Source organism: Variovorax paradoxus, assembly GCF_030811855.1.
Lineage (GTDB): Bacteria > Pseudomonadota > Gammaproteobacteria > Burkholderiales > Burkholderiaceae_C > Variovorax > Variovorax paradoxus_L.
Window position 1 is genome coordinate 1 of record NZ_JAUSRN010000011.1, and the last position, 221,729, is coordinate 221,729.

At 66.3% G+C, this 221,729-nt stretch carries 213 protein-coding genes, 1 tRNA gene, 1 pseudogene and 1 riboswitch (1 of these 216 running past the window's edge); of the genes and pseudogenes, 89 read left to right on the forward strand and 126 right to left on the reverse strand.

Going from position 1 to position 221,729, the window contains the following annotated elements; genetic code table 11:
* The 5 genes from J2X92_RS19730 to J2X92_RS19750 all read right to left on the reverse strand — a co-directional run.
* Positions 1-363, reverse strand: a 363-nt coding sequence (locus tag J2X92_RS19730) for a dihydrodipicolinate synthase family protein (protein WP_307577933.1), incomplete at its 3' end; no start/stop codon positions are given.
* A gap of 465 nt (positions 364-828) precedes the next feature.
* Positions 829-1,806, reverse strand: coding sequence for a tripartite tricarboxylate transporter substrate-binding protein (locus tag J2X92_RS19735; RefSeq protein WP_373424863.1), 978 nt, complete (start codon positions 1,804-1,806; stop codon positions 829-831).
* Between the two features lie 39 nt (positions 1,807-1,845).
* Entirely contained in the window at positions 1,846-3,051 is a 1,206-nt protein-coding gene (locus J2X92_RS19740) for a M20 aminoacylase family protein (protein WP_307577937.1), read from the reverse strand.
* Positions 3,052-3,157: 106 nt separating this feature from the next.
* A complete protein-coding gene (locus J2X92_RS19745; RefSeq protein WP_307577939.1) occupies positions 3,158-4,024 on the reverse strand; it encodes a pirin family protein in 867 nt (288 codons plus the stop codon).
* A 45-nt stretch (positions 4,025-4,069) separates the two neighbouring features.
* Positions 4,070-4,456 (reverse strand): DoxX family protein, encoded by a 387-nt coding sequence (locus tag J2X92_RS19750; protein ID WP_307577940.1) that lies wholly within the window; start codon positions 4,454-4,456, stop codon positions 4,070-4,072.
* Between the two features lie 85 nt (positions 4,457-4,541).
* Here J2X92_RS19750 and J2X92_RS19755 point away from each other — a divergent pair, with 85 nt between their 5' ends.
* The 3 genes from J2X92_RS19755 to J2X92_RS19765 are packed head-to-tail and all read left to right on the forward strand — an operon-like array spanning position 4,542 to position 6,837.
* Positions 4,542-5,471 (forward strand): LysR family transcriptional regulator, encoded by a 930-nt coding sequence (locus J2X92_RS19755; protein WP_307577943.1) that lies wholly within the window; start codon positions 4,542-4,544, stop codon positions 5,469-5,471.
* Between the two features lie 38 nt (positions 5,472-5,509).
* Positions 5,510-5,986, forward strand: a complete 477-nt coding sequence (locus tag J2X92_RS19760) for an FKBP-type peptidyl-prolyl cis-trans isomerase (RefSeq protein WP_307577945.1) — start codon at positions 5,510-5,512, stop codon at positions 5,984-5,986.
* Between the two features lie 14 nt (positions 5,987-6,000).
* On the forward strand, positions 6,001-6,837 hold the full coding sequence (locus tag J2X92_RS19765) for a DUF6216 family protein (protein WP_307577946.1): 837 nt from the start codon (positions 6,001-6,003) through the stop codon (positions 6,835-6,837).
* On the opposite strand, the gene J2X92_RS19770 is transcribed toward J2X92_RS19765, so the two are convergent.
* A complete protein-coding gene (locus J2X92_RS19770; protein WP_307577948.1) occupies positions 6,834-8,447 on the reverse strand; it encodes a CYTH and CHAD domain-containing protein in 1,614 nt (537 codons plus the stop codon). The two genes, J2X92_RS19765 and J2X92_RS19770, sit on opposite strands and share 4 nt — an antisense overlap.
* Here J2X92_RS19770 and J2X92_RS19775 point away from each other — a divergent pair.
* The 3 genes from J2X92_RS19775 (at position 8,422) to J2X92_RS19785 (ending at position 11,603) form a co-directional block, all read left to right on the forward strand.
* On the forward strand, positions 8,422-9,843 hold the full coding sequence (locus tag J2X92_RS19775; protein ID WP_307577950.1) for an amidase family protein: 1,422 nt from the start codon (positions 8,422-8,424) through the stop codon (positions 9,841-9,843). The genes J2X92_RS19770 and J2X92_RS19775 overlap by 26 nt on opposite strands.
* Before the next feature lie 100 nt (positions 9,844-9,943).
* Positions 9,944-10,366, forward strand: a complete 423-nt coding sequence (locus J2X92_RS19780; protein ID WP_307577952.1) for a VOC family protein — start codon at positions 9,944-9,946, stop codon at positions 10,364-10,366.
* A gap of 28 nt (positions 10,367-10,394) precedes the next feature.
* The gene (locus J2X92_RS19785) at positions 10,395-11,603 is read left to right on the forward strand and encodes a pirin family protein (protein ID WP_307577954.1); all 1,209 of its coding nucleotides are present in this window, start codon (positions 10,395-10,397) and stop codon (positions 11,601-11,603) included.
* Between the two features lie 21 nt (positions 11,604-11,624).
* Here the strand turns inward: J2X92_RS19785 and J2X92_RS19790 are convergent, their stop codons facing one another.
* A complete protein-coding gene (locus J2X92_RS19790) occupies positions 11,625-11,915 on the reverse strand; it encodes a YciI family protein (protein ID WP_307577956.1) in 291 nt (96 codons plus the stop codon).
* 143 nt (positions 11,916-12,058) lie between these two features.
* Between J2X92_RS19790 and J2X92_RS19795 the strand changes: the two genes are divergently transcribed.
* On the forward strand, positions 12,059-13,129 hold the full coding sequence (locus tag J2X92_RS19795; protein ID WP_307577958.1) for a M4 family metallopeptidase: 1,071 nt from the start codon (positions 12,059-12,061) through the stop codon (positions 13,127-13,129).
* On the forward strand, positions 13,126-13,464 hold the full coding sequence (locus tag J2X92_RS19800) for a protealysin inhibitor emfourin (RefSeq protein ID WP_307577960.1): 339 nt from the start codon (positions 13,126-13,128) through the stop codon (positions 13,462-13,464). Before J2X92_RS19795 ends, J2X92_RS19800 begins: the two co-directional genes overlap by 4 nt.
* Positions 13,465-13,489: 25 nt before the next feature.
* On the opposite strand, the gene J2X92_RS19805 is transcribed toward J2X92_RS19800, so the two are convergent.
* Positions 13,490-14,818 (reverse strand): Nramp family divalent metal transporter, encoded by a 1,329-nt coding sequence (locus J2X92_RS19805; protein ID WP_307577962.1) that lies wholly within the window; start codon positions 14,816-14,818, stop codon positions 13,490-13,492.
* 96 nt (positions 14,819-14,914) lie between these two features.
* Between J2X92_RS19805 and J2X92_RS19810 the strand changes: the two genes are divergently transcribed.
* Positions 14,915-15,223 carry a putative quinol monooxygenase gene (locus J2X92_RS19810; RefSeq protein WP_307577964.1) on the forward strand — a complete coding sequence of 103 codons (309 nt, stop codon included), beginning with the start codon at positions 14,915-14,917 and terminating at the stop codon, positions 15,221-15,223.
* 76 nt (positions 15,224-15,299) lie between these two features.
* Here the strand turns inward: J2X92_RS19810 and gap are convergent, their stop codons facing one another.
* Together gap and J2X92_RS19820 are read right to left on the reverse strand one after the other, a co-directional pair.
* Complete coding sequence (gap, locus tag J2X92_RS19815) at positions 15,300-16,301, reverse strand: type I glyceraldehyde-3-phosphate dehydrogenase (RefSeq protein WP_307577966.1); 1,002 nt, start codon at positions 16,299-16,301, stop codon at positions 15,300-15,302.
* Positions 16,302-16,363: 62 nt separating this feature from the next.
* Complete coding sequence (locus tag J2X92_RS19820; protein WP_307577967.1) at positions 16,364-18,475, reverse strand: transketolase family protein; 2,112 nt, start codon at positions 18,473-18,475, stop codon at positions 16,364-16,366.
* 135 nt (positions 18,476-18,610) lie between these two features.
* Here J2X92_RS19820 and speD point away from each other — a divergent pair, with 135 nt between their 5' ends.
* From speD to J2X92_RS19835, 3 genes are read left to right on the forward strand one after another with little or no spacing between them, the layout of a single operon-like run.
* Complete coding sequence (gene speD, locus J2X92_RS19825; RefSeq protein WP_307577969.1) at positions 18,611-18,991, forward strand: adenosylmethionine decarboxylase; 381 nt, start codon at positions 18,611-18,613, stop codon at positions 18,989-18,991.
* 23 nt (positions 18,992-19,014) lie between these two features.
* On the forward strand, positions 19,015-19,725 hold the full coding sequence (locus J2X92_RS19830; RefSeq protein WP_307577971.1) for a nucleotidyltransferase family protein: 711 nt from the start codon (positions 19,015-19,017) through the stop codon (positions 19,723-19,725).
* A complete protein-coding gene (locus J2X92_RS19835; protein ID WP_307577973.1) occupies positions 19,722-21,116 on the forward strand; it encodes an aminopeptidase P N-terminal domain-containing protein in 1,395 nt (464 codons plus the stop codon). Before J2X92_RS19830 ends, J2X92_RS19835 begins: the two co-directional genes overlap by 4 nt.
* Positions 21,117-21,156: 40 nt before the next feature.
* Here the strand turns inward: J2X92_RS19835 and J2X92_RS19840 are convergent, their stop codons facing one another.
* From J2X92_RS19840 to J2X92_RS19895, 12 genes are all read right to left on the reverse strand, one after another.
* A complete protein-coding gene (locus J2X92_RS19840) occupies positions 21,157-22,509 on the reverse strand; it encodes an esterase-like activity of phytase family protein (RefSeq protein ID WP_307577975.1) in 1,353 nt (450 codons plus the stop codon).
* 76 nt (positions 22,510-22,585) lie between these two features.
* The gene (pbpC, locus tag J2X92_RS19845; RefSeq protein WP_373424864.1) at positions 22,586-24,961 is read right to left on the reverse strand and encodes a penicillin-binding protein 1C; all 2,376 of its coding nucleotides are present in this window, start codon (positions 24,959-24,961) and stop codon (positions 22,586-22,588) included.
* An 82-nt stretch (positions 24,962-25,043) separates the two neighbouring features.
* Positions 25,044-31,058 carry an alpha-2-macroglobulin family protein gene (locus J2X92_RS19850; protein WP_307577977.1) on the reverse strand — a complete coding sequence of 2,005 codons (6,015 nt, stop codon included), beginning with the start codon at positions 31,056-31,058 and terminating at the stop codon, positions 25,044-25,046.
* Between the two features lie 328 nt (positions 31,059-31,386).
* Entirely contained in the window at positions 31,387-31,863 is a 477-nt protein-coding gene (locus tag J2X92_RS19855) for a DUF2269 family protein (protein ID WP_307577979.1), read from the reverse strand.
* On the reverse strand, positions 31,860-32,237 hold the full coding sequence (locus J2X92_RS19860) for a DoxX-like family protein (RefSeq protein ID WP_307577981.1): 378 nt from the start codon (positions 32,235-32,237) through the stop codon (positions 31,860-31,862). Before J2X92_RS19860 ends, J2X92_RS19855 begins: the two co-directional genes overlap by 4 nt.
* Positions 32,234-32,740 (reverse strand): SRPBCC family protein, encoded by a 507-nt coding sequence (locus tag J2X92_RS19865; RefSeq protein ID WP_307577982.1) that lies wholly within the window; start codon positions 32,738-32,740, stop codon positions 32,234-32,236. The genes J2X92_RS19860 and J2X92_RS19865 overlap by 4 nt, the downstream gene beginning before the upstream one ends.
* Positions 32,721-33,854 carry a saccharopine dehydrogenase family protein gene (locus J2X92_RS19870; RefSeq protein ID WP_307577984.1) on the reverse strand — a complete coding sequence of 378 codons (1,134 nt, stop codon included), beginning with the start codon at positions 33,852-33,854 and terminating at the stop codon, positions 32,721-32,723. Before J2X92_RS19870 ends, J2X92_RS19865 begins: the two co-directional genes overlap by 20 nt.
* Positions 33,851-35,461, reverse strand: coding sequence for an FAD-dependent oxidoreductase (locus J2X92_RS19875; RefSeq protein WP_307577986.1), 1,611 nt, complete (start codon positions 35,459-35,461; stop codon positions 33,851-33,853). Before J2X92_RS19875 ends, J2X92_RS19870 begins: the two co-directional genes overlap by 4 nt.
* A gap of 7 nt (positions 35,462-35,468) precedes the next feature.
* Positions 35,469-37,010 (reverse strand): polyamine aminopropyltransferase, encoded by a 1,542-nt coding sequence (locus tag J2X92_RS19880; protein ID WP_307577988.1) that lies wholly within the window; start codon positions 37,008-37,010, stop codon positions 35,469-35,471.
* Between the two features lie 14 nt (positions 37,011-37,024).
* Positions 37,025-37,243 (reverse strand): DUF350 domain-containing protein, encoded by a 219-nt coding sequence (locus tag J2X92_RS19885; RefSeq protein WP_015868006.1) that lies wholly within the window; start codon positions 37,241-37,243, stop codon positions 37,025-37,027.
* A 58-nt stretch (positions 37,244-37,301) separates the two neighbouring features.
* A complete protein-coding gene (locus J2X92_RS19890; RefSeq protein WP_307577990.1) occupies positions 37,302-38,780 on the reverse strand; it encodes a DUF4178 domain-containing protein in 1,479 nt (492 codons plus the stop codon).
* A 9-nt stretch (positions 38,781-38,789) separates the two neighbouring features.
* Positions 38,790-39,839: an SPFH domain-containing protein gene (locus tag J2X92_RS19895; RefSeq protein ID WP_307577992.1), complete on the reverse strand. Its 1,050-nt coding sequence runs from the start codon at positions 39,837-39,839 to the stop codon at positions 38,790-38,792.
* A 165-nt stretch (positions 39,840-40,004) separates the two neighbouring features.
* Between J2X92_RS19895 and J2X92_RS19900 the strand changes: the two genes are divergently transcribed.
* The 3 genes from J2X92_RS19900 to J2X92_RS19910 all read left to right on the forward strand — a co-directional run bounded on the left by J2X92_RS19900 (position 40,005) and on the right by J2X92_RS19910 (position 43,417).
* Complete coding sequence (locus J2X92_RS19900; RefSeq protein ID WP_307577994.1) at positions 40,005-42,347, forward strand: NADP-dependent malic enzyme; 2,343 nt, start codon at positions 40,005-40,007, stop codon at positions 42,345-42,347.
* A 180-nt stretch (positions 42,348-42,527) separates the two neighbouring features.
* Positions 42,528-42,941, forward strand: coding sequence for a ribonuclease domain-containing protein (locus J2X92_RS19905; RefSeq protein WP_307577997.1), 414 nt, complete (start codon positions 42,528-42,530; stop codon positions 42,939-42,941).
* A 50-nt stretch (positions 42,942-42,991) separates the two neighbouring features.
* Positions 42,992-43,417, forward strand: a complete 426-nt coding sequence (locus tag J2X92_RS19910) for a barstar family protein (protein ID WP_086012221.1) — start codon at positions 42,992-42,994, stop codon at positions 43,415-43,417.
* Between the two features lie 353 nt (positions 43,418-43,770).
* On the opposite strand, the gene rsmA is transcribed toward J2X92_RS19910, so the two are convergent.
* The 3 genes from rsmA to J2X92_RS19925 are packed head-to-tail and all read right to left on the reverse strand — an operon-like array spanning position 43,771 to position 48,544.
* Positions 43,771-44,538, reverse strand: a complete 768-nt coding sequence (gene rsmA / locus J2X92_RS19915; protein ID WP_307577999.1) for a 16S rRNA (adenine(1518)-N(6)/adenine(1519)-N(6))-dimethyltransferase RsmA — start codon at positions 44,536-44,538, stop codon at positions 43,771-43,773.
* Positions 44,538-45,947 (reverse strand): peptidylprolyl isomerase, encoded by a 1,410-nt coding sequence (locus tag J2X92_RS19920; RefSeq protein WP_307578001.1) that lies wholly within the window; start codon positions 45,945-45,947, stop codon positions 44,538-44,540. The genes rsmA and J2X92_RS19920 overlap by 1 nt, the downstream gene beginning before the upstream one ends.
* A 17-nt stretch (positions 45,948-45,964) precedes the next feature.
* Positions 45,965-48,544, reverse strand: a complete 2,580-nt coding sequence (locus J2X92_RS19925; protein ID WP_307578003.1) for an LPS-assembly protein LptD — start codon at positions 48,542-48,544, stop codon at positions 45,965-45,967.
* Between the two features lie 234 nt (positions 48,545-48,778).
* Here J2X92_RS19925 and J2X92_RS19930 point away from each other — a divergent pair, with 234 nt between their 5' ends.
* The 5 genes from J2X92_RS19930 (at position 48,779) to J2X92_RS19950 (ending at position 53,912) form a co-directional block, all read left to right on the forward strand.
* Complete coding sequence (locus J2X92_RS19930) at positions 48,779-49,876, forward strand: aminoglycoside phosphotransferase family protein (protein WP_307578005.1); 1,098 nt, start codon at positions 48,779-48,781, stop codon at positions 49,874-49,876.
* The gene (locus tag J2X92_RS19935; protein WP_307578007.1) at positions 49,877-50,611 is read left to right on the forward strand and encodes a 16S rRNA (uracil(1498)-N(3))-methyltransferase; all 735 of its coding nucleotides are present in this window, start codon (positions 49,877-49,879) and stop codon (positions 50,609-50,611) included.
* Between the two features lie 66 nt (positions 50,612-50,677).
* Positions 50,678-52,042: a M20/M25/M40 family metallo-hydrolase gene (locus J2X92_RS19940; protein ID WP_307578009.1), complete on the forward strand. Its 1,365-nt coding sequence runs from the start codon at positions 50,678-50,680 to the stop codon at positions 52,040-52,042.
* Between the two features lie 102 nt (positions 52,043-52,144).
* Positions 52,145-52,600: a YidB family protein gene (locus J2X92_RS19945; RefSeq protein ID WP_307578011.1), complete on the forward strand. Its 456-nt coding sequence runs from the start codon at positions 52,145-52,147 to the stop codon at positions 52,598-52,600.
* A gap of 130 nt (positions 52,601-52,730) precedes the next feature.
* Positions 52,731-53,912, forward strand: a complete 1,182-nt coding sequence (locus tag J2X92_RS19950; protein ID WP_307578013.1) for an MFS transporter — start codon at positions 52,731-52,733, stop codon at positions 53,910-53,912.
* Between the two features lie 9 nt (positions 53,913-53,921).
* Here J2X92_RS19950 and J2X92_RS19955 read toward each other — a convergent pair whose 3' ends face one another.
* Both J2X92_RS19955 and J2X92_RS19960 read right to left on the reverse strand, forming a co-directional pair.
* Positions 53,922-54,713: an alpha/beta hydrolase gene (locus J2X92_RS19955; RefSeq protein ID WP_307578015.1), complete on the reverse strand. Its 792-nt coding sequence runs from the start codon at positions 54,711-54,713 to the stop codon at positions 53,922-53,924.
* A gap of 74 nt (positions 54,714-54,787) precedes the next feature.
* Positions 54,788-56,299, reverse strand: coding sequence for a M20 family metallopeptidase (locus J2X92_RS19960; protein WP_307578017.1), 1,512 nt, complete (start codon positions 56,297-56,299; stop codon positions 54,788-54,790).
* Between the two features lie 91 nt (positions 56,300-56,390).
* Here J2X92_RS19960 and J2X92_RS19965 point away from each other — a divergent pair, with 91 nt between their 5' ends.
* Positions 56,391-57,188 carry a DUF72 domain-containing protein gene (locus J2X92_RS19965; protein WP_307578018.1) on the forward strand — a complete coding sequence of 266 codons (798 nt, stop codon included), beginning with the start codon at positions 56,391-56,393 and terminating at the stop codon, positions 57,186-57,188.
* Here the strand turns inward: J2X92_RS19965 and J2X92_RS19970 are convergent, their stop codons facing one another.
* On the reverse strand, positions 57,189-57,707 hold the full coding sequence (locus tag J2X92_RS19970; protein ID WP_307578020.1) for a bactofilin family protein: 519 nt from the start codon (positions 57,705-57,707) through the stop codon (positions 57,189-57,191).
* 138 nt (positions 57,708-57,845) lie between these two features.
* Between J2X92_RS19970 and J2X92_RS19975 the strand changes: the two genes are divergently transcribed.
* Positions 57,846-58,775 carry an ion transporter gene (locus tag J2X92_RS19975; RefSeq protein WP_307578022.1) on the forward strand — a complete coding sequence of 310 codons (930 nt, stop codon included), beginning with the start codon at positions 57,846-57,848 and terminating at the stop codon, positions 58,773-58,775.
* On the opposite strand, the gene J2X92_RS19980 is transcribed toward J2X92_RS19975, so the two are convergent.
* The 4 genes from J2X92_RS19980 to J2X92_RS19995 all read right to left on the reverse strand — a co-directional run bounded on the left by J2X92_RS19980 (position 58,720) and on the right by J2X92_RS19995 (position 61,785).
* Positions 58,720-59,310 (reverse strand): IMPACT family protein, encoded by a 591-nt coding sequence (locus tag J2X92_RS19980; protein WP_307578023.1) that lies wholly within the window; start codon positions 59,308-59,310, stop codon positions 58,720-58,722. The two genes, J2X92_RS19975 and J2X92_RS19980, sit on opposite strands and share 56 nt — an antisense overlap.
* Before the next feature lie 23 nt (positions 59,311-59,333).
* Positions 59,334-59,921 (reverse strand): methionine biosynthesis protein MetW, encoded by a 588-nt coding sequence (gene metW, locus J2X92_RS19985; RefSeq protein WP_307578025.1) that lies wholly within the window; start codon positions 59,919-59,921, stop codon positions 59,334-59,336.
* Positions 59,918-61,093: a homoserine O-succinyltransferase MetX gene (metX, locus tag J2X92_RS19990; RefSeq protein WP_307578027.1), complete on the reverse strand. Its 1,176-nt coding sequence runs from the start codon at positions 61,091-61,093 to the stop codon at positions 59,918-59,920. Before metX ends, metW begins: the two co-directional genes overlap by 4 nt.
* A 128-nt stretch (positions 61,094-61,221) precedes the next feature.
* Positions 61,222-61,785, reverse strand: a complete 564-nt coding sequence (locus tag J2X92_RS19995; RefSeq protein WP_307578029.1) for a TMEM165/GDT1 family protein — start codon at positions 61,783-61,785, stop codon at positions 61,222-61,224.
* Positions 61,786-61,800: 15 nt separating this feature from the next.
* A riboswitch (yybP-ykoY riboswitch) is annotated at positions 61,801-61,977 on the reverse strand.
* A 261-nt stretch (positions 61,978-62,238) separates the two neighbouring features.
* Here J2X92_RS19995 and J2X92_RS20000 point away from each other — a divergent pair.
* A complete protein-coding gene (locus tag J2X92_RS20000) occupies positions 62,239-62,802 on the forward strand; it encodes an RNA recognition motif domain-containing protein (RefSeq protein WP_307578031.1) in 564 nt (187 codons plus the stop codon).
* 84 nt (positions 62,803-62,886) lie between these two features.
* On the opposite strand, the gene J2X92_RS20005 is transcribed toward J2X92_RS20000, so the two are convergent.
* From J2X92_RS20005 to J2X92_RS20020, 4 genes are read right to left on the reverse strand one after another with little or no spacing between them, the layout of a single operon-like run.
* Positions 62,887-63,669, reverse strand: a complete 783-nt coding sequence (locus J2X92_RS20005) for an SDR family oxidoreductase (RefSeq protein ID WP_307578034.1) — start codon at positions 63,667-63,669, stop codon at positions 62,887-62,889.
* Between the two features lie 35 nt (positions 63,670-63,704).
* Positions 63,705-64,343: an LPS export ABC transporter periplasmic protein LptC gene (gene lptC, locus J2X92_RS20010; protein WP_307578036.1), complete on the reverse strand. Its 639-nt coding sequence runs from the start codon at positions 64,341-64,343 to the stop codon at positions 63,705-63,707.
* On the reverse strand, positions 64,340-64,888 hold the full coding sequence (locus J2X92_RS20015; RefSeq protein WP_307578038.1) for a KdsC family phosphatase: 549 nt from the start codon (positions 64,886-64,888) through the stop codon (positions 64,340-64,342). Before J2X92_RS20015 ends, lptC begins: the two co-directional genes overlap by 4 nt.
* Complete coding sequence (locus J2X92_RS20020; RefSeq protein WP_307578039.1) at positions 64,888-65,886, reverse strand: KpsF/GutQ family sugar-phosphate isomerase; 999 nt, start codon at positions 65,884-65,886, stop codon at positions 64,888-64,890. Before J2X92_RS20020 ends, J2X92_RS20015 begins: the two co-directional genes overlap by 1 nt.
* Positions 65,887-65,973: 87 nt before the next feature.
* On the opposite strand from J2X92_RS20020, the gene J2X92_RS20025 reads away from it, so the two are divergent.
* A complete protein-coding gene (locus tag J2X92_RS20025) occupies positions 65,974-67,959 on the forward strand; it encodes a monovalent cation:proton antiporter family protein (RefSeq protein WP_307578041.1) in 1,986 nt (661 codons plus the stop codon).
* A 52-nt stretch (positions 67,960-68,011) separates the two neighbouring features.
* Here the strand turns inward: J2X92_RS20025 and J2X92_RS20030 are convergent, their stop codons facing one another.
* Positions 68,012-68,524: a hypothetical protein gene (locus tag J2X92_RS20030; protein ID WP_307578043.1), complete on the reverse strand. Its 513-nt coding sequence runs from the start codon at positions 68,522-68,524 to the stop codon at positions 68,012-68,014.
* Here J2X92_RS20030 and J2X92_RS20035 point away from each other — a divergent pair.
* A complete protein-coding gene (locus J2X92_RS20035) occupies positions 68,523-68,975 on the forward strand; it encodes a hypothetical protein (protein WP_307578044.1) in 453 nt (150 codons plus the stop codon). The genes J2X92_RS20030 and J2X92_RS20035 overlap by 2 nt on opposite strands.
* A gap of 68 nt (positions 68,976-69,043) precedes the next feature.
* On the opposite strand, the gene J2X92_RS20040 is transcribed toward J2X92_RS20035, so the two are convergent.
* From J2X92_RS20040 to rpmH, 6 genes are all read right to left on the reverse strand, one after another.
* The gene (locus tag J2X92_RS20040; RefSeq protein WP_307578046.1) at positions 69,044-69,505 is read right to left on the reverse strand and encodes a Crp/Fnr family transcriptional regulator; all 462 of its coding nucleotides are present in this window, start codon (positions 69,503-69,505) and stop codon (positions 69,044-69,046) included.
* Between the two features lie 90 nt (positions 69,506-69,595).
* The gene (gene mnmE, locus J2X92_RS20045) at positions 69,596-71,005 is read right to left on the reverse strand and encodes a tRNA uridine-5-carboxymethylaminomethyl(34) synthesis GTPase MnmE (RefSeq protein WP_307578047.1); all 1,410 of its coding nucleotides are present in this window, start codon (positions 71,003-71,005) and stop codon (positions 69,596-69,598) included.
* Positions 71,006-71,082: 77 nt separating this feature from the next.
* Entirely contained in the window at positions 71,083-72,771 is a 1,689-nt protein-coding gene (yidC, locus tag J2X92_RS20050) for a membrane protein insertase YidC (protein ID WP_307578049.1), read from the reverse strand.
* Complete coding sequence (yidD, locus tag J2X92_RS20055; RefSeq protein WP_307578051.1) at positions 72,768-73,055, reverse strand: membrane protein insertion efficiency factor YidD; 288 nt, start codon at positions 73,053-73,055, stop codon at positions 72,768-72,770. Before yidD ends, yidC begins: the two co-directional genes overlap by 4 nt.
* Entirely contained in the window at positions 73,052-73,447 is a 396-nt protein-coding gene (locus J2X92_RS20060) for a ribonuclease P protein component (protein ID WP_307578053.1), read from the reverse strand. The genes yidD and J2X92_RS20060 overlap by 4 nt, the downstream gene beginning before the upstream one ends.
* A 98-nt stretch (positions 73,448-73,545) precedes the next feature.
* Positions 73,546-73,680, reverse strand: coding sequence for a 50S ribosomal protein L34 (gene rpmH, locus J2X92_RS20065; protein WP_007834827.1), 135 nt, complete (start codon positions 73,678-73,680; stop codon positions 73,546-73,548).
* Between the two features lie 321 nt (positions 73,681-74,001).
* Between rpmH and dnaA the strand changes: the two genes are divergently transcribed.
* The 4 genes from dnaA to J2X92_RS20085 all read left to right on the forward strand — a co-directional run bounded on the left by dnaA (position 74,002) and on the right by J2X92_RS20085 (position 80,700).
* The gene (gene dnaA, locus J2X92_RS20070; RefSeq protein ID WP_055807292.1) at positions 74,002-75,381 is read left to right on the forward strand and encodes a chromosomal replication initiator protein DnaA; all 1,380 of its coding nucleotides are present in this window, start codon (positions 74,002-74,004) and stop codon (positions 75,379-75,381) included.
* Between the two features lie 89 nt (positions 75,382-75,470).
* On the forward strand, positions 75,471-76,577 hold the full coding sequence (gene dnaN, locus J2X92_RS20075; RefSeq protein WP_055807290.1) for a DNA polymerase III subunit beta: 1,107 nt from the start codon (positions 75,471-75,473) through the stop codon (positions 76,575-76,577).
* Positions 76,578-76,711: 134 nt separating this feature from the next.
* Entirely contained in the window at positions 76,712-79,336 is a 2,625-nt protein-coding gene (gene gyrB / locus J2X92_RS20080) for a DNA topoisomerase (ATP-hydrolyzing) subunit B (RefSeq protein WP_307578056.1), read from the forward strand.
* 380 nt (positions 79,337-79,716) lie between these two features.
* Entirely contained in the window at positions 79,717-80,700 is a 984-nt protein-coding gene (locus J2X92_RS20085) for a JmjC domain-containing protein (RefSeq protein WP_307578058.1), read from the forward strand.
* A gap of 46 nt (positions 80,701-80,746) precedes the next feature.
* On the opposite strand, the gene J2X92_RS20090 is transcribed toward J2X92_RS20085, so the two are convergent.
* Positions 80,747-81,013, reverse strand: a complete 267-nt coding sequence (locus J2X92_RS20090) for a hypothetical protein (RefSeq protein ID WP_307578060.1) — start codon at positions 81,011-81,013, stop codon at positions 80,747-80,749.
* A gap of 299 nt (positions 81,014-81,312) precedes the next feature.
* Between J2X92_RS20090 and J2X92_RS20095 the strand changes: the two genes are divergently transcribed.
* From J2X92_RS20095 to J2X92_RS20105, 3 genes are all read left to right on the forward strand, one after another.
* Entirely contained in the window at positions 81,313-81,834 is a 522-nt protein-coding gene (locus J2X92_RS20095; protein WP_307578062.1) for a hypothetical protein, read from the forward strand.
* A 123-nt stretch (positions 81,835-81,957) separates the two neighbouring features.
* Positions 81,958-82,455: a hypothetical protein gene (locus J2X92_RS20100; RefSeq protein ID WP_307578064.1), complete on the forward strand. Its 498-nt coding sequence runs from the start codon at positions 81,958-81,960 to the stop codon at positions 82,453-82,455.
* Between the two features lie 190 nt (positions 82,456-82,645).
* Positions 82,646-83,833 carry a metallophosphoesterase gene (locus J2X92_RS20105; RefSeq protein WP_307578066.1) on the forward strand — a complete coding sequence of 396 codons (1,188 nt, stop codon included), beginning with the start codon at positions 82,646-82,648 and terminating at the stop codon, positions 83,831-83,833.
* 21 nt (positions 83,834-83,854) lie between these two features.
* On the opposite strand, the gene J2X92_RS20110 is transcribed toward J2X92_RS20105, so the two are convergent.
* Entirely contained in the window at positions 83,855-84,352 is a 498-nt protein-coding gene (locus J2X92_RS20110) for a polyhydroxyalkanoate granule-associated phasin (protein WP_307578068.1), read from the reverse strand.
* A 190-nt stretch (positions 84,353-84,542) separates the two neighbouring features.
* Here J2X92_RS20110 and J2X92_RS20115 point away from each other — a divergent pair, with 190 nt between their 5' ends.
* On the forward strand, positions 84,543-85,118 hold the full coding sequence (locus J2X92_RS20115) for an acyloxyacyl hydrolase (RefSeq protein ID WP_307578070.1): 576 nt from the start codon (positions 84,543-84,545) through the stop codon (positions 85,116-85,118).
* On the opposite strand, the gene J2X92_RS20120 is transcribed toward J2X92_RS20115, so the two are convergent.
* The 3 genes from J2X92_RS20120 to J2X92_RS20130 form a co-directional block, all read right to left on the reverse strand.
* A complete protein-coding gene (locus tag J2X92_RS20120; protein WP_307578072.1) occupies positions 85,115-86,092 on the reverse strand; it encodes a lysylphosphatidylglycerol synthase domain-containing protein in 978 nt (325 codons plus the stop codon). The genes J2X92_RS20115 and J2X92_RS20120 overlap by 4 nt on opposite strands.
* Positions 86,089-87,366 carry a cardiolipin synthase ClsB gene (gene clsB, locus J2X92_RS20125; RefSeq protein ID WP_307578074.1) on the reverse strand — a complete coding sequence of 426 codons (1,278 nt, stop codon included), beginning with the start codon at positions 87,364-87,366 and terminating at the stop codon, positions 86,089-86,091. The genes J2X92_RS20120 and clsB overlap by 4 nt, the downstream gene beginning before the upstream one ends.
* Positions 87,367-87,453: 87 nt before the next feature.
* Positions 87,454-88,236 carry an endonuclease/exonuclease/phosphatase family protein gene (locus J2X92_RS20130; RefSeq protein ID WP_307578076.1) on the reverse strand — a complete coding sequence of 261 codons (783 nt, stop codon included), beginning with the start codon at positions 88,234-88,236 and terminating at the stop codon, positions 87,454-87,456.
* Between the two features lie 215 nt (positions 88,237-88,451).
* Here J2X92_RS20130 and J2X92_RS20135 point away from each other — a divergent pair, with 215 nt between their 5' ends.
* Positions 88,452-88,880, forward strand: coding sequence for a serine/threonine protein kinase (locus tag J2X92_RS20135; protein ID WP_307578077.1), 429 nt, complete (start codon positions 88,452-88,454; stop codon positions 88,878-88,880).
* A gap of 82 nt (positions 88,881-88,962) precedes the next feature.
* Here the strand turns inward: J2X92_RS20135 and J2X92_RS20140 are convergent, their stop codons facing one another.
* From J2X92_RS20140 to J2X92_RS20175, 8 genes are all read right to left on the reverse strand, one after another.
* A complete protein-coding gene (locus J2X92_RS20140; RefSeq protein ID WP_307578080.1) occupies positions 88,963-89,544 on the reverse strand; it encodes a Spy/CpxP family protein refolding chaperone in 582 nt (193 codons plus the stop codon).
* A gap of 150 nt (positions 89,545-89,694) precedes the next feature.
* Complete coding sequence (locus J2X92_RS20145) at positions 89,695-90,786, reverse strand: flavodoxin family protein (protein ID WP_307578081.1); 1,092 nt, start codon at positions 90,784-90,786, stop codon at positions 89,695-89,697.
* 95 nt (positions 90,787-90,881) lie between these two features.
* Positions 90,882-91,781 (reverse strand): pirin family protein, encoded by a 900-nt coding sequence (locus J2X92_RS20150; RefSeq protein WP_307578083.1) that lies wholly within the window; start codon positions 91,779-91,781, stop codon positions 90,882-90,884.
* A 70-nt stretch (positions 91,782-91,851) separates the two neighbouring features.
* The gene (locus J2X92_RS20155; RefSeq protein ID WP_307578085.1) at positions 91,852-92,604 is read right to left on the reverse strand and encodes a GNAT family N-acetyltransferase; all 753 of its coding nucleotides are present in this window, start codon (positions 92,602-92,604) and stop codon (positions 91,852-91,854) included.
* Complete coding sequence (locus J2X92_RS20160) at positions 92,601-93,848, reverse strand: biosynthetic peptidoglycan transglycosylase (RefSeq protein WP_307578087.1); 1,248 nt, start codon at positions 93,846-93,848, stop codon at positions 92,601-92,603. Before J2X92_RS20160 ends, J2X92_RS20155 begins: the two co-directional genes overlap by 4 nt.
* Positions 93,849-93,876: 28 nt before the next feature.
* On the reverse strand, positions 93,877-94,446 hold the full coding sequence (locus J2X92_RS20165; protein ID WP_307578089.1) for a hypothetical protein: 570 nt from the start codon (positions 94,444-94,446) through the stop codon (positions 93,877-93,879).
* Positions 94,427-95,356: an exosortase Q gene (gene xrtQ, locus J2X92_RS20170; protein WP_307578091.1), complete on the reverse strand. Its 930-nt coding sequence runs from the start codon at positions 95,354-95,356 to the stop codon at positions 94,427-94,429. The genes J2X92_RS20165 and xrtQ overlap by 20 nt, the downstream gene beginning before the upstream one ends.
* A 24-nt stretch (positions 95,357-95,380) precedes the next feature.
* Entirely contained in the window at positions 95,381-97,462 is a 2,082-nt protein-coding gene (locus J2X92_RS20175; RefSeq protein WP_307578093.1) for a VIT and vWA domain-containing protein, read from the reverse strand.
* A 208-nt stretch (positions 97,463-97,670) separates the two neighbouring features.
* Here J2X92_RS20175 and creD point away from each other — a divergent pair, with 208 nt between their 5' ends.
* The 3 genes from creD (at position 97,671) to J2X92_RS20190 (ending at position 102,265) form a co-directional block, all read left to right on the forward strand.
* Entirely contained in the window at positions 97,671-99,146 is a 1,476-nt protein-coding gene (gene creD, locus J2X92_RS20180; protein ID WP_307578095.1) for a cell envelope integrity protein CreD, read from the forward strand.
* 37 nt (positions 99,147-99,183) lie between these two features.
* The gene (locus J2X92_RS20185) at positions 99,184-101,574 is read left to right on the forward strand and encodes a penicillin-binding protein 1A (RefSeq protein WP_307578097.1); all 2,391 of its coding nucleotides are present in this window, start codon (positions 99,184-99,186) and stop codon (positions 101,572-101,574) included.
* An 85-nt stretch (positions 101,575-101,659) separates the two neighbouring features.
* Positions 101,660-102,265 (forward strand): hypothetical protein, encoded by a 606-nt coding sequence (locus J2X92_RS20190; protein ID WP_307578099.1) that lies wholly within the window; start codon positions 101,660-101,662, stop codon positions 102,263-102,265.
* A 9-nt stretch (positions 102,266-102,274) separates the two neighbouring features.
* On the opposite strand, the gene creC is transcribed toward J2X92_RS20190, so the two are convergent.
* Together creC and creB are read right to left on the reverse strand one after the other, a co-directional pair.
* On the reverse strand, positions 102,275-103,720 hold the full coding sequence (gene creC, locus J2X92_RS20195) for a two-component system sensor histidine kinase CreC (protein WP_307578101.1): 1,446 nt from the start codon (positions 103,718-103,720) through the stop codon (positions 102,275-102,277).
* Positions 103,717-104,502, reverse strand: coding sequence for a two-component system response regulator CreB (creB, locus tag J2X92_RS20200; RefSeq protein ID WP_307578103.1), 786 nt, complete (start codon positions 104,500-104,502; stop codon positions 103,717-103,719). Before creB ends, creC begins: the two co-directional genes overlap by 4 nt.
* A gap of 566 nt (positions 104,503-105,068) precedes the next feature.
* Between creB and J2X92_RS20205 the strand changes: the two genes are divergently transcribed.
* Positions 105,069-106,016 (forward strand): YcjF family protein, encoded by a 948-nt coding sequence (locus J2X92_RS20205; protein ID WP_307578105.1) that lies wholly within the window; start codon positions 105,069-105,071, stop codon positions 106,014-106,016.
* Positions 106,017-106,030: 14 nt separating this feature from the next.
* On the opposite strand, the gene cueR is transcribed toward J2X92_RS20205, so the two are convergent.
* Both cueR and J2X92_RS20215 read right to left on the reverse strand, forming a co-directional pair.
* Complete coding sequence (gene cueR / locus J2X92_RS20210) at positions 106,031-106,438, reverse strand: Cu(I)-responsive transcriptional regulator (protein ID WP_307578107.1); 408 nt, start codon at positions 106,436-106,438, stop codon at positions 106,031-106,033.
* Positions 106,435-106,629 (reverse strand): heavy-metal-associated domain-containing protein, encoded by a 195-nt coding sequence (locus J2X92_RS20215; protein WP_124960334.1) that lies wholly within the window; start codon positions 106,627-106,629, stop codon positions 106,435-106,437. The genes cueR and J2X92_RS20215 overlap by 4 nt, the downstream gene beginning before the upstream one ends.
* 134 nt (positions 106,630-106,763) lie before the next feature.
* On the opposite strand from J2X92_RS20215, the gene J2X92_RS20220 reads away from it, so the two are divergent.
* Positions 106,764-109,001 (forward strand): heavy metal translocating P-type ATPase, encoded by a 2,238-nt coding sequence (locus J2X92_RS20220; RefSeq protein WP_307578110.1) that lies wholly within the window; start codon positions 106,764-106,766, stop codon positions 108,999-109,001.
* A 59-nt stretch (positions 109,002-109,060) separates the two neighbouring features.
* Here the strand turns inward: J2X92_RS20220 and J2X92_RS20225 are convergent, their stop codons facing one another.
* From J2X92_RS20225 to J2X92_RS20235, 3 genes are read right to left on the reverse strand one after another with little or no spacing between them, the layout of a single operon-like run.
* On the reverse strand, positions 109,061-110,353 hold the full coding sequence (locus tag J2X92_RS20225) for a beta-ketoacyl-[acyl-carrier-protein] synthase family protein (protein WP_307578314.1): 1,293 nt from the start codon (positions 110,351-110,353) through the stop codon (positions 109,061-109,063).
* A complete protein-coding gene (locus J2X92_RS20230) occupies positions 110,350-110,643 on the reverse strand; it encodes an acyl carrier protein (protein WP_307578112.1) in 294 nt (97 codons plus the stop codon). Before J2X92_RS20230 ends, J2X92_RS20225 begins: the two co-directional genes overlap by 4 nt.
* 13 nt (positions 110,644-110,656) lie before the next feature.
* Positions 110,657-111,541 carry an alpha/beta hydrolase gene (locus tag J2X92_RS20235; protein ID WP_307578113.1) on the reverse strand — a complete coding sequence of 295 codons (885 nt, stop codon included), beginning with the start codon at positions 111,539-111,541 and terminating at the stop codon, positions 110,657-110,659.
* A gap of 139 nt (positions 111,542-111,680) precedes the next feature.
* Between J2X92_RS20235 and J2X92_RS20240 the strand changes: the two genes are divergently transcribed.
* Positions 111,681-112,370, forward strand: coding sequence for a response regulator transcription factor (locus J2X92_RS20240; RefSeq protein WP_307578115.1), 690 nt, complete (start codon positions 111,681-111,683; stop codon positions 112,368-112,370).
* 8 nt (positions 112,371-112,378) lie between these two features.
* Positions 112,379-113,761 (forward strand): sensor histidine kinase, encoded by a 1,383-nt coding sequence (locus J2X92_RS20245; protein WP_307578117.1) that lies wholly within the window; start codon positions 112,379-112,381, stop codon positions 113,759-113,761.
* On the opposite strand, the gene gloA2 is transcribed toward J2X92_RS20245, so the two are convergent.
* The 5 genes from gloA2 to gstA all read right to left on the reverse strand — a co-directional run bounded on the left by gloA2 (position 113,758) and on the right by gstA (position 119,238).
* A complete protein-coding gene (gene gloA2, locus J2X92_RS20250) occupies positions 113,758-114,525 on the reverse strand; it encodes an SMU1112c/YaeR family gloxylase I-like metalloprotein (protein WP_307578119.1) in 768 nt (255 codons plus the stop codon). The genes J2X92_RS20245 and gloA2 overlap by 4 nt on opposite strands.
* A 117-nt stretch (positions 114,526-114,642) precedes the next feature.
* On the reverse strand, positions 114,643-115,746 hold the full coding sequence (locus tag J2X92_RS20255) for an alkene reductase (protein WP_307578121.1): 1,104 nt from the start codon (positions 115,744-115,746) through the stop codon (positions 114,643-114,645).
* A gap of 85 nt (positions 115,747-115,831) precedes the next feature.
* Complete coding sequence (locus J2X92_RS20260; RefSeq protein ID WP_307578123.1) at positions 115,832-117,694, reverse strand: acyclic terpene utilization AtuA family protein; 1,863 nt, start codon at positions 117,692-117,694, stop codon at positions 115,832-115,834.
* A complete protein-coding gene (locus J2X92_RS20265; RefSeq protein WP_307578125.1) occupies positions 117,691-118,473 on the reverse strand; it encodes an enoyl-CoA hydratase/isomerase family protein in 783 nt (260 codons plus the stop codon). Before J2X92_RS20265 ends, J2X92_RS20260 begins: the two co-directional genes overlap by 4 nt.
* Before the next feature lie 156 nt (positions 118,474-118,629).
* Entirely contained in the window at positions 118,630-119,238 is a 609-nt protein-coding gene (gene gstA / locus J2X92_RS20270) for a glutathione transferase GstA (protein ID WP_307578126.1), read from the reverse strand.
* A gap of 187 nt (positions 119,239-119,425) precedes the next feature.
* Between gstA and J2X92_RS20275 the strand changes: the two genes are divergently transcribed.
* The 9 genes from J2X92_RS20275 to J2X92_RS20315 all read left to right on the forward strand — a co-directional run bounded on the left by J2X92_RS20275 (position 119,426) and on the right by J2X92_RS20315 (position 127,623).
* Positions 119,426-119,611: a DUF1328 family protein gene (locus J2X92_RS20275; protein ID WP_307578128.1), complete on the forward strand. Its 186-nt coding sequence runs from the start codon at positions 119,426-119,428 to the stop codon at positions 119,609-119,611.
* Between the two features lie 155 nt (positions 119,612-119,766).
* A complete protein-coding gene (locus tag J2X92_RS20280; RefSeq protein WP_307578130.1) occupies positions 119,767-120,654 on the forward strand; it encodes a transglutaminase-like domain-containing protein in 888 nt (295 codons plus the stop codon).
* Positions 120,655-120,836: 182 nt separating this feature from the next.
* Positions 120,837-122,795, forward strand: a complete 1,959-nt coding sequence (gene mnmG / locus J2X92_RS20285) for a tRNA uridine-5-carboxymethylaminomethyl(34) synthesis enzyme MnmG (protein ID WP_307578132.1) — start codon at positions 120,837-120,839, stop codon at positions 122,793-122,795.
* Positions 122,792-123,433, forward strand: a complete 642-nt coding sequence (rsmG, locus tag J2X92_RS20290) for a 16S rRNA (guanine(527)-N(7))-methyltransferase RsmG (RefSeq protein ID WP_307578134.1) — start codon at positions 122,792-122,794, stop codon at positions 123,431-123,433. The genes mnmG and rsmG overlap by 4 nt, the downstream gene beginning before the upstream one ends.
* Positions 123,434-123,547: 114 nt before the next feature.
* A complete protein-coding gene (locus J2X92_RS20295; RefSeq protein WP_055807166.1) occupies positions 123,548-124,162 on the forward strand; it encodes a LysE family transporter in 615 nt (204 codons plus the stop codon).
* A 7-nt stretch (positions 124,163-124,169) separates the two neighbouring features.
* Complete coding sequence (locus J2X92_RS20300; RefSeq protein ID WP_307578137.1) at positions 124,170-125,084, forward strand: ParA family protein; 915 nt, start codon at positions 124,170-124,172, stop codon at positions 125,082-125,084.
* A 40-nt stretch (positions 125,085-125,124) separates the two neighbouring features.
* Positions 125,125-125,676, forward strand: a complete 552-nt coding sequence (locus J2X92_RS20305; protein ID WP_307578139.1) for an RBBP9/YdeN family alpha/beta hydrolase — start codon at positions 125,125-125,127, stop codon at positions 125,674-125,676.
* Entirely contained in the window at positions 125,676-126,623 is a 948-nt protein-coding gene (locus J2X92_RS20310) for a ParB/RepB/Spo0J family partition protein (protein WP_307578140.1), read from the forward strand. Before J2X92_RS20305 ends, J2X92_RS20310 begins: the two co-directional genes overlap by 1 nt.
* 103 nt (positions 126,624-126,726) lie before the next feature.
* A complete protein-coding gene (locus J2X92_RS20315) occupies positions 126,727-127,623 on the forward strand; it encodes a CsgG/HfaB family protein (protein WP_307578142.1) in 897 nt (298 codons plus the stop codon).
* Between the two features lie 83 nt (positions 127,624-127,706).
* Here the strand turns inward: J2X92_RS20315 and J2X92_RS20320 are convergent, their stop codons facing one another.
* Positions 127,707-129,131, reverse strand: coding sequence for an FAD-binding oxidoreductase (locus J2X92_RS20320; protein WP_307578144.1), 1,425 nt, complete (start codon positions 129,129-129,131; stop codon positions 127,707-127,709).
* Between the two features lie 83 nt (positions 129,132-129,214).
* Here J2X92_RS20320 and J2X92_RS20325 point away from each other — a divergent pair, with 83 nt between their 5' ends.
* From J2X92_RS20325 to J2X92_RS20340, 4 genes are all read left to right on the forward strand, one after another.
* Positions 129,215-129,715: a DinB family protein gene (locus tag J2X92_RS20325; protein WP_307578145.1), complete on the forward strand. Its 501-nt coding sequence runs from the start codon at positions 129,215-129,217 to the stop codon at positions 129,713-129,715.
* 22 nt (positions 129,716-129,737) lie between these two features.
* The gene (locus tag J2X92_RS20330; RefSeq protein WP_307578147.1) at positions 129,738-130,349 is read left to right on the forward strand and encodes a cob(I)yrinic acid a,c-diamide adenosyltransferase; all 612 of its coding nucleotides are present in this window, start codon (positions 129,738-129,740) and stop codon (positions 130,347-130,349) included.
* Entirely contained in the window at positions 130,346-130,711 is a 366-nt protein-coding gene (locus tag J2X92_RS20335) for a hypothetical protein (protein ID WP_307578148.1), read from the forward strand. The genes J2X92_RS20330 and J2X92_RS20335 overlap by 4 nt, the downstream gene beginning before the upstream one ends.
* A gap of 126 nt (positions 130,712-130,837) precedes the next feature.
* Entirely contained in the window at positions 130,838-131,365 is a 528-nt protein-coding gene (locus J2X92_RS20340; RefSeq protein WP_307578150.1) for a class IV adenylate cyclase, read from the forward strand.
* A gap of 82 nt (positions 131,366-131,447) precedes the next feature.
* Here the strand turns inward: J2X92_RS20340 and J2X92_RS20345 are convergent, their stop codons facing one another.
* Entirely contained in the window at positions 131,448-131,876 is a 429-nt protein-coding gene (locus J2X92_RS20345) for a winged helix-turn-helix transcriptional regulator (protein WP_307578152.1), read from the reverse strand.
* Positions 131,877-131,990: 114 nt separating this feature from the next.
* On the opposite strand from J2X92_RS20345, the gene J2X92_RS20350 reads away from it, so the two are divergent.
* Together J2X92_RS20350 and J2X92_RS20355 are read left to right on the forward strand one after the other, a co-directional pair.
* A complete protein-coding gene (locus J2X92_RS20350; protein WP_307578154.1) occupies positions 131,991-132,629 on the forward strand; it encodes a dihydrofolate reductase family protein in 639 nt (212 codons plus the stop codon).
* Positions 132,630-132,704: 75 nt separating this feature from the next.
* The gene (locus tag J2X92_RS20355) at positions 132,705-133,187 is read left to right on the forward strand and encodes an RcnB family protein (RefSeq protein ID WP_307578155.1); all 483 of its coding nucleotides are present in this window, start codon (positions 132,705-132,707) and stop codon (positions 133,185-133,187) included.
* 87 nt (positions 133,188-133,274) lie between these two features.
* Here the strand turns inward: J2X92_RS20355 and J2X92_RS20360 are convergent, their stop codons facing one another.
* Positions 133,275-133,538 (reverse strand): hypothetical protein, encoded by a 264-nt coding sequence (locus J2X92_RS20360; RefSeq protein WP_307578157.1) that lies wholly within the window; start codon positions 133,536-133,538, stop codon positions 133,275-133,277.
* Positions 133,539-133,652: 114 nt separating this feature from the next.
* A complete protein-coding gene (locus J2X92_RS20365) occupies positions 133,653-134,597 on the reverse strand; it encodes a CysB family HTH-type transcriptional regulator (RefSeq protein WP_307578159.1) in 945 nt (314 codons plus the stop codon).
* A 180-nt stretch (positions 134,598-134,777) separates the two neighbouring features.
* Here J2X92_RS20365 and J2X92_RS20370 point away from each other — a divergent pair, with 180 nt between their 5' ends.
* Together J2X92_RS20370 and J2X92_RS20375 are read left to right on the forward strand one after the other, a co-directional pair.
* Positions 134,778-135,380 carry a TetR/AcrR family transcriptional regulator gene (locus J2X92_RS20370; RefSeq protein WP_307578161.1) on the forward strand — a complete coding sequence of 201 codons (603 nt, stop codon included), beginning with the start codon at positions 134,778-134,780 and terminating at the stop codon, positions 135,378-135,380.
* 207 nt (positions 135,381-135,587) lie between these two features.
* Positions 135,588-136,510, forward strand: a pseudogene (locus tag J2X92_RS20375) (alpha/beta hydrolase).
* A 51-nt stretch (positions 136,511-136,561) separates the two neighbouring features.
* On the opposite strand, the gene minE reads toward J2X92_RS20375, so the two are convergent.
* From minE to J2X92_RS20400, 5 genes are all read right to left on the reverse strand, one after another.
* Complete coding sequence (gene minE, locus J2X92_RS20380; protein WP_055807120.1) at positions 136,562-136,840, reverse strand: cell division topological specificity factor MinE; 279 nt, start codon at positions 136,838-136,840, stop codon at positions 136,562-136,564.
* A 3-nt stretch (positions 136,841-136,843) separates the two neighbouring features.
* Positions 136,844-137,659: a septum site-determining protein MinD gene (minD, locus tag J2X92_RS20385; protein WP_055807861.1), complete on the reverse strand. Its 816-nt coding sequence runs from the start codon at positions 137,657-137,659 to the stop codon at positions 136,844-136,846.
* Between the two features lie 56 nt (positions 137,660-137,715).
* Positions 137,716-138,489, reverse strand: coding sequence for a septum site-determining protein MinC (gene minC, locus J2X92_RS20390; RefSeq protein ID WP_307578164.1), 774 nt, complete (start codon positions 138,487-138,489; stop codon positions 137,716-137,718).
* A gap of 106 nt (positions 138,490-138,595) precedes the next feature.
* Positions 138,596-139,897 carry a solute carrier family 23 protein gene (locus tag J2X92_RS20395; RefSeq protein WP_307578166.1) on the reverse strand — a complete coding sequence of 434 codons (1,302 nt, stop codon included), beginning with the start codon at positions 139,895-139,897 and terminating at the stop codon, positions 138,596-138,598.
* Positions 139,898-139,989: 92 nt separating this feature from the next.
* Complete coding sequence (locus tag J2X92_RS20400) at positions 139,990-140,412, reverse strand: hotdog fold thioesterase (protein ID WP_307578168.1); 423 nt, start codon at positions 140,410-140,412, stop codon at positions 139,990-139,992.
* 83 nt (positions 140,413-140,495) lie between these two features.
* On the opposite strand from J2X92_RS20400, the gene J2X92_RS20405 reads away from it, so the two are divergent.
* Positions 140,496-141,836, forward strand: coding sequence for an AsmA-like C-terminal region-containing protein (locus J2X92_RS20405; protein ID WP_307578170.1), 1,341 nt, complete (start codon positions 140,496-140,498; stop codon positions 141,834-141,836).
* A 21-nt stretch (positions 141,837-141,857) separates the two neighbouring features.
* On the opposite strand, the gene J2X92_RS20410 is transcribed toward J2X92_RS20405, so the two are convergent.
* Genes J2X92_RS20410 through J2X92_RS20425 form a run of 4 tightly spaced genes read right to left on the reverse strand, consistent with a single transcriptional unit; the run spans position 141,858 to position 146,633 of the window.
* A complete protein-coding gene (locus J2X92_RS20410) occupies positions 141,858-143,708 on the reverse strand; it encodes a feruloyl-CoA synthase (protein WP_307578172.1) in 1,851 nt (616 codons plus the stop codon).
* Between the two features lies 1 nt (position 143,709).
* Positions 143,710-144,651 (reverse strand): 3-hydroxyacyl-CoA dehydrogenase NAD-binding domain-containing protein, encoded by a 942-nt coding sequence (locus tag J2X92_RS20415; RefSeq protein WP_307578316.1) that lies wholly within the window; start codon positions 144,649-144,651, stop codon positions 143,710-143,712.
* Positions 144,652-144,661: 10 nt separating this feature from the next.
* Positions 144,662-145,654 carry a Bug family tripartite tricarboxylate transporter substrate binding protein gene (locus tag J2X92_RS20420; RefSeq protein WP_093022209.1) on the reverse strand — a complete coding sequence of 331 codons (993 nt, stop codon included), beginning with the start codon at positions 145,652-145,654 and terminating at the stop codon, positions 144,662-144,664.
* 55 nt (positions 145,655-145,709) lie between these two features.
* Positions 145,710-146,633, reverse strand: coding sequence for a 3-keto-5-aminohexanoate cleavage protein (locus J2X92_RS20425; RefSeq protein WP_093022212.1), 924 nt, complete (start codon positions 146,631-146,633; stop codon positions 145,710-145,712).
* 144 nt (positions 146,634-146,777) lie between these two features.
* On the opposite strand from J2X92_RS20425, the gene J2X92_RS20430 reads away from it, so the two are divergent.
* On the forward strand, positions 146,778-147,485 hold the full coding sequence (locus J2X92_RS20430) for a Crp/Fnr family transcriptional regulator (RefSeq protein ID WP_307578175.1): 708 nt from the start codon (positions 146,778-146,780) through the stop codon (positions 147,483-147,485).
* Between the two features lie 19 nt (positions 147,486-147,504).
* Here J2X92_RS20430 and J2X92_RS20435 read toward each other — a convergent pair whose 3' ends face one another.
* Entirely contained in the window at positions 147,505-147,729 is a 225-nt protein-coding gene (locus J2X92_RS20435; RefSeq protein ID WP_373424867.1) for a tautomerase family protein, read from the reverse strand.
* Positions 147,730-147,769: 40 nt separating this feature from the next.
* Positions 147,770-148,516 carry an SDR family NAD(P)-dependent oxidoreductase gene (locus tag J2X92_RS20440; RefSeq protein ID WP_307578177.1) on the reverse strand — a complete coding sequence of 249 codons (747 nt, stop codon included), beginning with the start codon at positions 148,514-148,516 and terminating at the stop codon, positions 147,770-147,772.
* A gap of 105 nt (positions 148,517-148,621) precedes the next feature.
* On the opposite strand from J2X92_RS20440, the gene J2X92_RS20445 reads away from it, so the two are divergent.
* Positions 148,622-149,533 carry a LysR family transcriptional regulator gene (locus J2X92_RS20445; protein ID WP_307578181.1) on the forward strand — a complete coding sequence of 304 codons (912 nt, stop codon included), beginning with the start codon at positions 148,622-148,624 and terminating at the stop codon, positions 149,531-149,533.
* A gap of 7 nt (positions 149,534-149,540) precedes the next feature.
* Here the strand turns inward: J2X92_RS20445 and J2X92_RS20450 are convergent, their stop codons facing one another.
* The 9 genes from J2X92_RS20450 to J2X92_RS20490 form a co-directional block, all read right to left on the reverse strand.
* Complete coding sequence (locus tag J2X92_RS20450; RefSeq protein ID WP_055807081.1) at positions 149,541-150,242, reverse strand: ABC transporter ATP-binding protein; 702 nt, start codon at positions 150,240-150,242, stop codon at positions 149,541-149,543.
* 1 nt (position 150,243) lies between these two features.
* Positions 150,244-150,990 (reverse strand): ABC transporter ATP-binding protein, encoded by a 747-nt coding sequence (locus J2X92_RS20455; protein WP_307578184.1) that lies wholly within the window; start codon positions 150,988-150,990, stop codon positions 150,244-150,246.
* A 124-nt stretch (positions 150,991-151,114) separates the two neighbouring features.
* Complete coding sequence (locus J2X92_RS20460) at positions 151,115-152,101, reverse strand: branched-chain amino acid ABC transporter permease (RefSeq protein ID WP_307578186.1); 987 nt, start codon at positions 152,099-152,101, stop codon at positions 151,115-151,117.
* The gene (locus tag J2X92_RS20465) at positions 152,098-152,970 is read right to left on the reverse strand and encodes a branched-chain amino acid ABC transporter permease (protein ID WP_307578188.1); all 873 of its coding nucleotides are present in this window, start codon (positions 152,968-152,970) and stop codon (positions 152,098-152,100) included. The genes J2X92_RS20460 and J2X92_RS20465 overlap by 4 nt, the downstream gene beginning before the upstream one ends.
* A gap of 156 nt (positions 152,971-153,126) precedes the next feature.
* A complete protein-coding gene (locus J2X92_RS20470; RefSeq protein WP_307578190.1) occupies positions 153,127-154,299 on the reverse strand; it encodes an ABC transporter substrate-binding protein in 1,173 nt (390 codons plus the stop codon).
* Positions 154,300-154,304: 5 nt separating this feature from the next.
* A complete protein-coding gene (locus J2X92_RS20475) occupies positions 154,305-155,105 on the reverse strand; it encodes an alpha/beta fold hydrolase (protein ID WP_307578192.1) in 801 nt (266 codons plus the stop codon).
* A gap of 148 nt (positions 155,106-155,253) precedes the next feature.
* Complete coding sequence (locus J2X92_RS20480) at positions 155,254-156,804, reverse strand: benzoate-CoA ligase family protein (protein WP_307578194.1); 1,551 nt, start codon at positions 156,802-156,804, stop codon at positions 155,254-155,256.
* A gap of 28 nt (positions 156,805-156,832) precedes the next feature.
* Positions 156,833-158,383: a 3,4-dehydroadipyl-CoA semialdehyde dehydrogenase gene (locus J2X92_RS20485; RefSeq protein WP_307578196.1), complete on the reverse strand. Its 1,551-nt coding sequence runs from the start codon at positions 158,381-158,383 to the stop codon at positions 156,833-156,835.
* Entirely contained in the window at positions 158,380-158,853 is a 474-nt protein-coding gene (locus J2X92_RS20490; protein ID WP_307578198.1) for a 4-hydroxylaminobenzoate lyase, read from the reverse strand. Before J2X92_RS20490 ends, J2X92_RS20485 begins: the two co-directional genes overlap by 4 nt.
* Before the next feature lie 199 nt (positions 158,854-159,052).
* Here J2X92_RS20490 and J2X92_RS20495 point away from each other — a divergent pair, with 199 nt between their 5' ends.
* The 5 genes from J2X92_RS20495 (at position 159,053) to J2X92_RS20515 (ending at position 165,135) form a co-directional block, all read left to right on the forward strand.
* A complete protein-coding gene (locus J2X92_RS20495; RefSeq protein WP_307578200.1) occupies positions 159,053-159,997 on the forward strand; it encodes a helix-turn-helix transcriptional regulator in 945 nt (314 codons plus the stop codon).
* A 127-nt stretch (positions 159,998-160,124) separates the two neighbouring features.
* Complete coding sequence (gene boxC, locus J2X92_RS20500) at positions 160,125-161,801, forward strand: 2,3-epoxybenzoyl-CoA dihydrolase (RefSeq protein ID WP_307578202.1); 1,677 nt, start codon at positions 160,125-160,127, stop codon at positions 161,799-161,801.
* 35 nt (positions 161,802-161,836) lie between these two features.
* Positions 161,837-163,264, forward strand: a complete 1,428-nt coding sequence (boxB, locus tag J2X92_RS20505; protein WP_055807050.1) for a benzoyl-CoA 2,3-epoxidase subunit BoxB — start codon at positions 161,837-161,839, stop codon at positions 163,262-163,264.
* 124 nt (positions 163,265-163,388) lie between these two features.
* Positions 163,389-164,681, forward strand: a complete 1,293-nt coding sequence (gene boxA, locus J2X92_RS20510) for a benzoyl-CoA 2,3-epoxidase subunit BoxA (RefSeq protein ID WP_307578204.1) — start codon at positions 163,389-163,391, stop codon at positions 164,679-164,681.
* A 10-nt stretch (positions 164,682-164,691) separates the two neighbouring features.
* A complete protein-coding gene (locus tag J2X92_RS20515; protein WP_307578206.1) occupies positions 164,692-165,135 on the forward strand; it encodes a MaoC family dehydratase in 444 nt (147 codons plus the stop codon).
* 71 nt (positions 165,136-165,206) lie between these two features.
* On the opposite strand, the gene J2X92_RS20520 is transcribed toward J2X92_RS20515, so the two are convergent.
* The gene (locus tag J2X92_RS20520) at positions 165,207-165,731 is read right to left on the reverse strand and encodes an adhesin (RefSeq protein ID WP_307578208.1); all 525 of its coding nucleotides are present in this window, start codon (positions 165,729-165,731) and stop codon (positions 165,207-165,209) included.
* A 247-nt stretch (positions 165,732-165,978) separates the two neighbouring features.
* Here J2X92_RS20520 and J2X92_RS20525 point away from each other — a divergent pair.
* A tRNA-Gly gene (locus tag J2X92_RS20525) sits at positions 165,979-166,054 on the forward strand.
* A 56-nt stretch (positions 166,055-166,110) separates the two neighbouring features.
* Here J2X92_RS20525 and fahA read toward each other — a convergent pair.
* The 7 genes from fahA to J2X92_RS20560 form a co-directional block, all read right to left on the reverse strand.
* The gene (gene fahA / locus J2X92_RS20530) at positions 166,111-167,433 is read right to left on the reverse strand and encodes a fumarylacetoacetase (RefSeq protein WP_307578210.1); all 1,323 of its coding nucleotides are present in this window, start codon (positions 167,431-167,433) and stop codon (positions 166,111-166,113) included.
* 19 nt (positions 167,434-167,452) lie between these two features.
* Positions 167,453-168,259 carry a cyclase family protein gene (locus J2X92_RS20535; RefSeq protein ID WP_307578212.1) on the reverse strand — a complete coding sequence of 269 codons (807 nt, stop codon included), beginning with the start codon at positions 168,257-168,259 and terminating at the stop codon, positions 167,453-167,455.
* 44 nt (positions 168,260-168,303) lie between these two features.
* The gene (locus J2X92_RS20540; RefSeq protein WP_307578214.1) at positions 168,304-169,092 is read right to left on the reverse strand and encodes an ABC transporter permease; all 789 of its coding nucleotides are present in this window, start codon (positions 169,090-169,092) and stop codon (positions 168,304-168,306) included.
* Complete coding sequence (locus tag J2X92_RS20545) at positions 169,089-169,835, reverse strand: ABC transporter permease (protein WP_307578216.1); 747 nt, start codon at positions 169,833-169,835, stop codon at positions 169,089-169,091. Before J2X92_RS20545 ends, J2X92_RS20540 begins: the two co-directional genes overlap by 4 nt.
* Before the next feature lie 100 nt (positions 169,836-169,935).
* Positions 169,936-170,718: an ABC transporter ATP-binding protein gene (locus J2X92_RS20550; protein ID WP_307578217.1), complete on the reverse strand. Its 783-nt coding sequence runs from the start codon at positions 170,716-170,718 to the stop codon at positions 169,936-169,938.
* Positions 170,715-171,659 (reverse strand): ABC transporter substrate-binding protein, encoded by a 945-nt coding sequence (locus J2X92_RS20555; protein WP_307578219.1) that lies wholly within the window; start codon positions 171,657-171,659, stop codon positions 170,715-170,717. The genes J2X92_RS20550 and J2X92_RS20555 overlap by 4 nt, the downstream gene beginning before the upstream one ends.
* Positions 171,656-172,384: a TetR/AcrR family transcriptional regulator gene (locus J2X92_RS20560; RefSeq protein WP_307578221.1), complete on the reverse strand. Its 729-nt coding sequence runs from the start codon at positions 172,382-172,384 to the stop codon at positions 171,656-171,658. The genes J2X92_RS20555 and J2X92_RS20560 overlap by 4 nt, the downstream gene beginning before the upstream one ends.
* 100 nt (positions 172,385-172,484) lie before the next feature.
* Between J2X92_RS20560 and J2X92_RS20565 the strand changes: the two genes are divergently transcribed.
* Positions 172,485-174,479 (forward strand): acetoacetate--CoA ligase, encoded by a 1,995-nt coding sequence (locus J2X92_RS20565; RefSeq protein WP_307578223.1) that lies wholly within the window; start codon positions 172,485-172,487, stop codon positions 174,477-174,479.
* Between the two features lie 4 nt (positions 174,480-174,483).
* On the opposite strand, the gene J2X92_RS20570 is transcribed toward J2X92_RS20565, so the two are convergent.
* From J2X92_RS20570 to J2X92_RS20580, 3 genes are all read right to left on the reverse strand, one after another.
* Positions 174,484-175,200 (reverse strand): 2OG-Fe(II) oxygenase, encoded by a 717-nt coding sequence (locus tag J2X92_RS20570; protein WP_307578225.1) that lies wholly within the window; start codon positions 175,198-175,200, stop codon positions 174,484-174,486.
* A gap of 84 nt (positions 175,201-175,284) precedes the next feature.
* Positions 175,285-175,689, reverse strand: coding sequence for a phage holin family protein (locus J2X92_RS20575; protein WP_055807015.1), 405 nt, complete (start codon positions 175,687-175,689; stop codon positions 175,285-175,287).
* A 62-nt stretch (positions 175,690-175,751) separates the two neighbouring features.
* On the reverse strand, positions 175,752-176,672 hold the full coding sequence (locus tag J2X92_RS20580) for a LysR substrate-binding domain-containing protein (RefSeq protein ID WP_055807012.1): 921 nt from the start codon (positions 176,670-176,672) through the stop codon (positions 175,752-175,754).
* A 186-nt stretch (positions 176,673-176,858) separates the two neighbouring features.
* On the opposite strand from J2X92_RS20580, the gene J2X92_RS20585 reads away from it, so the two are divergent.
* The 3 genes from J2X92_RS20585 to J2X92_RS20595 are packed head-to-tail and all read left to right on the forward strand — an operon-like array spanning position 176,859 to position 179,765.
* Complete coding sequence (locus J2X92_RS20585; RefSeq protein ID WP_055807009.1) at positions 176,859-178,058, forward strand: acyl-CoA dehydrogenase; 1,200 nt, start codon at positions 176,859-176,861, stop codon at positions 178,056-178,058.
* A gap of 11 nt (positions 178,059-178,069) precedes the next feature.
* Positions 178,070-179,308, forward strand: coding sequence for a CaiB/BaiF CoA transferase family protein (locus J2X92_RS20590; protein ID WP_307578229.1), 1,239 nt, complete (start codon positions 178,070-178,072; stop codon positions 179,306-179,308).
* A gap of 16 nt (positions 179,309-179,324) precedes the next feature.
* On the forward strand, positions 179,325-179,765 hold the full coding sequence (locus J2X92_RS20595; RefSeq protein WP_307578231.1) for a VOC family protein: 441 nt from the start codon (positions 179,325-179,327) through the stop codon (positions 179,763-179,765).
* Positions 179,766-179,770: 5 nt separating this feature from the next.
* On the opposite strand, the gene J2X92_RS20600 is transcribed toward J2X92_RS20595, so the two are convergent.
* Entirely contained in the window at positions 179,771-180,229 is a 459-nt protein-coding gene (locus tag J2X92_RS20600; protein ID WP_307578233.1) for a CopD family protein, read from the reverse strand.
* 95 nt (positions 180,230-180,324) lie between these two features.
* On the opposite strand from J2X92_RS20600, the gene J2X92_RS20605 reads away from it, so the two are divergent.
* Both J2X92_RS20605 and J2X92_RS20610 read left to right on the forward strand, forming a co-directional pair.
* Positions 180,325-181,173: an isocitrate lyase/PEP mutase family protein gene (locus tag J2X92_RS20605; protein WP_307578235.1), complete on the forward strand. Its 849-nt coding sequence runs from the start codon at positions 180,325-180,327 to the stop codon at positions 181,171-181,173.
* Positions 181,174-181,189: 16 nt separating this feature from the next.
* Positions 181,190-181,819, forward strand: a complete 630-nt coding sequence (locus tag J2X92_RS20610) for a uracil-DNA glycosylase family protein (protein ID WP_307578237.1) — start codon at positions 181,190-181,192, stop codon at positions 181,817-181,819.
* Here the strand turns inward: J2X92_RS20610 and J2X92_RS20615 are convergent.
* The 7 genes from J2X92_RS20615 to J2X92_RS20645 form a co-directional block, all read right to left on the reverse strand.
* Entirely contained in the window at positions 181,765-183,438 is a 1,674-nt protein-coding gene (locus J2X92_RS20615) for an amidohydrolase (protein ID WP_307578239.1), read from the reverse strand. The genes J2X92_RS20610 and J2X92_RS20615 overlap by 55 nt on opposite strands.
* A gap of 2 nt (positions 183,439-183,440) precedes the next feature.
* Entirely contained in the window at positions 183,441-184,430 is a 990-nt protein-coding gene (locus J2X92_RS20620) for a Bug family tripartite tricarboxylate transporter substrate binding protein (RefSeq protein WP_307578241.1), read from the reverse strand.
* A 60-nt stretch (positions 184,431-184,490) separates the two neighbouring features.
* Complete coding sequence (locus tag J2X92_RS20625; RefSeq protein WP_307578243.1) at positions 184,491-184,850, reverse strand: cupin domain-containing protein; 360 nt, start codon at positions 184,848-184,850, stop codon at positions 184,491-184,493.
* 21 nt (positions 184,851-184,871) lie between these two features.
* Positions 184,872-185,864: a quinone oxidoreductase family protein gene (locus tag J2X92_RS20630; protein ID WP_307578245.1), complete on the reverse strand. Its 993-nt coding sequence runs from the start codon at positions 185,862-185,864 to the stop codon at positions 184,872-184,874.
* Between the two features lie 361 nt (positions 185,865-186,225).
* Positions 186,226-187,116 carry a 3-keto-5-aminohexanoate cleavage protein gene (locus J2X92_RS20635; protein WP_307578247.1) on the reverse strand — a complete coding sequence of 297 codons (891 nt, stop codon included), beginning with the start codon at positions 187,114-187,116 and terminating at the stop codon, positions 186,226-186,228.
* Positions 187,113-187,877 carry an SDR family NAD(P)-dependent oxidoreductase gene (locus tag J2X92_RS20640; RefSeq protein WP_307578249.1) on the reverse strand — a complete coding sequence of 255 codons (765 nt, stop codon included), beginning with the start codon at positions 187,875-187,877 and terminating at the stop codon, positions 187,113-187,115. Before J2X92_RS20640 ends, J2X92_RS20635 begins: the two co-directional genes overlap by 4 nt.
* Positions 187,878-187,899: 22 nt before the next feature.
* Complete coding sequence (locus J2X92_RS20645) at positions 187,900-188,766, reverse strand: dioxygenase family protein (protein ID WP_307578252.1); 867 nt, start codon at positions 188,764-188,766, stop codon at positions 187,900-187,902.
* A 137-nt stretch (positions 188,767-188,903) separates the two neighbouring features.
* On the opposite strand from J2X92_RS20645, the gene J2X92_RS20650 reads away from it, so the two are divergent.
* Positions 188,904-189,935 (forward strand): LacI family DNA-binding transcriptional regulator, encoded by a 1,032-nt coding sequence (locus J2X92_RS20650; protein ID WP_307578254.1) that lies wholly within the window; start codon positions 188,904-188,906, stop codon positions 189,933-189,935.
* On the opposite strand, the gene J2X92_RS20655 is transcribed toward J2X92_RS20650, so the two are convergent.
* Positions 189,936-191,618: a hypothetical protein gene (locus J2X92_RS20655; RefSeq protein ID WP_307578256.1), complete on the reverse strand. Its 1,683-nt coding sequence runs from the start codon at positions 191,616-191,618 to the stop codon at positions 189,936-189,938.
* 50 nt (positions 191,619-191,668) lie between these two features.
* Positions 191,669-191,863, reverse strand: coding sequence for a DUF1127 domain-containing protein (locus tag J2X92_RS20660; RefSeq protein ID WP_307578258.1), 195 nt, complete (start codon positions 191,861-191,863; stop codon positions 191,669-191,671).
* Positions 191,864-191,953: 90 nt separating this feature from the next.
* On the opposite strand from J2X92_RS20660, the gene J2X92_RS20665 reads away from it, so the two are divergent.
* A complete protein-coding gene (locus J2X92_RS20665; RefSeq protein ID WP_307578259.1) occupies positions 191,954-192,844 on the forward strand; it encodes a LysR family transcriptional regulator in 891 nt (296 codons plus the stop codon).
* Positions 192,845-192,936: 92 nt separating this feature from the next.
* On the opposite strand, the gene J2X92_RS20670 is transcribed toward J2X92_RS20665, so the two are convergent.
* The 6 genes from J2X92_RS20670 to J2X92_RS20695 all read right to left on the reverse strand — a co-directional run bounded on the left by J2X92_RS20670 (position 192,937) and on the right by J2X92_RS20695 (position 197,723).
* Positions 192,937-193,437, reverse strand: coding sequence for a hypothetical protein (locus J2X92_RS20670; protein ID WP_307578261.1), 501 nt, complete (start codon positions 193,435-193,437; stop codon positions 192,937-192,939).
* Between the two features lie 57 nt (positions 193,438-193,494).
* The gene (locus J2X92_RS20675) at positions 193,495-194,433 is read right to left on the reverse strand and encodes a glutaminase (protein WP_307578263.1); all 939 of its coding nucleotides are present in this window, start codon (positions 194,431-194,433) and stop codon (positions 193,495-193,497) included.
* 2 nt (positions 194,434-194,435) lie between these two features.
* Positions 194,436-195,329 carry a DMT family transporter gene (locus tag J2X92_RS20680; protein ID WP_307578265.1) on the reverse strand — a complete coding sequence of 298 codons (894 nt, stop codon included), beginning with the start codon at positions 195,327-195,329 and terminating at the stop codon, positions 194,436-194,438.
* Positions 195,330-195,382: 53 nt separating this feature from the next.
* The gene (locus J2X92_RS20685) at positions 195,383-195,883 is read right to left on the reverse strand and encodes a BON domain-containing protein (protein ID WP_307578268.1); all 501 of its coding nucleotides are present in this window, start codon (positions 195,881-195,883) and stop codon (positions 195,383-195,385) included.
* The gene (locus tag J2X92_RS20690) at positions 195,880-196,389 is read right to left on the reverse strand and encodes a flavin reductase family protein (RefSeq protein ID WP_307578270.1); all 510 of its coding nucleotides are present in this window, start codon (positions 196,387-196,389) and stop codon (positions 195,880-195,882) included. The genes J2X92_RS20685 and J2X92_RS20690 overlap by 4 nt, the downstream gene beginning before the upstream one ends.
* 104 nt (positions 196,390-196,493) lie before the next feature.
* Entirely contained in the window at positions 196,494-197,723 is a 1,230-nt protein-coding gene (locus tag J2X92_RS20695) for a nucleoside recognition domain-containing protein (protein ID WP_307578272.1), read from the reverse strand.
* A 74-nt stretch (positions 197,724-197,797) separates the two neighbouring features.
* Between J2X92_RS20695 and J2X92_RS20700 the strand changes: the two genes are divergently transcribed.
* Complete coding sequence (locus J2X92_RS20700; protein WP_307578274.1) at positions 197,798-199,381, forward strand: phospholipase D family protein; 1,584 nt, start codon at positions 197,798-197,800, stop codon at positions 199,379-199,381.
* Positions 199,382-199,389: 8 nt separating this feature from the next.
* Here the strand turns inward: J2X92_RS20700 and J2X92_RS20705 are convergent, their stop codons facing one another.
* Positions 199,390-200,196, reverse strand: a complete 807-nt coding sequence (locus J2X92_RS20705; protein WP_307578276.1) for a metallophosphoesterase — start codon at positions 200,194-200,196, stop codon at positions 199,390-199,392.
* A gap of 124 nt (positions 200,197-200,320) precedes the next feature.
* Between J2X92_RS20705 and J2X92_RS20710 the strand changes: the two genes are divergently transcribed.
* Positions 200,321-200,497, forward strand: a complete 177-nt coding sequence (locus tag J2X92_RS20710) for a hypothetical protein (RefSeq protein WP_307578277.1) — start codon at positions 200,321-200,323, stop codon at positions 200,495-200,497.
* Between the two features lie 9 nt (positions 200,498-200,506).
* Here J2X92_RS20710 and J2X92_RS20715 read toward each other — a convergent pair whose 3' ends face one another.
* A complete protein-coding gene (locus J2X92_RS20715; RefSeq protein WP_307578279.1) occupies positions 200,507-201,487 on the reverse strand; it encodes a LysR family transcriptional regulator in 981 nt (326 codons plus the stop codon).
* A 107-nt stretch (positions 201,488-201,594) separates the two neighbouring features.
* On the opposite strand from J2X92_RS20715, the gene J2X92_RS20720 reads away from it, so the two are divergent.
* Complete coding sequence (locus J2X92_RS20720; RefSeq protein WP_307578281.1) at positions 201,595-202,143, forward strand: hypothetical protein; 549 nt, start codon at positions 201,595-201,597, stop codon at positions 202,141-202,143.
* Between the two features lie 96 nt (positions 202,144-202,239).
* Here the strand turns inward: J2X92_RS20720 and J2X92_RS20725 are convergent, their stop codons facing one another.
* From J2X92_RS20725 to J2X92_RS20735, 3 genes are all read right to left on the reverse strand, one after another.
* Positions 202,240-204,108 (reverse strand): phosphoenolpyruvate carboxykinase (GTP), encoded by a 1,869-nt coding sequence (locus J2X92_RS20725; RefSeq protein WP_307578283.1) that lies wholly within the window; start codon positions 204,106-204,108, stop codon positions 202,240-202,242.
* Positions 204,109-204,254: 146 nt separating this feature from the next.
* The gene (locus J2X92_RS20730; RefSeq protein WP_165442056.1) at positions 204,255-204,407 is read right to left on the reverse strand and encodes a hypothetical protein; all 153 of its coding nucleotides are present in this window, start codon (positions 204,405-204,407) and stop codon (positions 204,255-204,257) included.
* Positions 204,408-204,495: 88 nt separating this feature from the next.
* Positions 204,496-205,719 carry a threonine ammonia-lyase gene (locus J2X92_RS20735; protein WP_307578285.1) on the reverse strand — a complete coding sequence of 408 codons (1,224 nt, stop codon included), beginning with the start codon at positions 205,717-205,719 and terminating at the stop codon, positions 204,496-204,498.
* A gap of 116 nt (positions 205,720-205,835) precedes the next feature.
* On the opposite strand from J2X92_RS20735, the gene J2X92_RS20740 reads away from it, so the two are divergent.
* The 5 genes from J2X92_RS20740 (at position 205,836) to J2X92_RS20760 (ending at position 213,145) form a co-directional block, all read left to right on the forward strand.
* A complete protein-coding gene (locus J2X92_RS20740; protein WP_307578287.1) occupies positions 205,836-208,163 on the forward strand; it encodes an ATP-binding protein in 2,328 nt (775 codons plus the stop codon).
* Between the two features lie 90 nt (positions 208,164-208,253).
* Entirely contained in the window at positions 208,254-209,852 is a 1,599-nt protein-coding gene (locus J2X92_RS20745; RefSeq protein ID WP_307578289.1) for a S41 family peptidase, read from the forward strand.
* Between the two features lie 147 nt (positions 209,853-209,999).
* The gene (locus J2X92_RS20750) at positions 210,000-211,196 is read left to right on the forward strand and encodes a nucleoside hydrolase (RefSeq protein ID WP_307578291.1); all 1,197 of its coding nucleotides are present in this window, start codon (positions 210,000-210,002) and stop codon (positions 211,194-211,196) included.
* 121 nt (positions 211,197-211,317) lie between these two features.
* Positions 211,318-212,163, forward strand: coding sequence for an amidohydrolase family protein (locus J2X92_RS20755; protein WP_307578293.1), 846 nt, complete (start codon positions 211,318-211,320; stop codon positions 212,161-212,163).
* On the forward strand, positions 212,150-213,145 hold the full coding sequence (locus tag J2X92_RS20760; RefSeq protein WP_307578295.1) for a tripartite tricarboxylate transporter substrate binding protein: 996 nt from the start codon (positions 212,150-212,152) through the stop codon (positions 213,143-213,145). The genes J2X92_RS20755 and J2X92_RS20760 overlap by 14 nt, the downstream gene beginning before the upstream one ends.
* Before the next feature lie 83 nt (positions 213,146-213,228).
* On the opposite strand, the gene J2X92_RS20765 is transcribed toward J2X92_RS20760, so the two are convergent.
* Both J2X92_RS20765 and recQ read right to left on the reverse strand, forming a co-directional pair.
* Positions 213,229-214,125, reverse strand: coding sequence for a LysR family transcriptional regulator (locus tag J2X92_RS20765; RefSeq protein WP_307578297.1), 897 nt, complete (start codon positions 214,123-214,125; stop codon positions 213,229-213,231).
* Between the two features lie 13 nt (positions 214,126-214,138).
* Entirely contained in the window at positions 214,139-216,034 is a 1,896-nt protein-coding gene (gene recQ / locus J2X92_RS20770; protein ID WP_307578299.1) for a DNA helicase RecQ, read from the reverse strand.
* Between the two features lie 291 nt (positions 216,035-216,325).
* Between recQ and J2X92_RS20775 the strand changes: the two genes are divergently transcribed.
* The 6 genes in view from J2X92_RS20775 to hutU are tightly spaced (at most 59 nt apart) and all read left to right on the forward strand, a layout consistent with a single transcriptional unit that may run on beyond the window.
* Entirely contained in the window at positions 216,326-217,294 is a 969-nt protein-coding gene (locus J2X92_RS20775) for an ABC transporter substrate-binding protein (RefSeq protein ID WP_307578301.1), read from the forward strand.
* Positions 217,275-218,153 (forward strand): ABC transporter permease, encoded by an 879-nt coding sequence (locus J2X92_RS20780; protein ID WP_307578303.1) that lies wholly within the window; start codon positions 217,275-217,277, stop codon positions 218,151-218,153. Before J2X92_RS20775 ends, J2X92_RS20780 begins: the two co-directional genes overlap by 20 nt.
* Positions 218,138-218,938: an ABC transporter ATP-binding protein gene (locus tag J2X92_RS20785; protein WP_307578305.1), complete on the forward strand. Its 801-nt coding sequence runs from the start codon at positions 218,138-218,140 to the stop codon at positions 218,936-218,938. The genes J2X92_RS20780 and J2X92_RS20785 overlap by 16 nt, the downstream gene beginning before the upstream one ends.
* A 1-nt stretch (position 218,939) precedes the next feature.
* On the forward strand, positions 218,940-219,677 hold the full coding sequence (gene hutC, locus J2X92_RS20790; protein ID WP_055806896.1) for a histidine utilization repressor: 738 nt from the start codon (positions 218,940-218,942) through the stop codon (positions 219,675-219,677).
* 59 nt (positions 219,678-219,736) lie between these two features.
* Positions 219,737-221,290 (forward strand): histidine ammonia-lyase, encoded by a 1,554-nt coding sequence (hutH, locus tag J2X92_RS20795; protein ID WP_307578308.1) that lies wholly within the window; start codon positions 219,737-219,739, stop codon positions 221,288-221,290.
* Positions 221,291-221,326: 36 nt separating this feature from the next.
* Positions 221,327-221,729: the beginning of a urocanate hydratase gene (gene hutU / locus J2X92_RS20800; protein ID WP_307578311.1), read on the forward strand. It continues 1,325 nt past the right edge of the window; 403 of the gene's 1,728 nt are visible here — the first part of the coding sequence; its start codon is at positions 221,327-221,329; its stop codon lies off the right edge, out of view.

Sequence of the window (221,729 nt, forward strand, 5' to 3'; positions counted from 1 at the left end):
CAGCATCGCCTCGCGCGCATCGGCCACGTAGATCACCGAGGGCATCACCATGAACCCGGCCACTCCCAGCTTGTTGGCGCCATCCACATAGCGCAGCGCCTCGCGGGTGCTGGTTTCCGACACATTGGCCAGCACCGGGATGCGGCCGTCGGCCGCTTCCAGCGCGATCCGGGCCACTTGGAGCTTCTCTTCGAGCGAAAGCGTGCTGGCCTCGCCCAGCGAGCCGCAGGTCACCAGGCCGTGGATGCCGTTGCGGATCTGGAAGTCGATGTGGCGCGCGGTGCCTTCGGCATCGATGCTTTCATCGGCGTGGAACTTGGTGGTGATGGCGGGGAAGATGCCTTGCCAGCGGGGGTTGGTCACGTGATGGGCTCCTGGGTTGCGCGACGGAAAGCGGCCGCGGTTTAAATATATTAATAATATATCTTCAGGATATGCGTGGGGCAAGCGCTCTTTCGAGTCGGGTTCTTCTGTGATATCTGGGAAAGGGCGGGAATCCGCTCGGTGCGGCGCTGCTACTTGTGCGCGCCCGCTGGGCGCTCTGCTTTGTTCACGCTCATGCGTTCAGGGTGCGCTCCCGCCGACGGGGTACCTTTCTCCGCGAATGTCCTCCGGCCTGCGGCCTCCCCCTTTATTTCGCTGCGCAAGGCACCCCATCGACGGGATCGTTGTTCAGAGCACTGGTTGATCGGCCAGCACGACAGCCGCGCCCGGTGTGCACAGGGCGCCGGGTGCTCCCCGCAGCGAAATAAAGGAGGAGCCGAAGGCGGGGGACATTCGCGGAGGGGAGTACCCGGTGGCCTTTGCACGCGCCCTGAACAGCAGCGATCAGTCGATCTTCGCCCCAGAAGCCTTCACCACCGCCCCCATCGCATCCCAGTCCGTGCGCAGCAGCTTCTGGAACTCTTCGGCGCTCTGCGTGCGTGGCTCCACACCCAGGCGCTTGAACCGTTCCTGGATCGCCGGATCGGCCAGCACCTTGTTGGTGGCCGCGTTGAGTCGCTCGACCTCGGCCTTGGGCGTGCCGGCGGGTGCGAGCAGGCCAATCCATGAATCGAAGGCGTAGCCCGGCAGGCCGCTTTCGGCCACGGTCGGCAAAGTCGGCAGGAAGGGGCTGCGCGCCTGGCCGGTGGACGCGAGCAGCTTCAAGCGCGGATCAGCCTGGAAACCCATCACGCCGATGCTCGAGGAAATGACCGCCTGCACTCGGCCCGCGAGCACTTCATTGACCGCCTCGCCGGTCGACTTGGTCGGGATGTGCGTCATCTGCAGCCCGGCTTTCGCGAGGAACGACGCCATCGCCAGGTGCGTGGCGCTGCCGTTCCCGGCCGAGGCGTAGTTGTACTTGCCCGGGTTGGCCTTCACCTCCTTGATGAAGTCGGCCGTATTCGACACGTTGAGCCCGCTCGACACAGCCAGCACATAGCCCGCGTTGCCGATGTTGGCCACGCCCACGAAATCCTTCAGTGGGTCGTACGACAGCTTGCTGTACAGAAAGCCCGCGATGTGGTGGCTCGCGGCCGCGAGCACCAGCGTGTTGCCGTCCGGCGGCGCCTTGGCGACCACGGCCGCGCCCACCGTGCCGCCCGCGCCCGCGCGGTTCTCGACGATGGCGCTGGCGTTCAAGGCCGCGCCCAGTTCGGCGTTGAAGGCGCGCGCCACCGTGTCTTGCACCGCACCCGTGCCAAAGGGCACGACGATGTGGATCACACGCTGCTGCTGCGCGTGCACGGGCGCGATGGCACCAAGTGCCGTGGCGGCGGCAAGGACGGCCAGCGAACGTCGGGTGAACAGGGTGGGAGTCATCGGGGTGGCCACTTTCATCGTCATCAACAGAAAAAAAACTCAGCCGCCCGAAGGCAGCCAGCGCTGCACCAGCTTCACGAAGTAGCTGGCACCGATCGGAATGATCTCGTCGTTGAAGTCGAACGAGGTGTTGTGGATGATGCAAGGGCCGGGCCCGTGGCCACCCAGCCGATGGTCGCCGTCGCCATTGCCGAGGAAGGCATAGCAGCCGGGCCGCGCCAGCAGCATGTGGGCGAAGTCTTCGGCGCCCATCACGGCAGGGAAGTTGTCGGTGACCATGTCGTCGCCCACCACCTCGCGCATCACGCCCGCGGCAAAGCGCGCCTCGGCCACGTGGTTGACCACCGGCGGCGAGGAGCGATTGAAGAACACGTCGGCCGTGCAGCCGTGCGCCGCGGCCACGCCGGCGGCCACTTCGCGCAGCCGGGCCTCGATCTTGTCGATGGCTTCGATGGAGAAGGTGCGGATGGTTCCGCCGACCGTGGCCACGTCGGGAATCACGTTGGGCGCATCGGAGCCCTGCAGCTGCGTGACCGCGAGCAGCGCGCGCTCCGTGCTCGGGATGGTGCGCGGCACGATAGTCTGCAACTGCTGCGCGAGCGTGACCACGGCAGCCACCGGGTCGATGCCGGTGTGCGGCATCGAGGCATGTGTGCCGCGTCCGTGCACGGTGATCTTGTAGGTGTTGCTCGACGCCATCAAAGCGCCTTCGTTGAGCGCGAAGCGGCCCACGTCGCCGACCGGGAAGTTGTGCAGCGCAAAGACCGCGTCGCAAGGAAAGCGATCGAACAGCCCGTCCTGGATCATCTTCTTTGCGCCGGCCTTGCCCATCTCCTCGGCGGGTTGGAAGATGAAATGCACGGTGCCGTCGAAATCATCCGGCCCCTGCTGAGACAGATGCCATGCGGCGGCCAGCAGCATGGTGGTGTGGCCGTCGTGGCCGCAGGCATGCATGCGGCCCGCGTGCGTGGACTTGTGGGCAAACTCGTTGGCCTCGTGCAGCGGCAGCGCGTCCATGTCGGCGCGCAGTCCGATGGTGCGCGTGCCGGTGCCCTTGCGCAGCACGCCGACGAGGCCGGTGCCGGCAATGCCGCGGTGCACCTCGATGCCCCATTCGGCGAGCAGGCCCGCCACCTTTTCGGAAGTGCGGTGCTCTTCGAAACCGAGTTCCGGATGGGCGTGGATGTCGCGCCGGATATCGACGAAGCGGGAGGCGTTGTTGGCGAAAGAGTCGACGATGTTCATGAGAGTGGGAACTGCAGCGGAGTCGTTCGAAGCGAACGATTCTGGCGCAGCCGCCCACCGCGTGCACGCTGGTTTGCGCCGGGTGGGCGCAAAAGCGAAACCAGCCTCAGCCGAGCCGCCCCTCCTCACGCAGCCGCGCCCCGATGCGCCGGATCTCGGCCTCGCCCTGTTCGAGCGCCGCCTGGCTGGTGTGCACCGAGTAGCGGCCCATCACCAGCTCGTGCGGGTGCTTCACGGCGGAGCCCAGCACGAAGGCCGTGTCGCCGCGCGCCACGAAGTCGATGGCCGTGCCCGATTCTTCGAACACCGCCAGTTCGCCGGCGGCGATCGGCTCGCCGCCGCTGTCGCCCGCATCGAGCCGGCCGGCGTTGACGGCGACCCATCCCACCGTGTGGCCGGCGGGCGGCGTGTAGCGCCAGTGCTCGCCGTCCCTCAGTTGCACGGCCAGGTAGTTCATGGGCGCGGGCGCCGGAATGGGGCTTTGCGCCGCGCCGTAGCGGCCGAGCAGCACGCGCGCCGGGCCTTCGCTCGGCACCTGCGAGGGGGCCAGGTAGATGCTTTGGGCCGGCGCGTTTTCTTCCGCGGCCGGCAGGGCCACCCAGAGCTGGAAGCCCTGCACGCGCTTCGTGTCCGGCGCGGGCGCACCGTCGTGCCACACGCCGTTGCCGGCGCGCATCCACTCGACGCCGCCGGCCGGCAGCACGCCTTGTTCGCCGGTCGTGTCTTCATACACCGTGTCGCCTTCGATCAGCCATGTCAGCGTGGCGATGCCCGAGTGCGGGTGAATGCCGAACCCATTGCGGCTGCCGGTGGTGTCGAAGCCGAACAGGTCGAGGAACACGAAGGGCTTCAGAAATTCGCCCAGGTCGCCCGGGCTCATGAGCCGGATGATCGGCCCGTGCTGCGAGCCGCGCGTGCGGTAGACGATGGGGCGGGCTTCGGTGATGGGGGTCGTGGCAACGGCGGTGGTCATGGGATGCTCCTGAATCGATGGAAGAAGAACAAGAGGAAGAAGAGATCAGGCCGCTCTGGCCGCCAGCCGCGTCACGGGTCGCAGGCGCCAGGTCACGAAGGCCGAAAGCAGCGCGAGCACGATGGCCGGAGCGGGGCTGCCGCCGATCAGCACCACGTGCGTGGCCACGGCAAAGCCCATGGTCACGGTCAGCAACAGGCCGCCGAGGAAACCGGTCGTCGGCACCAACAGCAGCACCGCACCGCCGACCTCGACCACGCCCGTCACATAGCGGAACCACTGGCCAAAGCCGATGGCCTCGAACACCTGGACCATCTGCGGCACGCCGGACAGCTTGGCGATGCCCGCCGCACCGAAAGCCAGCGCCAGAAGAATCCGAAGGCCCCAGACGATGCGGCGCTGGGTGGGAGATGAAAAAGTTGAAGAAGTCATGGGTCCAAGGTTAGGACCGCACCCATTGATCGACTAGACGGCAGAATCGGATTGCACTCGTCCATAGAAAGAAGGAATTGCCGCCATGCTGGACCTCAACGACATCGCCGTGTTTGTGCAGGTGGTGCGCCACGGCAGCTTTGCCGAGGCGGCGCGGCGGCTCGGCCTGCCGCCCAACACCGTGAGCCGGCGCGTCCAACAGTTGGAAGCGCAACTGGGCACGCGGCTGATGCAGCGCTCCACCCGCAAGCTCACGCTCACCAGCGCGGGCGAGGCTTTTCATGAGCGCTGCGCGGGCGCGGTCGACGGGCTGATCGAGGCCGGGCAGGAACTGATCACCGGCAGCCGCGAACCCAGCGGCCTGGTGCGCGTCGCAGCCACCGCCGACTTCTTCGATTTCTTCCCGATGGAATGGGTCGCCGACTTCCTGGCCGCGCATCCGCTGGTGCGTGTGGATTTCGTGCTCAGCGACGCCAAGGCCGACCTGATCGCCGAGCAAATCGACATCGCCTTCCGCGGCGGCGCACTGCCCGACTCAGGCTATGTCGGCCGCAAGCTCATGAGCGCGCGGACCGACGGCATGGTGGCGAGCCCCGCGTACATTGCCGCGCGCGGTACGCCCGCCACCTTGCAAGACCTGGCGAACCACGACTGCATCACCTCGCCCCATCCCAGCGGCCGCACCGTCTGGCGCCTCGCCGGGCCCGGCGGCGAGGAAGAAGAAGTACAGGTGACGGGCCGCTTCACCGGCAACACTGCGCAGGCGCTGCGCAAGGCCGCACTCGCCGGCCTGGGCGTCGCGCTGCTGCCGCCCACCATGGCCCGGCTCGACCTCGAAGCCGGCCGGCTCGTGCGCGTGCTGCCACAGTACCAACGCACGGGGCAGGGGCTGAGCGTGCTGTACCCGAGCCGCAAGCACCTGCCGCTGGCGGTGTCGGCGTTCATCGGGATGGTGATGGAGAAGCTGAGTGGGGTGGAGGGGCTGCCGGAGATGTTGCGGGTGACGAAGGCCTAGCCCCGCCGGCCGGGCGATTTGCACAGAAAATGCCCCTCATGAAAATCGAAAAAGACACTGTCGTCACCCTCAAGTACAAGGTCGCCGACGCCCAGGGCAAGCTGATCGAAGCCAGCCCAGAGCCGATGGCCTATCTGCATGGCGGGTACGAGAACACGCTGCCCAAGATCGAGGAAGCGCTCGATGGCAAGGAAACGGGTTACCAGACCACGCTGCATCTGGCACCTGAAGACGCCTTCGGCCTGCGCGACGAGTCGCTGGTGCGCAGCATTCCCAAGGCCGACTTTCCGCCGGGCGTGAAGGTCGGCGGGCAGTTGGAAGGGCGGCTCGACGATGGGCGCGAGCATCTCTTTACCGTGATGAAGATCAAGGGCCCTGTCGTTTTGCTCGACGGCAATCATCCCTGGGCCGGCAAGGCGTTGCGCTTCAGCCTCCAGGTAACGGACGTGCGCGCGGCGCTTCCGGTGGAGATCGAGCATCGGCATGTGCATGGGGCGCACGGTCACCATCACTGATCCGTAGTCGGATCATGGATTTCCCGAACGCCTCCAACATCTCCAGTGTTTTCGGCGTCGTGGCGCCGTTGTTGATCGGGGCGGCTTTTCTCTGGGTTGTGTGGCGGACTGAGTCGCGCCATGTGCTCTTTAGCCGCTTGTGGCGGTTGGTCCATGGGAACCAGGAAATTGCCGACCCGCAGGTGCGCGCATTCGTTGATGAGCAGACCAGTCTGATTTCATTTCGCATGTTTGCTGGCGTGCCCGTCGCCAGTTTGAAAGAGGCGCATCAACTCATTGAATGGACGAAGCTGAACGGAGTGCAAATGCGCACGTTAAGCATATGCGGAGAGCTCTTTGATGCGGAACTTCGTCAAGTCCGGGTTCACAAGCTGCCGTCGCGTTTTTCTCAAGCTCTGAGACTGGCCCGGCTTTTTTCCGTTGCGGCGATCGGCTGCGTCTGCGTGATGAGCCTCTTCTCGTCTCAATCACTTCTCACGCTGAAGAGCACGCAGCGGTCTTTCTGGGCGAGTCCGACTCAAATGAAAGCTGTTTGGCCGCTCAACGTCGCGGCCTTGAAAGTCGACGACTGTTCGCAAGCTGCGAGTACGAATGCAATGCGCACATCGTTCAGTGAACAGGAAGTCGGAATCCTTTGCGACATCCTGAAGTCGGACGGCACGGCCGCATTCATGAAGAAGACGTTGAGCGAGCAGCGATGGTCTCTGATCATGCTCATTGCGCTCGCCCTGTGGCTCTCGTGGATGGGCCTGTTTTCATGGGCAGCTGGAGCCGCTGCTCACAAATTGGCAAAGCGCGGCATTGATCCATCGCTTCCAGGTTCTCAGTTGAGCCTGGATCTGCGTAGCTAGCTGCGCTTCTTCCAGAACCGCGGCGCCTTCTCGATCTTGCAGAGCGCCTTGCGACACGCCCTCGCGCCCGCCGCGTGGCGCGCGCTGAACCAGCCGACGGCAAACCAGGCGCGGGCGTCGCGCGCGCTGGCCTTGCGGTAGAGCGCCTGTGCGACAGCTTCGTCGTTGAATCGGCCCAGCGCGTCTTGCGCCGGGCGAAGCCGCTTCAGGTAACGCCCGGCGGCTGAGGTTTTTGTGTCCTCCGCATCCGCGAACAACGGCATCACGAATTCGGCGAGGTAGCGCAGGCGCTTGAGCCTTTTGCGCGTGCGATGCTGGTCTTCGGAGCTCAGCGATTCGAAGCGCTGGCCATCGCGCACGATCTGTTCATGCAGATGCTGCAAGCGCTTGCGCAGATAACGGCGCGCATCGCTGGCATCCAACGGCTCCGATGGCGAGGGGGCTTGTTTGGGTGCTTCGGCATCGCTTTTCGGTGCGGCTTCCACTGCAGCCGTTGCAGCCGCGGTGAACCCGATGAGCGAAACCAGCACCGATTGAAAAGCCGGCGCGCGCACGACGTCGCCAGGCGAAGGCGCGTGGGCCGCCTGCACATCGTCGCCGGCCAGCGGATCGAACGCCGGCGCCCCCGCATCTTGCAGTTGCGGCTGCGCCAGCTTGACCACTTGGTCGCGATCGCGCAGCACGCCAAGCGCGCGAAAGGCCTCGACCAGCGGCGGCTCCCATTCGGCACTATTGAAAAGCTCCGTACGCTCGTCGAGCCCCGCCAGTTCGCGCAGCGCCGTGCGCAGGCGCCGGATGCCGATGCGCAGTTGGTGGATCTGTTCCTCATCAATGCTGCCGGCCGCGATTTCGCTGGCGTTGGGCAGCATTTGCGCCAGGCAGGACGCGACCACGGCTTGCTGGATGGCACGACCGTCGGGCTCCTTGGCAAGACGCGGCGTCTCGGCTTTGACGGCCGGCACCACGTCGAGCTTGGCCAAGAGGCGCGCTCCGCGCTCGGCCTTCGATACGGTGCTGAACCACAGGCCGTGCTGCTGCGACCAGCGGTGTGCGAGCGCGACCAGTCCCCGCACGTCGCCGCGTTTGAGTTCGAGCTCCAGCTCGCACACGGGCGATTCGCGCTCGTCGGGGGTGCCCGCGTAGGCGATGACCTTGCCGACGTCGAGCGCCAGTTCGACCACGGCGCCGCCCGCCCCGGTGGTGCGCACGTCGCGGGTGAGCCGCACGATGTCGGTGGACTGGCGCTCGACCAGCGCCGCGCCGCTCGCGGCCAGCACCTTGGCGAGCCGGTCGCCCACGGGCGTGCCCTGGTGGCGTTGGGGGTCGATCACCGGCGCTGCGCTGGCGGCCGCCGCGGCGCCCAGATCGACGTTGTGCTCGAGCCGGTGCAGCGCGTTGTCTCCGGTGGCCTTGACGGTCTGAACCCAACGCCGCCCTTCCTTGCGTAGCCGCAGCACGATGCCTTGGGCGGCCAGTGCCTGATCGGCAGTGTCGAAGTAGCGCGCCTGCAGGCGGGTGCGTACGACCGTGCCGCGCCGCATGGCGGCCTCCACCGCTTGCAGGCGCTCGGCGGGAATATGAAACTTGAACTCGATTTCCATGGCGGCCATGATGCCCGTCTTCACCATGCGCACTACACACGACCCCACTGCATTACTCGCCGCAGGCGCCGTACTGTCGGCCAGGGCACTGGCCGCCGGGCAAGTGAGCGCCGCTGACCTCTGCGAAGCGTCCATCGCCCGCATCGAAGCGCTCGATGGCGCGCTCAACGCCGTGGTGGTGCGCGATTTCGCCCGCGCGCGGCGCCAGGCTGCCGAAGCCGACGCGGCGCTCGCTCGCGGCGAGCGCCGGCCGCTGCTCGGCGTGCCGATGACGGTGAAGGAAGCCTTCAACGTCGCGGGACTGCCGACCTGCTGGGGCCTGCCGCCGTTCCGCGATTTCGTTCCGCCACACGACGCCGTCGCGGTGCAGCGTCTCAAGGCAGCGGGAGCGGTGATTCTGGGCAAGACGAACGTGCCGCCCGGCTTGGCCGACTGGCAATGCGACAACCCGGTGTATGGCCGCACGGTGCACCCGCTCGACCCCCAGCGCACGCCGGGCGGCTCGTCGGGCGGCGGCGCCGTGGCGGTGGCCACGGGCATGGTGGCGCTGGAGCTGGGCAGCGATCTGACGGGTTCGCTGCGTGTTCCCGCAAGCTTTTGCGGCGTGTACACGCACAAGCCGAGCGAGGGCCTGCTGCCAACGCGCGGCTTTGCGTTTCCGGGCACCGAGGAGGCGCCCTCCGGGCTGCCTTCGGTGATCGGGCCGATCGGCCATTGCGCCGACGACCTGTTGCTGGCGCTCCAAGTGCTGTCTGGGCCCGACGCAGCCCATGTGGCAAAAGCTTGCTTCGCACTTCCCGCGCCGCGCCGCGCGGCCGCTAAGGATTGGCGCGTGCTCGTGGTCACGAAGCATCCGCAGGCCGCCGTGGCGGCGGAGGTGCGCGCCGCCGTCGAAGGCGCGGGCCAGCGACTGGCGAAGGCGGGCGCCGTGGTGGCCGAGGCGTCCGATCTATTGCCCGATCTGGCCGAGATCGGCGACACCTACGACCAGATCGTGCAGACCATGCTCGCGCACGTCGAACCGGGCGGCCGGTCGCCCATGTCGCTGCACGCCTGGTTCGACCTGCTCGCGACGCGCACGCGCATCCGGGCGCAACTGCGGGCGCTGTTCACGCAATTCGACGCGGTGCTGTGTCCGGCCGTCGGCTGCGGCGCCTTCGAACACGTGAGCGAACCGGACTTCAGCAAGCGAACACTCACTGTCGATGGAACCAAGACCCCATATTACGCACTGGGCGCCTGGGCAGCTTTGGCAAGCCTTGGCGGACTGCCGGCCACGGTCGCTCCCGCGGGCTTCACGAAGGGCGGATTGCCACTGGGCGTGCAGATCGTCGGTCCGTACTTCGAGGACCGCAGCACCATCGCCCTGGCCCGATTGCTGACAAGAACCGTGCTTGAAAAATAATGTGGACGCCGTCCATTTTCTTTGGTATCTTTTGTGGACGGCGTACACAACACGTCGGCAAACATCCGATCCACTCTTCATCGAAACAGGAAGACAACCCATGGCCAACAAGCAGATCTTCGTGAACCTCGCCGTCAAGAACCTGGAGAAGTCCAAGGCTTTCTTTGCTGCGCTGGGCTATACCTTCAACGAGAAATTCACCGACGCGAATGCCGCCTGCATGGTGATCCAGGAGGGCAGCATTCACGCCATGCTGCTGGTCGAAGACTTCTTCAAAACCTTTACCGACAAGAGCCTCACCGACACCAGCAAGAGCACCGAGGTGCTGCTGTGCCTCTCGTGCGAAAACCGGGCCGAAGTCGACGAGATGGTGGCCAAGGCCGTGGCCACGGGCGGCACGGTGCCACGCAAGCCGCAGGACTACGGCTTCATGTACAGCCACGGCTTCCAGGACCTCGACGGCCACCTGTGGGAGCTGGTGTACATGGACCCGAACGCCGAAGTGCCCCACCAGAACCCCTGATGCCCCGGCGCTGAAACGCACGAGCGTGATGCCCATCGTTCCATATGCGCTTCTCACTGTTGCGCGAAAGGGCCCTTCCTTAAAGCGCGCGAGCCCCGATATTCCGAAGATCAGCGCGGCCGTACGTTCGGCGGCGCAACCAACAGAAAGGAATATCGAGGTGTCCGCCCACAACATTGATGAAGAAGCCCGCAGCCCCGTCCTGCAGGTAAGCCCGCTCGGCTTCCCGTGGCAGACGATCGACCCGTTCCTGTTCTGCGTCTATCACGACGATGCCTATCCCAAGGCCAACGCCCGGATGGGTCCCGATGCCCCGCTGGCGGGCCGCCAGATCGGCCAGGACTTCAGCCGCAAGGACGGCTGGAGCATGTATCACGGCGAGACGGTGCCGGGCTTTCCCTCGCACCCGCACCGGGGTTTCGAGACGGTGACCATCGTTCGCAAGGGGCTGGTCGACCATTCCGATTCGCTGGGCGCCACCGCGCGCTTCGGCGGCGGCGACGTGCAGTGGCTCACGGCCGGCAAGGGCATCGTGCATTCGGAGATGTTCCCGCTGCTCGATGCGAACGCGCCCAACCCGCTGGAGCTGTTCCAGATTTGGCTCAACCTCCCGGCCGGAAGCAAGATGGCCGAGCCGCACTTCACGATGTTCTGGTCGGAGGCGATTCCGCGCTTTGCATCGGACGACGCGAAGGGCGGCCGCACCGAGGTCGCGGTCATCGCGGGCCAGTTCAGTGGCGCGTCGGACAACGGACAAGGACCCATTGCGCCTCTTGCGCCGCCGCCTGATTCATGGGCCGCAAAGGCCGATGCCGGCGTGGCGATCTGGACGCTCAAGATGACGCCGGGCGCCCAGTGGACGCTGCCGGCCGCCGCGGGCGAAGGCACGCGGCGCGTGCTGTATTTCTTCAAGGGCGCCGTGGCGCACATCGCAGGCCGACGCGTCGAAGGCCCGGCCGCCATCGAGCTGCGTGCCGATGCGGCTGTAGAACTGCGCAATGGCGACGGCGAAGCCAGCGAGTTTCTGCTGCTGCAGGGCCGCCCGATCGCCGAGCCGGTGGTGCAGTACGGCCCGTTCGTGATGAACACGCAGGCCGAGATCGGCCAGACCCTGGACGACTACCGCCGCACGCAGTTCGGCGGCTGGCCCTGGGACGATCCGGCGCCGGTGCATGACCGCGGCGCTGCGCGCTTTGCGCGGCACCCTGGCGGACGCGAGGAATCGCCGGAGGCCTAAGCACGCAACTTCGGGGCCGCGTCAAACGGTCTTGAGGATCTCAGTAGCGGGTGCGGTCATGCTCGGCACGAACTCGATCACTTCGGTGGTCGCCACGCCGTTCTGCACGAAGGGGTCGCGTGCCAGCACCGCCTCGAGCGCGGCCCGTTCGCCCGAGCGCGCGAAGATCACGCCGCCCTTGCGCGGCACCTGCCGGCCCGAGGCCAGGAAGAGTCCGCTCTCGTAGTGTTTTCGAAGCCAGGTCATGTGCGCGTCCATCAATACATCGAGCTCTTCCAGGGGACGAATGTAGGTCAGGGTGACGATGAACATGGCAAAGGCAACAAGTGGGTCGAGCTCCGATCGTATGGCCTTGCCTTTCCATTTCGTGACACCAGAAGTAACGGAGTGATCCAGTTTTTACGGGTTTCTGCTACCGTCTTTTCTACCGTTCCACCGCTCGAGGAGAGTTGCCCATGCCGCTCCGGCCGCCGCCCCTTTTGCCACCCAGCTTCGTACCGCCGTACCTGCTGGACCGGCTGGCGGAACGCGCCAGCGCGCATGCCAGCGCACGGGCGGCCCAGACGCTGATGATCGACCGCGAACACCGCGGGCTTCGAGAAGCGGTGGCTTCGAAAGGCGTGTCGTCGGGCCCGGCGCCGCGCTACCTTCGACGCGACTCGCCGGCGCGCGCCATTCATGACGCGGAGCACACCATGAGCCTGCCCGGCCGGCTGGTGCGTGCCGAAGGCCAAGCCGCCATCGGCGACATCGCAGCCGACGAGGCCTACGACTACCTTGGCGCTACCTACCGCCTCTACCACGACGTCTTCGAGCGCGATTCCATCGACGGCGCCGGCATGCCGCTGACCGGCAGCGTGCACTACGGCAACGACTACGACAACGCCTTCTGGAACGGCAAGCAGATGGTGTTCGGCGACGGCGACGGCGAGGTCATGAACCGGTTCACCATCGCAGTGGACATCATCGGCCACGAGCTCACGCACGGCGTCATCGACCATGAGTCGGGCCTCGTCTACCAGGGGCAGCCAGGCGCGCTCAACGAGTCGATCTGCGACGTGTTCGGCGCTCTGGTCAAGCAGCACCTCCTGAAGCAGACGGCGCAGCAGGCCGACTGGCTCGTGGGCGCGGGGCTTTTCACCGCCAAGGTGAAGGCGCGCGCGCTGCGTTCGATGGCCGAGCCCGGCACGGCCTACGACGACCCGGTGCTGGGCAAAGACCCTCAGCCCGCCCATATGAAAGACTTTGTCGTCACGCGGCAGGACAATGGCGGCGTGCACATCAATTCCGGCATTCCGAACCGCGCTTTCTGCCTCGCTGCCACGGCCCTCCCCGGCGTGGCGTGGGAGACCGCGGGCCGTGTCTGGTACGACACGGTGTGCGATCGGCGGCTGCGCCAGGACGCCGATTTCGAGGCCTTCGCGCAACTGAGCGTGGAGAACGCGGCCAAGCGCTTCGGCGCAGACAGCGCGGTGCACAAGGCCGTCGGCGCCGCTTGGAACACCGTGGGAGTCTCACCCTCATGATTCAGCTTCCACCCCTGGACCAGGCTTCCATCGTGCGCGTGACGCGCGAGGGCGGCGTTGCTTATTTGCCGGGGCTTTCGCGCCCGCGCAGCTACCAGCTGGGCAATTGCAGCGAAGAATTGCGCCAGCAGATCGGCGAGGCATTGCAAAGCGCCGCCCCGCATGCGGAGCAGGGCGGCGGGCCCGGCTCGCAGGGCGGCGACCAGCGCTTCTACCGCGTCGAAGTGGTGGTGGAAAGCGCTACCGCGCATTCAGGTTCGATCAGCTTCGAAGTGCCCGAGTCCGAGGCGCCCGAAGCGCTGGTGCACCTCTGGAAAGACGCCGCCGACCGCTGAGCCCGCGGCGGGCGCGGCTTTCAAATCAAAGCCCGCCCAGAACCGTCGAAGCCACCAGCCACACGTTGGCCGAGCTGATCACGCCGAACAGCCCCCAGGCCAGCAGCTTGACCAGCGTGCCATTGGCAAAGCCGCCCATCAGCGAGCGGCTGCTGGTGAAGCGGATCAGCGGCCACATGGCAAACGGGAGCTGGAAGCTCAGCACCACCTGGCTCAGCACCAGCATCTTGCCCACGCCGCCATCACCGAACCACCAGACGCCGAGAAAGGCCGGGCCCAGCGCCAGCGCGCGCGTGATCAGGCGGCGCTGCCAGCACGGGATCTTCAGGTCGAGAAAACCTTCCATGATGATCTGGCCCGCGATGGTGCCGGTGAAGGTTGAGCTCTGGCCCGAGGCCAGGAGCGCAATGCCGAACAGCGTGGCCGCGAACGCGCTGCCCACGATGGGCTCGATGAGCCGGTAGGCATGGTCGATCTCGGTCACTTCCACGTGGCCGGTGCTGTGGAAGGCGCTGGCCGCCAGCACCATGATGGCCGCGTTGACCAAGAGCGCGAGCGACAGCGAAAACACCGCGTCGAAGGTGCAGAAGCGCACCGCCTCGCGGCGCGCCGCATCCGTGGCGGCCACCAGCCGGGTCTGCACGATGGACGAATGCAGGTACAGGTTGTGCGGCATCACCGTGGCGCCGACCACGCCGATCGCGAGGTACAGCGCGCCCGGCTGCTGCAGCCGCTCGAAGCTGGGCGCGAAGCCGATCGCCACGCCGAACCAGTTGGGCTGCGACATCGCAAGCTCCACCACGAAGCAACCCGCGATGGTGCCCACCAGCCCGAGCACGATGGCTTCGACGCGCCGAAAGCCCGCGCCCTGAAGCCCCAACACGAGGAGCGTGTCGAATGCCGTGATCGCAATGCCGACCGGAATCGAAACGCCGAACAGCAAATGCAATGCGAGCGCGCTGCCCAGCACCTCGGCCAGGTCGCAAGCCACGATGGCGAGCTCGGCACCCAGCCACAGAAAGCGGCTGGCGCGCGGTGAATAGCGCTCGCGGCAGGCGCGCGCCAGGTCCTTCTGCGCCACGATGCCGAGCCGCACGCACAGCGTTTGCAGCAGCATGGCCGCGAGGCTCGCGAGCAGCACCACGAAGAGGAGGCCGTAGCCGAAGCGCGAGCCCGCCTCGATGTCGGTGGCCCAGTTGCCGGGGTCCATGTAACCCACCGACACCAGCAAGCCGGGGCCGGCATAGCGCAGCAGCTTCTTGCCGAAGGGCAGATCCTGCGGAACCGCCACGCTGCCCTTGACTTCGGAAGGGCAGAACGGCGCCGTGGCCGTGCGGGGCAGGGGAAAGAACATGCGCGCGATGATAGGGTCGCGCGCGGGACCCGCGCTCGGGCGGCGGATCTTTTAGATTCGACGACTCCCATCCACAACCACACTGGAGCCCTTTTCATGATTCACGTCGTCGCCGTCGTCAATGCCAAGCCAGGCCAGCGCGCCAAACTGCTCGAAGCCTTTGCGGCCAACCGCGCGGCCGTGCTGGCCGAAGAGGGCTGCATCGAATACGCGGCCACCATCGACGCACAAGGCGTCCCGACATCGAAGGCCAGCTTCGGCCCGGACACCTTCGTTGTCATCGAGAAGTGGGAAACGCTGGCCCACCTGCAGGCCCATGCGGTGGCACCGCACATGGCGGCTCACGGCGCGCGGACGAAGGAGCTGGTCGAGAGCAAGCTGATCCACGTGCTCGAGCCGGTGTGACGATTCGGTTTTTTTCTTCCGTGAGCCCATGAAAAAACGCGCCCGAGGGCGCGTTTTTCGTTGGAGCTTCGAAGCCTTACTTCGAAACGACCTTCACCATTTCGAGGCACTTGTTCGAGTAGCCCCATTCGTTGTCGTACCAGCTCACGAGCTTCACGAAGGTACCGTCCAGGGCAATGCCGGCTTCAGCGTCGAAAATCGAGGTGCGCGGGTCGCCGCGGAAGTCGGTGGCCACCACCTTGTCTTCGGTGTAGCCGAGCACGCCCTTGAGTGCGCCTTCGCTCTGCGACTTCATTTCAGCGCAGATTTCCTTGTAGGTGGCTTCCTTCTCCAGCTCGACCGTCAGGTCGACCACCGACACGTCGGAGGTCGGCACGCGGAAGCTCATGCCGGTGAGCTTCTTGTTGAGCTCGGGGATCACCACGCCCACGGCCTTGGCCGCGCCGGTGCTCGAGGGAATGATGTTTTCCAGGATGCCGCGGCCGCCGCGCCAGTCCTTGTTGCTCGGGCCGTCGACGGTCTTCTGCGTGGCGGTGGCGGCGTGCACGGTGGTCATCAGGCCGCGCTTGATGCCCCACTTGTCGTTCAGCACCTTGGCGAGCGGCGCCAGGCAGTTGGTGGTGCAGCTGGCGTTGCTGACAATGGCTTCGCCGGCGTACTTCTTGTCGTTCACGCCGTAGACGAACATGGGCGTGTCGTCCTTCGACGGGGCCGACATGATCACCTTCTTGGCGCCTGCTTCCAGGTGCTTCTGGCAGGTTTCCTTGGTGAGGAAGAGGCCGGTCGACTCGAGCACGATGTCGGCGCCGACTTCGTTCCACTTCAGTTGCGACGGGTCGCGCTCTTGCGTGAGGCGGATCTTCTTGCCGTTGACGATCAGCGTGTTGCCTTCAACCGTGACTTCGCCCTTGAAGCGGCCGTGCACCGAGTCGTACTGGAGCATGTAGGCCAGGTAGTCGGGCTCGAGCAAGTCGTTGATGGCAACGATTTCGATGTCGTTCTTGAAGTTCTGCACCGCTGCGCGCAGCACGTTGCGACCGATACGACCGAAGCCATTGATACCGAGTTTGATAGCCATCTGATTTGCTCCTAAGGTTGAAAAACTTTTTGATCGAACAGAAAGAAAACGCCTGGCCGGGCTCAGTCGCGCAGGGCGGCTTCGACCGTGGCGGCAACGTTTTCCGCCGTGAACCCGAAATGCTTGAACAGCGCCGATGCCGGTGCTGACTCGCCGTAGCTGTCGATGCCCACCACGGCTGCGCAGCCGTACTTCCACCAACCGGCGGTGCAGCCCATTTCGACGGCGATGCGCGGCAGCTTCTTGGGCAGCACGCTCTTCTTGTAGGCCACGTCCTGGCGGTCGAAGGTGGTGGTCGAGGGCATCGACACCACGCGCACCGCAATTTTCTTCTCGGCCAGCAATTTCTGCGCGGCCAGGGCCAATTGCACCTCGGAACCGGTGGCAATGAGGACCGCGGCGGTCTTCTTGCTCTTGAGGCCGACGACCTCGGGTTCCGACAGCACATAGGCGCCGCGGCTGATGTCGCCGAGGTCGCCCTTCGGCGCATAGGCGATGTTCTGGCGGCTCAGCAGCAGTGCGGTGGGCCGCGCCTGGTTCTGCAGCGCCACGGCCCAGGCCACGGCGGTTTCGGCCGTGTCGCCCGGACGCCAGACGTCGAGGTTCGGAATCAGGCGCAGCGACGCGGCGTGCTCGATCGACTGGTGCGTGGGGCCGTCTTCGCCAAGGCCGATGGAGTCGTGCGTGAACACGTGCACCACGCGGCGCTTCATGAGCGCGGCCATGCGGATGGCGTTGCGGCTGTAGTCGCTGAAGGTCAGGAAGGTGCCGCCATAGGGAATGAAGCCGCCATGCAGCGAGACACCGTTCATGATGCCGGCCATGCCGAACTCGCGCACGCCGTAGTTGATGTGGCGGCCGATCACGCCGTGGGGCGGCTCGGCGTTGTCGGCGGTGCTCTCGGGTGCGGCTTCGTCTTCGGCGCCCTGGTTGGGCTGCTGGACCGGCACGTCCATGACCACGGCGCCGGTCTTCACATCGAAGCGCATGGCCGCGGTGCTCTTGGTGTTGGTGAGGTTGGAGCCCGTGAGGTCGGCGCTGCCGCCGAGCATCTCGGGCAGCGCGGCGGTGAAGGCCTCCAGAGCAAGCTGACTGGCCTTGCGGCTGGCCACGGCTTCGCCCTTGGTGTGGGCGGCCACCACGGTGTCGAAAGCCACCTGGTGGAAGTTCTTCGGCAGCTCGCCCTTCATGCGGCGGGTGAACTCGGCGGCAAGTTCAGGGAAGGACTTGGCGTAGGCGTCGAACTTGTCGTTCCAGGCCGATTCGGCCACGGCGCCTTCGGCCTTGTGGTCCCAGTCGGCGTAGGCTTCCTGCGGCACTTCGAAGGCCGGGTGCGTCCAGTTCAGCGCGGCGCGGGTGAGGGTGATTTCCTCGGCGCCCAGCGGTTCACCGTGGGCCTTGGCGGTATTGGCGCGGTTCGGGCTGCCCTTGCCGATCTGCGTCTTGCAGATGATGAGGGTCGGCTTGCTGTCCTGCTTCTTCGCCTTGGCGATGGCCTTGGACACGTCCTTGGCGTCGTTGCCGTCGATCGGGCCGATGACGTTCCAGCCGTAGGCCTTGAAGCGTTCTTCGGTGTTGTCGATGAACCAGGGCTTCACCTGGCCGTCGATGCTGATGCCGTTGTCGTCGTACAGCGCAATCAGCTTGTTCAAGTGCCAGGCGCCGGCCAGTGCGCAGGCTTCGTGGCTGACGCCTTCCATCATGCAACCGTCGCCCAGGAAGGCGTAGGTGTGATGGTCGACGATCGCGTGGTCCTTGCGGTTGAACTCGGCCGCGAGCAGCTTCTCGGCCAGCGCAAAGCCCACGGCATTGGTGATGCCCTGGCCCAGCGGGCCGGTGGTGGTTTCTACGCCGGGGGTCACGTCGACTTCGGGATGGCCCGCTGTCTTGCTGTGCAGCTGGCGGAAGTTCTTGAGCTCGGCAATGGGCAGGTCGTAGCCGGTGAGGTGCAGCACCGCGTACAGCAGCATCGAGGCGTGGCCGTTCGACAGCACGAAGCGGTCGCGATCGAACCAGTGCGGGTTCGCGGGGTTGTAGCGCAGGTGCTCGCCCCAGAGTGCGACGGCCATGTCGGCCATGCCCATCGGTGCGCCCGGATGTCCGGAGTTTGCTTGTTGGACGGCATCCATGGCCAGCGCGCGAATCGCGTTGGCCATCAGGGCTTGGTTTGCCATGGGCGGAGGACTTTCGGGGAATGTGGATTGGGGGGAACCCGCGATTTTACCGGGCTCGCTCCGACCCCCTCCAATACGCCCTGTGCACCCGGCCGATGTTCTTTGGCAGTGCCCGGACTGCTAGAGTTGCCACCCATGCATGGGTTGCACCTCACCGCCGATCTCCACGACTGCCAATGCGGGATGCAATGGCTCACCGACAAGGAGGCGCTCGGCGCCGTCTGCCTCAAGGCGGTCACCGCCGCCGGGCTGCAGCCGGTGGGCAAGCTGGTCCATGGATTCCCGGCCACGCCAGAAGGGCCGGGCGGCGTGACGGCCACGGTGCTGCTGGCCGAATCGCACCTGTGCATCCACACCTGGCCCGAACAGCGTGGCGCCACGCTCGACGTGTATGTGTGCAACTTCGGCGGCGACCATTCGGCCAAGGCGCATGCGCTGATGGAATGCCTGGTCTCATTGTTCAAGCCCGGTCACAGCGAACGCAACGAGTTGCTGCGCGGCAAGGTGGCGGCTTGAGCACCCGGGCTTCCGTACGAGCGATGATCCTTGCCGCAGGCCGCGGCGAGCGCATGCGGCCGCTGACCGACACCACGCCCAAGCCGCTGCTCGAAGTGCGCGGCAAGCCGCTGATGCAATGGCCGATGGAGGCGCTGGCCGCTGGCGGCTTCACCGAACTGGTGGTCAACACCGACTGGCTCGGCGAGAAGATTTCCGGCCGGTTCGGCGCGAAGCCATTGCTGAATGGGCGCAGCGCGCTATCAATTTCATATTCCGACGAAGGCCGCGACTTTGGCGGAGCGCTGGAAACGGCCGGTGGCATCGTGCGCGCATTGCCCCAGCTGGGCGAGGTTTTCTGGGTCGCAGCCGGTGATGTGTTCGCGCCGGATTTCGCCTTCACGCAGGCTGCGGTCGACCGCTTCGCAGCCAGCGGCAAGCTCGCGCACCTGTGGCTGGTGCCGAACCCGGCGCACAACCTGAAGGGCGATTTCGGACTGTCCGCCGATGGCCTCGCACTCAATTCGGCGGCGGAGAAGTACACCTTCTCGACGATCGGCCTGTACCGCGCAGCGATCTTTGCGCCGCCGTACTGCAACATTCCCCCCGGCAACCCGGCGGGCGCCAAAGCCCCGCTTGCACCCATCCTGCGCGCCGCGATGGACAATGAACTCGTGAGCGCCGAGCTCTACACCGGGCCCTGGACCGATGTGGGAACGCCCGAACGGCTTCTTCAACTGAACACGCCAAGATGACCTCAGAACACAACAAGATCTACGCCGAGCGCCGCGCGCGCCTCGCCTCGCAATTGGGCAAGGACGGCATCGCCATCGTGCCGACCGCGCCCGAGCGGCAGCGCAACCGCGACAGCGATTTCTTGTTCCGCCACGACAGCTACTTCTATTACCTGACCGGCTTCACTGAGCCGAATGCCTGGCTGGTGCTCGCGGGCGATGGCCGCGCCACGCTGTTCTGTGCGCCCAAGGACCTGGAGCGCGAGATCTGGGACGGATACCGCGTGGGCCCCGATGCGGCCCCAGCGGCGCTGGGCGTGGACGATGCTTTCTCGATCAACGAGCTCGACGCAAAACTGCCGAAGCTGCTGGAGAACAAGTCGACCGTGTGGTTCCCGTTCGCGATTCACAAGGGCCTGGAGACCCGCATCGACGGTTGGCTGCAATCGGTGCGCGCGCGCGTGCGCTACGGCGCGCTGTGCCCCGAGGAGCAGCGCGACCTGTGCGGGCCGCTCGATGAAATGCGTCTCTTCAAGGACGCGCACGAACAGGACATCATGCGGCGCGCCGCGCAAATCAGCGCGCGTGCCCACATCCGCGCGATGCAGCTTTCGGCCCGCATGCTGCGCGAAGGCAAGGACGTGCGCGAATACCACCTGGACGCCGAGCTGTTGCATGAATTCCGCCTGGGCGGCTCGCAGTACCCGGCGTACGGCTCCATCGTGGCGGCCGGTGCCAATGCCTGCGTGCTGCACTACCGCGCCGACGCGGCGCCGGTGCGAAGCGGCGAGCTGGTGCTGATCGACGCGGGCTGCGAGCTCGACAGCTACGCGAGCGACATCACCCGCACCTTTCCAGGCAACGGCAAGTTCAGCGGACCGCAGCGCGCGCTGTACGACCTGGTGCTGGCCAGCCAGGACGCGTCGGCCGCGGCCACCAAGGCCGGCAACCGCTTCACCGATCCGCACGATGCGGCCGTGAAGGTGCTTGCGCAGGGCATGCTCGACCTGGGCCTGCTCGATGCGAAAAAAGTGGGCGGCGTGGACGACGTGATCGACAGCCGCGCCTACTTCCAGTTCTACATGCACCGCACCGGCCATTGGCTCGGCATGGACGTGCACGACTGCGGCAGCTACGTCGAGCCCACGCAGGTGGGCGAGGTGAGCGAGCGCAAGGATCCGTTGTCGAACGAAGTCATCAAGAACCGGCCGAGCCGCATCCTGCATCCCGGCATGGTGATGACCCTTGAGCCCGGCATCTACGTGCGGCCAGGCGAGGGCGTGCCCGAGCAGTTCCACAACATCGGCATCCGCATCGAGGACGACGCGATCGTCACGGCCACCGGTTGCGAACTCATTTCGCGTGGCGTGCCGGTGAAGGCGGACGAGATCGAGGCGCTGATGCGGGCGTGATCGCCCCCGCTGCGACGCCGATGGCATCGAAGCGGCTTTATTACTTCGCCTGCAGCAGCGCGCCCACTTCGAGCAGCACCAGTTCGTTGTCGTCGGCCTTGTTCGGCTCGCGGCTGCTGGAGAACGGCAGGTTGTTGTCGTTGCCCACCACGATGTGCGTGGCATCCACCACGTCAACGTTCTCGATGGTGAAGAACGGGAACTTCAGCACGCCGTCATTGAGCGGCTTGCGCGCGAGCTTGGCCGGGTCGGCAATGTTGAGCAGATCGATGTAGCCGATCTTGCGCACCGCACCGCCCACGTTGGCGTCGTTCAGCTCGACCTTGTAGACGCGCTTGAATTTGGCGATGTCGTGGAAGCAGTCGGCGCGCTTCTGGCCTTCGGGGCAGGCCTTGTCGCTCGTGCCTTCACCGTTGTCGCGCTCGATGATGAGGCCGGTGGTGCCGTCGATCATGTTGAAGTCGCCGATGGCGTTGCCGTTGGCTTCGAGCGGATATTTCCAATGGCGGCCAGTCCATTTTTCAGACGCCACGTCGAACTCCAGCACGCGCAGCGCTTCCTTGCCGTCAAGCCTTTCGTAGTCTTTTGCCTCGGGGATCCACACCGGGCCTTCGAGCAGCGCGTAGAGCTTGCTGCCGTCCTTCGACGAGGCCATTCCTTCGAAGCCCTTGGAGCGCTTGACCTGGAAGTCGACCGCACCGCCCGGCGCGCCCGGCGTGGTGACTGCGGGATGGTCGGGCGAGCGCACGGCCTTGCCGTCGACCAGCGTGTCGAACACCGCGAGCACCTTGCCCTTCAAGTCAGCCTTGATCAGGAAGGGGCCGAACTCCTCGCCGATCCACAGCGCGCCGCCGGCGAACTGGAAGCTCTCGGGGTCGAAGTCCGAGCCGGTCAGATAGCGCTGTTTCGTGCCTTCGTGAACGATGCGAAAAGGCACCTTCTTGTCGGGATCGTGCAGGAAGACCGTGTCGAGATGGTTGAACTTGCCGCTCTTGAAGTCCACCTTGTAGTGGTTCAGGTAGAGCATGAAGTCGGGCGAGTTGGCCTTGGCGCCGGCGCCGTTGTCGGTGAGGATCCAGAACGACCCGTCGTCCATCTTCTTGATGCCCGAGTGGCCTTGCAGCGGCTGGCCCTTGAAGGGCAGCGAAACACCCGTGCTGCGGCCGGCCGAAAGGCCTTCGACCGTACCCAGCGCCTCCACGCGCTTGCCCGAGGTGAACTTGCCGCTGGCCTGCAAGTCGGCCGGCGCATCCTTCGGCGCGGCCACGAAGCTCTGCGCGGGCAACACGGCGTGGCCGGCGAGCGTCGCGGGGAAGGCGGTCTGTGCGGCGGCGTTGCCGCAGGCGAGCGCGGCGGCAAGGGCGATGAAGGAGAGAGAAGCGAAGCGCGTCATGAGCAAGAAGAAAGGTTTCAGTCGAAACGCGAGACCATGCCGATTGCGCGTGACGCGGCCATGACATGCAGCCGGGTCAGGGTGCGATGTCGACGGTGACCTCGCGCGATTCGGCGCGCCCCTGGTCATCGACCGCGCGCAGCACGTAGCGCCGGCCCGTCTCCGCGAGGTCGGGCATCCAGGTGATGCCCTCGCCGGGCGCCGCGCGGCCGATCAGCGCATCGTCCGCGAACCAGTAGATCGTCTGCGTGCCCGCAGCCGCTTCGGCGCGCAGCACCAGCGGCTCGGGCTTCTTCACCCGCAGTGTGTGCCGGACGCCGCGCAATGGCGAGGTGATGAGCGGCGCCGTCTCTGAAGAAGCCTTGCCTTTCTCGCAGCCGTCGGCCGGCAGGCTCGCGCGTGGCAGCCCGGCTTGCCGGAACAGGCGGCGCATGTCGCTGCCCCATTGCTCGACCACTTGCTGGCGTGCGTGAGGCTGCGGGCCGCACACCACCTTGCCGGTCGTCTCGTCGACCCACACCGCGCGATGCAGGTTGCTGACCTGAATCGGCGATTTGCCAGCAATGAACCATGTGGTGGTGCGTACCGGGCACAGCGCATCGGGCAGGCCGCCAGTGGCGGTGCAGACCTCGACTTGGCGCAAGTCCGCAGGCTGCCGCGTTGCGACCTCGCCGGGATCGAGCCGCTCGGCGCGCAGCGCATCGACCATGCGCAGGAACAGCGGCGCAGCCGCATCCACGCCGACGAGCGCCGGGTTGCTGGTGCCGTCGAAATTGCCGACCCACACCACGAGCACATGCCGGCCGAACACGCCCGCGGTCCATGCATCGCGGAAGCCCCACGAGGTGCCCGTCTTCCATGCGATGGCCGGCCGCGCGGGCAGGGTGGTGTCAGGCCGCGGCGTGTGGCGCAGCATGTCGAGCGTGATGAACGAAGCCTCTTCGCTCAACAGGCGCAGCGGCTGGGCCGGCCGCTCGTCGGGCGCGGGCTGCGTGTAGCGCAGCGGCTGCGAGATGCCGCCGTTGGCCAGCGTCGCATAGAGGCCAGCGAGTTCCTCCGGCGTGACCTCGCCACCACCCAGCACCAGCGCCAGGCCGTAGTGCGATTCGCTCTGCAGCTTCGAAACGCCCGCCAGCCGCATGAAGTCGTAGAGCCCCGGCTTCGAGAGCTTCGCGGCCACGGCCACCGCCGGGATGTTGCGGCTGCGGATCAGCGCCTCCTGCGCGGGCAGTGGGCCGGCGAATCGATGGTCGAAATTCTCGGGTGTGTAGGGCCCGAAGGACGTCGGCGCATCCTTCAGCATCGTCTTCGGATGCAGGAGGCCCTGGTCGAGCGCCAGCGCATAGATGAAGGGCTTGAGCGTGGAGCCCGGCGAGCGCTTGGCCTGCGTGCCATTGACCTGGCCCGCGATGGCGTCGTTGTGCCAATCGGCCGAGCCGATCAAGGCGCGCACCTGCATCGTCGAGGCGTCGAGCAGCAGCGCGCTCGCGTTGGTCATGCCCACGTCGGCATGCGTGCGCAGGTACTGGCCCATCACGCGTTCGAGCGTGGCCTGCATGCGCAGGTCGATGGTGGTCCGGATTTCCTGCACGCCGCGCTCCTGCGCGAGCAGCATGTCGGTGGCGTGCGGTGCAAGAAAGGGCAAGCTGCCGCGCGACTGCGCCGACAGCGCGAGCTGCGCGTCGGGCGCGTGCTGCTTCGCGGTCGGGTCGCGCTCGGCCCACAGCGCCCAGAGCCGCTCGCGTGCCGACTGCAGTTCGGCATTGCGGCCGCGCTCGGCAATTCGCTTGACGGGGTTCTGCGGAATCACCGCGAGCGTCAGCGCTTCGGGCAGGCTGAGCTTGGCGGCGTCCTTGCGAAAGTAGATGAGGCTCGCGGCCTGCACGCCTTCGATGTTGCCGCCGTAGGGGGCGGTGTTGAGGTACGCCTCGAGGATCTCGCGCTTGCTGAAGCGCGCCTCCAGCCACAGCGCCGCGCCGATCTGCGCGCCCTTGCCCATGGCCGTGCGGCTGTCGATGCCGTACACGCGCCGCGCGAGCTGCATCGTGAGCGTCGAGCCGCCCTGCCGCCGCTCGCCGCTCGCAATGCGCCAAGCGCTGCGCACCAGCGCGGCGGGGTTGACGCCGGGGTGCGCGTAGAAGCGCCGGTCTTCATAGAGCAGCACTGCGTCGATCAACGTTGGAGAGATGCGGTCGAGCGGCACCCAAAGGCGGTATTGCTCGTCGCGCGCGAGCGTGAGGCGCAACAGCTCGCCGCCTTGTGCGTACACGGCGCGCGAACTGCCGACGGTTTCGCTCAGCGGTGCGTGGGGCCAGAAGCGCAGCAGCGCGAGCAGCAAGGCAACAGCCACGAAGGCGACCAATGTCTTCCTCCCTCTCCCCGTGTTACTCCCTCTCCCTCCGGGAGAGGGTTGGGGTGAGGGCAGCGGCGATGAATCAAACGCAGTGGTCATGGTGGCGCCGAGCCCTCACCCTAGCCCTCTCCCAGAGGGAGAGGGGACAAGAGAAGAGGGAGCAGGGCGGGGAATGCCATGGTCAATTGGCCACCACCTGGAAGCGCGCCCCGGCCGAGCGCGAGTACACGCGCCGGTCGTACATCGCTTCGCCATACGCGGCCGGCACCACAAAGTCGCCCACGTTGGTGGCACGCGCCTTGTAGGTCACTTCGAGCAAGTCCTTGCCGACGCCGCCGTAGAACACCACCCGGTCTTCGCGAATGTCGGCGTACTGCACCTTCCACGAGCCGCTGCCGCCCAGGCGCTTCTTCCAGATCGGCGCGTCGGCGTTGGCTTCCTCGTCGTCGCCCACGGCCTGCAGCACCGGCTCCAGCCCGCCGGGCAGCACGTCGACCAGCGCCACGTCGTTCAGCTGCGCGCGCTCCAGGCTGCGCACGCGCACCCGCACCGTGACGTCTTCGCCGAGCTTGGCCTTGGTGACCGGGTTGCCCTTGGCATCGAGCACTTCATGGAAGATCTCGAGGCCCTGGTTCACCGGCGTGGCCGGCACGTTGCGTTCAAAACCCTGTTCGGCCCAGCTGTAGTAGAGGTTGAAGTCGCTGTCGTTCGACAGTTTGAGCTTCGCGGTACCCATGGGCACCGCCGCGCGGGTGATCGGGTTCACCGCGCCCAGCGCGAGCGCCGCGGCCTGGCCTTGCGCGTTGACGGTCTGCGCCGTGAGCTTGCCCTCGGCGTTCTGCGCCACCGCTTCGAAATAGGCATCGACGGCAAGCAGCATCGAGGCCGACGACAGGCTGTTGTACCAGCCGTCGCGCACCATCGCGCCCATGCCCTCCCACACCGCAGGCTTGAGCGTCTTGAGGCGGCTCGGGAAGTGCCGCGCCACCAGGTGCAGCGTCATGCTGTCGTGCACCAGCGGATCGTAGTAGGCGCCCCAGACATTGCGGCGCGTGTTCTTCTCGGTGCGCGCGAGCAGGTCGGACCACACGGGGTTGAGCAGTTCGTTGGCGACTTGCTCCTGCTTCACGAGCTGGTAGCTCGCGGCGAGGTATACGGCGCCGAGGTCATCGCTCCAGCCTTGGGCCTGCCGCGTCTGCTGGGTGCGCCAGGCTTCGCGCAGGTTGGCCAGTGCGGCTGGAGCGATGATGCCCTGTCGCGTCAGCAGGTAGGCCGCCTGCGTGCGCTGGCGCCATCCGTCGAGCGAGGCATCACCGCTTCCGAGCCAGCCCTGCAGGTAGGTGTTGGCCTTCTGCAGCAGGTCTTGCGGCACGGGCAGCTTGTGGTCCTTGGCTTCGACCAGCAGATGCACCGCGTAGAGCGTGGCGAAGGCATCGGTGCCTGCGCCGGGCCACAGCGAGAAGCCGCCATCGGCCGTCTGCCGTGCACGCAGCTGCACGAGGTAGCGTTCGAAGGTCTTGCGGGCCTCGGGCATCGGGCCCTGCTCGGCGGTGCGGCCGCGTGCCATCTCCTTCACCAGTTCGGGCCGGCCGGACAGCAGCACGGCCGGGAAGGTCTGGCTCGTGATCTGCTCGGTGCAGCCGTGCGGATAGGCTTCCAGGTACTGCATGAGGCCGGTCGCAAAGGCCCAAGGCGCGGCCGACACGGCTACGTCGCTCTTGCGGAAGTTCGGGTAAAGGTCGGCCTTGCTGCTCAACTCGCCCGCGCGCTGGAAGCTGCCGGCCTGCACCAGCGTGACGAACGGCGATGCGGGCCGCACACTCACCTCGGTCGACAGGCGCGCGCTGAAGGTCTTGTGCGTCGATGTGAACACCAGCGCGGAAGACCCCAGCACCGCCTGCTCGCCCGGCTTGGCGCGCACGTTGAACTTGGTGCTGGCCTCACCGCGCTCGTTGACCTTGAGCGTCTGCGTGGCGTCGCCCACCACCTCGAGCCCGCCCGATGTGGTGAGCGTGAGCGCGATGGGCGCCTCCTTGCCCGAACCGACGATGTTGTTGGCGAGGCCCACGCCCACTTCGACCGTGTCGCCGGGCGCCATGGCGAGCGGTGCGTTAGGCAGGATCACCATGTCGCCGCGCACCACGGTGCGTGTGCTCTTGGCGGCAGTGGTCTCGTCGTTCACCGCCACGGCCATCACGCGCAGGCTGCCGTTGAAGCTTTCGGGCACGGTGTAGCTGAATTCGCGGCTGCCGTTCACGTCGACCAGCCCCGACCAATACGCCACCGGCTTGTCGCGCTTGCGCTTGAACGGGTTCAGGTGCTTGCCGAGTTCGCCTTCGCCGTCACCGCCGGGTGCTGCGCCCTGCATGAGCTTCTTGAACTCGGGCAGGATCAGGTCAAGCGTCTGCAGCGTGCCGACCTCGAGCGCGCGCTTCTGGAAGAAGTGCTTGAGCGGATCGGGCGTCTTGTAGCGCGCCACCTGCAGAATGCCTTCGTCCACCGCGAACAGCACGGCACGCGTGGGCTTGTCGCTGGTGAGTTTCATCTTCACGGTCTGGCCGGGCTTGACGAGTTCGCTGCTGGTGAGCTGCAGGTTGGCGGTGCGCTTGGCCAAGCTGGTGGCAAAGGGCACGACGCCGTACGACAGCGGGCTCATGTAGACCTCGTCGGAGGCCGGATCGCGCACGAAATGCACGTTGATGTAGCCGGTGCCTTCGAACTCCTTGGGCAGCGTGATCTTCTGCACCGAAGCGGTCTTGTCGGTCTTGAACCACGCGTGGGCGTAGACCTTGTCGCGCTCGATGGTGATGAGGCCCGCGCCCACGTAGGGCGCGCGGATGCTGATCTCGATCTCCTGGCCCGGCTCGTAGTCCTTGCGGTCGAGCGTGAGTTGCAGTTCTGCATTGCGGTCGAGCGAGCGTGAGACGTTGGCGTTGCCCGCCACGCTGTACTCCACGCGGTTGAGTTCCAGGCCGCCGGCGTTGCGCACCACGTAGGCGAAATTGCCGGGCGTGGAAGTGTTCAGCACAACGGTGTTGCCGGCCGGGGCGATGGCCAGCGGCTTCTCGTCGAGCACGATTTCCTTCCTGCGCGACTCGTAGCGGTAGAGGCCGCTGTCCTGCTTGACGAGCACCGACAGCACCTTGCGCTCGACACGCTCGATCTTCAGGTCGGCCACGGCGGTCTTCTTCGCCTGCGGATCGATCGCGATCACGGTGGCATTGCGCGCGGCGCCCTTGCTCACGTAGCTGGTGTCGCCGTCGACCTTCACGCCCACGAGGTAGGGCATGTCGCTCACCAGCGTCTGAGCCTCGGCCGAAACGCTGCGCCCGCCCTCGGGCTCGAAAGCCTTGGCGAGCACGTGCACCTGGTAGGTGGCGGCATCGAAGCGCGAGAGGCGCAGGTCGAACTCGGCCTTGCCCTCGGTGCTGGTCTGCACGCTGCCCAGGTCGTCGACCTGCTTCTCGGTGGCGCGCTGCGGATCGAAGAAGGCGTAGTCGGCGAACGCGCGGAACACCGGGAAGGCTGGGCTCAGCGTGAGCGTGCCCTCCACCTTGCGATCGGGCGCGGGCGTGCCGAAGAGGTTCTGCACATCGATCAGCGCCTTCAGGTCCTTGGGCTTGACCCAGCCCTCGGCGAGTTCGCTGCTGAGCTTGGCGACGACCTTGGTGCGGTCGGGCAGGAACTCCTGCACCTTCACCGTGGTGCTGCCGATGAGCAGGCCCTCCACTTCGGGGTTGCCGGGCGATGATTCGCGCGGCAGGTAGAGGTTGACTGTGTAGTTGCCGGTAGGCGAGGTGTCCTGCGTGGCGTGGGCGATTTCCGCCGCGCCGCCGGGACCGAGCTTGAGCTTTTCGCGGCGCACGCTGAGGCCGCGCGCGTCGATGATCTCGGCTTCGAGCGGCAGGTCGCGCAGCGACGTGCCCCAGTTGCCGGCCTTGACCATCATGGCGATGTGCATGGTGTCGCCCGGGCGGTAGATGCCGCGGTCGCTGAACACATAGGCCGTCATCTGGTTGGGCACGCCGGCGGCACGCAGGCCGCCCACGTCGAAGCGCGAGATGTCGAGCGTGCGGTCGCTGCGGTTGAAGGGCAGGAAGCTCAGGTCGCCGTCCTTGCGCACCACCAGCACCACGGGTGCCTTCTCGCGCTGGTAGCCGGCCAGGTTGGGCAGCTTGGCGGCGCCGGTGGCGCCGGTCGCCTGCGACGCGATGATCATGCCGTTGCGGCCCCACACCTCGACCAGCGCACTGCCCACGGGCTGGCCGTTGGCGATGCTCTGCACGAAAATGTCGCGCGTGCCGTCGAGCGACTTCTTGACGACGATGCCCAGGTCGGTGACGAGCACCAGGCGCTGGTCAATCTTGTCTTCGGGGTTGCCGCTTTCGGGGTCGCCCTCGCCTTCGGACGATTGCTCCTGTTGTTCATCTTCCGGCTGGGCCTGCGCCGCATCGCCTTCGGCCTTCTTCTTGGCCTTGGGGTCGTAGCCCTGCACCTTGAGCAGGAACACGCCGCGGCGGTCCGCCACGTCGCTGCGCAGGTACTCGGCGAAGTCGACGGTTTCGTAGTGCGCCTTGCCGGCGGGAATGCTGAGCGGAATCTCCTTCTGGAAGCGGTCGACGAGGTTGTCCGACTGCAGGCCGCCGTAGAACTGCGGATGCGCGAAGTCGCCATTGGTCTGGGTGACCAGGTGCTGCAGCTGCTGCGGCAGCAGGCGGCCGATTTCCAGGCGGATGCCCGGCAGGTCGCGCACCAGGATCGGCAGCTTGCGCTCGCCCGACAACGCGAGCAGCGAGCCCTGACTCATGATGGTGAGCTCGGGCGCGAAGGTCTTGAGCAGTTGCACCTCTTGCCGCGCGGCGCCGAGCTGGTAGCCGCCCGGCGTCTTGAGGCCCTTGGCTACGCGCACCAGCAGGTAGCGGCCGCCTTCGGCCTGTGGCATGCGGAAGCTGACCATCTCGGTCACTTCTCGCTCGCTCGCGATGGGCTGCAGCGTGAGCTTCTTCGCGCGGCGCAGCACGGCGTCGGTGATCTTCGAGGGCTCGGCGGACCAGTCGAACTTCTCGTCTGGATCGCCCTTGGCTTCTTCCGTGGCGGGCAGCAGCCAGGCCTGCACCACGCGCGCCATCTCGCGCTCGTGCACCGGCATCGAGGCGGTGATGTGCATCACATGCTCGGGCTCGCCGCTCTCGCCGGTGACGATGGTGGGCTCGACGCTTGCAATGTCGAGGCTGAAGAGTCCGGGGATGTCGACGGCGCGCGAGACGTCGTTGCGCTGGCCGGGGCCGCCCTTCTGTGCGACCGCGCCGGCCGCAAGGTTGAGCACCACGGGACGCGTCTTCTCGGGGATGGGCAGCGGCTCGGACTGCAGGGTGGCAGCGAGGCGCAGCTTGTCGTAGCTGACCGTGAACTTCTCGCCCGTGCATTTGCCCACGCCGAAGAACGAGGTGCCGCAGGCCTGGTCATAGGTGAGCACCAGTCGCTTCTCGAACTCGGCCGTGTTCACGGGATGCGAGAAACTCACGCGGAAGAGGGCGCGGCGCACGTTGGCCTGCACCGGGTCCTGATAGAACTCGGCACCCGCGATGCGCGCGCTGAACTCGGGCGAGGCGAACTCATACTTGCGCAGCGCCATCTCGATGTGCGGCGCCAGCGCGCTGTTCGCAAGCTGCACCTTGTACGGTTGGCCCACCGGCCAGTCCTGCGCGGGCAGGAACTCCAGCTTCTTCTGGCTGCTCCACGTCCAGCGCCCGGCAATGGCGGGTTCGATGGTGATGCCGGTGGCCTCTTGGCCGATGCGCGCAATCGGCGCGACCGAGGCCGAGAAGTTGATGACGAGCGGGTTCGGTCCCTTGTCGTTCTCGATCTGCGTGCGCGGTGGCGGCACGATCTGCGCGGTGGCGACCACGGGTTCGACGCGGTCGGGCGTGAGGCCGTGCCACCACTTAAGAATGTGCGGGCTCGCCATCCAGCCGGCCAGCACGAGCAATGCAAGCACCACCAGCCAGGCCAGCCGTTGCTGCAGCCACTGCAGTCCGAAGAGAAGAAACGCACCCACGATGCGCAGCCAGCCCGGGGGTCGCCAGGAACCGATGAGCCCGCGCGCGAGCGGACGCAAAAAGCCGAGCGCACGGCCCAGCCCGGTGCAGAGCACGTCGCTGAGCGACGCGAGTTTTCGATTCGCAACCTGAAGCATGGAAGCTCCCCCGATGTTTTTGTTGGTGCCTGGCAGTCTGCCGGCGATCTGTGAAGAGACGGCGCTGTGTGTGAAGTCTGCGTGAAAACTGCACAGGCCCGCGCCGGGGCCACTTCAGTGATGGATGGTGCGTTGTGCGTTGGGTTGCTCTTGTTCAGGGCGTGTGCACAGGCCACCGGGTACTCCCCTCCGCGAATGTCCCCCGGCTTCGCCTCCTCCTTTATTTCGCTGCGGGGAGCACCCGGCGCCCTGCGCACGCTGGGCGCTGTCGTTGTTCCGCTCGATCAACCACCGCGCCGAACAACCTGCTTCAAACAAAGTTCTCATCTCAGAATGAAAGTTGCGGCTTGTTCACCATCAGCCAGAACACGACGACCATGGCGACGAAAGCCGGGTATCCCAGCAGTTCCCAATAGCGTTGATAGCGGGCATACCGCGGCGGCAGCGGCACGGCATCGCGGTGCGCCTGCCCGGCCATCGCCGCCATGCGGATCTGCAGCCACACCACCGGCAGCCAGCAGACACCCGCAAACGCAAACAAGAGCAGTGACACGGCAAGCCACGGCGTAGACAGCGGCCAGCCCGCCATGTGAGCCAGCGCGAGGCCGGTGGCAGGCTGCAGGATGACCGTGGGCGTGGTGAACCACCAATCGGCCCGCACCACCAGGCGGCTCACCACTGCTTGCGCCGGCACGCTGGCGCTGCGGTTGGCAAAGAACATGTAGAACGCCGATCCCAGCCCCGTGCCGACCATCAAGACGCTGGAGATGATGTGTAGCCACTTGAGGACGAGGTAGGTGTTCATGGTGTCGTGCGCCGCCACAAGTGCCAGAGGAGGGCGGCAATCGGCAGGTTCTTCAGCAGCGGGCCCAGCGGATGCAGCCACAGGGCGGGCTGGAGGAAGGTCGCCACCGCGGTCATGACCAGCAGCAGGCCGAAGGCCGCAAGGTAACTGGCGCGCCCGGGCCGCAACCACAGCACAAGGCCGACGGCAAGATCCACCGCTGCGCCGCCGACGATCAGCAGTTGAACCAGCCAGGGCGGCGATGCGATGCCGGCCTCGGCCAGCACCTGTCGGCTCTGTCCGTTCAGTTCCACGATGCTGGCGGCGGCCGTGAACAGCCACACCGCGATGAGGCTGAAGCGCAGCAGGCGATCATCTTCACATGCAGTCGTCATGCCGCGTCCCTCCCGTGCTGCAGTCGTTGCCACTCGACGACCTCGGTCGCATGCGCTGCCAGAAAGTCGCGCATGCGGCCGAAACGCCGCTGCGTCTGTCGCGCGAAGACCCACGCCACCACCGGCTCCAGCAGCCAGCGCAACGCCTTCGGCCCCGCCTCTATGGTGTAGACGTAGATCAGCACCGACCGGCCCGGTTGAGTGTCGCGGTGACGCATCGACGCGGCCCAACGGCTGAAGGGGAAGGAGCGGCCGATCATCGAAGCCGCCGCCACACGCGGCCGGTCGAAAGTGACGAATCGCGTGCGCATCGACAGGCCGCGCAGCCATCCGCCGCCGGTGTTCTCGGTTTCCGCGCCGACGAAAGGACAGGGTGCGCCGCCCACGACGCGGGCGTTGCCGACCAGCGAATCCCAGCGCGCACGCCAGACGTGATAGTGGAAGGCGTCGAAGACCACGTCAGCCGGCGCCGGCATGTCGAATTCAAGGCGCTGGTGTGCCATGGCCCCTCGCGCCTTCGTCGATCACATCGGTCACCATGCCCCAGCGCGCGAACTCGGGCTCGAACTCCGGGAGCGTGAGCAGGCCGGCGCAGGCGTGCGCGCCGATGGGCAACGCATCGCCTCGTGCGAGCCGCCGGGCCAGCAGGATGGCGGCCATGCAGGGAATCTCGGGGCCATGGTTGCCGTCGGCAGCGATGTGCCAGGCGCGGCGCGCAGCGGCGCCACGCGCATCCATGCCTTCGACGCGCACCACCATGCCGCCCAGCGCCGTGCCGAGCGCATCGAGCACACCGCCTGCGGAATGCAGCAGCGGCGCAAGTTTTTGCGGCGCACGCAGCAAGCCCACGCGGCGCATGAACGCCATGAAGGCGAAGGCATGCTGCGCAAGACTCACTTCGAGCGCCGCGCGGAACATGACCGACTGGACGCCGGCATAGCGCGCCGGAAAAAGTTCGAGATCGGGGATGTCGCACAAGGCGCCGCGGCGCGGCTTCATGCGCGCGAACCGCACGGTCGTCGGGTGGGCCCAGCCGGGCCGGCCGGTCCATTCGCCGCGGTGCCAGACCTGGACCGGCTCTCCGCAGTAGGCGAGCACGCCGGCGAGCGTGGCCTCGCCGCGCGGCGCGCCTTGGGCCGGCGCAATGCAGGTGTCGATGCTCCAGATGCTGCGCCATCCTTCGGTGAGATCGTCCACCACGGCTGAAGAGAGCGCTGGCACGGTACTGGCCCCAGCAATGGCAGTGCGGCCTGCGCTGCGAAAGGCTGCGTCAAGTGCGGCGGGAAAGTCGCAAACGAAGCGCCGCCCATCGGCCAGGTCGATGTAGTGCGCGCCGGATGCTGCCACGGCGTGCGGGACGCGGTAGTCTTGATTCTGGAACGGGCCCGCGGTGTGGATGACGAGACCGGCGCCCAGGCTGCGCAGGCATTCGACAAGGTCGCCGGCCTGGACATCGATGCGCACGCCACGCGACGAACCGCCGAGAGACTGCGCCAGACTGCTGGCGCGCCGGAGGTCTCGGCCGCCGATCATCAGTTCGATATCTTCATCGGTTGCCAGTGCGCGGCAGATGCGCGCGCCGAAGTTGCCGTAGCCACCGAGCACCAGGATTTTCATGCGACGCCCATGCCTGCGACATGCCCTCGCGTGAAGGCCTCCTCGAAGATCGAGTAGCCCGACCAGTCCGCATGCGCGAACGAGAGCCGGCCGGCGGCAACGCGGCCACCGTTGGCCGCACCCATCTGCGCCAGCAGTCCCGGCGTGGGAATGGCCATGGCGTGGCCGTAGCGTGTGATCTCGATGCGCGTGGCCAGCGCAGGCAAGTCGGGGTGCGGCACCGACAGTTCCGCGAGCAGTTCGTCGCGCCACGCGGTCCACGGGCGCTCGAGCAGCACACGGCGGCCGTCGGCGGCGTCGTAGCGGCTTGGGCCGAGCGGCCGGTACCAGCTGATGACCGTGCCGCGAGGCGTGGGATCGAGGTCCTGGTGGCGCGCATCGACATATCCCAGGCCGCGGGTGCCGAACACCACGTTGTCCCAGCTCGGCGCGGCGCCGGAACGGTCGGCAAGCGGCCCGCGCAGGTGCACGTTGGCCACCAGCCACGGCGCGTAGCGCAGATGTCGGGCGGCGTTCGCGAGCACTGCGGGCGCGTTCTCGACCACGCGCGCCGCAATGAACACCGGCAGCGCGACGATGCAGCGCTCGGCCTGCCAGCGCACCATCGATTTCGACGCAGCATCCCACGCATCGACCTCGACGCCGCCGCGCAGCTCGGCGATGCGCGTGACGACCTGGCCAGTGCGCAATCGGTCGCCGAGCGGCGCGGCCAGGCGCTGGGTGAGCCAGCCGTTGCCTTCGGGCCAGGTGAGCACGCCGTCGCGTTCGGGAGTCGAATCGGCACCGCTGCCCGATGAACCCGGCGCGTGAAATCCGTGCCGGCTTGCAAAGTAGTGAATGCCGGCCCATGCGGAGACCTGCTCCATGCCTGCGCCGTAGTCGTCGCGGCAGCAGTAGTCGAGGTACCAGCGCAGCTGCGCATCGCTGAAGCCTTCGCTGTCGAGCCAGCGCTCGAACGGAAGGGCGTCGAGCGCGAGCAATTCGGGAGTTAGCGCCACCTTGAGTGTGGGAATGGCGAAATGCTCCGCATGCTGCAGCGCATCGACTCGCTGCGCGAACTTGCGGTACTGGGCATGCGTGCTCTCGCCGACGTCATGCATGGGCAAGAGGCCGTCTTGCCACTCGCCACGGAAGAACAGGCGCTCCTGCGGGCTGTGGCAAAGATGGCGCTCGTCGTATTCCCAGCGGCCCGACACGCGGCGGCGGAGGCCGAGTTCTTCGAGCAGGTCCTGCACTTCGCGCGCGTCGTCGTTTGGCACAGGGAGGTAGTGCGCACCAAGCGGGCAGGCAATGCCGTTGACGATGCCGCTGCGCGCGTTGCCCCCGGGGGTGTCTTCGAGTTCGAGCAGGGCGAAGTCTTCGATGCCAGAAAGGCGCAATGCGCGTGCGGCGGCAAGGCCTGCGACTCCGCCTCCGGCAATGACCACACGCGTGCGCTTCATGGTTATGGGCGCCTGGCTCTTGAGCGCGCCGTCGCGCATGGCATGGCCGCGTGCCACGTCGATGCCGGTGAAGCCACCGTCGATGGGCGTCAGCGGTGCCTCGCAACCCGCTAGCGCAAGCGCGCTCGCCGCACCCGCCACGCCGAGAAAATCACGCCGTTGCATGCCGCGGCTAGTGGGCAATGACCTTGCCCCACTCCTGCTCATAGGTGGTGACGAGGGTTTGATTCGAGAGGCGGTTCACTTCCGCCGGCACGCGCGCCATGTCGAGCGGAAAATCGAACATCAGGGGCAGTGTGGGCGGCGCCAGGAAGCGCAGGCCCGAAGGCAGTGCGTCGGGCATGCGGTAGGGGCGGCGGCTCGCAATGATGTAGCCCCATTCGCCGAAGCTCGGCACGTGCGCGTGGTAGGGCGTGGCACGCAGGCCGACCGATTCGATGGTGGTCGCCACGGTCCAGTAGCTCTTGCGCGCCACCAGCGGCGAGGTGGTCTGGATCACCGCGTAGCCGCTTGCAGAAAGGCGCTTTTCGAGCAGCGAATAGAAGCTGTTGGTGTAGAGCTTGCCGATCGCGAAATTGGTGGGATCGGGGAAGTCCACCACGATGACATCGAACATATCTCCTGGTTGCTGCAGCCATTGGAAGGCATCTGTATTGACAACTTTCACCTTTGGCGAAGACAGCGAATGCCCGTTGAGCGCGGCCAGCGTTTCGTGCTCGGTGAAGAGCTTCGTCATGTTCGGATCGAGCTCGACCAGCGTGATCGACTCGACCGACGGGTATTTGAGAATCTCGCGCACGGCCATGCCGTCGCCGCCGCCGAGCACCGCCACTTTTTTTGGCGCGCCCTGCGCGGCCATGACCGGATGAACCAGCGCCTCGTGGTAACGGTATTCGTCGCGCTCGGCGAACTGCAGGTTGCCATTCAGAAAGAGACGATGCCCGAGCTGCCCGCGCGTGACCACGATGCGTTGGTAGGGCGAGGTGGCGCTGAAGACGATGCGGTCCTGGTAGAACTTGTCTTCGGCCAGCGTGGTGATCTGGTCGGCCCGGACAAAGGCGCCGACGAGCGCCGCAAGCGCAAGAAAGCACGCGAGCGCATGGGCGCCGATGCGCCGCAGTTCATGACGGAACAGCCACAGCGCCCACACCGCCACGGCCGCGTTCATGAAGCCGAACAAGAGCCCGGTGCGGATCATTCCGAGCTGCGGCACGAGAATGAGCGGAAAGGCCACCGACACGGCGAGCGCGCCAAGATAGTCGAAGGTGAGAACCTGCGACACGAGGTTCTTGAGCACGATGTTGCGCTTGAGAATGCGCATCACCAGCGGAATCTCCAGCCCCACCAGCGTGCCGACCACCAGCACGAGCCCATACAGCAGCAGCCGGAACGCGCCGGGCACGTAGGCATTCGCCAGGAAAAGAATGGCCGGCAGGGCACCGCCGACGAGCGCCACGAGCAGCTCGATGCGCAGGAAGTGCGCCGGCAGCTGGCGCTCGAAGTAGCGCGAGAGCCAAGAGCCCACGCCCATCGCGAACAGGTAGGTGCCGATGATGGTGCTGAACTGCAGCACCGAATCGCCGAGCAGGTAGGAGCTCAGCGCGGCCGCGGTCAGCTCGTAGACCAGGCCGCAGGCGGCCACCACGAACACGCTGGCTAGCAGCGCAATCTCGACGGGCTGCGGCCCGCGCGCATCGGCAGAACGCGCGGACACCGCCGCCTCCCCGCTCAATGGATCGCGGCTGCGACGATGACGCAGATGCCCAGGCTCATGGCGGCCACGACCAGCCCCAGCGCCACGTTCTGCTTCTCGACGATTTCGCCCCAGAGGTCATAAGGCGTGAGCTTGTCGATGATGAGAAAGCAGAGCCAGAAGATCAGTACGCCAAGCAGCGCATACACGAGCGATCCGAGGACCACGCCCGGTTTCAGCCATTCAAATCCCATGGGGACCTCCAGTCGTAGTAGCAGTATTAGATGACATCAATGCGAGCCTGCCTGTCTTTCATTTGTGGCCGCCGCCGCTCGAGTAGCCGCCGTACGATCCGCCCGAACTGCGCGATCCGCTGGACGAGCTGCTGCAGGTGCTCAGGATGACCAGCAGCACGATGATGACAATCACGATGAAGATGATGGTGCCGCAACCCAGGCCCGAAGCGGCACTGACCGGCGACGCATCGCCGCGCACGAACATGTCCTTCTTGTCGTCGAGCTTGAACGCGGCGGAAACCACGCCGCTGTCGAGCTTGCTCCCGGAGGACCAGGTCAGCTCGTTGGCCGAGCGCTCCATCGAGAGCAGCGCATTGCCGTTGGCGAAGTCGCGGTTGAAAGTTTTCTGCCCGCGCTCCACCTGCCAGTAGAACTCGCCCGCCACATAGGTGGTCTCGGCGTTGTAGGCGTACTGCTGGACGTAGCGCTTGCCTAGATAAGTGGCGGTGCTGCCGTTCTCGGCCATCACCGGCGCGCCGGTGGTCGGCTTGACCATGCTCCAGCCGTCTTCGGCATCGACCAGGAAACTGAAGCCGCGCTTCTTGTTATACAGCAGGTACTCGTTCCAGCCGAAGTGCTCGTCGTCGCCGGGCTCCACGCCCATGCGGTGCTGAAAGCCCACCACCTGCCATTGCGCGCCCTGCAGCTGGCCCATGCTGCCGATGGCGATGAGCGGGCGAACGGGCTCGTTCTGCTCCGCGTGCTTCAGCTCGCCGCCAATGCCCTGCGACAGGTCGATGATGCTGTTGCACGAGCCGCAGGTGATGCTCTTGCTGTCCGCCAGGTTGACCGTGACCGGCGCGCCGCAGTTGGGGCAATTGAAGGCGCGGCCTTTTTCGTCCTTGGCGGATTCGTCTCGCAGCCCGGTGAGCTGAAGGTCCTCCAGCTGCACCGAGCGGCCCAAGTAGGCGGTGGGCGGCTCCGTGCCGTAGTCGATGCTGAGCACCAGTCCCTTGTCGTTCCGCAGCTCGACTATGGGAAAAGCGCGGCCCAGTTCGGGCAGGTGCGGCAGTTCGCCCTGGGCGGAAAGCAGCGCCACCTGTTCGTTCGACGAAACGGTGTAGCTCTGGCCGTTGAACGCGGTGGTAGCGCCCACGCGCAGCTCGGTCGGCGGTGGCGCGGCGCGCTGCAGTTCGAATGGCAGCGCGAAGACATAGGCGCCGTTGTCCTCGCTGAGGATGCCGGTGCGGTCGCCGTCGAGCGCGGCGATCCATTCGGTCCAGCGTCCGCCGGGGTTGCTGTACTGCAGCCGGCCAACGATGGTGAACGGCTGGTTCTGGATCCGCCCGGCTGCAAACAGCTGCAGCGGACTGAAGTCGTCGAACAGCTCGGCCATCTTGCCGATGCGCGCGAGCGTCTCGCCCTGGCGGACGACGGTGCTCTGGCAGTACGGGCAAACGGCGAAGGCCGATTGCGCGGACCTGAATTCGACCGGTGCGCCGCAGCCGGGGCAGGGCGCACGGTAGGCGCGCTCGGCGCCCGGTTGCTCAGCCATTGCCGGTGCTTAGACCAGCTTCTTGAGCAGCTCCGCCTTCTTGGCGTCGAACTCTTCCTGCGTGAGGATGCCCTTGTCCTTGAGCTCGCCGAGCTTCTCGAGCGTGGTCATCACGTCGGCCGGGCTCACCACCGCCACGGCGGGCTGCTGCTGGGTCGCTGCGGCCTGAGCGGCTGCGTTCGGGCTCAGCCCCTGCGCGAGGTTCTGCGCCAGCACCTGGCCCAGCGCCACGCCGGCGCCCAGGCCCATGGCATCGCCCGCGATGCCGCTGCCGCCACCCGCACCTTCGGCAAACTTGGGGATGGCCTGCGCCGTCTGGTACTGCATGAACTTGCCCATGTCGTTGCCGACCATGCCCATGCCGATCTTCTGGTCGAGGATCTTCTGCAGCTCTTCGGGCAGCGAAACGTTCTGGACCGTGATGTTCTCGAGCTTGATGCCGATCTTCTCGAACTCGGGCACCAGCTGCGCCGCGAGCGCCTGCGCAAACTGGATCTGGTTGGCCGCAAGGTCCAGGAAGGGCACGCCGCTGGAAGCAATGGCGTTGCTGATGTTTTGCAGCACCATGCCGCGCAGCTGTCCGTCGAGGTCGGTCACGCTGTAGATGTCGCGCGTGCCCGAGATTTCGGTGTGGAAACGCTTGGCGTCGCCGATGCGGAAGCTGTAGTTGCCGAAGGCGCGCAGGCGCACCGCGCCAAAGTCCTTGTCGCGGATGGTGATGGCCTGCGGCGTGCCCCACTTCTGGTCGACCTGCTGGCGCGTGCTGAAGAAGTAGACGTCGCTCTTGAAAGGGGACTCGAACAGCTTGTCCCAGTTCTTCAGGTACGTGAGCACGGGCAGCGTCTGCGTCGTGAGCTTGTACATGCCCGGGCCGAAGACGTCGGCCACCTGGCCTTCGTTGACGAACACCGCCACCTGCGACTCGCGCACGGTGAGCGAGGCGCCGTTCTGGATTTCCATCTCGGCCATCGGGAAGCGCCAAGCCAGCGTGCCATCGCCAGTCTCGGTCCACTGGATGATGTCGATGAACTGTTTCTTGATGAAATCCATCAGGGCCATGGCCGCTCCTCGTCTATTTTTTTCCGGAACGTACATATTGCCACATCGTCTTGACGGGCTGCCGTGCATTTGGCAGGGCGCATCTCCGCCATGCGGCCTATGGCCCCGCAGGCCGAGGTCTACAATCGGCGCCCCCAGAAGAAGCGCCACCAGGAGCAACGGTACATGTCTGATTCGACGACCTCATCGACCCCCACGCCCGAAGACAAGCGCGCCGAACTGCGGCGCGCCGCCCTCGAGTACCACGAGCTTCCGGTGCCGGGCAAGATTGCCATCGCCGCGACCAAGCAGATGGTCAACCAGCGCGACCTGTCGCTGGCCTATTCGCCCGGCGTGGCCGCGCCCTGCGAGGAGATCGTCAAGGACCCTGCCAACGCCTTCAAGTACACGGCGCGCGGCAACCTGGTGGCGGTGATCACCAACGGCACCGCGGTGCTGGGCCTGGGCGACATCGGCCCGCTGGCGGCCAAGCCGGTGATGGAAGGCAAGGGCGTGCTGTTCAAGAAGTTCGCCGGCGTCGACGTGTTCGACATCGAGATCGACGAGAAAGACCCGGCCAAGCTGGTCGAGGTGATCGCCGCGCTGGAGCCGACCTTCGGCGCCATCAACCTGGAGGACATCAAGGCGCCCGACTGCTTCTACGTGGAGCGCGAGCTGCGCAAGCGCATGAAGATCCCGGTGTTCCACGACGACCAGCACGGCACGGCCATCACCGTGGCGGCGGCCATGCTCAACGGCCTCAAGGTCGCGGGCAAGGACATTGGCGAGGTCAAGCTGGTCACCTCGGGCGCGGGCGCCGCGGCGCTGGCCTGCCTGAACCTGCTGCTCAAGGTGGGCCTGAAGCGCGAAAACGTGTTCGTGACCGACCTGGCCGGCGTGGTGTACGAAGGCCGCGAAGAGCTCATGGACGACGACAAGCGCCAGTACATGCAGAAAACCACGGCCCGTTCGCTGGCCGAGGTGATCGACGGCGCCGACGTGTTCCTGGGCCTCTCGGCGGGTGGTGTGCTCAAGCCCGCCATGGTGGCCAAGATGGCACCCAAGCCCGTGATCTTCGCGCTGGCCAACCCCAACCCGGAAATCGCGCCCGAAGACGCCCACGCAGTGCGCCCCGACGTGATCATGGCCACGGGCCGCACGGATTATCCGAACCAGGTCAACAACGTCCTGTGCTTCCCGTACATCTTCCGCGGTGCGCTCGATTCGGGCGCCACCACGATCACCGACGAGATGGAAATTGCCGCGGTGCGCGCGATTGCCGATCTCGCCCAGGCTGAGCAGAGCGAGCGCGTTGCTGCCGCTTACGTCGGCGAAAAGCTGTCTTTCGGCCCCGAATATCTGATTCCGAAGCCCTTCGATCCGCGCCTGATGATGAAGATCGCTCCCGCGGTGGCCAAGGCCGCCGAGGAAAGCGGCGTCGCTTCGCGCCCGATCAAGGACATGGACGCCTACCGCGACCGCCTGCAAAGCTTCGTCTACGCCTCGGGCACCACGATGAAGCCGATCTTCGACGCCGCCAAGCGCGCGCAGAAGAAGCGCGTGGCGTATTGCGAGGGCGAGGAAGAACGCGTCCTGCGCGCGGCCCAGATCGTGGTGGACGAAGGCATTGCCCGCCCCACGCTGATCGGCCGTCCGGCGATCATTGCGCAGCGCATCGAGAAGTTCGGCTTGCGGCTGAAGGAAGAGCTCGACTACGACATCGTCAACGTCGAGCAGGACCACCGCTACCGCGACTTCTGGCAGACCTACCACCGCATGACCGAGCGCAAGGGCCAGACGGTGCAAACCGCCAAGATCGAGATGCGCCGCCGCCTGACGCTGATCGGCGCCATGCTGCTGCACAAGGACGAGGTCGACGGCATGATCTGCGGCACCTGGGGCACCACGCTGATCCACCTGCACTACATCGATCAAGTGATCGGCAAGCGCCCCGGCGGCTGCGAAAGCACCCCGCAGGACGTGCCGGTTTACGCCTGCATGAACGGCCTTTTGCTGCCCGATCGCCAGGTGTTCCTGGTCGACACGCACGTCAATTACGACCCCTCGCCCGAGGAACTGGCCGAAATCACGACCATGGCGGCCGAGGAAATGATGCGCTTCGGCCTCAAGCCCAAGGCCGCGCTGCTGTCGCATTCGAACTTCGGCACCAGCAACGAGCCCAGCGCCATCAAGATGCGCAAGACGCTCGACCTGCTGCGTGTGCAGGCGCCCTGGCTCGAGGTGGACGGCGAAATGCACGGCGACGTGGCGCTCGACAGCAAGCAGCGCGCGATCGTCATGCCGCACAGCGCGTTGGCAGGCAACGCCAATCTACTGGTTTTCCCGAACATCGACGCGGCCAATATTTCCTACAACCTGCTGAAAACTGCGGCAGGCGGAAATATCGCCATTGGCCCGGTGCTGCTCGGCGCCGCCAAACCTGTGCATATTCTCACGGCAAGCGCAACTGTTCGCCGCATCGTGAACATGACGGCCTTGACAGTGGCCGACGCAAACGCAGAGCGATAAGCCATTTTTCGAGAGTGGTCGCCCACTTTAGGCGTCGCTCCCCATCTCCTTGCACTGCTCAAACTTTGGGCAGTCGCTTGCTATTTTCGCCAGCGTGGTGCACACTCGCGGGCTTGAATTTGCGGGTTAACCCCAGGGTTGATCGCCAATTCGGAACCCGCTCTTTTCTTGTGGTGCCCCATGGCGGCTTACGCCTCGATCACGTCCTCAGTCACTAAGTTTGCGCTCACCGGCTTTTTGCTGGCGGCGTTAGCGACGGGGGCCGAGGCCCGCCGCGATTGGTTTGGCACCGGAAAGCCCGCCCAGGATTCGATTGCACTGTCCGAACTTCCGGTTCAGGGCCAGCGAACCTACGAAGCCATTCTGAGTGGCGGCCCCTTCCACCATGAAAAGGACGGCACGGTATTTGGCAATCGCGAGCGTCTCTTGCCGCCAGCGCGGCGCGGTCACTACCGCGAGTACACGGTGGCAACGCCCGGCTCGCGCGACCGAGGGGCGCGGCGCATTGTCTGCGGCGGTGAACAGCGCACAACACCCGAGGCCTGCTGGTACACGGCAGACCACTACGCGAGTTTCAGACGGATTGCACCATGAGCGATGACAACGACTTGAGCGGCGCCCCGAAGCGCCCCGAAGAAATGATGATGACTATGGAAAGACCAGCGGAGATGACACTATCCCTTCGTGCCGTACGCCCGAACATCGTGCAGTCGATTCGTGCGTTCCGCGTGAACGACCTGCAGGAAGCCGCGAACGCAGCGGGCCAGCATTTCCTGTACGCGAACCTGGGCAACGCCCAGACCAAGCAGGACGTTCTCGACCTGATTGCCCAGCAGTTCACCTTTCCGGCGCACTTCGGCAAGAATTTTGACGCGCTGTACGACTGCATGACCGACCCGTTGCATAAATCGGGCCCGCAGCCCGGCTTTGTGATCGTGCTCGAGCAGATCCCGGCCAACGCCAAGTTCGACAAGGAAGCGCGCGAGCAGCTGCTCGACATCTTCCGGGACGCCTCCGATTACTGGGGAGACCGAAAAGTCCCCTTCCGGTGCTTCTATTCTTTTCTGTAGCCCGTTCTGCACACACCAGCCAAGCAGAACGGGCGAACGAGGCTCAGCCGAACGGCGCAGCACTCGATGGCATCGAAATCAATAGCGGCACAGCTGCCGCGGCAACCGGCACTGAGCCGGAAGGCGAAAAAATGCCGACCGACAAACTGGTCGACGTTTCGCCGCTCGCATTGCGCATGAGCAGCCCCTTCAACGCGGGCTACTGGCTCGCTGCGGCCTAAATAGGCCCACCCCCGAAGCGGCTCACTTCGTGTAGCCGCTTCCCCCTCAAGGGGGCAACACCTGCGGCCCGGCAAAGCCGGTTCCGCGGTGTTCACGAACGAAAGCCCGCCTTTGCCAAGGCGGGCTTTTTTTCATTGGCGCGGGGGAACGGCCTGGGCCAGGGCGACGTACTCGGCCACTGGCACTTCTTCGGCCCGGCGTTGGGCGTCGAACTCGCCCTCGAAGCCATGCTCGTCGAGCCACTTGCCCAGGGTGTGCCGCATGATCTTGCGGCGCTGGCTGAACGCGACCTGCACGATCTCGCCGAGGCGGGCGGCATCGACGGCAGGCGGCTGGGCCAGCGGCACCATCCGCACCACGGCGCTGTCGACGCGCGGCGGGGGGTCGAAGCTCTCGGGCGGCACGAACAGCACGTTTTCCATCTCGTAGCGCCACTGCAGCATCACGCTCAGGCGGCTGTAGTCGGACGTGGCGGGCCTGGCGACCATGCGGTCGATCACTTCCTTCTGCAACATGAAGTGCTGGTCGGCAATCAGGTGGGCAAAGCCGAGCAGATGGAAAAGGATGGGCGTGGAGATGTTGTAGGGCAGGTTGCCCACCACTCGCAGCGGGGCCGAAAACCTGGCGGCGAGCTCGGCGAAATCGACCTTGAGCACGTCCGACTCGATGACATCGAGCTGCGGATGGTCGCGCAGCCGCTTGGCCAGGTCGCGGTCGAGCTCGATGACCGTCAGGCGTCCGAGCCGCTCCACCAGCGGCTGCGTGAGCGCCGCCAGCCCGGGACCGATCTCGACCATGGCGTCGCCAGGCTGCGGCGCGATCTCGTGCACGATCGCATCGATGATGCCCCCGTCGGACAGAAAGTGCTGACCGAACCGTTTCCTGGCGATATGGGCCATCAGGACTGGGGAGGCTCGCGGTATTCGACGTAGGCGCGCGCGCGCACTTCCTGCACCCAGGTTGTGAAGGCCTCTTCAACCCTCTGCTCGCGCAGCACGGCGCGTGCGGCTTCGCGCTGCTCGGCCTGGGTGAGCTTGGATTCGCGCCGGCCGACCACCTGAATCAGGTGGACACCGAATCGCGACACCACGGGATCGCTGATCTGGCCCGGCGCGAGCCGGTCCATGGCTTCCTCGAACTCAGGCACGAACTGGCCGGGGCGCGACCAGCCCAGGTCGCCGCCTTCCTTGGCGCTCGCGTCTTGCGAGTTGTCGCGCGCCAGCCCGGCGAAATCGGCCGTGCCGGCTTGCACGCGGCGCTTGAATTCGGCCAGCTGCGCCACGGCTTGGGCGGTGGTGCGCTTGGGATCGTTGAGCAGGAGGATGTGGCGAACCTGCGTCTGGGTGACGGTGGCATCGGTGGCGCCAAGCTGCGACTTGGCCAGCACCTTCAGCACGTGGAAGCCGGCGCCCGAGCGAATGGGCCCTGCAATACCGTTGACTGCCGTCGACTGCGTGGCTTCGACGAACAGCGAGGGATAGCGGTCCGCGGTGCGCATGCCGACGGCGCCGCCATTGGCGCGGTCAGGCGAGTCGGAGTTTTCCTGCACCAGCTTGGCAAAGTCTTCGCCGGATCGGGCGCGCTGCGCCAGGCTTTGAGCCCGCTGCTGCAAGGTGGCCACCTGCGCGGGGGTCGCGTTCTCCGGCACCGCGACCAAGAGGTGCGCGAGGTTGATGTTCTGCAGCGCCGCGTCCTTGGTGGGGGAGTTTCGCTGGTCGCGCAGGTATTCGTCGGCTTCGGAGTCGCTGATCTTGACCTTCGATTCGACCTCGCGGTCGCGCAGGCGCGTGAGCAGCAACTGGTCACGCAAGTCGTTGCGGAATTCGCGCGGCGAGATGCCTTCGGCCACCACGCGGCGGCGCAGTTCTTCGACCGTGACCTGGTTCTGCCGCGCCACGGTCTGCTCGGCCTGGTCGATGGCTACGTCGTCGACCTTGATGCCGTTTTCCTTGGCCAACTGGAGCTGGGCTCGCTCGGAGATCAGGCGCTCGAGCACCATGCGGGTGAGCTCGGCGCGGGGAACGCGTTCCGCCTCGGCGTTTTCGCGCATCAGTCGCGTGACGCGCGACTGCACCTCGGTGTTGGTGATGGGTTCGGAGTTGACCAGCGCGACGATGTACTCGGCCGAGCGCTGCACCGGCGCGGCATTGGACGGAGCGGGACGTGCAACCGGGGCCGCAAGGCGGGGGCCGGCGCGCATGATGTCCGTGATGCCGCTGCCGCCACCGGGACGCAGGCCCTGCGCGCCGGACGACGCAGCCAGCGCCGCGAGGCAGCTCAGGGTAAGGATGGAACCGATGTGTTTCATGGCGTTGCTCAATCGTCTCAGTCGTAATTGGTGAAGCGGCTCGGCCCTTCGGTGGGCTGGCGAAGGGGCTGGTAGCGCTGGATGTTTTGCCGAAGGGCCTGCATAGGACTCGATCCGATGCTGGAAAATCCGACGAATTCGAGCTGGAACATGATGCGGGTGTTGGCGGTCACCTGGCCGGTGGTGACGCGCTGGAGGACCACGCGTCCGATCCAGCAGCAGCCGTCGTATTCGAAGCCGAGCACGCCGTCCGTGAGTTTCTTGTCTTGCAGGCTGTAGTTGAGCCGGCCGACCGCGTACCACCGCCCGCCGCCCTGGCCCTTGCCCGGGCCGAGGTCCTTGCCCTTGTCGCCCCACAGGTCGTTGAGCGGCCACTGCCAGCCCACGTCGAACGACTTGTTGCCGTCAGTCGCGGTGGGCGTGCTGGGCGCCTGGTAGCGGAAGGCGGCGCTCAGGTTGTGGTACGGCTCGGGGTTGTAGCGCGCGCTGATGGCCGAGCGCTCCGACTTGCGTGTGTCGGGGTTGTACTGAACGACCGTGTCCAGGCTCCACTTGGGCGTCCAGTTGATTTGCGCCCCCAGCAGCAGGTCGCTCGCCCGGTCGGTCACCGGCGTGCCGCCCGGCAGCGTGACCTTCTGGTCGCTGAAGCGCAGCCGCTGTGCAATGCCGAAGCGCGCCGCCTCGACGCCGGTTTCGGGGTCGATCAGGCGGGAGGTCACGCCGAGCGTGAGCGTGTTGGTGTCGGAGATGCGGTCGTTGCCCGAGAAGGCGTTCTCGGTGTAGATGGTCGCAAAGCTGAAATCGTTGGCCGCCGAATCGTAGTTCGGCAGCATGCTCTGGTTGCGGTACGGCGTGTAGACGTAATAGGCCCGCGGCTCCAGCGTCTGGCGGAAGGCGCGGCCAAAATAGCTCGCGTCGCGTTCGAAGATCAGCCCGCTGTCCAGGCTGAAGGTCGGCACCGTCCGATTGCTCGAGGTCGGGAAGAAGTACAGCGAATTCGGGTTGTAGGGCACGCCGTTGACGTACTGGATCCCGTTCACCGTGAGCCTGGGAACGTCCGACTGCGGCAGGTAGTAGTTGTACGAAGCCGTGTTCAGCTGCAGCTTGGGAATGACGAAGGAACTCGGCGTGATGAATGGCCGGCTGATCGTGCCAATTGCCAGGGCGCGATCGCCGTCGGGCTGCGACTGCTGGTTGATGTCGAAGCCGGGCTGGCCCGAAAGGATGCTGTTGACGCGGAAGCGCGTGTAGTCGAGGTTCAGCGAAACGTCGAAGCCGTGCCAGTCGTACTTGTTGTAGTTGGCCGTGATCTGCGGCATCCGGTCATAAGACGGCACGATCGGCGACAAGCTGTACTGCAGCGTCTGGTAGCGCAGCGCACGAATCCCGCCGGTCCAGTCGCCCTTGCCCCAGTTGAGTGACGCGTCGTTCGACAGCTGACGCTGTGCCAGAGTGGGCGTACGCTGGAAGTCGCGCCAGTAGTCGTCGTCGCTGACGCGGTTGATGTTGATGGTGGCCGACAGCGAATCCAGGCCCAGCGCCTTGGCATTGAATTCCTGGTGGTGATTGGCCCAAATGCCCCAGCGTTTGGTGCTGCCAGGCGCAGCGGTCAGGTCCTTGGCCTGGATTTCTCCGTTGGCCAGCTGCTGAAGCTGGGTGGCGCGCAGCTCGTTGTAGCGCTGCCCCACCAGGCGGTCGCTGCCCATCAGGTCCATGCGGATGCTGCCGCTGTAGTCTTTCTCGAGGTAGCGGAATTCCGAGCCCAGGTTGAGGCCGCGCTTGCTCATCAGCGTGGGCGTGAACGTGGCGTCGCGGTTGGGCGCGATGTTCCAGTAGTAGGGCTGCGAGATCTCGATGCCGTTGGTGTTGTCGACGCCGATCGTCGGCGGCAGCAGGCCGCTCTTGCGCTCGTTCGACAGCGGAAAGCTCACGCTCGGAAACGGCGGCGTGCTGATGCCCATGAAGCTCAGCCGCGCATCGGTGGCCACGCCAACGTTTTCCTCGGTGTCGGTGGTCATCGTGGCCGCGGTCAGCAGCCAGGCCGGCATCCAGCCCGGAAAATCTTCACGGCGGCAGGTGGTGTAGGTGGCGTTGCGGGCCACCGAGACGTTGCTGTCGACGAAATCGATGCGCTGCGCCTCGCCGTGCCCGCCGTTGGCGAGGAAGGAATAGCGCACATTGTTGAAAAAGCCCTCGAAGGTTTCGAGCTTGAGTTCAAGCTCGGGGCCCTCGTACACGTTGCCGGCCTGGTTGACCCGTACGTTGCCGCGCGCCTTGGCGCGGTCGTCTGGCTGGTAATACTCGAGGCGGTCGGCGGTGATGGCCACCTCGCCGCGGCGCAGCGTGGCGTTGCCCTCGACCACGGTTTCAAGGTCTTGGCGGCCCGACAGCCGATCCCCGGTAATGAGGCTTGGCAGCTGGCTGCGCTCATTGGCCGGCAGCGTTTCGGTCAGTTGCGGCGTGCGCTTGAGCACGAGTGGGCCGTCGAGGCCGCCCGCCGGCTGCGCGGACGCGCCATGCGCATGCAGCAATGCGAGCGACAACACGGCCAATGGCAGGGGCGGGCCGGAACGCCGCGCGGCGACGCGACGGCTCATCAAGCCACCCGCCCGGTCGTTCCAGAGAAGGCCCGCAGTCTCCCCAGGGAGGGCTGCGAGTGCACAAGGTGCCAAGCGTGGGGGCGTTGGATCGTAGGCATCGGTCAGGAACGAAGGATCGTCGGGAGGACGGCGCGGCAGGCCGGCAGGTTGCAGGAGCCGGCGGCAACCCTGTTCGACCGGGGAGGACCGCAGGAGTTGCCGCGCCAGGCGGATTTGTAGAATCGATTATCCATGACAGCACCCCCGCCCCCTGCTTCCGAGCCCACCCCCTCCGCCGAGGCCATTCTCTGGGCCGATCCACAGCGGGCCGCAGCCTTCCAGCACTGGTTGGCCGGTATCTCCGCCACGCACCACCTGTTGCCCGATACCGTGCGCCTCGCATCGGCCGATGCGAGCTTTCGGCGCTACTTCCGGGTCGACAGCGCGGAGGCTTGCGGCGCTCGCATCGTGATGGACGCGCCGCCGGACAAGGAAAACAGCGAGCCTTTCGTGCAGGTCGCCCGTTTGATGGCCGAGGCAGGCGTGACCGCGCCGCGCGTACTCGAATGGGACAAGTCCCACGGCTTCCTGCTGCTGGACGACCTCGGCCGCCAGACCATGCTCGACGTGATCGATCCGGCCCAGCCCGACGCGAGCCGCCCGCTCTACGACCGGGCCATCGATGCGCTGATCCGCTGGCAGCTGGCGTCCAAGCCGGGCGTGCTGCCGCCCTACGACCGCGCGCTGCTGGAGCGCGAACTGGCGCTCTTTCCCGAGTGGTACATCGGGCGCCACCGCGGCGTTGCCGTCGAGGGCAAGCTCAAGGAACGGCTGGAACGCAGCTTCAAGCTCATCGTCCAGAGCAACCTGGCCTCGCCGAGCGTCTACGTGCACCGCGACTTCATGCCGCGCAATCTCATGGTCCGCGATGACGCTGCCGATCTGGGCGTGCTCGACTTCCAGGATGCGGTCTACGGCCCGATCACCTACGACATCGCAAGCCTGATGCGCGACGCGTTCCTGAGCTGGGACGAGGAGTTCGTGCTCGACGTCACGATCCGCTATTGGGAAGCCGCGCGCAGGGCCAAGCTGCCGGTCGACTCGGATTTTGGCGCCTTCTATCGCTCGGTCGAATGGATGGGTCTGCAGCGCCACCTCAAGGTCGCGGGCATCTTCGCCCGCCTGACGCTGCGTGACGGCAAGCCCCGATACTTGGCCGACACGCCCAGATTCATCGCTTACATCCGCTCGACAACGAGCCGCTACATGGAGCTGACGCCGTTGCTGCGCGTGATCGATGAAATCGAAGGGAGCTCGGCGCTCACCGGCTTCGTCTACGGTCGGCCCTAGATGCCCCGTTTCCATTGCCCGGTGCCGCTGGTTGCGGGCGCCACTTTCGAACTGCCTCCCGGCGCGGCGCGCCACGTGCAGGTGCTGCGGATGCAACCCGGCGACGCGCTCACGCTGTTCGACGGCTCGGGCGGCGAATATGCCGCTACCGTGGAGCGCATGGGGCGCAGCGACGTTTCGGTGACCCTCGGCGCCCATGTTCCCGTGGAGCGAGAGGCTTCGCGTGCGGTGCATCTTGCCGTCGGCATGCCCGCCAATGAGCGCATGGACTGGCTGATCGAGAAAGCCACCGAGCTGGGCGTCGCGAGCATCCAGCCGCTGGCAACAGCCCACGGCGTGCTGCGCCTCTCAGGCGAGCGCGCCGAAAAGAAAAGGGCGCATTGGGAGGCGATTGCCATCGCGGCCTGCGAGCAATGCGGCCGCAACCGCGTGCCGGTGATCCATCCGGTGCGGCCGTTCTCGAGCCCCTCGGCCTGGATCGATGCGAACACCGGTGGCACTGCGCTGCGCCTTGTCCTGAGCCTCGCCGAAGGCACGCAGCGCCTCGCCGATGCCACGGCATCGTCACCGGCGGACCGCAGCGTGCTGGTGCTGAGCGGCCCTGAAGGGGGCCTGAGTGGCGCCGAGGAGAAGGAGGCTCTGGCATGCGGCTTTGCGCCTGTCACTCTTGGTTCGCGCGTGCTGCGTGCCGAAACGGCGGCGCTCGCCGCTCTGGTGTCCCTCGCCGCGCCGTAGCTTGTTTCCATGAGGCATGCGTGCCTCGACTGTTCGTCACGACCGACAAGAAAGGATCTTCACGCCATGCCTCGTCCACCTCGCGCCCTCCGGCTTGCACCCCTCGCGCCTCTGGTACTGGCCCTGCTGTGCGCGGTCCCAGGCGCGCAGGCCCAGAACAACGCCGTCGCACCCACGCCGGCGCAGGTCGCCCCCGAGGTGGACAAGGCCTACACCCAGCTCATGGCGGCGCCGGCCATTCAAAAGCTGCTGGAAGCGGTCAAGGCCGACCATGACCGCGCGGTCGAAGACCTCAAGATGCTCACCGAGATCGAGGCACCACCGTTTAAGGAGCAGAAGCGCGCCGAAGCCTTCCTCGCGCGCATGAAGGCACTGGGCCTCGCCGACGCCAAGATCGATGCCGAAGGCAACGTTGTCGGCCTGCGCAAGGGCACGGGCAACGGACCCAAGCTGCTGATCTCGGCCCACCTTGACACCGTGTTTCCCGCCGGCACCGACGTGAAGGTGAAGGAGCACGACGGCAAGCTGCATGCGCCCGGCATTGCGGACGACACGCGCGGCCTCTCGGTGCTGCTGTCGTGGCTCAAGGTGCTCAACGACAACAAGGTGCAGACGGTGGGCGACCTGCTGTTCGTCGCGAATGTCGGCGAGGAAGAACTCGGCAACCTGCGCGGCATGAAGGCCATCTTCCGCGACCACCTCGACATCGACGGCATGGTGGGGCTGGAGCCTTCGCCCGACGGCAACGTGCTGATCCTCGGCACCGCGAGCCACCGCTACGAGGTCACGTTTAAGGGCCCGGGCGGCCACAGCTTCGGCGCCTTCGGCCAGGTACCCAGTGCAATCCACGGCATGGGCCGCGCCATTGCCAAGATCGCCGAGGTGCGCACGCCGAGCTTCCCGAAAACCACCTTCACGGTCGGCACCGTGGGCGGCGGCACCTCGGTCAACACCATCGCGCCGGATGCGCGCATGGCCATCGACATCCGCTCGGACGACATGGCTTCTCTGCTCGAGACCGAGAAGAAGATCCTCGCGGCCATCGACGAAGCGGTGGTCGAAGAGAACAAGCGCTGGAACGTCGGCACGCTCAGCGCAAGCAACAAGCTGATCGGTGACCGGCCAGGCGGCCGGACGCCCTCCGACTCGGTCATGGTGGAAGCGGCCATCCGCTCGAACACGACTTTCGGCCACAAGACGCTGCTGCGCGGCGGCAGCACCGATGCCAACGTGCCGATGTCCTACGGCATCCCGGCGATCATCATCGGTAGCGGCGGCAAGTCCACCGGCTTTCACGCCCTGAGCGAGTCGATCGACGTGACAGACGCATGGAAGGGCGCGCAAAATTCGCTCGTCACGGTGCTCGGCTTGGTGGGTGTGCAAGGGGTCAGTCCCGCATTGCTGCCCAAACGCCCGGCGCGTACCCGGTAATTTGTCACACGGCGCGGCGAAAGTGAGCGCCTCCACCGTCGGCTCGCGGTCCGTTTGCGTTGGAAAATGCGGGCGGTTCTGTCACACACCAAGGAAATGGCCATGGGATTGCTCGATTCGGTACTCGGTCAGGTGCTCGGAGGCGCGGCCCAACAGCAGCAGCAACCGCAGGGCGGCGGGATGGGCGATCTCGGCGGGCTGGCCGGCGCGCTGGGCGGGCTGCTTGCCAACAACGGCAGCGCTGGGGGCCTGGGAGGGCTGGTCTCCAAGTTCGAGCAAGCCGGCATGGGCGACGTGATCGGCTCCTGGATCGGCAAGGGAGAAAACCAGCCGGTGTCCGGCGGACAGCTGCAGGACGCGCTGGGCAGCGACACCATTGCCAGCATCGCTTCCAGGCTCGGCATCAATGCGCAAACGCTGCTGCCCATGCTGGCCACCTTGCTGCCGGTTCTCATCGACCAGCTCACGCCTCACGGTAAGGTGCCGGAGCAGGGCCTTGGCGACCAGAGCGACCTGCTGAGTTCGCTCGGCGGCCTGCTGCAGAACAGGCAGCCCTGAGCAATTTGCTCATCGAGAATTCCAGCGCCCGCGAGGGCGCTTTTTTTTGCCTCGAGCTTTTCGGCTGGCGCACCCGGAGCGAATCGCGTAGAACCGCGGCCTCCAGTCACCGCGCCTTCGCCACTTTTCCATGAACCGCAACCTTTGGCTGCTTGCCATCTGCCAGGGCCTCTTCCTGACCAACAACGTCACCTTCATTGCCATCAACGGGCTGGTGGGGCTGAGCATCGCGCCGCGCGGCTGGATGGCCACGCTGCCGGTCATGGGCTACGTGGTGGGCGGCGCGCTCACCACCGGGCTGGTGGCGCGCACCCAGCAGCGATTCGGCCGTCGCGGCTCGTTCCAGATCGGGCTGGCGGTGGCTCTGGGTTCAGCCCTGCTGTGCGCGTTCGCGGCCGTGTCGAAGAATTTCTGGCTCTTGTGCCTTGCGACGGTGGTGGCCGGCTACTACAACGCCAATGCGGGCCTGTATCGCTTTGCCGCCGCCGAACTCGCGGCGCCGGCCTGGCGCGAGAAGGCCGTGTCGCTGGTGATGGCCGGCGGGCTGATCGGCGCGGTGGGGGGGCCCAACCTGGCGGCCGCCACGCGCGAAGTGTTTGCGGTGCCGTTCGCAGGTGCCTACATCGCTCTGGCGGCGGTGGCACTGCTCTCGATGGGCGTCATGCGGTTCATCGACTTTCCCGCCACGCTGACTCGACAGCAGGCGTTGGGCGGGCGGCCACTCTCGGAGATCATGCGGCAGCCGGTGTTCATCGTGGCAGCCGCGGCGGGGGCACTGGGCTACGGGGTGATGAACCTGCTGATGGCCGCCACGCCCATCGCCATGCAGATCTGCAGCCTGCCGTTTTCCGATGCCGCCCTGGTGCTCGAATGGCATGTGATCGGCATGTTCGCGCCGGGCTTCTTCACCGGACACCTCATCCGCCGCTTTGGCGCACTGCCCGTGATGGGCGTGGGGCTCGCGCTCAACTTCGCCTGCATCGCCGTCGCGCTGTCGGGCGTGGAACTGCAGCACTTCCTGGTGGCGCTCTGCCTCTTGGGTGTGGGCTGGAATTTCCTGTTCACCGGCAGCACGACGCTGTCGCTGACGGCCTACACGGCCGAAGAACGCGACCGGGCGCAGGGCGCGCTCAACTTCTGCGTGTTCGCGACGCTCGCGCTGACCTCGTTCGCCTCGGGCGTGCTGGTCACGACGCAGGGCTGGCAGTTGCTCAACTACGGTTCGCTGGTACCGGTGGTGCTCACGGGCGCGGCACTGCTGTGGCTCGCGCAGACGCGCCGGCGTGCTGCTGCAGCTGCCGCCAGCGCCTGAGGCGCCCGATCAGACCGGCGGAAAGCGCTTGTCGAGCCAGCGCTGCAGCGCGGCGAACACCGGCCCGGCGTCCAACTCGTTGAATATCTCGTGGTACAGGGATTCGAAGCACCGCGTTTCGACCATGCCGCTGGGAGCGGCCGCCTCGGCGAAGGCACGGCTGGCGGCGGGCACCACGAGGTGGTCGTCGCCCGCGTAGATCAGCAAGGTGGGAACCGGCCAATGCGCCGCGGACTGCTGCACCTTGCGCCCCTCGTGCGCCAGAAAGCGCGCAAGCCGGCCTCCGATGCGGTCGTGCGTGAGCGGATCGTCACGGTAAGCCTGCACCACGGCGCGGTCGTGCGAAAGAAAGTTGTCGTCCAGCCCGTTGCCGACGCGCAGCCGGGGCGCAATGCGCGGCAACACCGCGAGCAGCGCCTTCTGGAATCCATTCAGGCCGGGGTCGAGCCCCGGCGAAGACAGCACCAGCCCGTCGACCGGCCGTACGCCGCGCGCCACCAGGCTGGCGGCGACCAGCCCGCCCAGGCTATGGCCCAGCAGCACCAGCGGCCGGCCGGGGTTCTCGCGCCGCGCGTCGTCGATGATCAGCGCAAGGTCGTCGACCAGCCGCAACTCGCTCGGCAGGCCGCCGCGCGCACCGGACGACTCGCCGTGCCCGTGATGGTCATGCGCCCAAACGGCGAAGCCCCACCCATGCAGGCGCTCGGCTAACGCCTGATAGCGGCCGGCATGCTCGCCCAGCCCATGCACCAGCACCACCACGGCGCGCGATGCGGCGGCCGACGGGAGGCGACGCAGCAATAGCGTCTCGCCATCCGGCGCGGACAGCGAAACGCGCTGCTGCGGCAAAAGCGGCAAAGTCGGCGCTGGTCCGGTCAAGCGGCGACCGGCTCCGCGGCCGCGGCGCGATGCGCAATGGGCAGGGCCGCAATCACCTCGGCCACGGCGGCGGTGAGCTTCTTGGCGTAGGGCACATGCAGGAATTCGTTGGGTCCGTGCGCGTTGCTCTTCGGGCCCAGCACGCCGCAGACCATCATCTGGGCCTTCGGGAAGCCGGCGCTCAGCATGTTCATCAGCGGGATGGTGCCGCCCTGGCCGATGTAGCCGCAGGAGGCGCCGAAGTGCGCCTGCGAGGCCTTGTTGAGCGCGTCTTCGAACCAGGGCGTGATCGTCGGTGCGTTCCAGCCGGTGGCGCCGCCGCCGCTTTCGAAGGTCACGCGCGCCTGGTAGGGCGCGTTGTCTTCGAGCAGCTTTTTCAGGTTCTGCACCGCCTCGGCGGCATCGACGAGCGGAGGCAGGCGCAGCGAGAGCTTGAACGCGGTGTAGGGGCGCAGCACGTTGCCCGCGTCCTTCAGCGCCGGAAAGCCTTCCGCGCCCGTGACCGACAGCGTGGGCTTCCAGGTGCGGTTGAGCAGCGCCTCCACCGGATCGGTGGTGGTCGGTAGCGCGAACATGGTCGAGCCGCCGCAGTCGTAATGCGCCCACGGAAAGCGCTTGTAGACCTCGTCGCCGAGGATTGCGGCGGTGGCCCTGGCCTGCGCCAGCCGGTCGGCCGGCACTTCGCAATGGAAGCTTGCGGGCAGCAGGCGGCCGGTGGCACTGTCTTCGAGGCGGTCGAGCACCTGCCGCATGATGCGGAAGCTCGACGGCACCAGGCCCGACGCGTCGCCGGAGTGGATGCCTTCGGTCAGCACTTCGACCTTGAGCGTGCCGCTGGCCATGCCGCGCAGCGAGGTGGTGAGCCACAGCTGGTCGTAGTTGCCCGCGCCCGAATCGAGGCAGATCACGAGTTCGACATTGCCCAGCCGCGGGCGCAGTGCGTCGACGTACGGCAGCAGGTCGTAGGAGCCACTTTCCTCGCAGGTCTCGATGATCCCCACGATGCGCGGATGCGCCGCGCCCTGGCTCTTGAGCGCCTGCAGCGCGGCGACGCTCGCGTAGACCGCATAGCCGTCGTCGGCGCCGCCGCGGCCGTAGAGCAGGCCGTTCTCGTACTTGGGCGTCCAGGGGCCGAGGTCGTTGCGCCAGCCGGTGAATTCGGGCTGCTTGTCGAGGTGGCCGTACATCAGCACCGTTTCGCCCATGTCGGTGCCGGTAGCCGGCACTTCGAAGAACAGCACCGGCGTGCGGCCTTCAAGGCGCACGATCTCCAGCTTCAGGCCCTCGACCTTCTGCGCCTCGACCCAGGCGGCCGCGTTGCGCAGTACCGTTTCAAGGTAGCCGTGGGCGGCCCAGTCGGCGTCGAAGCCGGGCGACTTGGCGGGAATGGCGATGTAATCGGTCAGTTGCTTGACGATGTCGCCGTCCCATTGGGCGCTGACATCGGACAGGGCGCGCTCGGCATCGAGCGTTGCGGCGGGCATTTCGCGGTGCAGGGGGGCATTCATCGGGGAGTTCTCCGCGGGTGACGAAAAAACGCATTTTGCGCCCGTGCGCGAGCCCGCGTAGAGTGCGGGCGATCTCAACCCGGAGCGCAATGTGAGCAAGGCAACATCGACTCGGACCCCGGCGGATATCAGAGTGGGCATCGGCGGCTGGACCTACGAACCCTGGCGCGACAACTTCTATCCCAAGGGGCTCGCCCAGGCCAAGGAGCTGCGCTATGCGAGCCGCCACGTGAGCGCCATCGAGATCAACGGCACCTACTACAGCACCTTCAAGCCCGAGACTTTCCGCAAGTGGCATGACGAAGTGCCCGACGACTTCATGTTCTCGATGAAGGCGTCGCGCTTCACCACCAATCGCAAGGTGCTTGCGACCGCGGGAGACTCGATCAAGCGCTTCATCGAAAGCGGCGTGGTCGAGCTGGGCGACAAGCTCGGTCCGATCGTGTGGCAGTTCATGCCAACCAAGCAGTTCGATGCCGAGGACTTCGAGGCTTTTCTGCAGCTGCTGCCGAAGAAAGAGGGCAGCCGTGCGCTGCGCCACGTGATGGACGTGCGGCACGAGAGCTTCGTCACGGCCGCCTACCAGGCGCTCGCGAAAAAATACAAGGTGTCGACCGTGTTCACCGACGCAGACAAGTTCCCGTCGTTCGAAGAGCCGGAGGGTGACTTCGCCTATGCGCGGCTCATGATGGCCGACGCCAAGCTCAAGACGGGCTATGCACCGAAAGCGCTCGACAGCTGGGCCGAGCGCGCGCAGCAATGGGCCGATTCGCCCAAGAAGCGCGAGGTGTTCGTCTACTTCATCAACGGCGCCAAAGAAAAAGCACCGGCCGCGGCCGGTGCCTTGCTGGAGCGCCTGAGTTGGAAGCCGCCTGAAGAAGCGGTCTGATCAGGCCGCGGCTTGCAGCGACGGCTTGGCGCCAAAGCTGATTTCGCCCGACAGCTGGCCGCCTTCTTCGATCACGATCTTGCCGTAGCGGATCTTGCCGGTGACCTTGCCGGTCGAATGGATGACGAGCTTTTCGCGCACCGTGAGGCTGCCGTCGAACACGCCGCGGATTTCGGCGATGTCGATTTCGGCCGAGCCCTTGAACTCGCCCTGTTCGGCGATCTGCATCAGGCGCGAGTCCATCGTGGCCTCGACCAGACCTTCGACCACGAGCGTGTCGCAGTCGGTGATCTCGACGCCCTTGAGCTTGATGTTCGGGCCGACGGTGAGCTTGCTGCCGCCTTCCTTGGCGGCCGGTGTGGCTGCTGCGGAGAGGCCGCCTTGCTGCGCGGTCAGCGAAGAAGGATTGACGGGCGTACCCGAGAGATTGGTCCCCGAGCCCACCAGCGGCGCGGGGCGAGAGGTCAACGAGTCGGTGTCACGATCACGCTTGCCGAAAAAGGGGGACTGTGTAGCCAAAGGGGAGCTCCTCAACAAAGGGGCTATCGTAAGAACCCGCTCGCGGCCTGCGGCACTTCATTGCGCAAGAATCGTAACTGAATAAATCCAGCGGCAGCCCGACAATGGCACTCTCCAGTGGCCCCGGCCTTGCATAAGATGACCCGAACGAACACCGACTCTGCCGCCCGGACCTTCGCCATCTCATCGACCATCGATGCGCGCTTCGACAAGCCGGCAAGTGGCTGGCGACGGCGGCTGTTCACGGTGATCTTCGAGGCAGACACGCGCGCCGGCCTGCTTTTCGACCTGGCGCTGATCGCCGTCATCGTGACCAGCGTGCTGGTGGTCATTCTGGACAGCGTGCAATCGATCCGCGATCAGTGGCGGCCGCTGTTCAACGCGTTCGAATGGACATTCACCGTTCTGTTCACGCTCGAATACATTGCGCGGCTCGCCTGCGTGAACAAGCCGATGCGCTATGCGCTGAGCTTCTATGGCGTGATCGATCTGCTGGCGCTGCTGCCGACCTATCTGGTGGCGTTCGCACCCGAGCTCGCCTATCTCATCGACGTGCGCGTGTTGCGGCTGCTGCGCGTCTTTCGCATCTTCAAGCTGTCGCGCTACTCGCTGGAATACCGCGCGCTGGTTTCTGCCGTGGCCGCGAGCCGCCGCAAGATCACGGTGTTCGTGGGCTTCGTGATGCTGGTGGTGCTGGTGATGGGCACGCTGATGTACGTGGTGGAGGGCCCGGTGCACGGCTTCACCAGCATTCCCGTCGCAATCTACTGGGCGATCTCGACCATGGCCACTGTGGGCTTCGGCGACCTCGTGCCCAAGACCGATCTCGGCCGCGCCATTGCCTCCGTGATGATGCTGCTGGGCTGGGGCGTGCTGGCCGTGCCAACGGGCATCGTCACCGCCGAGATGGCACGGCGCGGACCCGACGAGGATGCCGAGCCCGTGCCAATAGTGGGGCGCGGCGTGCTGGCGATGACGGCGCCTTCTGCACCGGCGGTGCCCGCGCGACGGCTTACGCCTGCAGCCAGACGGCGCGCCCTTGCGCAGCATCGTCGAGGCGGGCGATGAAGGTGTTCGCGTTAGGCTCGGGCAGCGTGAACGTGAAGTCCACCGCATCGCCGTGGCGTACGTCGACGAGCGAGGCGCCTGCAACGGCCGCGATTTCGCGCCGCACCAGCCCCTCCAGCGCATAGGGCACGGTGCATTGCAGCAGCCGCTGGCGCACCAGCGGAACCAGCGTCGCGCCGAGGCAGGCCTGCGCAACCGCGTCGGTGTACGCCCGCACGAGCCCGCCCGCGCCCAGCTTGATGCCGCCGAAGTACCGCACCACGGTGGCGAGCACGCCTTCGAGTTGCTGGTGCCGCAGCACCTCGAGCATCGGCCTGCCGGCGGTGCCGCCCGGCTCGCCGTCGTCGTTGGCCGCCGATTGGCCGCCTGCCATCAATGCCCAGCAGACATGCGCGGCGGCGGGGTGTTCGTTGCGAAGCGACGCGACGATGGCCAGTGCCGCGGCCCGGTCGGCCACGGGCTGCACGCAGCCGATGAAGCGGCTTTTCTTGACCAGCAGTTCGCTGTGCGCCGGATGCGAGAGCGTGAAGCTCATGAGCCCGCCGTTCTCCAGGGCGCTCAGCGGTCCCGCTCGAACTTGAACACCGCCGTACCCGCGCGCGCATTGGGCAGCCAGCGCACGCTGCGGCCTTCCTGCACACCGAAGGCGTCGAGCACGCGCAGGCTGTTCTTTTGCGCCAGCACCTCGAAGTCCTTAAAGGTGCCGACGCGGATGTTGGGCGTGTCGTACCACTGGTAGGGCAGGCGGCGCGTCACCGGCATGCGGCCGCGCGCAATGCTGATACGGTTGGGCCAATGCGCAAAGTTGGGAAAGGCGACGATGCCGATGCGGCCCACACGCGCGGTTTCGCGCAGCATGACCTCGGCATTGCGAAGGTGCTGCAGCGTATCGATCTGCAGCACCACGTCGAAGGTGGCGTCGTCGAACACCGCAAGGCCTTCGTCGAGGTTCAGCTGGATCACGTCGACGCCGCGGCGGATGCACTGCAGTACGTTGCCATCGGCAATTTCGACGCCGTAGCCGCTGCAGCCGCGCTCGCGCTGCAGAAGGTCGAGCATGGCGCCGTCGCCGCAGCCGAGGTCGAGCACGCGCGAGCCTTCGGGCACCAGGTTGGCGATGAGGCGCTGGGTTTCGATATCGCTCATTGCGCTGTCCCTTCGGCCTGGATCTCATGCGCCACGCGCTCGAAATAGGATCGCACCACGCCCATGTAGCGCACGTCGTCGAGCAGGAAGGCATCGTGCCCGTGCGGTGCGTCGATTTCGGCGTAGCTCACGTTGCGGCGGTTGTCGAGCAGCGCCTTCACGAGCTCGCGGCTGCGCGCGGGCGAGAAGCGCCAGTCGGTCTTGAAGCTCACGAGCAGGAACTTGGCGGTGGCCTGTGCAAGGGCCACGCTGAGGTTGCCGCCGTGGGCGCGCGCGGGGTCGAAGTAGTCGAGCGCGCGCGTGATCAGGAGGTAGGTGTTGGCGTCGAAGTATTCGCTGAACTTGTCGCCCTGGTAGCGCAGGTAACTCTCGATCTGGAACTCGATCTCTTGCGTCGAATAGCGGTAGTCCAGCCCCGCCGCCTCGCCCTCGACCGCGCTGCGCAGGATGCGTCCGAACTTCTCGTTCATGACGTCGTCGCTCAGGTAGGTGATGTGGCCGATCATGCGTGCGATGCGCAGGCCCCGCTTGGGAATCACGCCATGATCGTAGAAGTGGCCACCATGAAAATCGGGATCGGTCACGATGGCTCGGCGCGCCACTTCGTTGAAGGCGATGTTTTCCGCCGTGAGGTTGGGCGCGCTGGCCACCACCACGGCGTGGCGCACGCGGTCGGGGTACTGCAGCGTCCACGACAGCGCCTGCATGCCGCCAAGGCTGCCGCCCATCACGGCCGCCAGCGTGCGGATGCCGAGCGCATCGAGCAGCACGGCCTGGGCGTCGACCCAGTCCTCGACCGTAACCACCGGAAAGTCGGCGCCATAGACGCGCCCGGTGGCGGGGTTCACGTGCATGGGGCCGGTCGAGCCGAAGCAGGAGCCCAGGTTGTTCACGCCGATCACGAAGAAGCGGTCGGTATCCACCGGCTTGCCCCGGCCCACCATGTTGTCCCACCAGCCTTCGGACTTGGGCTGCCCTTCGTAGGTGCCCGCGACATGGTGCGAGGCATTGAGCGCATGGCACACCAGCACCGCATTGCTGCGCTCGGCGTTCAGGGTGCCGTAGGTTTCATACGCGAGCGTGTAGCTGCCGAGCGATGCGCCGCTGCGCAGCGCCAGCGGGCCTGCGAACTGCATCGACTGCGAAGAGGCGACCAAAGAAGGTGACGACATCAATAAAAAACCCGGCCTCGCCAAAAACGAGCCGGGTTGTTCGCCAACTGACTGTCTTTAGCTGAATTTATAAAGCGCCCGCAAGCTGAAGCAAATCGGCGCAAGAAGCAGTATATCGCCCTGCCGGATTACCAGCCGACGATCATCACGATGCCAAGCACGAGGAAGATCACGGCCGAGATGCCATGCACGAGGTTGATCGGCACGCGCTTCACGATCTTGTCGCCAAGCCAGACCACGGGGGCGTTGGCCAGCATCATGCCGAGCGTGGTGCCCGCGACCACCCATACATAGGCCTCTGTGAATCGCGCCGCCAGCATCACGGTCGCGATCTGGGTCTTGTCGCCCATCTCGGCCAGGAAGAACGCGACCAGCGTGGTGCCGAAGACACCGTAGTGCGACGCGGCAGGTGCGTCGTCTTCGTCGAGCTTGTCGGGAATCAGCATCCACGCGGCCATGGCAATGAAGGAGCCGCCCAGGATCCAGCGCAGCACCTCGGGGCCGAGCCAATGCGTGATGTAGTTGCCGACCGCACCAGCCAAGGCATGGTTGACGATGGTGGCGGCGAAGATGCCCAGCACGATCGGCCAGGGTTTTCTGAAACGAGCGGCCAGCAAGAGGGCCAGCAACTGGGTCTTGTCGCCCATTTCGGCGAGCGCAACCACGCCCGTTGCAACGAGAAAAGCTTCCATGAGTACAGGGGTTCCTTGGGCCGAAGGACGCAATTGACCGTGCAACACCTTCGGCCATATTCCCGAAGTTGCACGGTCAAAGGTCTCGCCAGGTGATTCACTGCACGCGCCATGTCCTGTGTGGGGCAGGACAAGTCTGTTGACGCGGGCCCTTCTCGCGGTGGAAGGCGGCTACTCCCCAATGACGCTCGGGATTCTACCTAACCCGTCGAGGGCCCTCCGTCTGCAGGTAAGCGGGCGCTAGCTTTTCGTAATTTTTGGAGGCCCTGCAGGAAGCGGCAAATTCCTGCTTGCATTTCACATATTTCACCCATAATGCACGAGCCTCCCTCTTGATTTTGCCGGGAGGAAGTTCGGTGATCGGTCAGTTTCGCGCGACTCGACAGCTCTTGGTTGAGTGATGCTTTCGGGACTCCATCGCTTTTCTTGCTATGTGTTTATAGGAGTCCCTTGATGGGCAACAAACTGTACGTCGGCAACCTGCCTTACTCGGTGCGCGACGGTGATCTCGAACAGGCTTTTGGACAATTCGGTTCGGTGACCAGTGCCAAGGTCATGATGGAACGCGACACCGGCCGCTCGAAGGGCTTCGGCTTCGTCGAAATGGGCAGCGACGCGGAAGCGCAAGCCGCCATCAACGGCATGAACGGACAGCCCCTGGGCGGCCGCAGCGTCGTCGTCAATGAAGCACGCCCGATGGAAGCACGTCCCCCGCGCAGCGGTGGTGGCGGCTACGGCGGCGGCGGTGGTGGTTATGGCGGCGGTGGTGGCGGTGGCTACGGCGGCGGTGGTGGCGGCTACGGTGGTGGCGGCGGCGATCGCAGCGGCGGCGGCGGTGGCCGCTCCGGCGGTGGCGGCGGTTACGGCGGTGGTGGTGGCGGCCGCAGTGGCGGCGGCGGTGGTGGTGGCGATGGCGGTTTCCGCAGCCCCTACGGCGCCGGTCCCCGTGGCGGCGGCGGCGGTGGCCGCTCAGGTGGTGGCGGTGGCTACGGCGGCGGCGGGAACAGCAGCTACTGAGCCCACAGGCACAAACAAGCAAAAGGCTCCTTCGGGAGCCTTTTTCATTGAGATGGCCGCACCGTGGCGACGGCCACGAAAGGCTCAGCCTTCGCCGCTGCGCTTCTTGCGGGCACGGCCCTGCACCGCGCGGTCGAGCAGCGCGTTCGGCAGCATGCGCATCAGCTTGGCGACCACGCCCATCTGCCAGGGGATCACCCGGTAGCTGGTGCCGGCCTCGATGGCGCGCAGTGCCTGGTCCGCAAAGTCCTCGGCCTTCATCAGAAAGGGCATACCGTAGCGGTTGCCCTGGGTCAGAGGCGTATCGATGTAGCCTGGGCAGAGCGTGACGACCTTGACGCCGCTGTTGTGCAGCTCGCCGCGCAAGCTCTCGCAGTACGCGACCACCCCGGCCTTGCTGGCGCAGTAGGCCCCGTGCCCCGGGAGGCCACGAATGGCCGCAACGCTCGCGATGCCGACCAGCCGGCCGCTGCCGCGCTTTCGCATTGCCGCCACGAAGGGGTGGAAGGTGGCCATCAGCCCGACGTTGTTGGTGGCGAAGGTCCGGGCCATCACCTCGATGTCCTCCCGCTCGGCCGTGTCGATACCCACGCTGATGCCGGCATTGGCAATCACCACGTCGGGCAGGCCCTGGCGTTCGATGCAGGCGGCGCCCGCAGCAATGATGCTGTCGGTCTGGGCCACGTCGGCGCTATAGACCTGGTAGCGCGACGAATCCAGCTGGGCGGCGGCAGCCCAGGTTTCGATCTCCCCGGTGCGCCGGGCGGCCAGCGCCAGCCGGTAGCCTGCCTGGTAAAAACTGGCTGCAAGGGCCTGGCCAATGCCACTCGACGCGCCAGTGATGAAGACAAGGGGAGATGGGCTCATTCGCGAGTTGTCTTCCGGGGTGGTGGCTTTTTTCTTCAGCGCGGTTTGCCGGCTGCGGCAGATGGAATCAGCACGCCGCGCACACGGCCGGTCAGGTTGGCAACGCCGCTCAGGTTGTCGTAGTCGAGGTTGTCGGCGGTGAACTGGTCGGTGCCGCGGATGAGCGTGACGGGCTTGTTCGACGTCACGCGCTCGGAGTCGAGAAAGGCGTGCAGAAAGTCGCCCCGGAACTCGAGCCGCGGCGTGCCCTTGCCGCTGGGTCCCACGACGGGGTCGCGAATCACGACGGCGTTGCCGAAGAGCTGGATCTCGCTGCCATCGGAATTCGACACGCCGCGGTTCGCGGTGGCGTGCGTGGTGTAGCCCTGCGGCGAGACGGAGCGCATGCGCACGTCGTCGACCTCGACCGTGTCGGTGTCCGGGTAGTGGCGGCCTTCCTTGCCATGGAGCTCGCTGCGCAGGTCGCCGTTGGGCAAATAGTTCTTGATCACGAAGCCGCGCATGAAATAGTCGGGCTCGTGCGTGGGCGCGGCCTTGGCGGTGGGCTCGAGCAGCTTGGGCGCGTTGCGCACCAGCCAGTAGGTACCCAGCGCAACGGCTGCCGTCAGGATGATGGGCAGGTAGATGGTGGCGCGATCGAGCACGTCGCGCAGCAGGTTCCAGGCACTCTTCATTGCTGGGGGCCCCGGGCGGCGTCGAGCAAGCGCCGATATTGGCCGCAGGCCGTCAGCAGCAGGTCGCAGAATTCGCGCGCCGCGCCTTCGCCGCCACGTGCGCGGGTGACGTAGTTGACCGCGTCACGCACCTCCACGTGCGCGTTGGCGGGGGCCGCTGCAAAGCCGGCGCGCGCCAGCACCGGCAGATCGGGCCAGTCGTCGCCGATGGCGGCTGCCTGGTGCCAGCCGAAGCCGAGCTGTTGGAGCATGGCTTCGGCCGCCGGCAGCTTGTCTTCGGTGCCGTAGCGCACGTGCTCGATGCCGAGCGCCTCAAGCCGCACGCGCAGCGGCTTCGAATCGCGGCCCGTGATCACCGCGGGTGTGATGCCGGCCAGGCGCAGCAGCTTGAGGCCGTAGCCGTCGAGGATGCTAAAGCGCTTGAGGGTTTCGCCGTGCTCGGTGAAGTACACGCCGCCGTCGGTCAGCACGCCGTCGATGTCGAAGAACGCGATGCGCACGTCCTGTGCGGCCACCAAGGTCTCGGCCTGGAAGTCGAGCGGCATCAGATGACCTTCGCACGCATCAAGTCGTTGATGGTGAGCGCGCCGATCAAATGCCCCGAGGGGTCGACGATGAGCACGCTGGTGATGCGGTGTTCTTCCATCAGCTCGGCCGCCTCGACGGCCAGCGCATCGGCGCGCAGCGTGCGTGGACTGGAGTGCATCACGTCGGCAGCCGTCAGGCCGCGCAGGTCGCCGCCGGTTTCGACTTGCCGGCGCAGGTCGCCGTCGGTGAAGATGCCGATGGCCCGGCCTTCGGCGTCGACCACCGCGGTGGCACCCAGGCCTTTGGAGCTCATCTCTCGCATCAGTTCGCTGAGCGTGGCGGTGGGCGCAACGCGCGGCACTTCGTCGCCCGAGCGCATTACGTCGGCCACGTGGGTGAGCAGCTTGCGGCCCAGCGCGCCGCCGGGGTGCGAGCGCGCGAAGTCCTCGGAGCCGAAGCCGCGCGCGTCAAGCAGCGCCACCGCCAGCGCGTCGCCCATCGCCATCTGGGCGGTGGTGCTCGCGGTGGGGGCGAGGTTGAGCGGGCAGGCCTCCTTGGCCACGCCGGCGTCGATCACGATGTCGGCGTGGCGCGCCAGCGTGGAATCGACGCGGCCGGTCATGGCGATCAGGGGCACGCCCTGGCGCTTGACCACCGGCAGGATCACGGTGAGCTCGTCGACCTCGCCGCTGTTGGAAATGGCCAGCACCAAGTCGACCGCCTTGATCATGCCCAGGTCGCCGTGGCTGGCCTCGGCCGGATGGACGAACATGGCCGGCGTGCCGGTGGAGGCCAGGGTCGCGGCGATCTTGCGGCCCACATGGCCGCTTTTGCCCATGCCCATGACGACCACGCGGCCGCGCACTTCGAGGATCTTGCGCACGGCGTCGACGAAGCTCGGGCCGACGCGCGTCTTGAGGCCGAGGACGGCGTCGGACTCGATGTCGAAGGTGGCACGGGCGCGCGCAAGAATCGCATCGGCGTCGACCACGGGGGGCAGGGGAGCTGAACTCATCGCGGGATTTTACGGGCCGGCCGTCCTGGCCGGTCGCCGAGGAAAAGCGGCACGCGCGGGGCATGGACATTGCTCTAGCATCCGACCATGTCTTCGTTCGATCTCACGCTGATGTATTTGCTGGCCGCGGTCATCGGCGTGGTGGTCTGCCGCTCGCTGAAACTGCCGCCGATGCTCGGCTATTTGACGGCCGGCGTGTTGATCGGGCCCCATGCGCTGGGATTGGCGCACAACTCCGAAGCCATCCTGCACCTGGGCGAGTTCGGCGTGGTGTTCCTGATGTTCGTGATCGGGCTGGAGTTCAGCCTGCCCAAGCTGCGCGCCATGCGCAAGCACGTGTTCGGGCTGGGCCTGTTGCAGGTGCTGCTGACGATGACCATCGCCACCGCCGGTGCGCTTCTGATCGCCTCGCAGCTTCCCCCAGCATGGCGGCTCGGCTGGCAGACGGCGCTGGCGCTGTCGGGCGCGCTCACCATGAGCAGCACCGCAATCGTGGTCAAGTTGATGGCCGAGCGGCTCGAACTCGAGAGCGAACACGGCCGGCGCGTGATGGGCGTGCTGCTGTTCCAGGACTTGGCCGTGGTGCCGCTCCTGGTGCTGATTCCCGCGCTTGGCGCGCCGCCCGAAGCGCTGGCGAAGGCCATCGGCTTCGCGTTGGTGAAGGCGACCTTGCTGATCGGCGTGCTGCTTTTCGGTGGACCGCGCATCATGCGCTGGTGGCTCACTTTGGTGGCTCGCCGGCGCAGCGAGGAACTCTTCATCCTGAACGTGCTGCTGGTCACTCTCGGCCTGGCCTGGCTCACTGAACTGGCCGGCCTGAGCCTGGCGCTGGGTGCCTTCATCGCCGGCATGCTGGTGTCGGAAACCGAATACAAGCACCAGGTGGAGACCGACATCCGCCCGTTCCACGATGTGCTGCTGGGCCTCTTTTTCATCACGGTGGGCATGTCGCTCGACTGGCACATCGTGGTGGACCGTTGGGCCCTGGTCGCCGTGTTGCTGCTGCTGCCGCTGGCTTTCAAGCTCGTGCTGGTGACCGTGCTGGCGCGGGTGCTGGGCGCCACCTCGGGCGTGTCGCTGCGCACCGGCCTGTACCTGGCGCAGGCCGGCGAATTCGGCTTCGTTCTGCTGACGCTGGCGCAGGAGCGCAGCCTGCTGCCGCCATGGCTGGCCAACCCGGTGCTTGCCTCGATGGTGCTGTCGATGCTGGCCACGCCGTTCATCGTCATGTACACCAACGCCATTGTGCGCAAGCTGGTGGCGAGCGACTGGCTCCAGCAGTCGCTGCAGATGACCAGCATCGCGCGCAAGACCATCAACACCGCGAAGCACGTGATCATCTGCGGCTACGGGCGCTGCGGCCAGAACCTGGCGCGCATCCTGGAGCACGAAGGCATTCCGTACATGGCGCTGGACCTCGACCCCGACCGCGTGCGCCAGGCTGCCGCGGCCGGCGATTCGGTGGTGTTCGGCGACGCCGCGCGGCTGCAGGCGCTGATGGCAGCCGGCCTGGCCCGCGCCAGCGCCGTGGTCGTGACCTACCTCGACGTGCCGGGCGCCATGAAGGTGCTGGCCAACACCCGTGCCCATGCACCGCAGGTGCCGGTGATCGTGCGCACGCAGGACGACCACGACCTTGAAAAGCTGCAGGCCGCGGGCGCGACCGAAGTGGTGCCCGAGGCCATCGAGGGTTCGCTGATGCTCGCGAGCCATGCGCTCGCGCTGGTGGGCGTGCCGATGCGGCGCGTGATCCGCGTGGTGCAGGACCAGCGCGATGCGCGCTACAACCTGCTGCGCGGCTACTTCCACGGCGCCGACGACGACAACGCCGACGAGATCGACCACGAGCGGCTCGACACTTTCACCCTGACCCCTGGCGCTCGTGCGGTCGGCCAGACGCTGGCAAGAATCGCACTGGAATCCCTGGGCGTGCGGGTCGCCAGTCTGCGCCGCCAGAACGGCCAGGCCCAGGTCCTCAGCGACGACACAGTGCTGAGCGACGGCGACACCCTCGTGCTGTCCGGCAAGCCTGCGGCGCTGGCGATTGCCATCGAGCGGCTGCAAAAGGGCTAGGCATTGCAGCCGGGGCGAATGCGAAGCGAAAGCGCCGCCGCCTGCCGCCGAACTAGTTAATCAGCGTCGGATTGCGCTTTTCTTCTTCGAGGCGCTGCTGCCGGCGCACGGCTTCGCATTGCGCGTGCGGCTTGAATTCGGGCTTGAGGCACTGCGCGGCCATGCACTGGGCCTTCGCGATGAAGTTGCGGTCGCCGCAGAGGGCTTGCGGATCGGCGGAAGCCGGGGGTGCTTGTGGCGGCGTTGCAGCTGCGGCGGTGGCGGCCGGCATGGACTCGGGGGCGCCAGACTGCGATGGTGCCGCGGACGGCGTCTTGCGCGACTTGCCCGCGGCGGCTGGTGCCGGCTTGAGGTTCGCGGGTGAAGGCACGGCGGCTGCGGCATCGTGCGGCGTGCTTTCCGCGGCTGGCGACACCACCGCGGGCGGGGTTTCAGGCACTGCCGCTGCTGGCTCGGGCGGCGGCAGTGACGGTGCGGGCGCCGCCGCTGGCGCGGCGGATTTGGCAATTTCGACTTCTTCGTCCGGCGCGTCCGTCCCATAGCCGTGCCAGCCCGCAATGATCATGAGCAGGCCCGCCGCCAGCAACAACAGCCAGAGCCAGAAAACGCGCGTGCGCCACGGCTTCCGCGGCTCGGCACGGGGGGGCCGCGGCGTCCTGGGCCTGGAAGACTTCCTTGCCCGAGGTTCCCGCTGCGGCGAAGGCCGGCGCCTCAAGCGTCCGAGCGCAGCAAGCAGGGTCTGGTCGTCCGCGGGAGCTGCGTCGCCAATCGGCCCCGTGGCTGCAACCGGCATGCCAGCGCCGAAGAGCCCGCCAGGAATCGTGGGTGCGCGCAGTTGCGCCGGCGCCGTGGCCGCCCACTCGCGCTCAGACCGGCTGCGCGGAGCGGGAGGCGGAGGAATCGGCGTGGGTGCGGCAGGCGCCAGCTTGCCGCCGCAGCTCTTGCAGAAATTCGCGCCCTCGCGGTTTTCTGTGCTGCAGACCGGACAGATCAAGGCCATTGCGACTGACTTCTAGGGAACGGGAGAACGATTTTCGGAAACGGACCGCGGCGTGCCGCCACGGTTGCATCAGAGGCGGAATGCTCAGGTGACCGCGACGCGCTTGGACCGGTGCGCCATGCGCTTGGCGATCACCGCGCCAAGACCCATGGAGATCTCAAGGGCGAGGTTGGGTTGCCGATTCGACATTTCCAAAAAGCGGACAGCCGTGAGGCGCCATACCCGGCCCGCGCCGGTGACCACCACGTTGGCCGAATGCGGCTCGCGCGAGAAGAAGGAGCCTTCGCCCACCACCGATCCGGGCATGAGCACGGCCAGCTTCATCTGTTCCTTGCTGCTCACGCGGTGCACGCTGATGGCGCCGCTCTCGAGAAAGTACACCGAGCGGTCATGCGTGCCCTGCTCGATGAGAACGTCGCCGACGCCGGTCGCGATGGGCTGCAGGTAGCCCGCCAGTGTTTCCCACTGTTGTACGTTGAGCGTCAACGCAAAGGCGTCGTTGCTGTTGTTTTCCGCGATGGCGCGGCTCAGGTTCTGGATGGACATGCTTTTCTCAACCCCCGCATCTGTGCCGAAGTATCCGCGAAGGGCGCGGTTTTCGGCTACAACTCTTTACGTTTTTCGGGTTGGTTGTCTCTATTTGCCGATACAGAAGCGCGAAAAGATGACGCCCAGCAGGTCGTCGGCGCCGAACTCTCCGGTGATTTCGTTCAACGCGTTCTGCGCCAGGCGCAGCTCCTCGGCCAGCAGATCGAGCAGTTGCGCCTGTGCTGCCAGATGGCTCGCAGCCAATGCCAAGTGGGTCTCGACGCGGCCCAGCGCCTGCACGTGGCGCGCGCGCGCCAGGTAGACACCTTCGGGCACGGCCTGCCAACCGGCCATGGCCAGCAGTTGCTCGCGCAGCGCCTCGATGCCCAGGCCGGTCTTGGCAGACAGGACGATGCCCTGTGCCGCGTTTGCCGCTGGCGCGGCGTCCTGTTTGTTCCAGACATCGAGCACCGGCACGCTCGCGGGCAGCTTCTGCCGCAGGCCGCGCAAGATCTCGGCATCGGCGGCGGCGTAGTCGGGCAGGCCGGCTCGTGTCAGGTCGTGCAGGAAGAGCACCGCGTCGGCGCTCTCGATCTGGCCCCAGGCGCGCGCAACGCCGATCTGCTCGACCTCGTCGCTGCTTTCGCGCAGGCCCGCCGTGTCGGCCACATGCAGCGGCACGCCGTGGATCTGGATGGTCTGCGACACCACGTCGCGCGTGGTGCCCGGTACCGCGCTCACGATGGCCAGCTCAGCGCCGGCCAGCGCATTGAGAAGCGAGCTCTTGCCTGCGTTGGGCTGGCCTGCGATCACCACCTTGATGCCCTCGCGCAGCAGCGCCCCCTGTTTCGCGCGCTGTTGCACCGCCGCCAATTGCGTCTGCAACTTCACGAGCTGCCCGGCCGCGTCGGCTTTCTGGAGAAAGTCGATCTCCTCTTCCGGAAAATCGAGCGTGGCCTCGACCAGCATGCGCAGATGAATGAGCGCGTCGCGAAGCGTGTGGATCTCGCGCGAGAAGGCCCCAGACAGCGAGCGTCCGGCGCTGCGTGCGGCCGCCTCGGTGCTGGCGTCGATCAGGTCGGCAATGGCCTCGGCCTGGGCCAGGTCGATCTTGCCGTTGAGAAAGGCGCGCTGGCTGAACTCGCCCGGCTCGGCCACGCGCAGGCCGGCCAGCCGCGGGCGGCCGGTGACCGGATCGGCCTCGGCGGCGGCTTCGAGGCAGCGCGCCAGCAAAAGCTGCAGCACCACCGTTCCGCCGTGGGCTTGCAGCTCGAGCACATCTTCACCGGTGAAGGAATGGGGTGAGGGAAAGTGAATCGCCAGCCCGTGGTCGACCGGTTCGCCCGCCGCGTCGCGGAAGGCCAGGTAGGTGGCCTCGCGCGGCTTCAGCGTCCGGCCGCAGAGGGCCTCGATCAGCGGCGCGAGCCGCGCGCCGGACACCCGCACGATGCCCACGGCGCCGCGCCCCGAGGCGGTGGCAACGGCGACGATGGGATCGGTGGTGCGGGCGAAGGTCATGGAAGCACGATTCTTTCAGCAAAAAGGCAAAGGGCCGCGGATGCGGCCCTTTGCATGGGTAGCGGAGACTGCTCGGCTTACTTGCCCAGCACGCCCAACCGCTTGTTGATGAACCACTGCTGCGCAATCGACAACACGTTGTTCGTGATCCAGTACAGCACCAGGCCGGCCGGGAAGAAGATGAACATCACGCTGAACGCGAGCGGCATGATCCACATCAGCTTGGCCTGCATTGGATCCGGAGGCGTGGGGTTGAGCCAGGTCTGGAACAGCGAGGTGAGCGTCATCACGATCGGCAGGATGTACCAGGGATCGGGTGCCGACAGGTCGGTGATCCAGCCGACCCACGGTGCGTGGCGCATCTCGACCGACGACAGCAGCACCCAGTAGAGCGCGATGAACACCGGGATCTGGATCACGATGGGGAAGCAGCCGCCCATCGGGTTGACCTTCTCGGTCTTGTAGATGCGCATCATCTCCTGCTGCATTTCTTGCGGCTTGTCCTTCAGCCGCTCGCGCATTTCCATGATCTTGGGGTTGATGGCCTTCATCTTGGCCATGCTGGCGTAGGCCTTGGCGTTGAGCCAGTAGAAGGCCGCCTTCAGCAGCACCACCAGCGCCACGATGGCCCAGCCCCAGTTGCCCAAAATGCCGTGCAGCTGGTTCAGCAGCCAGTACAGCGGCTTGGAGATGATGGCGAAGATGCCGTAGTCCTTGACCAGGTCCAGGCCGGGTGCAATGGCTTCGAGCTTCTTTTCTTCTTCGGGGCCGGCGAACAGCGCGCTGTTGACCACCTGGGTCTGGCCCGGGGCGATCTTCGGCAGCGTGGCCACCATGGCGACCGTGTACAGGTTCTCGCCCAGGTCCTTCACGCGGAACTCGCGCTTGAGCTGTTCGCTGGCGGGGTCGCCCTTGAGCAGCCAGGCCGATACGAAGTAGTGCTGCACCATGGCAATCCAGCCGTCGTTGGCGGGCGGCGGCGGTTCGATCTTGCCCTTGGAGATGTCCTTGAAGTCGAGCTTATGGAACTTCTTCTCGTTGGTGTACGCGGCCGGGCCGGTAAAGGTGTTGGTGCCGAACATGGTGCCCGCGGCCACGGTGCCGTGGCGCAGCAGCTGCATGTAGAGCTGCGCGTCGCGCGGCTGGTCACTCACGTTGACGACTTCATGGCGCACGCCGATGGTGTAGTCGCCGCGCTTGAAGACATAGGTCTTGACGTACTTCAAGCCGCCCGAGGGCGCGCTTTCGAAGCTCACTTCGAGCGTGTTCTGGCCTTCGGCCATTTCGCGCGGACCCGCCTTCGGCGCCATCGGCGTCAGGTGGTTGGGGAACGGTTCACCAGTTTGGCTGAGCAGGCCGGTCTGCGCCACGTAGCGTGTGGCCGGCGAGTCGTTCTCGAACAGGACGACGTGCTTGGTGCGGTCGGCTTCCTCGTACTTCAGCAGCTCGAGGTAGTTGACCGTAGCGCCTTCGCTGTCGATCACTGCCTTGAACAGGTCGGTGGTCACGCTGACCCGCTCACGCGGCGCAGCCGGGGCGGCTTGCGTGGGCACCGTGCCCGCGCTGGCGCCGTTGGCGGACGCGGCGGCTGGCACGCCGTTGCTGGCGGCCGGCGTGCTGCCTGCAGGCGCGGAGGCCACGGCAGCCGGCTTGCTCGACGGAAGGAAGGTCGGCTTGTTGCCGTTGAAGACCTGCCATTGGTCCCACAGCAGCACCAGCGAGAAACCAAAAATCACCCACAGGATCGTGCGGCGTATATCGTTCATGACGAAGACTTCTTGTCGGAGGAGAGAAGAGACGAAAACAGCGAGCCTGGCTTGCCAGTGCGACGCGGTGATTTCAGTGGAACCGGATCGTGCCCGCCCTGGCACCAGGGTTGGCAGCGCACGATGCGGTGCAAGGTGAGATAGCTGCCCTTGAGGGCGCCGTGCACTTCGAGCGCCTCGATCGAATAGACGGAGCAGGTCGGCTCGAAACGGCACGACTGCCCGAGCCAGGGGCTCAGCAATAGGCGATAGCCCTTCACAAGGCCGATCAGCAGGCGCTTCATGATGACGAGGGTGCGGAAGAGCGCGCGGCCCGCGCCAGCAGTTGCTGGAGCTCGGCGCGCACGGCGGCCTTGAGCTTGTCCGAGGAGGCGCTCACGAATTCCTTGCGGTCAAAACCCGCGCGCAGCCGCACCACGTGCGCTGCACGGGGCAGGCCGGCATCGGGTGCGGCGCTCACGGTATAGATCTGCCGCTTGATGGCGTTGCGCGTGACCGCGCGGCGCGCCCAGCGTTTGGGCACCATGGCACCCAGCCAGACGTCGTCGGACGCGAACAAAGGCTGCGCGCTCGACGAATCGAGCGCGCAGCGATGCAATGCGAAATGAGCAGTGCGCGCCACGGTGGCACCTGCAAGGACGGCCTGGAATTGCGCGCGGGTCTTGAGCCGCTGCATGGGAGCCGGGCTGCTTGCGTCGTTGCTGATCGGGCCAGAAGGACTGGCGGCGAAAGCTGGCGCTGGCGGCTCGGCGGCTGGCAACGGCAGAACTGCCGTCAGACAGCCAGGCGCTTGCGGCCCTTGGCGCGGCGTGCGTTGATGACAGCGCGGCCGCCACGGGTCTTCATACGGACCAGAAAGCCGTGGGTACGGGCGCGGCGGACTTTGGAAGCTTGGTAAGTGCGTTTCATGATGAGATTTCCTGCTGATTCCCCCGATATGCACGCCGTCCTTCTATGAAGCCAAGAAGGCCATATCGGACATGCGGGCGCTGGGAGCGTTTTTCGGATGACCCCCGAAAGACGCAATGAGGTTTTCAGGGAAACCCGCAATTATCGCAAACATTCGGCCCTTTACCAAACGCCGACCAACTTTGCGGGCCTTTGCCGGGCGCATGCGGGCATGTGGATAAGGTTTTGACAAGTTAGAATGCGGGCCGCCTTGCAGCAGAGAATATCCACAATACATATACCAAAAAATGGACGAGGGACGCACCACTTTTTCAAGCACCCATGTCGACTGACGGCATCGGTGAGAGCCTCTGGCAGGCCTGTGTCGACCAGCTCGCGCAGGAGCTGTCCGAGCAGCAATTCAACACCTGGATCAAGCCCCTGACGGCGCAAGTCGCTGACGACCTTTCGCGCATGACGGTGTTCGTAGCCAACCGCTTCAAGCTCGACTGGATCCGGGCCCAGTACGCAGGCAAGATTGCCGCCATGGCCGAGAAGATGTACGGCCAGCCCGTGGCGGTTGAGTTAGCGCTCGCTCCGCGTGAGGCGCCCGTGCGCTCGTCACCCGTGGCTGTTCTGGCCGAAACCGATGTGCCGCGCGACGTGGCCGGCCCCGGCGAAGAACCGGCTGCGGCAGGCTTCAAGAACCGCCTCAATTCAGGCCTCACCTTCGACACCCTTGTGGAGGGTACGGCCAACCGCATGGCGCGCGCCGCGGCCATGCACGTGGCCGGCATGCCGGGCCACCTGTACAACCCGCTGTTCATCTATGGCGGCGTCGGCCTGGGCAAGACCCACCTGATGCACGCTGTGGGTAACCGGCTGCTCGCAGACCGTCCCGATTCCAAAGTTCTCTACATCCACGCCGAGCAGTTCGTCTCGGATGTGGTCAAGGCCTACCAGCGCAAGACTTTCGACGAGTTCAAAGAACGCTACCACTCGCTCGATCTGCTCCTGATCGACGATGTGCAGTTCTTCGCCAACAAAGATCGCACGCAGGAAGAATTCTTCAATGCATTCGAAGCCCTGCTGGCCAAGAAGTCGCACATCGTGATGACCAGCGACACCTATCCCAAGGGCCTGGCCGACATCCACGAGCGGCTGGTCTCGCGCTTCGATTCGGGCCTCACCGTCGCCATCGAGCCGCCCGAGCTCGAAATGCGCGTGGCCATCCTGATCAACAAGGCGCGCGCCGAATCGGCCGAAATGCCGGAAGAAGTGGCCTTCTTCGTCGCCAAGAACGTGCGCTCCAACGTGCGCGAGCTTGAAGGCGCGCTGCGCAAGATCCTGGCGTACTCCCGCTTCAATCAAAAAGAAATCTCGATTGCCCTGGCGCGCGAGGCTCTGCGCGATTTGCTGTCGATCCAGAATCGGCAGATTTCGGTCGAAAACATCCAGAAGACGGTGGCCGACTACTACAAGATCAAAGTCGCCGACATGTACAGCAAGAAGCGCCCGGCCAGCATCGCGCGGCCGCGGCAAATTGCCATGTACCTGGCCAAGGAGCTCACGCAGAAGAGCCTGCCCGAAATCGGCGAGCTGTTCGGCGGGCGCGACCACACCACGGTGCTGCATGCGGTGCGCAAGATTTCGGGCGAGCGCCAGCAGCTCACCGAACTCAACCAGCAGCTCCACGTGCTCGAGCAAACGCTCAAGGGCTGACCTCGAATGTCATCAGGAATGCGCCTCGCAACAGCGGAGAATGGCGTCTTACAAGCGGATTCAAAGAGATAAGAGAAGAGGAAGAAGACATGATCGTTTTGAAGGCAACCCAAGACAAAGTCCTCGCCGCGCTGCAATCGGTGGCGGGCATCGTGGAACGGCGCCATACGCTGCCGATCCTCGCCAATGTGCTGATCCGCAAGACCGGCGGGCAGCTGCAGCTGACCACCAGCGATCTCGAGATCCAGATCCGCACCACGGCCGAACTCGGCGGCGATGAAGGCAACTTCACCACCACCATCGGCGCGCGCAAGCTCATCGACATCTTGCGCACCATGCCGGCCGACCAGACCGTGAGCCTCGAATCGAACGCGAGCAAGCTGGTGCTGAAGGGCGGCAAGAGCCGCTTCACGCTGCAGTCGCTGCCGGCCGAAGACTTTCCACTGGTGCAAGAGGCCGCCAATTTCGGTCCCGTGTTCAGCGTGCCGCAAAAGACGCTGAAAGACCTGCTCTCGCAGGTCTCGTTTGCCATGGCCGTGCACGACATCCGCTACTACCTGAACGGCATCCTGTTCGTGGCCGAAGGCAAGCAGCTGAGCCTGGTAGCCACCGACGGCCACCGCCTGGCGTTTTCGTCGGCCACGCTCGACGTCGAAGTGCCGCGCCAGGAAGTCATTCTTCCGCGCAAGACCGTGCTCGAGATGCAGCGCCTGCTGTCGGACGCCGAAGGCGCCATCGAGATGCAGTTTGCCAACAACCAGGCCAAGTTCAGCTTTGGCGGCATGGAGTTCGTCACCAAGCTGGTCGAGGGCAAGTTCCCCGACTACAACCGCGTGATTCCCAAGAACCACAAGAACAGTGTGACGCTCGGCCGCGCCCCGCTCCTGGCCAGCCTGCAGCGCACCGCCATCCTGACGAGCGAAAAGTTCAAGGGCGTGCGCCTGAACATCGAGCCCGGCACCCTGCGCATCGCATCGAACAACGCCGAGCAGGAAGAAGCGCAGGACGAACTCGACATCGACTACGGCGGCGACGCCATCGAAATCGGCTTCAACGTGACCTACCTGATCGACGCCCTGTCCAACATGGACCAGGACATGGTCAAGCTGGACCTGGCCGACTCCAACAGCTCCGCCCTTTTGACCATCCCCGAGAACGCATCCTTCAAATACGTCGTGATGCCGATGCGAATCTAGAAGACAGAAAACACAGCGCCTTGCGCAGACAGCCCGCGGCCCTCCGCGGGTTTGCGCTTTCAAGAGGCCGGAAAAACAGGCTCCCAGAGCCCGCAAATCCCCGTGAACGCCGTGAGAGATAGAGGAATATCCGAATGAGTGCAGAAGAGAACAAGCCCGAAGTGCCCCATACCGAACCGGTCTACACGCCCGAGATCGAGAATGCGGTGCCGATCGAGATCACGCCCGCCGACACCAGCTACGGCGAAGGCTCGATCACGATCCTCGAAGGGCTCGAGGCGGTGCGCAAGCGCCCCGGCATGTACATCGGCGACACCTCCGACGGCACGGGCCTGCACCACCTGGTGTTCGAAGTGGTCGACAACTCCATCGACGAAGCGCTTGCGGGCCATTGCGACGACATCGTCGTCACCATCCACTCCGACAACTCGATCTCCGTCACCGACAACGGCCGCGGCATTCCGACCGGCGTGAAGATGGACGACAAGCACGAGCCCAAGCGCTCGGCTTCCGAAATCGCGCTCACCGAGTTGCATGCCGGTGGCAAGTTCAACCAGAACAGCTACAAGGTATCGGGCGGCCTGCACGGCGTGGGCGTGAGCTGCGTGAATGCGCTGAGCGTGATGCTGCGCCTGGTGGTGCGCCGCGAGGGCAAGATCCACGAGCTCGAATTCAGCCGCGGCTTCGTGCAGAACCGCCTGATCGAGACCGTGAACGGCGTCGAGGTTTCGCCGATGCGCATCATCGGCGAAACGGACAAGCGCGGCACCGAAGTCCACTTTCTGCCGGACGCCGAGATCTTCAAGGAGAACGCCGATTTCCACTACGAGATCCTCTCCAAGCGACTGCGCGAGCTGAGCTTCCTGAACAACGGCGTGCGCATTCGCCTGAAGGACGAGCGTAGCGGCAAGGAAGACGACTTCTCGGGCACCGGCGGCGTGCGCGGCTTCGTGGAGTTCATCAACAAGGGCAAGACCGTCCTGCATCCGAACTCGTTCTATGCCGCTGGCGAAAAGCCGGCCGACACCTACGGCGGCATTCCGGGCACGCACATCGGCGTCGAAGTGGCAATGCAGTGGAACAGCGGCTACAACGAGCAGGTGCTGTGCTTCACCAACAACATTCCCCAGCGTGACGGCGGCACCCACCTCACGGGCCTGCGCGCGGCGATGACCCGCGTCATCAACAAGTACATCGAAGAGAACGAGTTCGCCAAGAAGGCCAAGGTCGAAGTCACCGGCGACGACATGCGCGAAGGCCTGTGCTGCGTGCTGAGCGTGAAAGTGCCCGAGCCCAAGTTCTCGAGCCAGACCAAGGACAAGCTGGTGTCCAGCGAAGTGCGCGCGCCGGTCGAAGACATCGTCGGCCGCCTGCTCACCGACTACCTGCAAGAGCGCCCGAGCGACGCCAAGATCATCTGCGGCAAGATCGTCGAGGCCGCCCGTGCCCGCGAAGCCGCGCGCAAGGCCCGCGAAATGACCCGCCGCAAGGGCGTGCTCGACGGCATGGGCCTGCCCGGCAAGCTGGCCGATTGCCAGGAAAAGGATCCCGCCCTGTGCGAGGTCTACCTGGTGGAGGGCGACTCCGCCGGCGGTTCCGCCAAGCAGGGCCGCGATCGGAAGTTCCAGGCCATCCTGCCGCTGCGCGGCAAGATCCTGAACGTCGAGAAGGCACGCTACGAGAAGCTGCTCACCAGCAACGAAATTCTCACCATGATCACCGCGCTGGGTACCGGCATCGGCCGTGCGGGCGCCACAACAGCGGGCGGCGGGGCGGACGACTTCAACGTCGCCAAGCTGCGCTACCACCGCATCATCATCATGACTGACGCCGACGTCGACGGCGCCCACATCCGCACGCTGCTGCTCACGTTCTTCTACCGGCAGATGCCGGAGCTGGTCGAGCGCGGCCACATCTATATCGCGCAGCCGCCGCTCTACAAGGTGAAGGTCGGCAAGGAAGAGCAATACCTGAAGGACGGCCCTGCGCTCGACGCCTTCCTGCTCAAGGTGGCGCTGAAGGACGCGAGCATCGAAACCGGCGGCCCCAACTCGACCACCCTGAGCGGCGACACCCTGGCCGAACTGGCGCGCAAGCACCAGTTGGCCGAGGCCGTGATCGCGCGTCTGCGCAACTTCATGGATGCCGAAGCCCTGCGTGCCATTGCCGATGGCGTGGCGCTCGACCTCGACACCACGCCCGCGGCCGAAGCCTCGGCCGTGGCGCTGCAGGCCAAGCTGCGCGAGCTCAATACCACCGGCATACCCGCCGAAGTCAGCAGCGAGTTCGACGTTCGCACCGACAAGCCGCTGCTGCGCATCAGCCGCCGCCACCACGGCAACATCAAGAGCAGCGTGCTCACGCAGGACTTCGTGCACGGCGCCGACTACGCCGCGCTCGCCGAAGCCGCCAACACCTTCCGCAACCTGCTGAGCAGCGAGGGCGCTACCGTCCGCCGCGGCGAAGGCGAACGCGCCAAGGAGGAAAAGGTGGCCGACTTCCGCATCGCCATGAAGTGGCTCATCGGCCAGGCCGAAAACGCCACCTCACGCCAGCGCTACAAGGGCCTGGGCGAAATGAACCCCGCCCAGTTGTGGGAAACCACCATGGACCCGACCGTGCGCCGCCTGCTGCGCGTGCAGATCGACGACGCGATCGAAGCGGACCGCGTGTTCACGATGCTGATGGGCGACGAGGTGGAACCGCGGCGCGAGTTCATCGAGCAGAACGCGCTGCGGGCTGCGAATATCGACGTTTGATCGATCGTGTCGTTCGGACGGAAAGTGAAAGCTGTGCCAGATAGGTAAAAAATTTCTGGCGGAGTTGGTGAAATGAAGAGCGCCCTGCATTGCAAGGCGCTCTTTTTTTACTTGCTCAGGGGCCGTAAGGCACCGACAGTCTGCCGCTCGCGTTGCGGGGGCTGCGGTCCGGAGGCGGCGGGCACATGCCGCCCAGCCAGCGCCGCGCCCTCCAACTACCTTTCGTTGGGGATAGGGAGTTTCACCGATGCGCCTTCCATTGTCAGTTAGCCGTCAGGAATCCTATCCAGCATTGAATTCCAAAGTATTACTTTTGCTCAAAGACTCCGCCCCGGACCTCATTTCAGGGCAAGAGCCCAAAAAGCGATCTGGAGGGTGCGATGTGCGTGAACACCATGAAATCTGTCGGGGCTCCGGAAGCGACATATCGGATGTGGACGGAGGATCCTGACGCCTTCTCTACCCAGAGAATCACGCGGATGCGCCACAACTTTCACGAGCACCCTCTGTTTCAGGTGCCTGAACTCGTGAAGCTTGGGATGGAACTCTCGAAGCTGGACCTATGCAGGTTCATGAACCCGAACAGGACGGTCGCATCCACGCTCGCGAATGACAGCAAGCATCCTGATGGACGCAGCATCGAGGAATTCTTCGAGCGCATGGAGGAGCCGGGTTCGTCAGTTGCCTTCTATCACATCGAAGCCATCCCTCGTTATCAGGCCCTGCTGACGTCGGCGGTGAACTCGATGCGCTCATTCGTCGAGCGCGAGCAATCGAAGATCTTCAGGGTGAACGGATTCGTCTTCTTCTCTGCTCCGCCTTCCGTCACGCCCTTTCACATCGATCGCGAGAACAACTTCTGGTTGCAGTTGCATGGTCACAAGACTCTCAACGTCTGGGATCACCGCGATCGCACCATCGTGGCGGCCGATGCCGTGGAGGATTTCATCGTCACGCAATCGCTCGGGAAAGTACGCTTCAACGAAGCGTTCTTGCCGCGCGGGCTGGAGTTCGATGCACAGCCGGGGGATGCCATCTACTTCCCGAGCACCGCGCCCCACATGACACGGTCCAAGGCTGACCGGACCGGCCCTGGCGATCGCTTGTCGATCTCGATCGGCGTGACCTTCTACACCGCTGCTACGCGCGAGGTGGCACGCATTCACCAGGTGAACCGGCTGATGCGCAAGTGCGGCATGTCACCCTCGTACCCAGGGGAATCGCCCGCTGCGGACCCAGTCAAATCGGCCATCGGCGGCTTCGTCGGCGCCGGGCGCGCCCGACTTGGCGCCGCGCGCGCCCGGTTCATCAGCATGACCTCAGGGCGACCCTTCAATTACAAGCCGCCGCCGGGCTCCTTTTGACATTCACGGCCGACTTGAAACGTTGAGCTGGCGATCGGCTCCAGGATCAGATCGACCGGTGCACGCGAACGCCGTTTCTGCCGCCTTGCATCATTCGCGCGACGCGTGCCAGCCCGCCGGTCCCGCTGGCCGCGCGGCCGACCAGTGCACCACCCGCCCCGCCCGCCAGCACGCGGCGCATCAGCGAGCGGCTGCTTCCCGCCTTCAGCAGCAGCAGAAGGCCTGCGCCGAGCACGGCCAGATGCTCGCCCGGAATACCGCGGCGCTGGGCGTCCATCTTCTTGAGGGTCTCGATCTTCGATCCGATGGTCATTGAAAGCTCCTTTTCTGTACGAACTTCTTCATAACCAACGCGGCTTTGCACCGCTGTAGGCACGCGTCCCATGCGCCACGTCGGATCGGGCGCACAACCAAGGCGTATCAGGGTTTTCATAGGTGAGAGGCCGCAAAACGGCGCAGATACCCGTCACACAATCGTCACGAGCTATTAAAACAATAGCGTTCAACGGGTTGCCGAGGATCGTTCCTCGTAAACGCTATATCTAGCCCGACTCTTGCTAAGCAAAATCCTCGACGGATTTCACGTCACCCATGATCGAGGACATCGAAGCAATGAACCTTATGCGTCTCCGGCAGCCGATGGCTGCATTGGTACTGGGCGGCACAGCAGCATTCTTCGGCGCGATGACCACATCGGCCCATGCGTTCTCCAACCCGCCCATCCAAATGGCGCAGGGCGTCGAATACATGTGCGGCGGCACGAGCAAAGACGAAGCCGCTTTCATGCAGATGGTCTCGCCGCGCTGGGCGGCCACCCTCGAATTCGGTGTCAACGACAGCACGCAAAAGAGCAGTTTCCCGGCTCGGGCGGCGGTGCAGGTGCGCGAAAGGTACACGGGCCGTCCGGTGATGGAGGCGCAGTCTCAAGGGCCTTACATGCTCGCGCGGCTCGACCCAGGGGCGTATGACGTGAACGTCACGCTCGGCGGCCTCACGCTCACACAGCCGCTGACAGTCATTGCGGGCGCGCCCGCGCGTGCCGTGTTCATGTGGCCGTCGAATTTCGACATGGCCTCGGTGCTGCCGCCCGCGCCGCAAACGCAGGCACTCGCGCACACCTCCGGCGTCCGGTGAGCGTTTTGTTCCCTCGGCTTGGCGCCGAGGTCGGATCCTTGTTAAGCCTTGTCTAAGCCGTGCGCCGCACAGTGGCGCCGTGGTGTTTCGCCACGCAGCTAAGGAAAGGAAAGGATCCAGATCATGACGATCTCCCGCATTTCATCGCAAAGCCGGCCCAGAGCGGTCGCCATCACGCTGTTCGGCACCGCTCTCCTTTTTTTCGCGGCATTTTCTTCGGCGCATGCCACGGAGAATCCACCGATCCGCATGACCCATGGCATCGAATACATGAGCGGCGGCATCGGCAGCGACGAGGCCCAGTTGATGGAAACGGTGGCGCCGCGCTGGCCGGCCACGTTCGAATTCGCGATCAAGGACCACAAAGGGGCCGATTTCGCATCGGACGTTCGCGTGACGGTGCGCGACGCGAAGGGCAGGGTGCTGCTCGACCACGTCGCCTCTGAGGGGCCGTTCATGGTTGCCCGCCTTGACCCCGGCACTTACGAAGTGGAGGCTCGCTTGCGCGGAAACACGCTCAAGCAAACGCTGCAGGTAACTCCAGGAACGCCCGCCCGGATGGCATTTTTGTGGCCGGCAGGCACCGACATGGCCTCCGTTGGCACAGGCACGGTGCAGTAATTCGCTAGCCTGAATCCAGAGGCCGAGCGCTCGTTCTCGGATTTTGTGGGCCGGGTTGCCTGCAACCCCCGCTATCTGCCTGTGGTGCGCTATAGATAAAATAGCATTACTCGGAACGGGCGCCTTCTTGAATGCGCGGCATGCGCCTTGCAGATGCTCTATCCCGGGCTTGCCCGTTCCCATTGCCTCCATGCCGATACGTTTCCTGAGCGTTCTCACCGCGCTCTTGCATGCCTACATGGCAATGCGCCTGCTGCCTGCGTTGGCCATGCTCACGCCGGCGTGGCCGCTCGCGCTCGCCGCGCTCATCATCTCGGCCATCACCATTCCGCTGCCCTTTGCCTCCCGCCGCATTGCGGCGAACGCCACACTGGGCAACACGCTCAAGTGGGTCGGCCTGATCAGCATGGGCTGGTTCTCGTCGATGTTCGTGCTGACGGTGGCGCGAGACGCAGGCCTGCTGATCGCCTGGTTGGCAAGCGCCTTGGGCGGGCTGCAGGTGCGCTGGGACACAGGGTTGCCGTGGAGCGCACTCGCGGTGGTGGCCTTGGCCACGGGCACTACGCTGATCGGCTTCATCAACGCCCGCCGCACCGCGAGCGTGAAGCGCGTCGACATTCCGATTCGCGGCCTGCCGACGGCGCTCGAGGGGTTCACCATCGCGCAGCTCAGCGACATCCACGTCGGTCCGACCATCAAGAGCGCCTACATCCAGCGCATCGTCGATGCGGTGAACCGTCTTGGCGCCGACGCGATTGTGATCACCGGCGATCTGGTGGACGGCAGCGTGGCCGAGCTGCGCGAGCACATCGCGCCGCTGGCCGGCCTGCGTGCACGGCACGGTACTTTCGTCGTCACGGGCAATCACGAGTATTACGCCGGTGCGCATGCGTGGATCGACGAGCTGCGCCGGCTGGGTTTGAAGGTGCTGCTCAACGAGCACGTGGTGCTGCAGACGCGCAACGTGCGCGGCGCGCAGAACGACGAAGAACTGTTTGAAAGCCAGCTGGTGCTGGCCGGCGTGACCGACTACACCGCGGGGCACTTCGATGCCTCACACCAAAGCGACCCTCACCTGGCGTTGTTCGATGCGCCGCCGCTGGTGCACACACGGGTGCTGCTTGCGCACCAGCCGCGCAGCGCGCCGCTGGCCGCACAGGCGGGCTACCAGCTGCAGCTGTCGGGCCACACGCATGGTGGCCAGTTTTTTCCGTGGAACCTGTTCGTGCCGATGCAGCAGCCCTTTACCTCGGGCCTGCACCGGCTGCACGACATGTGGGTCTACGTGAGCCGCGGCACCGGCTACTGGGGCCCGCCAAAGCGCTTTGGCGCGCCTTCCGAGATCACGCTGCTGACACTGGTGACGGCACTCAACTGAAGAAAAAGAAGAGCTGCGCGTTCAGTCGCGCAGTTCGGCAAGGCGACGGGCGTTCGAAGTCGCGGCCGCATGGATCGGCTTCAGCCCGCGGCGGGCAATGCGCACCGCCGCACCCGACAGCAGGCTGGCCGTGCCGGCTGCGCGCGTGGTGGCCCGCATGAAATCGTCGCTGCGCACGACGGCCTGCGCGGGCGTGATGCTGCCGACCATCGAGAAAAAGGCGCCCGCACTTTGAAACCACTGCTGTAGTGCGCGGTTTGCCAGTGCGGCCTGGCTGCTGTGCCACTGCTTGGCCATGGCAACGCCCGATTCGCCCGCCGCAACGAGTTTTTCATCGCCCATGAGCTGGAACTCAGCCAGGTCGACCGCGCTTGGTGCGAGCCCTGCCTTGGCGATGCGTTCGGTGCGCATCTGTATGACGGAGCCGGAAGACAACAGCATCTCGTGGGTCTTGAGAGCCAGGTCCACCCACAGCATCAAGGGGCTGGCCAGGCGAACGACAGAGGTGAGGGACGACATGAGAGCGAGCAATCTATGGGATGGATGAACGCCACTATAGGCGCCTGCCGGGACGATTTGCTGCACTGCAGCAAAATTGCAGCCATTTTGTTGAACAAGTCCTACCTTTTGACACGGAAATAGCCTCCGAGAAAACCCGCCAACGAACTTCAAAGTAATTTCCTTCGCTCAGCCGCAGCTCAGAAGAATCATGAAGAAACAAAGCTCCGCCTTCCTTGGGATCGCGGTGCTTGCGGGCCTTTCGTGCCTGCCGGGCACCAAGGCTCACGCATTTGAAGACAGCGCACGCGGCATCTACTTCGAGGGCGGTCGCGCACCGCATGGCGACAAGGGCGCCAGCAATTCGGCCACGGTCGGCGTTACGCTGCCCTGGTCGTTGCGCCAGCCGGTTCATGAAGGCGCGCTGACCTCCTACTGGGACCTTTTCGCCAGCCATTGGCGCGGGCCCGCAATCGACGATGGTGCGCACAGCTACACGCAGATCGGTGCGATCTACACCTGGCGCTATCGCTTCGACGGCGGAAGCTCGGCGTGGTTTGCCGAAGGGGGCGTGGGCGGCACCTTGATGGACCATCTCTACAAGACGCCCGATCGCACCTTCAGCACGGCGTTCCAGTTCACCGAGGTGCTGGGCTTGGGGCGCAGCTTTGGCGAGAACGGCAAGCACGAGCTGGCGCTGCGCCTGCAGCATTTCTCGAACGGGGGCTACAAGAAGCCCAACCCGGGCGAAAACTTCGTCCGCGTGCGCTACACCTATCATTTCTAGCGTCTCGCGGGCCCCGCCGCCCGCATGCGCCAGCGCTTCGCGCGCAGTTCCGTTACAAAGTAGGCCAGCGTGGCGATCCCGAGCGGCAAGAGGTAGTAGAGCCCGCGGTAGACCAGCAGCACGCCCAGGAGCCTGCCTTGAGGCACCTGGTCCGACAACAGCGCAATGAACACCGCCTCGAGAACGCCAAGGCCTGCCGGCACGTGGGTGATGACGCCCGCCACCGCGGCCACGAGCAACACTGCAAGCACCGAGTGGTAAGGCAGCTGCCCCTGCAGCAGCACCCAGATGACACCGCCAATCAGCGACCAATTCAGGCAGGACAGGGCCAGCTGGAGCAGTGCCATACGAAGCGATGGAACCTTGAACGAATGGCGGTGAATGCGAAAGACGTGGCCACTGGCGAAGGCGCACAGCACCAGGTACACCGCGGCCACCAGCAGCAGCACGGCGCCGAGGATGCGCAGCCCTGCGTTGTCGATCTTCCAATCGGCCGGCAACACCAGTGGCCAGAAGCAGAAGACCGCGCCAGCCACCACCAGGTAACCGAGCCAGTTGGTCAGCATGCTGAAACCCAGCACGCGGGTGATGGTGCCGTTGGAGAGCTCCAGCCGCGAATAGAGCCGGTAGCGAAACGCCACGCCGCCAACCAGCGAACCCAGGTTGAGATTGAAGGCATAGCTGATGAAGGTCACCCCCATCACGGTGCCGGCGCTCAGCGGGTGCCGCGTGAGATGCCGGCCCAGGAGGTCATAGGTGCTGTAGATCGCAAAGCTGCTGGCGGCCAGCGCGCCCGCCAGCAGCAACGTGGCCGCGGGAAGCGCGCGCATGGCGTCGAACACCTCTTGCCAGTCGATGGCACGCGCCTGGTTCACGAGCAGCCAGGCAATCAGGCCGAAAAAAGCCCAGGCTGCGAGACGGCGCACCCAGGGCCACCAGGGCCGGTGCGCAAGCCGTGCGGTGTGGGAGCTCATGCCACTTCCGTCGGCGTCACGACGTCGTCGCCGCTTTTCTTGCTCGTCTCGCGCTGTTCATGCCTTTCGGCCAGGGCGATGGCCTCGGCGGGCGTCAGGCGCGGCACGTGGCGCGGCAACCAACCGAGCCACGAGGGATACCAGCGCAAGAAGTGAAAGATGAAGAAGCTGCGAACCAGCCGCCAGCCGCTCCATTCGTTCTCGAGGTCGGCGGGGCCGATCTGCTTGCAGCTCTTGCGCATGAGCGTGTCCATGCGCTCCCACAGCAGCTGGTTGAAAGCTTTGTCGCGTGCGATCACGTTAGCTTCGAGGTTGAGCGACAGGCTCAGCGGATCGAGGTTGCTCGAGCCGACCGTGGTCCAACGGTCGTCCATCAGCGCGATCTTCGCGTGCAGCGGGCGTTCGCAGTACTCATAGATGCGCACGCCCGAATGCATCAGGTGGTGGTAGAGCATGCTCGCGGCCGTCTTGACGATCGGCATGTCGGGCTCGCCCTGCAGGATGAGCCGCACGTCCACGCCGCGCCGCGCCGCACGACGCAGTTCCTTGATGAGCCGGTAGCCCGGAAAGAAATATGCATTGGCAATCACGATGCGCTGGCGCGCGGCGCGGATCGCGATCAGGTACTGGCGCTCGATGTCGCCGGTGTGGCGCCGGTTGTCGCGCGTGACGAACATCGCCTCCACCTCGCCCACGGCTTCCCGGTCGGCCGGCGGGGCTTGCTTGAGGCGGTGGCGGAACCAGCGCGGCCCCTTGTCGCCCAGTGCAATTGCACGCAGCACGTACTGATGGATCTGCGCCACGATGGGCCCGCGGAGTTCCACCGCGTAGTCCTGCTTGGCCTTGGGGCCGAAGTCGAGCAGATGGTCGGCCGAATAGTTGATGCCCCCGACGAATGCGAGCTCTCCGTCGACCACCACAATCTTGCGGTGCATGCGCCGGAACACGTTCAGCCGCTGGCCGAAGATGCGCTTGCCGTGATCGAACACCCGCGTTCTCACGCCCACCGAACTCAGCCCTTCGATGAATTCGCGCGAAAGATCCGGCGAGCCGAAGCCGTCGACCAGCACGTCGATCTTCACGCCACGCTGGGCTGCCGCGCGCATGGCGGCATGCAGTTCCAGCCCCACCTTGTCTTCGAACAGGATGAAGGTTTCGATGATGACTTCGCGCTTGGCCTGGCGAATGGCATCGAACACGCGCGGAAAGAATTCCTCGCCGTTCTCGAGCAGCGCAATGCAATTGCCGCCGATCCAGCGGTCTGCGCTATCCATGGCGGCCACCTTCAGTGCCCGGCGGAGCAGGCGATGGGCGTCGCGGCGCGAAAAAATGAACTGCGCGGAACATGGGCGTAGTCCATCTCAAAGGTCGATGTTCGCCACCAGCGGCGCATGGTCCGACAGGTGCGACCAGGGCTTGCGCGGCAGCACCACAGGCTCGTGCACGCCCGCGTTGCGCACATAGATGCGATCCAGCGACAGCAGCGGAAAGCGTGACGGAAACGTCTTGGCAGCCGCACCGTTCGCGTGCAGGAACACCTCGCGCAGCGCGGCGCCTTCTTCGAGCACCCGGTGCGCGCGGCCGCGCCAGTCGTTGAAATCACCCGCCACGACCAGCGGGGCGTCGGGCGGCACTTCGTCGCGCACGATGTGGCAGAGCAACTCCAGCTGCTGCTGCCGATGCGCCTCGGCCAAGCCCAGGTGGGCGCAGATCGCGTGGACGTCCACCGTGCGGCCCGGTAGACGCAGCACGCAGTGAAGCAAGCCGCGCTTTTCGGGACCGGCCACCGACACGTCGTGATTGCGGTAGTGCACGATCGGAAACTTCGACAACACCGCGTTGCCGTGATGGCCTCTCGGATACACCGCGTTGCGGCCGTAGGCGAACTGCGGCCACATGGTGTCAGCCAGAAATTCGTAATGCGGCGCCTCGGGCCAGTTGTTGACCTTGCGCGAGTGGCGCGAGTGGGTGCCAAGCACCTCCTGCAGAAACACCACGTCGGCCCCCACGGTGCGCACCGCGTCCCGAAGCTCCGGAAGAATGAACTTGCGGTTGAGCGCAGTGAACCCCTTGTGGGTGTTCACCGTCATGACCTTGAGCGAGGTCGGCGCCGCTGCGGGGAGTGGAATCGGGGAAGAAGACATCAGTCCTCAGGTTGTACGTTGCCGCGCCGCCGGCGCCTGTAGGAACGCGCCACCTTCTTCGCTGCCTTTCGCAAGCGGGCGGCCAACTCCTACAGGCAGGCCGTCCGCACCCCCACATCGCGGGCATCGGGCGCCTTCTACGGTGATTTCAGGCCGCAGGAATCGGCCGCTCTGCCATCCGTTCTCGATCCCTCGAGACAAGCAAAGGAACCACCATGAAGCAACGAATCTTTCACGCGACGCTGCTGGCCGGCCTGATGGCCACCGCCGGCGCCGCCATGGCGCAAGCCACCTCGATCCCCGCCCAGCCCGACCCGTCCGTGGGCGGCCAAGCCAGCACGCAAACCCCATCCGGCGTGCCCAACCCGCCGCAGCGCCCTGACAACACCATGCCGGTTTCACGCGAAGCAGTGAAGGCCGAGGCACGCGCCCACAACCGCAACAATGCCAACAACCCGGTGCCCAAGGGCGAGGCCACCACCACCGTGAACGCTCAGCCTAACGCGATGCCGCAGCCCACGGGCGAGATGTCCCGCGCCGAAGTGAGCCAGCAGGGCCGCAAGACCAAGCCCCGGTTCGGCAACCCGGGTGAACGGCCCGACGTGCCGACGAACCCGACGGAACGGACCGGCACGCCCCAATAAGTGCTTGTGCGAAAAAAAGCCCGCGATGCACAAAGGCATCGCGGGCTTTTTAGCGTTTTGCGCAGTTCAGCGCGTCGTTCGCTCAGCTCTTGGCTGGCCCCGCCGAATGGTTGTGCCCGTCAGGGCCGCCGTGGCCATGATGGCCGCGATGCCCGTGCATGCCGGCATGCACCGTTTCCGCATCGAAGGTCTTCTGCTGCTCAGGCGTCAGCGCCGCATAGAAGGTCTTGGTGGCTTCAGCGCGCTTGGCGAACCTCGCGCTGCGCTCGGCGTGGCGAGCCTGCATGCGCTCCAGGCGCTCGGGCGTGGTGAGCTTGGCAAATTCGGCGCGATCCATGCGCGCCGGACGGGCGCCGGCGGGCGGCTGGCTGGCCGATGCGAAGGTGGTCCACGCGCTTTCTTGCGCGGAGGTCAGCTTGAGCTTTTCCTTCAGGGCGGCCAGGCGCTTGGCGCGATGTTCTTGCATGCGCTGCATACGATCGGCCGGGTCCATGCGCTTGTGCTGCGCCTTGTTGGCGGTGGCACCGTCGGCCTGGGCAACGGCCGCAGGCGGGGCCGCAGCGGTGGCGGGCGCGGCCGGGGCTTGTGCGAAGGCGCCCGAAGAGGCGAGGGCGGCCGAACCGAGAAGGCTGGCCCAGACGATGCGTTGGCGAAGAGAGATCATGAAAAGTGCTTCCTTTCGAAGAAGCCCGCCGCCAAGGGGCAGCAGGTGAAGCGAAGTGTGGAAGACCTCTGTATCGCCCAAGTGAGGCTGGAGTGAGCGTGCGTAAAGAATCATGAACGGCCAGGGCTGCACGGCCCGCCTGCGCCGCGGCTATTTGGGCCGTGGAGGCTTCAGTCCGCGATCGGGCGCCTGCAGCTTGCCCGAGCGCAGCTCGCCGACCGCCAGCGCCACCGCGCGGGCTGCGTTGCGCACCTCTTCCTGCACGTCTTCATTGGCGTCGAGGCTGTCGTGGCTGTTCGCATACGGCTCGTAATAGCCGATGTAGCGGTCGAGCCGAGCCTGCGCGCCGGCATCGATCAGGCCCATCCAGTCGAGCCAATCCGACAGGTTGCGGCGCACGCTCTCGACGCCGGCCACGTCGCCATGCACCACCAAGCCGTAGACCCGGCCGCTCAGGTGCTTGGGATAGCCCCAGCCATCGAGTTCGAGCGCCTTGGCTTCGTCGGGCTTCTTGCCGTGGGTGCTGGTCGGGTCGGGGTTGCCGCCGTCGGCGCACACCAGCCGGTCGGCCATGAGCTTGAGCGGACTGGCCGACTGGTACCAGTGAGTGGGCGTGAACAGCATCACGCCATGCGCGGCCACCCAGCGCTCGTAGATCTCGTTCATCCAGTCGCCGGTCTGGCGCAACGAATGATTGGGATAACAGCTGCAGGGCCAGTGGCACAGCGGCATCGCGGTGGAGACGCAGCCCTTGCAGGGATGGATTTGTCGGCCGTATTCGGAGGTGAGCAGGCTCAGGTCGAGCACGTCGACGTCGATGCCACAGCTGTCGAGCACCTCGCGCGCCAGCTGCACCAGGCGCCAGCTCTTGGAGATTTCGCCCGGGCAGGTGCCGTCGTTGCGCGGCGAACCGTTGACCAGCAGCACGCGCGAGCGTGTCTGGGGGTTGCCCCAAGCCGCCTGCGCAGCTTCGATGCGCGCCTTGGCTTCGAGCCAGTCCACCGAAAGTTCGTACTCCGGGTCGGCATAGCCGGGGCCGGCCTTGCGCGTGACCGGTGCCTTGCGGCCTTCCTGGTAGGCCTCCCATGCAATGAGTTCGATGCGCTGCAACGACGCCTTCTCGGTCTGGAAGGCCGGATCCCGGAAGGACTCCATGAAGCGCTCATGAAACTGGTCGCGCTCCAACGTGTCGGGCGCCTGTCCCTTGCGGACACGGGGCGCTTTGGAGGTGCGAAAAGGCATGGCGTCAATCTATGCGCCGCATGGCCCGCCTGTGACCTGTGCGCGGCGCCGATTTTCGGTAGGCCTGCGACTACACGCAGGCACGGCACCGCCGTTCAGCCGCCGAACTTTCCGTTCTGGAAGTCGTGCACCGCCTGCTTCACTTCTTCCTGCGTGTTCATCACGAAGGGGCCATATTGGGCAATGGGTTCGCGCAGCGGCTTGCCGGCAATCAGGAGCGCCCGGGCGGGGCTGTGGTTGGTGGCGCCCGCGCGCAGGACCACGCCGTCGCTTCCGGGGTCGTTCGCCAGAATGGCCATGCGGCGCGTGGGCACCTCGCTGCCCGCGATCCACAGCGATTCGCGGTACACGTAAACCAGGGCGTTGTGGTCGTCCGGCAGGGGCTGCGCAAACTCGGCGCCCGGCGGCACCGTGATGTCGAGGTACAGGGGCTCGGTGTCCTCGCGCCGCACGGCGCCTTCGATGCCGTGGCTTGCACCGGCAATCACGCGCACGTGAACGCCCGCGGTGGTGGTGTATTCCGGTATTTCCTCGCTCTGGATGTCGCGATACCAGGGCTCGCGCATCTTGTCCTTCGCGGGCAGGTTGAGCCAGAGTTGGAATCCTTCCACGAGCCCCTCTTCCTGCTCGGGCAGCTCGCTGTGGATGAGCCCGCGGCCGGCCGTCATCCATTGAACGCCGCCGTTTTGCAGCAGCCCCTCATGGCCGGCGCTGTCGCGGTGGCGCATGCGGCCCGCGATCATGTAGGTGACGGTTTCGAAGCCGCGGTGCGGATGGTTGGGAAAGCCGCCGATGTAGTCGCCCGGGTTGTCGCTGCCGAAGGCATCCAGCATCAGGAAGGGATCGAGCCTTTTCTGCAGCGGCTGTTGCAACACGCGGGTGAGTTTGACGCCGTCGCCATCGCTGGTGGAAACACCGGCCACGATGTGGTCGATGCCGCGCGGCGTGGCGACGGGATCGGTGGGGTGGTTGGCATGATGATTTGCGTTCGTCATGCGGCCATGGTGGCACTAACCCCGTGACCGCGCCACCGGTGGGGGTGGTCCGGCGGTCAGGCGGGCGCCGTCATCGGGGCCACTGTTGCCTCTGCCAATAGCGGTACTGCCACTGGGTGGAGAAACCGGCGCGGCGGTAGAGCGCATGGGCAGCGGCGTTGTGCGCGTCGACCTGCAGGAACACGCGTTCGAAGCCGCGTTCCAGCGCTGCCTGCGCCAAGCCGGCCAGCACGCGCCTCGCCAGGCCCCGGCCGCGCTGCGACTGCTCGGTTCGCATGCCGTGGACGCTGGCCCATCCGTGGCCGAAGGCCATGGCGCCCGCGGCCACCGTGTGCCGGCCGTCGCGCACGCTGGCATAGAGCGATCCCTTGGCACGCGACAGTGCTCGCACGCGATGCGCGCCATCCACCGGATCGAAGCCCTCGCCGAGAAACAGCGTCGCCCAGGCCTCGTCGGGCGCAAGGTCGACATCGGCCAGCGCGGCACCGGCGGCCCCCACGTCGCGCATGCGTCGCGCGGAGCCGACCTGTACGCAGGTGGGGGAATCGCCGACGTAATGGCGCTGCTCCAGCTCGGCTTGCAGCGCGGCAAAGCAGGGAACGTCGGCCAGGCGGAAGGCGGGCACGAACTGCCTGCTGTCGTAGCGGTCTTCGATGCGATCAATCGTGTGCCAGCTGACTTCGCCGCGGTGCAGCGGAACCGCCGACCGGGCGCGCTTGACGGTGCCGTCGTCGAAGGGCAGCAGCCAGCCGTCGAGTTCCTCCACGGCAAGGGGAGACACGGCGGCAACGGTGGCGCGCTCGATGGCTTCGACATCGTTCATGGTGCCGCCTCCGGCGCGATGTAATGAGCTGCCGCCACGCTCTTGAGCAGGGCCTCGCGCTGATTGCGGCTGATGCCGCGCACGCTCTCGGCCACCCACTTGGTGCGGTCCGGGTCGATGCGGCCGTCGCGCCGCCATTGCTCGAGCACCGCCTGAGGCTTGTGCAGCATGGCCGCGAGCCACACGGCCTGCGCGGGTTCCAGGTTGCGTGCTGGCCGCTTGAAGTAGCGCCGCGCGGCGGCTTCGGCGCCGCACAAGTTGCCGCCCCACGGTGCGTTGTCCAGGTAAAGCTGCAGGATGCGCGCCTTGCCGAGCGTCTGTTCCATCTCGACCGCGTAGAGCAACTCGCGCAGCTTGCGTTCGGCGGTGCGGTCGCTGCCGGTCACCAGCATCTTGGCGAGCTGCTGCGTCAGCGTGCTGGCACCGCGCTTTTGCTGGCCGTCCTTCTGGTTGTTGTCGATCGACGCAACGATTTCGGTCAGGTCATAGCCGGCGTGGGTGAAGAAGCGCTGGTCCTCGGCCGCGATGACGGCGCGCGTCAGCCAGCTGTCATTGGCGAGCTTCGAAGGCGCGCCACAGCTGGTTCGCGCGCCGAGCATGGCTTCGGTGCCCAGCCCTTCGACGGTGAACTGGCTGACGGTGGGAAGCACGACGAAAGTGCCTTCGGGCAGAGAGACCTGCGCGCGAACGGCCAACGTACCGCCGATGCGGGCGCGCTGCAGTTCGGGCAGGTGGGGCGCTAGCACGGCATACCAGCGGGCAATGGGCGCATCCTTGATGTCGGCGCTGAGATGCAGGCCCTTGGGCGCGAGGCGCCCTTCCCATGGGCCCTGGATCACGGCCGCGGCATCGGCATTGCGAGGCGTGGCCGCGATGGTGCCGGCCAGCGTGTTGCCGTCGCGCCTGACGGTGGCGACCAGGCCTTCGACCTGGATCGGCTGCGTGCCGAGGGCAGCGACCTCCAGGCTGCAGGGTGCGCAGCGCAGTTCGAGCAGGCTGTCCGCGTCCTTCCAGGCAAAACGAATCGTGCCGAAGCGCGTGTCGACAGCGTGGCCGTCCAGGCGCGGCGCAAGCCACGAAGACGTGGCCAGCCGCACCGCCGCGGGCACGCCGACCTGAAAGCTCAGCGGGCCGGCCTTGACGCTGGTATTCCACTCCCCGGGCGCAGGTGCAAGCGCGAACTTGACGATCAGGAAGACGGCCAGGCAGGCTGTCACCACGAGGGCCGACAGCGCGTAAATCACGAATCTCAGGATCTTGTTCACACAACTCTCACAAGGGTCTCGCCACCGTGACGGCTTGCCACGGACCGCGCGACTGCCCGCTGGCCGCCGCCCAGTACCAGGCTGAAGTGTCGGTGAAAGCGGCGCCTTCGGCATCGACGATGCGCTCGCAGACGCGGAACTTTTGCACACCGTGCCGTTGCGCAACAAAACAGCGCCACAGCCGTTCCTGCGCGTCGCGTTCCAGGCGCGCCTGCTCGATGCGAAAACCCAGCGCTCGGTAGCAGTCGGCCGCCGGATGCAGCATGCGCGTGGGTGCGTTCACCGCGCGCATCACGATCATTTGAGTACCGTCGGTCATGCGGCCGATCGCGCCCGGAAAACGGTCGGCAAAGCGCTGCTCGACCTCGCTCAGCGCCATCGGGCGCAGCGGTGCCCCATCCCATTCGCGCGGCCATTCGTATGACGCCGCGGCCACCACCGGCTCCGGCGGCAAACGCAGGGCCGCGGCGGTCGACCACAGCAGGCACAGCAGCATCGCGAGCGCGAACGCCGCCTTGTGGCCGATGCGATGGATGAAGTGGTTAGCAAAAAAGTTCTCAAAGAACCGTGTCGACATGGCGGCCTCCGTGCGCGGTGATCAGGCCCGGGATGGGCCGGTCGGCAAATTCGGGCTCGGCGCGTGCCGGCACCATCAGGCGCGCGATGCCGCCGCACACTGCGGCCAGCACCACAAGGCCGAGCAGGTTGTGCGCCCAGGGCGCGAGCGAATGGCCCGCGGCTTCGAAGGCAATGAGCACACTGTTGCGCAGGATGTTGCCTGCCAGCACCAGCAGGCCGACCATCGGCAGCCGGCGCAGAAAGCCCCGGTCGTCCTGACGCGCCCAGAGCGCGACGGCGCAAGCGGTAAAATAGCCGAGCCACACCATCTGCATGCCCGAGCAGGGCGCATCGACGATCACCAGCCGGCCGTCGACCAATAGGCTGCTGCCCTCGCGCGCCACGCTGAAGCCTGGCGCCAGCAACCACCGGCTCGCCTCGGCCGTGACCACGCGCAGCGGATAACCCGCATAGAACTGGAGCGACGACAACAGCGGCAAGGCCAGCACGGCGAGCCCCGCCACCGGCAGCGCGGCCACGCGCCGCGGCAGGAAAGCGAGCAAGCCGCACGCCAGCGCCAGCACAGCCACAAGGCCCGCCGCGAGCGGGGGCAGGGCGGGCAGCGCCCCAAGCCCCGTGCGCAGCAGCGTCGCCAGCACGGTGCCTGCGCCAGCCAATGCCAGCCAACCGAGCCGCGGCGCGGCGCGCAGTTCGCGCCGGCATTGCCATGCCAGCGCGGCCAAGGCGGCAAGCGCCAACAGGCCCAGCGGGTCGTCGGAGCCGTCGCGCATGCGCTGGACCATCCAGGCCCAGGTCGGCGCCAGCGCGGCAAACTGCAGCCCGAGCCAGCCGGCGGCAGGTGCGCGGTCGATTCGGATGCCCCAATCCACGATGCGCGGATGGCTGTGGGCAAGTGCGGCCAATGACATTTTTCGTTTCCTGTTCTTTCGCGTTCAGGCCGTGAAGCGGCGCGGGTCGTTGCGGCGTGCGCGGCGGCGCAGCATGGCGAGCATCGACAGCACCACCGCAATCGCGCCGAGCGTTTCGGGTTCCGGCGTGCTCGGCACCTCGGCACCGAGCGCGAGTTCGCTCACGCCCTGCGGCAAGGGCAGCGGCTGGTTCACATCCACGCTGTTCTGCGGGGCCAGGTTGCGCACCACCTTGTCCACGGCGATGAAGCTGGTGTATTGCGTCAGCAGGCTGTACTTCAGGCCGAGCTCCGTGATGCGCTCCTTGAAGGCGCTGCCGCCTTCCAGCGTCTCCTGGTCGCTCAAGCTCTGGATGCGGTGGCGTGCCCACAGCGTGCGCAGCGCGGCGGTGTCCTGGCGCATCTGTGGGTCGATGCGCAGCTCCTGGCGATACGGGCCGCTGGCACCGCGGCCTTCGACGATCACGCGGCCACGGGCCTTGCCGTCGGCGTCCGCGCGCCACTTGCCGAACACGATCACCGGGCGCTCGCCCAGCACGTCGGGCAGGGCTTGCGGCTCCACGTCGTATACATCGAGGCCGCCGAAAGTGACTTTCACGTTGGTGAGCACCGGCGACTCCACCATGCGGCGGAAACGCGCGGCCTGCTCGGGCGCCTGGATCGGGTCGGTGATGATGAAGGGCTCGCCCATGCCGGCGCGCGCAATGCCTTCCATCAGGCTGCGGTTCACCGACGAGCCGATGCCGAAGGCGAACACATTGGCCTTGGAGAGGTTCTTGCGCACCAGCTCGAAAGCCTCGCGTTCCACGCTCACGTAGCCGTCCGTAACCAGCACCACGGTGCGCGAGACGTTCTCTTCCTTCGGTTCCGCATAGACGCGCTTGAGCGCGGGAATCAGCTCGGTGCTGCCGCTGCCGCCGTAGTTCTGGATGGTAGCCAGCGCCTGCTCGATGTTGGCGCGCGTGGCCGGCACCGATTGGGGCGAGAGCATCTTGTTGCTGCCCGAGAAGAGCAGCACATTGAAGGTGTCGCTCGGACGCAGCCCACCGATCAGGCGTTCGAGCACCGTCTTGGCGGTGTCGAGCGGAAAGCCGTGCATCGAACCCGAGATATCGACCACGAAGATGTAGTCGCGCGGCGAGATGGCGCTGGCCGCAACGGCCTTGGGCGGCTCGATCATCGCTAGAAAGAAGTTCTCGGCGCTTCCATCGGTGTTCTGGCCCTGACCCTTGTAGAGCATCAAGCCCGACTCGATCTTCTCGCCCGCCAGGCGGTAGTCGAGCACGAAGTCGCGGTTGTCCGCGGGGCGGCCGTCGGCAGTCAGCACCACGTCGGCATGGCGGTCTTCATCGCTCTTCTTCACGTCGATGGCGTGGGTGCTCGAGCGCACCTCCTTCAAACCCATGGGCGTGTCGATGCTGGCCTTGAGCCTGAAGCTCGTGCCGGGAGCCACGCCTTCGCGCAGCGTGGGCTGCGCCACCCACTTGGCCTGGGCGTTCTCCGACTGCGGGCTGTTGTAGCGCGGGCCCACCACCGTGGGAAACACGAACGCATAGTTGCCCGACTGCGGCACCAGGAGCTCGGTGTAGCGCAGTTCCACCTTCACGTCGTCGCCGGGGAGAATATTGGCGACGTTCATCTGGAACACGTTGGGCAGGTGCTGCTCAAGCAGAGCGGCGGTCTTGCCCTCTTTCTTGGCGGTGTCGTATTCGATCTGCGCCTGCTGCTTCTCGCGGATCTGCGCGGTGATCAAACGGTCCGCCAGGCGCACGTTGAGGCCGCTGACCGCGGCCTTGGTCGAGCCCGGAAAAACATACTTGGCTTCGATCGGGCGCTGGCCTTCGTTGCGGTAGGTCTGCGTGACGGTCACGTCGGCAATGACGCCCGATATCTTTACCGCCACCTCGGTTCCCTTGAGAGGCAGTCGGTCGACCGAAGGGTCGTCGCTCTTCACGAAGAAGTAGGGGCTCTCGGTCTTCAACCGCGGGCCGGGTGCTTCCTGTGCATGCACGGGGTTGAGGCTGAGCGCGACGAAGCCCGCGGTGGCCAGGCTCACGGTGGCGAGCCAGAGCCAGCGGCCGGGACGAGAGGTGGTGTGGGCATCCATGGCGGTGTGGTGTCGGTTTCCGTGCGAACTTGCACAGCCGCAACTGTCGACACCGCGCGAGAAGGAAATTGGAAGGCTGCTTGAAGTCCGCCCGCCGGACGCAGCCTTGTGTGAAGCCTGTGTGAAGTCCGCCGTCGGCCACGCTTCACACGCCCTTCGGATCGCTCGGCGAGCATCGCCGCATCGTTATCGAAGTGGAGAAGAAAACATGTTTCAGTTGTTCAAGGCCTTGCAGAGTTCGATGCTGGTCAAGGTTGCCGGCCTGCTCATGCTCACGCTCTTGCTGTGCATTCCGTTGGCCGAGATCAACTCCATCAACCGCGAGCGCGGCCGCAGCCAGCGCGAGGCGGCCGAGGAGCTTGCCGCCACCTACGCAAGCGGGCAGACCATGGTGGGCCCGCTGCTGCTGGTGCCGTATGTGGAACGCTGGATGGAGCCGCTGCGCAATGCGCAAGGCAAGGTGATCGGCCAGGAGGCGCGCAGCAAGGAAATGGCCCACGCGGTGTTTCCCGACAAGCTGCACACCGAAGGTTCGATGGCGCCGCACGAGCGCTATCGAGGCATCTTCAAGATTCCCTTCTACACGCTCAACGCCACGCTCGGTGGCGGATTTGCCGCCTTCGACCCCAAGTCCGTGGCGCACAGCGAAGCCGATTCCCGCATCGAGTTCAAGGCGCCTTTCGTCGTGTTCTACGTGAGCGATTTGCGCGGGCTCGACGGTTCGCCCACCATTGCAATCAACGGTGAGGCTTTGCGTTTCAAGCAGCGCGTGCCCGGCTTGGCAGACACCAGCTGGCTTGCCGAGGCCATCCACGCGCCGCTGACCGGCGCCGCACTCGCCGCATGGGAGTCGAAGACACCGCTGCCCTTCGAGATGAAGCTCGGCCTTGTCGGACAAGACACGCTCTCGATGGTGCCGATTGCCGAAGAGACCACCGCCCATCTGAGCTCGCCCTGGGCGCATCCGAGCTTTGGCGGCCGCTTTCTCGCCACGCAGCGCGAGGTAACGCCGCAGGGCTTCGATGCGCACTGGCGCGTGTCGTCGCTCGTGACGTCTGCACGCGAACAGGTGCGCGCCGGACTGTCGGAGCGGGTCGATACCAGTGCTGCCGCAACGGCAGCAGCAGCCGTTGCGACGGGCCCACGCAACCTCGGGGCGCTGCAGACCTTCGACGTGTCGCTCGCCCAGCCGATCAACGTGTATTCGATGAGCACGCGCGCCGGCAAGTACGGCGCGCTTTTCATCGGCCTGGTGATCATGGCGGCCTTCATGTTCGAGCTGTTCCGCAGGCAGCGCATGCATCCCGTGCAATACGGGCTGGTGGGCCTGTCGATTGCACTGTTCTTTTTGCTGCTGCTGGCCTTGTCCGAGAAGCTGGCTTTCTGGCTGGCATATGCGAGCGCGGCCTCAGCGAGCGTGCTGCTGCTCGGCATCTACTTCAGCGCTGTCCTGCAAAGCTGGAAACGCGGCGCCGGATTTGGGGCCTTTGTCGCGGTACTCTATGGCGCGCTATACGGCCTCCTGGCATCCGAAAGCAACGCCCTCCTACTCGGCGCCCTGCTGACATTCGGCATGCTGACGGTGCTGATGCTGGCCACGCGCAAGGTCGACTGGTATGCGCTGTCGGCCGGGAACCCCCGAATGCCCGAGCCTGTCTCACCTGAAGTGGCTCCGTCCGTGTAACCAAAGCTACCGACTGTTTTTTTACTTACTGATTTCCATGGACGATTCCTCTCCTTCCACCGACCCGGCGCGCTCCGAGCGATCGATACGGCTGCGCCGCATTGCACGTTGGAGCGCGATCGTGCTCGGCTCCGGCGCGGTGGTGCTGGTGGTGGCCGCCGTCGTGGCGGTGGCTGCCATTTATCCGCGCCTGCCTGACATCTCCGAGCTTGCCGACTACCGGCCCAAGCTGCCGCTGCGCGTGTATTCGGTCGAAGGCACGCTCATTGGCGAGTTCGGCGAAGAGCGCCGCACCCTCACGCCTTTTGCCAGCATTCCCAAGGTCATGAAGGACGCCGTGCTGGCCGTGGAAGACGCGCGCTTCTACGACCATGGCGGCGTCGACTACAAGGGCTTCGTGCGCGCGGCGGTGGCCAGCCTGAAGGGTGGCCGCAAACAGGGCGCCTCGACCATCACGATGCAGGTGGCGCGTAATGTGTACCTCAGCTCGGAGCGCACGCTGAGCCGCAAGACCTATGAAATCTTGCTGGCGCTGCGGCTCGAGCAGCAGCTCAGCAAGGATCAGATCCTCGAGATCTACCTGAACCAGATCTACCTGGGCAACCGCGCGTATGGCTTTGCCGCGGCTTCGGAAGCCTACTTCGGCAAGCCGCTGCAAAACATCACCACGGCCGAAGCGGCCATGCTGGCCGGACTGCCCAAAGCTCCCGGCGCAAACAACCCGGTGGCCAACCCGCGCCGAGCTCGCGCACGCCAGCTCTACGTGATCGACCGCATGCAGGAGACAGGCTTCATCACTGCCGAGCAGGCTGCCGAAGCCAAGAAGGAAGAACTCCACCTGCGCGATGCCGCCGACCCGAACCGGCTGCATGCCGAATACGTGGCCGAGACGGTGCGACAGATGATGTACACGCAGTACGGAGACAGCATCTACACCAGCGGCATGAAGGTCTACACCTCGCTGGTCGCGGCAGACCAGGCGGCAGCCTACAGGTCGCTTCGCAAGGGCATCATGGACTACGAGCGGCGCCAGCCCTATCGCGGACCGGAGCGCTTCATCGACCTGCCGGACGACCCCAAGGAAGCCGACGAAGCGGTGGACGATGCATTGGCCGAACACCCCGACAACGGCGACGTGATGGCGGCCGTGGTGCTGGAAGCGAACAGCAAGGAAATCAACGCGGTGCGCGCGAACGGCGAAACCGTTCAGATCAACGGCGAAGGCCTTAGACCCGCGCAATCGGGCCTTGCGGCCAAGGCGCCGCCCAACATCAAGATCCGCCGCGGCGCGGTGATCCGCGTGGCAAAGACACCCAAGAACACTTGGGAGATCACGCAGCTGCCCGAGGTCGAGGGCGCGTTCATCAGCATGGATCCGCGCACCGGCGCCATCAAGGCCCTGGTGGGCGGCTTCGATTTCGGCAAGAACAAGTTCAACCACGTCACGCAGGCCTGGCGCCAGCCGGGGTCGAGCTTCAAGCCCTTCATCTATTCGGCCGCGCTCGAAAAAGGCTTCACGCCGGCCACCATCGTGAACGATGCGCCACTGCATTTCGAAGCGAGCACCCCTGGCGGCCAGCCTTGGGAACCGAAGAACTTCGATGGCGGCTTCGAAGGGCCGATGCCGCTGCGCACCGCCTTGATGAAGTCGAAGAACCTGGTCACCGTTCGCCTGCTGCAATCCATCGGCGCGCCGTATGCGCAAGACTGGATCACCCGCTTCGGCTTCGACAAGGACAAGCACCCCGCCTACCTGCCGATGGCGTTGGGCGCGGGCTCGGTCACACCCATGCAGATGGCTACGGCCTATTCGGTGTTCGCCAACGGCGGCTACAAGGTCAACCCGTACCTCGTCACGCGCGTGACCGACCTGCGGGACAAGGTGCTGCTCGAGACCGAGCCGCCGGCGCTCGACGAAACCCGCCGCGCCATTCCTGAACGCAATGCCTTCATCATGGATTCGCTGCTGCAAAGCGTGGTGAAGGGCGGCACCGCTGCGCGCGCCTACCAAGCGCTCAAGCGCGATGACCTCTTCGGCAAGACCGGCACCACCAACGATTCTTTCGACACCTGGTTTGCAGGCTTCCAACCCACCAACGTCGGCATTGCATGGATCGGCTACGACACGCCGCGCCAGCTGGGCGTGCGCGGCGAAACCGGCGGCAGCCTGAGCCTGCCGATCTGGATCGGCTACATGCAGACGGCCCTCAAGGGCGTGCCGGTGAGCAAGATCCCGGAGCCGCCGGGCGTTGCCAACATCGACGGCGAGTGGTACTTCGATGACTTCACGCCGGGCCGCGGCGTGGCGAGCCTGGGCGTGGAGAACGCCGAGTCGCCGCCACCGCCGGCGGAAGAACTCTCGGGCGTGCCGCTGGGGCCGCCGCCCCCGCCGGAAGAGCGCAACCGCATCCTTGAGTTCTTCCGCTAGGAGAGGGCGAAGGCGGGCGACAGGTTCCGGGTGTCCCTACACTCGGTGGTGCCGCCGCTTTCACCTTTTTCCTTTCGCACGTCTCATGGAAATCCTTACCCTGGTGACGCTGATCGTCATCGGCGCCTACATCCTCAAGTCGCGGGACCAGCGCCAGCGCATCGCACTGCTCGGAAGCCACCTCGGCAAGTACCAGATCGAAAACCTCATGGAGACCCTCACCGAGGGCTACCTGCGCTGCCTTGGCGAGGACGATGCCGCACGGCGCCAGCAGATCTGGAGCCTGCTCGACTCCACTGAGCAAAAGCTCTCGGCCCAGTTCGACAGCTTTGCAGCGGAGTTCGCGCGTGTCGATGAGGCACAGGCGCGCGTGAGCAAGCTGCCATTGGCAATTCCATTCGCGCACAAGCTGTTTCCGGCCGCCACCTTCGACTTTCGCCAAGCCCTGGCCATCCACGCACGCGGCATTGCCGAAGTGATGCGGAACGAATCGCACCGCACACCCAAGGCCAAGGCTTTCACGATGTCGGCCGAGCTGTTCCTGATGCAGCACAGCTGCCACTGGTTCTGCAAGTCGAAGACGGTGGCGTCAGCGCGCATGCTGGCGCGGCACAAGACTTCGTACGAGCAATTGCTCGATGCGGTGAGCCCAGGAACGCGCAAGGCCTACAGCGCACTGACGGGCCAGTAATTTCTTTCTTCAGTGATGTGACGCAGGCAACAGCGGCAGCGTGAGCGTGGCCACTGCGCCGCCGCGCGCCGCATTGCCGAGCTCGATGCGGCCGCGGTGCAGCGCCGCAATCTCTTTCACGAAGGCCAGCCCGAGTCCGGTGCTCTTTTTCTGGCTGTGCGGCCGCGCCAGCGAATAGAACTTCTGAAAGACTTTTTCCTGTGCGTAGTCCGGAATGCCGGGGCCGCGGTCGCGCACTGTTACGCGCGCGAGCTTGGAGGTTGTTTCCAGCGTCAGCAGCACTTCGCTGTCCGGCGGTGAAAAATCGATGGCGTTGTCCAGCAGGTTGCTGATGGCGCGGCGCAGCAGGAACGGGTCGCCCTCGGTGCTGGCCTCCGTGCGGATGTTCACTTTCAAGCTGATGTTGCGCTTGGCCGCCGCGGGCTGTGCGCTGACGGCGACGTCCTCGATCAACGAAGCCAGCGCTACCGGCTCCGTGCGGTCGAGTCCGCGCCTGGTTTCGAGCGCGGTGAGCTCCATCATGCGGTCGACGATTTCCTGGATGCGCTGCGTCTCGCGCTCGATGTTCTTCAGGAACCGTTCGCGCTCTGCGTGCGGCATGGACGGTTCCTGCAGCAGCTCGGCCGCGCCGCGAATGGCGGAGAGCGGGCTCTTCACTTCGTGCGTGAAGGTCTGCACGTAATCGGCCACGTAGTTGCGGCCGGTGAGCGCATCGCGCATTTCGCTGAAGCCGGTGCGCAGCGCATCGACCGCGCGCCGCGCCATGCGCGAAACGCTGAGGGTGCGCTGCGCGCGCACCCAGGTCCAGTAGTCGGAAATCAGTCCGAAAGGACGCACCAGCCACACCGAGACGATCATCGCGAGCAGTAGCAGTGCCAAGCCAGACCCCACGCCCACCCATAGCGTGCGGGCACGCGCGTCTTCCACAAACTGGCCGAAGCTCTGCACCGGCTTGCCGACGCTCACCATGCCGATGATCTCGTCGTTCCAGCGGATCGGCGCGCCCACGTACATCACCGAGGTGCGCGGGTCGCCATCGACATCGCGCGAGGTGCGCGCGCCGTACAGGCCAGCGAGCGTCCGGTTCACGTCGCTCCACTGGGAGTAGTCGGCGCCCAGCTGCCTCCCGAGCGAATCGAACACTACGCGGCCGCTGCGGTCGGTCACATACACGCGCAGCTCGACGCGGTTCTTGTGCAGGTTGTAGATCTGGGCCGAGAACTCGCGCGCATAGACCGTGCGGAACAACGGCTCGAGGCGCGCGGTGGTGATGGCGCCCGCGATCACGTCTTGCTCGACCAGGCTGGCAATGAGCTGCGATGTCTCGACCAGCGATTCTTCCGCCGATTCGCGGTAGCGCGGGTCGATGTCGGACACCACGCGGTACAGCAGGAACGCGATGCCCGCCGTGTAGATCAGCAAGATGCCGATGAATATCCGCGTGCGCCGGCTCACGGCACGCTGTGGGGCAGTTCTTCGTTCAATGCGTAGCCGGTACCGCGCAGCGTGCGGATCGGCTCCACGTCGGGCGCCACCGCCTTGAGCTTGGCGCGCAGGGTTTTCACGTGCGCGTCGACCGTGCGGTCGAAGCTCTCGCTCGCGTCGTCCCAAACCAGCTGAAGCAGTTCTTCGCGAGTGAAGACCCGTCCGGGACGCTGCACCAGCAACCTTAGCAGCCCGTATTCATAGCGCGAGAGCTCGAGCAGGCGTCCGTAGTAGCGAATTTGCATGCGCTCGTTGTCCAGCGCAAACGGCATTGCGGGGGGTTGAGAGCTCGCTGGGGCCGCCGCGCCCAAAATTTGAGGGGGTACCCCGCTGTTCGTACCTACGGGCCCTCCAGGGGCCGCTCGCGCGCTGCGCCGAAGAATGGTGCGCACCCGCGCCACCAGTTCGCGCGGCGAAAAGGGCTTGGCGATGTAGTCGTCGGCGCCAAGTTCCAGCCCCACGACGCGGTCGATCTCGTCGCTTCTCGCCGTGAGAAACAGCATCGGCACCTCGGCACCGCCCTGCGACTGGTTCAGCGTGCGCAGGCGCTTGAACAACTCGAAACCGTTGAGGTCGGGCAGGCCCACGTCCAGGATGGCCAGTGCCGGCGGCTCCTGCGCGAACTGCGCGATGGCTTCTTCGGCGGTGGCGCACCAGACCGGCGTGAAGCCATCGCTCTTCAAAACGTACTGGAGGGTGTCGGCAATGCCCGATTCGTCTTCGGCGATCAGGATCCGCGGTTTGAAACTCATCCCCGGATGTTAGCGAGGGGACGCTGTTCGGCGAGGCTGTTTTCGTGCGTGGCGCCGCGAACACGGCGCGGCCGTTCGCGGTCTTTTTTTCGGGCGCGGCGCTGGTTTCCTATCTTCTTCTTATTCTTCTTATTCAAATTAGTAGTAGTAGATAAGGGTCGCACCTGTCTGTGGACATGGCAATTTTTCCCTTGTGTGACAGTCACTTGTCATACCTCTGTCACTGTGCGCAGCTGCGCTTCCGAGCTGTCGCGCCAAAAGGGACAACATTGGCCGGCGGCTCCGCCCTGTGGATAACGCCCTGCTTGTGCCAGAACTCTCCCCAGAGTTGTCCTTTGACAGGGTCCCGGAAATCTGCGAAAGACGGTTTTCGGCGCGAGAAATCCATTGCCTGTAATTTGGGCAGACTGTAGATTTCCATTACGAATCAACGACTTGCCGCACCCTTACAAGGAAGTGCGAGTGTTATCCACAGAGTTGCTCAAGTTTTGTGGGGAGAACCCGCGACGGAACCTTCGCGCGCGATGTCGAACGAACTTTGTCCTTCAACCTTTGGAAATTCGAACGTGACACCTTCCGAAACCAAGGCCATCGTGACGCTGAGCTTGCTGGCCGCTTTCGTCGACGGCGAAAAACACGAGCGCGAACGCGCAGAGATCAAGCGCATTGCCGAGGGCCTCTCGCAGGCCGACGGCGTGAACCTTCCCACGCTCTACCAGGACGTGCTGATGAAGCGCGTTTCGATGGCATCCGTGACGGGCGATCTGCAAAGCCCCGAATCGAAGCAGCTGGCCTACGAAATGGCAGTGTGCGTGTGCGATGCCGACGGCACGCAGTCGGACGCGGAGCGCATGTTCCTCACGGACCTGCGTACTTCGCTCGGTCTCGATGCCTCGGCGGCGCAGTTTTCGCGTCAGGCGGAAGACATTGCGGCGGCGGTCCCGGTGGCGGCTACCGGTGCGGCCGCGGTATCGACCCCTTCCGCGGTGGCGGCGCCCGACAGCGCGGAGCTCGACAAGTCCATCCTCAACGCAGCCATCCTCAATGGCGCGCTCGAACTACTGCCGGAAACGCTCTCGACCATGGCGATCATTCCGCTGCAGATGAAACTGGTCTATCGCATCGGCAAGGCGCATGGCTACGAGCTCGACAGCGGCCACGTGAAAGATTTTCTGGCCACGGTCGGCGTGGGCCTGACCTCGCAATACCTGGAACAGGCCGGTCGCAAGCTGCTCGGCGGCCTGCTCGGAAAGATGGGCGGCGGCTTGCTGCGCGGCCTGGGCAATCAGGCCGTGAGTTCGGGCATGAGCTTTGCCTCGACCTATGCGCTGGGCCATGTCGCCAAGCGCTACTACGCGGGCGGCCGCACGCTCTCGACGCAGATGCTTAAAGACAGCTTCTCGAACGTGGTGCAGGAAGGAAAGGGTCTGCAGACCCAGTACCTGCCAGCCATCCAGGAAAAGGCCCGCACCCTCGACGCCGGCAAGGTGCTGGCGCTGGTCAGGGGCGCCTGAAGCCGTTCGGGCGATCAGGCCGCGGCCAGGTCGTCGAGAATGGGGCAGTCGGGGCGTGCGTCCCCGTGGCAGCAGTGCACCAGGTGCGCCAGCGTGTTGCGCATCGACTGCATGTCCGCAATGCGCTGCTCCAGTTCGTCCAGGTGCTTTTTCGCGATCCGCTTCACGCTGGCGCTCGCGCGCCGGCGGTTGTGCCAGAGTCCCACAAGCTCGGCAATTTCTTCCATGGAGAAACCGAGATCGCGCGAGCGCTTGATGAAGCGCAGCGTGTGGATGTCCGCATCGCCATACTGGCGATAGCCGCTTTCGGTGCGCGCTACAACAGGCAACAGGCCAAGGCCCTCGTAGTGCCGCACCATGCGCGCCGAGACGCCCGAAAGCCTGGCCGCTTCGCCGATGGAGACGGTGCCGAAGCTGCTCATTGGACCCTGTAGCCGGCGTTTTCGATGGCGGCGACGATGTCTTGCCGAGGTTGCGCGCTCAATACGTCGACATGGCCGGTTTCGAGATCCACTGTCACCTGCGCTTCAGGATCGACCGTCTGCACCGCGTTTTGAACCGCGCTCACGCAGTGGCCGCAGCTCATTCCCGAGACCTGAAATTTCTGACTCATCGTTGTTGCTCCTGTTGAGTGAAATGAGTGATCGGAAACATGAGTCTGAACCCTCTCACGATGTCAATGTCCAGCGGAGGGACACTCGATATCTGCCTTGACCTTGCCATGATGTGAGACTTTAGCCTCGGGGCATGGAAAATCTGCTGCACTCTCCACATCACCCCATGAGCACCCTGGATCTTTCTGTCGGCGGCATGACCTGCGCCTCGTGCGTGATGCGCGTGGAGCGCGCGCTCAAGAGCGTCCCGGGCGTGACGGACGTCAGCGTGAACCTCGCCACCGAATCGGCGCGCGTGGTGGCGGCTGACGGCGAGGACATCGACGCGCGCTTGCGCCGCGCAGTGCGTGCCGCAGGCTATGAACCGCGCGCAAGCGATACGGACGACGCTGCTGCTGCTCTGTCGCCCTGGCACGGCTTCGGGCCGGTCGGAATCGGCCTCTTGCTGTCGATTCCTTTGCTGACACCGATGCTGGGACAACCCTTTGGTCAAAACTGGATGCTGTCGCCCTGGATCCAACTGCTGCTGGCGGCACCGGTGCAGTTCTGGCTCGGTGCGCGCTTCTACCGCGCGGGCTGGCATGCCGCGAAGGCGGGTACCGGCAACATGGACCTGCTGGTGGCGCTCGGCACCAGCGCGGCCTTCGGGTTGTCGCTGTGGCTTTGGTGGCGCTCGGCGACGGGCGAGCACGCGGGGCACGGCGCCGTGCCTCACCTTTACTTCGAAGCATCGGCAGTGGTCATCACGCTGGTGCTGCTCGGAAAGTGGCTGGAAGCGCGCGCAAAGCGGCAAGCCACATCGGCGATTCGCGCGCTGCAGCAGCTGCGGCCCGAAATCGCGCACCTGGTGGGCAAGCGCAGCGAAAGCGATGTGCCAATCGGCGAAGTGATGGTCGGCGACCTGCTCGCGGTTCGCCCGGGTGAGCGCGTGCCGGCCGATGCGCGCGTGGTCGAGGGAGAGTCTGAAGTCGACGAATCGATGCTCACCGGCGAGCCGCTGCCGGTGCCCAAGAAGCCGGGCGACGCGTTGACGGGCGGTGCGGTCAACGGCGACGGCCGCATGGTGATTGAAGTGAAAGCAGTCGGTGCAGAAAGCGTGCTGGCGCGGATCATCCGCCTGGTCGAAGACGCACAGGCAGCCAAGGCGCCGATCCAGCGTCTGGTGGACCAGGTCGCGGCCGTGTTCGTGCCAGTGGTCCTGGTGATTGCGCTGGCCACGCTGGCCGGGTGGCTGCTTGCAGGTGCCGGTATCGAGATCGCCATGATCCATGCGGTGGCCGTGCTGGTCATTGCCTGCCCATGTGCGCTGGGCCTTGCAACGCCGGTGGCGGTGATGGCCGGCACCGGTGTCGCCGCGCGACGCGGCATCCTGATCAAGGACGCACGCGCGCTGGAGCTTGCACACCGCGTCGACACCGTGGCGTTCGACAAGACCGGCACGTTGACACTCGGCCGGCCGGTACTCACGGCTCTCGTGCCGATTGCAGCCAACGAAGATGAAAACCGATTGCTTGCCACCGCCTCAAGCCTGCAAAGCGGAAGCGAACATCCGTTGGCTCGTGCGGTGATGGTGGCCGCGTCACAGCGCGGCGTGCAGGCACTGCCGCTGGGTGCCATGCAGGCGATGCCCGGCCGAGGCGTGCGCGGCGAAGTGAACGGCGAACGTTGGGCCGTCGCGAGCCTGCGCTGGTGCGCGGAACTCGGCGTGGTGCCCGATGCGGCGCAGGTCGAGCGCCTGCACGCGCAGGGCGCCACCGTGTCCGCGCTGCTACGCTTCGATGAGGCTGACGGCGCAGAGGTGCAGGCGCTGCTGGCCTTTGCCGACGAGCCCAAGCCCGAGGCCGCCGAAGCCGTTCGCGCATTGCGGGCGCGCGGCCTGCGCGTGGTGATGATCTCCGGCGACAACCGGCGCGCCGCGGAGGCGATGGCGGCGCGGCTCGGCATTCCCGCCGAAGACGTGCGTGCCGATGTGCTGCCGGCCGACAAGGCGGCGCAGGTCAGCGCGCTGAAGAACGATGGCCATGTGGTCGCGATGGTGGGCGATGGCGCCAACGATGCACCGGCGCTTGCCGCGGCCGACGTGGGCATGGCCATGGCACCTTCGGGCGGCGGCACCGACGTGGCGATGGAAGCCGCGGGTATCACGCTGATGCGCGGCGACCTGTCGCTGGTGGCCGAGGCGCTCGATCTTTCGGCGCGCACAGTTGCCAAGATCCGGCAGAACCTGTTCTGGGCCTTTGCCTACAACGTGGCCGGCATTCCGCTCGCGGCCTTCGGATTGCTGAGTCCGGTGGTGGCGGGCGCGGCCATGGCGCTGTCGAGCGTCAGCGTGATGGCCAACGCGCTGTTGCTGCGACGCTGGAAGCCCTGAGCTTCGTCAGGTTGGGTCATGCCCAGGCAGGCCACGGGGCACAGCTGCCGCCGCATTCCTCAGCGGCCGGTGCCGCGGCCTGCGATCAGCACTGCATTGGTCCCGCCGAAGGCGAACGAATTGGAGATCACGTAGCGCAGGTTCGCGGCTTCGCGCGCATCGCCGCGCACGAAGTCGAGATCGAAGGCCGGATCGGGCATCCGCAGGTTGGCGGTGGGCGGAAGCATCCCGCGCGCCAGCGTGCGCAGCGCCGCCACCATTTCAATGGCGCCGCCCCCGCCGAGCACATGGCCGTGGATGGCCTTGGTTGCGCTCACGGGCACGGCATTGCCGAATACTTCGCGAATAGAAGCGGCCTCGGCCGCGTCGCCTGCCGTGGTGGCGGTGCCGTGCGCATTGATGTGGCCGATCTGTGTGGCGTCGATGCCGGCGTCGCGCAGGGCGGCACGCATGGCGCGGACCTGGCCGGCGGGATCGGGGTTGGTGATGTGCGTGGCGTCGCAGTTGGTGGCATAGCCTGCAAGAAAGAGCTGCATCGCTTCGCTTGCGCTGCGCGTACGTGCCTTGGCGTGTGCTTCCGATTCGAGCACCAGAGCGGCCGCGCCTTCGCCGAGCGCAAAGCCCGCGCGGTCGCCCGAGAACGGCCGGCAGGCGCTGTCCGGCGCGCCGTCTGGCGGCGGCGCGGTGACGCGCATCGCATGCCAGCTGGCCATCACGCCCGGTGTGAGCATGGCCTCATGTCCGCCGACCACGGCCACGTCGATCCAGCCGCCGCGAATAGCCCGCATGGCCTCGCCGATGGCCACCGCCGACGAGGCGCAGGCGCAGGCGTAGGCAATGGCTGCGCCTTGCGCACCGAACTGCAATGCGAGTTCCGCCACCGCCGCGTTGGGCATGACGGTGAGCACCGTGGTGGGCCGCATGCGTCGCTGTTCGCCATAGAGTGCGCGCGTGGTGTCGTCGAAGGCACCCGCGCCGGCCAGGCCGCTGCCCCAGAAGATGCCAAGGCGCTCCGGATCGAAGCTGCCCGCGTGGAGCCCGGCCTCCGCGGCGGCATCGCGCGCGGCCGAAAGCGCCATGGCGGTGCCCCGGTCGAGCGGCAGGCGCGAGCTGCTGCGCACGCTGGCCGAATCGAAATCGCAAGGCGCCACGGCGAGTTCGATCGGATCGAAGCCCGCGATGACGAGTGATTGCGCGCGTACCGCCGACCTTCCGTTGAAGAGCGCGTCGTCGAAGGTCGCGGCCGTATGGCCGATGGGAGTGACGAAGCCGAGCCCCGTCACCCGCACCGGCGCGGCGGCGGCGTGCCGGGAGGAGGCTGCGAGTACCGAATGGGCGGCGCCGCTGCTCACGCGGGCGCGGCCATCGAAGGCTCGACGTCGCAACGGATCTGCGCCTCGATCGCGTCGCACAGTCGCTGGAGCGTGATGCCGGCTTCGCGCGGGTCGAGCTTGTCCTCGGGCAGGCGGAGGTGGAAAGCATCCTCTACCGCAAAGACGAATTCCATCAGCGCGAGCGAGTCGAGCCCGAGTTCGGACAGCGGAACGCCGGGTGCGATGGCAGTGGGCGCAACGTCAAAGCTGTTCACCAGGATGGCGGCGATGCTGTTGAAAACCGGCGTGGAAAAAGAAGCGGAAGACATGACGGTTTTTCTTTCAAGCAGGAGCGTGATGCGGAGACGATGCGCGCTGGATGTCGGTCGTGGCGATGCCATGGGCCAGGGCATCGGCGAAGGCGAGCGTTTCGCGCGCCACTTGCTGGCGGTCGTTGTCGATCGAGATCATGTGATAGCTGTCGTGAAGCACCACGCTGCGGAATTCGCGGCAGCGGAGACCTCGCGCGAGGATGTCGAGGTTGCCGAGGCTGGCCACCTCGTCCTCCCGGGCATGCAGCGCAAGCACGCTGCCGCATTGCACGCGGTGAAGGTTGCGCTTCACGTGGCGGATCAGCCGGTCGTGCTCGCGCAGGTGGCCGACGCCGAGCACCGAGCTGCCCGCGCGCGACACCTTGCGATGGCGCAGTTCGCGCTCGATCCAGGCGCGCACGCGTTCGTTCTTCACGCCGTAGGGCGCGCATTCGCGGTACTGCCAAAAGCGCCCGAGCGGCGTGTAGAACGCGAGCGGCAGCAGCATGCGCGTGCGTGGAATGGCCCAGCCATCGAAGCGCAGCGTGGTCGACATCAGCACCAGCGCATCGACATCGCTGCCGCAGCGAATGGCCGCGCCGAGTGCAAGCGACGAACCGGCCGAGATGCCCACCAGCAGCACGCGGTCATGGTGCGTGCGCAGCGTATTGACGCGCGCCTCGATGGCGTCGATCCAGCGTTCGTACGGCAGCGCGTGCTGCAGCGGCGCGCTGGCGTCGAAGGAGTAACCGCCGATCGCCATCGGGTGCACCGGATAGCCGCTGCTGCGCAAGGCCGACTGCACGGTCAGGAGCTCGTCAGGCGTGCTGCATAAACCATGCAGGAGCACGATGGCCGTGCGGCGCACCGCGGGGTGCACCATGCTCAGCAGATCGGCCGGATCGCGGGCGCTCATTGAATTGCAGGGGGCTGGAAAGGGGCCCCGGCCGCAGGTTGCTGTCGTATGCTCATGGCGTGTTTATCGCCGGGGTGTGCTGACCGGCTGCTGACCCTCCTTCGCGCAAGAATAGGCACTCCAAACCACAACACACACCATGCGAATCCTGCTTGTCGAAGACGACGCCGTGCTGCGCGACGTGATGCTGCGCAGCCTTGCGGATGCCGGCCACCGGGTCGACGTGTCGGCCAATGTCGAAGACGCCGACCACCTCTGGCGGGTGCAGCCCTTCGATGCGGTGCTGCTCGATCTGAACCTGCCGGCCACCGCAAGCCCGACCAGCGGCCTGGCAAGCGGCCTCACTGCCCTGCGGCAGGCGCGGGCGCGCGGCGACCGCACGCCGGTGCTGGTGCTGACGGCGCGCGGCCGCACCGAGGAACGCATCGCCGGCCTGGATGCCGGTGCCGACGACTACCTGGGCAAGCCTTTCGACCTGGCCGAGGTCGAGGCCCGCCTGCGTGCGCTGGTGCGGCGCGCGAAGGGTACGGAAGACATCGTGCTGCTCGGCCAGCTCAAGCTCGACCGCAAGGCGCGCCGCTTTTCCACCGCGAGCGGGCCGCTCGACCTGCCCGCGCGCGAGTTCGAGGTGCTGTGGGAGCTGATGAGCCCGCCCGGCCGCACGGTCAGCAAGCGAGCGCTGTCGGACAAGCTCTCGAGCTTCGATGAATCGCTGGGCGACAACGCACTGGAGGCCTTCATCTCGCGGCTTCGCAAGAAGCTGGCCGGTTCGGGCGCGAGCATCCGCACGCTGCGCGGCATCGGCTACCTGCTCGAAGCCGAAGTGTGAGCCGCCCCATGCCGGACGCACCTCGGCCGGCCGAGGCCGCACCTTCGCTCACGCGGCGCGTGCTGCGCAACGTGCTGGTACCGCTGGCGCTCACGTGGATGGTCGGCGCGGTGATCGCCCTCGTCATTGCCAACTATTTTTCCGAACAGGCCTTCGACCGCGGCATGCTCGACGACGCCTATGCGCTCGCGGCCAACGTGCAGGCGGGCGAACGCGGCGTGGAGCTGCTCCTCACGCCGCGCGAGGTGGCCACGGTGCTGTTCGATCAGGTCGACAAGGTCTACTTTGCGGTGCAGCGGCTCGACGGAACGCTGATCTCGGGGCAGGCGGGCCTGAATCCACCATTGCCGCCGGAAGGTTCGCGCTACCGTTTCTCCGACGTCGAATTCGACGGCAAGGTGCTGCGGGCGGTGGTGCTCCAACCTGTGGCGGAGCCTGGCCTGCCGGTGCCCTACCGGGTGGTGATTGCGCAGACCACGCTGAGCCGAACGGCCCTGGTGCGGCAGCTACTCGGCTTTGCGCTCGCGCCGCAAGTGCTGCTGCTGATGCTGCTCGCGGTGTGGCTCTGGTATGGCATTCGCAGCGACCTGCGACCGCTCGGCGAGCTGCAGCAGGCACTGGACCGGCGCGATGTGCACGACCTGTCCCCCGTCGCAGTGGTCCGCACCTCTCGCGAGGTGCAGCGCCTGGGCAATGCAGTCAATGCGCTGTTCGACCGTCTGAACCACAGCGTGCGCGCGCAGCGCGAATTCGTGGGCAACGTGGCGCACGAGTTGCGCACGCCGCTCGCGGGCATCCGCGCACTCGCCGAATACGGGCTTGCGCAGCACGACTCCGCGGTTTGGCGCGAGCAGCTCGTGCGGGTCGCCGAGCGGCAGGCGCGCGCGAGCCATCTCATCGACCAGCTGCTGGCGCTCGCACTCGCCGATGAAGCGCGCACCGGCCTTGCGCGCGAACCCGTGCGGCTCGACCTTCTTGCCGAGCAGACGGTGCTGCGCCACCTGGCCCGCGCCGATGCCCGCGGCGTCGACCTGGGCGCGCGCGGCCTGGACGAGCGCACCACGGTGCTCGCCAACGAAGCGCTGGTCGAAGGCATTCTCGACAACCTGATCGACAACGCGCTGCGCTACGGCGGGCGCACCATCACCGTCGAACTGGCGGAGCGCACCTTGAGCGTGATCGACGACGGTCCGGGCATTCCGCTGGAGGCACAGCGTGACCTGATGCAGCGCTGGGCGCAAGGCCCCGCGGGGCAGAAGCTGGGGCAGGGCTCGGGACTGGGGCTTTCGATCGTGGCGCGCTATGCGGAACTGCTGGGCGCCGAACTGCGGCTCGATGGAGCAGAGCCCTCGGGATTGCGGGTGAGCGTGGTGTTCGGCCAAGCGGCCTAGGTCGGCATCTGCAGCGGCGTGCCCTGGTGGAAAATCATCCGCCACCTGCCGCGCCGCAGGCGCCACAGTGAGCTGCGAAGCGAATCGGCCTCCGGGCGCCCAGGTATCGCGGCACGGTGTGCGCGGTAGGTGGCCAGCGCGATGTCAGGCGCCATGCGTTGCACGCGAAAGCCTGAGATCGTTCGTTCCGAGAAGGTCTCCTCGCGCAGCGCTTCGATGATCGCGGGTCGGGTCCACTCGGTGCCCGAAACGCCGAGTTCACGGAAGTCGTCGTCAAGCAGTTCTTCGAGTTGCGCGGCACTTGCTCGCACCTCACGCTGGTGCAGTGCGCCTTCGAGCTTCAGCAGCAGTGCGTGGAGGTCTTCGGCCGATGCTGCTTCGTAGAGTTCAAGCGGAAGACCATCGGGGTCGACGAAGAAAGTGAAGCGCCGGCCCGTGTACTCGTCGATGCGCAGCGGCTCCACCGCGATGCCTTGCGCCGCGAGCTCGTCGGCCGCGGCCCGCACGTCGTGCACTTCGAAGGACAAGTGCCGCAGGCCTTGTGCCTCGGGCCGCGTGCGGCGCGCAGGTGCTTCAGGAAACGAGAACAGCTCGATCTGCGAACCGTCGGGCAGTGCGAGGTCGAGCTTGTACGAATCGCGCGCGGCGCGGTAGTTCTCGGCGATGACGCACAAGCCAAGCACCTCGGTGTAGAAGCGCTTCGACCGCGCGTAGTCGGCGCAGATGATGGCGACGTGATGAATGCGGGCCAGCTGCATCGTCATCTCGATGCATGCGCAGCAAGACGCGGGGCGACGGGTGATTGCTCGGTGCGGGCCATGGCATTGCTCTCTTGGGGCGGACATGAAGTGTCCACCGCAATCTTGCCATCGGCCCCGGGCTCAATCCAGTGCCGGATAGTCGGTGTAGCCCTTGGTGCCGCCGCCATACATGGTGGCCTTGTCGACCTCGTTCAGTGGTGCGTTCTCGCGCAAGCGGCGCACCAGGTCGGGGTTGGCGATGAAGGGTTTGCCGAAAGCCACGAGGTCGTCGCCTTCCTTGACCGCTTCGTCCGCGAGCGGCTTGTCGTAGCCGTTGTTGACCATCCATGCGCCCTTGCCGCCTGCTTGGCGGTAGGCGGCCTTGAGCGCCTCGTAGTCGAAGGGACGGTCCTCGATCTCGCGCGGCCCGCCGGTGGCGCCTTCGATGACGTGGACGTAGGCCAGGCCGAGCGGGGCGAGCTGCTTCACCACGTAGGTGAAGAGCGGCTGCGGATCGGAATCGTGCGCGTCGTTGGCTGGCGTGACGGGCGACAGGCGGATGCCGGTCTTGCCGCCGCCGACCGCATCGACCACCGCGCGCGTGGCCTCCAGCAGCAGGCGGGCGCGGTTCTCGATGCTGCCGCCGTAGTCGTCGGTGCGCTTGTTGCTGCCGTCCTTCAAAAACTGATCGAGCAGGTAGCCATTGGCGCCGTGGAGTTCCACGCCGTCGAAGCCGGCGGTTTCCACCGCGTTGCGCGCGGCCGCCGCATAGGCGTGAACGATGCCGGGCAACTCTTCGGCATCGAGCGCGCGTGGTTCGGAGGTTGCGACGAAGGTCGGCACGCCGTCCTTGATGAGCACGGTCTTGGTCTTGGCGGTGATGGCCGAGGGCGCGACGGGCTTGCCGCCCTCGGGCTGGAGTTCGGTGTGCGACACGCGGCCGACGTGCCAGAGCTGCACCACGATCTTGCCGCCTTTGGCATGCACTGCGTCCGTCACGCGCTTCCAGGCATCGAGCTGTTCGGTGCCGTAGAGCCCGGGCACGTCTGCATAGCCCTGGCCCTGGTGGCTGATGGCGGTGGCTTCGGTGATGAGCAGGCCGGCCGTGGCGCGCTGCGCGTAGTAGGTGGCTGCGATTTCCTGCGGGATGGCGTTGGGCGAGCGGTTGCGCGTGAGCGGCGCCATCACGACGCGGTTGGCGAGCTTCAGGTCGCCGGCCTGTACGGGGTCGAAGAGGGAGGACATTGCGCGGATTTTGAAAAGTGGGACAGAGGCCGCGAGGCTAAACCTGCGCGGCCAACCCTGCTGTCGCACGGTTGTCTGGTTGCTGCTAGGCGTTCTCGGTGCCGAGTGCCGCGAGTTCGAGCAAGCTCGGACTCACGCACATAGGCATCGCGAGCAGGATCTGCCCCATGCCCTTGCCGAGCGGATCGTTGCGCAGCGAGGCCATACCGCCACCGCCGAGCGCTTGCTCGCAGACGAAGTTGAAGGCGCCGATGCCGGGCACTTCGTAGCGCGTGACTTTGCCCTTCACGAGATGCGCCAGCCATTCGGCGACGCGAACTTCGGTGAGCCGTTCGCGCAGCAGCGGCAGCAAGGCCGGATGGCGCGCGATGACGCCGATGTTGGAGGTGTCGCCCTTGTCGCCGCTACGGGCCCACGCGAGGCGGATGAGCGGCACTTCGATGGCATCGGCAAAGGCGATGGCAATGGATTCGGAAGCGCTTGGCGTTGCTGCCACTTCACGCCCTGGTGAAAGAGGCCCATCGGCGGCAACGGACGATGCATCGCGCGGCCACTCGATGGGCTGCCCGTCGACCTTCACGCGGGCTTCGACGTTGGATTTGTCCAGCAGGAACGCGTATTGCCGGATCGACGGCGCCACGGATGAGCGCCCGCCACCCGCGCCCGTGGTGCCGGGTGCCCACGAGGTGCCGGCCGGTGCCACCTCGCGCGCGAAGAGTTCGAGCGCTTCCTTGCTCGCATGCGTCACCGCGAGCCGGAGCACGGCTTCGCGCGTCTGCGTGGCCTGTGCGTGCGGGCCGTAGCAGGACTCGGCGCCGAGCACCTCGAGCTGCGTGTCGCTGTAGGGGCCGAAGCCATGCTGCGTGAACAGCGTGCTGGTGCGTGCAAGGATGGCTTCTCCGGTGCGGCGTGCCTTCGCGACCGCATCGAAGCCGACGATGGTGAGTTGCGCCGCGCACTTGAAGCCCTCCACGTAGGTGGCGCAGACCTTGTAGCTCTTGGTGGGTGCGCCGCCCTTAGCGCCGTGCACGCGCACGCGGTGCTCGCCGGCCTGTTCGATGCGCACCTGCGTGAAGTCGGCCACTACGTCCGGCAGCAGGTAGGCCGATGGGTCGCCGATCTCGTACAGCATCTGCTCGCCCACCACGGCGGGCGTGACCTTGCCGCCGGTGTCCGCGGGCTTGGTCACGACGAAGCTGCCGTCCGCATGGCATTCGACGATGGGGTAGCCGATGTTGGGCCAGTCGGGCACCGTGTCCCAGTCGGTGTGCAGCCCGCCGGTGGCCTGGCAGCCGCATTCGATGATGTGTCCCGCGAGGCTGCCGGCCGCCAGCAGGTCGTGGTCGCCAGGCTGCCACCCGAACGCATGCATCAGCACGCCGAGCGTCACGGCAGAGTCGACGCAGCGGCCGGTGATGACCACCTGCGCGCCCGCGTCGAGCGCGGCCTGGATGGGCCTTGCGCCCAGATAGGCATTGGCCGTGAGCACGCGATCGGGCAATGGCGCGCCGCTTTGCAGTTCGCGCACCGGGGGCTGCTGCTGCCTGAGCTGCGGCAGCAGGGGCGATACGTCGTCGCCGCTCACCACTGCGACCTTCAGCGCAATGCCTTGCTCGGCGGCCAGCGCCGCGAGTGCGTTGGCGCAGCCCTCGGGATTGACGCCGCCCGCGTTGCTCACCACGCGGATGCCTTGGCGCACCACGTCCTTCAGCACAGCCTTCATCGCAACCGAGACGAAGTCGGTGGCGTAGCCGAGCTCGGGTTTCTTGAGCCGCGCGCCCGCGAGGATCGACATAGTGAGCTCGGCCAGATAGTCGAACACGAGATAGTCGATCTGTCCGCTGGCCACGAGCTGCGGCGCGCCCACGCTGCTGTCGCCCCAGAAGCCCGAGGCGCCGCCGATGCGCACGATGCGTTCGCGTGCTCGTTCGCTGCGACTGGCGCTCATCGGCCGCTCCACTGCGGCTTGCGCTTTTCGCGGAAGGCAAGCTGGCCTTCGGCCGCGTCCTCCGTGAGCGCGAAGAGCCCGATCTGACTTTCGGTGAAGGCCATCGATTCTTCGAAGGCCATGGCCTCGATCTTCTTCATCGTGTACAGGCCGCGGCGTATGGCGGCAGGCGACTTGTCGAGCACGCGGCCAAGCAGCCAGTCGACGCTCTCGTCGACATCGTCGCTCACGCGATTCACGAGCCCGTGTTCGAGCGCCTCTGCAGCGGTGATGGGTTCGCCGGTGATGCACATCTCGGCCAGCACGCGGCGCGGCAGCAGGTTGCCGAGCACGCTGAGCACCTGCGCGGGGAAAAGGCCGACCTTGACCTCGGGCAGGCCGAACACGGCCTGGCTGCTCGCCACCGCCATGTCGCACATGCCCATGATTCCCATGCCGCCTGCCACGCACGCGCCGTTGACGCGCGCGATCAGCGGGACGGTTGATTGCCGGGCTTGGCGGAACAGGTTGGCAAAGCCTTGGTAGGGCTCGGCGTAGTCGAATTTGAAGGCGCTGCCGGTTTGCAGGTCGGCACCGGCGCAGAAAGCGCGCGTGCCGGCGCCGGTGATGACGACGGCACGCACGGCGCGGTCGGTTTCGGCACGGGCCAGCGCGCTGGACAACGCCGCAAGCACGCCGGCATTGATGGCGTTGCGGCGTTCTTGGCGGTCGATGGTGAGCCACATCACGGGCCCGCGCATCTCCTCGCGCAGTTCTTGGAGGGCAGGGGCTTCGGCCATCGGCGGGTCCTTCGCTTTCCAGGGTCTGAAGTTCGACCCGTAGCGTGACCCGAAAAAAAAGCCGCGGCATGCGGCTTGTAGCTGAAAGCGGCCCGGGTTTTCCCCATGAAGGGCCAGGCCGCCTCGCGGTCGTTGCGAGCTTGTTCGCGCTTCTTCTTACTTCAGCAGGCCTTCGGCCTTCATTGCGTTCTGAACCGCAGGACGGGCTCCGACGCGCGCATGCCAGGCCTGGAGATGGGGGAAGTCAGAAATGTCGACGCCCGTCGGCTTGGCCCAGTTGGTCACGGTAAACATGTAGCCGTCGGCCACGCTGAAATGCTCGCCCATCAGGTACTGCTTGTCGGCCAGCTGGCCGTCGAGCCATTGGTAGCGCGACTTGAGCTTGTCCTTGAAGATGGTCTTGGCTTCTTCGGGCATGGCGGGGTTGAACAGCGGGCTGTAGCCCTTGTGCAACTCGGTGCCGATGAAGGTGAGCCACTCTTGCAGGCGATAGCGCTGCAGGGTGCCTGCCGCCGGGGCCAGGTTCTTGGTGGGTGCGAGATCGGCGATGTACTGGACGATGGCCGGGCCTTCGCGCAGGCGGGTGCCGTCGTCCAACTCGAGCATGGGCACATACCCGAGCGGGTTGATGCCGTAGTAGTCTGTGCCGTCCTGCAGCTTGTGGCTCTTGGTGCTGGCCATCACGGGTTCGAAGGCAATGCCTGCCTCATGCAGTGCGATGTGGGGCGACAGCGAGCAGGCACCGGGCGAGTAATACAGCTTCATGCGGGAAATCTCCAAGGTTGAATATGGATAGCGGAAATCGATCCATGGACCGAAGGGCATGCTAGCGGGTTTGCGCGCAGCGCGTTTTTGTCCTACGGCCGCTCGCGCGCACCGACTATCGGGGTCGCTTCGGCGCGTTTCTAAGCTGCGCGCACGGTGGGCGAGGCCCGCCGAAAGGAGTGTTCAGATGTTGAAGTACGCCATTGTGTTTGCGGTGATTTCATTGATCGCCGGGCTGCTGGGCTTTGGCGGCATTGCCGCGGGTGCAGCGGGTATTGCCAAGCTGCTGTTCGGCCTGTTCCTGATTCTGGCCGTGGTGTTCGTGGTGTTGGCGGCGTTGGGTGTTGGCGCGGTGAAAAAGGCGATCGATTGATGCAGCGCCTGCTACCGCAATGGCCGCGTGCGCGTCCGCTAGGGTTCTTGCTTCAGAGCCCGGCCCACCGCGTCGTGAGGGTGCTGCTGGTCACGCAATCGCACTGGCAGCTTCCCGAGCACCGCTCGCGGCGCCGGCGCGTCTGAGGCGCGCGCATGCACATCTCCCACGTCGAGGCAGAGCTCCGCTATGAGGTTCAGGCGCCCGCGCATCTGCTGCTGAACATCGAGGCTGCGCAGGCCGGCGCGCAAGCCGTCATCAGTGAAATGTTGACCATCGAACCGCCAGCCGAAGTGCGGTTCTACTGCGACGGATCGAGCGGTAACCGCTTCGCGCGTTTCGACGCGCAGCCGGGACCGCTGCAGATCAGTTACAGAGCGACCGTGCAGCGCAGGCATGTCGACGTGCCGCTCGACCTGCCCGAGGTGCCTGTCAACCAGGTACCCGATGAAATCCTCCACTACATGATGCCGTCGCGCTACTGCGAGTCGGACCTCATGTCGCGTTGCGCGCAGCAGCTTTTTGGGGGTCTGCCACCCGGCATTGGCCGGGTGCAGGCGATCATTGACTGGATCCACGAGAGCATTGCCTACGAACCTGGCAGCAGCAATTCGACGACCACCGCGCGAGAGGTGTTCGTGGAACGCGCGGGCGTGTGCCGCGACTTCGCGCACCTGGGCATCACCTTCTGCCGTGCGCTCAATATTCCGGCCCGGCTGGTGGTGGGCTACGTTTGGTTCGACGAGCCGCCGCAGGATTTTCATGCCGTGTTCGAAGCTTGGCTCGGCGGGCAATGGGTGCTGTTCGATCCGACGCGCATGGCGCCGGTCGATCGGTTGGTTCGCGTGGGAACCGGGCGCGACGCCAAGGACGTGGCCTTCTGCACCATCTTTGGCGCGGTGACGATGACAGGCAAGGACATCAGGGTGCGCGAAGTGCAGGACGAAAGCGTGCCTCCCGCAGCGGCGCCGCAGCCGACCGGCGCGATCGTGGGTATCGAGAAGCCTGTGCCGGTCATAGAGTTGGCTAGCGCAGCCGACTGAGAAGCCCATCTGCATTGAATAGTTTGCTATAAATAATGTAGCAAACTTTTGAGTTTGAATGGGGACGGCCAAGGGTTGGGAATGCCTCGGCACCGGTTGCCCTTATTCCCGCCGCAAAAGGGCACCCCCGATTAAAATTGGTGCCCCTTTGCGCAGCGCACGCGTCAGTGCGCCCCTCTCTCATGCTGTATCCCGAAGAATTTGATGTCATCGTCGTTGGCGGTGGCCATGCCGGCACCGAGGCCGCGTTGGCGGCTGCCCGCATGGGCGCCAAGACGCTGCTGCTGTCCCACAACATCGAGACGCTGGGGCAGATGAGCTGCAACCCGTCGATCGGCGGCATCGGCAAGGGCCATCTCGTGAAGGAGGTCGATGCGCTGGGCGGTGCCATGGCCATTGCCACCGACGAGGCCGGCATCCAGTTTCGCATTCTCAATTCGAGCAAGGGCCCTGCCGTGCGCGCGACCCGTGCGCAGGCCGACCGGGTGCTGTACAAGGCGGCGATTCGCCGCCGGCTCGAAAACCAGCCGAACCTCAGCCTGTTCCAGCAAGCGGTCGACGACCTGATGGTGGAGGGCGACCGCGTGGTGGGCGCCATCACGCAAGTCGGCATCGCGTTCCGGGCACGTACCGTGGTGCTCACGGCGGGCACTTTTCTCGACGGCCGCATCCATGTGGGCCTCGACAACTACCAGGCCGGGCGCGCGGGCGATCCGCCGGCGATCAGCCTGTCGGCGCGGCTCAAGGAACTCAAACTGCCCCAAGGCCGCCTGAAGACCGGCACGCCGCCGCGCCTCGACGGCCGGACCATCGATTTCTCGAAGTGCACCGAGCAGCCGGGCGACGGCATGCCGGGCGGGGCAGGGCCGATGCCGGTATTCAGCTTCGTGGGCCGGGCCGACATGCATCCGCAGCAGATGGCCTGCTGGATCACCCACACCAATGCGCGTACCCACGACATCATCCGCTCCGGCTTCGACCGCAGCCCGATGTTCACCGGCAAGATCGACGGCGTCGGTCCGCGCTACTGCCCGAGCGTCGAGGACAAGATCAACCGCTTTGCCGACAAGGAAAGCCATCAGATCTTTCTCGAACCCGAAGGTCTGACGACCAACGAGTACTACCCGAACGGGATTTCGACCAGCCTGCCATTCGACATCCAGTACCAACTGGTGCGGTCGATGCCGGGGCTGGAGAACGCCCACATCCTGCGGCCGGGCTATGCCATCGAGTACGACTATTTCGATCCGCGCGAGCTCAAGAGCAGCTTCGAGACCCGTTCGGTCAAGGGGCTGTTCTTTGCCGGGCAGATCAACGGCACCACCGGATACGAAGAAGCCGCGGCCCAGGGCTTGTTTGCCGGTATCAATGCCGCGCTGCAATGCCGTGGCGAAGAGGCGTGGCTGCCGCGCCGCGACGAAGCGTACTTGGGCGTGCTCGTCGACGACCTCATCACCAAGGGCGTGACCGAGCCCTACCGCATGTTCACCAGCCGCGCCGAGTTCCGGCTGCAACTGCGTGAAGACAATGCCGACATGCGCCTGACCGAGGCAGGGCGCAAGCTCGGCTTGGTGGACGACGCCCGATGGGATGCTTTCAGCCGCAAGAGGGATGTTGTTTCACGTGAAACGGAACGACTCAAATCGATCTGGGTGAACCCGCGCAATCTGCCGGCGGCTGAGTCTGAGCGGGTTCTCGGCAAGGCCATCGAGCACGAATACAACCTGGCCGACTTGTTGCGCAGGCCGGACGTCAACTATCAAACGCTAATGTCCCTCGACGGCGGAAAGTACAGCGCGTCCACTGCGCTGAACGAGACTGAGATTGAACAGATCGAGATCTCGGCCAAGTATTCAGGCTATATCGAGCGTCAGCACGACGAAGTCGAGCGTGCAGCGCACTTCGAAAACCTGCGCATGCCGCCCGACTTCGACTACAGCCAGGTCAAGGCACTGAGCTTTGAGGTTCGGCAGAAGCTAGCCAAGCACCGGCCTGAGACGCTGGGCCTTGCTTCACGTATCTCGGGCGTGACACCTGCTGCTATTTCCTTGCTGATGATTCATTTGCGAAAAGGCGGCCACAAAGCTTTCGACCGCGACGCTGCCGCCGAAGCCCCAGCCGAACCGCAGTCCGCCCAATGAACGCGCCCATCGATACGCTGCGCCAAGGCGCAGCAGCCCTGGGCCTCGCTTTGTCCGATATCCAAGCGGAGCAGTTGCTGTCTTACGGCACGTTGATGCTCAAGTGGAACAAGGTCTACAACCTCACGGCGCTGCGCGACGCGGCGAGCGTGCTCACGCACCATCTGCTCGACAGCCTGGCGGCCGTGCCGGCGTTGCAACGCGAGTGGGCAGGGGAGGGCAAGCTGCTTGACGTGGGCTCGGGTGGCGGCCTGCCGGGAGTGGTGATTGCCATCATGCGGCCGGATCTCCAGGTCAGCTGCCTCGATGCGGTCGCCAAGAAGGCAGCTTTCGTGCAGCAAGTGGCCGCTGAGCTCGAGTTGCCCAACTTGCGCGGATTGCACGCACGCGTCGAATCGCTTGCCGGCAGCTATGAAGTCATCAGCTCCCGCGCCTTTGCTTCCCTGCCAGATTTCTTCGATGGTTCGGCACATCTGCTGGCACCCGGTGGCGTCTGGCTGGCCATGAAAGGCAAGCTGCCGGCCGACGAACTGGCCGTGTTACCTGCCGGTATCGCAGTGTTTCACGTGGAACAATTGACTGTTCCTGGCTTGGACGCAGAGCGTTGCATTGTCTGGGCACGCAGGGAAGCCGCCTGACCGGGCAAAAAAGAAGCTCCCGCGCAGGTGAAAGCCGCCGGCGGAGGGTGATCGCAGGGGCCGCCTCGCTTAGACTCGACGCCTCCCCCTGGCTCTCTTTCCCGAGGCAAATCCATGTTCGGCATTGCTGATTACGGCGCATTCGTCGCCGCCATCGTCCTCTTTCTACTGATCCCTGGTCCCGGCAACCTGGCGTTGATCACCTCGACCAGCAAAGGTGGGATTCGCGGTGGATTGGCGGCAACGCTGGGCGTGATCATTGGTGACCAGTTCCTCATGTGGGCTGCGGTGGCCGGCGTGGCTGCCGTCCTGACTGGCTACCCGGCAGCGTTCAAGGCCGTGCAATGGCTGGGCGCGGCTTACCTTGCCTGGTTGGGCGCCAAGATGCTGCTGGCCAAGCCCGGCGCGGCCCCGATTCTCAACATTCGCCCCAGCCATTTCCTGCGCCAGGCGCTGGCAATCACCTTGCTGAATCCCAAGGCGATCGTGTTCTACATGGCTTTTTTCCCCCTGTTCGTCGACCCCGCGCGCCACCAAGGCATGGCCACCTTTGGCGCCATGGCGGTGACGATTGCGGTACTGACCTTCCTGTATGGCCTGACCTCGACGCTGCTGACGCACTTTCTTGCGGAACGCATTCGCGCCAATCCACGAATTTCGGGTGCGCTCGAAAAGCTGGCGGGCGTTTTCCTGATCGCCTTCGGCGTCAAGCTCGCCATTTCCCGCTGATTTCCCTATGGCCAAGATTTTCTGTATTGCCAACCAAAAGGGCGGCGTCGGCAAGACCACCACCACCGTCAACCTGGCCGCCGGCTTGGCCAAGGTCGGCCAGCGGGTGCTGATGATCGACCTTGATCCCCAAGGCAATGCGACCATGGGTTCGGGCATCGACAAGCGCCAGCTGGAGCTCACGGTGTACGACGTGCTGCTCGAGTCGGCTTCGGTGGCCGAGGCGCGCGTGAAGGCCGACAAGCTCGTGGAGGGCGGCTGCGGCTATGACGTGCTCGGCGCCAACCGGGAGCTGGCTGGTGCCGAGGTCGAAATGGTGGCGCTCGACCGCCGCGAAAAGCGCCTGCGCACCGCGCTGGCCGCGGTGGGCGCCGAGTACGACTTCGTGCTGATCGACTGCCCGCCGAGCCTGAGCCTGCTGACGCTCAACGGGCTGTGCGTCGCGCATGGCGTGATCGTGCCCATGCAATGCGAATACTTCGCGCTCGAGGGGCTGACGGACCTGGTCAACACCATCAAGCAGGTGCACGCCAACCTCAACAAGAATCTGCAGATCATCGGCCTGCTGCGCGTGATGTTCGATCCGCGCATCACGCTGCAGCAGCAGGTGAGCGAGCAGCTCAAGGCCCACTTCGGCGACAAGGTGTTCGACACCGTCATTCCGCGCAACGTGCGGCTCGCCGAGGCGCCGAGCTACGGCCTGCCTGGCGTGGTGTTCGATCCGAACGCCCGCGGAAGCCAGGCTTTTGTCGCCTTTGCCAAGGAGCTGGTCGAGAAGCTGCCGCCCGCCAGCGCCTTTGCATCGAATGCGGTGGCGCCGCCGATTGCGCCGGTCGCAGCCGGCGCGCCCAACCTGGCCATTCCCGAAGACGTGCTGGCCCCGGCGGCCGCACCCGATTCCACCAGCGAAAAAAGCCTCTGACGCGGTCCATCATGGACCTGCGCCAACAAGTTTCCAGCAGATGACGACGACGACTCCCCGCATCCTCTTGCTGCCGGGCTGGCAGAACAGCGGCCCCGGCCATTGGCAGACGCGTTGGGAATCCGCGTACGGCGACCGCCGCGTCGAGCAGCATGAGTGGATGCGCCCACTTCGTGGCGACTGGTCTGCACGGCTCGAGGAAGAAGTGCTTGCCGCACCCGGTCCGGTCGTGTTTGCCGCGCACAGCCTGGGCTGCATCCTCGTCGCCGCCTGGGCCGCACATTCGCGCAACACGCACAAGGTGCGAGGCGCGCTGCTGGTTGCGCCCGGTGACCTGGAGCGCAACGACCTGCGCCAGCTAATTCCTGGCTGGGGTCCCATCGTGCGCCAGCCCTTGCCATTTCCGGCGGTGCTGGTCGCCGCCAACGACGATCCCTATTGCGACGCCGCGCGCTCGCGCCAGCTGGCGGCCGACTGGCGCGCGCGCTTCGTTGACGCCGGACCGGGCGGCCACCTGAATGCCGAATCCGGCCTGGGCGATTGGCCCGAGGGCCGGAAACTATTGAACGAAATCTCGAAAGACAAGCACTGATGGCGACCAAGAAACCCAAGGGCCTCGGGCGCGGCCTCGAAGCATTGCTCGGCCCGACGGCAGGGCATTTCGTCGACAACGCAGGAACGGAAGAGGGCGCCGCCGCGCAGAACCCGACCACGCTGATGCTCGATCAGATGGTGGCGGGCGTCTACCAGCCGCGCACCCGCATGGACGAAGGCGCGCTGTACGAGCTTGCCGAGAGCATCAAGGCGCAGGGCATCATGCAGCCGATCTTGGTGCGCCGTCTCGATGGCGAATCGGCCGAGGCCAAGAACGCCGAGTTTGAAATCATCGCTGGCGAGCGTCGCTTCCGTGCCGCCCGACTTGCGGGTCTCGACCGCGTGCCGGTGCTGGTGCGCGACGTGCCCAACGAGGCTGCGGCGGCCATGTCGCTGATCGAGAACATCCAGCGCGAAGATCTGAACCCACTCGAAGAAGCTCAGGGTTTGCAACGCCTGGTCTCGGAGTTTGGGCTCACTCACGAGGCGGCTGCCCAGGCCGTGGGCCGCTCACGCAGCGCCGCCAGCAACCTGCTGCGGCTGCTGAACCTGGCCGAACCGGCGCAGCAGATGCTGATGGCCGGCGACATCGACATGGGCCACGCCCGCGCGCTGCTGTCGCTGGACCGCGGCACGCAGATCACCGCCGCCAACCAGATCGCTGCCAAGAAGATGTCGGTGCGCGAAGCGGAGGCGCTGGTGAAGCGGCTCGCGGCGGAGTTCACGCTCACGCCCTCGCGCCGCAGCAACGACGGTGAGAAGTCGCGCGACCTGCAGCGGGTGGAAGAAGAACTGGCCGACCTGCTCACCGCCGAGGTCGAGGTGCGCATCAAGAAGCGCAGCAAGCGCGGCGGCAAGGTCGAGGAAAGTGGGGAACTCGCCATCCACTTTGGCTCCATCGAAGCCCTTAACGGATTGATCGAACGCATCCGCCGAACGGCTTAGGCGCGGGCGGGCTCCCTCTGACATCCGTCTAATCGATCTTGCAATCTTTTACGGGTATCCTCGCCGGGCACATCGACCCAAATATCAAGGAGAGGGAGTCATCATGAGGTTCACTACAAAATTTCCATTCGCGGCCGTGGCTGTGGGTGCGCTGCTTTTGACCGGCTGCGCCACCACGGACATGCAAATGGGCAGCCAGTCGGCCAAGACCATGGCAACGGGCAGCGCGGCCGGGTCCGCCACAGCCGGCGAGAGTGGCCAGCTGGAGCGCTGCGAATCGCCGCTGGGTACCGTCTCGCTCATCGAGAACGTGAATTCCGGCTGGTACACCATCCTCACCGGCGAATATCGCCTTCCGCCCACCGCCAATCTGCTGCGCCTCCTGGTGCAGCAGTCGAACTGTTTCGTGGTGGTCGAGCGCGGTGCGGCCGGCATGAACGCCATGACGCGCGAGCGCGCACTGCAGCAGTCGGGTGAAATGCGCGGCGGCAGCAATTTCGGCCGCGGCCAGATGGTGGCGTCCGACTACGGCCTCTCACCCGAGATCGTGTTCAGCAACAGCGATGCCGGCGGCATCGGCGGCGCCTTGGGCGGCTTGGTCGGCGGCAACCGTGGGCGCGCCTTGGCTGCGGTCGGCGGCAGCATGCAGACCAAGGAAGCCAGCGCGCTGCTCACGCTCATCGACAACCGTTCGGGCGTGCAGGTCGCGGCTTCGGAAGGCAGCGCCTCCAAGACCGACTTCGGCGCCTTCGGCTCGGTGTTCGGCGCCCGCGCCGGCGGCAATCTCGGCGGCTATACCAATACGGCGCAAGGCAAAGTGATTGCCGCGGCGTTCATGGACGCCTTCAACCAGATGGTTCGCTCGCTGCGCAACTACAAGGCGCAGACCGTGCGCGGCCAGGGCCTTGGCGGCGGTGGGCGGCTGGGCGTGGACGGTGGCGCGGCCCCGTCGCAAACCTACGTGCCGCCGGAACAGGCACCCGCCCGCCGCCGCAAGTAAGCAAGACGCGCGGCCAACCGCAAAAAAAGCCCGGGGCTCTGGCGAGCCGCCGGGCATTTTCATGGGAGCTTGGAACGGTCAGATCAGAGCGCGAAGATCTTGCCGGGATTCATGATGTTCTTCGGATCGAGCGCGCGCTTGATCGTGCGCATCATGTCGATCGCGCCCACGCCCGCTTCGGTCACAAGGAAATCCATCTTGTGCAGCCCCACACCGTGCTCGCCAGTGCAGGTGCCCTCCAGCGCCAGCGCGCGGCTTACGAGCGCGTGGTTCAGTTCCTCGGCCTTCACGCGTTCTTCGGGAATGTTCGGGTCCAGCAGATAGCCGAAGTGGAAATTGCCGTCGCCCACATGGCCGACCAGGAAGTAGGGGATGCCGCTGGCATCGGCCTCGGCCACGGAGTCGAGCAGGCAGTCGGCCAAGCGTGAAATGGGCACGCAGGTGTCGGTCGAGATCACCCGGCAGCCCGGGCGCGACTGCACGGCCGCGAAGTAGCTGTTGTGCCGTGCGGTCCACAGGCGCGTGCGTTCTTCCGGCGTGCTGGCCCATTCGAAGGCGTTGCCGCCGTGGCCGCTTGCGAGTTCCTGCACGGTCTCGGCCTGCTCCTTCACGCCGGCGGGCGAGCCGTGGAATTCCATCAGCAGCATCGGCTCTTCGCGCAGGCCCAGCTTGGCATAGGCGTTCACCATGCGCACCGTATTCACGTCGATCAGCTCGACCCGCGCGATCGGCACGCCGAGCTGGATGGTCTCGATGGTGGTGCGCACCGCGGCCTCGATGCTCGGGAACGAGCAGATCGCGGCCGACACTGCCTCGGGCAGCGGGTAGATGCGCAGCGTGACCTCGGTGACCACGCCCAGCGTGCCTTCGCTGCCCACCATGAGGCGCGTGAGGTCGTAGCCTGCGGACGACTTCTTGGCGCGCGTGCCGGTGCGAATGACTTCGCCGGCGGCGGTCACGACTTCGAGCGCCAGCACGTTCTCGCGCATGGTGCCGTAGCGCACGGCGTTCGTGCCGCTCGCGCGCGTGGCGGTCATGCCGCCGATGGAGGCGTCAGCGCCGGGATCGATGGGGAAGAACAGGCCCGTGCTCTTGATCTCGTCGTTGAGTTGCTTGCGCGTGACGCCAGGTTGCACCGTGACCGTGAGGTCGTCCGCATTGACCGAGAGCACCTTGTTCATGCGCGACACGTCGATGCTGATGCCGCCCTGCACCGCGAGCAGATGGCCTTCGAGCGATGAGCCCACGCCGAAGGGAATGACCGGCACGCTGTGCTCGCTCGCGAGCTTCACGGCGTCGGCCACGTCCTGTGTACTCTCGGCAAAGATCACGGCCGATGGCGGCGGGGCGTCGAACGAGGACTCGTCGCGCCCATGCTGCGTGCGCACCGCCATGGCCGTGGAGCAGTTGGCGCCAAAGCGTGCTTTCAGCCCTTCGATCAGGCTGTCGGGCACGTCGCGCAGATGAAGCTCCGGCATCAGGTGCGAGGTTTGGGTCGGTGCGTTCATCGGGCGTCTCCTGGAGAGGGTGAGGGCGGGGCTCTGTCCGGCCATTTTACGGAGCGAGCACCATAATGCGCTTCGAAAGAACCATGAACCCTACGACCCTCAGTGCACTCGCGGCCTTTCCGTCGCAACTCGCCGCCCACTACGCGGCCATTCCCGATGCGTTCCGGCATTGGGCGCCGACCTCGTGGGAGGGCGTTCCGAGCGAGGCCTTCACCGCCATCGAACAACTCTGCCATGTGCGCGACATCGAGATCGAGGGCTACCACGTCCGCTTTCGCCGCACGCTGGAAGAGCACAAACCGATGCTGGCTTCGATCGACAGCGAGCCGCTCGCCATTGCACGCGCTTACGGCATGGCCGACGCGGCCAAGGTGCTGGCCGAGTTCAAGACCGCGCGTGCGCAAACCATGGAAATCATCTCGAGCCTGAACGATGCGCAACTGGCGCGCACCGCCGTGTTCGAGGGCTACGGACCGCTCACGATGCGCAGCCTCATCCATTACCTCTGCAGCCACGACCAGCAGCATCTGGCGGGCCTGCAATGGCTGGCCGGCAAGATCGACGCGTCGACCATCCTGCGATAAAACAGGCACAACAGGAGCGCCCATGGGCAACCGACTTTCCCAGATCGCCACCCGCACCGGTGACGACGGCACCACCGGCCTTGGCGACAACACGCGCGTGCCAAAGGATCACTTGCGCGTGCACGCCATGGGCGACGTGGACGAGCTCAACTCGCAGATCGGCGTGCTGCTCTGCGAGCCCATGCCGGAGCCCGTGCGCGAGCTGCTCGTCGATGTGCAGCACCAGCTCTTCAACCTTGGCGGCGAGCTTTCGATGCCAGGCTACACGCTGCTGAAAGCCGACGCGCTGCTGCAGTTGGACAACGCGCTGGCCGAGCACAATGCCGCCTTGCCGCGCCTGGCCGAATTCATCCTGCCCGCGGGCACGCGGGCGGCCTCGCTCGCGCACGTGTGCCGCACGGTCGCGCGGCGGGCCGAGCGCGCCGTGGTGGCTCTCGGCGCGACGGTTGAACTCAACGATGCGCTGCGTCAATATCTCAACCGGCTCAGCGACCTGCTCTTTGTGCTTGCACGTGTGCTCAACCGGATGAACGGCGGCGACGACGTGTACTGGAAGAGCGAGCGCATGGCGCGCGCCGCCGCAGAAGCAGCAGATGCCGACCACCCTGACGACAAGGAAGGAAGTCCCTCATGACCAAGAAGATGCCTGCTCATTCATTTGCACTGGCCGCTGCGAGCGCCGCGCTCCTGCTGCTGTCCGCCACTGCCGTTCACGCCCAGAGCGCCGACAACCCACCCAAGGTGCAGCCCGCGCACACGCTTCCGCCGCCTCCACGCGATAGCAAGGTCGTGAACAGCGTGCAGCGCGGCACCAACGCCGCGGGCCGCGGCATCGACCGCGCCGAAGACGCGACGCGGCGCGGTGTGAACAACGTGTCGGAAAAAGCCAGCCGGCCTGTTCGTCGGGTGGGCGAGTCGTTTGGCCGCAAGCTAGCGCCGGGCTCCAACGGGCGTGCTGCGCCACCGCCGGTCGGGCCGCAGGGCAGCGCGCCCTGAACGAACTTTGTAAGGGTCAGACCAGGGGGCGAGCCGCCGCCGGGGGACATTCGCGGAGGGGAGTACCCGGTGTCCTGTGCACGCGCCCCGAACACAAGCAAGCCACAACTCAAAGCACGACCCGAGATGGCAAGAAACATAGAGATCAAGGCCCGCATCGACAGCGTGGAACGCGTGGCGCACATCGCCGCGAAGCTGGCCGATTCGGATCCGATCGAAATCGCGCAGGACGACACGTTCTTTCGCTGCGAGAACAGTGCCGATCGCCTCAAGCTGCGCACCTTCGCGCCCGACCATGCGGAACTGATCTTCTACCGCCGCGCGAACAGCAGCGGCCCGAAAGAGTCGTTCTATCTGATCTCGCCCACCACAACGCCCGACACCTTGCGCGAGTCGCTCACGCAGGCCTGGGGCCAGGCCGGCCGTGTGCGCAAGCAGCGTCGGCTCTTCATCGTGGGCCGCACGCGTGTGCACCTTGACCGGGTGGAGGGCCTGGGCGAGTTCCTCGAACTCGAGGTGGTGCTGCAAGAAGGTGAGCCCGCCGAAGACGGTGTGGCCGAAGCCCATGCGCTCATGGCGCAACTGGGCATCGCGCCCGAGCAGCTGGTGCAGGGCGCCTACGTCGATCTGCTGCGCGCCGTTGCTGCTGTTTGAGTCTAGTCAGTGCGATCTCGTGGCCTTGAGCTGGCATGCGAGCATCCGCGCGACTCTGGCATAGCGGGATATTCGGCCGGGCTCAGCCTTTGCGCGCAGCCGCATGCTCCTTGCGCAACTCTGCCTGCATCTGCTTCCAGAGCTCCGGCCCGCCTCTTTCCATGGCCGCCGCGGCTGACGCACTTTCGCGTGTGACCGGCAGGTGCTTGCGCCCCCAGATGCCGATCTGCGCCACCACCGGCAGCAGGTCGATGCCCATCGGCGTGAGGCTGTAAATCGCTTTCTGCTTGTGCGTGGGATCGTCGCTCTTGCGGAGCACGCCTTGTTCCACGAGCTTGCCCAGCCGCTCGGTCAGGATGTTGGAGGAAATGCCTTCGTCGGACTGCAAGAACTCCCTGAAGTGCCGCTTGCCCGCAAACATCATGTCGCGAACGATAAGCAGGCTCCAGCGATCGCCGAAGACTTCGAGCGACAGGTTGACGGGGCACTGGGATCTCTGCTGGTTCGCCATCGCAATACCGCTCTCGTTTTGAAACTGCTTGCATTTTCGTACCAGTGCTCCAATACTTCAACTGATTGCAAATCAAGAGCAGTTTCCTGGCAAACGTCACCGTAGGAGAACCTCATGAGAAAGCTCATTCTGCAAATGCAGATGTCTGTCGATGGATGCGTCGCAGCGTCCAATTCCGGGCTCGATTGGCAACTGTGGGGCTGGGGCGACCGCTGGAATTGGGACGACGCGCTCAAGCAGTACTTCAACGAAGTCTTCGAGTCGGTCGACGCGATTCTTCTGAGCCGCAAGATCATCGAGGAAGGCTATCTCGACCACTGGGGCGGTGCTGCACGCAACCATGCGGCCGATCCGCACTACGCCTTCGCACAAAAGGTGGTCGATGCGCGCAAGGTCGTGCTCACGAACAAGCTCAAGGTATCGCGGTGGCCGCGCACCGAAATTGCAGCAGGGCGCATGGCCGACGAGGTGAATGCGCTCAAGCGGCAGTCGGGCGCCAACATTCTCTGCATTGGCGGCGTCGGGTTTGCGTCGTCTCTGGTGGCCGAGGGACTGGTCGACGAGTTCCAGTTCTTTATCAACCCTGTGGCCGTGGGCAGCGGTCGATCAGTGTTTCACGACCAGCGCAACGGTCACGAGCTTCGCCTGCTTGGCTCCAAAGCCTACGAATGCGGCCTGGTGGTCAACCGATACGCTCCCGCACTGCAGGACAAGGCGCCGCCCCGATACCAGCCTTTACCTGAATTCACCTGACCGCGACCTGATGTGCCCAGGGCAGACACAAGCGCCTCTGACAATGGACTCGTCATCAACACGAAGGAGTTCCAGATGATCATCAATTCAAAGAGCATGGCCGTCGCTGCTGCAGCACTCGTAATGTGCATGGCGGCTGGAAGTGCCTTCGCGCAGGACCGTGGCCACAACCCCAGCCATGAACGCGGCAACGATCAAGGCAACGGACGCTACGAACAAGGGAATGGCCGCTCCGACCAGGGCAACGGCCGCTATGAACAACAGGAGCGCCGATTCGACCGGCACGACAACCGCGGCGGCAACCACTATGGCCGCGAGGACTACCGTCCCGGCCGCCAGTTCGATCGCGGCGGCTACCCGCAGCCTCACGCAGAGTGGCGCCGTGGCGGCCGTGTACCGCACGAATACCGCGGTCGCAACTACGTGGTGAACGACTACCGGGCCTATCGCCTGCAGGCGCCGCCCCGCGGCTACCAGTGGGTGGGTGTCGGCGGCGACTACGTGCTCGCGGCCATTGCCACGGGTGTGATCGCGCAGATCATCGTCGGCAGCCAGTAAAGACCAAAGGCAGGGCGCGTCATGCGCCAAGCTTGGAGAACGCCGCAGCAATCCTGCGGCGTTTTTTTGCTCTAGCGCGCGAAGCGCTCAGGCCGCTACGGTAGGCAGCGACTGGGCGCACACATTGCGCCCCGTGATCGTGAGCCTCAAGCCGCCACCATGCCACTCGAGCCAGTTAAGGCTCACATACGCATCGATGTCGGCATCGTCGATGCGATCCGCCTGGCGGCTTTGCAGCAGTTCGACGGTGGCGGGCAGTGCCCGTCTGAGCCGCTCGCGCCGTTCGGCGGCGTCGGCGGCCTTTTGGGCTGCCTTGGTTTGCTGCTGTCGCTGCTGCGGGGTCGATGCCATTGCTGATCCGTTCCGGGAAGCCAAGGAATTAACCCGAATGTACGCTGCCTGTGTGAAGCAGCCAGCTTCTTTTTTAATCCTGTGTCGGCAAGCGTTGAATCCGTTGCGCCGGCGCTAGATTTCGTAGTGCGAGCCCTTCGCTTCATCGCCCAGAGCCTTTTCGACCACGCTGCGCGTCAAGGTCGGTGCAAAAGACTCGATGAACGAGTAGACGTACTTGCGCAGGTAGTTGCCGCGCCGCACCGCCAGCTTGGTGAGGTTGATTCCGAACAGCCGGCCCGCATCGAGCGCGCGCAACTGCGTGTCGCGCTCGGCCTCGTAGGCCACGCCGGCGACGATGCCCACGCCCATGCCCAGCTGCACGTAGGTCTTGATCACGTCGGCGTCCATGGCCGCGAGCACGATGTGCGGTGTGAGCCCGCGTTGGGCAAAAGCCTCGTCGATGCGAGAGCGGCCGGTAAAGCCGGTGTCGTAGGTGATGAGCGGATGGCGCGTCAGCGCCTCGAGCGTCAGCGGCGCATCGAGTAGCGCATGGCCCGGCGGCACCACCACAGAGTGCGTCCAGCGATAGCAGGGCAGGGCCACCAGCTGCGGATAGTCGCCCAGCGCCTCGGTTGCAATGCCCACGTCGGCTTCACCGTCGATCAGCATCTGCGCGATTTGCTTGGGCGAACCCTGGTGCAGGTGCAGCTTCACGTTGGGAAACTGCGCGCGAAATTCCTGAACCGCCACCGGCATGGCGTAGCGCGCCTGCGAATGCGTGGCCGCCACCGAGAGCAGCCCGCTTTGCTGCGCCACGAACTCTTGTCCCGCCTGCCTCAGGTTGCTGCTTTCCATCAGCATGCGTTCGATGATCGGCAGCACGTGGCCGCCTGGCTCGGTGAGCCCGGTGAGCCGCTTGCCGGCGCGCACAAAAAGCTCGATGCCGAGTTCCTCCTCCAGCTCGCGGATCTGCCGGCTCACGCCCGGTTGGGACGTGTGCAGGGTGTGGGCGACCTCGGTCAGGTTGAAGCCGCAACGAACGGCCTCGCGTACCGAGCGCAGTTGTTGGAAGTTCATCTGGCGCGAAGGATCGGAAGGAAGGCCCGGACTGGCCGAGCGGCGATTCTCCGCAGAAGTGCTTATGCAGGGAACGATGCGTTTGTTGGTTTCACATGAGCAAATCATCTGTGCGGCACCGACCAGAGTGCCTCTATTGGCGCATTTGCAATTTCGCACGACTGTGCTAAAGTCTGGATCATGGACGCCAAGACCCAGAAAAGCGAATTCACCCGCACCGCGATCATCGGTGCGGCGATGGACCTCGCGCTGACCGATGGCCTGGAAGCGATCACGCTCCAGGCCGTGGCCAGCCGCTTGGCGCTTTCCAAGAGTGGTGTGTTCTCGCGCGTCGGTTCGCGCGAGGCACTGCAGAAGGCCGTGATCGAAGAGTACGGCCGCCGCTTCCTCGCCGACGTTTTCGTGCCGGCCATGCAAAAGCCCAAGGGCTTGGCGCGGCTCGAGGACATCGTCGATCGCTGGATCGCGCGCACCCGCGACATCGAAGCCGAAACCGGCTGCATCTACATGGCCGGCGCCTTCGAATACGACGACCGCGAAGGCGAGCTGCGCGACCTGCTGCTCGCCGAGATCACGCGCTGGCGCGCCGCCCTGCGCCGCACCGTGCTGCAGGCGGTGGAGACCGGCGAATTGCGCGCCGACACCGACGCCGCGCAAGTCGTCAGCGAAATCAACGGCCTCATCATGGGCCTGCTGCACGACGCGCGCTTCCTGCGCGACCCCCAAGCCGCCGACCGCGCCAAGCAGACCTGGCAGCGGATTCTTTCCAGCTATCGCGCCTGAACCAACGGCGCCACGCAGTTTCATTCGTCTTTCTGTATTCTAATTTCGCACAGTCGTGCGATAAAGGAGAAGCACCATGCTGATCATCGTCCTCTGCCTTGCCGTCTACCTGGCCGCCATCGGCGCGGAAACCGCTCGGGAGGCACTGCGCAGCCTGCCGCGCAGCAACGAAGACTGGGTCTGGTACTGAATCGAAGGAGCCATTGCATGACGAGCAGCACCACCACCACTTCCGCGGCCACGCACACCGCGCAATCGAACTACTACCGCCCCAGCCGTGTCATGCGCACACTGCGTTTCGGCCTGACCACCGCGCAGCGCGTGTGGCCTGCACTGGGAGTGCAAGCCGCCTACCGGCTCTTCGGCACGCCGCTGCCGCCCAAGTGGCTCTACCGCGGGCAGGCGCCCGGCACCGAGTGGCGTCGCGAAGCTTGGGCTTTCGAAAACGCGAGCTCGGCCTCTATCACCTTGCCACGCAGGATTCAGGTGCGGAATCGGCGCCCATCGTGCTGCTGGTGCACGGCTGGGGCGGGCATGCCGGTCAGATGCTGGCGTTGGCCAAGGTGTTGGCCGATGAAGGCCTTCGGCCCGTGCTGCTCGAGCTGCCGGCCCACGGCCGCAGCGCGGGCATCATGAGCAACTCGCCGCAGTTCGCCCGTGCCATCTCGTACGTGGTTGCAAGGCTCGTCGCAGACGGCCATACCCTCCGCGCAGCGGTCGCGCATTCGATGGGCGCCAACGCGCTGGGGTTGGCCGCCGCGCAGGGCCTGCGCGCCGAGCGGCTGGTGTTGCTCGCACCACCGGCTTCGGCGCGCGAATTCACGCGCTACTTCGCGCACACGTTCGGGCTGAGCGAAGCGACGCGGCTCGCAATGCAGCGGCTGTTCGAAGCGCGGGAAGGCCTCTTGATGGCGCAGCTGGAGCCGCCGGCTGTCGGCCCGCGCATCGTGCAGCCGACGCTGATCGTGCATGACCGAGACGATCGCGTGAACCGCTTTGCAGACGCGGAGGCCTACCGCGATGCCATCAAGGGGGCGCGGCTCGTGGCCACGGAGGGGCTGGGACACCGCCGCATCCTCAAGGAAGAGGACGTGCTGCGGCAGGTGGCGCGCTTCGTGGCGCAGCCTTGAGCTGAGCCCTGAACTGAAACGGGAGGGCTGCGCCGCCCCCCGCGTGGTCGATCAGCGTGCCGGCGAGGGCGTCGCGTCGGGCAGCTCGATCTTGATGTCGAGCACTTCGAGGTCGTCCTGCTTTTCCAGGTGAACCTTGATGTCCTCGGCATTGATCTTCACGTACTTCGAGATCACCGCCATCAGCTCGCGCTGGAGGTCGGGCAGGTAGTCGGGGCGCTTCTTGCCGCTGAGGCTGGACCGCTCGTGCGCGAGGATGATCTGCAGCCGCTCTTTGGCGACGCTGGCCGTCTTCTTCTTTTCGCCGAGCAGGAACGAGAAAAAGGACATGGCCTATTTGCCTCCGAAAATTCGCTTGAAGAAGCCCGGCTTTTCCGCATCGACGAAGCGCATCGGCTTGTCTTCGCCCAGGAAGCGCGCCACCACGTCGCTGTAGGCCTTGGCCACGTCGGTTTCCTTGTCGTGGATGGCGGGCACGCCCTGGTTGGACGCCTGCAGCACGCTTTCGGATTCCGGAATGACGCCGATCAGCTTGATGCGCAGGATGTCCTGGATGTCTTCCAGCGAGAGCATCTGGCCGCCGGCCACGCGGTTGGGGTTGTAGCGGGTGATCAGCAGGTGCTCCTTGATGGGGTCGCCGCCTTCCTTCGCCCGCTTGGTCTTGCTGCTCAGCATGCCCAGGATGCGATCGGAGTCGCGCACCGAGGATACCTCGGGGTTGGTCACCACGAGTGCCTCATCGGCAAAGTGCATGGCCATCATCGCGCCGGTCTCGATGCCCGCGGGCGAATCGCACACGATGTAGTCGAAGTCCATGGCAGCCAGGTCGGTCAGCACCTTTTCGACGCCCTCTTGCGTCAGCGCTTCCTTGTCGCGCGTCTGCGAGGCCGCCAGCACGAAGAGGTTGTCGCACTGCTTGTCCTTGATGAGCGCCTGGCTCAGGTTGGCTTCGCCCTGGATCACGTTGATCAGGTCATACACCACGCGGCGTTCGCAGCCCATGATGAGGTCGAGGTTGCGCAGGCCCACGTCGAAGTCGATCACCGCCGTCTTCTTGCCGGCGAGCGCAAGGCCCGACGCGAAGCTGGCGCTCGTCGTGGTCTTTCCGACGCCGCCCTTGCCTGAGGTCACCACCACAATTTTGGCCATTGCCATTCCTTCTTGTTTCGATTCGGTTGTTGGTTTTTCGGATGCGCCGCGGCGCATCAGATCGGATCGATCACTAATTTCTTGCCGTCCAGGCGTATCTGCGCCGGCTTGCCGAGCACCGGATCGGGCAGCGGCACTTCGTTGGTGCGATAGATGCCCGCAATGGCCACCAGCTGCGCTTCCATGCAGGTCGAGAAGATCCGCGCCTCGATATTGCCGCGCGCGCCGGCAATCGCCTTGCCTCGCAGAGGCGCATACACGTGCACGTTGCCGTCGGCGATCACTTCGGCACCAAAGCTCACCACCGCCGTCACCACCACGTCGCCACCACGCGCGTACACCTGCTGGCCCGAACGCAGGGGCTTGTCGATCAAGAGCGTGCCATTGGCCGGCACCGGCACTTCGCGCACGATCTGCGGCGCTTCGCTGGCGGGTGCGGGCGATGCGGCGGGCGGCGCGGGCGAACGCGGAGCCGGAGCCACCGGCATGGCCGTGACCGAAAGGCCGGCCGCGCGGGCTGCTGCATTCTGGGCGTCGTTACCCCCGCGCACCGCAATGGGCTGCGTCTGGTGGCGCGCCAGCAGGCCGCGCAGCGCCGCGAAGTCGAGCGCTGCGGGTTCCTCGCCGCCTTCGTCCTCCGGCTGCAGCTGCGAGAGGTCGATGACCACCGGCTCCTGCTCGAAGAAATCGGGCGAGTCAGCCAACTGGGCGTCGAGCGCGTCGGCCAGCACGGCCAGGTCGGCCGTCTTGAGGATCACTGCGATCAGCGGCAGCGTGGCGCTCTTGAATTCGAAAACCGCCTTGGTGCGCGCGGCGGAGACATCGGCCATTGGAAAACGTCGGTGCGAAAAGCGTTGAAGTCTAACGGGCGCGGGCTTCCGGCCAGCGACCGGGTCGCGCTTCAACCACTTGGCAGGACATTTTTTGCAAGGCGTTTCACTTTGGCAGGGCGGAGGCGTTGCGCGTTCGCCCCAGAAGTGCGTAAAGAATGATCGCGCCGAAAGTCGCGGTCCCAATGCCGCCCAGCGCGAATTGGCCGAACTTCAAGGTGAAGTCGCCGGTGCCGATGATCAGTGTGATCGCGGCCACGATGAGGTTCTTGTTCTGCGAGAAATCGACCTTGTTGTCGACCCAGATCTTGGCGCCCGCAATCGCGATGAGGCCGAACACCACGATGCTCACGCCGCCCATCACCGGCAGCGGAATCGCCTGGATCAGCGCGCCGAACTTCGGGCTGAAGCCCAGCACCAGCGCAATGAGCGCCGCCACCACGAACACCGCCGTCGAATAGATGCGCGTGGCCGCCATCACGCCGATGTTTTCGGCATAAGTGGTCACACCCGTGCCGCCGGCGGCGCCGCTCACCACGGTGGCAATGCCGTCGCCGATGAAGGCGCGGCCGATGTAGGGGTCGAGGTTGCGGCCCGTCATGGCCGTGACCGCCTTCAGGTGGCCGAGGTTTTCCGCCACCAGGATGATGGCCACGGGGGCGATCAGCAGCATGGCGTTGGTTGTGAACACGGGTGCGGTGAAAGTCGGCATGCCAATCCAGGCCGCATTGGCAATGCCGGACAGGTCGACCGGCTTGCCCATGCCGAAGAGATTGGTCAGCAGCGCATAGACCGCAGTAGCCAGGATGAGCCCGATCAGGATCAGCAGGCGCTGCATCATGCCGCGCGTGAACACCGCCACCAGCCCCACGCAGAGAAAGGTGACGGCTTGCATCCACGAGTCGAAATTGCTGGCCGCCATGTTCTTGATCGGCACGCTCGCCAGGTTGAGCCCGATCACCGCCACCACCGCGCCCGTGACCACCGGTGGCATGAAGCGTTCGATCCACCCGGTACCAATGGCCTGCACCAGCGCGCCGATCAGGATGTAGATCGCCCCGCAGGCCACGATGCCGCCCAGCGCCACAGCGATGTTGGCATTGGGCCCCTTGCCCGCATAGCCGGTGGCCGCGATCACCACGCCGATGAACGCGAAGCTCGAGCCCAGGTAGCTGGGCACTTTGCCGCCCGTCACCAAAAAGAAGATCAGCGTGCCGATGCCGCTCATCAAAATGGCGATGTTGGGGTTGAAGCCCATCAGGATGGGCGCCAGCACCGTGGCGCCGAACATCGCGATCACGTGCTGCACGCCCATGGCGCCGGTCTGCAGCCAGGGCAGGCGTTCGTCGGGCGCGACCACGCGGCCTTCGGTGGCGGCGACTTCGCGCCAGCTGAATAGGTTGCTCATGAGTTTGCTTTCTCCTCGTCTTGTGTTTTTGAGGGGCTTCGTCCGGCCCGCTGCCGCCCGTGTGTGTGTATCGGGCGGGTCTTCTTGCTTGCCTAGCGCGGCGGCAGCACCGCCATTGTGATGCGCGAGACGCAGGTCAAATCGCCGGCGTCGTTGGTCATGTCGATCTGCCACACCTGCGTGGTGCGCCCGCGGTGCACCGGCCGCGCAGTGCCCGTGACCCAGCCGCTGGTGGCCGAGCGGATGTGGTTGGCATTGATGTCCAGGCCCACGGCCCGGTCTCCCTCGGGGGCCGAGTAGTGCGCGCCGCAGGAGCCCAGCGTTTCGGCCAGCACCACCGACACGCCGCCGTGCAGGATGCCGTAGGGCTGGCGGGTGCGCTCGTCCACCGGCACGCGGGCGCGGATGAAGTCGTCGCCCACCTCCAGGAACTCCATGCCCAGCGTGGAAACGGCGGTGCCGACGTGGTTGCGGGTCAGCTCTTCGACCGAGATGTCTTTCTTCCAGATGCGCATGAGATTGTCTCCACTAAAAGTTTCGGAAACTATAGCGATGGCGGCTGACAACCGCAGTCGCCTTCGCGTGCTAAGTTGGGTCGATGAAGCACCCCGTCCGACGCTGGCTCATCGGCATTGCCGTGGTGTTGCTGCTCGGCACCGGCGTGCTGGTGTGGGTGGCCAGCACCCGCTTGCCCAGCGACGAGGAAGTGGCCGCGCGGATTTCCGAAGCATTTGAAAAGCGCTTCGGCGTCGGTCTGAAGATCGGCGGCGCGCATTGGGCGCTGTGGCCCAGCCCGGTGCTGGTGCTGTCCCAGGTGGCCACCGATCAGGCGCGCCCCATCACCCTGCGCCGCATCACGCTCCAGCTCAAGCTCCGGAAGCTGCTGCAAAGGGTCGTCGCCATCGACGAGGCCGAGATCGAAAGCCTGGTGCTGCCGCGCGAATCGGTGCGCGCCTTCCGCGGCAAGGGGCCCAAGCCGAAGGAGCCGGGCCACCTGTTCTCGCTGCCGGCGCCATGGGCGCTGGCGCCCATTCCGCTCGAGAAGGCGCGATGGCGCGACGTGGTCTGGATCGACCGGCGCGGCATTGCGCTCGCCTATGACGGCGACGTTGTTTTCGACACCGGCTGGCGACCGCGCCAGGCGCGCCTTGAACGCGCCGGCGCCTCGCCTCCCGCGCGGCTGCGCCTGGACCGCGAAGCAGGCCAGGACCGGTGGCGCACCCGCATCGAAGTGGGCGGCGGCACGTGGAACGGCGTCTCCCTCTTCGAGCTGCTGCCGAACGACACGATGCGCGTGTCGGCCGAACTCGAGCCCCGGCAGGTCGACATCGAAGGGCTGGTGCAGGCCTTCGGCCGGCGCACCGCCGTGGCGGGCAAGTTTTCGGGCCAGACCACGCTGGTGGCCCAAGCGGGCGAGCTCGGTGCGCTGATCCGCAGCCTGCACACGCGCACCACCTTCTCGGTGAAGCCCGCGACGCTCACCCGGCTCGACCTGGCCAAGGCCGTGACAACCGCGGGCATCAGCCGCGGCGGCACCACGCCGCTCGACGAACTCACGGGCACCCTCGACACGCAAGGCGGCGAAGACGGCATCGTGATGCGGTACACGGGGCTCAAGGCGCGCTCGGGCCTGCTCACGGCCAGCGGCAACCTGAAGCTCTTCAACCGCAAGCTGGACGGCGAAGTGGCGGTCGACCTTGTCGATGGCGTGGTCGGCGTGCCGCTCAAGGTGGGTGGAAGCATGAGCGATCCCGAGGTGTCGCTGACGGGCGGTGCGCTGGCCGGTGCGGCGGTCGGTACCGCGGTGCTGCCGGGCGTGGGCACGGCCCTCGGGGCGCGCATCGGGCAGCAGGTGGAAAAGCTGTTCGGCGAGGAGGAGCCTGCGAAGAAGAAGGCGGTGCCGGCTCAGCCGCAAAGATCGCCGGGCGTTTCCCGCTGACCGCCTTCTTCTTTCAGCGGTTCAACTGCGCAACTGGATGATCTGCAGGTCGTGGTGCGCGCCGGCGTGCAGCCGCGCGACTTCGGCCGCGCGCCGCGTGAGCACCGCGCGCTGGTTGATGTAGCCCTTGTCGGTGATCTCTCCTGCGTCCAGGCTCGGCGGCTCCGTCAGCACCAGCGCGCGCGTGGGGCACTGGGAAGAACCCGCGCCTTCCTCGCGCAGCGTTCGCAGCACCTCGGCGATGCGCGCGGCCAGTGCCTGCGGTTCGGCCTGTGGCGCGGGGAACACCAGCATGCCGATCTCGTCGCTGTCATGGCCTGTGAGCACCACGTCTTGCACATGGGGCGCCAACATCGACACCAGCTTGACGCGCAAGGTGCCCACCGACACCCAGGTGCCGCTGGAGAGCTTGAAGTCTTCGGCCACGCGGCCGTTGAAAATCACGCCGCGTTCGGCACGCTCGGGGTCGGCCAGGTAGCCCGCATCGCCGATGCGGTAGTAGCCCTCTTCGTCGAAGGCTTCGGAGGTTTCGCGCGGTGCATGGCGGTAGCCCGGAAACACCGAGACGCCCTTGACACGCATCTCGAGCTTCTGGCCGTTGGGCACGAACTTGAGTTCGAGCCCTGGCAGCGGTGCGCCGATGCAGCCCGCGCCGTCGAGCTTCCAGTGCGCCGAGGTGATGGCCGGTGAAGTCTCCGTCGCGCCCCACGAGGTGGTGAGCCACAGCGGCCGCTCGGGCCGCACGCGCTTGGCGACCGCTTCGAGCCGCTGCCAGGTCGAGGGCGCGAGCGCCGCGGCCGCGTAAAAGGCGAGCCGCAGGCGCGAGAACACCTCGGCAGCCAGCGCGTCGTCGACTTCGAGAAACGGCAGCAGCATGTCGAAGCCGCGCGGCACGTTGAACAGCAACGTGGGCTTCACCTCGCGCAGGTTACGCACGGTCTTTTCGATCAGACCCGGCGCAGGCCGGCCCTCGTCGATGTAGAGCGCACCGCCGTGGCACAGCACCATGTTCAGGTTGTGGTTGGCGCCGAAGGTATGGCTCCAGGGCAGCCAGTCGACCAGCACGGGTTTCTCGTGCGTCGGCGCCGGGCCGCCCCAAGCCGCCAGGGGGCCGTCATCTCCGAGGAAGCGCCAGGTCTGCGCCATCATCTGCTGGTTGGCGCACAGCATGCGGTGCGTGTTGATCACCACCTTGGGCTTGCCGGTGGAACCCGAAGTCAGCAGGTACTTGGCGTGGGTGTCGGGCAGCACGGCTTCGTAGGCCCGCATCACGGCCGGCGTTTCGCTGGCCTGCAGCAGCTGCGCGAAGGGCAGGGCGCCGGCGTGCGCATCGGCATTGCGGCTGAACACCGCCACCGCCTCCACGCCGGAGCCCGCGAGCGCAACGCCATACACCTTGGCGTCCGACGCGTAGATCAACGCCGGCTGCAGCGCCTGCAGCATGCCGTGCAGCCGCGACGGATCCTTTGCCATGCGCGAATACGCGCTCGAGAGCGAGCAGGCCGTGCGGCCGACGTGCATTGCGGCGAGCATCAGCACGGCATGGTCGATCGCGTTGTCCGAGAGGATCGCGATGGGCTTGCCCTCAGGCAGCTTCATGTCTAGCAGCGCTTGCGCCACCGCGCCCACGGCTTGGCGCAGCGCGCGGTAGTCGAGCTTGCGCCAGCCTTCGCCGCTCTCATCGCGCTCCGCGAAAGCCAGCGCATCGGGCGTTTCGCGCGCCCAGCGTTCGATCCATTCGCCGATGCAGCGCGCATAGGGCTTGAGCGCCACCGGCGAACGCAGCGCGAAGGAGCCGTCGTCGAAGTCGATGCGCACCGTGCGCGGGGGGGCGATCTGGCTCTCGTCCAGGAGGAAGTCGTCTTCTATCATTTCAATCGAGTCTGCCGGTGTCGGCTTTGGCGCGAATCAGGTTTAACAGCAGGATGTCGCGGGCGGACTCGAGTTCGGCCACGCGCCGCGCGCCCAGTTCTTCAGCCACGCCCTCGGTCACCTTCGCTTTGAGTTCTTCCGTCATCGAAGGCGCTCCGAGATCCTTCCACCAGTCTTCGATCGGCCCGCCCAGGTGTGCGAGCACATGCGCGATGCCGCCTGCGCCTCCCGAGAGATGCAGGTTCATGAAGGGCCCCATCACTGCCCAGCGCAGGCCCGGGCCATGCGCAATGGCGGTGTCGATGTCGGCCACGCTGGCCACGCCTTCGTCGACCAGGTGAAAGGCTTCGCGCCACAGGGCGGCCTGCAGCCGGTTTGCGATGTGCCCCTTGACCTCGCGCTTCACGTGGATCGGCCGCTTGCCGATGGCGGCGTAGAACGCCATGGTGCGTTCGATGGTCTCGGCCGAAGTGCGCTCGCCACCCACCACTTCCACCAGCGGAATCAGGTGCGGCGGGTTGAACGGGTGGCCCAGCACCACGCGTTCCGGATGCCGGCATTCGGCCTGCACCGCGCTGATGGCCAGCCCCGAAGAGCTCGATGCCAGGATCGCGCGGGCCGGCGCGGCCTCGTCCATGCGGCGGAACAGGTCAATCTTGAAATCCAGCCGCTCGGGGCCGCTCTCCTGGACGAAGTCGGCCTCGGCTACCGCGTCTTCGAGCCGCGCGTGAAAGCGCAGCCGCGCAGCCGAGGCGCCTACAGCCAACCCGAAGCGTTCCAGCGTCGGCCAGTGCGCGGCCACCGCCGCGCGCAGCCGCGCTTCGGCGTCGGGCGAGGGGTCGGTGGCGTCCACGTCGAGGCCCCGCGCCAGGAAGAAGGCGGCCCAGCTGGCGCCGATGACGCCGGTGGCGACCACCGCCACGCGTTTCGGGTTCGGTTCCATCCGCATCGCTTCAGGATTCCGCCGTGAAGCCGATCTTCTTGACCAGCGGCCCCCAGCGATCGGCCTCGGCCTTTTGCGAGCGCGCCATCTCCTCGGCCGTGGAGCCCTGGGCGATCAAGCCGACCACGGCCAGGCTGTCCGTCACCACCTTTTCCTTGATGGCCGCGTTGATCGCGGCATTGGCCGTAGCCACCACGCTGGCCGGCGTCCTGGCCGGGGCGTAGAAGCCGAACCACTCCTCGGTGGTCAGTTCCGCAAAGCCCTGTTCGGCAAAGGTCGGTACCTCCGGCGAGAACGGCGAGCGCGCCTTGCCCGAGGTGGCGAGCAGCCGCAGCTTGCCGGCCTTGTGGTTGGGGATGAAGTCTCCGCTGGGGGTGACCATGGCCGCGATCTGTCCGCCCACCACGTCGGTCACACCGGGAATCGAGCCGCGGTAGGGCACGTGCTTCAGATCGACCCCGTTGTTCAGGCCCAGCAGCGCGCCGATGAAGTGCGGCGTGGAGCCGGCCGCCGGCGAGCCATAGCTGGCCTGGTTCGGGTTGGCCTTGGCCCAGGCGAGAAAGTCTTTCACCGTACGCACCTCGGGCGGCACCAGGGGGCCGACCGCCAGGCCGTGGTGCATGACCGCGGCAATCGACACCGGCACGAAATCCTTGCTTGGGTCGTAGCTGAGCTTGCTGTAGATGTGCGGGTAGATCGACGTGCACGAGAAAGGCGACAGCGCCAGCACGCTGCCGTCGGCCGGTGCGTTCTTGAGGCTTTCCAGCGCGATGCGGCCGCCCGCGCCCGGCTTGTTTTCAACGACGGCCGCATTGCGCGTGTAGGCCGAGCCGGCGAGCTTTTCACCCACGCGGCGCGCCACGCTGTCGCCGGCGCTGCCGGCCGGAAAGCCGTAATAGATCTTGACCTGCTCGAGCGCCTGGGCGAATGCGGCCAGCGGCGAGAGGGTACCCAGCGCAGTGGCTGCGCCCAGGGTGTGGAGGAAGTGGCGTCGGGTGTTCATGAAATGTCTCCTACTAATATCTTCAAAGCGGTTTCTGGCGGGATCAACGGCCGCTTCAATGCGGCGCGAATTCGGGGCGCGGCCCGCCTCTGCGCGGCAGTCCCATCATCTGCCTTGCTTCGGCCGGCGTGGCCACTTCCATGTCGAGCTCATGGATAACGCGCACGATCCGCTCGGTGAGCTGCACGTTGGTGGCGAGCTCGCCCTGGCGGAAATACAGGTTGTCTTCCAGCCCCACGCGGGCATGCCCGCCCAGCAGCAGCGCCGCCACGTTGGCCTCGAGCTGCGAAGGGCCGATGCCGCTCACGCAGAAGATGCTGCCTTTGGGCAGGGTGTCGACCATCATCTGCAGGAAGCGCGGCGAATACGGCATCGCGTTCTGGAAGTTGCGGTGCACGTTCATCACCAGGTTGACGAAGTAGGGCTCGTCGTCATGGCCCTCTTCGATCAGCGTGGTCGTGTCCTGCAGGATGTGCGTGGGGCTGAACACCTCCCATTCGGGCTTGATGCCGCGCGCCTTCATGCCGGCGGCCAGCTCGCGGCCCTTGGTGATCGGCGTGTCCATCAGGATCTGCTTGCCCTCGAAGCTCAGGTTCAGCGTGGTTGCGTCCAGCGTGCACATCTCGGCGCCCGCGTCCATGCCCTTGATGCGCTCTTCCCACGCAATTTCCCAGCGATCGCCCGCCAGCGGCTTCACCATGTCGCCGTGCACGCCGCCGCCGGTGGAGTTGTTGATGACGATGTCGCAGCCTCCCGCGCGGATCCGGCTGTTGATGTCGCGGTACACGTCTGCGTTGCAGGTGGCGCCGTCGTCCGGCCTGCGCGCGTGGATCGCCACCACGCTGGCGCCGGCGTTCCAGCAGCGCAGCACGTCGGCCGCAATTTCGGCCGGCTGGGTGGGAAGGTGGGGGTTCTGCGACTTGTGCGCCATGCCGCCGGTGGGGGCGATGGTCACGATCACTTTGCGCTTCGACGACATGCTCCGGAGTCTCCTGGTGTCTTCTTTCATGAGGGGCGCGCTATTATTTTTGGAGGCGCAGGCACACTCAGTCATCGCGACGACATTTAGGCTCAGGGTTTACGCGGCGCGGGCCGCGCCCATGCCATCAGGAGCATTCTTTTCATGCCTACGACGAAGCCGGCCATCAAGGCGGCATCGCTGACCGTTGCGCAACTGCTTGAGCGCTCGGCTTGGTTTCCGCTGCTCGACGAAGCCGCGCGCGAACGCGTGCGCGACGAGATCCGCGAGGTCGAGGTAGCGGCCGGCGCCGCCCTGTGCCGGCGCGGTGATACGCCGCTGCACTGGTACGGCACGCTCGAGGGGCTTCTGAAGTGGTCGACCACCTCGAGCGATGGCCGCTCCGTCACCTTCGGCGGGCTCTCCGTCGGCAGCTGGTTCGGCGAAGGCACGCTGCTGCGCGGCGCTCCGCGCTCGGCCGACGTCATTGCGCTGCGGCCGAGCCGCGTGGCCCAGCTGCCGGTGGAGACTTTCGAGTGGCTTCACCGCACGCAGCGCGGCTTCGATCACTTTTTGCTGCAGCAGCTCAACGAGCGGCTGCACTGGTTCATGGGCAACTACGCAGCGCACCGGCTGCTCGACGCCGACAGCCAGGTGGCCCGTGCGCTGGCGGGGCTGTTCCATCCGTGGCTGTATCCGGGCAGCGAGCCGCATCTGCAGACCTCGCAGGAGGAGATCGCCAACCTGTCGGGTGTTTCGCGCCAGCGCTGCAATGCGGCGCTGAACCGGCTGAAGGACGCGGGGTTTCTGCGGATCGAGTACGGGGGCATCACCGTTATTGATCTGGAAGGGCTGCGGCGCTTCATCGAATAGGCGGCCCGCGCCCATCACCTCACTGCGCCGATTTCGCCTTGTCCGCCAGCCGCTTGCGGTACTCCGTCGTCGTCAGGCCCGCGAAGCCCCAGTCGTCGGTGTCGATTTCCTCGATCACGATGTGTGTCCATTCCGGCGGCTTGTTCAGCACGCGTTCCAGGGTTTCCGTGAACTCGGCGATGACCTGGGTTTTCTGCTCGCGGGTGGCGCCGTCGCGGGTGATCTTCAGATTGATGAAAGGCATAGTGCGCTCCTTGGAGTGGATGGATGAATGAACGAGACGATTACCACTTGCCCGTGCTCATGCCGCCGTCCACCGGCAGCACCACGCCCGTCGTGAAATCGGCGCTCGTGAGGTAGAGCACGGCGTCGGCGATCTCGCGCACGGTTGCGATGCGGCCGGCGGGCGAGAGGCCGTTCAGGAAGCCGTGCTGCTCGGGCGTGTACAGCGGCGTGTCGACGATGCCGGGCGCTACCGCATTCACCTTGACGTTGTGCGGTGCGAGTTCGAGTGCCAGCGCCCGCGTCGCGGCGTTGATGCCGCCCTTGATGAGCACTGGCAAGGCGGCCGGCACCTGCTGGTTCGGCTGCAGCGCAATGCTCGCGGTGATGTTCACGATGTGGCCCTGGCGGCGCGCCACCATGTGCTTTGCCGCGGCCTGCGAGGCGTAGACAAAACCCTTGAGGTTCGTGGCCACCAGCTGGTCGAGTTCTTCCTCGGTGTAGTCGACAAACGGCTTGGCGTTGAAGATGCCCGCGTTGTTGACGAGCACGTCGACCTTGCCGAAGCGCTCCACGGCGCGGTTGACGAGTTGCTGCGCGGTGTCGCGGCGACCGATGTCGCCGGCCACGCCGAAAAAGCGCGCGGGGTTGCCGAGCTGCTTGGCCGCGGCCGCGAGCCGCTCTTCGGTGCGCGCATTCGCGACCACGTTGAAGCCACGTTCCAGATAAGCCTGCGCGAGGCCCAGGCCGATGCCGCTCGAGGCACCGGTGATGACGACCGTGGACCGGGTATTGAGGGTGTCTTCCATGTCGGTACTCCAAAGAGTTGAGGGGATGGACGAACTGTATTGATGACGCCGTAAGGAATAAATCACTAGACTTGCACTTCACTTGATACGCGAGGTAATCAATCCATGCAGCGGCAGTTCGGCGACATCCTTCTCGGCAGCATCGAACTCTTCTGCCTGGCGGCGGAAACCGGCGGCTTCACCTCGGCCGCGCTGGCCGCGGGCGTCACGCCGGCGGCCGTCAGCCGCTCGATCTCGCGGCTCGAAAAACGGCTGGGTTTGCGCCTCTTCGTGCGCACCACGCGCAGCGTGCGGCTGACCGACGCGGGCCGCTCCTACTTCGCGCAATGCCGGCAGGCGCTCACGCAGTTGGCCGAAGCCGAGCGCGAGGTCATGGGACAGCAGGCGCAGCCTTCCGGCACGCTGCGCATCAGCGTGCCCACCACCTACGGCCACCACCGCCTGCTGCCGCTGCTGCCGGTGTTTCGCGAACGCTTTCCCGACATCCGGCTGCACGTGCACCTGAGCAACCGCAACATCGATTTCGTGGAAGAGGGCTACGACATGGCCGTGCGTGTGCGCGCCCAGCCCGACTCCACGCTGATCGCGCGGCATTTGGAAGATGCGCAGCTGGTGGTGGTGGCCAGCCGCAAATACCTCAAGAAGGCCGGCACGCCCCGCACGCTGGACGATCTGTCCGCGCACGAGTGCATCCAGTTCGAGCTGCCCAGCAGCGGCCGCCGCATCTCATGGCTTTTCAGGGAGAACGGCAGGGACCGCGAAGTCTTCGCGGACAGCGCCTACAGCTGCTCCGACGACGTGCTGGGCGGCGTCACGCTGGCCAAGAGCGACGCCGGGCTCTTCCAGGCCTATCGCTTCGTGGTGGAAAAAGAGCTGGCCGACGGCTCGCTCGTCGAAGTGCTGAAGCCGTTCGCCGGCCGCTCGCGGCCTTACACGCTGCTGTACCCCGACGGGCGGCACGTGCCGCTGCGCATGCGGGTGTTCATCGACTTCCTGATGGCGCAGCGGGCCGCGTGAGCCGGGCTCACACGCCGAGCAATTCTTCCAGCGCCTGCGGCTCTGCCAGCAAGTCGGCCGACGCGCCGTGCCGCACGATCTGCCCCTTCTCCATCACCATCGCCAGGTCGGTGTGCGCAAGCACCTTGCGGTAGTCGCGATCGACGATCAGCGTGGCGATGCCGGTCGCGCGGATCTCGCCGATCACACGCCAGATCTCGGCCACGATCAGCGGCGCCAAGCCTTCGGTGGCTTCGTCGAGGATCAGCAGGCGCGGGTTGGTCATCAGCGCGCGGCCGATGGAGAGCATTTGCTGCTCGCCCCCCGAAAGTTGCTGGCCGCCATGCGACAGCCGCTCGGCGAGGCGCGGAAAGGTGGCCATCACGCGGTCGAAGGTCCAGGCGCGGTGTCCGTCGATGCCCGCGCGCTCGCTCATCACGAGGTTCTCGCGCACCGAGAGGTTCGGAAAAATGCCGCGGCCTTCGGGCACGTAGCCGATGCCCAGGCGCGCCATTTTCTCTGGTGGCCAGCCGGTGACCGTGCGGCCATCGACCTGCACTTCGCCCGAGGCGGGGCGCACGTAGCCCATCATGCTGCGGATCAGCGTGGTCTTGCCCATGCCGTTGCGCCCGAGCAGGCCCACCGACGTGGCGGCCGGGATGCCGGCATGCACACCGCGCAGGATGTGGCTGTTGCCGTAGTAGGTGTTGAGATCGCGGACGACGAGCATGTCAGTGGTCTTCTCCGAGGTAGGCGGTTCGCACTTCGGGGTTTTCGCGGATCGAGGCCGGGTCGCCGGTGGCGATGACCGTGCCGTTCACCATCACCGTGATGCGGTCGGCAATGCGGAACACCGCATCCATGTCGTGCTCGACCAGCAGGATCGCATGGGTCGATTTCAGCCGTGCGAGCAGCGTGAGCATGCGGTCGGTTTCCTCGGCGCCCATGCCCGCGAGCGGCTCGTCGAGCAGCAGCACGCGCGGCTTGGTGGCCAGGCACATCGCCACTTCGAGTTGGCGCTGCGCACCATGGCTCAGCGTGCCGGCCACGCGGCGGGCATCATTCGAAAGGCCTGCAGCTTCGAGCGCTGCATCGGCCGCCGCATTGCTGGCCGCGCAGCGCTGCGACGACTCCCACACGGTCCAGGGCCGCGCGGTGGCGGCCTGCGCCGCGAGCCGACAGTTCTCGTGCACGCTGAACTCCGGGAAGATGGTCGTGCGCTGGTAGCTGCGGCCCACGCCCGCACGCGCGCGTCGCCATTGCGCGCGCTGTGTCACGTCGATGCCGTCGAGCGCAATGCGGCCTTCGGAGGCGTCGATTTCGCCCGAGAGCATGTTGATGAGCGTCGACTTGCCCGCGCCGTTGGTGCCGATCACCGCATGCACTTCGCCGACGTGCAGGTCGAGCGTGACGGCGTTCACCGCAGTGAGGCCGCCGAAGCGGCGCGTGAGTCGTTCGACAGAAAGCAGTGCGTTCATGGTTTTGCTCCTTCCCCTTCCGGGGGAAGGTTGGGATGGGGGCAGGCAGGGCGCTCGATGGTGGCGCCGTGTGCCCCCACCCCTGCCCTCCCCCGGAAGGGGAGGAAGAAATACGGGTAGCCGGTCATGCGGCCTCCTTCGGCGACAAGCGCTTCACCAGGCCAATCAGACCCTTCGGCAACAGCGCCACGAAAACGATGATCGCAATGCCCAGCGTCAGCTGCCAGTGGTCCGCAAGCGGCCCCATCACCGCATGCGTCGAGAAGATTTCCTTCAGCAGCGTGAACGCAATCGCGCCGATGACGGCCCCGCGCAAGTGGCCGAGGCCGCCGAGGATCACCATCAGCAGCACCTCGCCCGAGTTGTGCCATGCCATGAGCTCGGGGTTGACCACGCCGTCGCGCGAGGCCAGCAGAAAGCCCGCGAGCCCGGCCAGCGCGCCCGCCAGCACGAAGGCCGCGAGCTTGTAGCCGTAAACCGGGAAACCCGCCGCACGCATGCGCTGCTCGTTCACGCGGATGCCTGCCAGCGCCGCGCCGAAGCGCGAGCGACGCACCAGCGCCAACAGCCCGTAGGTGAACACCAGCGACGCGAGCACCACGTAGAACAGCACCATGCGGTTCTCCAGGTCGAGCTTGCCGATGGCCGGCCGCACGTACATGTAGATGCCGTCGCTGCCGCCGCCCACCTTGGTGTCGTGGAACACGAAGAAGGCCATCTGCGCGAAGGCCAGCGTCACCATGATGAAGTACACGCCGCGCGTGCGCAGGCTCAGCGCGCCGACGAACAACGCATAGAGCGCGGCCGCACCCATGGCCGCCGGCAGCAGCAGCGCGAGGTTGCCGCCCTCGTTGCCCGAGGCGAGCACCGTGACGTAGGCACCGATGCCGTAGAACGCCGCATGGCCCAGGCTCACGAGCCCGGTCATGCCGACCAGCAGTTCGAGGCTCAGCGCGAAGATCGACAGGATCATCACCTTGACGACGAAGTCCGAAACGTAGTTGCCCATGAGCGGGCCGAGCACGCCGATGGCAATGGCGCAGGCCACTGGCACGGCGAACGCGCCAAGCCGCATGGAGGTGGTGCGCATGGAGGTGGTGGCTTCGGTCATGGCCGCCTCCCCATCAGCCCTTCGGGCTTCCATATCAGCACGATGGCCATCAACAGGTAGATGCCGATGCCGCTCAGGTCCGCGAAGAACACCTTGCCGAAGGTGTCGACGAAGCCCACCAGCAGCGACGCCAGCAGCGCGCCGGTGATCGAGCCGATGCCGCCGATCACCACCAGCACGAAGCAGATGATGAGCACGCTCGCGCCCATGTTCGGATACACCGAGGACATCGGCGCCGCGATCATTCCGGCCAATGCCGCGAGCGCCACGCCGGCTGCAAACACGATGCGGTAGAGCCGCTTCACGTCGATGCCCAGGCCACGCACCATGTCACGGTTGCTCGCACCCGCGCGGATCATCATGCCCAGCCGTGTGCGGTTGACCACCCAGTACAGCCCCACCGCAAGCACGATGCACGCGGCGGAGGCAAAGAGCCGGTACCACGGATAGCTCATGACTTTGCCGAGCGCAAAGCTGCCGTCCAGCCATGCCGGCACCTTGACGCCGTGCACGTCGTTGCCAACGAGGATGGAGCGCAACTCCTCGAACACCAGGATGAGCCCGTAGGTCATGAGTACCTGCTGCAGATGGTCCCGCTGGTATAGGTAGCTGAAGAAGGCCCATTCGAGCAGATAGCCGAACACGGCCGCCAGCACCACGCCGGCCACCAGCATCAACAGGAACTGGTCGCCGAACAGCGGTGCGAGCGCGAACGCCATGTACGCGCCGATCATGTAGAAACTGCCGTGCGCCAGGTTGATCACGCCCATGATCCCGAAGATCAGCGTGAGCCCCGAGGCCACGAGGAAGAGAAGGAGTCCGTACTGAACCGAGTTCAGGCACTGGACGAGAAAGGTGCCGAAGTCCACGTTAGGTCATACCGGTAGGGGCTTGGAGAGCGTGGCGCAAAGCGCCCGCGATTGTTCGTGAGACACCGCGGATCCGGCTCTGCCGGTCCGCTGGTGTCGCCCCCTTGAGGGGGGAGTCGAGCTACACGAAGTGAGCGAGGGACGGGGGTGGGTCGATCACATCCTGCAGCCGCGGGCCGGATCGGCCAGCCCCTTGATCGCCGTGCTTACCAGCTTGTTCTCCTTGCCGTCCACCTTGCGCAGGTAGATGTCCTGCACCGGGTTGTGCGCCTTGCTGATGGTGAACGTGCCGCGCGGGCTGTCGATCTTGGCTTTCTCGATGGCGGCCGTGAACTCGGCCTTCTTGCCGATGTCGCCCTTGGTGGCGGCCAGGCCCACGCCCAGCATCTGCGCTGCGTCGTAGCCCTGCACGGCGTACACGTCGGGCTGCAGTTTGAAGGCCTTGGCATAACCGACGCGGAAGGCGTTGTCGCGCGCGGTGTTGAGGCCGTCGGCGTAATGCAGCGTGGTCAGCATGCCTTGGGCGGCATCGCCCTGCGCATCGAGCGTGCCGTCGGTCAGGAAGCCCGGGCCATACAGCGGAATGGTCTTGTTGAGACCCGCCGCCTGGTAGTCCTTGACGAACTTCACCGCGCCGCCGCCTGCGAAGAAGGCGTACACGGCATCGGGCTTGGCCGCAGCGATCTCGGTCAGGAGCGCCTGGAATTCGACGTTGGGAAACGGCAGCGTGAGCTGCTTCTCGACCTTGCCGCCGTTCTTCTCGAAGCCTTCCTTGAAGCCATTGACCGACTCGTCGCCGGCTGCGTACTTCCAGGTGATGGTCATCGCCTTCTTCTTGCCCTGCTGCTTGGCCGCGACCTCGCCCATGGCGAAGGCGGGCTGCCAATTGCTGAACGAGCTGCGGAAGATGTTGGGCGCGCACATCGGGCCCGTGACCGCGTCGGCGCCCGCGTTCGGCACGATCAGCACGGTGCCGCTTTCCTTCGCCGCCTTGGCCATGGCCATGGCGACGCCGGAGTGCACGGTGCCGACGATCACGTCGACGTTGTCACGCTTGATGAGTTTGTTGACGTTGTCGGTCGCCTTGGCGGGATCGGACTCGTCGTCGACCTTGAAGTATTCGATCTCGCGGCCGGCGAGCTTGCCGCCGTGTTCGTCGACATAGAGCTTGAAGCCGTTCTCGATGGCCACGCCCAGTGCGGTGTAGGTGCCGCTGTACGGCAGCATCAGGCCGACCTTGAGCTTGCCGGTGCCCTGGGCGCCGGCGGCGGATGCCAGTGCGGCGAATGCGATCGCCGTGAGCGCGAGGCGGGCGGTGCGGATGGTCATGATGGCTATCTCCTGTTTTTGCCAATGAAAGAAGTGGTCGCGACGATGACACGATCCGGCTGATCGCGATGCGGGGAATGCCCGCATTCCGGGATTTCCACCAGTTCGCAGCCGGGCACGCGCGCCGCGATGCCGCGGATTTGCGCCATCGTGCCGTACTCGTCGCCCGTGCCCTGGATGGCGAGCACCGGGCAGCGGATGGTGTCGAGCTCGGCCTCGATGTTCCATTCACGGAAGGGCGGATGGAGCCAGATACGGTTCCAGCCCCAGAAGGCCGAGTCGGCATTGTCGTGGTAGCGGCCGAGCTTTTTCGGCAGGTCCGTGCCGAGATAGGCGCTGCGCGCCTGTTCGATGTTCTCGACCGTCACGTCTTCCACGAAGATGTGCGGTGCGAGGACCACGAGGCCTTGCACGCGGTCCGAAAAACGCGAGGCATAGAGCAGCGAGATCGAGCCGCCGTCGCTGTGGCCGAAGAGCCAAGGTTTGTCATCGTCGCCGATGTTCAATGCTTCAAACAGCGCGGGCACTACCTCGTGCGCCTGGCGGTGCATGAAGTCGACGTCCCATATCTCGTTTTCTTCACGCGGCGTGGAGCGGCCATAGCCGGGGCGAGAGAACACGAGGCCGCGCGCGCCAGCGGCTTCGCAGAGCTGCGCGGGAAAGTCCTTCCACATGGCAACGGAACCGAGGCCTTCGTGGAGGAAGACGATGAGCGGGGCGTTCTTCCGCTCGGGTGCGATCCACTGGCACTCGATGCGCACGGGGCGGCCGCGCCAGTCAATGGTGGCGAAGTCGGGGGAGGTCACAGTCCAGCTCCTGGCTGTTGCCCCTTCCCTCTCCGGGGGAAGGCTGGGATGGGGGCTCGCGGCACTGGCAAGAGCTGTGCGCATGCAAACGCCGATGCCCCCACCCCAACCCTCCCCCGGGAGGGGAGGGAGCAAGACAGGGAACCGCTCATGCCTGCTTCTCCCTCTCCCGCAACCTGAACCGCTGGATCTTCCCCGTCGCCGTCTTCGGCAGCTCCTGCACGAACTCCAGGAACCGCGGGTACTTGTACGGCGCAAGCCGCTCCTTCACGAAAGCCTTCAGTTCGTCGTCCGTGATCGAGTGGCCGTCCTTCAGCACGACGAAAGCCTTGGTCTTGGTGAGGCCGTCCGAATCTTCCTTGCCGATCACCGCAGCCTCGAGCACGGAGGGATGCTGCATCAACGTGGCCTCGACCTCGAAGGGCGACACGTAGATGCCGCTGACCTTCAGCATGTCGTCGCTGCGGCCGGCATAGGTGTAGTAGCCGTCGGTATCGCGCGTGTACTTGTCGCCGCTCTTGGTCCAGCCGCCCTGGAAAGTCTCGCGCGACTTCTCGCGGTTGCACCAGTACATGAGCGCCGCGCTGGGGCCGCGGATGTAGAGGTCACCCACTTCGCCGTCGGGCACCGGGCGGCCGTCTTCGCCGCGCAGTTCGACCTCGTAGCCTTCCACCGGCTTGCCGGTAGTGCCGTAGCGCACGTCGCCCGGGCGGTTGGAAAGAAAGATGTGCAGCATCTCGGTGGAGCCGATGCCATCGATGATTTCGCAGCCGAAGTGCGCCTTGAAGCGCTGTGCGATCTCGCCGGGCAGGGCCTCACCGGCGGAAGAGCACATGCGCAGCGCCACCTGCTCGCGCGCCGGCAGTTTCGGCGAGGCCAGCATGCCGGCAAAGCCCGTGGGCGCGCCGAAGAACACCGTGGGTTTGTGCTCCACCCAGCGACGGAAGGTGGCGTCGGGTGTCGGGCGTTCGGCCATTAGTACGACGGTCGCACCGACCGACAGCGGAAAGGTCAGCGCATTGCCGAGCCCATACGCAAAGTACATCTTGGCGGCCGAGAAGCACACGTCGTTCTCGGTGAGGCCGAGCACCGGCTTGCCGTAGAGCTCGGCCGTCCACCACAGGTTGGCGTGCGTGTGGACCGTACCCTTGGGCTTGCCGGTGGAGCCGGAGGAATAGAGCCAGAAGCCGGGGTCGTCGGAGGCCGTGGCCACGGCAGATGCCATCGGCTCGGCAGCGGCGAGCGCAGCTTCGAATTCCTGCGCGCCCTCGGGCAGCGCACCCGTCGGCTGCGAAACCATCAGCGTGTGCACCTCATGCGCGCCGCGGCCCATTGCCTCCTGCAGCGTGGGCAGCAGCGCGCCCGACACCAGCACGGCCTGCGCGCGGCTGTGGTCGAGCATGTAGGCGTAGTCGTCGGGCGTGAGCAGCGTGTTGACGGCGACGGGAACCACACCCGCATACAGGCAGCCCAGGAAGCTCACGGGCCAGTCGTTGGTGTCGAGCATCAGCAGCAGCACGCGTTCTTCGCGGCGCAGGCCGGCGGCCTTCAGCGCGGCGGCCAAGCGGCGCGCGCGCTCCTCCAGCTGGCCGTAACTCAGCGTGCCGCGGTCATCGATGTAGGCAATGCGATCGGCGCGGCCGCGGTTGAGGGCGAACAGGTGTTCGGCAAAATTGAATCGTGCGGGCGGGCTCGTCATGGGATCTCCTTGGGCCGTGTTCTTTTTTCTAGAGACCGAGCTGCGCGAGCACGCCGGGGCTCGCTTGCACGGCGCTGCGGCGATGGTAGAAGTCCAGCGCGCGCAGTCCGCCGAGTTCGGCGCCGCCGCCTGCACGGCCCGGGCCACCGTGCAGCGACATCGGCATCACGTTGCCGTGGCCGGTGTGGGCCTGTGCCACTTCGGGCGTGACCACGTGCACGCGGCCGTGGCTCGGAGCGAGGGCCAGCGCGGCCTGTGCAAGCGCTGCGTCATCGCTGCCGTAGAGCGAAGTCACCAGCGAACCCTGCCCGCGGTGCGCGAGCGCGATGCCGTGCGCAAGGTCGCGGTAGGGCAGCAGCGTGGCGACCGGGCCGAACACTTCCACGTCGTGCACGTGCCCTGCCGCATCGGCATCGCGCGCACCCAGCAGCACCGGGCCGATGCAGGCTGCCACGGCCGGGTCGGCGTCGATCAGCGGCGTATTGCGGCCGTCGTACAGCACGGTGGTTTGCGCGGACAGAGCTTCCAGGCCTTCGTTCACGGCGTGGAGCTGGGCGCGGCTGACGAGCGCGCCCATGCGCACGCTCTCGTTGCGCGGATTGCCGACCGTCACGCCTTTGAGCTTGGCGCCAATGGCTTCGGCCGCGGCGTCGTACACCTCGGCCGGCACCAGGATGCGGCGGATGGCGGTGCATTTCTGGCCCGACTTCACCGTCATCTCACGCACCACTTCGCGCACCAGCAGGTTGAAGGCGTCGCTGCCGGGCGCAGCGCCGGGCATCAGAAAGGCGCTATTGAGGCTGTCGGCCTCGATGTTCACGCGCACCGAGCGCTCGGCCACGGCCGGGTGCGAGCGGATCAGCGCCGCCGTTTCGGCCGAGCCGGTGAAAGAGACCACGTCGAAGGGCTGCAGCGCATCCATTAAACCGGCGGAACTGCCGCAGACCACCGACAGCGCGCCAGCGGGCAGCACGCCCGCATCGACCACGTCTTTCACCATGCGCTGCGTGAGCCAGGCGGTGGCCGTGGCGGGCTTCACGATCACGGGCACGCCCGAAAGCAGCGCGGGCGCGGCCTTTTCCCACAGTCCCCACGACGGGAAGTTGAAAGCGTTGATGAACAGCGCCACGCCCTGCGTCGGCACTTGCAGGTGCTGCGACTGAAACACAGGCTCCTTGCCGAGCCTGGCCGCATCGCCGTCGCGCAGCGCACGCACGTCGCCAAGGCTGTCGCCCCACTTGGCGTACTGGCCGAGCGTGAAGATCGCGCCATCGATGTCGACGGCCGAGTCGTTCTTCACCGTGCCCGAGTTGGCCGTGGCAATTTCGTAATAGTCATCGCGGTTGGCTTGGAGCACCTTCACGATGGCGCCGAGCAGTGCCGCGCGCTGGCGGTACGTGAGCGCGCGCAACGCGCTGCCGCCCTGTTCGCGCGCAAAGGCAAAGGCCGCGGGCAGGTCCAGGCCTGTGGCGTCGACGCGCACGAGCTCGGTGCCCAGCACCGGGTCGAACAAGGGCGTGCCGGCGCCCGATCCGCTTTGCCAGCGGCCGGCGACGTAGTTGGGTAGGAGCTCGGTCATTGGGTGAATTTGATCTGCCCTTCGGGCAAGAGATAGAGAACCAGCGCGCGGCCTTGCGCCACGGTCGGACGGTGTGCGGTACCTGGCCCGTAGACGCACCAGCCCGCGGGCCGTCCGTCGAAGGTAGCGTCGGCGCTGCCCTCGAGCGGCATGATCAAGTCGATCTCGCCGTTGGGATGGGTGTGATGCGGCCCCGCGATGTCCTGCATGTCGACCACGTCGACCGAGAACCGGTGCAGCGCATCTTCGGCCTTGAACACGCGGCCAAACTTGATGCCGCCGCCTTCGCGCTCGCACAGCCAGCCTTCGGCCACGCCGCCGATGCAGGCTTGGCGCAGCTGCTCGAAACGCGGGCTGCCCGCGCCATGGTTGGCGTTGAGCCACTGGTCGAGCTGTCCGTCTAGCGGCCTGCCGGCGATCTCGGCGGTCAGGCCGGCGATCAACTGATGAAATGCTTCCTGGCTGGACATTGGCGGGCTTCCTTTGGGAGGCTGGCTGGCTGTGGCGGCGCCACAGCGAACTTACGATCTACCTTGCAGGATTCGTGCGCGTGCAGTATCTTGCTTGTGATCGAACAATAAGCACCGAGACATTGGGTGTCAAGCAATATAGTGCATATATGGTGTTTACCCTGAGCGCGCACAATCCCGGCCAAGAACGAGGACTTGCATGAACGAGCATGTAGACGCGGTGCTGCCCGCCGCGCGCGACGGCAACCACGCCAACAACGCCACACCGCCGGGAGAAGCCAGGAATCCATTGCTGGCCGCTTTGGGCGACCGCGTGCGCAACCTGCGCGCGCAGCGCGGCCTCACGCGCAAGGCGGTGGCGGTGGCGGCCGGCGTCTCGGAGCGGCACCTTGCCAACCTCGAATACGGCATCGGCAATGCGTCGATCCTGGTGCTGCAGCAGGTGGCCGGCGCGCTGCACTGCTCGCTGGCCGAATTGGTCGGCGACGTGACCACCAGCTCACCCGAATGGCTGCTGATCCGCGAGCTGCTCGAGCATCGCAGCGAGGCCGACCTGCGCCGCGTGCGCGTGGCGCTGGGCGAGCTGCTGGGCACCGCCTCGGTCGATCCGGCGCGGCATCGGCGCATCGCGCTCGTGGGCCTGCGCGGCGCGGGCAAATCGACTCTCGGGCAGATGCTGGCCGAAGACCTCGACGTGCCCTTCATCGAACTGAGCCGAGAAATCGAGACGTTGGCGGGCTGCAGCGTGCGCGAGATCCACGACCTCTACGGCACCAACGCCTACCGTCGCTATGAGCGCCGCGCGCTCGAAGAGGCCGTCCAGATCTACAGCGAGGTGGTCATTGCCACGCCGGGCGGCATCGTGTCCGACCCCGCCACTTTCAACGAGCTGCTCGCGCATTGCACCACCGTGTGGCTGCAGGCCGCACCCGAGGAGCACATGGGCCGCGTCGCCGCTCAGGGCGACACCCGCCCAATGGCCGCCAGCAAGGAGGCCATGGAAGACCTGCGCCGCATCCTGAACGGCCGCGCGGCCTTCTATTCGAAGGCCGACCTGTCGGTCGATACCAGTGGCAAGACGCTGGCGCAAAGCTTCCAGGCGCTGCGCGCCGTCGCCCATCAGTCCATGCGCCCGGGCGCCTGATCTGCTGATTTGAAAAAAAGCGATTCAGGCATTGACTTGCCTGTTCGCATGCAGCATGATGCATGTCATCGGAACCAGAAGATGCATTATTCTTCCGGTTTGCATCTGGCCCACAGGAGACTTCCGTATGACCGAGAACACGACCCTTCAGGCGCCTCCGCGCGTCGACTACCGCATCGAACCCACGCAATACAAGCACTGGAAGCTCAGCTTCGAAGGCTCGGTGGCGCGCCTCGTGCTCGACATTGCGGAAGACGGCGGCATCCGCCCCGGCTACAAGCTCAAGCTCAACAGCTACGACCTGGGCGTGGATATCGAGCTGAACGACGCGCTCAACCGCGTGCGCTTCGAGCACCCCGAAGTGCGCAGCGTGATCGTCACCAGCGGCAAGGACCGCATCTTCTGTTCGGGCGCCAACATCTTCATGCTGGGCGTGTCGAGCCATGCCTGGAAGGTGAACTTCTGCAAGTTCACCAATGAGACGCGCAACGGCATCGAAGACACGTCGAAGCACTCGGGCCTGAAGTTCATTGCGGCTGTGAACGGCGCCTGCGCCGGCGGTGGCTACGAGCTGGCGCTGGCCTGCGACGAAATCCTGCTGGTGGACGACCGCTCCTCGGCCGTGTCGCTCCCCGAAGTGCCACTGCTCGGCGTGCTGCCCGGCACCGGCGGCCTCACCCGCGTGACCGACAAGCGCCATGTGCGCCATGACCTCGCCGACATCTTCTGCACCAGCGTCGAAGGCGTGCGCGGCCAGCGCGCGGTCGAGTGGCGACTGGTCGATGCGGTGGCCAAGCCGGCGCAATTTGCCGCCGCCGTGCAGGAGCGCGCCGCGCAGCTCGCCGCCGGCAGCGACCGCCCCGCGAATGGCAAGGGCGTGGCGCTGATCCGCCTCGAGCGCAACGAGACCGCTGACAGCCTCAGCTATTCGCACGTCGACATCCAGATCGACCGCAGCAAGCGCACCGCGACCATCACCATCAAGGCGCCCACCGGCGCACAGCCCGCGGACATCGCCGCCATCGAAGCTGCGGGCGCCGCCTGGTGGCCGCTCGCGATGTGCCGCCAGCTCGACGACGCCATCCTGAACCTGCGCACCAACGAGCTCGACATCGGCACCTGGCTGCTCAAGACCGAAGGCGACGCAGAGGCCGTGCTCGCATCGGATGCCGTGATGCTCGCCAACAAGGACCACTGGCTGGTGCGCGAAACCATCGGCGCGCTGCGCCGCACGCTGGCGCGCCTGGACGTGTCGTCGCGCAGCCTGTTCGCGCTGGTCGAAGCTGGTTCGTGCTTTGCCGGCACGCTGGCCGAGGTCGCATTTGCGGCCGACCGAACCTACATGCTGGCACTGCCCGACGATGCCGCGCGCGCACCGAAGCTCGTGCTGAATGAATTCAACTTCGGCTTCTACCCGATGGTGAACGACCAGAGCCGCCTGCAGCGCCGCTTCTATGAAGAAGCCGCGCCGCTCGACGCCGCACGCGCCGCGGCCGGCAAGCCGCTCGACGCCGACGAGGCGCTGAAGCTCGGCCTCGTCACCGCCGCGCCAGACGACATCGACTGGGAAGACGAGATCCGCATCGCCATCGAAGAGCGCGCCGCCATGTCGCCCGATGCGCTCACCGGCCTCGAAGCCAACCTGCGCTTCGCCAGCAAGGAGAACATGGCCACCCGCATCTTCGGCCGGCTCACCGCCTGGCAGAACTGGATCTTCAACCGCCCCAACGCCGTCGGCGAAAAGGGTGCGCTGAAGGTCTACGGCACCGGCGAGAAAGCCGGCTTCGATTTGAACCGCGTCTGACGAAACCGCAGTCCCGCACAACCCAAGGAACAACGATGAGCACGATCAACTACAGCGAGAAGATCCCCAACAACGTCAACCTCGGCGAGGACCGCACGCTGCAGCGCGCGCTCGAAGGCTGGCAGCCCAACTTCATCAATTGGTGGGACGACGTGGGCCCCGAGGGCTCGACCAACCACGAGGTGTACCTGCGCACGGCGGTGAGCGTCGATCCGCAGGGCTGGGCGCAGTTCGGCCACGTGAAGATGCGCGACTACCGCTGGGGCATTTTCCTGAACCCGGGCGATGCCAACCGCGAAATTCACTTCGGCGACCACAAGGGCGAGAAGGCCTGGCAGGACGTGCCCGGCGAACACCGCGCCAATCTGCGTCGCATCATCGTGACGCAGGGCGACACCGAACCCGCTTCGGTCGAGCAGCAGCGCCACCTGGGCCTGACTGCGCCGAGCATGTACGACCTGCGCAACCTGTTCCAGATCAACGTGGAAGAAGGCCGCCACCTGTGGGCCATGGTCTACCTGCTGCACAAGCACTTCGGCCGCGATGGCCGTGAGGAAGCCGAGGCGCTGTTGCAGCGCACCTCGGGCGACGTGGACAACCCGCGCATCCTGGGCGCCTTCAACGAGAAGACACCCGACTGGCTTGCGTTCTTCATGTTCACCTACTTCACGGACCGCGACGGCAAGTTCCAGCTGGCCGCGCTGGCCGAGAGCGCGTTCGATCCGCTCGCGCGCACCACGAAGTTCATGCTGACCGAAGAAGCGCACCACATGTTCGTGGGCGAGAGCGGCGTTTCGCGTGTGCTCGCACGCACCGCACAGGTCATGAACGAGCTCAAGACCGACGATGCGCAGAAGGTGCGCGCGGCCGGCGCCATCGACCTGGGCACGATCCAGCGCTACCTGAACTTCCACTACAGCGTGACCATCGACCTGTTCGGCGCCGACCAGTCGAGCAACGCCGCCATCTTCTACAGCTCGGGCCTGAAGGGCCGATACGAAGAAGGCAAGCGCGGCGACGACCACGTGCTCAAGGGCCAGACCTACAAGGTGCTCGAGGTGAAGGACGGCCAGCTCCTGGAGAAGGAAGTGCCGATGCTCAACGCGCTCAACGAAGTGCTGCGCGACGACTTCATCAAGGACTCCGTGGCCGGCGTGGGCCGCTGGAACAAGGTGCTCGAGAAGGCCGGCATCCCGACCCGCCTGACGGTGCCGCACAAGGCCTTCAACCGCCAGATCGGCGCGCTCGCCGGCATCAAGATGTCGCCTGAAGGCCGCGTGGTGAACGAGGTTGAATGGGCCGCCAAGAGGGATGAATGGCTGCCGAGCGCCGAAGACTTCGCTTTCGTGGCATCGTTGATGGGCCGCGTGGTGGAGCCGGGCAAGTTCGCAGGCTGGATCTCGCCGCCGGTGATGGGCATCAACCGCCAGCCGGTCGATTTCGAGTACGTGCGTTTCGGTTGAATTGGTATTGCTCCTTCCCCCACTGGGGGAAGGCTGGGATGGGGGCACAGCGGCGTGACCACGACAAGCGCCGCGTGCCCCCACCCAACCCTCCCCCAGAGGGGGAGGGCTCTAGGAGAACATCATGGACATGGCCGTTGAAGCCGGAGTGATCAAGCAGCACCTGATCGACCCCGAGATCTGCATTCGCTGCAATACCTGCGAGGCCACCTGCCCCGTCAACGCGATCACGCACGACGACAACAACTACGTCGTGCGGGCCGACGTCTGCAATGGCTGCATGGCCTGCATCTCGCCGTGCCCCACGGGCTCGATCGACAACTGGCGCACGATGCCCCTGGTGCGCGCCTACTCGATCGAAGAGCAGCTCACCTGGGAGTCGCTGCCCGCAGAGCTCTCGCCCGAAGAGCTCGAAGCCGCTGGCGTGTCCGCCGAAGCGGCCGGCGATGCGGCGGCCGCCGTGCCTGAGCAGACCCAGGCGCAAGCCCAGGCCGCGGTCGAAACGGTAGAGCCGGTTTTCAACTCCGCGCAATACGGCGCCACCGTGCCGCCCTGGTCGGCCGCGCACGCCTACACCAACCTCTTTCCGCCCAAGTCGCCGACGACCGCCACCGTGGTCGGCAACTTCAACTGCACCGAGGCGGGCTTCGACAGCGAGACGCACCACATCGTGCTGGACTTTGGCGTGGTGCCGTTCCCGGTGCTTGAAGGCCAATCGATCGGCATCGTTCCGCCGGGTGTCGATGCCATCGGCAAGCGCCACCATGCGCGCCAGTATTCGGTCGCCAGCCCTCGCAATGGCGAGCGGCCGGGCTACAACAACGTCTCGCTCACCGTGAAGCGCGTCACCGAAGACCATCAAGGCCAGGCGGTGCGCGGCCTGTGCTCCAACTACGTCTGCGACCTGAAGGTGGGCGACACCGTGCAGGTGGTCGGGCCTTTCGGTTCGTCGTTCCTGATGCCGAATCATCCCAAGTCGCACATCGTGATGATCTGCACGGGCACCGGCAGCGCACCGATGCGCGCCATGACCGAATGGCGCCGGCGCCTGCGCAAGAGCGGCAAGTTCGAAGGCGGCAAGCTCATGCTGTTCTTCGGCGCGCGCACCCAGCAAGAGCTGCCGTACTTCGGCCCGCTGCAGTCGCTGCCCAAAGACTTCATCGACATCAACCTCGCGTTCTCGCGAACGCCGGGACAGCCCAAGCGCTACGTGCAGGACCTCATGCGCGAACGTGCCGCCGACCTGGCCGCGCTGCTGAAAGACGGCGCAAGCCACTTCTACGTGTGCGGCCTCAAGAGCATGGAAGAAGGCGTGGTGCTCGCTTTGCGCGACGTTGCCAAGGAAGCCGGGCTCGACTGGGACACAGTTGGTGCCGCATTGAAGCGCGAAGGCCGCCTGCACCTCGAAACGTACTAAGCTGCGGCGAATGAAGTTCGCCGACTTCCATGAGGGCCAGGTCATCGAGGCCGGGCCCTATGTCGTTTCCGAAACGGAACTGATCGGCTTCGCGCAAGCCTACGACCCGCAGTGGTTCCATACCGATCCTGTGGCCGCTGCGGACAGCGCCTTTGGCGGACTCATCGCGAGTGGCTGGCACACCTGTTCGATCGCGATGCGCCTCGTGGTCGAGGCCGCGCTCGAAGGCTCCGAATCGTTCGCGTCGCCGGGGCTCGAGCATGTGCGCTGGCCCCATCCGGTGCGGCCAGGCGATGCCTTGCGGCTGGTGGCCGACGTGATCGAGGCGCGGCGTTCCGAGAAGCGTCCCACGCTCGGCATCCTGCGCTGGCGCTGGCGGCTCTTCAATCAGCGCGAACTCATGGTGCTCGATGTGGAAGTCACGAGCCTGTTCAGGCTCGAGCCGCCTGGCTGATCCGCCAAACAAAAAGAAGCCCGCAACGCGCGGGCGCTGCGGGCTTCATGGGGCTTTACGGCCCAAGCGTGTTACTTCGTGACGTCGACGGCGCCCGAGCCCTTCGCCTTGCCGCTGGCCTTCACGCCGGCACCTGAAGGTTTCACCGCCCCACCCGCCGAGCCCACGGCGCCGGTCGCGCCGTTCAGCGTGCCGCCCACGGTGTTCGTGACGCCGCCTGCCGCATTGGTGGCGCCGCCGACGGCGCCCGTCGCACCGCTCACAGCCCCGGTGGCACCGCCGACCGTATCGGTCGCTTTGCCCACGGCACCCGTTGCACCGCCCACCACGCCGCCAAGCGTGTTGCCCAGGCCGCCCGCTGCACCGCCGGCATTTCCGCCAGTGGAGGTGGAGGTGCCGGCCGTTGCGGCGGTTCCCGCCCCTGCGCCTGCACTGCCCTGGGCCGGTGCGGTCTTGACAGCACCTGAGGTGTTGACGTCGGCATTCACGCCCACGCCGACGCCCACACCTTGTGCCTGTGCGAAGCCGCTCATGGCGAGAAGGCCTGCGAGCAAGGCGCCGACGACGATGGACTTGTGTTGTTGTTGCTGCTTCATAGGTGACTTTTCCTTTCGTTTGAAGATGGCCGGGTGATCGGCCCGAACCGGCTTGGGGCCAGTTCGGTCGCTACCGTCGCGGGCCGCTCCTATGTCGCCATGTGCGAGATGGCCGCTCGCTCGTGTGGGACCTCTCCGTCGTCGGAAATCGGGGTTCGTGCGTTAGGGCCGCGGCTCTCGATGACGTTCGAAACCCGACCCGGTCAAAACAGCCCCAAAAATCCCTCTATAATTCGACTCCTGAAATGCGGGAATAGCTCAGTTGGTAGAGCGCAACCTTGCCAAGGTTGAGGTCGAGAGTTCGAGACTCTTTTCCCGCTCCACATCTCATGCAAAAGGCCACCTCACCGGTGGCCTTTTCTTTTGGGCGCTGCGAATTTCAACCTCTTGCGAGCAGCACCGTCCCACGGCTTTCGCCGAACCCGATGCGCGCATGGCCCGGCTTCTCGCACCAGCCGCGCAGCAGCACCGCATCTCCGTCTTCCAGGAACCCGCGCTCTTCACCGTTGGCAAGAGTGACCGGGCTTTGCGCGGCACGCGTCAGTTCGATGATGGCGCCGGCCTCTCCCGGACCTGGCCCCGAGATGGTCCCGCTGCCGAACAGGTCGCCCGGATTCAGGTTGCAGCCGCCCACCGTGTGGTGCGCCACCATCTGCGCCACGCTCCAGTACTGGTGCTTGAAGCTCGTGCGTGAAAGGCGCGAAGGCCCGCTGCTGTCATTGCGCGCCTTCTCGCTTTCGAGCCATACCTCGAGGCGGATGTCGATGGCGCCGCTTTCGCGGTTCGACGGGCCTTCGAGATAGTCGAGCGGCTGCGGCTCGTTAGCCGGCCGAGTCCAGGCTTGGCGATACGGCGCAAGCGCCTCCATCGTCACGATCCACGGCGAGATGGTGGTCGCGAAGTTCTTCGCAAGAAAGGGCCCGAGCGGTGCCATCTCCCAGAATTGGATGTCGCGCGCCGACCAGTCGTTGAGCAGGCAGATGCCGAAGATGTGTTCTTCCGCGCGTTCGAGCGGAATGGGCTCGCCCGCCGCGTTGCCTTCGCCGATCCACACGCCCAGCTCCAGTTCGTAGTCGAGCCGCGCACAGGCGCGGTACGTGGGCGCCTTTGCGCCCGGCGCCATCGTCTGGCCCATGGGCCGATGAAAGCGCTGGCCGCTGACGCCGATGGTCGATACGCGCCCGTGGTAGGCCGTGGGAATCCAGCGGAAGTTGGGCGTCACATCGCCATCGGGATTCATCAGCCGGCTGATGTTCAGCGCATGGTCGATCGAGGTGTAGAAGTCGGTGTAGTCGCCGATGCGCGCGGGCACCGTGTATTCGACCTCGGCCTGCGGCACCAGGCACTCGCGCACGGCATGCACCGTGGCGGCAGGTGCATCACTTCGCAGCAATGCGAACACCGCGTGCCGCAACGCACGCCATGCGGTACCGCCAAGCGCGAAGAAATCGTTCAGCGCCGGCAGCGCGGCGGCGCGGGCCGCATCGAGCGCGAGACCATCGAGCAATTGGCGTGCGGAGAGCGCCGCCATGTCGAGCACCTGGTCGCCAATGGCGATGCCGCCGCGAAACGGCTCGGGGCTGCCTGTACGGCGAAACACCGCATACGGCAGGTTCTGGATCGGGAAATCGGTTCCTTCGATATTCGCTGTGTCGACCCAGCTCTTTGCGCCGGCATCGTGCGTGTGGTTGAGCGCAATCATCTGTCCATGCCTCCCTCTTTCAGACCGACGCCATCAGCGCGTCGTCGAAGATCGCCACCGCGCGCGTCCACCCTGCCGACGCACCGCGGATCTTGTGCGGAAAGCAGCTGATGAAGAATCCTGTCGGCGGCAGCACTTCGAGGTTGTGCAGCTTCTCGATGTGGCAGTAGCCGATGTCGCGACCGGCCTTGTGGCCTTCCCAGATCAGCGAAGCGTCCTGCGTCTCGCCATACTTCTTGGCGGTATGCACGAAGGGCGCATCCCAGCTCCATGCATCGGTGCCCGTGAGGCGCACGCCGCGCTCCAGCAGGTACATGGTCGCTTCATAGCCCATGCCCGCGCCGGCCGATACGTAGTCGGGGTGGCCGTAGCGCGAGCCCGCGCGCGTGTTCACCACCACGATTTCCAACGGGCTCAGCGTGTGGCCGATGCGCTTGAGTTCTGCCTCCACGTCATCGGCGGTCACCACGTAGCCATCGGCGAAATGCCGGAAGTCGAGCTTCACGCCGGGCTGGAAGCACCATTCGAGCGGCACCTCGTGAATGGCGATGGCGGGCTTCTTCTCGCCCAGCGCCTTGTCCATGGTCGAGTGGAAGTGATAGGGCGCATCGAGGTGCGTGCCGTTGTGCGTGGAAAGCTGCACCAGCTCCACGGCCCAGCCTTCGCCATCGGGCAGGTCTTCTTTCTTCAAGCCCGGGAAGAACGGCTCGATCTGCTCGTAGGTCTGCTCGTGCGTGAAGTACTGGATCTTCGGCGCGAAGGCCGGTGGGTCGGACAGCACATCGTTTTCGAGAAAGATCGAGAGGTCGACAAATTTGCGTGGCATGGGGGCTCCTTGTGCAATGTTGGTATTGATTGGGCGTGAAGAGTTCAGGGCTGCTGCCAGCGCAGCAGGCGCTTCTCGGCAAAGGCCAGCAGCGCGTTGCTCACGAAGCCGATGAGCCCGAGCAGCACGATCCCGGCGAACAGGTCGCTGGCGCGAAACGCGCGCGCCGCAAGAAGAATGGCCTGACCCAGTCCGCTTTGCGAGGCAATCATTTCGCCCACCACTGCAACGATCAGCGCAATGGTCAGCGCGAGCCGCATGCCGGCCAGGATGTCGGGCATCGCGTTGGGCAGGCCCATCTTCCAGACGAAAGCCGCACGCGACATCTGCAGGCATCGCGCCACCTCCGACAGCCGCGGCTCCACCGCCGCAAAGCCGTGCACCGTGGCCAGCAGCACCGGCCACATTGCGCCGAACGCCACCACGAACAGCACCATGCCGGGGTTCAGCCCGAAGATCGAAATGGCCAGCGGCAGCAGCGCCGAAGCGGGCAGGGGGCGGATGAATTCGAGCGTCGGCTGCACCCACGCGCGCACCGCGGGCGACACGCTGATGGCCGCGCCCAGCAGCACGCCGAAGAGCGAGGCCAAAAGCCAGCCCTGCACCATGCGGCCGACCGTGGCCTGCGTGAAGGCGAGCAGCTCGCCGTTGCCCGAACCGCCTGAGAGATTGAGCCCTTCGAGCAGGCTTGCGAAAGTGGCTTGCGGCGTCGGCAGGAACACGCGGCTTACCCAGCCTGCATTGCTTGCCGTCCACCACAGCGCAATGAATGCGCACAGCACGGCGAACGAACCGAGCCAGTTCATCACACCAACGCGGCTGCGGGCGTTCATGGCTGCACCCCCATGCGCCGCGCGACCACGCGCTGCAGCAGCAGCATGCCCGCGTTGACCGCAAAGCCAACCACGCCGATCCAGCCCAGCCATGCGAGCATCAGCGCGGGGTCGAAGCTCTGCTGCGCGATCATCATCGCGTAGCCCATGCCGTTGGGGTTGGCCGCGATTTCCACCGTGACTGCCACCACCAGCGCCACCGCCACGCCGAGCCGCAGCGCAACGAACAGGCGCGGCACGATGGCCGGCAGCACGATCTTGAAAGCCCGCTCTCGCGCCGAGAGGCCCAGTACGCGGCTCACCTCGAGAAGCCGAGGCTCGATCTGCTGCACCGCAGACTGCACCAGCACCAGCAGCGGCCAGAAGGTGGCGAAGGCGACGATGGCCAACTCCATGCGCACGCCGAATCCGAAGGTCAGCATCGCGAGCGGAATCAGCGCCACGGAAGGCACGGGCCGCAGCACCTCGATCGACATTGAGCCCAGCTGCGCCGCGCGGCGCGAGAGCCCGAGCACCAGCCCGAGTGCGATGCCGAGCACCGCGCCCAGCAGCAGGCCGAGCGCGGCTGTGCCCAGCGTGAAGCCGGTGGCCTGCCAGAGCGAGCCGTCGAGCACGGCACCGACAAAAGCCTTGGCGGCCGCACTCGGCGGTGCGAGCGCATCGCTGCCCAATGCGGACGCGCGGCGCGCGTACCACTCGAACAGGGCCAGCAGAGCCAGCGGCAATGCAAAGGGACGGACCATGCCAGGAACACCGCGGAACCGGCTTTGCCGGGCCGCTGGTGTTGCCCCCGGCGAGGGGGTTGGCGAAGCGACACGAAGTGCGCGAAGACTGGGGGTGTGCCTATTCATGACCCTGCTCGATGAAAGCGAACAGCTCACGCCGCAACTGCAGATACTCCGGATGCTCCTTCGTCGTGAGCTGGTCGCGCGGGCGCGGAATCTTCACGTCAATCATCCGCGCGAGGCTCGGCCGGCCCGGCCCCGGATTGGCCTGCAGCGCGATCACGCGGTCGCCGAGGTAGATGGCTTCTTCCAGGTCGTGCGTGACGAACAGCACCGTCAGCCCGTCGTCGCGCACCAGCCGCGCGAGTTCGTCCTGCAGGCTCTGGCGCGTGAGTGCATCGAGCGCGCCGAAGGGTTCGTCCATCATCATCAACTCTGGCTTCTGCGCCAGGCAGCGGGCAATCTGCGCGCGCTGCTGCATGCCGCCCGAAAGCTGCACCGGAAACTTCTGCGCGTGCTTCGAAAGACCCACCTTGCCCAGCACTTCGGCAATGCGCGGCGCGCGCTCGGCAGCGGGCACGCCGGCCGCTTCGAGCGCGAGGCTCACGTTGCCTTCGACCGTGCGCCAGGGCAGCAGCGCGCGGCCGTAATCCTGGAACACGAAGGCCACTTCGCGCGAGGGCTCCGTCATCTTCACGCCGTTGCGCCGCACCTCGCCTGCACTCGCGGTCACGAGCCCGCTGGCGGCGCGCAGCAGCGTGGTCTTGCCGCAGCCGCTCGGGCCGACGATGCAGACGAACTCGCCGCGCGCCACATCGAATGACGTGGGCGACAAGATCTCGCGCCCGCCGAGCCGGATCGCGACACCGTCGAAGCGAAGGAAGTCGTCTGCAGCGTTCACTTGGCGATCAACTTCGCAACGTCGATTGGGGTCTTCAGCATGTCCTGGTCCTTCATGAGGCCCACCCAGTAGCCCAGCTGCTTCTCGTTCACCATCGCGCCGGGCGGCGAGATCTGGATCTTCGCAAGCACCTCGGGCGGCAGCTTGATGTACTTGCCGATGGCCGAGCGCACCTTGGCGTCGTTCTTCGGCTGCTGCATGAAGGCGGCGGCCTCGACCAACGACTCACGGAACGCGCGCGCGGCGGCCGGGTTCTTCACCACCCATTCGCGCTTGGCCGCATGCACGATGGTCTGGTTGTTCTCCGGCAGGAAGGTGGAGTAATACGAGGCCACGTAGCCCGCGCCGCTCTCGGTGATGCGGCTCATGAACGGGTCCGCCGACACGACCGCATCGACCGAGCCGCCGCGCAGCAGGTCGGCATGCTGCGGGAACGAGGCCTCGACGAAGTTGACCTTGCGGTAGTCCACGCCGCTGTCCTTGAGCCAGGCTCGGAAGGTCACGTGCAGGAACGCGCCGAGCCCGGGCACGCCGATCTTCTTGCCCACGCAATCCTGCGGGTTCTTGATGCCCGAGCCCGCGCGCGCCACCAGGCCGAAGCCCGTGATGGTCTTCGACGTGAGCCCACCGCCGGCCACCAGCACCAGGTCGAGCCCGCCGTCCACCGCCTGCAGGAACACCGAAGGCGTGGGCCCGCCGATCTGCAGCGAGTCGGACTGCAGCGCCGCGGGAATGGTGGAGTTGAGCGGAATGAACTTCAGCTCCACGTCGAGGTTGCGCTTCTTGAAGTAGCCCTCTTCGGCCGCCAGGAAGACCGAGGCGAAGTCGGACACGGCCGTGTAGCCGAACACGATTTTCGGATTCGATTGCGCGCGCGAAGGCAGCGCCGCGGCGGCCGATGCGGCGGCCAGCGCCGACAGCAGGGTGCGTCTTTTCATCATGTCTTTTGTCTCCTGGAGGTGGTTTTCTTTGGCGGTGCCTTGGGCCGAGGCAGCGCAGCGCGCAGCCCGCCGACGATGAAGTTCACGAGCATCGGCGCCGCGGCCGGATCGCTGCGCCGGTTCTCGCCGTGCGAGAGCCGTTCGATGCGGCTGTCGGTCAGGTGATGCAGCAGCGCCCCGAGCGAGAACTGGTAGCACCAGGCGGCCTGCCCGCGTGTGGCATGCGGCAGTGCGACGTGCAGCGCGTCGATGTAGGCCTCGGCCAGCGGGTCGAAGTAGCCGCGCAGCACGCGGTCGGCTTCCTCGGTGGCGTGGTAGAGCTCGCGCGCCACCAGGAGCGCGTAGTACTCGCCCTCGGCGCTCGCACGCAGTGCCAGCACCGGCCCGGTGAAGGCCTCGATGATGCGCGGCAGCGTGCGCGCATCGTCGGGGTCGTTGTTCACCGCCTTGAGGCCCGCGAGCCGCTCCTCGATGCTGTGGCTCCAGTGCTCGAAGATCGCGTGAAAGAGCTCATGCTTGGGGCCGTAGTAGTAGCCCACCAGCGCCAGCGGCACGGCGGCTTCCTCGGCAATCTGCCGGATGGTGACCGCGTGGTAGCCGTGCTGCGCAAAGAGTTTCTCCGCTGCCAACAGGATCGCGTGGCGCCGGTCGGGCCGGGCCGCTTCGGCGGTGGCGGCCGCGGCACGGTGGGCGCTTCGTTTGACGGTCGGAGTGCGGGCATTCATGGGGCTGTATTGAACGTCTGTACAAAACTATTGAACACACGTACAAACCCTGAGGTCAACCCCGATTGAGCAGCGCGTGGCGCGGCATTACGCTTTACGCATGTCAGCCCCCAACATCCCCCAGATTCGCATCTACCAGGACTGGCTGCGCGAGAAGCGCGGCCTGTCGTTCGACACCTACGACGCGCTGTGGCGCTGGTCCGTGACCGACCTCGACGCCTTCTGGCAGAGCATCTGGGACTACGTCGGCATGCGCTCGCCCACGCCGCACACGGCGGTGCTGGCCGATGCGCGCATGCCCGGCGCCAAGTGGTTCCCCGGTGCGCAGGTCAACTACGCGCGCGAGGTGCTGCGCCACGCCGATGCGGCCCATGCGGCCGGCATGCCCGCCATCGTGAGCGACAACGAGCTCGGCGAAGTGCGCGAGCTGTCCTGGCCCGAGCTGCGCCGCCAGGTGGCCTCGGTTGCGCTCACGCTGCGTTCCCTGGGTGTGCAGCGCGGCGACCGCGTGGCGGCCTACATGCCCAACGTGCCCGAAACCATGGTGGCGTTTCTCGCGTGCACGAGCATTGGCGCGGTGTGGAGCGTGTGCGCCCCCGACATGGGCACGGCCGCCGTGGTCGACCGCTTCCGCCAGATCGAACCCACGCTGCTGATTGCCGCCGACGGTGTGTATTACGGTGCCAAGCCTGTCGACCGCAGTGCCGTGGTGCAGGAGCTGCGCGGCGCGCTGCCCAGCGTGCAGAAGCTGCTGCTGCTCCGCACGCCGCATGCCGCGCAGCAGCTTGCCGCCGATGCCGACTGGGATGACGCCATTGCGCGGGACGACGCCGAGGTGGCCGCCTTCGAACCCGAATGGCTGCCCTTCGACCATCCGATCTGGATCGTCTATTCGAGCGGCACCACCGGCCTGCCCAAGCCCATCGTGCACGGGCAGGGCGGCATCATCATGACGATGTATGCCTGCGGCATGCACAACGACGTCGGCGCGAGCTACGGCGCCAACAACTTCGGCGAACGCTTTCACTGGTACAGCTCGACCGGCTGGGTCATGTGGAACTGCCAGCTCTCGGGCCTGGCCTTCGGCAGCACCATCGTCATCTACGACGGCCATCCGGCCGGCAGCAAGGAGAAGCCCGACTGGGCCGTGCTGTGGCGCTTCGTCGCCAAGCACCGCATCACCTTCTTCGGCGCCGGCGCGGCCTACTTCACCAACTGCATGAAAGCCGGCGTGGTGGCGTCCGAATGCGGCGACCTGTCGCGCGTGCGCGCGCTCGGCAGCACCGGCTCGCCGCTGTCCGAAGACGTGCAGCGCTGGGGCACGGCGCAGTTGCAGGCTGCCGGCGCCAGCGACGTGTGGTGGTGCAACATCTCGGGAGGCACTGACTTCTGCGGTGCCTTCGTCGGCGGCAACCGCGAGCTGCCCGAGGTGCCCGGCCAGATGCAATGCCGTCAGCTCGGCCACTCCGTCGAGGCATGGAACGAAAACGGCCAGCCCGTCATCGGCGAAGTGGGCGAGCTGGTCTGCACGCGGCCCATTCCATCGATGCCGCTGTACTTCTGGGGCGACGAAGGCAATGCGCGCTACCTGTCGAGCTACTTCGACACCTACCCCGGCATCTGGCGCCACGGCGACTGGATCAAGATCGGCGAAGACGGCGGCTGCGTCATCTACGGCCGCAGCGACGCGACCATCAACCGCCAGGGCCTGCGCATGGGCACCAGCGAGATCTACAGCGCCGTGGAGGCCCTGCCCGAAGTGCTCGACTCGATGGTGGTCGATCTCGAATACCTCGGCCGCGAAAGCTACATGCCGCTCTTCGTGGTGCTGCGCCCCGGCGTGGCGCTCGACGATGCCATGCGCGCGAAGATCAATGGCGCCATCAAGACATCGCTCTCGCCACGCTTTCTGCCCAACGACATCTTCCAGGTGGACGAGATTCCGCGCACGCTCACCGGCAAGAAGCAGGAGCTGCCGATCAAGAAGCTGCTGCTGGGCCAGCCGCTCGAGAAGGTGGTCAACCGTGAAGCCATGGCCAACCCTGCTTCGCTCGCCTGGTACGTGGATTTTGCGGCGCGGCGCGGGGCCTCGTAAGCCCCTAGCGCGCGTCGTGGAAGATGATGCCCAGCGTATGCCGCCGCCCCGAGCGCACGCGGCTCACGCCATGGCGCATCGTCACGCGGTAGCTGCCGCGCGTGCCCGCCACCGGCCGCTGGTTGACCGCGAAGATCACCGCTTCGCCCTGCGCGAGCGCCACCACCTCGGCGCGCGACTGCATGCGCGGCCGCTGCTCGGTGAGCACGAATTCGCCGCCGGTGAAATCGTCGCCCGGCCGGCTCAGCAGCACCGTGAGCTGCAGCGGAAACTGCAGGTCGCCATACAGGTCCTGATGCAGGCAGTTGTAGTCGCCCTCGCCGTAGCGCAGCAGCAGCGGCGTGGGGCGCAGCTGCCCCGCCGCATGGCAGCGCGCGAGGTAGGCGGCATGGTCCGGCGGATAGTCGGCCGGCTGGCCCATCGCGGCGGCCCACGCATTGGCAAGCGGCGCCAGGCGCTCGTACAGCGCGCTGCGCCATGAGGCCACGACCGGCGGCAGCGGGTTGGCGAAGTACTGGTACTCCCCTTGCCCGAAGCCGTGCCGCTGCATCACCACGCGGCTGCGGAAACGGTCCGGTTCGTCATAGAGAGCAGCCAGCGCGCTGCATTCCTCCGGGCTGAAGATCACACCCGTGGTTGCACAGCCGCGCGTCGCAAGGTCGGTATCAATGCGGGGCCAGTCGAGAGCGGCGACGGATTTTTCGGGAGAGAGGGTCGGCATGCCGGCAGTGTGCGTCCGGCGCGGTTCAGGCGCTCGCTGTTTCCGGACGTGGGTGCAGCCCTACTGCCCTAGAGCCCTAGAGCCCTACAGCCACTTGCCGCTGCCCGTCGGCATCTGGATGGTCGTTGCCGGGTCGCCGCTGTTCACCAGCGAGTCGATGCCGATACTCAATAGCGAGATGAAGATGCTCGCGAAGAACGCGGTCCAGAAGCCCGAGAGCTTGAACCCGCGCACCATCGCGGCCACCAGCATGATCATCAGCGCATTGATCACCAGCAGGAAGAGGCCGAGCGTCAGAAGTGTCAGCGGCAGCGTGAGCACGATCAGTAGCGGCTTGACGATGGCATTGGCAAGGCCCAGCAACAGGGCCGAGATCACAAGCGCGGAAGTGCTCTCGAACTTGATGCCGCGAAAGATCAGGCTGGCCACCCACAGCGACAGCGCGGTGATGGCCCAGTGCACGAGAAAGGGAGCGAGGTTGTTCAGCATGGTGTGTGTGAGGGGCGGAAGACGGTCCGCGGGGCGATGCGGACCATCATATCGGCAGCCTCTTACGGCGAGCCGCGCCGGGCCTCGCCCAGCAGCCAGTCGCTGAAGAACTTCAGCAGCGGACGCTGGTCGGCGCGCTCGGGCGTCACGAGGTAGTAGTTGCGCTCGCCCGACAGCGGCCGCGCGCAGGCCACCACCAGCTCGCCGCGCGCGAGTTCGTCGGCCACCAGCATGGTGGGCATCAGCGCCACGCCGAGCCCGTGCGACGCGGCCGCGGCCAATATGGAAAACAGCTCGTAGCGCGGCCCGCCGCGCGCATTGGGCGCATCGATCTGCTGCGCATCGAACCACTGGCGCCAGCCGTCGGGCCGCGTGCTCTGCTGCAAGAGCGGCATCTGCGCGATGGCCGCGGGCGACACGGCGTTGCCCTTGCGCCCGGATGACGGCAGCAGCGAAGGACTGCACACCGGCACCACGTCTTCATGCATCAGCAGAAGCGCCCGCGTGCCGGCCCAGTTCTCGACCTGCGCGGGCGTGCCGGCGTACAGCGCGGCGTCGAATTCCGCATCGGCAAAGAGAAAAGGGCGCGTGCGTGTCTCGATGTGCACCACCACGTCGGGCTGCAGCGCCGCAAAGCCCTTCAGGCGCGGCATCAGCCAGCGGGTGGCAAAGGTGGGCACGGCCGCCAGCGAGAGCGAACCGCCTTCGCCCTGGTGCGCCATGGCATCGAGCGTGTCGCGCTCCATCGCTTCGAGCCGCTTGGTGATCTGCCGCGCATAGGCAGCGCCGCTGGCCGTGAGCGCCACGCCATGGCGGGTGCGACGGAACAGCGCCACGCCCAGGAAGGCTTCGAGCGTACCGATCTGGCGCGACACGGCGCTTTGCGTGAGCGCGAGTTCTTGCGCGGCGCGGGTGTAGCTCTCATGCCGCGCGGCCGCGTCGAAGCACACGAGGGTCTGCAGGGGCGGGATCTTGCGGCGCATGTATGCCGGTAGTGTATGACTGGAGTGGTGCTGCCACCAATGGAAACGTCTTTACGAGCCCATGCGAGATGTGCGTTCAGTGCATATCTGGGTGAGGATTCATCGTTTGCGCCCGGCCCGTTGCATGGCTAGGATCGACCCCATTCCCCCTCTTTTTCGTTTTTCCCCAATACCGGAGACAGCCACATGGCCGCCAAAGCGCAATTCCACTGGGACGACCCCCTTCTTCTCGACCAGCAACTGACCGACGAAGAACGCATGATCCGCGACGCGGCCAATGCCTACTGCCAGGAGCGCCTCGCGCCCCGCGTCATCGAAGCCTTCCGCACGGGCGAAACCGACCCGGCCATCTTTCGCGAAATGGGCGCGCTCGGCCTGCTGGGCCCGACCATTCCCGAACAGTACGGCGGCCCCGGCCTCAATTACGTGGCCTACGGTCTGATCGCCCGCGAAGTCGAGCGCGTGGATTCGGGCTACCGCTCGATGGCCAGCGTGCAGAGCTCGCTCGTGATGGTGCCGATCTTCGAATTCGGCACCGAGGCGCAAAAGCAGAAGTACCTGCCCAAGCTCGCCACCGGCGAATGGATCGGCTGTTTCGGCCTGACCGAACCCGACCACGGCTCCGACCCCGGCAGCATGGTCACGCGTGCCAAGAAGGTGCCGGGCGGCTATTCGCTCAGCGGCGCCAAGATGTGGATCAGCAACTCGCCCATCGCCGACGTGTTCGTGGTGTGGGCCAAGGAAGTCAGCGAAAGCGGCACCGTGGGTCCGATCCGCGGCTTCGTGCTCGAGAAGGGCATGAAGGGTCTCTCGGCCCCCGCCATTCACGGCAAGGTCGGCCTGCGCGCCAGCATCACCGGCGAGATCGTGATGGACGGCGTGTTCTGCCCCGAGGAAAACGCGTTCCCTGAAGTGCAAGGCCTGAAGGGCCCGTTCACCTGCCTCAACAGCGCGCGCTACGGCATCTCGTGGGGCGCAATCGGCGCCGCCGAAGACTGCTGGCACCGCGCCCGCCAGTACACGCTGGACCGCAAGCAGTTCGGCCGCCCGCTCGCCGCCAACCAGCTCATCCAGAAGAAGCTGGCCGACATGCAGACCGAAATCACGCTGGGCCTGCAAGGCAGCCTGCGCCTGGGCCGCATGAAGGACGAGGGCACGGCCTCGGTCGAGATCACCTCGATCATGAAGCGCAACAACTGCGGCAAGGCCCTCGATATCGCCCGCCTGGCGCGCGACATGATGGGCGGAAACGGCATCAGCGACGAGTTCGGCGTGGCCCGCCACCTCGTGAACCTGGAAGTGGTCAACACGTACGAAGGCACGCACGACATCCATGCTTTGATCCTCGGCCGCGCCATCACCGGCATCGCCGCCTTCGCCAACTGATCCGAGAGCGCATGACAGCCAAGCCCGCAGCACTCGACGGCATCAAGGTCCTCGATCTGTCCCGCGTGCTCGCGGGCCCGTGGTGCACTCAGATCCTCGCGGACCTGGGCGCCGACGTCATCAAGATCGAGCGCCCCGGCGTGGGCGACGACACGCGCACCTGGGGCCCGCCGTTCATCAAGGACGCGAACGGCAACGACACCGACCAGGCGAGCTACTTCACCGCGTGCAACCGCAACAAGCGCTCGGTCACGGTCGACATGGCCACGGCCGATGGGCAAGCGCTGCTCAAGCAGATGGCGGCGCAGGCCGACATCGTGGTGGAGAACTTCAAGACCGGCGGCCTCAAGCAATACGGCCTCGATCAGCAAAGCCTGCGCGCGGCCAACCCGCGGCTCATCTACTGCAGCGTGACCGGCTTCGGCCACGACGGCCCCTACGCCGAGCGCGCGGGCTACGACCTGATGATCCAGGCCATGACCGGCATGATGAGCATCACCGGCCGTCCCGACGACGTGCCCGGCGGCGGCCCGCTGCGCGTGGGCGTGGCGCTCACCGACCTGTTCACCGGCGTCTATGCGAGCACCGCCATCCTCGCGGCGCTGCAGGTGCGCGACCGCACCGGCGAAGGCCAGCACATCGACATGGCGCTGCTCGACGTGGGCATGGCCATCCTCGCGAACCAGGCCAGCGCATTTCTCAACACCGGCAAGGCGCCCGAGCGCCAGGGCAACACGCACCCGAGCCTGGCGCCTTATCAAGATTTTCCGACGCTGGACGGCTCGATGCTGCTGGCCATCGGCAACAACGGCCAGTTCGCACGCTTCTGCGAAGCGGCCGGCCACGCGGAGTGGGCGGCCGACGCGCGCTTTGCCAGCAACACGCTGCGCGTGAAGCACCGCGGCGTTCTCATTCCGATGATGGAAGAGCTCACGCGCACGCGCACCACCGTCGACTGGGTCACGCTGCTCGAGGACAAGGCCGTGCCCTGCGGGCCGATCAACGACATCGCGCAGGCCTTCGACGACGCGCAGGTCAAGTCGCGCGGCCTGGCGGTCACGCTGCCGCGTGATGCGGGCGACGGCATCGAAAGCATCACCGGCGTGGCGAGCCCGCTGCGCCTCACGGCCACGCCGCCCGTGCTGCGCCACGCGCCGCCGGCGCTCGGGCAGCACACGCGCGAGGTGCTGGCCGAGTTCGGCATCGATGCCGCGCGCTTCGATGCGCTGCGCTCGGCGGGCGTGGTCTGAGAAAGGAACGCAGGCCATGACGGAGCCGATGCACAGCCCACCCTTCTCGGTGCTGCGCATCGACCACATCGTGCTGCGCGTGAAGGACGTGGAGCGCGCCATCGCCTTCTATCGCGACGTGCTGGGCTGCGAAATTGAAAAGCGCCGCGACGACCTGGGGCTTGTCCATTTGCGTGCCGGCTCGAGTCTCATCGATCTCGTCACGCACGAAGGCCCGCTCGGCCGCCAGGGCGGCGCGCTTGCCGGCAAGGAAGGGCGCAACGTCGATCACTTCTGCCTGCGCATCCAGCCTTTCGATGAAGCAGCAATTCGCGCCTTGATGGCACAGCATGGCGTGCCGGTGCACGGCGAGGTGCAGAATAATTTTGGCGCCGAGGGCAATGGGCCTTCGATCTACATCGCCGATCCCGACGGCAATGGCGTGGAGCTGAAAGGCCCGACCGGCAGCAGCGTCTAGCTGGTCTAGCCGGCGCGCCCCAGGATCGCCACGCCGAACACCACCACGCCGAGCGCGAGGTTCAGGCTCACCAGCTTACGGATCATGTCGAGCCGCCCTGCTGCAACGGGCCACGCGCTTTCATCCACCGCGCGCCGCAGGGCCTTGAACACCGAGGCGCGGATGTACACATAAATTCCGGCCATCACGATGGCGATGCTCATCATGGCCTCCACGCGCCAGTGCACCGTGCGAAAACCGCCCGCGAGCAGGATCATCGCCACGCCCGTCACGAACAGCAGCGTGACGGCCGCATCCACGCCGATGAAGAAGCGCCGCAGCGCCGCCGCCATGGTTCGCAGGCGCAGCGGCGGCTCCAGCGTGGACACGGCGGCGGGGCGCACCGCGAAGTGCAGGGTGGCCATGCCGCCGACCCAGAAGGCGGCGGCGAGAAGATGGACGAAGAGAAGGATGACGTGAGGCATGGGGACCGATCAGAACACCGAAAGGTGCAGGCGCGCAATGTCTGCGGCGTTGCGTTAAAAACGGATGCTTTGCACGCAAGAAAGACGAGGCTTTCATGACCCGTACCACCGCGCAGAAGCGCGCCGAGTTCCGCGCGCTTCACGCGCAAGGCTGTTTCGCCGTCCCCAATCCCTGGGACACGGGCAGCGCACGCTACCTTCAGGGCCTGGGCTTCAAGGCGCTGGCCACCACGAGCTCGGGCCATGCGTGGTCGCAGGGCCTGTCCGACGGCGCCCAGTCGCGCGACGTCGTGCTGGCGCACCTGCGCGACATCGTCGCCGCGACCGACCTGCCCGTGAACGCGGACTTCGAAAATGGCTTCGGGGCTGGGCCGCAAGAAGTGGCCGAGAGCGTGCGGCTCGCCATCGACACCGGCGTGGCCGGCCTGTCGATCGAGGACTCGACCGGCAATCCGGCGGATCCGCTCTTCGAGATCGATGTCGCGGTCGAACGTTTGTGCGCGGCGCGCGGTGCCATCGATGCGGCCGGCGGCGACACGCTGCTGGTGGGCCGAGCAGAAAATTTCTTCGTCGGCCGGTCCAACCTCGACGACGCCATCGCGCGCCTCAAGGCCTATGCCGAGGCCGGTGCCGACTGCCTCTACGCACCGGGCATCCGCACGCGCGAGCAGATCGCGGCAGTGGTCGCCGCGGTGGCGCCCAAGCCCGTCAACCTGCTGATCGGCTGGGCCAGCGAGCTCACCATGCAGGACATTGCAGAACTCGGCGTGCGGCGGGTCAGCGTGGGAGGCGCGCTCGCACGCGCGGCCTGGGGCGGCTTCGACCGCGCCGCGCGCGCACTCGCCGAGCAGGGACGTTTCGACGGTTTTGCGGGTGCTGCGGTGGGTGCGGACCTCGACGGATTCTTCAGGCCGTTCTCCGCGTCCGCTGCGTCGTCCAAGTAACGCGTTGGCTGGTGCCATGGACGCGCTCCTCGCGGAAATCCGCAACTGCCGAGCCTGCGCCGCGCACCTGCCGCTCGGTCCGCGGCCGGTGGTGCAGGCCAGCGCCAGCGCGCGTCTGCTCATCGTCGGCCAGGCGCCCAGCATGACCGTGCACGCCACCGGCCTGCCATGGAACGACAAGAGCGGCGAGCAATTGCGCCGCTGGCTCGGCATCGAGCGCGAGGTGTTCTACGACGCCACGCAGGTCGCGATCATGCCGATGGGCTATTGCTATCCGGGCCGCGGCAGCAGCGGCGACCTGCCGCCGCGCAGGGAATGCGCCGAGCTGTGGCACGGGCGCCTGCTAGCGCAGATGAAGAACATCGAGTTGACGCTCTTGATCGGCCAATATGCGCAGCGCCATTTCCTGGGCACTGCGCGCAAGAGCAACGTGACCGAGACCGTCGAGGCCTTTGCAGAGTACGCGCCGCGCTTCGTGCCGCTGCCGCATCCGTCGCCGCGCAACACCGGCTGGTTCAAGCACCATCCGTGGTTCGAAAGCGATGTGCTGCCGGTGCTGCGCGAGCGCGTGCGGCGGGCGCTCGCTCAACCCTATGGCGCCACGGCGACCGAGGCGCCCGCTGCATCGAAGGGCCGCGCGGCATAGACCACGCGACCACCCACCACCGTCATCAGCGACACCGTCTTGCCGATGCGCTCCGCCGGCACGGTGAAGAAGTCCTGGTCGAGGATCGCGAAGTCCGCGAGCTTGCCCACTTCGAGCGTGCCGCGTTTCGCCTCGTCGAAGCTGAACCATGCGCTGCCCGCCGTGTAGAGCCGCAGCGCCTGTTCGCGCGTCGGTGTTTCGTCGGCGCCGCGCATGGCCTTGCCGCTCACGGTCTTGCCATCGAGCATCCATTGCAGCGCGACAAAGGGGTTGTACGACGCCACACGGTGCGCATCGGTGCCGGCGCCCACGTTCACGCCCGCGCGCAATGCGCTGCCGATCGGCGGCATGCGGCGCGCCGCCTCGCCGCGCACGGTGAGCGCGCGATCGCCCTGGAAGTACATCGCGTCCTGCATCGTCCAGCCGATGCCCAGCGCTTTCATGCGCGCCAGGGTTTCCGGCGAGGCGTCGTCGAGATGGGCGATCGACCAGCGCAGCTCCTTGATCGGAACCTCGGCATTGAGCTTTTCGTACAGCCCGAGCAGATGGTCGATCGATCCGTTCTCCTGCCAGTGGATGGTGACGGCCAGCTTGCGCGTCGCCGCCCACTTGACCAGTTCGTAAAACTCTTCCTTCGCCGCCGCGTCGGGAAAATTGTTGTTGTACATCGCGAGCGTCACGCGTTCGCCAAGGCCGTTGAATTTCAGCATGTCGTCGCCAAAACCCATCGGCAGCATCTGCGTCAGCTCGCGAAACTCCTGCAGCTCGGCGCCGGGCTTCTGCGCGAACACGCTGTAGGCCACCCGCAGCGTCAGCGCCTTTTCGCGCCACAGCTCGAACAGCGCCGCGTACTGCGAAGGCGCGATGCTGAAGCCGCCCGGGTCCACCAGGCCGGTGATGCCGAGGCGGTTCAGCTCGCTGAAGAAGGCGCGCGTGCCGGCCGCGTTGTCGGCGTAGGTCGGCTTGGGCAGTTTGTCGAACAGGGCCGAGATGCCGACGATATCGCCCGTCATCCAGCCCGGTGCGCCGTCGGCCGCGGGCTTCATGCCGGCCGGCAGCGTGCCCGCGGGAACCCCGAGCGCTTCGAGCGCCTTCGGCGTCATCACCACCGCTTCATAGAAGAGCTGCACATACACCGGGTGCTCCGGCGCGGCCTCTTGCAGTTCGGCCATGGTGGGACGGCGGCGCTCGGCAAACTGCTGCTCGGTCCAGCCGCCCGCGACGATGAGCCAGCCGCCGGGCCGCGCACGCGAGGCCGCGGTGCGGATGCGCGCCATGGCTTCGGCGATGGTGCCGGCGCCAATCCAGTTGACCTCGGTCGAGTAGCTCAGCGCCGCGCGCACCGCATGCATGTGCGAGTCGATGAGGCCGGGGATCACCGTGCGGCCGCCGGCATCGACGGTGCGAGTGTTGGGTCCCGAGAACGCGCGCATCTCGCCGGCTCCGCCGACGGCCACGATGCGGCCTTCGCGCACGGCCAGTGCCTGCGCGGTGGTCGAGGCGGCGTCGAGCGTCGCGATCTTCGCGTTGCTGACGATGAGATCGGCCGGCTGTGCCTGCGTGCCGATCGGCAGCAGCAATGCGGTGGCCGCAGCCATCGCCAAAAAGGTGCGCAGCATGCTCAATCCACCTTGATGCTGGCTGCCTTGACCACCTGCTGCGCCTTGGCTGTTTCGTCGGCGATGAACTTGTTGAACTGCGCCGAGGGCATGGTGAAGGGCTCCGCGCCGAGCTTGTCGAGTCGCTCCTTGAGTTCGGGCGAGGCCATGATCTTCGCGACCTCGGCCTGCAGGCGGTCCACCACCGGTTGCGGCGTCTTCCCGGGGGCGAAGAGCCCGACCCAGAACAAATACTCGGAGCCCGGCACGCCGGCTTCCACAGTGGTGGGCGCATCCGGTAGTGCCGGCGAGCGCTTGGCCGTGCCAACCGCCAGCGCCTGCAGCTTGCCGCTCTTGATGAGCGGCAGGGCCGACACCATCGGCGCGAAGAACCAGTCGACGCGGCCGGCCATCACCTCGGTCATGGCTTCGGGCGTGCCGCGGAAGGGCACGTGCTGCGCGTCGACCCCGGCCGCGAGGCGGAACACTTCGGCGTTCATGTGCGTGGCCGAGCCGTTGCCCGCGGAGCCGTAGTTGAAGCTGCCCGGCTTGGCCTTCGCCTTGGCGACAAGGTCTTGCACGTTCGCGAAGTGCGAAGGCGCGGTGACCAGCACGTTGGGCAGGCTCGCCATCGGCGTGATGCCCGTGAAGTCCTTGATGGTGTCGTACGACAAACCCTTGTAGATCCACGGGTTGACGAGGTGCCCCGCCGAATGCACCAGCAGCGTGTAGCCATCGGCCGGCGCCTTGGCTGCAATGGCCGCGCCGAGCGTGCCGCCCGCACCGGGCTTGTTGTCGACCACCACGCTGGTGCCCAGCGCGGGACCGAGCTTCTCGGCCACCAGCCGCGCGACGATGTCGGTGCCGCTGCCTGCGGTGAAGGGCACGACCAGCTTGATGGGTTGTGTGCCCGGCCATGCGCCCTGCGCGTGGGCGCCGCCGAGTGTGCAGGCCGCGAGTGCCGCGGCCATCGCGAGCGCCTGCCGGCGGCTCGGGTTGAATGTCTTCTTCATGCGTCTTGTCTCCGTTGATTTGTTTGGGTGAGCGATGAATGACGGGGAAAGAGGAGGGCGCTAAGCGGCCGGCGGCGCGTTCGGCATCACCAGCGCCACCAACACCGGCCGGTTCCCGCGGTTTTCCAACTGGCGCTTTTCGCCAGGCGCGAAGCGGCAGCTGTCGTAGGGGCCGAGCACTTCGTCCTGGTGCGCGCCGTCGAGCTCGCCGATCACGTGGAGCTGGCCTTCGAGCACGAGATAAAGTTTTTCCATCGGCGAACCATCCAGGCCCGTGTGGCCGCCGGGCAGGATCTGGCTCATGCCCATCCACATCTGCGTCGAGGGCCCGGCCTCCTTGCCCTGCAGGCGCAGGCAGCGCATGTCGAAATGGTTGGGCGCTTCGTAGTGCGGCGCTTCGCTGAAACGAGTCACATGCATGGCGGTGTTCCTTTCAGTCGTTCAGGGCCGCAGCACGACGCGGTCGGTGCTGCCCGAAAGCACCAGCTGGTAGGCGTCCATGGCTTCGTCGAGAGTGAAGTGCCGTGCCACGGGAAAGGGTTTGAGCGTGCCGCGCTCGAAGCCTTCGCGCATCGCATCGAGCTGTGCGGTGGAGGCGACGCAGTCCATCGCGAGCGAGTCGATGCCCACGAAGGTGTGCATGCCGCGGTAGAACGCGAAGATGTCGAAGGGCACGGCACGTTCGTGCGTGGCAATGAAGATCTGCGTCGCGCCCTTGGCCATCGCCTTGTTGGCGGCCTCGAAGTAGGCGCTGCCCACGGTGTTGTAGACGATGTTCGCGCCGCGCCCGTCGGTGAGTTCACGCACCTGCGCGCCCACGTCGGCATGCTGGCGCGCATCGATCACATCGACAGGCCCGCTCGCAAAGCCTTCGAAGGGTCCGGCGCGGCGCTGTACCGCGATGACGCGCGCACCGGCCTGCGAGGCCAGCTGCACCGCCGCCTGGCCGACCTTGCCGTTGGCGCCGAGCACCAGCACGGTCTGCCCGGCCTGCGGCATGCCGCTGCGCCGGAAGCCTTCATACGCGGTGACGAAGGGCACGCCCACTGCCCCGGCCTCGTCCATCGAGATGCCCTGGGGCTTGGCGCGCAGCGCTGCTTCGGGCAGCACGAGGAAGCGTGCATGCGAACCGTCGCGCGTGATGCCGATGTCGCCGCCCGAGCCGTAGACCTCGCGGCCGATCCATTCGACGGGACCACCCACCACGGTGCCCGCAAAGTCGCGCCCCGGGGTGCGCGGCCACACGGCCTGCGGCATGATGCCCAGGGTGGCTTTCACGTCGCTCGGGTTCACGGCTGCGGCCGCGACTTGCACCACGGCATGGCCGGGGGGGGCGGTGGGTTCTGGCTGCGATGCGGCTTCGAGTTGCAGCGCGTCGAGGTTGACGGCTTTTTCGTTTACGCGCAGTGCGCGGGAGGTGTTTGGGGTGTGCATTGGGGCGAGGCTCATCTCAGTGTTCGACCGCGTGTTGTGTTGCGGCTCGCTTGTGTTCCGGTGTCGTTCGTTCAGGGCGCGTGCAAAGGCCACCGGGTACTCCCCTCCGCGAATGTCCCCCGCCTTCGGCTCCTCCTTTATTTCGCTGCGGGGAGCACCCGGCGCCCTGTGCACACCAAGCGCTGCGGTTGTTCCGCTCGATCAACGACCGCTCTTTGCAACGCTCGCGCTGGCGGGGTGCCTTGCGCAGCGAAATAAAGGAGGAGGCCGCAGGCCGGGGGACATTCGCGGAGCAAGGTACCCCGTCGGCGGGAGCGCGCCCTGAACAGCTCACCTCAAGAACAGAACAAGACGTCATCTCCTAGCTCCCCACACCAGGCAATGCCAGCATCGCGCGCGCCTCGCGCGGGTTGGCAATCTCGCCGCCCAGGCTCAGCAGGATGTCGCGTGCCTTCGCCACGAGTTGTGCGTTGCTTTCGGCAAGCACGCCTTTCTCGAGGTAGATGTTGTCTTCCATGCCCACGCGCACGTGGCCGCCCAGAAGCCACGCCTGCGCGACGATCGGAAACTCCATGCGGCCGATGCCGAAGGCGCTCCAGAAGGCACCGCGCGGCAGCATGTTGCGGGCATATAGCAGTGTCTCGGGCGTGGGCGCAAAGCCGTATTTCACGCCGAGCACGAAGGTCCACATCGCGGGGCCGTCGAGCGTGCCGTCCGCAATCAGGTCGAGCGCGAGGTTGATGTCGCCCGAATCGAAGATCTCCAACTCTGGCTTCACGCCCGCCTCGCGGATTACCTTGGCCATGCGGCGCACATTCTTCGGCGTGTTCATCACCACGTCCGGGCCCGAGTTCATGGTGTTGAGATCGAGCGAGCACACGTCGGGCCTGATGAGCGCGATGTGCTCCACGCGCTTCTCCGGCGGCAGCAGCGTGGTGCCGGGCGCGGCGATCTTCGGATCGTCCTCGCTCGGTATGTAGCGCCCGCCGGGTCCGGTCGTAAGGTTGATGATCAGCTCGCGGTTTTTGCGGCGGATGCGGTCGACCACCTCGCGGTAGAGCTCGACCTCCATCGACGGCTTTCCGGTTTCGGGATGGCGCACGTGGATGTGCACTTGCGCCGCGCCGGCTTCCGCGGCGGCCAGGCATTCGTCGGCGATCTGCACCGGCGTGATCGGCAGGTGCGGCGTCTGCTCGGGCTTCACGAGGTTGCCCGTGACGGCGCAGGTGATGAGGGTCTTGGCGGCGCTCACAGATGGCGCCCTCCGTCGACCACGATGCGCGTGCCGGTGACGAAGCGCATCGTCGTTGCCAGCGCCTCTACCGCGGCGGCCACGTCGTCGGGCTTGCCGATCCGCCCGAGTGGCGTGGTGCTCGCCATCTTGCCGGCAAACTCGGCGCCGCGGCCCGGCACGAAGCCCGACTCGACCGCACCCGGCGATACCGACACCACGCGAACGGCCGGTGCCATCGCCTTGGCCAGCGCATCGCCCACCACGTCGAGGCCCGCCTTGGCCGCGACGTACGCCAGGTTGCTGCCCACACCCGTGAAGCCCGCGATCGACGAGATGTTGGCAACGAGTCCGTCGCCGCTCTGCTTCAGCATCGGCGCGAAGGCGCGGATGGTCGCGAACACGCCGCGGAAGTTGGCGCGCACGATGTCGTCGATGAGCTCGTCGGTCAGCGCGTCGAGGTCCCCGGCCGGCACGGGCTGCGTGTGCCCCGCGCTGTTGACCAGGATGTCGCAGCGGCCATGAGTGGCTTCTACCTCTGCGGCTGCGGCTTGCAGGCTCGGTGTATCGACGATGTCTGCGCGGATCGCACAGTGGCGTTGTCCTTGCGCGGAGGGCAGGGCGGCAGCACGCGCAGCCGCTTCGTCGCCCTTGCGGTGCAGCAGCACGCAGGTGGCGCCGAGCGCGGCGAGCCGCACGGCCGTGGCATAACCGATGGCGCCGAGGCCGCCGGTGATCACGGCAACCTTGCCGTCGAGTCTGGAAACAGGGTCGAAGCTCATGGGATGAAGAGGAGTTGTGGAATCAGGGGATCGGCGGACGAGGGAACTTCATCTCGCCGGGCTCGAGCTGGAAGTCGTACTGCAGCGTGGCGGTCTTGCCATCGGGTGCCAGCGCGAAGCGGCCGATCAGCCGCCGCGTCACGCCGAAGGTCGGATCGCTCTCCAGGTTCTCGTCGTCGTCGGCGAACACCTGGGTGACCAGCACCTTGTGCCCCGGCTTGCTCACCATGAAGTGCAGGTGCGCGGGCCGGTTCGGGTGGCGTTGCTGCGCGCGCAGCAGCACGCCGCACGGCCCATCGGTCGGCACCGGGTAGCCAGCCGGCCGCACGCTGCGGAAATGAAAGCGCCCCTCTGCATCGGTCGTGAAGCGGCCGCGCAGGTTCATGTCTTCCTGCGCCGGATCCTGGTTTTCATAGAGGCCGATGGGCGAGGCCTGCCACACATCGACCGTGGCGCCCGCGACCGGTTCGCCTTGCGCATTGCGCACCGTGCCTGATACGGCAAGCGGAATGCCCGGCGTGCCTGAGCGCGCGATGTTGTCGCCCTGCGCGCAGGCGGGCGAGTTCGCGCGCCAGAAAGGCCCGAGCAGCGCGGCCGGCGATTCGCCGTGCGGGTCCTGGTTGTTCTGCAGCGCCACCACCGTGGACACGCCGAGGATGTCGGCCGCCAGCACCACCTCGTTCTTCTTTTCGCCCGTGGCCTGGCCGATGGCGACGATGAATTCGAGCGCCTGCTCGAACTCTTCCTCGGTCAGCTTCACCTCCTGCACGAAGGCATGCAGGTGGCGGGTGAGGGCGTCCATCACGGTGCGCAGCCGTGGGTCGGGTGTGCCTGCCATGGCTTCGAGCGCGAAGCCCAGCACCGAGTCGGGAGAGGTGGCGATGTTCATGCGTGGTCTTTGCAATCGTTTGCATGATCTTAGTCCAAAATGCGGAAAAGTAAAATGACCCTGTTCGGAAGGCTGGGAATGGCAAGCGGCCGGTTCTCAGTCCTACCTTGCCGACAATCGTTTGCATCAATCAGCCCATGAGCACCAGCCCGCCTTCTTCTCCCGTCACCATCCGCGACGTTGCGCGCGCCGCCGGCGTGCATGTGTCGACCGTCTCGCGCGCGCTCAGCCCGGACAAGCGCTCATTGATCAGCGACGAGGTGCTGCGCGTGGTCGAAGAGGCGGCGCAGCGCCTGGGCTATCGGCCCAACCGCGCGGCCTCGGCCCTGCGCACCGGACGCACCCACACCATCGGCGTGCTGGTGCCCGACATCACGAACGCGGTGTTCCCGCCCATCCTGCAGGGCATCGAGGCCAGTGCGGCGGCGCGCGGCTACTTCGTGTTCGTCACCAACGTGGTCGACCCTGCGCTCGCGCGGCCCGTGCTCGAGCGCATGCTGGCGCAGCGCGTCGATGGCGTGATCCTGGCCACGGCCACGCGCGACGATCCGCTGGTCGACTTCGTCACCAAAGCCGGCATGACCGCGGTGCTGGTCAACCGCGCCGATGAAACCGGTCGGCTCCCCGCCGTGGTGAGCGACGACCGGCTTGCGATGAAGCTCGCGGTCGACCATCTCGTGGGCCTGGGCCACAAGCGCATCGCGCATCTCGCCGGCCCACAGAACATTCCCACTGGCGTGGGCCGTCGTTTGGGCGTGGAGCAGGCGCTGCGCGACCACCGCATGAAGCCGTTCCGCGTGGTCGAGTGCGCAAGCTACAGCCGCGAGGCCGGCGCGATGGCGATGCAGCAGATGCTCGAAGCCGGGGCCGCGCCGCAAGCGGTGGTTTGCTGCAACGACCTGGTGGCGCTTGGCGCCTACGACGCGCTGCGCCAAGCCGGCCTGCGCGTGCCGAAGGACATCTCTATCACCGGCCACAACGATATGCCGCTGGTCGACATGGTCGATCCGCCGCTCACCACCATCCGCCTGCCGCACCGCGAACTGGGTTGGCGTGCGGCCGAGATGCTGTTCGAGGAGATCGACGGTCACGCGATGTCGGCGTCGACCGTGGTGCTGCGCCCCGAACTCGTAGTGCGCAAGTCGACCGGGGCGCCTGCAGCGCGCTGATCAGCTGTTTCGAGGCGAGGCCTTCTTGCGCACCGCCGGCCGCCGCGGCGGCTTCGTTTCGAGCACCAGCTCGGCCGGCAAGGTGTCGTTCCACGATTCGGTGAAATAGGCGCGGTCGCTCGGCACCAGCTGCGGCAATGCCTCGCGCAGCGATCCCAGCGACTGTTCGGCCGCCTTCAGGTCGCCCGCATGCGCCGCATACCAGGCGTGCTCGAACAGAAGGCTGCAATGCTGCAGGCCGGGGTAGCGCCGCCGACCGGCCTGGTGGTCGGCCAGCCGCGCCTGCGCCACTTCGACCCAGCGTACGGGCCAATGCGCGGCATCGAAGGCATCGGCCAGCGGCCCGGCGAGCTTGGAGATTGCCGCCGGGTCCAGCGGTTTCTGCGCGCGGAACTGCACGAGCATAGGTTGCTTCTCGGGCCTGCAATGCCCGCGCGCGATGCGCATCAGGTAGATCGCATTCCAGGCCGAGCGGCCCTGGCCGTCGGTGTGGCCGCAGAGCCATTCGCTGAAGGCGATCCATTGAACGGCGCGGCGCATGGTGTCGGCGTATCCGTCGCGCGCGAGCGCCGGCAGGTCCGAGAGGCCCACGCGGTCGAACAGCCACGCAGCCATGCCCATGTTGGCGGCCACGTGTTGCGCCGCGTCGAAGGAGTGTGATTCGAAGGCCGCGGCCAAGGCTTCGCCGAAACGCTGCAGCGATTCTTCGGCGAGCGCGGCGGCCGCGGGCCTGTCGTCGGCGGCGAGCGCCAATGCGCGCGAGCGACACACCAGGGCCCAGAGGTTGCACCATTCGAAGCGCACGTCGGGGTGGTGTCGCAGCACCAGTCCGCGCGCGGCATCGTCGGCCATGCCGGCAAGGAGCGACTGCGCGAGCGGCAGGTCGCGCGCGGTGTAGGCGCACCAGGCCGAGACGATGCATTCCATCGCGCCCAGGTAGTCGTTGCCCGCAACGTGGTGGGCGAGGCGCTGCTTCTTCAACGCCTGCAGCCGCCGGCGCGCCTGTTCGTTGTCGCCGAGGCGGCGCCACAGCATGGCCTCGTTGAGCGTGACCAGCGCGCGTTGAAAGTCGGTCGCGGCCAATGTGCCGGCGAGGCGGATTGACTCCAATGCGCTGGCCGGTGACCCGGCCGCGCTGCCACCTGCCACCGGCGCCATGAGCCTGCCTTGCCGCGCCGCCTGCTGCGAGGCGACCAGCTGCTTCCAGAAGGCGGCGTCCTGCAGGTGCACCGCATCGGGCGGTGTCGACGAGCCGGGCTCTGCTGAACGCATCTTGCGCGAGCGAAGTCCGAGAAAAGAAGCGACCTCGGCCGCCGTGGCCGCGCGGCCACTAACCAGCATGCGCACGCGCTTCGCCTCGAGCGCCGGCAGCCAGAAGGGGCCCTGGCTGCGCCGCTCGGCGTTGAGAAAGCGCGGTTCGCGCTGCGTGTCCTCACCCCAGCCGACCTCGATGTTCCATGCCTTGAAGTCGCGGAACGCGCGGCTCACGACCATGCGCAGCGTGCTCGCATCGGACACTTCGCCGCGGAGATCGGCCAGCCGCACCAGGCCGCCCTCGGCATCGTGCGCGTGCTTCATGCGTGCGAGCAGCCAGAGCGACTGGAACGCCGCGCGCTGGCCATTCACCGATTGCGGCGAAGTGAGTTCGATCGAAAGGGGGGAAGGGGCAGCAGGCTTTGGCACGCCCCGGATTGAACCTCAAATTCCGGGGCAGCCAAGCGCGGGCGCTTTCTTCAGAACCTGTCGCGGTCCACCGCTCCCTGCACTTGGCTGCGGCCGATGCCCAGGTCGCGCAGCTCGTGATCGCTCATGCCGGCCAGGTGCTGCGTGTCCGCGCGGCCGCGGCGGCGCTCCGCGGCGCGGCGGCGCCAGCTGCGCAGGGCATGCATCAGGCGTTGATGAAAGGGCGAGTGCGTCGGCGCTGTCACGATGGGCTCCTTGTGGGGGAGCGCTCATCTTGCGGCGATGCGTGCTATTGTGGAAGTTGAGATTCCTGACACATTCAATCAGCTTTTCTGATGCGACAACTCAACCTCGACCAGCTGCGCACGCTCATCGCCATTGCCGATCTGGGCACCTTCTCGGCCGCAGCCAAGGCGCTGCATCTGGCGCAGCCGACCGTGAGCCTGCACATCAGCGAACTCGAATCGCGCCTGGGCGCGCCGCTGGTGGTACGCGGCAACCGCCGCGTCACGCCCACGGCGGCCGGCGCGGCGCTGGTCGAGCGTGGGCGCAAGCTGCTGCGCGACACCGACGATGCCGTCGAGGCGGTCAAGCGCCAGGCCGAAGGCCGCACCGGCCGCGTGCGGCTCGGCACTTCGACCGGCGTGGTGGTCGACCTATTGCCGCAAGTGCTCGAAGCCCTGGGGGCTCGTCACGCGGGCATCGACGTGGAGGTGAGCATCCTCGGCTCGTACGAGGCAATGGCGCGGCTGGCCGCCGGCACGCTCGACATCGGCCTGGTGGCCATCCCGCAGCCGCCGCAGCGCGACATCGCCGTCACGCCGTGGTGCGACCAGGCCATGATGGCGTTCGTACCGCAGCGCTGGAAGGCGCCCAAGCGCGTCACGCCGGCATGGCTCGCGTCGCAGCCGCTGATCTTCAACGATGCCACCACGCACATGTATCGGCTCTCGATGGAGTGGTTCGCGGCGGCCGGCTTCGCACCGCGTGCGCGCATCGAACTCAACTACGACGCGGCCATCCGCAGCTTGGTGGCGGCCGGCTACGGCGCGGCTCTGCTGCCGCTGCAGGAGACCACCGACGCGGCGCTGAACGAGCGCATGCAGATCCTGCCGATCACGCCCAGGCTCACGCGCCGCCTGGGCATCGCGCACCGCCAGCGGGCGCTGCTCGATGGCGCGACGCAAAGCGTGCTGCAGGTGCTGACGGCTTTCCGGCAGCTCTGATTCAGCCGGGGTTGGATTCGTGTCGCCGGAACCGATTGTTCTCAGCCCGTTGCGGGCGGCCCATACGTCACTTCGCTGATTGCGGGGCGCGATCAGCGGGGCCGTGCGTAATCGGATTCGATCCAGTCCGCGGCGCTGGCGGCGGTGAGCCGGAAGGCGGGTGAGACGTTGACGCTGGCAAGCTCGGTGTCATCCGCATCGTCATGCGCGGTGAGCGTGGCCGAGGGGCTGTCCTCGTCGGGCACGATGGCGAGCGACACGCGCACGCGCTGGTCGCCCTGGGCGGTAACGGTCACGCTCTTGTTGAGCGTGGCGTGCAGCTGCTGCTCGTGGCGGCGAATCACTTCGGCGGCGGTCTTCACCAGCGTGGAAAACGCGGGACCATCGAGCGGCTTCGGGTTCTTCTTGTCGCGGCCCATGGTCCAGGGGCCGACCAGCGCCGGCTCGGGGTCGCCGTGGCGGGTCATCTCGACGGCCCAGCCGTCGTCTTCCTCGTTCTTGATCACGCGGGCGGTCCATTGGCCGTCGCGCCAGAGGCGGGGTTCCTGCAGGGGAAGGGTGTCGGAGTCGGTGGAGTCTGTGGCTTCGGTCATTCGGATGCTTGTGTTCGTGCGCGGGCCATTTTCGCCTGCGCCTGCAAGGCAGGCTGCTCAGAAGACCGACAGCCCCGTGCGCGCGACGAACAATTCCAGCGCCTTCATGCCGAGCAGCGAGTTGCCCGTTGCGTCGAGCGCAGGCGACCAGACGCAGAGCGTGAGACGGTCGGGCACCACGGCCACGATGCCGCCGCCCACGCCGCTCTTGCAGGGCAGGCCGATCGAAAACGCCACGTCGCCCGCAGCATCGTAGGTTCCGCAGGTGAGCATCAGCGCATTGATGCGGCGCGTCTGCCGCTCGCCGGTCACCTCGGCCTGGCCGTCGATCGGATGCGCACCGTCGCGGCACAGGAAGGCCGCCGCGCGCGCGAGCTGGCGGCAGCTCATGCGCAGCGCGCACTGGTGAAAGTAGGTGTCGAGCACCACGGCCACGTCGTTGTCGATCTTGCCGAAGCTCTTCATGAAGTTGGCGAGCGCGATGTTGCGGAAGCCGGTCGCGGCTTCGGAGCGTGCCACCTCGTCGTCGAACGAAATCGGCTCACCGCACAGGCTGCCCATCAGCGCAAGAATGTCGGCCTTGGCGCTGCCCCCGGCCTGCAGTGCCTGGCTCACGAGGCGGTCGGCCACCGCGATGGCGCCCGCATTGATGAACGGATTGCGCGGCTTGCCGTGTTCGTTCTCCAGCTGCACCAGCGAGTTGAAGGGATTGCCCGAGGGCTCGCGGCCGATGCGCTCCCACAGTGCCTCGCCCACGCGCTGCATGGCCAGCGTGAGCGTGAAGAGCTTCGACACGCTCTGGATGGAGAACGGGGTTTCGGCGTCGCCAGCAAAAGCCTCGGTGCCGTTGCAGGTGCGCAGCGCAATGCCGAGTTGGTGCGGGTCGATGCAGGCCAGCGCGGGGATGTAGCTGGCCACGGTGCCGGCCTGGCCCAGCAGCGGCCGCAGCGTGCCGACGATGTCGTCGAGCACCGGTTGGAAGTCCGCGTCTTTCATGCCTATGCCCTCCGCCGGTTGACCATTACGATGCCGATCGCCACGCCCGCCAGCGCGAGCATCAGCTGCAGCGTGAGCGGTTCGCCCAGCAGCACCACGCCGAACACCAGCGCGAACAGCGGCGTGAGGAAACTGAACGACGACATCTGCGTGGCGGGATAGTGCCGCAGCAGCCACATCCATGTGAGGTAGCTCGCGAACGCGCCGACCACGGTCTGCAGGCCGATCGAGGTCCACGCCCAGGCCGAATACGAGAAGCTCCATGTTTCGCCGAGCGCCAGTGACAGCACGGGGCACACCGCGGCGGTCACGCCGACTTGATAGAACAAGGACTTCTCGGCGCTCGCGGTGGCCAGGCGCGTGGTGCGCAGCGCCAGTGTGGTCACGCCCCAGAGCATGCCGCCCGCGAGTCCCATTGCATCTCCGATCAACTGGCTCGAGCTCGATTGCGCGAAGCCTTCGCTGAACGCGAACAGCACGGCCGCAAAGGCGATGGTGAGGCCCAGCCACTGCAAGCCTCGCAGTCGCTCGGAAGGCACCCAACGCGGCAGTAGCAGCGACACCCAGAATGGCGCGGTGTACAGGAAGACCGTGAGCCGCGAGGCCGAGGTGTGCTGCAGGCCCAGGTAGATGCACGCGAACTCGCCCGCGAACAGCAGCCCCACCAAAAGGCCGCCCGGCAGCGTTCCGTCGCGCTCGAAGAGCGGCACGCGGCGCGACACGCACCAGAGCCACAGCAGCGCCACGGCGCCCACCATGCGGATCGTTGCTTGCCAGAGCGGCGGCACTTCGGCCACGGTCGTCTTGATGAGAATCTGCTGCAGACCCCAGAAGGCGCAGCATGCGATCAGAAGGCCGATGGCGAGGGAGTCGAGGTGGGTCTTGCGCTGGATCATTCGTCGCGTGTTTGTCGTCGTTGCCGCTGTTCTTGCGGCTGCTGTTTGTTGGTTCATTGGCCGGCCACGCGGTAGGGCGGCTTGCCGCGCGTGCCAATCATCAGGTCGGGCACCACGGTTTCGACGTCGGGCACAGCGCGTGCGGCGCGCTCGAGTTTGCGGGCCAGCGCAGCCGAGGGCACGCAGCCTTGCAGGTAGACCCAGCGGCGCTGAATGACCACCCACACGCTGCCGTTGCGCACACCCGGCACGGCCAGCAGCGCGGCGCGCACCTTGGGCGCGAGCGGCTTGTCGTAGCGGTAGGCGTTGCTGTCGGCGCACTTTCCCGCGAGCCAGCAGCTGGTGCCGCGCTCCAGCCGCGAATGGGTTTGGGCGCGCCGTTCCTCGGCGGTATAGAACGGGCCTTCCGGCGGGGTGCAGGCGGGCAAGCCGGTGGAGATGCGGAAGAACGGATCGTCGAACCAGTTCTGCTTGAGCGGTGCTGCCGCCTCCTGCGCCGCCGCGGCCTGCGCGGCCAGCAGCACGGCGGACGCGAGTGCGGCAGGACGGTTCACAGGGGATGTTCCGTGTAGAAGCGCCCGCCGTGGAACAGCAGCGGCGAGGCGCCCGCGTTGTGCGTGCAGCGCTCCACTTCGCCGACGAAGATCACGTGGTCGCCTTCGTCGTAGCGGCTGCGGTTGAAGCACTCGAAGCTGGCTGCCGCGCCCGCCAGCACCGGCGCGCCGCCCAAACCTTCGGTAAAGGCAACGTCGGCCCAGCGGTCGATATTCTTGGTGGCGAAGCGCTCGGCCAGCTGCTTCTGGTTGGCCGCAAGGATGTTGATGGCGTAGTGCGAGCCGGTGCTGAGCGCCGCCATCGAGGCGGCCGCGCGCGCCAGGCTCCACAGCACCAGCGGCGGCTCGAGCGACACCGAGTTGAATGAATTGGCCGTGAGGCCGACCAGCACGCCCTCGGCCGAGCGCGCGGTGACGATGGTCACACCGGTGGCGAACATACCGAGCGCGTTGCGGAATTCTTCGGTCGAGAAGGAAGGGGGCTTGGCCCGGCGGGAGGTGGTCACGAGGAAGGCGGAGCGTTGAAAGGCAGAGGACTATTCTGGCTCAGCGCACGCGCGGCCGCTTGGCCGGCCGCATCACCCCTGTCACCGGGGCCGGTCCGCGCCGCTCAGCCGAAGAACCAGTAGCAGACCGCGATCGCCGCCACCACGCCCGCCAGTTCGGCCGCAAGCGCGCAGGCCACAGCATGCCGCGCGCGCTGGATGCCGACTGCGCCGAAGTACACGGCCAGCACGTAGAAGGTGGTTTCGGTGCTGCCCTGGATGGTGGCGGCCACCAGCGCGGGAAAGCTGTCCACGCCTTGGGTCTTCATGGTCTCGATCAGCATGGCACGCGCCGCACTGCCCGAGAACGGCTTGACCAGTGCGGTCGGCATCGCGTCGACAAAACGCGAATCCCACCCGCCCGTGTCGACCAGCCAGCGCAGCCCGCCGAGCACGAAGTCGAGCGCGCCCGAGGCACGTAGCACGCCCACCGCGCACAGCATGGCGACCAGGTAGGGCAGGAGGTTCTTCGCGATGTCGAAGCCTTCCTTCGCGCCCTCGATGAAGCATTCGTAGACCTTGATGCGCCGGATCGCCCCGGCCAGGAGGAACACGATGATCACGCTGAACAGCGCCAGATTGCCCATGAGCGACGAGAGCGATGCAATCGCCGCCGCCGACAAGGTGCCCAGAAGGGCCATGAAGCCGCCCAGCAGCAGCGCGCCCGGCACCAGGTAAGCCAGCACGACCGGGTCCCACAGCCGCAGGCGCTGCGCCACGGCCACCGAGAGAAGGCCCACCAGCGTCGATGCGCTGGTCGCCAGCAGGATCGGCAGGAACACCATCGTCGGATCGCTCGCGCCTTGCTGCGCGCGGTACATGAAGATGGTCACGGGCAACAGCGTGAGCGACGATGCGTTGAGCACCAGAAACAAGATCTGCGCGTTGGTGGCCGTAACCGGGTCGGGGTTGAGGCGCTGCAGCTCGCGCATGGCCTTGAGGCCGATGGGCGTGGCCGCGTTGTCCAGCCCGAGCGCATTGGCCGCGAAATTCATCGTGATGAGCCCGAGCGCCGGATGCCCTGCCGGCACGCCCGGCATCAGCCGCCGAAAGAGCGGGCCGAGCAGCCGCGCGATCCAGCCGACCAGCCCGGCTGCCTCGGCAATGCGCAAGAAGCCGAGCCAGAGCGTGAGCGTGCCGAACAGCAGCACCATCACCTCGACCGCGAGCCGCGCCATGGCAAAGAGGCTTTCGACGATGGCCGCAAAGACGGCCGGATCGCCGCCCACGAGCCAGCGGCCGAGCGCGGCCAGCATTGCCATTCCGAAGAAACCCAGCCACAAGCCGTTGAGCACGCGTGTTCTTTCCCTTTTTGTGAGCGCGATCATAGGGCTACGCCCGCGCCTGCTTCGGGCTACAGTGTCGAGCCATGGCAGCCTCTTCCCTCATCCGCAGGCTCGCGGCCCTGGTGTGGGTCGCCGTGGCTTCGGCATGGCTGGCCGGTTGCGCCGGGCTGCCACCGCCATCGCCGCGCGAGCCCACCGCGGCCATCACCGACGTGGGCGGCAGCACGCTTGGCCAGCTGGCGCGGCTTGGCGCGTCCGATAGCGCCGCATCGATGTCGGGCTTTCGGCTGCTCCCTGAAGCGGCCTTTGCCTTCGACGCCCGCATTTCGCTTGCGCGGCACGCCGAGAAGTCGCTCGACGTGCAGTACTACCTCATCGAGAAGGATGACGTCGGCCTGCTGCTGCTGCGCGAACTGCGCGATGCGGCGGCACGCGGCGTGCGGGTGCGCCTGCTGGTGGACGACCTCTACACGGCCGGCGAGGACGAGTTGTTCGCCACGTTCTCCGCGTTTCCGAACGTCGAAGTGCGGCTGTTCAATCCGCTGCCTTCGCGGGCCGGCTCGCTCGCGCTGCGTCTCTTGCTCTCGGTTGCGGATTTCGGCCGCATCAACCACCGCATGCACAACAAGCTGCTGGTGGCCGACAACAGCTTTGCCGTCTCGGGCGGCCGCAACATCGCCAACGAATACTTCATGCGCGGTACGGCGGCCAACTTCATCGACATGGACGTGCTCTCCAGCGGGCCGGTGGTGCGCAAGATGTCCGAAGGGTTCGACCGCTACTGGAACAGCGAGCATGCGTGGCCCATCGAGCGCATCGCGCCGCTGCGCATGACGGTGGAAGAGGCGCAGAAGCGCTTCGATGCTATTGCCAGCGCCGCGCAACCCGACGTGCCGATCCGCCCGCGCGACGTGATGGACAGGTCGCCCGTGGGCGAGCAGCTCACCACCGGCAAGCTCGATCTACGCTGGGCGCCGTTCACGCTGTTCGTGGACGACCCTGCAAAGATCACGCGCGCGCCCGGTGCGGCCTATGCGGGCAGCGTGAACGAGGGAGCGCTGGCCGTCATCAATTCGGGCAAGCGCGAAGTCAAGATCGCCTCGCCGTATTTCATTCCCGGCCCGCCCGGCATGGCCATGATGAAGGCGGCCATCGAGCGCGGCGGGCGCATTACCGTGGTGACCAACTCGCTGGGCGCCACCGACGAGCCGCTGGCCTATGCAGGCTACGAGCGCTATCGCGCCGACATGCTGAAGATCGGCGTCACCATCTACGAGATCGCGCCGATGCTCACCAAGCGCTCGGGGCACTTCGGCGACTTCGGACAGTCGATCAGCCGCCTGCACGCCAAGATCGCGGTAATCGACGACGAGCGTTTCTTCATCGGCTCGATGAATCTCGATCGCCGTTCGGCCGCGGTCAACACCGAGATGGGCCTTGTGATCGACAGCCCCGAACTGGTGGCCGACTATGAAAAGCTTCTGAGCGGAGCGCGCGTCAGCCTGGGTTACCGGCTGCGGCTCGCACCCAACGGCCGCCGCGTGCAATGGCTGGAATACGACGACGCGGGCGGCGACATCGTCCACGAGGACGAGCCCGGCGAGTTTCTCTGGCTGCGCTTCAAGAACTGGCTGCTGCTGCCCATCGTGGGCGAAGACCTGCTCTAGCCGCGGCGTCAGGGCACTTCGATCAGCAGGTTCGGGCGGAAGCCTTCCTGCTCGCCCTTGCTCCGGTACCCGAGCGGGTTGGCCACCACGCGGCAGCCGTCCTTCACGTAGTCGAAAGGGCAGTGCAGGTGGCCGTGAAGCCACAGCTGGGCGCGAGGCAGCAGCGCATCGAGCGAATTGCAGAACCCGGCTGTGCCCGGCGTGAGGCCGTAGCGCGGATCGGCACTGGCGAGGCTGGGCGCGAAATGCGTGATGGCCACCGTGGTGCCGGCGAACGGCTCGGCCAGCGCCGCTTCGAGCCACGCCTGGCATGCCAACCCCTGCTCCCGCATGGCGCCGGCCATGAAAGGCTGGCCATGGCGCACCGTGGCGGCTTTTTCCAGGTAGAAGTCGGCCGCACGCATGGCCTTGCCGCGTTTCTTGAGCGCGTCCGCCAGGCCGTCGGTGGGGGTCACCAGCGCGTCGAAGTCGGCCCAGAGGGTGGTGCCGATGAAGCGGATGCCCTCGATGACCGCCGTTTCGCGCTCGAGCCACAGAATGTCGAGTTCCTGGCAGAGCGCGCGCAGGCGCTCGTGGGTCTGGTCGAAATCGGTGTTGTCGTATTCGTGATTGCCCGGTACGTACATCACCGGCACGGGCCAGCCGTTGCGGGGCGAGAAGCGGCCCAGCCCGAAATCCGGTTCGGTCAGTCGGGAGCCCTGCTGGTAGGAGCCGATGTCGCCCGCCAGCACCAGCATGTCGGCGCCGGGCGCGGGCTCGGCCTGGAACCGCGGGTGGGACTCCAGGTGCAGGTCGGAGAGCAGTTGCAGCTTCATCGCAGGTCAGTCTAGAGGAATCAGCCCATGCATAAAGCGCATGAGGCGGGGCTTTAAATATTAGGGATAACCCCTATTCTTGGGACATCAACCACTCCAGCGCCGCCAAGAGCAGCGCACTGTCATGTTCAGCCTCATTGCCCAAGTGGCCCGTTTCTTCTTCCGTTCTTCCAATGACAGCAACCCGGCCAGCCATGCCGCGACGCTGATGGAAACCGCCGACGTCCGTGCCGGCCTCGACGCCCACCACGCGCAGGAACTGCGCGTTGCGGCCTCCGCCTACCTGTCGGTCGTTCGCTAAAACCCCCGGTCAGCCGGGCACCTTTTGCCCGAGGACCGAATCGGCGAAAGCTGCCGCGGCCGAGCGCAGCAGCGCGGTGCGCAGCCATTCGTGCGCATGCCCATGCTGGGCCCGCCGGTGCCAGATGGCGTCGACGTGCACCATCGGCTGATCGAAGGGCAGGTCGCGCAGCACCAGCTGGTCGTCGATGCCGGTCACGGTGACGAAGTGGCGTGGCAGCACCGTGAGCAGGTCTGAATTTGCGACCACTCGGCCTGCCGTGAAGAACTGATTCACCGTCACCACGATGCGCCGTTCGCGTCCCAAGGCGCCCAGCGTCTGGTCGATAAAGCCGTACGGCCGCCCCGAAAAACTCACGAGCAGGTGTCGCGCGGCGCAGTAGTCGTCCAGCGTGAGCGGTGCCTCCGCGAGCGGGTGTCCGCGCCGCATCACGCAGACATACTGGCCAAGATAGAGCCGCTGCGTCTCGAATGCCACCCCCACGCCTGACTGCCCACGCGCCGCGAGGCTGGCGATCACGGCCGGAAAGTAGCCGATCGCCATGTCGACTTCTTCCTGCTCCAGCATCCGCCGCGGATCGCGGGTAGTAAGCGGCAGAACGCGCAGCGAGATAGCGGGCGCTTCCTTCTCCACGATTTTCACCAGCCCTGGGATGAGCTCGGCAGCGGTCGCATCGGCCATGGCCAGGAGAAAGGTGGTGTCGGCCGTCGAGGCATCGAACTCGCCCGGCGCGAGCGTGTGCTGCAGCTGCCGCAGCGCATCGCGCACGGTGGGCCAGAGCGCCAGCGCGCGCGGCGTGGGCTCGACGCCCGCGCCCGACCGGCTTACCAGCTCGTCGCCGAGTACTTCGCGCAGGCGGCGCAGCGCATTGCTCACCGCGGGCTGGGTGATCGACAGGTTCCGCGCGGCGCGCGTGAGGTTGCGTTCCGCCATCACCTCGTCGAAGACGCGGAGCAGGTTCAGGTCGAAGGTGCGGAAATTTACGTCCATCAGTGATGTGAATGATAAACATCAGAAAGATAAAGTGGATAAACACTAGGGCAAACCCTAATATCTCTACATCGGCACTCAGCCATTCATCCCTGGAGGGATTCATCATGACCAGCTTCGTCCACGTAGACCAACCCACTGTGCACCCCGGCGTCCAGCGCGCCGAAGTGCTGTTCGGCCAGATTCAGGCCGCCCGCGCCGGCGCGAACGGTTCGCGTCCGCTGATTGTCCTGCTGATCGTCGCCGTGGCTTCCGCGGTGCTGGTGGTGGCTGACACGCTCGTTTCCAACTGGGACGAAGGCGCTCTGCTCGCCGCCTGGGCCGTGCTCTGTGGCGCCGCTTTCGGCATCGCCGCGCTGTTTGCCGGCTCGCTGCGCAATGCGGCGGCCAAGGTTGGCGGCGTGTTGAGTGCAGCAGCCCAGCGCCGCGCCGCCGACCGCGCCGACGAGCGCTTTCTGGCCACCGCACACAGCGACCCTCGCGTGATGCAGGAACTGCAAGCCGCCGTTTGGCGCCAGCAGTCGGAAGGCACGGCTTCCATTGCCACGGTTGCCAAGGTCGACGCGCTGGCCCGCCAGGCCGCACGTGCCAACGATGCCCGCATGCCGACGCTCTACGAAGCCATGCGCCGCATGAACAGCTCGCGCTACTACTGATCGACCGATTCGATTCTTCAGCCGAGTCATGAAAAAGCCGCCCACGAGGGCGGCTTTTTCGTTGCTGCGGCCCGGTGGCCGCACAAAGGGTTGGCGTCAGGCCGCCAGGCGCTGCTCGATCGCGGCCTTGGTTTCCGGCAGTTCCTTCGGCAGGTGGTGCGCCAGCTGCTGGAACAGCTCGGTGTGCAGCTTCAGCTCGGCTTCCCAGGCGGCCTTGTCGATGCTGGTGACGGTGGCGAACTGCTCGGCGCTGAAATCCAGGCCGGTCCAGTTGAGGTCTTCGTAGCGCGGGCTCACGCCGAAGACGTGGTCCACGCCCTCCGCCTTGCCTTCGATGCGGTCGATGATCCACTTGAGCACGCGCATGTTCTCGCCGTAGCCAGGCCAGACGAACTTGCCGTCCGGACCCTTGCGGAACCAGTTGGTGGTGTAGATCTTCGGCTGCTTGGCACCCGAGGCTTCGAGCTTCTTGCCCAGGTCGAGCCAGTGCTGGAAGTAGTCGCTCATGTTGTAGCCCATGAAGGCCAGCATGGCGAAAGGATCGCGGCGCACCACGCCCACCTGGCCGACGATGGCGGCGGTGGTTTCCGAGCCCATGGTGGCGGCCATGTAGACGCCTTCGGTCCAGTTGCGGCCTTCGGTGACCAGCGGCACCGTGGTCGAGCGGCGGCCGCCGAAGATGAAAGCGTCGATCGGCACGCCGGCCGGGTCGTCCCAGGCCGGGTCGAGCGCCGGGTTGTTGGTGGCGGCCACGGTGAAGCGCGAGTTGGGGTGCGCGGCCTTGGCGCCGGTTTCCTTGGCGATCTGCGGCGTCCAGTCCTTGCCCTGCCAGTCGATCAGGTGCTCAGGCAGCTTCTTGCCGGGCACGTCGTCTTCCAGGCCTTCCCACCACACGTCGCCGTCATCGGTAAGCGCCACGTTGGTGAAGATCACGTCCCGGTCCAGGCTCTTCAAGCAGTTGGGATTGGTCTTGAGGTTGGTGCCGGGAGCCACGCCGAAGTAGCCCGCCTCGGGATTGATGGCGTACATGCGGCCATCCTTGCCGGGCTTGATCCAGGCAATGTCGTCGCCGATGGTGGTGACTTCCCAGCCGTCGAAGCCGGCGGGCGGCACCAGCATCGAAAAATTGGTCTTGCCGCAGGCCGAGGGGAATGCGGCGGCCACGTGGTACTTCTTGCCTTCGGGCGAGGTCACGCCCAGGATCAGCATGTGCTCGGCGAGCCAGCCCTCGTCGCGGCCCATGGTGGAGGCGATGCGCAGCGCAAAGCACTTCTTGCCCAGGAGCGCGTTGCCGCCGTAGCCCGAGCCATAGCTCCAGATCTCGCGCGTTTCGGGATAGTGGACGATGTACTTGGTCTTGTTGCAGGGCCAGGACACGTCCTTCTGGCCGGGCTCGAGCGGCGCGCCCACGGTGTGCACGCAGGGCACGAACTCGCCGTCGGTGCCGAGCACCTCGTACACGTCCTTGCCCATGCGGGTCATGATCTTCATGTTGACCGCGACATAGGGGCTGTCGGAAAGCTCGATGCCGATGTGCGCGATGGGCGAGCCGAGCGGGCCCATGCTGAAGGGCACCACGTACATCGTGCGGCCCTTCATGCAGCCGTCGAAGAGCGGCTGCAGCGTGGCACGCATTTCGGCCGGGGCCATCCAGTTGTTGGTGGGGCCGGCGTCTTCTTTCTTCTGGGAGCAGATGAAGGTGCGGTCTTCGACGCGCGCCACGTCGCTCGGGTCAGATGCCGCGAGGAAGGAATTGGGGCGCTTGGCCGGATTCAGCTTCTTGAAGGTGCCCGCGTCGACCAGTTTCTGGCACAGGCGGTCGTACTCTTCCTGGCTTCCGTCGCACCAGTAGATGGTCTCGGGTTTGCAGAGCGCGGCCATGTCGGCCACCCAGGCCACCAGTTTTGCGTTCTTGACGTATGAGGGTGCCTGAATGGCGAGGCCCTGCATCGCGGGTGCGTTCATCGGAAATCTCCTAAGTTGAAAAATCGTCTTTCCGAACGGGGCGCCGCGCCTGCTGTGGCGCGGAGGTCCGTTTGAGAAAACGTTTCTCTTAGGGAGACTGCGTCAACGCGGGCCGCAAAACCCGCGGACGATGACGCGATTGGCTGTCAGGCCAAATAGACAGCGATGGACGCGAGCAGCAGCATCAGCACGCCGCCGGCCAGCGGCAGCACGAGCGGCATCAGGTGCACGACCGATTCGACGGCGTCTTTTTCAACGGCGGCGGCGTGATGGGGCTCGACGGGAGTGGGGTTGGACATTGATTACCTCGAATACTCAGATTCAAAAACTGGGGGGCATTTTACGGGTCGGACCCGCCGGACCGGTCTAGGGGGTTGCCAACCCCCTTCAGTGCTGCTCTTCGGCCTCGAAGCCGGCGTCGTGCAGGGCGCCCAGCACGCTGGCCAGGTGGGCCCGTCCGCGGGTCTGCAGCACCAGCTCGATGTCGACGTTCTGCGCTGCCAGCATGGTAAACGCCCGCTGATGGTGCACCTCATCGACGTTAGCGCCCGCTTCCGCCACAGTGGCCGTGATCTGGGCCAATGAGCCCGGAACATCGCGCGCGCTCACCCTCACGCGGGCGAGCCGGCCGGCCCGCACCATGCCGCGTTCGATGATGGCCGCCAGCAGCAGTGGGTCGATATTTCCACCCGAAAGCACCAGCCCGACGCGCTTGCCCTTGAAGCGCTCCGGATGCCGGATCAGCGCCGCCAAGCCGGCCGCGCCCGCGCCTTCGACCAGGGTTTTTTCGATTTCGAGCAGCATCAGCACGCCCTGCTCGATGTCGCCTTCGTCGACCAGCAGCAGGTCGTCCACGTGTTTGGCAATGATCTCCCGCGTCAGCACGCCCGGCGTGCCGACGGCGATGCCTTCGGCGATGGTGCTCTTGCCCTGCAGGTGCTGGGTGCCCTTGACGGCATTGACCATGCCCGGAAAGCGCGTGGTCTGCACGCCGACGATCTCGATGCCGGGCTTGCGGTCACGTGCGGCAACGGCCATGCCGGCAATCAGCCCGCCGCCGCCGACCGACACCACCAGGGTGTCGAGATCGGGCACCACGTCGAGCATTTCGAGCGCCACCGTGCCCTGGCCCGCGATGATGGCCTCGTCGTCATAGGGGTGGACGAAGGTCAGGCCTTCGCGTTCGGCCAGTTCCAGAGCGTGGGCGCGCGCCGCGTCGAGCGTGTCGCCGTGCAGCACCACCTCGGCGCCAAAGCCGCGCGTTCGCTCGATCTTTACGCCGGGCGTGAAGCGCGGCATGACGATGAGCGCGCGCAGGCCCAGCCGCTGCGCGTGATAGGCCACGCCCTGGGCATGATTGCCGGCCGACATGGCCACCACGCCCCGCGTGGTTTCCTTGCCGTCGCCTTTCGGCCCGTTTTCCGAAAGATCGACTAATTTGTTGCACGCCCCGCGTTCCTTGAACGAGGAGGTGAACTGCAGGTTCTCGAACTTCAGGAACACTTGCGCGCCCACGATTTCCGAAAGCGTGCGCGATTCGACACAGGGCGTGTTGAGCACCTGACCCTGCAGACGCGCCGCGGCGCGCCGGATTTCTTCGATTCCGACCATGGCGGGCATTGTGGCTGGAATCGCATCATCAGGGTTTTTACCGTTCCAGCGTCTTCCCGAAGGCAAAAGTCTGCGTTATGGTCGCCCCAGGAATTCCCTCATCTGGAGGTCGTCTGATGGTCAAGCGTGCGGGTGTCGATGTCGTGGCTGCTGCGGTGCGCGGGCAGGCCTTGCCATCGCCCGGGCTCAAGGGAGCGCCGGTGCTCGAGCTGATGTGCTCGCACTTCGTGCTCACGCTGGCCGCCAAGCAGGGGCCGCGCTTCAACGTGCGCCGCGACATCAATGGCCTGCTCTCGCTGACCGGGCGCCACCTGGTGTGGCCGGCGGCGGTGCTGCATCGCCTCCGCGAGTTTCTCGGCCGCCGCTGTGCGGGCAACGAGGTCTGGAAGGGCGTGGAGAACTTCGACGGCCGCACGCTGCTGGAGCGCCACGGCGTTTGGCGCGGACCGTACGAGGAGGGCACGCTCTTCTTCTACCTCGACGAATACGCCAAGGACCAACCCAAGGACCTGCTCTCGGTGCTGGCCGTCACGCGCGACTGGCTCACGCATGCGCTGCGCAAGCAGTCGACCCTCGTCGAAAAGAACATCGATGCGCTCGCGGGCCTCTTGCAGCTCAACAAGGCCGAGCGCGCGCTGCTGCTCTACGGCACGCTCGCGCGCTACCAGCGCGACCTGCGTTCGCTGCTGGTCGAGTTCAAGGTCAACAATGCGCCCGAGGCCTATGCAGCCATTGCCGACATCGCAGGCGTCAACGCGAGCGAGGTGGGCGAGGCGCTGCGCGCGGGCTCGCGGCTCGAGCGCATCGGCCTGGTCGAGAACCTGATCTCCGAGCACAACATCACCGATTTGGCCGACCTCATGAAGGTCAGCGAAAAGCTGCCGCCGGTGCTGATGCGCGAATACCGCGACCACAACGAACTGATGGCCGTGTTCACGCGGCCCTCGGCCAAGAGTGCGCTCACTGCGCACGACTTTTCCTTTGTCGAGGAAGACGCGCAGATGCTCGTCACGCTGCTGCGTGCGGCAGTGGCGCGCAAGGAGCCCGGCGTCAACGTGCTGCTGTACGGCCCGCCCGGCACCGGCAAGACCGAGCTCGCCAAGGTGGTGGCGCAGGCGGCGGGGCTCGAACTGTTCGAGGTCGAATATGCCGACCGCGACGGCAACTCGCTGAGCGGCCGCGACCGCTACCGCTCGCTGCAGATCGCGCAGGTGTTCCTCAAGGGCAGCGCGCAGGCCGCGCTGCTGTTCGACGAGGTCGAGGACGTGTTCCCGCCCATCAGCACCGAGGCCGCGCAGTTCATGGCGCGCGCCGAGCAGATTCCGGCGCCCACCAGTGGCAGCGTGAGCGGCAAGGCCTGGGTCAACCAGATCCTCGAAGCCAACCCGGTGCCCACGCTGTGGGTGACCAACCGCATCGAGCAGATCGACCCGGCGTTCAGGCGCCGCTTTGCCTATCACCTCGAACTCAAGTCGCCGCCCCCCGGCGCGCGCGAGCAGCTGGTGAAGAAAACGCTCGAGGGCATCGTGGTGTCCGAAGCCTTCACCGCCAAGCTGGCCGAGCGCAAGGGCCTCACGCCCGCGCAGATCCGCACCGCAGTGCGCTTTGCCGGCTTGGCGCAGACGGAGGACGGCGCCTCGATGGAAACGCTCATCGAACGGCAGCTCAAGAACGCCGACCTCGCGCTGGGCACGCTGGACACCGGCCTGGGCATGCGCCGCAGCGTGACAACTTACGATCTCGACATGCTCAATGTCGAGACCCGCTTCGAAATTCCGCGCGTCGTGGCGGCGCTCAAGGCGCGCGGCCACGGCACGTTGTGCTTCTACGGCGCGCCTGGCACCGGCAAGACCGCGCTGGCGGAGCACATCGCCAAGGCCATCGGCCGGCCGCTGATCATCAAGCAGGCCAGCGACCTCATGAGCAAATACGTCGGCGAAACCGAGCAGAACATGGCCGCCATGTTCAAGGAGGCGGAGGCCGAAAAAGCCGTGCTGCTGCTCGACGAGGCCGACAGCTTCCTGCAGGACCGGCGTGGCGCCCAGCGCACTTACGAAGTGACCGAAGTCAACGAGATGCTGCAAGGCATGGAGCGCTTCAACGGCATCTTCGTTTGCACGACCAATCTGCTCGACCGGCTCGACCAGGCGGCGCTCCGGCGCTTCACCTTCAAGATCAAGTTCATGCCGCTCACCGCAGCGCAGCGCGAGCGCATGTTCGTGACCGAGGCACTGGCCGGCGATGCCGCGCTGCTCACCGCAGAAGCCAAGGCGCGCCTCGCGCAATTGCGCCAGCTGTGCCCGGGCGATTTCGCCGCTGTGAAGCGGCAGACCGACATCCTCGCGGTCGAGTTCTCGGCCGCCGAATTCCTCGATCAGCTCGAAGCCGAGCACCGCGTCAAGCCCGAGGTGCGCGAATCGCGCGGCATCGGCTTCGTGCAGTAGGCAGAAGCTGAAAGCGGCCGCAAACAGGTCCGCCGGAACGCGGCAAACAAGAAGCAACCGTCCGTCGCGGCGGACACGAGGAGGGGCTCGATGAACTCTGGCAACGCGAGCGCGCGGGAGATGCCGCGCTCCACCGTATCCGCCGCAGCCGCATTCGTGCTGGCCTGCGGGGCGTTCGCCATTGCCGGCTGTGGGGGCGGGGGCGGCGGGGGAGGAGGAGGCAGCGTGTTCCCGATCGTTGCGCCATCCGCCATTGCACCGCCGGCCAACATCGGCGGTGACGACGATGCCATTCTTGCCTCGTCCAGCGTGGCGGGCCTGTGCGCTGCGCCGCGCAGCGGCATCAATCCCGAGACTGGCGTGGCCTACCCCGACAAGCCCGGCACCCTGACCGATGAGAAGCGCTTCGTGCGCGGCTGGATCGACGAAACCTATCTCTGGTACGGCGAAGTGCCCACCACGCTCAAGGCGGCCGACTACGCCACGCCCGTCGCATATTTCAGCGTACTCAAGAGCCCAGCCATCACCGCGTCGGGCCGCGCGAAGGACCGCTTTCACTACGTGTACGACACCGAGCGCTACCGGCAGTTGTCGCAGAACGGCGTGGCGCCGGGCTACGGCATGGAGTTCGCGTTCGTGCGCAACTCGCGCCCGCGCGACTTGCGCATTGCGTTCACCGAGCCCGGCTCGCCCGCGGCAGCGGCCGGCATCTCGCGCGGCGCCAAGGTGCTCGAGGTCGACGGCGTCGACGTGATCGACGGAACCGACACCACGGCGCTCAACCGCGGCATCTCGCCCACCGCCGTCGGCGAATCTCACACCTTCAAGCTGCAGGAAGGCAGCGCCACGCGCACCGTGACGCTGGCGGCCGCGAGCGTCACGCAGACGCCGGTGCAGAACGTGAAGAGCATCGACACCGCCAGCGGGCGCGTGGGCTACCTGCTCTTCAACGACCACATCAGCACCTCGGAGCCGCAGCTCATCGATGCGGTCAATCAGTTCAAGCTGGATGGTGTCCAGGACCTGGTGCTCGACATGCGCTACAACGGCGGCGGCCAGCTCAGCATCGCGAGCCGGCTTGCGACCATGGTGCCATCTTCTGGCGCCACGTCGGGCAGGACCTTCGAGCGCCTCGTCTTCAACGCCAAGAACCCGTTCCACCTGTCGCCGGCCGAGACAGTCATTCCGTTCTACGGCACCAGCCGCACCGGTGCGCCCTTGCCCAGGCTCGGCCTTTCGCAGGTCACGGTGCTGGTCGGGCCCGACACCTGCTCAGCGAGCGAATCGGTCGTCAACGGGCTGCGCGGCATCGACGTCAAGGTCAATCTCGTCGGAGGCGCCACCTGCGGCAAGCCTTACGGCTTCTTCCCGCAGGACAACTGCGGCACCAGCTACTTCGCGATCCAGTTCCAGGGCATCAACGCCAAGGGCTTCGGCGACTACGGCGACGGCTTCGTGCCCGACTGCAGCGTGGCCGACGATTTCGACCACGCACTTGGCGACCCTGCCGAGGCACGCCTGGCGACCGCGCTGGCGATGCGCAGCGGCGGCGCCTGCCCCGCCTCGAGCTCGGCCAAGATCCTGCCGGGGCTCGAGAAATCCGGAACGGCCAAGGAGCAGCCCTACCTGCTTCATCGCACGCCGCTGCGCGAAATTCGGCTGCTCGAATCCGCGCCCGCACAGGGCTGAGCGGCTTCGGCCGCTGCCGCCGTTACCCCTTGAAACCTTGCCCTTCTCCACGCCGGTGGCGCGCGCTTTAGAGTTCTAGCAAACGTTTGCGCAAACGTTTGGCATTTAGTTCTACATCAAGCAAAACCCATTCGAGAAGGAGCCGGAATGCAGATTCGGATTCAGCGACGCAAATGGATGGCGGCGGCTTTGCTCGCCACGGTGCTCTCGGCCTGCGGCGGTGGCGGCGGGGACGGCAACAGCGGCATAGGGCTGGCTCCGGGCTTCGGCGCGGCGCCGCCGCCGGCGCAGAAGATCATCATCGACAGCGACTACAACACCATGAGCGACGACGGCCAGCTTGGCGTGATGGCTGCGCAGCTGCAGGCTTCGGGCAAGGTGAAGGTCATGGGCATCAGCGTGGTGTCGGGCAACCAGTGGCTCAAACAGGGCGTGGCCGATGCGTTGATGTCAGTCGAGCGGCTGGGCGTTGGCGACCGCATCGGCATCTACGCAGGTGCGAACTACGCGTTCAACCACGACTACGCGACCATCGAGGCCGAGATGGCGGCCGGCTCCGGCGGCGACGGCTACCTGGGCGCCTGGAGCTCGCCCGAGCCCAAGAGCAATGCCGACCTGAAGCCCTCGCCTGACGGCTTTGCCACGCACACGGTGCTGCAGCGCAGGAGCGCCGTCGACTTCATCGTCGACACCGTCAAGGCCAACCCGAACGAGATCACCATCCTGGCCATTGGCCCGCTCACCAACATTGCGCTTGCGGTGAAGCAGAACCCCGAGATCGTGCCGCTGATCAAGAAGATCATCTACATGGGCGGCGCGATCGACGTGGCGGGCAACACCACCAAGTTTGCCGAGTTCAACTGGTGGTTCGACCCCGACGCCGCGCAGTTCGTGGTGCGGCTGCCGATTCCGCAGGTGGTGGTGCCGCTGGACGTGACCGACACGGTGTTTCTCACCAAGCCCATCTACGACCGCATTGCGCATCCCGCCAAGCCGACGGCCGTGACCGAGGTGTTCAGGCAACTCAACGGCTATGGTTTCAGCGGCACCAATGGCTTCGAGAACAACCCCAGTTACACGCAGAACATCTGGGACACGCTCACGCTCGCCTACCTCATCGATCCGAGCTACGCCACGCAAACGGTGGAGCGCTATGTCGACGTGGTCGCCAAGCCCGGCGCCGCCGACAACGGCCGCTCCGTCGGCTACGCCGCGCAGCCTGCGGGCGCGGCGCTGCAGAAGATGACGGTGGTGAAGAAGTTCGACAACGCGCGCTTCTTCGAGCTCTATGTCGACCTGCTCACGCGGCCGGTGCCGATCGTGCTGCCTGCCGCGACGAACTGAGTGTCATAAGCCGCGCTTATCCAAACGCAACCAGGAGACGCATTCCCAACAGGTTTTGCCTTGCGGATACTCGCCCACGTTCGCTCCCGAACGCACAACGATTCCGACCGAGACAAGCGCCGTGCCCCCTGCCGCCATCACAGCCATCGACAGCCATGCCCATGTGTTCGCGCATGGCCTGCCTTTGGCGGCGACGCGCCGGCATGCACCCGACTACGAGGCCACGCTGGCCGAATACCTGGCGCTGCTCGACGCGCACGGCATCTCGCATGGCGTGCTGGTGCAGCCCTCCTTTTTGGGCCTGGACAACAGCTTCCTGCTCGGCGCGTTGCGCGCCTGCCCCGGGCGGCTGCGGGGCGTGGCGGTGGTCGACCCGACCGCGGACGACGCCATGCTGCATGCCATGGCCGAGGCCGGCATCTGCGGCATCCGCCTCAACCTCGTGGGCCTGCCGCTCCCCGATTTCTCCAGGCCCGAGTGGCATCGGCTCTTCGTCCGCGCGCGGGCGCTCGGCTGGCATGTGGAGCTGCACCGCGAATCCCGCGACTTGGAACTCGCAGCGCAGGCCGTGCTCGATGCCGGCTGCGCGCTGGTGGTGGACCATTTCGGCCGGCCCGCGTCGGCGCCGGCCATCGCGGATGAAGGATTTGCCTGGCTGCTCGGCGCCGCAGCCAGCGGGCGCATCTGGGTCAAGCTGTCGGCCGCCTACCGAAACTGGCCCGCGGCAACGACCGGCACCGCCGCCCGCGATGCCGCCCGCGCGCTGCTGAAAGCCTTCGGCCCCGGGCGCCTGGTGTGGGGCAGCGACTGGCCTCACACCCAGCACCGCGAGGTCGCGAACTACGCCGCCACGCACGCGGCGCTGGCCGACTGGGTGCCCGACGAAACGGCACGCCGGCGCATCCTGGTCGACACGCCCGCGCAATTGTTCAGGTTCAAAACCGGAGACATCAATGACAACCAATGAGCTCTCGCGCGCACGCCTGCTGCGCGCCATTCCCCGTTCCCTTGCGGGCGCGGCCCTGCTGCTCGCCGGGCTTTCAGCGTATGCCGGCACCTGGCCGGAAAAACCCGTGAGGCTGGTCGTGAGCTATCCGCCGGGCGGCACCGTCGATGCGGTGGCGCGCATCATCGCGCCCAAGCTCTCGGCGAAGCTTGGCCAGCCCGTGGTGATCGATAACCGCGGCGGCGCCGGCGGTGCCATCGGTGGCGACCTGGTCGCCAAGAGCGCGCCCGACGGCTACACCGTGATGCTCGATGCTTCCAACCACGCCCAGAACCCTGCGCTGCGCAAGATGCCCTTCGACACGTTGCGCGACCTGGCGCCGGTGTCGCTGCTGGTGAAGGTGCCCAACGTGCTGGTGGTGAATCCTTCGGCGCCGATGAAGAGCGTCGCTGACCTGATCGCCCAGGCCAAGGCGAAGCCGGGCGGCATCAACTACGCCTCGTCGGGCAATGGTTCGGCGCAGCATCTGGCCGGCGAGTTGTTCGCCTCGATGGCCGGCGTCCAGATCACGCACGTGGCCTACAAGGGCGGCGGTCCGGCGCTCACCGACGTGATGTCGGGACATGTCCCCGTGTTCTTCGCCAGCCTGGCGTCCAGCCTGCCCTTCATCCAGGGCGGCAAGCTGCGTGCGCTGGCCGTGACCGGCAAGACGCATTCGCCCGCATTGCCGCAGCTGCCCACCGTGGCCGAGGCCGGCCTGCCCGGCTACGAGGTCTACGAATGGAATGCGGTGTTCGTGCCGGCCGGCACCCCCGCGCCCGTGGTGGAGCGGCTGTCGAAAGAGTTCGCCGCCACGCTCAAGGACCCCGAGGTGCGCACCCGGCTCGAAGCGCTCGGCGCCGAGGTGATCGGCTCCAGCCCGGCCGAACTCGACAGCTTTCGCCGTGCCGAGATCGTCAAGTGGACCCGGCTCGCGAAGGACAACAAGATCCAGGTGGACTAGGCCGGCGCCGGGCCGCTCCCAAGCAGGCCTGCGGCCCCCTCGGGGGGAAGCGAGGACACGAAGTGCCGGAGCGTGGGGGTCAACTAGGCCGGCGCCGAGCCGCTCCCAAGCAGGGCAGCGAAAGCGTCGGCGAACGTCGGGCGCGAGCGCGCCAGCCACAGCGCCGACAACTCGAAGGCCGGCAGTCCTGCGCCGTCGCGTACCTCGGCATAGCGCACGCCCTCGTGCCGAAGCGCGCGTACCGAGCGCGGCAGCAGCGACCAACCCAGGCCCGCCGCCACGCAGGCCAGCACCGTCAGCGTGCGGTTGGCGTCCTGCACCACCCGCGTCTCGTGGCCCGCGCGGCGCAGCGCGCCGAGCAGCTGGGCGCGCAGGGCGGGAATCTGTTCTTCCGGAAACCACACCAGTCCGTGCCGGGCGATATCGGCGAGCGACACGCATCCGTCGTCGGCCAGCGGCCAGTCGGCCGGCAGCGCGGCGACCATCGCCTCCTCGCCCAGCCGCAATTCGTGCACCCGGGCGGTAACCGACACCGGCGGATGCAGCAGCGCGATGTCGATGCGGCCGCCCTCCAGCGCCGCCACCTGCTCGGCATTGCTCATCTCGCGCAGCACCACGTCGAGCTGCGGATGTTCGGCGCGCAGCCGGCGCAACGCGTTCGGCAGCACCTCGTAGACCGCATGCGTCACGAAACCCACGGTCAGCCGGCCCGCACGCCCGGCGCCCATCGCCCGCGCGCGTTCGGCCGCCGTGTCGCTGTAGGCGAGGCTGGCGCGCAGGTCGTCGATGACCGCGAGGCCGGCCTCCGTGAGCGTGGCGCCGCGGCGCGTGCGGGTGAACAGGCGCGTGCCGATCTCCTGCTCCAGTCGGTTCAGCGTTTGCGTGAGCGCCGGCTGTGCCAGGCCGAGCCGTTCGGCCGCCCGTGTGAGACTGCCCGCCTCGGCGACCGCGACAATGCAGCGCATCTGGCGGGTGTCCATGGCTGCGCCCGTGTCAGAACGCCTTGCAGACCCGCAGCACCTCGGCGCCGTAAGCCTCGAGCTTCTTGGTGCCGATGCCGCTGATGCCCTGCAGGTCTTCGAGCGTCGCCGGTGCGCGCTCGGCAATCGACGCCAGCGTGGCGTCGTGGAAGATCACATAGGCCGGCAGGTTGTGTTCCTTTGCCACCTCGGCGCGCCAGGCCTTGAGGGCCTCGAAGCGCTTCTTGCCGGTGTCGTCGAGCTTGGCGGCAGCCGGCGAAGGCGCGCCCTTGGCGACCTTCTCGCGGCGGGGCTTGCGCTCCGCCGGTGACGAGATGGATTCGCGCAGCGTCACGTTCGATTCGCCCTTGAGCACCGCGCGCGAGCCTTCGGTGAGCTTCAACGTGTTGAAGGCTTCCGCATCGACAGCCAGCGCGCCCGTGGCGATGAGCTGGCGCAGCACGCCGCGCAGCTGCACCTCGCTGAACTCCGCGCCCAGCCCGAAGGTGCTGATGCGCTCGTGCCCGAACTGCTTGACCTTCTCGGTCTCCTTGCCGCGCAGGATGTCCATGATGTGGCCCGCGCCAAAGCTGATGCCGCTCAGCTGCTGCACCCGGTAGATGGTGGAGAGTAGTTTGCGCGCGGCGTCGGTCCCATCCCACACCTGCGGTGGGTTCAAGCAGTTGTCGCAATTGCCGCAGGGGGTGCTCTTCTCGCCGAAGTAGCCGAGCAGCCGCACACGACGGCAGTCGCTCGCCTCGGCCAGCGACAGCAGCGCATCGAGCTTGCCGCGCATCACCTGCTTGAACTCTTCGCCGGCCGGGCTCTCGTCGATCATGCGGCGCTGGTTCACCACGTCCTGCAGGCCGTAGGTCATCCACGCATCGGCCGGGGCGCCGTCGCGGCCCGCGCGGCCGGTTTCCTGGTAGTAGCCCTCGATGTTCTTGGGCATGTCGAGGTGGCCGACAAAGCGCACGTCGGGCTTGTCGATGCCCATGCCGAAGGCGATGGTCGCCACCATCACGATGCCTTCTTCGCGCAGGAACCGGTCCTGGTGCCTCTGGCGCACCGCCGCATCCAGGCCCGCGTGGTAGGGCAGCGCATTGATGCCTGCACCCTGCAGCATCACGGCGACCTCTTCCACGCGCTTTCGAGATTGGCAATAGACCACGCCCGCATCGCCCTCGTGCTCGCGCTCGATGAAGCGCAGCAGCTGCGTGGTCGCGTCCTTCTTCTCGACGATGGTGTAGCGGATGTTCGGCCGGTCGAAACTGGAGACGAACTGACGCGCCTCTTCGAGTTGCAGCCGCTCGACGATGTCGGCGCGCGTGAGTGCATCGGCGGTGGCCGTGAGCGCAATGCGCGGCACGCCCGGATAGCGCTCGTGCAGCACCGTGAGCGCGCGGTACTCGGGCCGGAAGTCGTGGCCCCATTGGCTCACGCAATGCGCTTCGTCGATCGCGAACAGCGAGAGCTTGCCGCGCTCCTTCAGCGAATCGAGCTGCGAGAGAAAGCGCGGCGTGTTCACGCGCTCGGGCGCCGCGTACAGCAGCGTGATCTCGCCGCGCAGCATGCGGCGCTCCACGTCCTGCGTCTGCTCCCAGTCGAGCGTCGAATTCAAAAAGGCCGCGTTCACGCCGGCCTCGTGCAGAGCGCCGACCTGGTCGTGCATCAGCGCGATCAGCGGCGACACAACCACCGAGACGCCGCGCCCCGCGCGCTGCCGCGCTATGGCCGGGATCTGGTAGCACAGCGACTTGCCGCCGCCCGTAGGCATCAGCACCAATGCATCGCCGCCGCCCACCACGTGATCGACGATCTCCTGCTGCGGCCCGCGGAACTGCGAGTAGCCGAAGACTTCATGAAGGATGTCGGCGGGTGCGCTGCTGCTGCCGGGGGCGTCGAGGGGGAGGGGAGCGAGCGAGGACACAGGCAGCGGTGCGAAGGGCGGGGATGGGCAAAAAGGAGGGGAGACGTCGATTGTCCCCCACCCACCCGGATATGACTGTGGCATGAGGTTTGCAAAGGTGAAGCCCGTCCCGCCACCCTTCCTGTATAGACAGCAATCTGGTGCATTTTCCTGAAGGATGCACCGGAAATGGTCCTTCCGGGTTATCCTGTATATACAAGTTGGGGCGCTTGGCAACAATGCGAGGTTCGTGCAGCCCGAGCCCGGGTGCACCGCCGAGCTTTTTTCCAGAGAACAGAACCAGGAGTACCCATGGTCAAGACGGTAGTTGTGAAATTTGCCTCCCTGCTGGCCGCAGGCGCATGTGCAGCGGGCATGGCTGGAACGGCCGCCGCCCAGGAAACAAAAATTGCGCTGGGCATGTCCGGCTGGACCGGCTTCGCGCCGCTCTCGCTGGCCGACAAGGCCGGCATCTTCAAGAAGAACGGGGTGGACGTCGAGCTCAAGATGATTCCGCAGAAGGACCGCCATCTGGCGCTGGCCTCGGGCGCCATCCAGTGCGCGGCCACCACGGTGGAAACGCACGTGGCCTGGAACGCCAACGGCGTGCCCATCGTGCAGATCTTCCAGATGGACAAGTCCTACGGCGCCGACGGCCTTGCGGTACGCAACGACGTGAAGGGCTTTGCCGATCTCAAGGGCAAGACAATCGGCGTGAGCGCGCCCGGCACCGCTCCCTACTTCGGCCTGGCCTGGATGCTCAACAAGAACGGCATGACACTGAAGGACGTGAAGCTGGTCTCGCTCGAGCCGCAGCCCGCAGCCCAGGCCTTCGTGGCCGGCCAGAACGACGCCGCCATGACCTACGAGCCCTACCTGTCGACCGTGCGCGCCAACCCCACCGCCGGCAAGATCCTGGCCACCACGCTCGACTACCCGATGGTGATGGACACCGTGGGCTGCGCGCCCACCTGGCTCAAGGCCAACGCCAAGGCCGCACAGGCGCTCACGCAGTCGTACTTCGAGGCGCTCGACATGATCAAGGCCGACCCGGCCAAGGCCAACGAGCTCATGGGCTCGGCCGTGAAGCAGAGCGGCGAGCAGTTCGCCAAGTCGTCGGCTTACCTGCGCTGGCAGGACAAGGCCGCCAACCAGAAGTTCTTTGCGGGCGAACTCACCAGCTTCATGAAGGAAGCCACGCCCATCCTGCTGGAGGCCGGCGTGATCCGCAAGGCGCCTGAAGATTTCACGGCCACGTTCGATGCAAGCTTCGTCAAGTAAGGCCCTGCCGCAGGTGCCGCCGCGTTCGGCGGCGCCCGCACCGGCCGTCTCCCCCCAAGCCGCCGCGCCCGCTCGGCGCCGTTCGCTCGCGCCGCTCGAGCCCATCAGCGGGCGCGCCCGCGTGCTGCTCGGGCTGGGCTTCTTCGTGGCCTTCGTGCTCGTGTGGTCCATCGCCACGATCGGCGGCTTCGTGCCGCCGACCTTCCTCGCCAGCCCGCCGGCCATGCTCAAGGAAGGCTGGATGCTCTTTGCCGAGTTCGGCTTCATCGGCGACATCGGCATGACCGTGTGGCGCGTGTTCGGCGGCTTCCTGCTGGCGGCCGTGTTCGCAGTGCCGCTGGGCATCGCGATGGGCACGTGGAAAACGGTCGAGGCTTTCTTCGAGCCCTTCGTCTCGTTCTGCCGCTATCTGCCGGCCTCCGCGTTCATTCCGCTGCTCATCCTGTGGGCGGGCCTCGGCGAAATGCAGAAGCTGCTGGTGATCTTCATCGGCTCGTTCTTCCAGATCGTGCTGATGGTGGCCGTGACCGTCGGCGGTGCGCGGCGCGACCTCGTCGAGGCAGCCTACACGCTGGGCGCCAAGAGCCGTGGCATCGTCGCGCGCGTGCTCATTCCGGGTGCCGCGCCCGGCATTGCCGAAACGCTGCGCCTCGTGCTCGGCTGGGCCTGGACCTACGTGATCGTGGCGGAGCTCATCGGCTCCTCATCGGGCATCGGCCACATGATCACCGACAGCCAGGCGCTGCTCAACACCGGGCAGATCATTTTTGGGATCATCGTGATCGGCGTCATCGGGCTGGTGTCCGACTTCGCTTTCAAGGCGCTCAACCGCCGCCTCTTTGCATGGGCGGCACTGTGATGACGAACAACCAACTCTCCATCCAGGGCGTGTCGCGCGTCTTCACCGGCACCAAGGGACAGAGCACGCAGGCGCTGCTGCCCATCGACTTCGAGGTGAAGGAGAACGACTTCGTCACCATCCTCGGCCCCTCGGGCTGCGGCAAGTCGACGCTGCTACGCATCGTGGCGGGGCTCGATTTTCCGACCACCGGCCAGGTGCTGCTCGACGGCGAGCGCATCGATGGACCGGGCGCCGACCGCGGCGTGGTGTTCCAGAGCTACACGCTCTTTCCGTGGCTCACCGTGGCGCAGAACATCCGCTTCGGCCTGCGCGAGCGCGGAATGAGCGAAGCCGACCAGAAGGAGCGCAGCGAGTTCTTCATTGCCAAGGTGGGGCTGCGCGGTTTCGAGAACCACTTTCCCAAGCAGCTCTCGGGCGGCATGCAGCAGCGCACCGCGATTGCGCGCGCGCTCGCCAACGACCCCAAGATGCTGCTGCTCGACGAGCCCTTCGGCGCGCTCGACAACCAGACGCGCGTGCTGATGCAGGAGCTCTTGCTCGGCATCTGGGAGTCGGCACGCAAGACCGTGCTGTTCGTCACGCACGACATCGACGAGGCGATCTTCATGGCCAACCGCGTGGCGGTGTTCAGCGCGCGGCCCGGCCGCATCAAGACCGAGATCGCGGTCGACTTTCCGCATCCGCGCAGCTACACCATCAAGACCTCGCCGGAGTTCATGGACATCAAGGCGCGGCTGACCGAAGAGATCCGCGCCGAATCCATGGCTGCGGTGGAACACTGACATGAAACGCGACCTGCCGTCCCTCGCGCTCTATGCGCAAGTCAAGGATCACATCTCCCGCAAGATCCAGGACGGCACCTGGCCGGCCGGCCACCGCCTGCCGTCCGAGAGCGAGCTGGTCGCGCAGTTCGGCATCTCGCGCATGACGGTGAACCGCGCGCTGCGCGAGCTCATGGAGCAGGGCCGCATCGTGCGCGTGGCCGGCGTTGGCAGTTTCGTGGCCGAGAACAAGCCGCAGTCCACGCTGCTGCAGATTGCCAACATCGCGAGCGAAATCCGCCAGCGCGGGCACGACTACCGCTGCGAGATGCTCGCCGTGGAGCGCGTTGCCGCATCGCCCGACGTGGCGGCCTGGCTCGACATGCGCGCGGGCACCTCGGTGTTCCACAGCGTCTGCCTGCACCTGGAGAACGACACGCCGGTGCAGCTGGAAGAGCGCTACGTCAATCCGCTGGTCGTGCCCGATTTTCTCGAGCAGGATTTTGCCGCCGTACCGCCCAGCGAGTACCTGGTGCGCAACGTGCCCTTCGACCAGATCGAACACGTCGTCGATGCGGTGCTGCCCACCGCGGAGCAGGCGAGCCGGCTCGCGATGGAGCCCACCGATCCCTGCCTGCTGCTCACGCGCCGCACATGGACGCGCAACACGCCGGTCACCTGGGTGCGCTGCCTGCATCCCGCATCGCGCTACAGCCTGGGCAGCCGCTTTAAAGCCGACGGCAACCCCAGCTTCGGCTGATTTTTTCGCTACGGAAACCGACGGTTTTCTCTCGCAACCACTTGTATAGACAGGTTCACATGTTAACAAGCAATCACACCGCCACCTCCCTGACCCTCACGCCCGGCAAGGTGGACCTCGCGATGCTGCGCCGCATCCAGGCCGGCGGCGTGCAGTTGGCGCTCGACCCCTCGGTGCAAGAGGGCATGGCCCGCGCCGAAGCGGCGGTGCGCCACATCGTCGACAACGACCAGGTGGTGTACGGCATCAACACCGGCTTCGGCAAGCTCGCGAGCACGCGCATCGGCAACGACCACCTGGCCGATCTGCAGCGCAACCTCGTGCTCTCGCACAGCGTGGGCACGGGCGAGCCACTGGCCGCGCCCGTCGTGCGCATGGTGCTGGCCACCAAGGCCGTGAGCCTGGCACGCGGCCACTCGGGCGTGCGGCCCGCGCTGGTCGATGCATTGCTGGCCTTGTTCAACGCGGGCGTCATGCCGCGCATTCCGTGCAAGGGCTCGGTGGGCGCCTCGGGCGACCTCGCGCCGCTCGCGCACATGGCCTGCGTGCTCATCGGCGAGGGCGAGGCCACCACGGCTGACGGCACGGTGGTCAGCGGCGCTGAGGCCATGCGCCTTGTTGGCCTCGAGCCCTTCGTGCTCGGCCCCAAGGAAGGCCTGGCGCTGCTCAACGGCACGCAGGTGTCGACCGCTCTCGCGCTCGCAGGGCTGTTCGGCGCCGAGGACGTGTTCGCCTCGGCCCTGATGTCGGGTGCGCTCTCGCTCGAGGCCATCCAGGGTTCGATCAAGCCTTTCGATGCGCGCATTCATGCCGCCCGCGGCCAGCCGGGACAGATCGCGGTGGCCGGCGCCGTGCGCACGCTGCTCGAAGGCAGCGAGATCGTGCCGTCGCATGCCGACTGCGGCCGCGTGCAAGACCCGTATTCGGTGCGCTGCATCCCGCAGGTGATGGGCGCCTGCCTCGACAACCTCGCGCACGCCGCGCGCGTGCTGGTGATCGAAGCCAATGCCGCATCGGACAACCCGCTGGTGTTCTGCGACACCGGCGAAGTGATTTCTGGCGGCAACTTCCACGCCGAGCCGGTCGCCTTTGCGGCCGACATCATCGCGCTGGCCGTGAGCGAAGTCGGCGCCATTGCCGAACGCCGCATCGCGCTCCTGCTCGACACCGGCCTCTCGGGACTGCCGCCGTTCCTGGTGCGCGACGGCGGCCTCAACTCGGGCTTCATGATCGCGCAGGTCACGGCCGCGGCCCTTGCGTCGGAGAACAAGTCGCTCGCGCATCCGGCGAGCGTCGACAGTCTGCCGACTTCGGCAAACCAGGAAGACCACGTGTCGATGGCGACCTTCGCGGCGCGCCGTCTGGGCGACATGGTCAACAACACGGCGGTGGTGGTGGGCATCGAAGCCATGGCCGCCGCGCAGGGCATCGAACTCAAACGAGGCCTCAAGAGCTCGCCGCTGGTCGAAGCCGAATTCGCCAACATCCGCCAGAAGGTCGCCTTTCTTGAACGCGACCGCTACCTCGCGCCCGACATCGAAGCCATGCGCCAGTGGGCGCTGAAGGCCGAGCTGCCGGCTGCGCTGCTGGACATCCTGCCCAGTCACTCGTAAGAACCGACATACCGACCCGATTAGGAGAACCACGCCATGAACGCTCCGGAAAAATTCGCCCTGAACAATCCCGAGGCCGCCGATCCGCGCCACGACCCCACGCGCGTGATCCGTGCTCCGCGCGGCAGCACGCTCAACTGCAAGAGCTGGCTCACCGAAGCGCCGTTCCGCATGCTGCAGAACAACCTCGACGCCGAGGTGGCCGAGCGACCGCAAGACCTCGTGGTGTACGGCGGCATCGGCCGTGCCGCGCGCAACTGGGCCTGCTACGACCAGATCCTTGCGTCGCTGAAGGAGCTCAACGACGACGAGACGCTGCTCATTCAGTCGGGCAAGCCGGTGGGCGTGTTCAAGACGCACGAGAACGCACCGCGCGTGCTGCTCGCCAATTCGAACCTCGTGCCGAAGTGGGCCAACTGGGAGCACTTCAACGAGCTCG

Excerpts from the sequence above, each read along its gene's own strand:
- J2X92_RS19735 (WP_373424863.1), bottom strand. The coding sequence starts at position 1,806 with ATGACTCCCACCCTGTTCACCCGACGTTCGCTGGCCGTCCTTGCCGCC.
- J2X92_RS19740 (WP_307577937.1), bottom strand. The coding sequence starts at position 3,051 with ATGAACATCGTCGACTCTTTCGCCAACAACGCCTCCCGCTTCGTCGAT.
- J2X92_RS19745 (WP_307577939.1), bottom strand. The coding sequence starts at position 4,024 with ATGACCACCGCCGTTGCCACGACCCCCATCACCGAAGCCCGCCCCATC.
- J2X92_RS19750 (WP_307577940.1), bottom strand. The coding sequence starts at position 4,456 with ATGACTTCTTCAACTTTTTCATCTCCCACCCAGCGCCGCATCGTCTGG.
- J2X92_RS19755 (WP_307577943.1), top strand. The coding sequence starts at position 4,542 with ATGCTGGACCTCAACGACATCGCCGTGTTTGTGCAGGTGGTGCGCCAC.
- J2X92_RS19760 (WP_307577945.1), top strand. The coding sequence starts at position 5,510 with ATGAAAATCGAAAAAGACACTGTCGTCACCCTCAAGTACAAGGTCGCC.
- J2X92_RS19765 (WP_307577946.1), top strand. The coding sequence starts at position 6,001 with ATGGATTTCCCGAACGCCTCCAACATCTCCAGTGTTTTCGGCGTCGTG.
- J2X92_RS19770 (WP_307577948.1), bottom strand. The coding sequence starts at position 8,447 with ATGGCCGCCATGGAAATCGAGTTCAAGTTTCATATTCCCGCCGAGCGC.
- J2X92_RS19780 (WP_307577952.1), top strand. The coding sequence starts at position 9,944 with ATGGCCAACAAGCAGATCTTCGTGAACCTCGCCGTCAAGAACCTGGAG.
- J2X92_RS19785 (WP_307577954.1), top strand. The coding sequence starts at position 10,395 with ATGCCCATCGTTCCATATGCGCTTCTCACTGTTGCGCGAAAGGGCCCT.
- J2X92_RS19790 (WP_307577956.1), bottom strand. The coding sequence starts at position 11,915 with ATGTTCATCGTCACCCTGACCTACATTCGTCCCCTGGAAGAGCTCGAT.
- J2X92_RS19795 (WP_307577958.1), top strand. The coding sequence starts at position 12,059 with ATGCCGCTCCGGCCGCCGCCCCTTTTGCCACCCAGCTTCGTACCGCCG.
- J2X92_RS19800 (WP_307577960.1), top strand. The coding sequence starts at position 13,126 with ATGATTCAGCTTCCACCCCTGGACCAGGCTTCCATCGTGCGCGTGACG.
- J2X92_RS19805 (WP_307577962.1), bottom strand. The coding sequence starts at position 14,818 with ATGTTCTTTCCCCTGCCCCGCACGGCCACGGCGCCGTTCTGCCCTTCC.
- J2X92_RS19810 (WP_307577964.1), top strand. The coding sequence starts at position 14,915 with ATGATTCACGTCGTCGCCGTCGTCAATGCCAAGCCAGGCCAGCGCGCC.
- gap (WP_307577966.1), bottom strand. The coding sequence starts at position 16,301 with ATGGCTATCAAACTCGGTATCAATGGCTTCGGTCGTATCGGTCGCAAC.
- J2X92_RS19820 (WP_307577967.1), bottom strand. The coding sequence starts at position 18,475 with ATGGCAAACCAAGCCCTGATGGCCAACGCGATTCGCGCGCTGGCCATG.
- speD (WP_307577969.1), top strand. The coding sequence starts at position 18,611 with ATGCATGGGTTGCACCTCACCGCCGATCTCCACGACTGCCAATGCGGG.
- J2X92_RS19830 (WP_307577971.1), top strand. The coding sequence starts at position 19,015 with ATGATCCTTGCCGCAGGCCGCGGCGAGCGCATGCGGCCGCTGACCGAC.
- J2X92_RS19835 (WP_307577973.1), top strand. The coding sequence starts at position 19,722 with ATGACCTCAGAACACAACAAGATCTACGCCGAGCGCCGCGCGCGCCTC.
- J2X92_RS19840 (WP_307577975.1), bottom strand. The coding sequence starts at position 22,509 with ATGACGCGCTTCGCTTCTCTCTCCTTCATCGCCCTTGCCGCCGCGCTC.
- pbpC (WP_373424864.1), bottom strand. The coding sequence starts at position 24,961 with ATGACCACTGCGTTTGATTCATCGCCGCTGCCCTCACCCCAACCCTCT.
- J2X92_RS19850 (WP_307577977.1), bottom strand. The coding sequence starts at position 31,058 with ATGCTTCAGGTTGCGAATCGAAAACTCGCGTCGCTCAGCGACGTGCTC.
- J2X92_RS19855 (WP_307577979.1), bottom strand. The coding sequence starts at position 31,863 with ATGAACACCTACCTCGTCCTCAAGTGGCTACACATCATCTCCAGCGTC.
- J2X92_RS19860 (WP_307577981.1), bottom strand. The coding sequence starts at position 32,237 with ATGACGACTGCATGTGAAGATGATCGCCTGCTGCGCTTCAGCCTCATC.
- J2X92_RS19865 (WP_307577982.1), bottom strand. The coding sequence starts at position 32,740 with ATGGCACACCAGCGCCTTGAATTCGACATGCCGGCGCCGGCTGACGTG.
- J2X92_RS19870 (WP_307577984.1), bottom strand. The coding sequence starts at position 33,854 with ATGAAAATCCTGGTGCTCGGTGGCTACGGCAACTTCGGCGCGCGCATC.
- J2X92_RS19875 (WP_307577986.1), bottom strand. The coding sequence starts at position 35,461 with ATGCAACGGCGTGATTTTCTCGGCGTGGCGGGTGCGGCGAGCGCGCTT.
- J2X92_RS19885 (WP_015868006.1), bottom strand. The coding sequence starts at position 37,243 with ATGGGATTTGAATGGCTGAAACCGGGCGTGGTCCTCGGATCGCTCGTG.
- J2X92_RS19890 (WP_307577990.1), bottom strand. The coding sequence starts at position 38,780 with ATGGCTGAGCAACCGGGCGCCGAGCGCGCCTACCGTGCGCCCTGCCCC.
- J2X92_RS19895 (WP_307577992.1), bottom strand. The coding sequence starts at position 39,839 with ATGGCCCTGATGGATTTCATCAAGAAACAGTTCATCGACATCATCCAG.
- J2X92_RS19900 (WP_307577994.1), top strand. The coding sequence starts at position 40,005 with ATGTCTGATTCGACGACCTCATCGACCCCCACGCCCGAAGACAAGCGC.
- J2X92_RS19905 (WP_307577997.1), top strand. The coding sequence starts at position 42,528 with ATGGCGGCTTACGCCTCGATCACGTCCTCAGTCACTAAGTTTGCGCTC.
- J2X92_RS19910 (WP_086012221.1), top strand. The coding sequence starts at position 42,992 with ATGACTATGGAAAGACCAGCGGAGATGACACTATCCCTTCGTGCCGTA.
- rsmA (WP_307577999.1), bottom strand. The coding sequence starts at position 44,538 with ATGGCCCATATCGCCAGGAAACGGTTCGGTCAGCACTTTCTGTCCGAC.
- J2X92_RS19920 (WP_307578001.1), bottom strand. The coding sequence starts at position 45,947 with ATGAAACACATCGGTTCCATCCTTACCCTGAGCTGCCTCGCGGCGCTG.
- J2X92_RS19925 (WP_307578003.1), bottom strand. The coding sequence starts at position 48,544 with ATGAGCCGTCGCGTCGCCGCGCGGCGTTCCGGCCCGCCCCTGCCATTG.
- J2X92_RS19930 (WP_307578005.1), top strand. The coding sequence starts at position 48,779 with ATGACAGCACCCCCGCCCCCTGCTTCCGAGCCCACCCCCTCCGCCGAG.
- J2X92_RS19935 (WP_307578007.1), top strand. The coding sequence starts at position 49,877 with ATGCCCCGTTTCCATTGCCCGGTGCCGCTGGTTGCGGGCGCCACTTTC.
- J2X92_RS19940 (WP_307578009.1), top strand. The coding sequence starts at position 50,678 with ATGCCTCGTCCACCTCGCGCCCTCCGGCTTGCACCCCTCGCGCCTCTG.
- J2X92_RS19945 (WP_307578011.1), top strand. The coding sequence starts at position 52,145 with ATGGGATTGCTCGATTCGGTACTCGGTCAGGTGCTCGGAGGCGCGGCC.
- J2X92_RS19950 (WP_307578013.1), top strand. The coding sequence starts at position 52,731 with ATGAACCGCAACCTTTGGCTGCTTGCCATCTGCCAGGGCCTCTTCCTG.
- J2X92_RS19960 (WP_307578017.1), bottom strand. The coding sequence starts at position 56,299 with ATGAATGCCCCCCTGCACCGCGAAATGCCCGCCGCAACGCTCGATGCC.
- J2X92_RS19975 (WP_307578022.1), top strand. The coding sequence starts at position 57,846 with ATGACCCGAACGAACACCGACTCTGCCGCCCGGACCTTCGCCATCTCA.
- J2X92_RS19980 (WP_307578023.1), bottom strand. The coding sequence starts at position 59,310 with ATGAGCTTCACGCTCTCGCATCCGGCGCACAGCGAACTGCTGGTCAAG.
- metW (WP_307578025.1), bottom strand. The coding sequence starts at position 59,921 with ATGAGCGATATCGAAACCCAGCGCCTCATCGCCAACCTGGTGCCCGAA.
- metX (WP_307578027.1), bottom strand. The coding sequence starts at position 61,093 with ATGTCGTCACCTTCTTTGGTCGCCTCTTCGCAGTCGATGCAGTTCGCA.
- J2X92_RS19995 (WP_307578029.1), bottom strand. The coding sequence starts at position 61,785 with ATGGAAGCTTTTCTCGTTGCAACGGGCGTGGTTGCGCTCGCCGAAATG.
- J2X92_RS20000 (WP_307578031.1), top strand. The coding sequence starts at position 62,239 with ATGGGCAACAAACTGTACGTCGGCAACCTGCCTTACTCGGTGCGCGAC.
- J2X92_RS20005 (WP_307578034.1), bottom strand. The coding sequence starts at position 63,669 with ATGAGCCCATCTCCCCTTGTCTTCATCACTGGCGCGTCGAGTGGCATT.
- lptC (WP_307578036.1), bottom strand. The coding sequence starts at position 64,343 with ATGAAGAGTGCCTGGAACCTGCTGCGCGACGTGCTCGATCGCGCCACC.
- J2X92_RS20015 (WP_307578038.1), bottom strand. The coding sequence starts at position 64,888 with ATGCCGCTCGACTTCCAGGCCGAGACCTTGGTGGCCGCACAGGACGTG.
- J2X92_RS20020 (WP_307578039.1), bottom strand. The coding sequence starts at position 65,886 with ATGAGTTCAGCTCCCCTGCCCCCCGTGGTCGACGCCGATGCGATTCTT.
- J2X92_RS20025 (WP_307578041.1), top strand. The coding sequence starts at position 65,974 with ATGTCTTCGTTCGATCTCACGCTGATGTATTTGCTGGCCGCGGTCATC.
- J2X92_RS20035 (WP_307578044.1), top strand. The coding sequence starts at position 68,523 with ATGAGCAGGCCCGCCGCCAGCAACAACAGCCAGAGCCAGAAAACGCGC.
- J2X92_RS20030 (WP_307578043.1), bottom strand. The coding sequence starts at position 68,524 with ATGATCATTGCGGGCTGGCACGGCTATGGGACGGACGCGCCGGACGAA.
- J2X92_RS20040 (WP_307578046.1), bottom strand. The coding sequence starts at position 69,505 with ATGTCCATCCAGAACCTGAGCCGCGCCATCGCGGAAAACAACAGCAAC.
- mnmE (WP_307578047.1), bottom strand. The coding sequence starts at position 71,005 with ATGACCTTCGCCCGCACCACCGATCCCATCGTCGCCGTTGCCACCGCC.
- yidC (WP_307578049.1), bottom strand. The coding sequence starts at position 72,771 with ATGAACGATATACGCCGCACGATCCTGTGGGTGATTTTTGGTTTCTCG.
- yidD (WP_307578051.1), bottom strand. The coding sequence starts at position 73,055 with ATGAAGCGCCTGCTGATCGGCCTTGTGAAGGGCTATCGCCTATTGCTG.
- J2X92_RS20060 (WP_307578053.1), bottom strand. The coding sequence starts at position 73,447 with ATGCAGCGGCTCAAGACCCGCGCGCAATTCCAGGCCGTCCTTGCAGGT.
- rpmH (WP_007834827.1), bottom strand. The coding sequence starts at position 73,680 with ATGAAACGCACTTACCAAGCTTCCAAAGTCCGCCGCGCCCGTACCCAC.
- dnaA (WP_055807292.1), top strand. The coding sequence starts at position 74,002 with ATGTCGACTGACGGCATCGGTGAGAGCCTCTGGCAGGCCTGTGTCGAC.
- dnaN (WP_055807290.1), top strand. The coding sequence starts at position 75,471 with ATGATCGTTTTGAAGGCAACCCAAGACAAAGTCCTCGCCGCGCTGCAA.
- gyrB (WP_307578056.1), top strand. The coding sequence starts at position 76,712 with ATGAGTGCAGAAGAGAACAAGCCCGAAGTGCCCCATACCGAACCGGTC.
- J2X92_RS20085 (WP_307578058.1), top strand. The coding sequence starts at position 79,717 with ATGTGCGTGAACACCATGAAATCTGTCGGGGCTCCGGAAGCGACATAT.
- J2X92_RS20090 (WP_307578060.1), bottom strand. The coding sequence starts at position 81,013 with ATGACCATCGGATCGAAGATCGAGACCCTCAAGAAGATGGACGCCCAG.
- J2X92_RS20095 (WP_307578062.1), top strand. The coding sequence starts at position 81,313 with ATGAACCTTATGCGTCTCCGGCAGCCGATGGCTGCATTGGTACTGGGC.
- J2X92_RS20100 (WP_307578064.1), top strand. The coding sequence starts at position 81,958 with ATGACGATCTCCCGCATTTCATCGCAAAGCCGGCCCAGAGCGGTCGCC.
- J2X92_RS20105 (WP_307578066.1), top strand. The coding sequence starts at position 82,646 with ATGCCGATACGTTTCCTGAGCGTTCTCACCGCGCTCTTGCATGCCTAC.
- J2X92_RS20110 (WP_307578068.1), bottom strand. The coding sequence starts at position 84,352 with ATGTCGTCCCTCACCTCTGTCGTTCGCCTGGCCAGCCCCTTGATGCTG.
- J2X92_RS20115 (WP_307578070.1), top strand. The coding sequence starts at position 84,543 with ATGAAGAAACAAAGCTCCGCCTTCCTTGGGATCGCGGTGCTTGCGGGC.
- J2X92_RS20120 (WP_307578072.1), bottom strand. The coding sequence starts at position 86,092 with ATGAGCTCCCACACCGCACGGCTTGCGCACCGGCCCTGGTGGCCCTGG.
- clsB (WP_307578074.1), bottom strand. The coding sequence starts at position 87,366 with ATGGATAGCGCAGACCGCTGGATCGGCGGCAATTGCATTGCGCTGCTC.
- J2X92_RS20130 (WP_307578076.1), bottom strand. The coding sequence starts at position 88,236 with ATGTCTTCTTCCCCGATTCCACTCCCCGCAGCGGCGCCGACCTCGCTC.
- J2X92_RS20135 (WP_307578077.1), top strand. The coding sequence starts at position 88,452 with ATGAAGCAACGAATCTTTCACGCGACGCTGCTGGCCGGCCTGATGGCC.
- J2X92_RS20140 (WP_307578080.1), bottom strand. The coding sequence starts at position 89,544 with ATGATCTCTCTTCGCCAACGCATCGTCTGGGCCAGCCTTCTCGGTTCG.
- J2X92_RS20145 (WP_307578081.1), bottom strand. The coding sequence starts at position 90,786 with ATGCCTTTTCGCACCTCCAAAGCGCCCCGTGTCCGCAAGGGACAGGCG.
- J2X92_RS20150 (WP_307578083.1), bottom strand. The coding sequence starts at position 91,781 with ATGACGAACGCAAATCATCATGCCAACCACCCCACCGATCCCGTCGCC.
- J2X92_RS20155 (WP_307578085.1), bottom strand. The coding sequence starts at position 92,604 with ATGAACGATGTCGAAGCCATCGAGCGCGCCACCGTTGCCGCCGTGTCT.
- J2X92_RS20165 (WP_307578089.1), bottom strand. The coding sequence starts at position 94,446 with ATGTCGACACGGTTCTTTGAGAACTTTTTTGCTAACCACTTCATCCAT.
- xrtQ (WP_307578091.1), bottom strand. The coding sequence starts at position 95,356 with ATGTCATTGGCCGCACTTGCCCACAGCCATCCGCGCATCGTGGATTGG.
- J2X92_RS20175 (WP_307578093.1), bottom strand. The coding sequence starts at position 97,462 with ATGGATGCCCACACCACCTCTCGTCCCGGCCGCTGGCTCTGGCTCGCC.
- creD (WP_307578095.1), top strand. The coding sequence starts at position 97,671 with ATGTTTCAGTTGTTCAAGGCCTTGCAGAGTTCGATGCTGGTCAAGGTT.
- J2X92_RS20185 (WP_307578097.1), top strand. The coding sequence starts at position 99,184 with ATGGACGATTCCTCTCCTTCCACCGACCCGGCGCGCTCCGAGCGATCG.
- J2X92_RS20190 (WP_307578099.1), top strand. The coding sequence starts at position 101,660 with ATGGAAATCCTTACCCTGGTGACGCTGATCGTCATCGGCGCCTACATC.
- creB (WP_307578103.1), bottom strand. The coding sequence starts at position 104,502 with ATGAGTTTCAAACCGCGGATCCTGATCGCCGAAGACGAATCGGGCATT.
- cueR (WP_307578107.1), bottom strand. The coding sequence starts at position 106,438 with ATGAGCAGCTTCGGCACCGTCTCCATCGGCGAAGCGGCCAGGCTTTCG.
- J2X92_RS20215 (WP_124960334.1), bottom strand. The coding sequence starts at position 106,629 with ATGAGTCAGAAATTTCAGGTCTCGGGAATGAGCTGCGGCCACTGCGTG.
- J2X92_RS20220 (WP_307578110.1), top strand. The coding sequence starts at position 106,764 with ATGGAAAATCTGCTGCACTCTCCACATCACCCCATGAGCACCCTGGAT.
- J2X92_RS20230 (WP_307578112.1), bottom strand. The coding sequence starts at position 110,643 with ATGTCTTCCGCTTCTTTTTCCACGCCGGTTTTCAACAGCATCGCCGCC.
- J2X92_RS20235 (WP_307578113.1), bottom strand. The coding sequence starts at position 111,541 with ATGAGCGCCCGCGATCCGGCCGATCTGCTGAGCATGGTGCACCCCGCG.
- J2X92_RS20240 (WP_307578115.1), top strand. The coding sequence starts at position 111,681 with ATGCGAATCCTGCTTGTCGAAGACGACGCCGTGCTGCGCGACGTGATG.
- J2X92_RS20245 (WP_307578117.1), top strand. The coding sequence starts at position 112,379 with ATGCCGGACGCACCTCGGCCGGCCGAGGCCGCACCTTCGCTCACGCGG.
- gloA2 (WP_307578119.1), bottom strand. The coding sequence starts at position 114,525 with ATGACGATGCAGCTGGCCCGCATTCATCACGTCGCCATCATCTGCGCC.
- J2X92_RS20255 (WP_307578121.1), bottom strand. The coding sequence starts at position 115,746 with ATGTCCTCCCTCTTCGACCCCGTACAGGCCGGCGACCTGAAGCTCGCC.
- J2X92_RS20260 (WP_307578123.1), bottom strand. The coding sequence starts at position 117,694 with ATGAGCGCCAGTCGCAGCGAACGAGCACGCGAACGCATCGTGCGCATC.
- J2X92_RS20265 (WP_307578125.1), bottom strand. The coding sequence starts at position 118,473 with ATGGCCGAAGCCCCTGCCCTCCAAGAACTGCGCGAGGAGATGCGCGGG.
- gstA (WP_307578126.1), bottom strand. The coding sequence starts at position 119,238 with ATGAAGCTGTATTACTCGCCCGGTGCCTGCTCGCTGTCGCCCCACATC.
- J2X92_RS20275 (WP_307578128.1), top strand. The coding sequence starts at position 119,426 with ATGTTGAAGTACGCCATTGTGTTTGCGGTGATTTCATTGATCGCCGGG.
- J2X92_RS20280 (WP_307578130.1), top strand. The coding sequence starts at position 119,767 with ATGCACATCTCCCACGTCGAGGCAGAGCTCCGCTATGAGGTTCAGGCG.
- mnmG (WP_307578132.1), top strand. The coding sequence starts at position 120,837 with ATGCTGTATCCCGAAGAATTTGATGTCATCGTCGTTGGCGGTGGCCAT.
- rsmG (WP_307578134.1), top strand. The coding sequence starts at position 122,792 with ATGAACGCGCCCATCGATACGCTGCGCCAAGGCGCAGCAGCCCTGGGC.
- J2X92_RS20295 (WP_055807166.1), top strand. The coding sequence starts at position 123,548 with ATGTTCGGCATTGCTGATTACGGCGCATTCGTCGCCGCCATCGTCCTC.
- J2X92_RS20300 (WP_307578137.1), top strand. The coding sequence starts at position 124,170 with ATGGCCAAGATTTTCTGTATTGCCAACCAAAAGGGCGGCGTCGGCAAG.
- J2X92_RS20305 (WP_307578139.1), top strand. The coding sequence starts at position 125,125 with ATGACGACGACGACTCCCCGCATCCTCTTGCTGCCGGGCTGGCAGAAC.
- J2X92_RS20310 (WP_307578140.1), top strand. The coding sequence starts at position 125,676 with ATGGCGACCAAGAAACCCAAGGGCCTCGGGCGCGGCCTCGAAGCATTG.
- J2X92_RS20315 (WP_307578142.1), top strand. The coding sequence starts at position 126,727 with ATGAGGTTCACTACAAAATTTCCATTCGCGGCCGTGGCTGTGGGTGCG.
- J2X92_RS20320 (WP_307578144.1), bottom strand. The coding sequence starts at position 129,131 with ATGAACGCACCGACCCAAACCTCGCACCTGATGCCGGAGCTTCATCTG.
- J2X92_RS20325 (WP_307578145.1), top strand. The coding sequence starts at position 129,215 with ATGAACCCTACGACCCTCAGTGCACTCGCGGCCTTTCCGTCGCAACTC.
- J2X92_RS20330 (WP_307578147.1), top strand. The coding sequence starts at position 129,738 with ATGGGCAACCGACTTTCCCAGATCGCCACCCGCACCGGTGACGACGGC.
- J2X92_RS20335 (WP_307578148.1), top strand. The coding sequence starts at position 130,346 with ATGACCAAGAAGATGCCTGCTCATTCATTTGCACTGGCCGCTGCGAGC.
- J2X92_RS20340 (WP_307578150.1), top strand. The coding sequence starts at position 130,838 with ATGGCAAGAAACATAGAGATCAAGGCCCGCATCGACAGCGTGGAACGC.
- J2X92_RS20345 (WP_307578152.1), bottom strand. The coding sequence starts at position 131,876 with ATGGCGAACCAGCAGAGATCCCAGTGCCCCGTCAACCTGTCGCTCGAA.
- J2X92_RS20350 (WP_307578154.1), top strand. The coding sequence starts at position 131,991 with ATGAGAAAGCTCATTCTGCAAATGCAGATGTCTGTCGATGGATGCGTC.
- J2X92_RS20355 (WP_307578155.1), top strand. The coding sequence starts at position 132,705 with ATGATCATCAATTCAAAGAGCATGGCCGTCGCTGCTGCAGCACTCGTA.
- J2X92_RS20360 (WP_307578157.1), bottom strand. The coding sequence starts at position 133,538 with ATGGCATCGACCCCGCAGCAGCGACAGCAGCAAACCAAGGCAGCCCAA.
- J2X92_RS20365 (WP_307578159.1), bottom strand. The coding sequence starts at position 134,597 with ATGAACTTCCAACAACTGCGCTCGGTACGCGAGGCCGTTCGTTGCGGC.
- J2X92_RS20370 (WP_307578161.1), top strand. The coding sequence starts at position 134,778 with ATGGACGCCAAGACCCAGAAAAGCGAATTCACCCGCACCGCGATCATC.
- minE (WP_055807120.1), bottom strand. The coding sequence starts at position 136,840 with ATGTCCTTTTTCTCGTTCCTGCTCGGCGAAAAGAAGAAGACGGCCAGC.
- minD (WP_055807861.1), bottom strand. The coding sequence starts at position 137,659 with ATGGCCAAAATTGTGGTGGTGACCTCAGGCAAGGGCGGCGTCGGAAAG.
- minC (WP_307578164.1), bottom strand. The coding sequence starts at position 138,489 with ATGGCCGATGTCTCCGCCGCGCGCACCAAGGCGGTTTTCGAATTCAAG.
- J2X92_RS20395 (WP_307578166.1), bottom strand. The coding sequence starts at position 139,897 with ATGAGCAACCTATTCAGCTGGCGCGAAGTCGCCGCCACCGAAGGCCGC.
- J2X92_RS20400 (WP_307578168.1), bottom strand. The coding sequence starts at position 140,412 with ATGCGCATCTGGAAGAAAGACATCTCGGTCGAAGAGCTGACCCGCAAC.
- J2X92_RS20405 (WP_307578170.1), top strand. The coding sequence starts at position 140,496 with ATGAAGCACCCCGTCCGACGCTGGCTCATCGGCATTGCCGTGGTGTTG.
- J2X92_RS20410 (WP_307578172.1), bottom strand. The coding sequence starts at position 143,708 with ATGATAGAAGACGACTTCCTCCTGGACGAGAGCCAGATCGCCCCCCCG.
- J2X92_RS20415 (WP_307578316.1), bottom strand. The coding sequence starts at position 144,651 with ATGGAACCGAACCCGAAACGCGTGGCGGTGGTCGCCACCGGCGTCATC.
- J2X92_RS20420 (WP_093022209.1), bottom strand. The coding sequence starts at position 145,654 with ATGAACACCCGACGCCACTTCCTCCACACCCTGGGCGCAGCCACTGCG.
- J2X92_RS20425 (WP_093022212.1), bottom strand. The coding sequence starts at position 146,633 with ATGTCGTCGAAGCGCAAAGTGATCGTGACCATCGCCCCCACCGGCGGC.
- J2X92_RS20430 (WP_307578175.1), top strand. The coding sequence starts at position 146,778 with ATGCCTACGACGAAGCCGGCCATCAAGGCGGCATCGCTGACCGTTGCG.
- J2X92_RS20435 (WP_373424867.1), bottom strand. The coding sequence starts at position 147,729 with ATGCCTTTCATCAATCTGAAGATCACCCGCGACGGCGCCACCCGCGAG.
- J2X92_RS20440 (WP_307578177.1), bottom strand. The coding sequence starts at position 148,516 with ATGGAAGACACCCTCAATACCCGGTCCACGGTCGTCATCACCGGTGCC.
- J2X92_RS20445 (WP_307578181.1), top strand. The coding sequence starts at position 148,622 with ATGCAGCGGCAGTTCGGCGACATCCTTCTCGGCAGCATCGAACTCTTC.
- J2X92_RS20450 (WP_055807081.1), bottom strand. The coding sequence starts at position 150,242 with ATGCTCGTCGTCCGCGATCTCAACACCTACTACGGCAACAGCCACATC.
- J2X92_RS20455 (WP_307578184.1), bottom strand. The coding sequence starts at position 150,990 with ATGAACGCACTGCTTTCTGTCGAACGACTCACGCGCCGCTTCGGCGGC.
- J2X92_RS20460 (WP_307578186.1), bottom strand. The coding sequence starts at position 152,101 with ATGACCGAAGCCACCACCTCCATGCGCACCACCTCCATGCGGCTTGGC.
- J2X92_RS20470 (WP_307578190.1), bottom strand. The coding sequence starts at position 154,299 with ATGACCATCCGCACCGCCCGCCTCGCGCTCACGGCGATCGCATTCGCC.
- J2X92_RS20480 (WP_307578194.1), bottom strand. The coding sequence starts at position 156,804 with ATGACGAGCCCGCCCGCACGATTCAATTTTGCCGAACACCTGTTCGCC.
- J2X92_RS20485 (WP_307578196.1), bottom strand. The coding sequence starts at position 158,383 with ATGACCGAGCTCCTACCCAACTACGTCGCCGGCCGCTGGCAAAGCGGA.
- J2X92_RS20490 (WP_307578198.1), bottom strand. The coding sequence starts at position 158,853 with ATGTCCAGCCAGGAAGCATTTCATCAGTTGATCGCCGGCCTGACCGCC.
- J2X92_RS20495 (WP_307578200.1), top strand. The coding sequence starts at position 159,053 with ATGAACGAGCATGTAGACGCGGTGCTGCCCGCCGCGCGCGACGGCAAC.
- boxC (WP_307578202.1), top strand. The coding sequence starts at position 160,125 with ATGACCGAGAACACGACCCTTCAGGCGCCTCCGCGCGTCGACTACCGC.
- boxB (WP_055807050.1), top strand. The coding sequence starts at position 161,837 with ATGAGCACGATCAACTACAGCGAGAAGATCCCCAACAACGTCAACCTC.
- boxA (WP_307578204.1), top strand. The coding sequence starts at position 163,389 with ATGGACATGGCCGTTGAAGCCGGAGTGATCAAGCAGCACCTGATCGAC.
- J2X92_RS20515 (WP_307578206.1), top strand. The coding sequence starts at position 164,692 with ATGAAGTTCGCCGACTTCCATGAGGGCCAGGTCATCGAGGCCGGGCCC.
- J2X92_RS20520 (WP_307578208.1), bottom strand. The coding sequence starts at position 165,731 with ATGAAGCAGCAACAACAACACAAGTCCATCGTCGTCGGCGCCTTGCTC.
- fahA (WP_307578210.1), bottom strand. The coding sequence starts at position 167,433 with ATGATTGCGCTCAACCACACGCACGATGCCGGCGCAAAGAGCTGGGTC.
- J2X92_RS20535 (WP_307578212.1), bottom strand. The coding sequence starts at position 168,259 with ATGCCACGCAAATTTGTCGACCTCTCGATCTTTCTCGAAAACGATGTG.
- J2X92_RS20540 (WP_307578214.1), bottom strand. The coding sequence starts at position 169,092 with ATGAACGCCCGCAGCCGCGTTGGTGTGATGAACTGGCTCGGTTCGTTC.
- J2X92_RS20545 (WP_307578216.1), bottom strand. The coding sequence starts at position 169,835 with ATGGTCCGTCCCTTTGCATTGCCGCTGGCTCTGCTGGCCCTGTTCGAG.
- J2X92_RS20555 (WP_307578219.1), bottom strand. The coding sequence starts at position 171,659 with ATGATGAAAAGACGCACCCTGCTGTCGGCGCTGGCCGCCGCATCGGCC.
- J2X92_RS20560 (WP_307578221.1), bottom strand. The coding sequence starts at position 172,384 with ATGAATGCCCGCACTCCGACCGTCAAACGAAGCGCCCACCGTGCCGCG.
- J2X92_RS20565 (WP_307578223.1), top strand. The coding sequence starts at position 172,485 with ATGTCAGCCCCCAACATCCCCCAGATTCGCATCTACCAGGACTGGCTG.
- J2X92_RS20570 (WP_307578225.1), bottom strand. The coding sequence starts at position 175,200 with ATGCCGACCCTCTCTCCCGAAAAATCCGTCGCCGCTCTCGACTGGCCC.
- J2X92_RS20575 (WP_055807015.1), bottom strand. The coding sequence starts at position 175,689 with ATGCTGAACAACCTCGCTCCCTTTCTCGTGCACTGGGCCATCACCGCG.
- J2X92_RS20580 (WP_055807012.1), bottom strand. The coding sequence starts at position 176,672 with ATGCGCCGCAAGATCCCGCCCCTGCAGACCCTCGTGTGCTTCGACGCG.
- J2X92_RS20585 (WP_055807009.1), top strand. The coding sequence starts at position 176,859 with ATGGCCGCCAAAGCGCAATTCCACTGGGACGACCCCCTTCTTCTCGAC.
- J2X92_RS20590 (WP_307578229.1), top strand. The coding sequence starts at position 178,070 with ATGACAGCCAAGCCCGCAGCACTCGACGGCATCAAGGTCCTCGATCTG.
- J2X92_RS20595 (WP_307578231.1), top strand. The coding sequence starts at position 179,325 with ATGACGGAGCCGATGCACAGCCCACCCTTCTCGGTGCTGCGCATCGAC.
- J2X92_RS20600 (WP_307578233.1), bottom strand. The coding sequence starts at position 180,229 with ATGCCTCACGTCATCCTTCTCTTCGTCCATCTTCTCGCCGCCGCCTTC.
- J2X92_RS20605 (WP_307578235.1), top strand. The coding sequence starts at position 180,325 with ATGACCCGTACCACCGCGCAGAAGCGCGCCGAGTTCCGCGCGCTTCAC.
- J2X92_RS20610 (WP_307578237.1), top strand. The coding sequence starts at position 181,190 with ATGGACGCGCTCCTCGCGGAAATCCGCAACTGCCGAGCCTGCGCCGCG.
- J2X92_RS20615 (WP_307578239.1), bottom strand. The coding sequence starts at position 183,438 with ATGCTGCGCACCTTTTTGGCGATGGCTGCGGCCACCGCATTGCTGCTG.
- J2X92_RS20620 (WP_307578241.1), bottom strand. The coding sequence starts at position 184,430 with ATGAAGAAGACATTCAACCCGAGCCGCCGGCAGGCGCTCGCGATGGCC.
- J2X92_RS20625 (WP_307578243.1), bottom strand. The coding sequence starts at position 184,850 with ATGCATGTGACTCGTTTCAGCGAAGCGCCGCACTACGAAGCGCCCAAC.
- J2X92_RS20630 (WP_307578245.1), bottom strand. The coding sequence starts at position 185,864 with ATGCACACCCCAAACACCTCCCGCGCACTGCGCGTAAACGAAAAAGCC.
- J2X92_RS20640 (WP_307578249.1), bottom strand. The coding sequence starts at position 187,877 with ATGAGCTTCGACCCTGTTTCCAGACTCGACGGCAAGGTTGCCGTGATC.
- J2X92_RS20645 (WP_307578252.1), bottom strand. The coding sequence starts at position 188,766 with ATGAACATCGCCACCTCTCCCGACTCGGTGCTGGGCTTCGCGCTCGAA.
- J2X92_RS20650 (WP_307578254.1), top strand. The coding sequence starts at position 188,904 with ATGAGCACCAGCCCGCCTTCTTCTCCCGTCACCATCCGCGACGTTGCG.
- J2X92_RS20665 (WP_307578259.1), top strand. The coding sequence starts at position 191,954 with ATGCGACAACTCAACCTCGACCAGCTGCGCACGCTCATCGCCATTGCC.
- J2X92_RS20670 (WP_307578261.1), bottom strand. The coding sequence starts at position 193,437 with ATGACCGAAGCCACAGACTCCACCGACTCCGACACCCTTCCCCTGCAG.
- J2X92_RS20675 (WP_307578263.1), bottom strand. The coding sequence starts at position 194,433 with ATGAAAGACGCGGACTTCCAACCGGTGCTCGACGACATCGTCGGCACG.
- J2X92_RS20680 (WP_307578265.1), bottom strand. The coding sequence starts at position 195,329 with ATGATCCAGCGCAAGACCCACCTCGACTCCCTCGCCATCGGCCTTCTG.
- J2X92_RS20700 (WP_307578274.1), top strand. The coding sequence starts at position 197,798 with ATGGCAGCCTCTTCCCTCATCCGCAGGCTCGCGGCCCTGGTGTGGGTC.
- J2X92_RS20705 (WP_307578276.1), bottom strand. The coding sequence starts at position 200,196 with ATGAAGCTGCAACTGCTCTCCGACCTGCACCTGGAGTCCCACCCGCGG.
- J2X92_RS20710 (WP_307578277.1), top strand. The coding sequence starts at position 200,321 with ATGTTCAGCCTCATTGCCCAAGTGGCCCGTTTCTTCTTCCGTTCTTCC.
- J2X92_RS20715 (WP_307578279.1), bottom strand. The coding sequence starts at position 201,487 with ATGGACGTAAATTTCCGCACCTTCGACCTGAACCTGCTCCGCGTCTTC.
- J2X92_RS20720 (WP_307578281.1), top strand. The coding sequence starts at position 201,595 with ATGACCAGCTTCGTCCACGTAGACCAACCCACTGTGCACCCCGGCGTC.
- J2X92_RS20725 (WP_307578283.1), bottom strand. The coding sequence starts at position 204,108 with ATGAACGCACCCGCGATGCAGGGCCTCGCCATTCAGGCACCCTCATAC.
- J2X92_RS20730 (WP_165442056.1), bottom strand. The coding sequence starts at position 204,407 with ATGTCCAACCCCACTCCCGTCGAGCCCCATCACGCCGCCGCCGTTGAA.
- J2X92_RS20735 (WP_307578285.1), bottom strand. The coding sequence starts at position 205,719 with ATGGTCGGAATCGAAGAAATCCGGCGCGCCGCGGCGCGTCTGCAGGGT.
- J2X92_RS20740 (WP_307578287.1), top strand. The coding sequence starts at position 205,836 with ATGGTCAAGCGTGCGGGTGTCGATGTCGTGGCTGCTGCGGTGCGCGGG.
- J2X92_RS20745 (WP_307578289.1), top strand. The coding sequence starts at position 208,254 with ATGAACTCTGGCAACGCGAGCGCGCGGGAGATGCCGCGCTCCACCGTA.
- J2X92_RS20750 (WP_307578291.1), top strand. The coding sequence starts at position 210,000 with ATGCAGATTCGGATTCAGCGACGCAAATGGATGGCGGCGGCTTTGCTC.
- J2X92_RS20760 (WP_307578295.1), top strand. The coding sequence starts at position 212,150 with ATGACAACCAATGAGCTCTCGCGCGCACGCCTGCTGCGCGCCATTCCC.
- J2X92_RS20765 (WP_307578297.1), bottom strand. The coding sequence starts at position 214,125 with ATGGACACCCGCCAGATGCGCTGCATTGTCGCGGTCGCCGAGGCGGGC.
- J2X92_RS20775 (WP_307578301.1), top strand. The coding sequence starts at position 216,326 with ATGGTCAAGACGGTAGTTGTGAAATTTGCCTCCCTGCTGGCCGCAGGC.
- J2X92_RS20780 (WP_307578303.1), top strand. The coding sequence starts at position 217,275 with ATGCAAGCTTCGTCAAGTAAGGCCCTGCCGCAGGTGCCGCCGCGTTCG.
- J2X92_RS20785 (WP_307578305.1), top strand. The coding sequence starts at position 218,138 with ATGGGCGGCACTGTGATGACGAACAACCAACTCTCCATCCAGGGCGTG.
- hutC (WP_055806896.1), top strand. The coding sequence starts at position 218,940 with ATGAAACGCGACCTGCCGTCCCTCGCGCTCTATGCGCAAGTCAAGGAT.
- hutH (WP_307578308.1), top strand. The coding sequence starts at position 219,737 with ATGTTAACAAGCAATCACACCGCCACCTCCCTGACCCTCACGCCCGGC.